Below are 230,686 nucleotides of genomic sequence, written 5' to 3' on the forward strand. Positions count from 1 at the left end.
AGAATGCAACAAGCTCTTCAGAAGTGAAGACTTTGCCTTCGCCTGAAAGATGGTATTTGCCATCTTCTTTGTTGTATAGCTCAGAAGAAGCAACATCCATTGCCAATTGAACTTGTTCACCTGGCTTGTAACCAGCTTTTTCAATCGCTTCAATGATTGTTTGAAGAGCTTCTTCGTTTGATGATAAGTTTGGAGCGAATCCACCTTCATCACCAACAGCTGTGTTATAGCCTTTTGATTTAAGAACTGCTTTAAGGTTGTGGAAAATTTCAGCACCGATTTGAACAGCGTGCTTGAAGTTATCTGCACCAACAGGCATGATCATAAATTCTTGGATATCTACGTTGTTATCAGCATGCTCTCCGCCATTGATGATGTTCATCATTGGTACAGGAAGAGTTTTTGCACTGAATCCACCAAGATATACGTATAATGGAACGCTTAACGCTGCTGCTGCTGCATGAGCGACAGCCATAGATACACCTAGAATTGCATTTGCACCTAATTTAGCTTTGTTTTTTGTGCCGTCTAGCTCAAGTAAAAGCTTATCAATTCCAAGTTGGTCTCTAGCATCTTCACCAATTAGCTCAGGAGCAATGATGTCATTTACGTTAGTAACAGCTGTAAGAACTCCTTTACCCATAAAACGGTCTCCGCCGTCACGTAGTTCTACTGCTTCGTATTCGCCTGTTGAAGCGCCACTTGGTACAAGAGCACGGCCTTCTTCTCCAGATTCAAGGTATACATTTACTTCTACTGTTGGATTACCACGTGAATCAAGAACTTCACGAGCATGAATATCAGTAATTATAGTCAAGCTAATCATCTCCCTTTTAATTGTTGTTTTTTTATTTTATTAAAGATTGTCCAGTCATTTCTTTTGGTTGCTTTTCATCAAGTAATTGAAGAAGTGTTGGGGCAAGGTCAGCTAATTTGCCGTCCTCACGTAGTGTTAATCCTTTTTCAGTTACAATAACCGGCACACGGTTTGTTGTGTGGGCAGTCATTGGATTCCCTTCAAGAGTGATAACTTCATCTGCATTCCCGTGATCAGCGGTAATGATGGCAGCTCCACCTTTTTCAAGAATGGCATCCACTACTCTTCCAAGACATTCATCAACAGCCTCAATGGCTTTAATTGTTGGCTCAAGCATTCCTGAATGTCCAACCATGTCAGGGTTAGCGAAATTCAAGATAATCGCATCATGCTTTTCTGCTTCAATCTCAGCAACTAATGCATCTGTTACTTCATACGCACTCATTTCTGGCTTCAAGTCATAGGTTGCTACTTTTGGTGAATCAATTAATATTCGTTCTTCACCAGGAAACTCTTGTTCACGTCCGCCACTAAAGAAAAACGTAACGTGAGGGTATTTTTCTGTTTCTGCGATTCGCAATTGACGAAGGTTTTGCTGCGAAAGAACTTCTCCGAGTGTGTTATCAAGATTTGTTGGTTTGAAGGCTACAAATCCGTCAATTGACTCACTGAACTTCGTTAGGCAGACAAAATGAAGATGCTTTGGAAATTTCTCTCCACGTTCAAATCCTCTAAAATCTTCGTTTGTAAATACTTGTGAAAGTTGAATCGCACGGTCAGGGCGGAAATTAAAGAAAATGACTGCATCGTCATCCTGAACAGTGGCCACAGGCTTACCTTCTTTGTCCGTCAACACAGAAGGAATCACAAATTCATCATGGATGTCGTTTTTGTAGTTATCTTCGATGACATCTAGAGCATTCTCATATGAAGGTCCATCACCATACACCATGGCGCGGTATGATTTCTCTAAACGATCCAAGCGCTTATCGCGGTCCATTGCATAATAACGACCGTGAAGCGTTGCAATTTCACCAATTCCGATTTCTTCAAGCTTTTTCTCCAGAGAACGAATATACGTTTCCGCGCTTGTTGGAGCAACATCACGTCCATCAAGGAAGCCATGAATGTAAACTTTTTTCACATTTTTACGCTTCGCAAGATCAAGCAATGCGAATAAATGCTCAATGTGACTGTGAATTCCTCCGTCTGATAATAAACCATATAAATGAAGAGCAGTTCCCTTTTCATTCGCATGATTTATCGCATCAAGGAAGGTTTGGTTTTCAAAAAACTCCCCTTCACGGATAGCAAGGTTAACTCGCGTTAAGCTTTGATACACGATTCGGCCGGCACCAATATTTAAATGACCAACCTCTGAGTTCCCCATTTGACCAAGCTGGTAATCCAACCGCTTCCCCATCTGCTTTCAGGGTTGCATGAGGGAATTCATTATGAAAACGGTCATAATTGGGTTTGTTCGACTGCTCTACCGCGTTGCCTTTGGTTTCGTCCCTTAAACCAAAGCCATCAAGGATAATTAGAGCAACGGGTTTCTTACTCATTTTACCGCCTCCAGAAGCTCAAGGAATGAAGCTGGCTCAAGACTTGCTCCTCCAACTAAAGCTCCATCTATATCAGTTTGTGCCATGTATTCAGCGATATTAGCTTGGTTTTACACTTCCACCGTATTGGATACGTACTGCATCAGATACTTCATGTGAAAACGCTTCTGCTACAACGGTACGGATATAGCCGCAGCCTTCGTTTGCATCTTCAGAAGATGAAGATTTACCTGTTCCAATTGCCCAAACTGGCTCATAAGCGATCACTGTCTTTTTAACTTGTTCATCAGTTAATCCAGCAAGACCTTTTGTAATCTGTTCTTGAAGAACGTCATTTGTACGGTTTGCTTCTTTTTCTTCTAACGTCTCACCGCAGCAAAGAATTGGAATAAGACCTTGTTCGTGAGCAGCATGTACCTTTTTGTTAATAAGGTCATCTGTTTCAGCAAACAATTCTCTGCGTTCAGAGTGACCAAGTACTACATATTCAACCTTTAGGTCAGCAAGTGCTGCCTGGGCTTGTTTCACCAGTAAAAGCTCCACTTGTTTCAAAATAAGCGTTTTGAGCTCCTACTTTTAAGTCTGTACCTGCTGTAGCTTCAACCAAACTTTGAAGGAAGATGGAAGGAGCACACACAACTGAATCAACGGACTCTGAGCTCGGTAGCTTCGTTTTAACTTCTTCAGCAAATGACTTTGCTTCTGAAAGTGTTTTGTTCATTTTCCAGTTACCTGCAATAATAGGTTTACGCATGGTTCATCACCTCTCGTAATTAATTACTCTTTATCTGAAAGGGCTACAACACCAGGAAGGTCTTTACCTTCCATAAACTCAAGTGATGCGCCACCACCAGTAGAGATATGACTCATTTTATCTGCTAATCCAAACATTTCGACCGCAGCAGCAGAATCTCCACCACCAATAACAGAGTAAGTCTCTGTGCTATTCGCGAGTGCTTCAGCTACAGCCTTTGTTCCACCTGCAAAGGTCTCAAGTTCAAATACACCCATAGGACCGTTCCAGATTACAAGTGCAGAATCTGCAACAACACTCTTGTATGTATCTTGTGTTTTTGGACCAATGTCTAACGCTTCCCAATCAGCCGGAATTTCACTTATTGGAACAATGTTCGTGTTTGCATCGTTAGAGAAGTCATCAGACACGATAACATCCTCTGGCATGTAAAAGTTCACACCGTTCTTTTTCGCTTTTTCCATAAAGCTTTTAGCAAGCTCAATCTTATCTTCTTCTAATAAAGACTTCCCTACTTCATGACCAAGCGCTTTTACAAATGTATAAGCTAAACCTCCGCCAATGATTAGGTTATCGACTTTATCTAATAGGTGATCAATAACACCGATTTTATCTTTTACTTTTGCCCCACCAATAATGGCTGTAAATGGACGTTTTGGTTCTGTTAATGCTTGTCCAAGCACATCAAGCTCTTTCTCCATTAAGAAACCAGCGGCAGAAGGAAGATGCTTTGCAATTCCTTCAGTTGAAGCGTGAGCACGGTGAGCTGCACCAAATGCATCATTTACATAAAAATCAGCTAGTGCCGCAAATTCTTTTGCAAGCTCAGCGTCATTTTTCTCTTCACCCGCATAAAAACGAACATTTTCAAGTAATAGGATGTCGCCATCTTTTAACTCACTTACAGCAGTCTCTGCTACTTCTCCTCTTGCTTCAGTGCTAGCCGCAACCGGTTGATCTAATAACTCAGATAGACGTACTGCAACTGGTTTAAGACGCAGTTCTTCAACAGCTTGGCCTTTTGGACGACCAAGATGACTAGCAAGGATTACTTTTGCACCTTGTTTGACTAAATGTTGGATGGTTGGAAGAGCTGCTTTAATACGAGTTTCATCCGTAATCACTCCGTCTTTCATCGGTACATTAAAGTCAACACGAACAAATACACGTTTTCCGGTTAATGTAACATCTTGAAGTGTTTGCTTATTCATAAACGAACCTCCTCCTACTTTTTATTTTGTGACAAGCGGAAAGAGGAGTCAGATTCAAGACCTTCCTCCTCTTAGTATCCGCTTGCTCCATTATAGCCCTTTGCTAGCGATGTATTCAACTAAGTCAACGACACGGTTTGAGAAGCCAGTTTCGTTATCATACCAAGAGATAACCTTAACCATGTTGCCTTCCATAACCATTGTAGAAAGAGCGTCGATTGTAGAAGAATGTGTGTTGCCATTGTAATCATGAGATACTAGTGGCTCTTCAGAGTATCCAAGAACACCTTTAAGTTTACCTTCAGATGCTTCTTTAAGAGCAGCATTTACTTCTTCAGCTGTTACATCTTTATCAAGTTCAACAACAAGGTCAACTAGTGACACGTTTGGAGTTGGAACACGCATAGCTGCACCATTTAATTTTCCTTTAAGTTCAGGAAGAACAAGTGCTACTGCTTTAGCAGCTCCAGTTGATGTTGGAATGATGTTCTCAGCAGCCGCACGAGCACGACGGTAGTCTTTGTGTGGAAGATCAAGAATTTGTTGATCATTTGTGTACGAGTGAACTGTGTTCATTAGTCCACGACGGATACCAAACTGATCATTTAATACTTTTGCAAATGGAGCCAAGCAGTTTGTTGTACAAGATGCGTTAGAGATAACGTCATGGCTTGCAGGATCATACTTGTCTTCGTTTACACCTACAACTACAGTGATATCTTCATCAGAAGCTGGTGCAGAGATGATAACTTTTTTAGCTCCTGCTTCAATGTGTTTCGCAGCATCTGCACGTTTAGTGAAGAAACCAGTTGATTCAATAACAACTTCTACTCCGTGCTTATCCCATCCGATTTCAGCAGGGTTACGCTCAGCAGAAACGTGAATCTCGTGACCATCTACAACTAGTGCATTTTCTCTTACTTCGATGCTTACATCAAGATTACCATGGACAGTGTCATACTTTAATAAATGCGCAAGCATGTTTGCATCCGTTAAGTCATTAATTGCTACTACCTCTACGTTAGGATTCTGAAGTGCCGTGCGGAATACGTTACGCCCAATACGTCCAAAACCATTAATACCAATTTTCGTTGCCATGTTAAAATTCCTCCTGACATAATTTGAAAAGCTTAATCTATCAAAAAGGGCAATACCCTTTTCTTCCTATTCATTGTGAAGCAATCTTCTTGCGGCCGCTTCGTCTGTAATTAGTACGTCACTAGGCCGATGTTTCATATAAGCCGCAATGGCATTTGCTTTAGAGGCACCACCAGCAACCGAAATCACATGTTTGCCAGAATCCAACTCATCAAGCTGCAGACCGATTGTTCGCTGCTTATGGATAATATCGCCTGCTTGATTAAAATAATAACCAAAGGCTTCTGCTACTGCGTGTTCCCGTTTTAACTTGTTCATAAACGGTTCTTCTGAGCTTCGTCTAGCGGCCATTCTTGTAGCATCACCAATTCCATGTAGCAAAATGCGGGATGTCTTAATTAAATCAAGAATTTCCCTCACGGAAGGTTCTAGCACTAACGACGAATACGCTTCCTCACTCAACTGATCTGGTACGTGCATCAGTCGATACTCAGCTCCGGCACGGTCAGCAAATTCAGCACTAATCGTATTGGCTTGATTTTCCACTCTCTCACCAAGTCCACCGCGAGCTGGAACAAAAATGGTCTGACTAACCTTTGGATCAGGTGTCATCATTTGTGCAACAGCAGCTAAAGTTGTACCACCCATTACCGCAACAACAGATTGCGGGATTATGATGGACTTAAGCTCCTTCACACAAGCCTGCCCCATTTCTTGCTTTACCCAGTCTTCCTCATCACTGTCTCCAGCAACAATAACCGCTTTGGTTACACCAAGCTTTTGTTCGAGCTCAGCTTCCATCGCACGTAAACCAAGAATGTCCTTCATCATCTCTTCAAGTTGATCAAGTACAGTTTCACCTTCCCTAGTTAAACTCATACCAGCTGTGGTAAATGCCACTAATCGCTGATCCTTAAGAAAAGTAACTTCGCCTCGAACAACTCGCTCTGAAAGCTGAAGGTTAACAGCTAAAGACCTTCGTCCAATTGGCTGTTTAAGGTAGACAAATTGTAGCATTCGATATCGCTTCTGCATGGTCTCTACTAACTCTGGTACTAACTGTTTTTGTACATTAACCAGTTTTCTCATCATGTAGCAGCACCTCTTTTCTACAGATAGGGACTATTAATGTCCCGCGATGACATTTTACGTCCCGAACAAACCAAACGTTTGCTACAGATCAATCATAACAATCGTTCACGTTTTTGACAAGTTATTTACTCGCATTTTTAAATTTAAATAAGTAATTATTTCTGCAGGCTTTTTATGACATGACTAATTTTATCATATGTAAGAATTCCTTCATCCGCTACTTTGTCTTCAACCAGAACAACTGGAATTCGAATCATATATTTTTCTAACAGTTCATCATCTTTATAGATATCAACTATTTTACAATCAAAAGAATATGTTTCTTTAAGTTGGTCAATAATTTGAAGTCCTTTTTCACATAATGAACAATTCTCTTTTGAATAAAACGTGATTAACATTCGGATTCCCCCTAGACAATACTTCATTTAGTATAGCAAAAGAACATTCGAATCATAAACCGGTTTAACTTCCTCCAGATTCGGAAATGATGAAAAGAGGGAATTGAGCTACTGATAGGGAATCTAATATATGCAGAGTGGTTTTATTTGACCTTCTCTGACCTAATAGGTATGATGTACATACAGCATTTGAACAGCTGATTTTAGCGTAAACGCAATTAACCACATTTTACAGGAGGAATGATCCATGAATCTCATCCCTACAGTTATTGAACAAACAAACCGCGGCGAGCGCGCGTATGATATCTACTCTCGTCTTCTGAAAGACCGTATCATTATGCTCGGAAGTGCCATTGATGACAACGTAGCAAATTCAATTGTTGCGCAATTGCTTTTCTTACAAGCAGACGATCCGGATAAGGATATCTCTTTATACATTAATAGCCCAGGTGGATCAATCACAGCTTGGAATGGCTATTTATGACACGATGCAGTTTATTAAACCTGATGTATCTACAATTTGCATCGGTATGGCTGCTTCAATGGGCTCATTCTTGCTATATGCTGGAGCCAAAGGAAAACGCCTTGCCCTACCGAACAGTGAAGTGATGATTCATCAGCCCTTAGGTGGAACTCAAGGTCAGGCTTCTGATATCGAAATTCACGCTCGTCGTATCATTGAAATGCGTGAGAAATTAAATGAAATCCTTTCTGAGCGTACTGGCCAACCGATTGATATTATTTCACGTGATACAGATCGTGATAATTTCATGACAGCTGAACGCGCAAAAGAATATGGTTTAATTGATGAAGTCATTTCATCACAAGCACAAAAGAAATAATGTTCATAAAAAAAGGCAGCCATAACGGCTGCTTTTTTTATGTATACCCACATTACGAAGGATTCTGAATGTAGTCTACTAACGTATCTAAGGCTTCTTGTTCGTCATGCCCATCTGTACTAATGACAATGGTTGCATTATGTCTGATTGCCAAACTCATAATCCCCATAATACTTTTAGCATTGGCTACCTTACCATCCTTCTCGATGTTAACAATCGATGAAAAACGATTTGCCTCTTGTACAAACATGGCTGCTGGTCTAGCTTGCAAACCACCTTTTATTGCAACCGTCACTTCTGACTTAATCATGCGTGATCCCCCCTTTATAAAATGTTATATATTATTAACTTTCAATCATTTCTCCAGAACGTATCTTCTCTGCAATTTCATCAATCTTTTTAAGCCTATGATTAATGCCTGACTTACTCACTTTTCCACCCTCAAGCATATCTCCTAATTCCTTCAAGGTGACATCTTGATGAATCAATCGCAAGGAGGCAATATCTCTTAATTTAGGAGGAAGCTTGTCAAGACCAATCGTCCGTTGAATCAAACGAATATTTTCTACTTGTCGTAGGGCAGCACCAACTGTTTTATTAAGGTTGGCGGTTTCACAGTTCACTAATCGATTAACCGAATTTCTCATGTCTTTTAAAATTCGTACATCTTCAAAATACAATAGTGCTTGATGCGCACCAATGATACTAAGAAATTCTGTAATCTTTTCACTTTCTTTAATATAAACAATAAAGCCTTTTTTACGCTCAAGCGGTTTGACACGAAGTCCATACTCGTTCATTAATTCACATAGAGACATATTGTGTTCTTCTGATGAAGAAAAAATCTCTAAATGATAGGAGGAGGTCTCTGGGTGATTGACAGAACCACCAACCATAAAAGCTCCGCGCATATAAGCTCGTCTACCTTGTTCCGAGTTAATTAGTTCTTTGGAAATCGTACGGATTAAAGTAAATCCATCTCCAATAATGCCTAGCTTCTCCATAAGAGGTTTTGCTCCTCTTGTGACCCTGACGAGATAGACGTTGTTTTTCTTTAATCTCATTTTTTTACGAACAAGCAGTTCAATAAATATGTCTGGGAACAATTGTTTTAACAAGGTATAAATACGCCTTGCAATTGCTGCATTTTCAGTCGTTATGTCCAAGCCTACTTGTTGACGTGCAAACGAAAGTGAGCCATTCATTCGAACTAGAGCAGCCAGCTCAGCTGATGCATATGGTTCAACAGGCTCAAGCTGAGTGAGTTCTTTTTTTACTTTGGCTGCAAAAGACATGTTGCCCCCCCCTTTCATTTGGATCTTTTTCTATGGTTGATGTGTATTAAGTGTTCCTGCACGTAGGATAGCTTCCGAAACCATCTTTGCATTGTGTCGTAATTGACTATCCTGTTCCACTACAAATTGATCTTCAATCACATTCACACCCAAATTTTGTAGTCGTTCATGATCTACTGTAACAGGGAATGCAATTTCGTTTTCGTATCGTGCTCTAACATTTTGCGAGATTACGGACCCATTTACCAAAATATCATCCACTAAATGAGGTCCACAATGTGAGATTAATCCTTCTAAATGATCAGCAGCACTATAACCGTCTGTTTCACCTAACTGAGTCATGGCATTACAGATATAGATCTTCCTTGCAGAAGAATTCCGTATTGCTTCAACAATACCTGGTACCAACAAATTCGGTAGAACACTTGTATATAAACTACCTGGACCTAAAACGATCCAATCCGCATCCTTGATGGCCTGCAAGCTTTCTGGAAGTGGTTCAATGATATCCGGCGTAAGATACACACGCTTTATTGGCTTTTGCACGGCCGGGATTTTAGACTCCCCAGTAATAATAGAGCCATCCTCCATCTCCGCGTGCAGCACAATGCTTTGATTAGCAGCGGGCAGTACCGTTCCACGAACATTTAATACTCGACTAACAGCAACTATTCCCTGATGAAAGTCTCCTGTAATAGAGGTCATACCTGCTAGGAGCAGATTCCCTAATGAATGACCGGACAAACCGCTGCCATTGGCAAAACGATGTTGAAAAAGTTCTTCAACTAAGGGTTCCACTTCGGCCAATGCCGTTAATACATTTCGGACATCGCCTGGCGGGGGAATATCAAGTTCCTTCCGCAAAATACCCGAACTACCGCCATCATCAGCAACCGTAACAATAGCTGTTATATTAACGGGATACGTTTTTAGACCACGCAATAAAACTGATAAGCCTGTGCCTCCACCTATAACGACAACATTCTTATTCACGGGTTAAGAACCTTCCTTTTGGCGATATCTCGATGTGTGGCATGAACTTCATAATCAGCTTTAAATTCTTTGGCAAAATACTCAACCAATGTCACCGACCGATGTTGTCCACCTGTACAGCCAATGCCAATCACAACCTGACTTTTACCTTCTCTTTTATACTGCGGAAGCATAAAGTTCAACAGATCGGTCAGCTTTTCAACAAATTGCTGGGTTTCCGACCATTTTAGCACGTAGGATGACACCTCTTCGTCTAAGCCTGTTTGTGGTCGCATATGCTCCACATAATGTGGGTTAGGTAAAAAACGAACATCAAATACTAAATCGGCATCAATTGGAATTCCGTATTTGAATCCAAATGATTGAAGCTGTACTGAAAAAGACTGACGTGCATCTGAGGAGAAGCGACGAATTAAACGTTCACGTAATTCGATTGGCTTTAATTCTGTTGTATCAATAATCAACTGAGCTCGACCTTTTAATTCTTCGAGCATTTCTCTTTCTAAACGAATCCCTTCAAGTGGTAATCCATTTTTGGCCAAAGGATGTGTTCGTCTAGATTCCTTGTAGCGTTGAACAAGCTTATTATCTTTAGATTCAAGGAAAAGGATTTGCACATTAGGTTTGGTATGGCCGTTACTAAGTTGATCAACTGCTTCAAAAAGATGATCGAAAAAACGTTGTCCCCGTAAATCCATGACCAACGCTACTTTATTCATCTTACCGCTAGCTCCTTCAATCAAATCAATAAATTTTGGAAGCAACGCAGGAGGCAGGTTATCTACACAAAAATAGCCTAAGTCTTCAAAACTTTGAACAGCAACCGTTTTACCTGCACCTGACATACCTGTAATAATAACAATTTCAATGGTTTGTTCGGACTCTCCCATAGATAACACCCTTTTCACATTCCTATTTATGATTTTGGAGCTTGAGACGGATCCAAGCGTGAGCGCAATAGTTTATAATCAGGCGTATAATAGAACGTACCATATTGAATACCTGTTCCATTTAACGCGTGACCGATAATCGATTGATCTCCTTCGGCCATTATAAGCGTAGCAACCTCTTTACAATCCCACCACTTGAGCTCACCTTCAGGAGATTGCGATAGTAACGAACCTGAATAGTCTACGGCTTTAAAAGTAAACAACATCCATTCAGACACCGTTTCCCCGTTTTCTTCTATAACAATGGTGTATACTCCGTTTAATTCGGGATGAATAACTGATAAACCTGTTTCTTCTCTAAATTCTCTAGTTGCAGATTCTTTTATTGATTCTCCTGATTCCATCTTGCCACCAGGAGCCACCCACCAACCCCGGCTCGGCTTTTGTAAAAGTAGGATCTGACCATCTTTTATAACTGCACAGTTTGTAACCCTTTGCAATTGAATCACCTCATTATCTATACATCATAAGTATACAATTATTTTATGACTGCTACAATTATTCGGATGCTCTTATAGACCTTTTGGCACAAAAAAAGGGCACGAGCTTTTCGGAGCTCGTGCTAAAGATATATAAAAAGGGGGTCAATTACTTAAACATAGTGTAACAGTTTTATATTTCATGATTGTTACAGAATGATTAAGAGCGAATTACGAAACCCTGTCCCAACAAGGGTTTCAGCTCTCTTCATTTTTGAACACTGCATAAAACATACCGTCTTTTTGACTACTTTTTATACAACAGTTTGGCAATTCGTCACGGTTTGACTTTTTCAGCAAGACTTTCGATATAGTGTTGCACATTTTGCGCTGCAACACTTCCATCTCCTGTTGCCGTAACAATTTGACGTAAAGATTTCTCACGAACATCTCCAACTGCAAAAATTCCTGGAATTTTTGTTTCCATCTCTTCATTTGTTACGATATATCCTTCTTCATTTAAGATACCCAAGTTTTTAACACTTTCGTTAAGTGGAAGAAGTCCGATATAAATAAAGACACCATCTGCTTTAAATTCAGATACTTCATCGGTTTTTGTGTTTTTAAGCTTCACACTTCCAACTTTTCCGCCGTCTTCTTGAATATCTGTTACAACATGATTCCAGATAAACTCAACTTTATCATTGTCAAACGCACGTTGCTGAAGAATCTTTTGCGCTCGTAGCTCATCACGTCTATGAATGACCGTTACTTTAGAAGCGAATCGAGTTAGGTACACAGCTTCTTCAACTGCTGAGTCTCCCCCACCAATCACAACTAGCTCACGGTTTTTAAAGAACGCTCCATCACAAACGGCACAATAGGAAACTCCACGTCCTCCAAGTTCCTTTTCACCAGGCACACCGATCTTCTTGTACTCAGCACCTGTTGTAACAATGACCGCTTTTGCACGATACTCTTTTGAACCGGCAATGACTCTTTTTGTGTCGCCTTCATCTATAATTTCTTTAATATCTCCATATGCATACTCAGCACCAAATTTTTTGGCATGATCAAACATCTTTGTCGAAAGATCTGGTCCTAAAATATGATCAAAACCAGGATAGTTTTCAACTTCTTCTGTATTAGCCATTTGACCACCTGGAACGCCACGCTCAAGCATTAATGTACTTAGCTGCGCGCGAGATGTGTATACAGCTGCTGTCATGCCAGCTGGACCTGCTCCGGCTATAATAACGTCATAAATGGTTTCTTCACTCATTTTCGTACCCTCCTAAACTACACTTTACATCTTATGTGCTTCTATCGTATCCAAACCAGGCAATCCTGTCTATTGATTTGCTCAGAACTCATTCTGGCCACAAACGATAGTTTACATCCTCTTGCTTAAGACTAGCAAAGCTTGCTAATCGTTGCTCACTTTTAGTATATCCTTTTTTCATTGCTTTTCTCCAAAGCACTTCTGCTCGCTCTGGTTTTCCTAATTTATATTGGGCAACTCCACGGCAATCATACAACTCTGGAAACATGTCGAACGTTAATGAATCAACCTCTGACAATCTCTTCTCCGTTTCCTGATATTCACCAAGTGCGCAGAGTACTCGCGCTAGTTTTAAGAAATGATCCGTGTCAATCGGATATACTTGACACAGTATTTTTGCATAACGATCAGCCCGGATGATATCACCAAGCTCTTGGTTAAAAATAGCCAAATTACACAAGGCAAACAGATTACCCTTATCTTCCGTCAGGACTTTTTCTGAGATGGTAAAAGCTTGATTCTTTTGACCAGAACGGAAATAGGCCTCTGCTAAATGATTATAGGCAGCCAAGCATGTTGGATGATCTTCAATCATTTCTTCTAAAACAGGAATAGCTTGCTGTGGCTTATTTTGCTTTAAAAAAGACCCCGCTGTTGTATGTCCTGAAATCAGATTTTCAAGCTCTTCTGATTCATCTTCCATAACCAGTTCTTCCTCTTTCAACATTTCAAGAAGGTCTTCTGCCCCTTCTAAACGATTATCCTCTGTTGTTAGTGTTAAGTACGCCTTTACTGACTGCTCAGCTAAAACAAACTGTCCGAGATAGGCATAATTGTTTGCCATAAAAAAATGGCACTCAGGATATTGGTCTTCTGTGTCATGTAATACATCACGCAGAATGTCATTTGAGCGCTCATATTCGTTTAACTCTGACAAAACTGCTGCCAGTTGAATCTGAAAGACTGGTTCTTTATCTGTAAGCTTCACCGCTCGTTCAAACAACGTAACAGCTCGCTTTAAGTTTTTCTTCTTATATGCATCAATGCCTCTATGAAAGAAATAATCCCCATTCTGTAGGAATGGGATAACATTGGAATGTTTTTTTCGATAAACCGATACATCCATATAGACTGCGTTCCCTCCAGATGTCTTCTTTATGCTTGTCCAGTATACATCATCTGTATAGAAAATGGGAGAGAAGCGGGTTGAATCATTGACAATATAGCGAAAAATGTACTATTGAAACAGCCTATTAGAAATTAGTTCGATTTTATCAGGTTTTTAGTTGTCAGGAGTTTCCATGTTTTAACTCCATTCAATTCGGAAATAGTATGCTCAGAGACGGTGCACCCTCTCAAGATTAAACATAACGCAAATAGATAAAGTATCCTTTCGTAATTGAGTGAGAAGCTTTATTTAGAAAGGAAGCGAGAATGTGAACCTGGCCATTCGTTTTATTATAGGCATCTATGCATTTCTCACCCTTTTGATAACAGGAAGTGTTTTGCTAGATGTAACGGCAATCTATGAACCTATCAACGAGTTGTTAGCTATACAGCAAACAAACGAAATTTACTGGATTATCATTGGTGTTCTTTCATTTGTAGCCGTAGTATCACTAATCCTCTTCCTTTCATCTTTTAAGAAAAGGGAGAGATCCCAAAGCAAATATCAATCTCCTACTGACATAGGTGTGATTGGCATTTCAAAGGATTCGATTGAATCAACTGTTTTAAGAATCATTAGAAGATTTGAAGGAATTCGCTCTGTAGATGTTGATTCAAGCATTTCTAAAAAAACTCAACAAGTAACTGTATCTGTTTGTTATTCTCCTTTTGGACCACATCCAGTTCAGGAGAATGCAAAAAAGCTTCAAGAAAGTGTCAAAATGGAGCTTGAGAAATGGTTAGAGATTCCTGTAAAAGAAGTAAAAGTACTTGTAAAAAATCAATCCAATCCAACAAAAAAGCGGGAACGCGTCATTTAAGGAGGAAGCGCCATGAATCAAGAAACGTTCATGCGCTATCGTGGGCGCATCCTAGGGCTACTGATTGCCATCGTTTTCAGTATTCTTTTTCTCACGATTGGCTTAGGGTATTCGTTAGCTGTAGGAATTTTTGTTCTACTAGGTTTTCTGATCGGTAAGTGGATCGACGGCGATTTAAATGTACATGCCTATATCGATGCATTATTTACAAAAAGAGATTGATTTAAAAAAAGGGAGATGTATCAAATGGAAAAGAACATACAATCAACTGAAAAGACAACAGCACAATTAGAAAAAGAACAGCATGATCAAACGAGTCAAAATGAAAATCGCGAAAGACTAACATATGATAATGAAGTAATCAAAAAGATTACGGCATTAGCAACAAACGAAGTGTCTGGCATTTTAGGTATGAGCGGAAGCCTCTTCCAAGGTGTGAGAGAAACATTCGGTGGCGACGAAAAAATCACAAAAGGTATTAGTGCTGATGTGGGAGAAAAGCAAGTTGCTATCGATATTGAAGTGTACGTAGAATATGGGAAAAACATCCCTAGCATTTATAAAGAAGTGAAAGAAAGCGTAAGTAAGAACATCCATAACATGACTGGACTAGAGCTTGTAGAATTCAACATGAATGTTGATGACGTCTACACTCGTGAGGAATTTGAAAGCAAACGAACGAACTCAAGCTCTCCAAATTCAGGTCGCGTTGAATAAGAGTTGAGCAGACTATTTACTAAATGGAAAAAGTCGAAATGGAGAGCTAGTATGCCATTTCGACTTTTTTACTTTCATAGTTTCGGTAAAAGAGATTATCCTCTTGTTTTCATACTTTCTTTTCTTCTTAACTCCCCATCACGCATTTCATACAGTATGTCACCAAATTGAGCTAACTCGGGGTCATGAGTCACAAGAACAACGGTCACTCCCTGTCGATGAATTTGCTTTATCGTTTCCATTATTTTATTACGATTTTCTAGATCTAAATTTCCTGTTGGTTCATCACATAAAAGCAGCTGCGGGTCATTCATCAACGCACGTGCAATCGCAACCCGTTGCTTTTCCCCTCCAGATAGTTGGGATGGCATATGATGTGACCTATGACTGAGTCCTACTGTTTCAAGAAGTTCTTTTGCTTTCCTCTCAATTGTTATTCTTGCTTGATAGGGCAGCAATGGAATCATGACATTTGTGAGCACATCAAACTGCTGAAACAGTTGGAAGTCTTGAAAGATGTAACCGAGATGGTTCCTGCGAAATTGGCGACGTTCTTCTTCTGAGGCAACCATCACATCTAATTGTCCTAATCTAGCATTTCCACTATCAGCTTTTTCAATAGCCGATAAGCACCGCATCAACGTCGTTTTTCCAGACCCGGATGGACCTGTAATCGTCAGCCAGCTCCCAGACTCGAGCACTAAATCAATGTCTCTTAATACACGAGTTGTTTCAATGCCTGATTGATAGGTTTTATTTAGATTATGAAGCTTGATACGCATGCTTGGTTCCCCCTTTTGTCGTAAGCCGATGTAATGTGTAGATCGTGAAACTTGCTGTTAACAGGATAAGAAGCAAAACAACTCCTAGTCCAGAGAGCATAGACACTGCGGTTATCTCAATTAAAAAAGTAGATGCGAGTAGACTGACAATCCATCCAGAGATCGTAGAAAAACTCGCCCACACCAACACCTCTTTGAGAAAATATGTTTTAATTGCCCGTTCTCCCCAACCTAGATAAAGAAACAATCGAATTTCTTGCTCTCGTTTTTTCCACAAACGAATAAGCGATTGATAGATGGTTAGTAAGCTTAACGCATACAATAAAATGATAATGAGAGTAAAAAGTCCTTCAATCTCTCCATGGATATACGTACCAAGTTTTGTTTGTGTCGTTCGCTCTATATTTTGCAGCAAGAAAAACGGGAGAAAACATGAAAGGATGGTTGTGAGAAAAAGTTGGATTCCTGATGCCAAGATACTAAAACGATAAAACCAGATATTTTGATTTGTGACCGTCTCTCCGCGTTTTTTCACTTGCACAGTCTTACGCTTTTGTAACCATTCAGCTACAAAAAATAAAAGCAGAATGATCAGACTAAATAGTATCGAAAATGAAAGCAGAAACCATTGCTCTCTAATAAACCCTAGTGAAATGAAACAGCCTAAAACAACCATCACCGGAGCACCAAGCATCCTCGCCCACTCTTTGTATCGTGTTTGTCGAATTTGTTTCTCAGACCAACCGAGTTTAGCCAGCAACTGCTCGTCTGCTTTTCGATCTGCAAGAAGATTAAAGAAGATAAAACTAACAAAGGTGAGAGCTACTAATGCATATAAAATGGTTAACGCGATTTGAAGTGCATTTATACTCGATCGTACTGTGTCTGCCGCTCCTAATGTGGTGAAGGATTGAATAACGTCACCAATGCCTTCAACTTGTACAGTTAATTCTTGCAACGAGGCACCTGCTACAATATCAACTGTAAATCCTGCCGCCTCCCACTCTGATGCTAAATCTCGGATAAGAGTAGCAGCATCGTCGTCGTAGCCTGTAATACCTGCCACTTTTACACGGATGGCATCAATTGGGGTTTCGCCTTTTAGTTTTTCAGCCCATTCCATTGATAACAAACCATGTGCGGGAGTGGTCACAAAGCTACCAGGGATCGCAGATGGATGTAGTTTTATTGATGGATCTGCAGCCAAGTGAGGTTGTGCTCGACCATAAATACCAAGTGGAGCAGACGCTAATGTATCGACATTTTCTTCGATTGAAAATGTACCGTTTTCATAGAATTCAAAGATATCTTCCTCGTTTAACGGCACGTTAAATTCATCGACCTCAAAAAATTCCTTTTCCGTCATTTGACGATATATTGGCGCTTGGTAATGCTTGTCCTCACTAATTTGTTCTACATAAAGAGTTGTATCGTCTATCATTTGATAAGAAATAGGCTCAAGTTGGTAGCCAATTCGTTGAGAAAAATAGTTTATAGTCCCTCCGAATTTATTATCTCCGATGCCTGAAAGCAGATTCATATCTTCATCAACAAAAAGCAGTACTTGATTAAACGGGGATTGTGTTTCTCGCGGGATGATCTCATATATCTCTTCCTGCTGATATCGTTGAGTAAAAATATATTCCTCTGTAATGGCCTGATAAAGTTCAGGATCTTTAAATTCTGTATATCCAGAAGACCCATCAATAAATTTACTTTTTATCTCCTGCCATTCTTCTGCACTGTAGTTATGTAATGGATCAATGGTTAACTTTATAGATACCGGGGGTGATGCCTCTGACAAACTCATGATAGGAAGAGAGAATTCTCCATCCTCATAAGAATCATAATCATAGACCTTGTCAGTAAGCGCTTTAAAATCAAACCCTACTAATTTTTCCTCTTCTGATGGATCGATTGCAACCACTTGGTGATAGGTATCTGGGAATTTAAATGACGCCATATCCCCGCCCATGAACGCATTCCAAACGTCAATTGTAGAAGCATATCTCGATATACTTACATCCGTTTCTTCGTGGAAAAAATCATAAACAAAAACGTCGTCATGATGTGTATACGTATGTACTCCATCAGTTGTTAAATACTGCACCGCATAATACATTGACGCTTCTTCATCTTTCTCCATGGTCCATGATCGTTCGCGAGATCTGAACAAACCTACCGCCGCCACAGGAGCGGCTATCTCCACCTGAGGATGTGCCTTCACTTCTTCCCATTGGCTCATCGAAATGCCGCCTGTTCCAACTCCAAGATAGTTTTCCTCGATGAGATTAAGCTCTTGTTCTAGCTGTGTTTGTGCCCCAGATGGCCGCAGTAAGATATCGTATGTACCTCTAGAAAAGTCAGTGATATCCTGTTTCACCTGTTTGTTTGCATCAACAAGTGCGGAGAAGCTGTATGAGAGCGTGCTTAGGATTAACGTTAAAACGATCATAATACCAATCACTGCTTTTTTGCTATAAAGATTAAATCCAACCAAAAATACATCCCCCTTATTTTAGAAAAATCAATATATTCTCTGTTACATAATTTAATATATATACCATTTTCTAAGACAAGTATATCGAATGGGAAAATCTATATAAAAAGTTAAGAAACTCATATAATATTCTTTAAATAAAAAAGACAGCCCCAACTGAGGCTGTCTCATTTCTTTGCGCTATTCATGTCTTGCTTTTAATATATCTGTAACTTCACTAAAGGAAACTTTCTGCTCCCGAAGTAACACAAACAGATGATACAAGAGATCGGCTGATTCGTTTGTTAGTTCCTCACGATCGCGATTTTTGGCTGCGATGATGACTTCTGACGCTTCCTCGCCAACTTTCTTCAGGATTTTATCTACACCTTTTTCAAAGAGATAGGTTGTGTAAGCTCCTTCTGGCATTTCGGCTTCACGTTCAGCAATAATTCGCTCTAGTTCAGTAAGGATGGCAACAGAGCTTGTTTCATCCGCTTCTACCTTTTGATCTAGTAGAGAGTCGGAGAAGCAGGTGTAGCTTCCTTTATGGCAAGCCGGTCCTTCTGGAACCACTAATACAAGTAAGGCGTCTTGATCACAGTCATAGCGAATATCTTGAATAGACTGCGTATTTCCTGTAGTTTCTCCTTTGTGCCATAGTTCTTGTCTTGAACGACTATAAAACCAGGTTTGTTTCGTTTCAATTGATTTTGTTAGAGATTCTTGGTTCATGTAGGCAAGAGTTAGGACTTCTTTGCTTGCTGCGTCCTGAACGATTGCTGGTACAAGGCCACGATCATCAAATTTCACGGATTCTAGATTCATCGAATAGACAGTCCTTCCCCTTTTAGATAACTCTTAACTTCAGCCACAGATGTTTCTTTATAATGGAAGATAGAGGCTGCAAGTGCGGCGTCCGCTCCAGCTTCGTTAAATGCTTCAAGAAAATGTTCTTGGTTTCCGGCACCACCAGAAGCGATAACAGGAACGGAAACAGCGTCTCCTACTTTTTTAAGGAGTGGTACATCAAAACCTGTTTTTGCGCCATCCTGATCCATACTCGTTAATAGGATTTCTCCTGCTCCTAGCGAGACGGCATGTTTTGCCCAATCCGCCACTTCCCATTCGGTTGCTTTTCTCCCACCATGTGTATAAACACGCCAAGAACCAAGCTCCTCATCGTATTTGGCATCAATGGCAACAACCATACATTGTGCGCCAAAGAAGTCTGCACCTTCCTTTATCAACTCTGGTCGAACCACCGCAGCTGTATTCAGCGATACTTTATCGGCTCCGGCACGCAGAACACGTTTCATGTCTTCAAGTGTACGTATGCCTCCACCAACAGTAAACGGAATCGCCAACTTGCCAGCTACTTCTTCAACCACTTCAATCATCGTCTCATGCCCTTCATGAGACGCAGAGATATCAAGAAACACGAGCTCGTCTGCCCCTTGTCCATCATAAAAAGCAGCTAGTTCAACGGGGTCTCCAGCATCACGCAACCCAACGAATTGAATGCCTTTGACAACACGCCCTTCTTTGACATCTAAACACGGAATGATACGTTTGGTTAGCATCAGCCTACCCCCTTCTCTGCAAGGCTTCTTTAAGAGTGAATTGATTGGTATAAAGGGCTTTACCTACAATCGCTCCAGCAATACCAGAGGATTGTTTAGCAGCTAACTCATCTAAATCATCAAGTGAACTAACTCCACCTGAGGCAATCACCTTGGCACCACTAGCTATGGCAAGTGCTTCAATCGCTTCTGTATTCGGTCCTGATAACATGCCGTCACGAGCAATGTCTGTAAAAATAAAGATCTCGGCTCCAAAACGAACCATTTCACGAGCGAGCTCCTCGGCTTTGACTTCAGACGTTTCAAGCCAGCCTTCTGTCGCAACATACCCGTTACGAGCATCAATACCAATCACAATTCGTGCCCCGCCATATGTAGCAAGCATTTCTTTTGCGAATGCTGGATTTTGAACAGCAACACTTCCAAGGATGACGCGGTCTACGCCATGATCAAGATAATAAGCCACATCTTCGGCTGAACGGATACCTCCACCAATTTGTACTTTGGCTTTTAACTCTTTGGCGACACGGATCACGTGTTCATGATTCACACGTTTTTTTGCTTTTGCACCATCTAAGTCAACCATATGAATCCATTCGGCACCTTCTTCGGCAAAGGTTTTTGCCATATCAAATGGAGAATCTCCATATACCGTCTCTTGATTGTAGTCACCTTGAAGAAGTCGAACACATTTGCCATCTCTCATATCAATAGCTGGATAAATAATTGATTCAGTCATGTAGTTTCACCCCTTTTTCAACCAATTGACCAAAGTTTGTAAGTAGATCCATGCCCACCACACTGCTTTTTTCCGGATGGAATTGTGTGCCTACTACAGATCCTCTGCCAACAATCGCGGGTACATCTTGGTGATAATCAGAAGTAGCTAATAAGATTTGCTTGTCCTCTGTTTGAACGACATAGGAATGCACAAAGTACACATAGCCTTGCTCAACATCGTTTAGGAGTGGGTGTTGTTGATGAAATTGAAGTTGGTTCCAGCCCATATGTGGAACTTTATACGAGCTTCCATCTTCCATTTGACCTTGGAATTTAACCACTTTACCTGGCAGCAGGCTGAGACCTTTTGTTTGGCGGTGCTCTTCGCTTTCTTCAAATAGGAGCTGCATCCCAAGACAAATACCCATAAGTGGTTTGCCGTCTGCTGCCCACTGGCGTAGAAACTCAGCTTTACCAGACTCATTCAAAATGTCCATTGCATCTGGAAACGCGCCAACTCCAGGAAGTAATAAACCATCTGTTGTTTTAAGCACGTCTAGATCATCTGAAATAACATAAGGCAAACCTATGCGCTCCATTGCTTTGCTAACACTGTGCAGATTACCCATGCCATAATCAACAATTCCGATCATCTACAACATTCCTTTCGATGAAGGTACTCCTTTTACACGCGGATCAATGAGTGTCGCTTCATCCAACGCTCGTGCCAACGCTTTGAAAACCGCTTCGATCATGTGGTGTGTGTTGTGTCCGTAATGCACAATCACATGAAGATTCATACGTGCTTCCAACGCAAACTTCCATAGAAATTCGTGGACAAGCTCTGTATCAAATGTACCTACCTTTTCAGACGGAAATTCGGCTCTAAACTCTAGATGTGGTCGGTTGCTTAGATCCACAACAACCTGAGCAAGGGTTTCATCCATTGGAATAAAGGAATTCCCGTATCGCTTGATTCCCTTTTTGGAACCTAGTGCGTCCTTCACTACCTGACCAAGGCAAATGCCGATATCTTCAGTGGTGTGGTGATCATCTACGTCTGTGTCTCCGTTTGCTTGCACAGATAAGTTAAACTGACCATGTTTAGCAAACAGATCAAGCATATGATTCATAAATGGTACACCCGTATCAAGTTCAGTCGTACCTTCTCCATCTATATCAAGCGACAACTTAATTTGCGTCTCACCAGTATTACGTTCAATTTCTGCATAGCGTTTTTCTTCACTCATCTGAATCATCTCCTAAACGTATCTCCACTGCACGGGCATGTGCTTCAAGTCCTTCTAGGCGAGCAAGCGTTGTGATCGCGTCGGCTTGAGCAACAAGCGCTTCTTTTGAATAAGACAAGACACTCGATTTTTTCACAAAATCATCCACACTTAGCGGACTTGAAAAGCGAGCAGTTCCTTCTGTTGGTAACACATGATTGGGTCCTGCAAAATAATCACCAACCGGTTCTGTTGTATAAGGTCCTAAGAAAATGGCTCCAGCATGACGAATTTTGCCTAGCTGTTCCAGCGGATTTTGAACAATGATCTCCAAATGCTCTGGTGCCAGTTGGTTCACTGTACGAATCGATTGTTCTAAACTTTCCGTAAGATAAATGACACCCTGATTTTCAATAGAAACGCGGGCAATCGCTTCTTTAGGCAAGGTTTGAAGCTGAACCTCCACTTGCTCCGACACTGCATCTGCAAGTTTTTCTGAATCAGTCACTAACACAGCTGTTGCTAACTCATCATGTTCAGCCTGAGATAATAGATCGGCCGCGACATGAGAAGGAATCGCTGTGTCATCAGCCAGCACCGTTATATCACTCGGTCCAACGATCATATCAATATCCACAACACCATACACAGCACGCTTAGCTAAGGCTACAAAAATGTTTCCAGGACCCGTAATTTTATCAACGGGTGCAATTGTTTCTGTACCATACGCTAATGCTGCTACTGCTTGAGCACCACCAATTTTATAGATCTCTTTGACACCAAGCTCATGTGCAGTCACAAGCACTCCTGCTGGTAGCTGACCGTTTTTCTGAGCTTGGTGAAACCATCGCAATCTCAGGTACACCTGCCACCTGCGCTGGGACAACGTTCATGATAATACTTGAGGGATAAGCCGCCTTGCCTCCTGGAACATAGACACCTACTCGATCGAGTGGCGTCACTTTTTGTCCCAAGCATCACGCCGTCTGGATTAGTTGTCATCCATGACTGGCTCACCTGTCTTTGGTGAAAATCACGAATACGATTGATCGCTTCTCGGATTGCAGCTAGTACATTTGGCTCTATGTGCTTATAGGCTTCATCTAATTCTGCCTGCTTAACCTTTAACTGAGATAGATCTGCTCCATCAAGCTCACGAGTTAAGCTAAATAATGCGTTGTCACCTTGCTCACGAACTTGTTTGATGATCCCCGCAACGATTTGCTGTTCTTTTTCTTTACCAGCTTCAACTGTTCGTTTGATGGTAAAGGCTTCATCCACTTTTACAATTCGCATGCTTAACCCTCCTCTACCACGTCAAACAATCGTTCAACCATCTTATCTATTCGTTCTGCTTTCATTCGATAGCTAACAGGATTCACAATAAAACGTGATGTAATTGGCTCTATTGTCTCAAGTTCAACGAGACCGTTTTCTTTTAAGGTTTGACCTGAGGAGACGATATCAACAATCCGATCAGCTAAACCAATTAGCGGAGCAAGCTCGATCGACCCATTTAATTTGATAATTTCAACCTGCTCCCCCTGCTTTTTAAAATAATGAGCAGCGAGATTCGGGTATTTAGATGCTACCTTAGGGTTAATGTCTTTTTTCTGATATCCAGGTAAACCTGCAACAGCCATATAACATTCACTAATTTTTAGATCTAATACTTCATACACATCTCGTTCTTCTTCAATCATGACATCCTTACCAGCGACACCAACATCGGCTACACCATGCTCAACATAGGTTGGTACATCCATTGGTTTTGCGAGAATAAACCTGAGCTCTTCCTCTGGCACCTCTATAATCAGTTTTCTCGAATCATCAAATTCATCAGGCAGGTTATATCCAACCCGTCGCAAAAGATTGACGGCTTCTTCAAAAATTCGCCCTTTTGGCATCGCAATCGTTAATTGATTACTCATCTGCCTGACCTCCTTGCTTTGACTTACCTATGACGTAAACAATCTCATCGTATTCTTCGCTCATTTGGTCCACGTTTGTGATACCTGCCAAATCTTGAAGGACGACAATTTCTCCCTCAGTTCTCAGATCGCGGGCCTTTTGAATCGCTTCAGCACGGCGCTCTCGACTGAAAATGACACATGAGCGCCTTTCATGCGGAGCTGATTGACCAATGGCTTCAGCTAAAAGATCCAGTCTAACGCCAAATCCAATGGCTTGAGCCGGACGGTTAAACTGTTGTAATAATTCATCATAACGTCCTCCACTTCCAAGCGGCACACCAAGCTCCTGGCTATATACTTCAAAAACGGTTCCAGTATAATAGCTCATGTGAAGCACTAAGTTGAGGTCGATGGTAATAAATGATGATAGCCCATAATCCTCTAACACAGCCCATAGCTCGCGCAGTTCTGTTAATGCTGCCTTGCCTTGAGCGGATTCAACCAGTTTTTCTGCATCATTAAATAAGTCACTGCCCCCACGAAGCTTAAGCAGACCTTCTAATCTTTTTTTATCAATAGAAGAGAGCTGCAGCCCTTTTACATGAGAACGAAATCCAACATAATTTTTTTCATATAAATAACGGCGAAGCACCTCTGCTCGCTCTTTATTTCCTACAATATCAATCAGCAAGGCATCCACAAAGCCTACATGACCAATCGCCAGTTTAAACTGTTCAAGTCCTGTTCGTTTTAGCGACTCAATCATAAGCGCAATGGTTTCTGCATCCGCACTGACCGTTCCATCTCCAATTAGCTCTGCTCCAACCTGTTCAAACTCTGCCGGACGCCCACCATCATGCTGCTGTGCCCTAAATAAATGAGAGTGGTAACCAAGTCGGATTGGATAAGCTTCATTTTTTAAACTAGAAGAAACAAGACGTGCGATTGGTGCCGTCATATCAGGACGAAGCACCAATGTGTAGCCTTGACTGTCCATTAGCTTAAACAGCTGCTGATCCAAAATGGCTGACGCGGCACCAATCGTATCGTAATATTCAACTGTTGGAGTCTCTACCATTTGGTAGCCCCATTGCTTCATCTCATCTGCCATTTCTGTTCTTAGACGCTTTTTTGTTTCATATAACTCTGGCAATGTATCTCTCATGCCAAGAGGTTTCTCAAACATGAATAGCTTTGACATTATTCTCTGCACCCCAATACACATATGGTCTCAAGTTACGCTCATTATATCATATCGTTTTGCTTTAGTTCGCTAAATCAATAGCGAGGTAAAGGATTCAATATTAGTTTACATGCCCCTTATAGAAGCGTCAACCATTTCTACCTATCATTTTTGTACGAAAAAAAAGAAGGAAAGCGAAGAGTGTTACTCAACGGATTCCTTCTTTCTGTACATATTGAATGGCGAACTCTGCAAGGATTGCCGCACCAATTGCTAAACAGTCTTCATTGATATCAAAATTCGGTGTGTGCAAATCCCGAACAAGCCCATCAGGCAAGGCACAGCCAAGGAAAAACATCGTTCCCGCTGCCTTTTTCGTCATATAAGCAAAGTCTTCTCCACCCATTCCAAATGGAGCGTGATTGATTTTCATCTCAGGATAAAGTGAGTGCACGGTTTGTATTAATCTCTTATTCATATCGGGATCATTATATAAGGCCGGTTCCCCGCGAATCACTCTGCATTCACCTTTTCCACCAAGTTGATCAGCTAGTGTAAAGGCGTCACGAACATGCTTGTGAAGTGTATCTCGCGTTTGTTCCTTATAAGCACGTATCGTTCCTTCGATTGTCACCTTATTGGGGATGATGTTGCTTGCATGTCCAGCTTCTATTTTTCCAACACTGATAACGGCTGGATCAAGCGCTGAAATACGGCGGTTGACGATGCCATACAAGGTGTCCAACACCTTACTCATCATCCAAATCGGGTCAGTTCCAAAATGGGGATAGGCCCCGTGACCACCTGTGCCTTCAATTGTTCCTTTAAAGACATCTACACTCGCCATACTTGGTCCATCATTCACTTGGATCTCACCAACTGGCAGCCATGGACACATATGTAGGGCAAGCACAGCATCGACATTTTCTAATACACCTTCTTCGATCATATACACAGCACCTGATCGCCCGGAATCATCAATTTCTTCTTCTGCCGGCTGAAACATAAACAGGATGGTTCCGCTCCACTCGCCTTTACGCAGCTCATCTGTGATTAAGTGAACCGCACCAAGCAAAATAGCCGTATGTGCATCATGTCCACATGCGTGCATCACTCCGGTGTTGCTGGAGGCATAAGCATGCTCGTTCTCTTCTTGAATGGGGAGAGCATCTATATCCGCACGTAATGCGATAGTAGGACCCTCTCCAGTAGAAAAGCGTCCCACCACACCATGACCTGCAACCTCTGTTTGCACCTCAATTCCAGGGATGTTATTTAAGATAGTGGCGACATACTCCCCTGTCTTTTTTTCTTGGAAACTTAGCTCAGGAAACTGATGAAACTGTCTACGCCACACGCTGATCGAATCGGCAATCGCTTCTGCGTGAGTAACCATTGAGTGCTTCTTCATTAAGCTTTTACAGGTGTTCCAACTGACTCAATGGCTTGTTTAAAATCAGCAAGGATATCCTCAGCATCTTCAATACCGCACGAAACTCGAATCAGCCCTTCTGGAATACCCATCGCAGCTCTCTCCTCAGGTGTACATTCCACATGACTTGTTGTTCTTGCTGGTCCAACCGTTGTTTCAACTGCACCAAGATTAGCCGCACGATTGGCAAATTCAAGCTTAGGTAATAGCTCACGCACCGTATCAACCCCTCCTTTTACAGAAAAGCTCAACATGCCGCCAAAACCTCTCATCTGTTCACGCGCAATCTCGTGGTTTGGATGAGTCGATAAACCTGGATAAAAGACAGATTCAACAAGATCGGATGTTTCAAGAAACTTTGCTAGTTTCATCGCATTTTCAGCCTGGCGTTTTACGCGAAGATCAAGTGTTTTCATTCCTCTCAGCAGGAGATAGGCAGCCCATGGGTCCATCGTTGCCCCATTAATTTCACGATAATGATAGATTGCCTCCACCAAGGACTCATCATTACCAACGACTACACCTCCAAGTGCATCAGCATGCCCACCGAGAAATTTAGTTGCACTATGAATCACAAGATCAGCACCTAGTTCAAGCGGATTTTGATTCACAGGAGTTGCAAATGTATTATCAACAACAACTAGTGCTCCGACCGCTTTTGCAGCTTGTGCCGTTCGTTTAATATCGGTGATTTTAACCGTTGGATTGGTTGGGGTTTCTAAATAAAGAAGCTTACAGCCTTTGGCAACTTCCTGCTCAATCTGAGCGTGATTTCCTGTTTCACAGAAAACAACCTCAATCTGAAGCTTGGGCAAAAATTCGGTGAACAGCTTATTTGTGCCACCATACGTGTCCTTAATCGTCACAACCTTATCTCCAGGAAATAAAAATGTATACAGTGTGTTACTAACCGCAGCCATGCCTGTAGAAAAACTTGTACCAGCTACTGCGTTCTCAAGCACCTTTACCTTATCCTCAAACGCCTGAACGGTAGGATTGGTATTTCGCCCATAGATATGACCCTTTTTCTTGCCAATCGCCACATCGTACCATTCATCCATATCATCATAACCAAACGCAACACTTGGGATGACCGGGACTTGCGTTGCTCCATGAACCAGATACTCTTTTTCTCCTCCCCATACTGCTTTTGTGCCGACTCTAGCTTGATCAAATTTACTCATATAATCTCTCCTCTCTATTAGTAAAGCTCTACATGTAAAGAAGGCCCGATAAGGAGCCTTCTTCGTTATTTCATTAGGATGCTGAGTGAATGTTTGGATGTTTTGTAAAAAGCTCTCGTGGAAAGTTGGCGAACGTTTCACACCCGGTTTTTGTGACACGAATCGATTCACTAAGCTCCACCCCAAAGCTGTCAAACCACATGCCAGGAATCACATGGAAGGTCATATTCTCTTGAATGATGGTTTTGTCTCCTTTTCGAAGGCTTGCCGTATGCTCGCCCCAATCAGGTGGGTAATTTAAGCCCATTGAATAACCAAGTCTTGATTCCTTTTCAAGGCCATGCTTAGCAATGCTCGCTCTCCAGACAGCTTCAACTTCTTCACACGTCACACCAGGTTTGACAAAATGTAGCGTCTCATTTAATCCCTCGATCACAATTTTGGAGAGATCCGCAATTTGTGCAGTTGGTTGCCCCACTACTAACGTTCTTGCTAACGGGCTATGATAACGTTTATAACAGCCCGCTATTTCCAAGATGACCGTTTCACCTTGTTTATACGTACCATCAGTCCACGTCAAATGCGGAGTTGCCGTTTTAATGCCTGAAGGCAACAGCGGAACAATGGTTGGATAGTCACCACCATACGCTTCTGTTCCTGAGATCTGAGCCTGATAGATGGTAGCCGCTACATCACATTCCCGAACTCCAGCCTGTACTGCATCAATCCCTGCTTGCATCGCGTGTTCAACAATAACCGCTGCCCTTCTCATATATTCAATTTCTTGATCGGATTTAATTAAGCGGACATAATTGACTAAATTTGTTGCATCCTTAAACTGCGCATGAGGCAAATGTAGTTTCAAGTGCTCAAAGCATGCGGCAGTGAAATAGTACTGATCCATTTCAACACCAATCACGCGATTCCCCTGACCAATCTCCGTTAAAATTTGTGCCGCAAAATCCATTGGATGTTTTGTCAAAGACTGAACATAATCATCAGGGTACGGAATGATATGATCATGGTGCAGCCATGCCGTTTGTTTTGCCCCATTTGCATCTTGAGAACGCCCAATCCAAAGTGGTTGGTCCTCATCAATAATCACCACAACCATTTGATGCACATAAAAGGACCAAGCCGTCATATCCAGTTAGATAATTCATATTAGCCGGATCACTCAAAAGAAGAACATCAATACCTGATGCCTCCATCCTTTGTTTTGTTTTCTTGATTCTCTCTTGGTATTCTTCCATTGTGAATGAAAGCATCATGATTCCTCCTTTTAATATCCCAAAGCTTTTGAAACGGGTTTTTATTTAATTGTTTGAATATTTAAAGTATATGCAATAGGACAGGCAATGTTCAATGAATAAAGTGTAAGAAAATATCAGCCCAATTGTAGTCAAAATAGCAACAGATTGAGTTTGTAACCGGATCCAGTCGACATTCTGGTGATTATTTGTAGATAATCTAACAACAAAAAAAGAAGTAGACATATATACCTGTCCACTTCAATCTAAACGTATTACCCTTTTTCTACTACCTGCAAATGCCATATCCGTATACTGAGCTCCAGTAAAAAGACATCATCCGGATTAGCCAATGACAACTGCGTTAATGATTCAATTTTTCGTAATCTATACAAGAGTGATTGTCGATGCAGATGGAGCACACGAGCGGTCTGACTCACTTTACTTTGATTTCGATGATACGTTGTAAAGGTGCCAATCAAATCCATATTTCGTTGCTGGTCATACTGGTAAAGCGGCTTGATGATATCCGTTACCACATCTCGCAACTCTGGATATTCTCCCATCGCTTGCAGTACTCGATCCACACGTGTATCGGAATAAAAAACGCGGCGTGAAATATCCTTTCTCCTTTTACCAATATGCAGAGCTTGATTTGCCTGCTCAAAACTTCGACTAAAAGAAAAGGTCGTTTCAGCACCATCACCAACTCCCCAAAACATGTCGACACTCGGCAAAAGAGTGATCAAACGTCGGTTCATTAAATCAAGAAAACTATGAACCGTTTCCCGTCCAGCCTCTTCGGTGATTTCTAAAAAAATGATGATCTGACTAGCTTGAAAGGTCGCCATTGCTTTACGTTTGATTGATTTTGCTACATGAAGAACTTCTTCCTCAATATAATGAGCCATACTCCGCATCCAATCATTTTGTGTAGCTGATGACTCCCCCGATTGAAACATCTGCTTCATATCATTTGGATAACCCACAATTGCAACATAAGGTAGCTCCAGATTGTAACCTAACGTTTGTGCTCGTGTTAGCATCTCTTCATTCGTATGAAAATGATCCTTTGCTAACTCCCAGACAAAGTGATCCTTTACTTTTGCCTCTGCTTCAAGCACCGCATTCTCTCGCAGGAACCAAAATGCAGAGGCCGTCACAACGTGCTCCAATATAATAAACACTGCTGCCGGAACCATAGACTGATCCTTAGCTAGAATACTATAAACATAGCCTTGAATATTGTTACTGGACTGTGCAATAGGAAGACGCAGAAACGAACCTGCCTCACACGTTCCCAACTCAACTTTTGTCAGTAGCGGATGATCTTGCTCTTCAAGTGGTCGAGCCAGTTGATTTGCTTGCTCTTTAAAAAGCGTTGACCATTTCTGCAACTCATTTGCATCTACTTCACTTGAACCTTTTAATCCACCATTTTTATCAGTTAAATAAACAGGAGCTCGAAGCTGTTTTGCTACATGCTCTGCAAGCTGAGAAAGTGTCGCCCCCTCAAGCACCATCGAAAGCAATTCCTGTTGTATACTTTGCAATTCATGAATATAACCCTGCTTTAAATCAGTAATTTTTTGAGTAATGGACTGAGTCACATCCGCAAAGCGAATTTCCCACGGTAGAAAAACGATTGGAAAATCGTGCTCCTCTGCCATATCCACACAACGATCACACAGCTCAACAATATATTTTCCGGTAGCTACCCCTAAACCAGAAGCCCCCGATTGAATAACATCTTGAACAAACTCATAAAAATCCTGAGGAGCCTGCGCATAGCCAATGCCCGTCGTCAGCACCATCTCATTCTTCCGCACAAAATTCTCAACGGGCGCTTCTGTAATCGACACCCACTCCACAACTCGTTCATCTAAACTAGACGATGCCGTTTGAACAACAGACGGTTCCATAATCTCAAGATCTACCACATCCCGCATGGTCAGCACCAATGTCCCCTCCCCCTAAAGCACAACTCTCTTACTCAGTAGTTCTTTATTAATAGACTAATACCCTTTTTTGCTGACGGATAGTCTTGAGTAAGTGGGTGGGAGAGTGGATGGGGGGAGGTGGACAGGGGGAGTTTTTGAGCGCCGGAGCTTGATTTTTGCGCGTTGGATTGGATTTTCGCGCATTTTTCGGATTTTCGCGCACCGACCTCCCTTTTCCGCGCACTTTCCAAGTTTTCGCACATTTTCAAGTTTTCCGCGCACTCGCTCTCCTTTCCCGCGCATTTTCAAGTTTTCCGCGCACTCGCTCTCCTTTCCCGCGCATTTTCAAGTTTTCCGCGCACCGACTTCGCTTTCCCGCGCACCCCACACTCCACCCCAAAACAAAAAAGCACAGCAGCTATCTGCTATGCTTCTTGTTCTGGTTCTGGCAACTGCTTGATCACCTGCATTGGGTTTCCACCTACAAAGGTATACGGTTCGACATCTCGATGAACTAAGGTGCACGCTGATACCACTGCTCCATTGCCAATGGTTACGCCTGGTAGGATGGTGGTATTAGCTCCAATCATCACTTCGTCACCGATGATTATGTCACCTAAACGATATTCTTTAATCAAATATTCGTGAGCTAATAATGTGGTGTTGTAGCCAATGACCGAGTTACGACCAATTGTGATTCTCTCTGGAAACATTATGTCCATCATAACCATTAAGGCAACGGCTGTTTCTTCGCCAACTTTCATTCCTAGCCCCCGGCGATAAAGCCAGTTTTTCACTTTTAGCCAAGGTGTATAGCGTGCCATTTGAATGACGATAAAATTCCGCATGACCTTCCAAAAAGGAACAGTTTTATAAATATGCCATAAGGAGTTGGCCGACGGAACCGGATAGCGTTCCGTATTCCGACTCACGACTGTGTCACTCCAACGATTTCAAGTAAATCATCCATCGTATTCAATACATAATCTGGGTTAAATGAACGCAGGTATTCTTCACCCTTAATGGCCCATCCAACAGCAGCCGTAGTAACACCTGCATTGTGCCCGGCTAAGATATCATGTGAGTTATCGCCGACCATAATGGCTTCTTCTGCTGTGGAACCTAAAGCGTCTAGCGCTTTTTGGATCGGTTCTGGATCGGGTTTTGCATTAGAGACATCATCTAAGCCAATCACAACGTCAAAAAATTGATCCAGTCCTTTGAGCTTCAAGCCCATTTGAGCCGTTTGATTTTTTTTCGTAGTCACAATCGCTAGCTTATAGCCTAACTCATGCAGCTTTTTAATTCCTTCATAGACTCCTGGGTAGTCTTCCACAAGCTCATCATGATGCTTGTGATTGTGCTCGCGGTACACTTCGATCATCTCTTCCCAACGCTCCGGATCAATGGAACGGAATGTATCTTGAAGTGTGGGACCTATAAAAGGCAAGATCATCTCACGCGTATACTCATTTGGACGAAATTGATCCAATGTATGAGTAAAAGAAGCGATAATGAGTTCATTTGTATTGATAAGTGTGCCATCTAAGTCAAATAGCAGAGTTGTTTTTGTCATCGAACCGTCCTCTCTACTTCTTTTTTTTCGTCGTTCCATCCTGATCAAGGTAGCCAGGAGGATTCACTTTTACACGTCGGTAAAGGATTAAGGCAATGGCTCCAGCTACTAAGATAGCGGAAAGTAATTGAGCCACTCTAAGTACATCTCCAATTAGCAGGTAATCTAGTCGTATACCTTCGATAAAGAATCGAGCAATGGAATACCAGATAACATAGCCAAGGAAAAGTTCACCTTCACGTAAATTGACACGACGTAACCATAATAAAAGGGCTACACCGATAAAACTTAAAATCGATTCGTATAAGAAAGTTGGATGATAATAGGTTCCATTAATGTACATCTGATCAATAATAAAGGTTGGCAGATGAAGTCCTTCAAGAAAACCTCTTGTCACTTCTCCTCCATAAACCTCTTGGTTCATAAAATTACCCAACGTCCGATTGCTTGCCCAAGTAAAATACTAGGCGCAGCCACATCAGCCAGCTTCCAGAATGAAATTCCTCGTTTACGAGCAAAAATGACTGCCGTAATAACCGATCCAATTAATGCGCCATGAATGGCGATGCCGCCTTCCCATATGTAAAACACTCGAATCGGATCATCAGCAAACTGATCCCATCTAAAAATAACATAGTAGATACGCGCGGAAATAATCGCAATAGGCAGAGCAAACAATAGAAGATCTGCAAAGATATCCTTTGGTAACCCTCTTTTTATACTTTCTCTTGAGGCTAGCAAATACCCTAACAACACACCTAAGCCAATAATGACCCCGTACCAATAAATAGTGAATGGTCCTATTTCAAAAAACACTCGATCTAATGCTTGTACATTTTCATTCATTTGAACACCTCATTTTTTTGACAACATTATCAGTTAATATTCGTCACGGTCGCCATCTTGAATAACTTCTGTTAGGCGTTCGGAAAACTCTTGTGCTGCATTAAAACCTAAACGCTTTAATCGGAAGTTCATTGCCGCAACTTCGATAATAACAGCTAGGTTTCGTCCTGGTCGAACAGGAACCGTTAATTTTGGTATCTCCGCATCAAAGATTTTAAGTGTTTCTTCATCTAAACCTAGGCGGTCATAAGCCTTACCTTGATCCCAGTTTTCTAAATTAATACACAAACTAATTCGTTTAAATGGTCGAACCGCCCCCGCACCAAAAAGCGTCATTACATTAATAATACCCAGTCCACGTATTTCAAGCAAATGACGGATTAGTTCAGGTGGATGTCCAACTAAGGTATCTTCATTTTGCTGCCTAATTTCAACTGAATCATCGGCAACTAAACGGTGGCCCCTTCTCACTAAATCAAGGGCTGTTTCACTTTTACCCACTCCACTACTACCGGTAATCAATACACCAATTCCATAAATATCAACAAGTACACCATGCATTGCTGTCAGCGGAGCAAGACGCCCTTCAAGGAAATTAGTTAATCGACTACTTAGTTGTGTCGTTGTATGTGTAGATCTTAATACTGGTACACCGATTTCTTCAGCTGCTTCCACCAACTCTTTAGGTGCTTCCAGTCCCCTAGATAAAATAACACCGGGTGTATCATATGTACATAATTTCAGCATTCTCTCTTTTTTCTCTTGGTCACTTAACTGTTTAAAAAAAGATAACTCCGTACGTCCAATTAATTGCAGTCTTCGAGCTGGGTAATACGTAAAAAAACAAGCCATTTCAATGCCTGGACGCGAGATATCACTTGTTGTGATCGGACGGTATATGCCTTCCTCACCGGCTACTAATTCAAATTGAAACTTCTCTAACAGATCATTCGCTGTTACTTTTGCCATTCTGTCCAACCCCTTCAGCAAGCTTCATTCATTTCACCATCTACTCACCCATTTTAGCACGTTTTAGGTCGAAACATTCAAGCTTCCTATTTTTTTAGTTTCAAAAGGAAAAGGATACATCATATAAGCTGATGTATCCTTTTATATAGCTCTTATGAGTTGGCTGATTTGATTGGGTTAATAAGCAATGTTTGAAAAATCGTTAAAATGATTGAAGCAAGCAATGCTAAGCCAAAACTACTGATTGTAAACGAATCACCCATAAACCATGATGCCAAATATAATGTGATACCGTTAATGACAAGTAGGAACAAACCTAACGTCAGAATAGTTGCTGGTAAGGTAAGAACAATCAAGATTGGTCGAATGGTCACATTTAATATCGCTAGTATAAAGCTAGCGATAAAAGCAGCACCATACCCAGAGATATTCACACCGTCAAACAAATACGCAATCAATAATAACACAAATGCATTTAAGACAAGACTTACAATAAATTTAATCATTCACTTACATCCTCTTCATTTGGCACGATGAGTGCCATCACAATATAAACAATCACAGCACCACCTGAGGTGAAAATAGCTGCCAAAGCCCAAATGATACGTAAAATAGAGACATCAAAGTTATACTGCTCAGCCAAACCTCCACAAACGCCAGCTACTTTCCGGTCATTCTGAGATCGATACAATTTTTTCATCTTGAGACCCTCTTTCTATCTAAAGCAATCCGCCAGTCCGTAAACTGGCAGATCTTTTTTACTTTCTTATACTAAATCTTTTGCCTTGATCGAGCCAGTATTAGAAACTGCACTTACTTTTACCCTTGGAGTGGAGCTAGAATTCCCAACAAAATGAAGCAATCGATTTGCAAAATCCTTTTTCTCCTCAAGCACTTCATAATCAGCCATGTCATTTGAGAAACTTCCAACATTTGTCTTGAACTTTCCTTCAAGACGAATGCTTGGAGCTACTTTCACATGAATCGTTCCAGTTGTTGTTTTTAATTCTGCAAAACCGGCTTCATCCAAAGAGTTTAGCTCATAGGTAAGGGTTCCGTTGATTGCTTCAATGTCAGCATCCTGCACTTTTCCGCTCACATAGACGGCACCATTTAACGTTTTTGCATCAACAAGATGAATGTTTGATTCCTTTAGATGAATGCTTCCATTCACCGTTTCAACATTCGCCTTCTTGGCTTGAACACCTTCAAATGATAATGCGCCATTTAATGTGTTCACTTCAAGTGTATCTACTTTAAGATCAGCTGCCGATATTTCACCGTTAAAGCTATACAGCTTCACGCGATCGTAATCTGCTTTAGGCACATAGATGGTTGTTTTAATCTTAAGTGACTTAATTTTTGAACGGAACTGTAATTTACTATCTTCAAAAGAGAATGCTGTTTCTTGAAGAAAAATACGTCTCGCCTCTTCAGAATCCTTCACACGATACACATGAGCCTGACACTCAACACGGATATCGGACTCTTCCCATGGAACCAATGTAATAGATCCATTTTCTAATGAAACGTCAATGACACTTGGCGTTTCATTTCGATGGTGAAACGTGTGATCGACTACAACGTGTGAACCAAAATTAAAATCGAAATCAGCGTCCTTGATTTTCTTAAAAGCAGTTTCAACAAAGTCCGTAAATTTAGTTGCATACGTCCCAGCATCTGATTTGGCTTTTTGATCTCTAGACTCGTTTCCTTTTTCCCAATTCACTTCAGTTGAGAGCTGTGTGGAACTTGATGTTGATTCATCCTTTTCAATAGCTTGAAGCAGCTTAATTCCCTCTTCAGCCGTCACTTTTCCATCTTCAATCATCTTTAGGATCATCTTTTTCTCTTCCATACTTTCACTCCTCAATGTACGTTTAGTAGTAACCTTATGATTCTTACTAGTTTATACGTGCAACTGGGTTTAATGTTTCAAGGAATTACGATTGTTGCTGTAATTCTTTTTGTTCAAGTCTCAAACGCATCCGTTCCTTATCTCTTTTTAGGATAGGAGCCAGATACTGTCCTGTATAGGATCCTTTTACCTTCGCTACTTCTTCCGGGGTGCCTTCTGCTACAATCTGACCACCTTTATCCCCACCTTCAGGACCAAGGTCGATAATATGATCCACTGTTTTGATCACATCTAGATTGTGTTCAATGACAAGCACCGAATCTCCATTTTCAACTAATCGTTGCAATACATGTAACAAGTGACCAATGTCTTCTGTATGAAGCCCTGTTGTTGGTTCATCCAGAATATAAAGGGTTCGACCGGTTGCTCGTTTATGAAGCTGAGACGCAAGCTTCACTCGTTGAGCCTCTCCACCTGAGATTGTTGTCGTTGGCTGACCTAAACGAATATAACCAAGCCCAACATCAACTAAAGTTTGAATTTTTCGTTTGATTTTAGGAATATTTGTGAAGAATTCAAGTCCCTCTTCCACAGTCATTTCCAACACATCAGAAATCGTTTTTCCTTTATACGTAATCTCTAACGTTTCACGATTATAACGCTTTCCATCACAAACTTCACACGGCACATAAACATCCGGGAGAAAATGCATCTCGATACGAATAATGCCATCTCCACGACAAGCTTCACAACGTCCACCTTTAACGTTAAAGCTAAAACGGCCTTTCTTGTAACCGCGAATTTTTGCTTCGTTTGTCATTGCAAACACATCACGGATATCATCAAAAACTCCAGTATACGTCGCCGGATTAGAGCGAGGTGTTCTTCCGATAGCCGATTGGTCAATATCAATGACCTTATCAATCTCATCAATACCTACAATCTCTTTATGCGCACCAGGCTTATCCTTAGCACGGTGAATTGAATGAGCGAGTGACTTATGAACAATCTCGTTCACTAGTGTACTTTTTCCCGATCCAGAAACACCTGTAACTGCCGTAAAAACGCCTAACGGAAAACTAACACTGACATTCTTCAAATTATTCTCTGTTGCCTTTTTCACTGTAAAAGATCGACCCGTTAACTCTCTTCGTTTCTCTGGAACAGGAATAAATTTCTCCCCTGACAGATACTTTCCTGTTAGTGAGTTTGTATCCTGCATAACTTCTTTTGGTGTTCCAACCGATGTAATTGTTCCACCGTGGACGCCAGCCCCTGGTCCCACATCAATAATATAATCTGCTGCAATCATTGTGTCTTCATCATGCTCCACAACAATTAATGTATTTCCTAGATCACGCATATGTTCAAGTGCTCGAATGAGACGGTCATTATCTCGTTGATGGAGTCCAATAGACGGTTCATCAAGAATATATAGCACACCCATTAATGAGGATCCAATTTGTGTAGCTAACCTAATTCGTTGGGCTTCACCACCTGAAAGAGTACCTGCCGCTCTTGAAAACGTTAGGTAATCTAATCCTACATTGATTAGAAACTCGGCACGGTCGTGAATTTCTTTTAAGATCGATGTTCCAATTGATCGTTCCTTAGAAGTCAGATCAAGATTCATGATATGATTCTGCGCGTCCTTTATGGACATAGACGTCACTTCACCAATGTGTTTTTCGTTTATTTTAACGGCCAGCGCTTCTTTTTTTAATCGATATCCTTTGCAGGTTGGGCAAGGTTTTTGGCGCATATAGCCTTCCATTTGTTCGCGAATATAATCCGAGCTTGTCTCATGATAACGGCGAGAGATATTTTTTAAAACACCTTCAAACTCAACAGTGCCCTCTCTTACACGACCAAATTCATTTTCATAATGGAAAAAGATCTTTTCTTTGCCGCTTCCTTTAAGAATCTTATCAAGCTGCGCATCTGGAAGTTTTTCCACAGGCGTGTCCATATCAATACTAAAATGCTCACACACAGCCTCAAGTAGCTGAGGATAGTATTGTGAACTAACAGGTTCCCATGGAGCAATTGCGTGTTCTCGTAAGGTTTTTGATTTATCTGGAATGACTAGATCTAAATCAACCTCAAGTTTGGTTCCTAAACCATCACAACCTCCACACGCACCATAAGGACTGTTAAATGAAAACAGACGTGGCTCTAACTCCGGAATAGAGAAGCCACAAATTGGGCAGGCATAATGCTGACTAAAGAGAATTTCATCTCCATCAATCACATCAACTAGCACTCGTCCATCTGCTAGCTGCAGGGCCGTTTCTAAGGAATCAGCCAGTCGACTATTAATTGCTTCCTTAATAACTACACGGTCAATAACAACTTCAATTGTGTGTTTTTTGTTCTTTTCAAGTTCAATCTCTTCCGCTACTTCATGCATCTCCCCATCAATTCTGGCACGCACATAGCCCTGTTTCTTCAGATCATCAAGAACTTTAACATGTGTCCCTTTTCTTCCTGAAACAAGCGGGGCTAGAATTTGCATCTTCGTCCGTTCAGGATATGCTAACAAACGATCCACCATTTCTTGAATCGTTTGTGAGGATATTTCAGTGCCGTGCTCCGGACAATATGGTCGTCCTATTCTTGCATAGAGTAAGCGTAGATAATCATAAATTTCTGTAACCGTACCAACCGTTGATCTTGGATTACGACTAGTCGTTTTCTGATCAATCGATATCGCTGGAGATAACCCATCAATGGAATCCACATCTGGTTTATCCATTTGACCTAAAAATTGACGAGCATATGCAGAAAGAGACTCGACATACCGTCTCTGTCCCTCTGCATAAATGGTATCAAAAGCCAGTGAAGACTTTCCCGATCCTGAAAGACCGGTCAATACAACAAGCTTATCTCGTGGAATAGTGACGTCAATATTTTGTAAGTTGTTAGAACGAGCTCCTTTTACAACAATGTTTTCCTGTGCCATGTGCTCACCCTTCCGCTTTCATTTGAATAACAATATCTCGTAGTTCTGCTGCGCGCTCAAAGTTCAGATCTTTGGCAGCTTGTTTCATCTCAGCTTCAAGACGTTCAGCATGGCTGCCTTATCTTTTTTACTGAGTTTAGCTTTTGGAGCAGCTGAGGCCGTATATTCTTCTTCCTCTTCAGCTGCATACGTAGCTTGGATAAGCTGAGGCACTTTCTTCTTGATGGTTTGTGGTGTAATACCATGCTCATCATTATAGGCCTTCTGAATGTTACGTCTACGAGTTGTTTCTTCAATCGCAACATTCATTGAATTAGTCATCTTGTCTGCATACATAATGACATGTCCATTTGCATTACGTGCTGCACGCCCCATTGTCTGGATCAGAGACCTTTCTGCTCGTAAAAAGCCTTCTTTGTCCGCATCTAAAATAGTAACTAGAGACACTTCAGGAATATCCAATCCTTCACGTAATAGGTTGATTCCCACTAAAACATCAAATGTACCTAAACGTAGTTGCCTTAAGATCTCTATCCGTTCAAGCGTTTTGATTTCTGAATGAAGATATCTTACTTTAATGCCTAGCTCTTTTAGATAGTCAGTTAAGTCCTCAGACATTTTTTTCGTTAAAGTTGTCACTAAAACGCGCTCATTACGAGCCGCACGATCGTGAATTTCTCCAACTAAATCATCAATTTGACCTTCAATTGGACGAATATCAATTGTTGGATCAAGCAGCCCCGTTGGACGAATGATTTGCTGAACCATTTCAGGCGTTTTTTCAGCTCATATGGACCAGGTGTTGCTGATACATAGACCACCTGATTAACTTTTTCTTCAAATTCTTCAAAGCGAAGAGGTCTGTTGTCTAGAGCAGAAGGCAATCTAAATCCGTGATTAACTAAAATTTCTTTTCTAGCTTTATCACCATTAAACATTCCGCGTACTTGAGGCAACGTCACATGCGACTCATCCATAATCAATAAATAATCATCAGGTAGGAAATCCATTAATGTATAGGGGACAGCTCCAGCTTCACGCAATGTTAAGTGGCGCGAATAGTTCTCAATTCCTGAACAGAAACCCATTTCCCCCATCATCTCAAGATCATAACGAGTTCGTTGCTCTAAACGCTGTGCTTCAAGCAATTTACCCTCCTCATGCATCTTCTCAAGCTGTACTTCCAATTCTGCTTCAATATTTTTCATCGCACGTTTTAATTTTTCTTCACGTGTCACAAAGTGAGAGGCTTGGAAAAATCGCCACATGTTTGCGTTCACCTCTTACCTCACCAGTTAGAGAATCCACCTCAGTGATCCGTTCAATCTCATCACCAAACAGTTCTACGCGAATACACTGTTCATCACGGGAAGCAGGGAAAATTTCCACTACATCTCCTCGTACTCGAAATGTTCCGCGAGTAAAATTAATATCATTACGATCATATTGAATATCTACCAGTTTTCGCAGGAGCTCATTGCGATCAAGCTCCATTCCAACTCGTAAAGATAGAACAAGATCCCGATACTCTGTTGGAGAACCTAAACCATATATACACGAAACACTCGCCACAATAATGACATCATTACGTTCAAATAACGAACTTGTTGCCGAGTGTCTTAATTTATCAATTTCATCATTAATACTGGCATCTTTCTCTATAAACGTATCAGAGCTCGGAACATATGCTTCCGGCTGATAATAATCGTAGTAACTAACAAAATATTCAACCGCATTATTCGGAAAATATTCCTTAAACTCACTATATAACTGTCCAGCGAGTGTTTTATTATGAGCCATAATTAATGTAGGTTTATTGACCTGCTTGATGACATTAGACATTGTAAACGTCTTACCTGTACCTGTTGCACCAAGTAGTGTTTGAAATTTTTCACCTTTATTTAGCTCTTCAACAATCTTGCGTATGGCCTCGGGCTGATCACCCTGAGGTTCATAATCAGAAACAAGTTCAAATTCTCTCTGCTCCACAAGTCAACCTCCTAATCGAACGTATGATCACATAAAATAAGTATATCATAATTATATAGAATAAACACAGAAAACACGAACGTTCGTACCCCATTATTGTAGCCAATGTTATCCACCCACATACACTTATTAATCCTCTATACCCATTTCAACGAATGATAAAAATGGGAAAACTTTTTACTGGACGAATTCTGATTAAAGAGCTATGATATGTGATATTAGAAATTCAAAAAAGAATATGGATCTTCGGGGCAGGTGTAATTCCTGACCGGCGGTAAAGTTTTTTTATGAAAACAAAGCCCGCGACTCCAAGCTGCTTGCAGTTTGGACTGATCTGGTGTAACTCCAGAGCCGACGGTTAAAGTCCGGATGGGAGAAGATATAAAGAGATAGTTTGCCTTTATTTAGGTGAATCTATTTTAAGGATGCATGTTTGTGTATGCTTTTTCTGACCTCAAATTCCGATTGTCGAGTACATCTATCGGGTTAATCAGAACAAGCGAACTCCATGTGTCTTTTTTATTTCTTACGAACGATGCCGTATTCAAACTAAAAGGGGTTTGAATAATGGAACAAACAGGTCTTAAATCAAAAAATACATTTTGGCTGATTGTAATAGGTGCAGCGTTTTGGGGTGTGAATCCTCTATTTCGTGTCATGTTACTCGATACGTTAACGTCCGCTCAAATTGTTTTCATTGAGCATGTACTCTTAGCGTTCATTACGATTCCTATACTATGGATAAATCGCCATGAACTAAAAGGCTTAAAAAAGAGTCATATTGGAGCCTTACTATTTATCTCGTGGGGTGGTTCCGCACTTGCCACATTACTTTTTACAGCTGGATTAACATATGGAAATATTAATGCCGTACTTTTACTTCAAAAAATGCAGCCACTATTTGCGATTATTTTAGCTCGCATTTTATTGAAAGAAATGTTCCCAAGACATTTTTCGATTCTTGTTGTTGTTGCATTAATTGGAACCTATTTCTTAACATTTGGTTTCTCTTTACCAATTGGACATCTTGATGAAGTCATTCAAATGGGAAGTATCCTCTCACTTGCCGCAGCTGCACTTTGGGGTGGATCAACAGTGATGGGTCGATTGCTATTAAAACAAATGAAATTTGAAACCGTCACTTCACTTCGGTTTGTATTAGCCATTCCATTTATCACACTCATTATGCTTGTTCAAAATGCAGCGTGGACACTGCCAAACGATTCAACGGCCATGACTTTAATTGGTGTGAACCTTTTATTATCAGCACTACTACCAGGATTATTCAGCATGCTTCTATATTACAAAGGCTTAACCAATACAAAAGCTTCAGTTGCAACACTTGCCGAATTAAGTTTTCCAATGACCGGTATGCTCGTTAACTGGCTTGTCTTTCAAGAAAGCGTGACAACTGCTCAATTTACAGGATTTGTTCTAATTTGGGTTGTGTTGTTTACCATTTCAAAGCAAAGAGAGATTATTGCACCCATTTCAAAGGAACAAGCTCCCATATTGTCTAAGACGTCTTAATGTAATGTTAAGAATTAGGATTTACTAAGAGGAATTTGTAAGGCAGCAAGATGAGGAAGGCGGCATCAAGAGGATTGCCTTCCTAGGCAAGAGGATCAAATACTTTGGCAAGTGACTCGGGCTCATAGCAAGAGAAACTAATACCTAAGTAAGTAAGGTCCTCTCATAGCAAGAACATCGCTCACTTTGGCAAGAACCTCACACTTATAACAAGAACTTCAGTCTTGATCCGAAGCTCATTCTTCTTGTAAATCTCCACTTTTTTTTGCTCCTCCAGCTTTCTTCTTGAATAAAACCCCAATGATTTAATCTGATATAAAAATGTTCATTTTTATTCCTTATTTCTTTAAAAGCAGTTCCGGGGGCTTGATACCCACATCAAAAAGACGAAAGGCCACTACTATCTAGTGTGTCTTTCGTCTTTTTTTGATCCTATGAAACTAGTCTTTATAATAGGTAATTGCCGCTTCTAGTGCTTTTCCTTTATGAATTGGGGCGCCGTGAAAAAGAAGAACGGCTTCAAGTGCACCGAGTACGGCTAAAATATTTTCTCTTCGGCAACTGTAACCCATTGTGCCAATTCGCCAGATCTTTCCGTGAAGTGGTCCAAATGAGCTTGCGATTTCAATACCAAATAGATCTAGGAGCATAGATCTTACAGCATCTGCATCTAGTCCATCTGGGACACGAATACACGTTACTGTTGGCAGCTTAACGGAAGCATCTCCAAATAGTTCTAAACCCATTGCTTCCAGTCCTAATATGAGTGCTTTTTCATGATATTGATGTCGACTAAATCGTTCTTCAAGTCCTTCAGCTAAAACGAGTCGTAATCCTTCTCGTAACGCATACAGCATGGAGGTAGCCTCTGTATGGTGATTCAATCGGCGAGGTCCCCAGTAATCCTGTAGCATGGAGAGATCAAAGTAGTTGCTGCGGATAAATTGGTCATTGGATTGCTTTAATTCTTCCTCTGTTGCAATTCCGCGCTCTACTCTTTTTCGTTCCGTAATTCGTTTTTCAATACGTTCGTTATAGGTTAGCGGCGCCATGCCTGAGGGTACTGATAGGCATTTTTGCGTGCCTGCGATTAATCCATCAATACACCATTCATCCACACGAACATCTACACCTCCAATAGAAGCGACGGCATCCACGATAAATAAGATGTCGTTCTCACGGCAAGCAAGCCCAACCTCTTTAAGTGGTTGCATACGTCCTGTTGAGGTTTCAGCATGAACAAGCGCAACGATATCCGGCTTCACTTGATCTATAGCTTCGATGATCTCTTTTGGGTCAAAAACCTTGCCCCATTCCTGTTCGATTACCTCTACAGTTGCTCCGTATCTTTCACAGATTTCAATAAGCAGATTACCAAAGCGGCCATACACTGGGACAAGTACAACATCTCCCGGTTTTATGACACTGCATAACATCGCTTCAATACCGGAACGTGAGGTTCCATCAACCGGAAATGCCCAGCGATTTTTAGTTTTAAATAAAGCACGTAACATTTCCATTACTTCATTCATGATTCCGGTAAAAGCGGGATCAAATTGACCGACAATTGGAGTGGACATCACTCGTAATACTCTTGGATCAACTTCCACTGGGCCAGGTGTTAAAATCGTTCGCATAGGTGTAGATAAATCTTGATAGGTCACTGCTTCTCCTCCTCACTCATAAGCTAGCGCATATAGTTGACTCTTTAAAAGCTCTACGCCTTTCTCTAATGCAGCTGTGTCCGTCCATTCTTCTGGAGAATGACTAATTCCATTTTTGCTTGGTACAAACAATAATGTTGTTGGACAGGTTGCACCAAAAACTTGTGCGTCATGTCCCGCTCCACTAACCATTTTTTCATAAGACAGACCAAGTGCTTCGGCTTGCTTATAGGCAATCTCCACATGCCTATCACTTAAATGTACTGGTTCAATTTTTAGCCAGCAATCTAGTTGCATCTCCATCTTTTTTTGTTTGGCTGTTTGCATAAATTGATCGACAATGTCTTCAAATTGATCCAAAAGTTCAGAATCAGCGTGACGAACATCTAAGCTACACTCGACCCCACCTGCAATAACGTTTGGCATATTTGGAGAGACAGAGAGTCGGCCAATTGTAGCAACTAGTGATGGATCTAGTTGTTCGGATTGATCCGTTATATAAGTGATAAACTCCGCTGCTAATCGTAATGCATCTTTTCTCATTGACATCGGGGTCGTTCCGGCATGATTACTTTCACCAGTGAACTGAACGGTGTAGCGTCGTTGTCCAACAATATCGCTAACAATGCCTACATCTTTTTGCTTCTTTTCTAAAAGAATACCTTGCTCAATATGAAGTTCAATAAAAGCGTCAATTGATTCCTTTACTTCAGCTTGAGGTATAGGCTCACCAAATCCTGCATCAACCATGGCTTGCTGAAGAGAAATACCATCAGAATCTACTAATTCACGAGCCTCTGCTAAAGTACTTTGTCCCGTTATCCATTTTGATCCCCAGAAGGTAAATGGAAAACGACTGCCTTCCTCTTCAGCCAATGAAACAACCTCAATCGTTTTTTTAGGTGGTCCATGCTGAACGTAGAGTTGATGCGCTGCAATTAGGCTAGCTAAGACTCCATACGCACCATCAAACTTCCCGCCATTTTGTACCGTATCTATATGTGATCCTGTCAGGATAATAGAACCTGGCTCGGCAGTTCCAGCATACCGTGCAAACAGATTTCCCACCTCGTCAAAGCGAACGGCAAAGCCATTTTGAATCATGACTTGTTGTAAGGATAATTGTGCTTGTTTCCAGGACTCTGAATACAGTAACCTTGTCACTCCACCATCTTCTGTTTTTCCATAATCAGCTAACCAATTAATCCATTCTCCAATTGATTGCTTATGATCTATTGAATGCTGTTGTGCGATCGTCATCTTCCTCCTTCGCCCCACTGTAATTCCTAGTTTATCTAGTTTTCACGTTAGATACATTGGTGAATCTACTAAATATAGTGTGTTTTTTTAGCTGTTTTAACTAAATATCTGTGTAAAAAAAGGACCTTCATTTGCTGATGAAAGGCCCATTTATGTTAATCGCTATTTTACTTTGAGAGAAATTTGGTTGTGAAAATATAATCCACATCAAAGTCCTCATCTAATAAGTCAATATCAAGTAGTTGATTCTTCAGCTCTTCCCACTTTTCTGCTGACATGTATCCTGTTCCATGTTCGGCAGCGTCAAAGCCGTACACATAATCATATTGAGTATCTGCCTCATAATTCAGTTCTTCAAGAGCGATGTTTGGATTTACATCTGTGATCTTTTCATTAATGGCTTCATAGTTCTCTTCATAAAGATCCAAGCCTTCAAGGTAGGTATCCACAAACCGTTGCACTAGCTCTTCATTCTCTTCAAGATAGTCCTTTGTTACAAAAAGCACGACATTATAAGGGTCATAGCCAGATTCAGAGACTAAAAGAGTATTTGTTTTGACCCCTTCACGTTCAAGAAAAAATGGTTCTGATGTTAAAAAGGCTTGAGTCACTGATTCTTTGTTTTCTATAAATGTGACGTTTTGACCGTTATACGCCAGTTCTTGTACATTAGATAAATTGTATTCGCTTTTTAAAAAATCCCAATATGTAATACCTGGTTGAACAAAAACCTCTCGTCCATTTAGATCCTCAAAATCTTGAATATCTACACCGTCATGAAACATAAACGCCTGCGGACTGCCTTGCATTGTTGCTGCAATAGCAACGAGATCGATTCCTTGATTCTTGGCTATAACAAGCTGATCGGCATGTGCCAGTCCAAACTCAGCGTCACCAGCCGCAACAATTTGGATAGGAGACACCTGCGGACCACCTGGCTCTACAGAGAGATCGATTTGATTCTCTTCAAAGAGGTCCTCTTCAAGTGAAGCATACACTCCCCCGTGCTGCGCCTTCGGAAACCAATTTAATACGAGCTTTAACTCATCAATCTCCCCGTCCCCACTGGAACTACAGCTTCTCCACAACCCGCCAAAAGCACTCCAAGCTGTCACAATAAGGCCTGCACTTATCCGTTTAGAATGTCTCATTAGTAGCAACCTCCATCTCTTATTTTTCTACCTTCATGGCTGATTCATGCCAGCTTCCAAGCATCCATCTTGCACACAAGCTCACCAACAGATAAAAGCTAATTCCAAGAACTGCGGCTGCAATTCCACAAGCAAATAAAAATGGCGTTTTCACCTGAATCGCAGCGACGGTTATCGCATAGCCTAAGCCGCCATTTCCTCCACCGATGCCAGCCACATACTCACCAACAATTGCACCAACGATCGATAACGTACAAGATACTTTTAAGCCGGCCATCATATAGGGCATAGCAGCCGGAATACGTAAGCGCAACATTCTTTGCCACCTTGACGCGCGATACAACGTAAACAGCTCATCCATTTGTTTATCAACCGATTGAAGTCCCATTAACGTATTAGAGACCACAGGGAAAAATCCGATTAAAAAGGAAATCACAACAATTGAATTAAAACCAGCTCCAAACCAAATGACAACAATCGGCGCAACCGCTACAACCGGAATACTTTGCAAAACAATGGCGTATGGATACAGACTGCGTTCAATAATCTTTGAGCTTGCCAATAAGACTGAAGAAGAGATTCCAATGATTGCACTAAGTAAAAAACCAATTAGTGATTCTAAAACCGTCACCTGGATTGCCGCTTGTAGAATCGACCAATCGCTAACTGCCGCCTGAAACACATCTGTTGGTTTTGGCAGGATAAAATGAGGAATAGAAGCCAAAATCGGAATCACCTGCCAGAGAGTCAAAAACAAGATAAAGGCGATGATCGGTCCCGCATAATAGTCCTTAAATGTGGTCCACCCACTTATAGACTTTGACTTTGTGCTTCTAACCGGGTTAACTGCTTCTACTTCTGTTAAAGGCATTAGCCAGTCTCCTTTCTGCTCGTATCCTGTTCTAACGTTAGTGAAGCTTGTTCAACATAACTGACAAATGCCGGATTGGTTCGAATCTCCTCATTCCGAGGATAAGGCAAATCAATGTCTATAACGGAGGAAAGTCTGCCTGGTCGTGATGACATCACTGCAATTTCGGAAGAAAGAAAAACAGCTTCATAGACATTGTGAGTGACAAACAATACCGTCATATGCTCCCGTTGCCAGATCTCCAGTAATTCTCGCTGCAGTGTCTGTCGTGTCAGTTCGTCAAGTGCGGCAAATGGTTCATCCATCAGCAAAAGTTTAGGCTTAGCTGCAAGGGCACGAGCAATTGATACACGCATCCGCATCCCACCAGAAAGCTGTCGCGGATAAGCCGTTAGATAATCCTTGAGTCCAACCATTTCGAGAACACGGATCGCTTCTTTTTTAATCTCTTTTTTGCTCCCTCCTCTAAGTTCAAGAGGCAGCATCACATTTTCTAGCACCCTTCGCCAAGGCAGTAGATTTGCTTCCTGAAAAACAAAACCGATATCGTTTGATGCTTTTAAAATCGCTTGAGGAGTCTGGCCAAACACCATAATGTCTCCCTCTGTTTGTTCAGCAAGACCCGCTGCCATTTTTAAAGCCGTTGACTTACCACAACCAGATGGTCCTAAAAAACTAACAAACTCGCCTTTTCCGACTGGCAACGTGAACTGCTCCAATGCCTTTGTACCAGTTTGATATATTTTGCCAACATTGCGAAAATAAATTGCGTGCTCCGAATCACTCATGCTGCCTCTCCTCCTTTTCTTGTGTAAGAATGTGCTGAATCGAACGAACAATTCCACCATAGCCTGTGCAACGACAAAGGTTGCCAGATAATGCTTCTTTTATTTGCTCCTCTGTTGGGCTTTGATGTGCAGTTAGCAGGGCATCAACCGCCATGACCATCCCAGGTGTACAGTATCCGCATTGAAAGCCACCATTTTCTAAAAAAGCTTGTTGAACAGGGTGGAGTTCGTCTTCTTTTGATAAATGTTCAATCGTTGTGATGGATGTTCCTTCTGCTTGGTAAGCCATAGTAAGGCAAGACGCCGCAAGTTTGCCATCGATTAATACCGTACATGCGCCGCATCTGCCAACCCCGCAGGATATTTTTGTTCCGGTTAGCCCACAATCCTCACGCAGAACCTCTACAAGTCGTTTTGCTTGTTGTAGCTTCTTTTGGATTGACTCGCCATTTACTTGAAAATGGATCGTTGATTCATTTATTTCAGTTACAGGATCTTGTTTATTTAGGTGTCTATTCAATTGCCACACCTCCCTTTTCCTCAAGCGCCTGCAAAATAAATTCTGGGGAGATCGGTAGTTGATTGACTCTGACTCCAATGGCATTAAAAACAGCGCTTGCTATCGCTGGTGCCACACCAACAGTTCCAATCTCACCGACACCTCTTGGGCCATATATATCTTTTTCTGGTAGATCTTCAATCGGAATCGTCTTCATCAAAAAAGGCATATCTGAGAGGCCAGGCATTAAATACGTATCAAAATTGGTCGTTAGATAGTGCCCGCCCTGCATAAGCGCCTCCTCCATAAGCGTATAGCCAACGGCCATAGCTCCACCGCCTTCAATCTGTCCGATATAGCCGTTTCGATTGACCACTGGACCGGCGGCAATGGCCTGATCTAGTTGAATTAGTTTCACTTTACCGGTTAATAAGTCGACCTCCACACCTGCTAACACCCCACTAAACGAGTACAAAAAATGACCAGAATCAATTGGATCTGGTGTCGTTGGAAAATCAAAACGTGTGTCTATCACAATGTCTTCATTTTGTAGTGTGGCAAGATCCTGATACGACATGACCGGTTGGTCGCCCTCTTTTTTTGTTGACCAAATGCCTGCTTTTCCAAGCCTTAATTCCGATTGAGGTATGCCTGTATGAGCTGCTGCCAACTCAATCAGCTTTTGTTTAAAAGGCTGCTTTAATTTTTGTATGGAGTGCCAAACCATACTTGTTCCTCTTGAAGCGGTTGTGGAGCCAGAAGAAGGCACCAGAGCTGTATCACCAATAACGATCGAAAGGTCTTGAAGGTCACACTCAAGTTCTTCTAATGCTAACGTTTCAATAACCGCTAAGATCCCTTGGCCAGCTTCTTCAAAGCCAAATGCGATTTCAATCTTTCCATTTGCTCTAAGCGAAAGCCTGCCACCAGTTGGATCAAGTCTTCCATAACCTAAACCTCCACCATGCATGGTGATCGCTGTGCCATAGCCTCTAACTGAATGATTTGAGGAGCCTGATGTCTGTGCTACATCCTGTTGATGCAACGTTGCGATTTTTTCTAACACAAGAGATGCGCCTTCTGTCTCAGCAATACGTTGACCTAGTGGACCAACATCATTTGCATTCCGAAGATTCATCCTTTTAAATTCTTCAGGATTCATTTGTAATTGCTCAGCTAAACGATCCATTTGACCCTCTAATGCAAAAGTGACCTGATTTCCGCCAAATCCTCGAAACTCACCTGCGACTCCATTATTCGTAAAAATAGAAAAGCCTTCTGTAAGAACAGCTGGAATGACATACGGACCAGTTGCATGTTCAACTGAAAAATCAAGCACGGCTGGCCCTAAGGTTGAATAGGCGCCTGTGTCTGCTTTAATTGTCGTTTGATGAGCTAAAAGACGACCCGTTTGATCGACACCTGTTTTCATCGTGATACTCATTGGGTGACGTTTAATACTGGTGCGAATCGATTCCTGTCTTGTTTGATGGATTTTAACTGGCCGTCCTGTTGCAAGTGCAAGCAACGCACCATAAGGTTGGATGTTTAACTCATCCTTCCCACCAAATGAGCCTCCCATTGGCGAAGAAACGATTCTAATATCTGATTCTGGCATATCGAGGATTCGTGCCAGCTGAAACTGATCCTTAAAGCCATGTTGAGTGCCAACGTAGACGGTTAATTGCCCACCTTCTTCTGGAACAATGACTCCACCTTCTGTCTCCATATAGCCATGTACTTGTCTTGGAAGCTCATACGTTTGCTCCACAATTACCGCACATTTAGCGAAAGCCTGCTCCGTGTCGCCTCTTTGGTGTCCAGCCTTATGCAGGATATTTCCATCTGGATGAAGCTTTGGATATGTCGGATCAAGAGCCTTTTCCATCGTATCGATGACAGGAAGCACCTCATACTCTACTTCAATCAATGTCAACGCATATGTCGCAATCTCAATTGAATCAGCAGCAACACAGGCGATGGCATCCCCTACATACCGAACTATGTCCTCACATAGTACTGGTTGATCAGGCATGATGATACCAAATCCATTAACACCAGGCACATCTTTATAGGTCAAAACGGCATGCACACCGGGAATTTGCTCGGCTTTTCCTGTTCGAATACGACGAATCTTAGCATGAGCATGGGGACTGCGAAGAATTTTTCCAAACAGCATATTAGGCAGTGTGAGATCAGTCAGATAAGTTAACCGACCAGTCACCTTTGCTTTTCCGTCTGGACGGATGCGATTTCGCGTATCTGTCTGTTTCATCATTGTGTTGTCACTCCCTTTCATTTACATTGCATCAAAGACATCAGATAAGCCTTGATGAAGGATGTTCGCTGCAACGGTTACGCGATAGGTTTCAGAAGTAAATTCATCACCTGCTAGCGATATTTCTTCTTTCAGCTGCTTTTTTAGCTGTGGTAGATGAATGGTTTTAAGAGTAGATCCAATTAAACGTTGCTCACAGCTCTCCAGTCGCTGAGGTGTATTTTCACCACCAGCAACAACTAATCGAGCTTGTTCACACTCATTTGCTTCATTCCAACTTAGGTAGAGGGCAATGGACACTGTGGAAGGAATAAACGCCTCTCTTCTACCAATCTTTTTAAATAACCACGCACTTCTTGATGTTTGATCCATAAAAGGCAGATGAATAGAAACAAGGATTGATGGAGATTTTTCAGTAAGATAGTCTTCTAATGATTGTGTTTTGTACCCTACATTCGAGAAGGTTTTCACCAAAGCTCGCTTGGCAAGAAGAACCATTAGCGTATCACCAATTCCATACGCTACATTTCCACCAATTGTTCCTTGATTACGAATAGCAGGAGCACCAATCGAAGAAATAGCTTCTAACAGAAACGGCGCTCTTTTTGTCAGCAGTGGGTGCCCCAAGCACTCACTAAGCGTCACGCCTGCACCTATGTTAAGCATTTCTCCCTCAACATCTTCACGAATGTTTTGCTGCTCTGAGATTTGCTGCAAACTAATGAGGTATGGAGCTAACACGCCTTGTTTTTCTCGCTTTACTTGTATCAGCGTTCCTCCAGCGACATATTCAGCGTCTGTGCCAAACCGTTCTTTATACTGCCAGGCTTCTTCAATCGTTTTCGGAAGCCAAACAGACACAGGCTTTGGCATCATCTGTTCCATTTAATCAACTCCTTTTTTCCACGATCGATTGTTGATATTCGTCTGGAGTGTCAATATCTTTTAACATGTAAGAGCTCAAGCATTCCTGAAAATAGCCATTTGTAAAGGGTGAATGTGCTTTTAATAAGGAACCTGCCCCTCGATCTCCTTGCAATCGTTTTAGAACGGGAAAGGTCTCTTTTGAGAAAAGTACGGGTGGTTGGGCAACCCCTTGAGTACGCGAAGCAACAAATTGTACGTTTTGTGCTTGGTTACATGTATGAATTAATTGATTGATTAGCTCCTTTTTTATATAAGGTTGATCTGCAAGCAAAATCACAACAGCATCTGCTTCACGTTTTTCCGCTTCTTCAAGTCCGCATTTGAGTGAGTAGGATTGACCACGAGAAGAGTCGTGGCAGACAACGGATGACCACTTTTTCTGCTTATCCGCCTGATGATCAGTAGTTGGTACCCATCTCAGATCCTTCTCCTTATTGGTGATGATCACAACATGGTCCAAATCTGATTGAAGTGCTTCGTTTAACACAGATCCAGCCATGCTTGATTGGCCAATGGGTAAAAGCAATTTGTTTTGCCCCATACGACTGCTTAATCCAAGCGGCAAGCATCACACCTACAATTTTCATACAACATGAACCTCTTGATTTTTTGTTACAGGGGACCGAAGCACTTGGATAAGCTTGGGCAACGATACTTACGGCAATTTCATCTACTCCTTGTGCTCGAATGGGCAAGCCTGCCGGCGATGTCAGATCAGCTGGCACCTCTTCTTCTCCCACTAGCCGAGCCGTTCGTCTGGTTGATCCAAGAACACCTAAATAACGTAGGTCGCGTCCCCTTAACAACTGCAGAAGTTGTTGATCATGAGTGAAGTGATGGGTCATGATCACAACAAAATCATTGGATTGAATGGAAAGGGAGTCAACGGCTTCATGCGGGAAACCGTGTATGAGTTGTGCTGCTTTTGGAAATCGAGCTACCGTGCAATGGTCGGAGCGCCAATCTGAAACATAGACCTCAAACCCAACACCTGCGGCCATTGAGACAAGTGGTATGGCATCAGTTCCTGCTCCAAAAACAATGAGTCTGGGTTTTGGTTTGAGTAGGTGCACATAGACAGCATCGTTTCGCCGCAAATAGTTCGTTCCGCTTTTTTGATCTTGGTCGGCAAATTTGGTTTTTATCTGTTCTAGCTCTCTTTTGCTGTAGGTAGTCCACGTTCCGAATGGCTCTCCTCTATCTGGAACAAATAGATACGTTGCTTGAGAGATTTGTTTTGCTAGTAAAACCGAGCGACCGCTTTTTAATAATTGACTTAGATGCTTTAAGTGTTCTAGATAGCGATCATTCAACTCCTCCATCAAGACATGAATCACACCGTTACATCCTGCACCTGCACCAAATGAAAGGTCATCCTCACCACTCATATCATAGGTAACCTTTTTGTTTGTCTCACCATTTTTCACACGTTCAATGAGATCTTGCTCTAAACAGCCTGCACTAAGTACTCCCATCTGTTCACCATCTTGTTGAATTAGCATACATGCGGATTCCTTTTTATAGGCTGATCCTTCTACTTGAACAATTGTGGCGAGTGTAGCCGGAAGCTTTATCTTATCTAAAGTCTCGAGTATCGCATACAAATCATCCATAACGCCCCCTCCATTTAAAAACTAGTTAACTCCCGCGATACACTTGGTACCCCCATGGTGAAACGAGTAGTGGGATATGGTAATGTTTTTGATTAGAAGATAAATAGACACGTGTCACAATACACTCTAAAAAATGCGGATCCTCTTTAATCAGTGCTTGTTCTCGAAAATAAGCTCCAATAAAATAATGAAACTCATATTCACCTTCTTGAAAATCTTGCGCGGAAACAAGTGGTTGATCCACACGTCCATCACTGTTTGTCACTCGGCTTGTCACCTGTCTTTTTTCTGTTTTCGATTCGAGAAAAAACACCTCAATCTCTACATGACCAGCTGGTTTTCCACTTGCCAAGTCTAATATATGAGTGGTCACATCCGGCATTTTACTGTGCACTCTCTGCCGCATGTTGCGCTTTTTCTTTGGCGGCATCCTCTCTTGTAACTGTAAATAGTTGAAAGCCATAAGGAGGTCTCGGTTCTGTGTAGACCTTTCCTTCTGAGTTCGGAATGTCATCTACAATCAGATCCCATGTGTGGTTCTGTGATTCAAAGCTGACATAAAGTAACTGAGGAAATATATTTAAAATGCTACAGCCAATGACATAAATGAGGTGCTGTATCGATTTTGTTTGCGTTTGGTCAAAAATAGAAGCGGCTAGATCACGAATTTGTTCAGCAGCTACATACTTAGCAGGTTGATCACCTAATGCCTCGTGATTATGCTCATAGGTCCAGTGGATATTCAAATAAATAAATAACGGACGATTTGAATCTTCAGGCAAGGTTGTATATTCATCACGAACAAAACCAGAAAACGAATTGCCTTGCACTTTAATAAGCTGTAAATCTTTTAAAGAGCTTTGTTGTTTTGTTATCTCGTATTCAGATGCTGTACGCTCGATTTGAATCGTTGCTTGTGATTGTTCATTGTTTGATTGTTTAAAGACTAGCTGACTTGGAGTTCGTTCCTCTGACATTGTACGATCCATCTGTTCAAAACTAAGTAAGTCTCCTTTTAACTCAACTGAGGAGATCTGATCGTATTTATCTAAAAACGCTCGAGCTGTGTAATCTAGAAATCCTTCCATTGTTGTTCCTTGAAATGTACCAAGGTGTCGTTGAATAAAATTTTTCATTGAATCTGTTGCTACAACTAAGCTATTATCCCCCTCAGAAAAAGACGGGCGAAATGCCTCTCCAGCAACAGTTACTTCTATATTTGCCGCAAACAAGATATTTTCTCGGCCTTTAAATGATGACTCTGGAATCACCTTAACTCCTGTAAGGGATGGGAGATAGGTTCGGTAGGCTAATACACTTCCTTTTCCATATGCGGGTGTAGCTTGATGATTTTTTGACATAAACAACATCCTTTCCGAATAATATAAATATTCCGCCTATAGTAGATTTTAAGAAACAGCTTATTAAGTTAATAAGCTGTCAACCACTTGCCTGTTTTTGATTGAATCGGTCCTACCTTACGAGAAAATACCTCAACACCTGCCGAATAGACAGATTCTATACTTGCTTGGAAACGTTCATTTGTATAAAGTGACAACGGGTGTTTTGCATACATATTATCGAGTGTTACTAGATGCTCATCTAGCGAGACAAAAACCAGATCGGCCTCTTTTCCTTCTTGAATGGATCCTTTGCGATTAGCAATACCAAATCTCTCTGCTGGATGTTTGGCCGTCCAATTCGCCACATGCTGAAAATCAATCTCTTCCTCTATCGCAAATTGAAGCGCACCAAGCAACGTTAATCCTCCACCATTGATCCCGCCCCATGCATCAAAAATGTTATAGGTAGAAGCATCCTTTAAGTCAGCCTCACAAGGTGAATGATCTGACGTTAAGAAATCAATTCTGTTTGCTTTCATCGCCTGACGCAGTTTTTGCTGATCCTCTTTTTGCCTTAAAGGAGGAGCGCATTTTCCTAGATTATTCTTTTGGGTTAGTACATCGTGAGAAAACAGCAGATAATGCGGACAGGTTTCTAGCGAAATATTCAAATCGCGTGCTCGCGCTTGTTCAATGACTGATACGGCCTCTACACTGCTAATGTGCACAAAATGTAAGGGACACCCCGTTATCGTTGCATATTGAATCGCTCGTTCAACAGCCTCAACCTCTGCCGCTATAGGGCGAGACTCCAAATAATCATCAAAAGTCAGTTGCTGCTTTCTTTTTTCTGTTCTGTTAAAAAGGTTGTCATTGGACCACTTTCCGCATGCAGAGCTAGCACCTTACCAAGCTCAGCAATGCGATCCATGCCTTCAATTAAATCTTTGTCACCAACTGACTCAAACTCCTTATTCCCAGTCGGAGAGAGAAATGCTTTAAAGCCTAAACAACCTGCCTTTGATAATGGGGCAAGGTCTTCAAGATTACCCGGAACAAGTCCACCCCACAAGCCAAAATCTACGATCGACTTTTCCTCACCTAATGTTGCCTTATCTAAAAGATCCTGCTTCGTAATTGTTGATGGTATACCATTTAACGGCATATCAACAAATGTCGTTGTGCCTCCAGCAGCAAGCATCTGAGATCCTGTCTCAAATCCTTCCCAATAGACACGTCCTGGTTCATTAAGATGAACATGCACATCAACTACTCCTGGAAAAACATATTGGCCATTTGCATCCTTTTCAGTTTTAGCGGATTGAGAGATGCTTTCTGAGATCTCCATAATCAAACCGTTTTGTATGCCAATATCAGCATCTTGAACGCCTTTTTCGGTTACAACTTTTCCATTTCGAATCACCAAATCGTACATCTAATTCCCCCTAAAACATCGGCAAATCATGAAATAAATCTATCGTAGCACCTATTGTAGAAAATCGTTTGTCCTTATGAGATTATCTAACATTCTATTTCTTTTTTATGATTTCTCGTGTTCTTCAATCAAGTCAAGTAGGCGTAATAAAGCAATTTGATCAACTTCTTTTAACGCCGTATGAAATTCAACATCCTTTGAATTATGAATCCGGTTGTTCATCTGTTCATAGATTTCATCCTTTTGTTTACCTTTAACTGCAATAATAAACGGAAATTTAAATCGGTCCATATACTGTTTGTTCAGTGTGGAAAATTGCTCATATTCTTCCGCCGTTAATTGCGTAAGACCCGCTTGACTCTGTTCTTGTTTAGACGAGTCAGTCATCTGGATCTTTTCACCAAGATTAGGGTGGGCACATAATAAATGTAGCTTATCCTGATCCGCTGCTTCCCCCACTGCTTCTCGCATAGTTAGATGAAGATCTGTCACAGATGAAAAAGGTCGATGGTTCTTTACTTGTTTCGCTACCCAAGATGAATGCTCATAAATGGCTCCTAACTGTTCGATAAAAACCTCGTCACTACATTGATTCACGTGAGTAAGAGTAAGTTTTGTCATTCATTTTACCGTACCTTTCCTTATTCGGTTTCTAACAGTCTACGAAATTCAGCGACATGTGTCATTGGTTATTATAACTAAAAGTTTTAAATATACAGTCATTTCTTCCAGTCAAGATCTCACTATGCTACGATGTATGTAATCATAAACTGAATACTGGAGGGGAAACATGAAGCTTCAAACACTGCTTACACGTGAGCCATTCACTGAGCTTTCCGTCCTCGTTGGAGAGTTTGGTTTAAACCACGATATCAACCATGTCACGATGATGGATGCTCCAGATATTCTGCCATACTTAAAATCAAATGATTTGTTAATAACAACCGGTTATCATCTAAAAGATCATCCTGCCAAGCTGATTGATCTCATTCAGGAAATGGCTAAATTAGATTGCGCTGCACTGTTCATTAAGACAAAACGTTTTTTGCATACCTTACCGGAAGCTGTTTTAGAGGTCGCAAATGAAATCAACTTTCCGATTATTGAGCTTCCAGAAGATTGGTCCCTTGGTGATACTGTCAATCAACTGCTCACCATCATTCTTGATAAACGCACAAGTGAGCTGCGCCATGCTATTGATACTCACCGTCAATTTACGTTACATATTATGAATGGCAAAGGGCTCGACACACTTTTAAGTCATCTAACCGATTTGATTCGACTTCCCGTTACATTGACTAATTCTTATTTGACTCCAATTGCAGGTAAGGTGGATTTACTTAAAGGCATGCCGTACTTAATGGAATTAGCACAGTATGGCTATCTTCTTCTACCTAAATCAACAGAAGTTTCTTTTTGTGACCTCCACACACAAATTGAGTACACGGTATTCCCTGTACACAAACACACCAATCAGCCTGATCTACTTTTTGTCAAAGGTGCCATTGGTGTATCTGACCATGTCATTCGTCTCACTACTGAACAAGCGGTTAACGTTCTCTCCTTTGAACGTTTAAGAGAAGAAGCGATCAAACAAACAACAAGAAGAATACGTAACGATTTTTTTGCTAACTTCTTGGACCAGACCTATTCAAGTCATGAAGAAATGACAAACAAAGCAAGCGAATTTGGCCTCCCTGTGCAACAAGAATACATTTGTGCGGTTGGAGAAATTGACCCATTAAATGAAATGTGGATGTATCAAAGTCACCACAAAGAATTAGATCAAGTCTATGACTTTCTGGAGAATGAACTTCAATCGTTGGCTGTACCCTGCTACTTATTTACTAAAGGCGATCAATTAATCCTCCTTCTTTCGGTGAATGATTTAATAGAAGATGTTCAAGAATTCTGCACATCATTTCTAGAACTATTGCAATTGCGATTGTCTCGTTTTTATGAGTTAACTCTTTCTTTTGGTGTGAGTCACGTCTGTACGTCCTTTTTTGCTGTACAACAAGGCTATCAAGAAGCGCAAAAAGCCATTCATCATACAAGTGGATGGAGACAGCCTTCTTCCATTCATTTTTTTCAAACAACCGATATCAGTGGTCTACTTCGCCTAATACCAGAAAAAGAGCTAACAGCCTATTACCACCAGACCGTTAAGCAGCTCAGGTTAGATCAATTAGATGAAGACAAAACCCTCTTACAAACACTGTTTATGTACATGGAATGCCAATGCCAGATATCCGAAACAGCCAAGCAACTATTTGTCCACCGCAACACCGTAGTCTACCGACTTGAGAAATGCGAGGAACTGTTACACACCACATTAAAAGACCCAGAATTCACCTTACAAATTCGAACAGCGATGAGAATTAAACAACTATTAGAAGCTTAAAATATGCATGACAAAAAGGAGCTGCCCTTGTGAGAGGGCAGCTCCTTTGAGTGGAGATTTATTATGGAAGCGCGGGAGATTCCTCTTGCCGCACACGAGATTCTTCTACACGCGCATAAACAATTTACTCCTCCACTCCACGTCCACGCTTTTTCATCTTCATCAATAACTCATAGACTACTGGAACAATTAACAAAGTTAATATGGTTGAACTTGTTAATCCTCCAATTACAGTCACACCTAATCCTTTTGAGATTAGCCCGCCGCCTTCAAAGCCAAAGGCTAGAGGCAGAAGTGCACCAATTGTTGCAATGGCTGTCATCAAGATTGGGCGTAAACGAGTAGATCCTGCTTCGAGTAATGCTTCTCTTGTAGACAAGCCTTCTTTTTCTTGATGAATCACTCGGTCAATCAATACGATGGCATTTGTGACTACAATCCCAATGAGCATTAATGCGCCAATCATTGAGGATACACTAATCGTTTCACCAGCAATCAATAGAGCAACTAGTGCCCCGATGATGGTAAATGGTAATGAGAATAGGATCGCAAATGGTGCTAATCCTCCTCCAAATGTCAACACAAGCACAAAGTAGACAATGGCAATCGCTGCGAGCATCGCAATGCCGAGCTGAGTAAAGGATTCTTCAATATCCGCTGATACTCCACCCATCGATACGTCTACACCAGTTGGTACATCCAATTTATCTAGTTCAGTTTGGACAGCAGAAGATACTGCGCCAACGTTGTCCGTTGTAATTTGTCCAGAGGCATCTGCGTAAATATCACCGTTACGTCTAGTGATTGTATCAGGAGTTGTGCCCTCTTCAACATTCACAACATCGCGAATTTCAATTTCTTCGCCTAACGCAGTAAGAATGGTTTTATCTAGAAGTTCGTCAATGGACGCATACGATTCTTCTTCTTTTTCAACAAAGACGTCAAGCTCTGTTCCGTCTTCATTTATGGTTGTCAGTACTTCACGCTGCCCTTGATTAGAGAGCGCCATACCAACCTGAGCTGCTGTTAAACCATTTTCACTAAGTTCTTCAGCATCTGCTACTAGGTTATATTCCTCGTATTGTTCAGATAGGCTAGTGTCAATATCTGAAAGGTCGTCTTGCTCAGCTAGAAGTTGTTCTACTTCTATCACAACTGGCTCAATCACTTCAAGTGAAGGACCACTTACTTGAACAGATAGTTCGCTCGACGCTCCAGACATTCCAGTGAAATCTTGGTTTGCCCACGTTCCTTTATCAGATAAGGCTGATAGCTTTTCAATGACCTCGTCTTTTTCTCCAAGCAAATCCTGCAAAATCATCGGCATATTCAATATAAAAAATCGAGGAATTTGATGGACCCATACTCATTGGGTTATCTCCACCAATGGATAACTGAATTAATTCAATTCCCTCTCGCTCTTCAAGTAGAGTTTCTGCTTCAGCGGCGACATCTTCTACTTCATCTAAAGTCTGCCCTGGCTCAGGATTATAGGTTACATACAATGCTTTTTCTTCATCTGCTGGAAGAAAACTTATACCTACAGATGGAACTAAAAACAGACTGCCTATTAATAAGGCAATAGCTACAAGTGACGTAATCCACTTGTGATCTAATGACCAATTTAAAATTCGTTTATAAGCATTTGACAATTTGCTTGGCTTTTCAGCGTGTGATTGATTCGACTTACTTAGGCCCTTTTTAAACATCGAATGAGCCATCATCGGTACAATGGTAATCGCAACTAACAGAGAAGCTAATAGTGCAAACACAACGGTAAGGGCAAACGGAAGAAAGAGCTCTCCTACCATGCCTTCAACTAAACCTAATGGTAAAAATACCGAGATCGTTACCACAGTTGAAGAAAGAATTGGCATGAACATTTCTTTTGTGGCATCCACGATCAATGCTCTTCCTTTAAGAGGTTCATCTGCCATACCCATTCGTCTAAATATGTTCTCGATGACAACAATGGAGTCATCAATCACTCGTCCGATTGCGACGGTCATTGCTCCTAACGTCATAACATTTAACGTGATATCCATTTGATTTAACAACAGAATCGCAATCAATAACGATAGTGGAATAGAAATAACTGAGATCAACGTTGTTTTAAAATTACGCAAGAACAACAGGATAATCGCCATGGCAAACAAAGCACCAAATAACGCTTTACTAATCATGGTTTCTACCGATTCTTTAATCGGCTCACCTAAATCGAGTGTTGAAACAATTTCTAGTCCTGAGTATTTTTCCTCAAGTTCTCCTACAGCCTCCATAGCTTGATCAACAACGTCCACAGTATTAGCATCTGCATTGCTGACAATTTGAAGGCCAATGGCATCTTTACCATTTGTTCTTGAGATAGACTGTGATTCGTTCACCACTTCAATATCTGCTATATCGCCAAGAGCTACGGTAGGAATTTCAATATCTGCCGGCATTTCGCCTGCGCCGGGAATTTGTTGCTCTAACTCGCCACCAGGTGGCATTTGCTCGTCCATGCCACCTGCACTAATTGGGATAGCGACAGCCTCTAAGTCCTCAATGGTTTTTACATTACCATCTATGACAACAGATTGTTCTTTGTCTCCAAATGTGTACAGGCCTAATGGAAATAATACGTCTGAACCTTGAATGATTTGAAGTACCGTTTCTTCATCTAGACCATTTTCTGCTAGCTCGTCTTCGTTAAATCGAAGTTGAACTTCTTTAACAGTCTGGCCACTTAAACTAACCGATGATACGCCCTCAAGACCTTCTAGTGTAGGAGCCACTTCATTTTCAACTAGATCTGTTAGCTCGGTTAAAGAATCTTCACCAGAAGCACTTAACGTTAATACTGGAAATGCGGATAGACTTAGACGAGAGATATTCGGATCTGTTACTCCATCAGGAAAAGCTTCTCCGTCTAATGCATCCTTTACTTCCGTTAATGCCTCATCCATATCCTTGCTAAATCGATATTCGATTTGAATAGAGGAGGCATTTTGAAATGAACTCGATGTTACATTTGAAACACCATTTAATCCTTCTACCTTTTGTTCAATCGGTTCCGTTACTTTATCTAATACTTCCTCCGGTGTAGCACCAGGATAGGTTGTTGAGATCGTAATAAGCGGTGTATTAATATTAGGTATAGTTTCCATTTTCATATTCAAGCCGGAATATAGACCAGCTACAACAATGATGATTGTCAGTAGCCACAAAGCAAACTTATTCTTTAATGAAAACTCAATTATCTTTTTCATTTCTTCCCCCTCAAATTCTTCAGTTCTTGACTTCATTTCATCATTACGTATATAATTTGACCAACCAGTCAATCTCACTTTATATTAATTGACCGGTCAGTCATAAGTCAAGAAAAAATGATAAAAGGAGTTGAACAAGATTGTCCGAGAAAAATCAGCTCATTATTGAAAGCGCAATTAAGCTATTTTCTATAAACAGTATTTCTTCTACGTCTATTCAAGACATTGCAAGTGAAAGCGGCATTTCAAAAGGCGCTTTTTATCTTCATTTTAAATCAAAAGATGCACTACTCATTGCTATTATTGACTATTATTCAGATATGATTACAAAAAGTATACAAAACAAAGCGTATGATACATTGCCTGCAAGGGAGCAATATATCCATAAGTTAACAGACCTATTTGAATGCATTCTCCAACACAAGGATTTTATTCTTGTTCAAATGAGAGAACCATCCATTCCTTTAACAGAAGAAATGAAGAGCAGTCTTAAAAGACTAAATTACAAATCGAATCAATTTCATCAATCGTATTTACAACAGCTATATGGTGATGAAGCCAAACCGTTTGTTTGGGATCTAACCTTTATGATTGATGGCTTGTTTCACTCATATTTGAAATTTTTAATTTACGCACCTGTGATAGACATCCGAGATCTTGTCCATTTTGTGATTAAACGCTTGGATTCACTTGTTGAGGGTTTAGATGCAGAACAAGCTTTATTATCAGATGAACTTATAAGTCCGTTTATGACAGAGTTCTATGAAGAAGAAACCTCAGAAACTGTACCCTTTGAGTTATCTGAGCTCAGATCTCTAATTTCTGAACTTGAAAATAAGGATGATTTACTAGTTTCCATTGACATATTAGAAGAAGAAACAAATCAACAGAACCCGCGCCTGCCTGTTATTCAAGGTATGCTACTAAACCTACATAGTGAATCCGTATTACGACAAGCTATTCAAAAACTTGTTACACACTATCATCTTAATGACTCACTGTTCAATGACTAATCGGTCAAATCGCGGTGAGTTTTTTCATATTCGTTTAAAAAATGTTTAAAGGCTTGTTCAGCCTCCTCCTGTGTAGGAATCGCTTGAAAAAGATCTTCTGCAGAATATGTTTCCCCACCTTTTATAATGAGTTTGATCTGCTGTGTTGCTTTAATATCGAGTAATGGATTTTCTGTCAGTATAATCATGTCTGCAACTGCCCCCTCTTTTATCACGCCAAGATCCTGTCGGTTGAGCGAAGCTGCGGCTCGATTGGTAGCTGCTCTGATGGCATCAAGTTCTGTAAAACCTGCTTCAACAAATAATTCTAGCTCTCGATGAAGTGCCATTCCTGGAAATGTCCAAATTCCTGCGGGAGTGTCTGTGCCTGCCACTACACGACCGCCCAAACTTGCATATATCCTACTAATCTCTTTTATAAGGGTTGTTTGCTTACCCGTTCGCAGTAAGGCCGCTTCATACTGAGAGACTCGTTGCCATTGTTGAATCAAAGCCTCGTTCTCAAACGTTTTCTGGATGATTGGATGATCAGGTGACCAGCCGTTCCCAAGCCGTTCTTGTTGATCATAGAGCGTAAGAGTTGGACAGAGAATGACATCATATTCGAGAAGAACCTCACATACTTCTCGAATTTTGCTACTGTTTGGCTCATACCAATCGACTTCGTTCCAACTGTTCTCATCCGAACGGATCTGCCAGCCTGGGTACATAGCTTGAATGATTCCAGAAGCATGCTCAAACCACTTTACCCCCATTTTCGCAGCATCTAAAGCATGTACCGTTGAGGAGTAGATTAAATCACAACTAACTTCTTTTCCATGAACAGCCGCTTCATTTACAACTGCCTTCATTATGTTTTTTCCAAGCCAGCCATATACCTTTATAAAATCAGCACCAAGCTCTCACCTGTCTTTCCACTTCTTTTTTTGCCGCTTCCACTGTTTCGATATTAATACTCCATGGACCTGTTTCTCCCCACAAGCCAGGAGGACCATCTATGATTCGATCTGCAGAGATCACTCTTGGAGTGGGGCTCGCTGGAGACGCCTTAATCATAGGGTCGAGCTCTGTGAGATTGCCGCCAGTATTACGTACAGTGGTGACCCCTGAGGCTGGAAATAGAGGCGCAAATGATTCTTTGATATGTACATGCATATCAATAAGTCCCGGAAGAATATATGTACCTTTGAGATCAAGTCTCTTAACATGAGAATCTGACTGGATACCTTCCGTATCATCTACCTTCACAATTCTATCTATCAATCCATCTTTTAAAAATATTGCTGCTGAATAAATCAAACCAGTTTCAACATCAATGATCTGAGCGTGATCTAAAATAAGCGCTTGATCCTTCATGTAACTCCCCCTTTTTCAATACTGTTACGTTTATTACGTTTAAATCATTCATTTTGTTTCAATAATAGGTATAATTTTCAAGCGCCACCGCTAACAGTTACCATACCAACAATATCCGCTTAAAAAACGTCACTTTTCCACTCTTCCAACCTAAAAAGACCCCTGAGAATAAAATCCTCATGGGTCTTTGTTCGTATCTCTTATGTGATTGAGTCAGATAGGGAAACATCTTTTTTTACTAGTAATACACCTAGCTTGGTGGTGTTCGCTATCGTATAGTGCACCTTGTTCAAAGCGAACTTCTTGATCATAATCAAGTACATCCAGCTTACAAAAAGCCGAATTTGATTGTAATGCTTCATAAAAACTTGTTTCATCCTGTACCTTCTGCCCATTCACTTTCACAATGGTTTCGCCAATTTTTATGTTCATTTTTTCTGCAAGACTACCAGGCAAAACGCCCAAAACGGTGCAACCATCTGCTCGTTCCGCAAAAAATCGCGTCGCTTTTTTATCACGATTATTCGCTTGAAGCCATAAAAACTCTCGACCTACAATCGCAAAACCAGCAACAACAAAAGCAAGCCAAGATACATATAAACTTCCGATAGATAACAGAAGTAATATCAACCCAAGATACATCACTTGTTTGCCTACTGGTTGAATTGAAGCTTTTGGAATAGTGGAAGCAACTTTTTGCTTAAAGCCTATTAGAAATGGAAGTAGCAATGGTTGCAGATCTAGTCCAGCAAATGGGATGACGGGCCAGAATTCAAACGTTGGAATGATGCCCTCAGGGATAAACAAAAGAATAGGGACAATCCATAATCGCTCTGAAAGATGATAGCCAATCCATTTTCCTCTTGAGGCTCGAACAAGTCTAGGAGATGTATACACCGAACCATTACGAAAAATAAGGACGGCTTCAGCCATTACGAGCAAACTCAATAATAATGCAAGAGTGGGTACAATTAGCTCTGTATTTATGACGCCAATATAATCTAATATAAACGGTTGGTCTTCTACTACTGGTAAAAATGCTAATGCAATAATGGTTAAACCTATAGCATATGAAGCTGTAAGCCACCTTAGCTGTAAGGTAAGGGCAAGTATGATTGTAATAGCCGTCATTATGATGATAACAGGCAAGCTAATCACCAGACCTACTAACACAAATACTAGGGACACACACAAACCGATTAGAATAGCTGGCCAAACAGGCACAAAAAAGTCGGCCATTCTACGATAGACTCTTGTATGAAAAAAAGATCGCTCATGACGAACACGTTTTGAAGCTGTTATGTAGATAGCAAGCAATCCAACATATAGAAGTGGATTGGCAAAAAAACTGCCAAGTGCAAGCATTATTGTTTGAAAAATCTCCATTGATGACCTCCCCGACTTCTATTCTACATTTCTTCTTATAAAAAGGCTGCCTCATTGTAGGCATGAATCTGCGCCCTTATGCAGGAGCATGCAGAAAACAAAACCTGCTTTCCAATGGGGACAGCCTTCCACTTTTATATCCGTTATTCATTCATTCGACAGATGTGTTGAAATTCCTGTTACTTACTTTGCTCGATCGCAAGTTCAATCGCTTTTTGTAGCTGCACATCATTATCAGAGTTACGGATTTCTTCAACGATACGTTCTTGAAGAGCCGTAGCTGTTTCTTGATCAATGTCTCCAGTTGCATCTAATCCTGCATCTTCTTGGAACGATTTAACTGCTTCGACCGTCTGTTGATCAAAGTAACCATCCTCTCGACCAGGATCATACTCTAAGCCTTTTAATATTAGCTGAGCATTTTTTACCTGTTCTCCAAGAGAATCAAATGTAATTGGATCATCTTCTACTGAAACGGCTGTGGAGAAGAAGTAGTCAGGCTGATTTTCTTCAACAGTTGGTGTGACACCTTCTTGGTTTATACTGTTACCATCTGGTGTTAACCATCTCATCATCGTAAGTTTCAGGTCACTTCCATCACCTAGGTCTACAGTCTGTTGTACGGTACCTTTACCAAACGTTGTATTACCAACAAGGTCATAACCACCTGACTCCTTAAGAGCAGCTGCAAGGATCTCAGACGCAGATGCACTGCGTTCATCAATCAGACCAATGATTGGATAGTCTTTGGCTTCTTTTAATTTTGAAGTATATCCACTACGGGTTCCTTCACGATCTTCCGTTTGTACAATAGCTTTTTCATCAGGGATTAACTCATCACCAATGTGTTCTACTGCATTTAAGTAGCCGCCAGGGTTCCCACGAACATCAATAATTAAGGCATCTATTCCATCTTGTTCAAGTTGATTTAATTGATCTTTAAAATTAATCGCTGTGTCTTCAGAGAACGATGTAATCTCTAGCATTCCAATCGTTTGACCATCTTGCTCAAATGTTTCGGTTCGAACGGTTTCAATTGGAATTGTGTCACGTTCAACTGGAACGTCTAATAACTCCGATGATCCATCACGTTCAATGGTCAGGCGTACGGTCGTCCCTTTTTCACCACGAATTTTAAGGACTGCTTCATTAACCGATAATCCTTCAATGTTTTCACCATCAATTTCAATGATTCGGTCATTCGCTTGTAATCCAGCTTGTTCAGCTTGGAGAATCACGGAACGGAGAAACGATGGTTACTTTACCATTAATCATACTAACTTCCGCACCAATTCCTTGAAATTCAGAACCTAGTGATTCAACAAATTCATTTGCTGTTTCCTGATCCATATAGTCAGAGAAAGGATCACCAAGCTCATTAATCATTCCAGAAATGGCACCTTCTATTAACTGTTGACGATCAACCTCTTCCACATATTGATCCTCAATTGTACTAAGTGCTTTCTCGAACTTTTTCATTAACTCATCGTCGCTTAGTTCAACTACTTCGCTCTCTTCGGCGCCATTGTCTCCCGCGTTTATTGGAGATGCGTTAGAAGCAAACTTCCCAGTCAGATAATAACTTCCCGCCCCTAGAATTGCAACAAGTACTACAACAATAAACAATCGTTTACTGTTCACCTTCACCACTCCCATATATTCAAACATCAACAAGCCTGCCATCATCATATGCATTGCCTGTACACATTATGTCGCTACTCGATTACTACCATTTTAGACAATCACTACTATGAAGTCAAAGCTGTTTTCAGAGCTTACACGTAATTTCATAATCGATCGTTAAACAGCGCATACCTAAAAAAAACAATTCGTGAACAGCCACTAAATTACCTGGCTCACCTGTAGCTTTCACGTGAAAATATTCTTCAATTGGTAGACGAAACGTCCATCTTTTTATCGTCAAATAAACCCCTTCATCACCTAACGAACCTGGCTCACGAAAACTTGTCAGAATTAATCCATTAGAAGAATCATGCTGCGGTCTTAGTATGCCTGTCATCACAGAAAAAGGCAATGGAAGAGCAATATCCATATACGCTTTTTGTTCTGTAAAATAATAGGCGTAAAAGGCAACAAAGATCTCTTTTTTTGTCACATGATCTTTTCTGATCCACGCTCGAACAGGATTTCGTCCATCAATCGACTCGTTTATCTGATAAATCACTGCATCCATCTTTTGCGATTCTGCTTTCTTTTTAGCAGCCTGTAAGTGAAGCTGACCAATTTTGCCCGTCAGCCAGTGATATATCGGAGACAGATAATAATAGATTCCGTGCCATTTTGTAACAGCAGCCATCTTGTAATGATTTGTCTTTTCATAAAAATCTCGAATATCTTTATTTACATGGCTCGGTTCGAAATCATTTCGACTAAAAACATCGAACTGATCGATTAATCCAAGTGCAGGCTTATTTTCATCTATTATCTTTGTTTGATCAAGAAAGGTTTGTCCTATTTTCCATTTGCCTCTTAAGTGACTAATCCTAAATTCCCCAAAATCAAATAATGGATCTGGCTTAATAAGCAGCCAACCAACTAAAACGAGAAAACTATAACCAAACGCCTGAGTATAGCCATGGAACAGAACCATATCCTGAATTGTGATAAAACTTCGATTAAATGATACACCCGAACTGTATAAAGCAGAAAGCATCATTGCAAACACAGATATTCCAGAAGCGACCCCTATACATACTTTCGCTAAAAGTTTGACGTTTGATTTGATCATTACTCGAATCGTTTCAACTGCTAGCCAACAAAGTGCAAGCACATAAACCGCAACAAATGCGATATCAAATAATCCGCCTACAGTTATTCCAATGCCTACTAACAATGGACCAATAATGACTAAACTACTCAGAACCCCATACCCGCGAATCGGTCGTTTTTCTGAATATGTATATCGCCCAAGTAGCCCAGTTACAGACGGTACAATTAAACTTGAGTAATGAAAATGAATAGCAGTTAGTAACACAATAACAGGCGAAAACGGAAGGCCATCTACCCCTGACCGACTCATAACTAACCAAATACCGCCAACAACCATATAGACATACGAAGCATCAATTGCATTCTCTTCCATTCTCCTAAAACCTCTAACAGAAGCTCGTGTAATACCAATACACGTTCGCAAGCATGTAAAAAGCAACCAGAGACAAGCAAGGAAACCTGAAAATAATCCAGGCTCAAATAATAAACTCCCTGCACCTGCTATAGAGAAGAAAGGCTGCATAACTAAAAACCAATCTCGTTCTTTTCTCTTTTGATAAGTCAAACTCAATATAAGTGGGAACAAAACTAAGATTGAGAATGCTAATAGTAATTGTATGGATCCTTCATAGCCAAACGCAAAAACTGACCAGGCTAATAAACCAATTAAAATTTGTTTAATGTACAAATTGAACGCTCCTAGATAAAGTTATTCTACTAGCAAAAAAACAAGCATAACCTACAATCCTATTGTATCATCCTTAAAAGGAGATCAGAAATTGTAGATAATGCTTGTAAATTTATATGTGTAAATTATCTAGATACATAGTTTAATGGATTAACTGAATTTGATTTAGAACCATTCCAAGCTTCCTTCGTGAACTTCAAAGTGTAAATGCGCTCCGAAAGACTGTCCAGTGTTCCCCATTAGTCCAATTTGTTGAGATTGAGACACTTTTTGTCCAGCACTTACATCGATACGCTCCATGTGACCATAAAGAGTTGTAACTGTACGACCATCAACAACATGAGTAATGATGACTGTATTCCCGTACCCATTCATCCATCCAGCTGATGATACAGTACCTTCTTTAGCTGCTACAATTGGAACATCACCTGTACGTCCGTTTTTACCAAAATCAATACCGTGGTGCATTTTACCCCAACGTTGACCATATGTAGACGTTACTGATCCAGTTGTAGGTCTAACAAAGCCACTTGTTGATTTTTGCTCAGCAGCCGGTTCACTGCTAGCTGTTTGGCTTTTCACTTGTGGAGAAGCCTCTGATCTAGATGACTCAGATGAAGAATTTGATGACGAGCTTGAACTTGAATTGCTAGAAGAGCTTGATGAAGAATTCGAACTCTGTTGAGCTGCTTCTTGATCAGCTGATTCTTGAGCTACTCTTGCTTTTTCAGCTTCTTCTTGTCGTTTCTTCTCTGCTTCTTCCTGACGCTTTTTCTCTTCAGCTAAACGCTTCTGTTCAGCTTCCCAATCAGCTAATTCTTTTTCAAAAGCAGCTTCTTGTTGAGCAAGGATCTCGTCTTCATTTTCAATTTCGCCAAGCTCTGCTTCAAGCTTATCCTCTTTTGATTGAAGATCTCCGCGTTTGCTATCTTTTTCAGAGCGTTGTCCCTCTAAATCTGCTTTTAGAATCTCTAAGTCTTCTAAATGTCCTTCTAGATTACTAAGCTCTTCTTCTACTTCTTGTTTAGCTGCTTCTAGATCTTCATGATCTTGAATATGAGCATCAAGAATAGATTTATCTTGATTAGCAATTGTACTCAGAGCGTTCACGCGGTCAAGCAAATCACCAAAATCTTTTGCTCCTAAAATAACTTCAAGGTAATTTACTTCGCCGCCTGATTGATACATGTTTTTCGCACGATCTTTTAATAATTCATCTCGTTCAGCAATACGTTCTTCAATTTCTTTAATCTCTTCTTTTAATTGTTCAATATGAGCCTCTACCTCTGCAATCTCAGCTTCTTTTTCAGAGATTTTTTCAGCCGTATCTGCTTCTTGTTTCTCAAGCTCACGAATTTCATTACTTAAAACTTCCATCTCTTGTTTTAAGTCAGCAACTTCAGCTTCTTTTTGTCTTGCTAGTTCTTGATTCTGTCCTCGTTCGCCTTGTACATCAGATATCTTATTTCTTAAATCTTCATTTGCTAAAGCAGTATTTGTTAACCCACCAAATCCAACTGATCCAAACGCAATTGCCGCGGCTAAAGTAATATATCCTACCTTCTTTTTCATTCAACCATTTCCTCCTTAAGTTCTCTGCATCATTTATATATTCGCTTTATACTTTTAGGAATTTACGTACTGACATCACACTACCCCAAGCCCCAATGAATAATCCAACTACTAGCAACAATAATGCAATTTGCAGCATATAAGGATAGACCGGAAGTAGAGCAAAGAAATTACCTTCTATTTGTGTTCCATAATTATCGTATACATAACCGTACCCATAAATAACAAGTAAGATTGGTAATAACGATCCGATTAGACCAAGCAGTAAACCTTCAACTAAAAATGGCCATCTAATAAAACCATTTGTCGCTCCTACAAGCTTCATGATTCGGATCTCTTTTCTTCTAGCAAGGATTGTTAGTTTAATCGTATTAGCGATTAGGAACATAGCCGTTAACATTAATGAAATAACTAATCCTAAGCCAATATAACGACCGACATCTGTGACCTGCAGCAGTCTCTCAACAAAATCCTGACCGTATACAACTCGTTCGACTTGGCTAAATTCCTCAATTTCACTCGCTAGTTGTTCAATTAGCTGAGGGCTAGTTGCTTCAACTACAAATACATCATTTAAGGGATTTTCCTCTCGAACCGACTCAAAAGCCTGTCCATTATCACCTAAACTATCAATGAGATTACTTAATCCATCATCTTTTCCTAAGAAGGTCACATCCTGTACTTCAGATAATCCTTCTATATTTGCTCGGAGTTCATCTTGCTGTTCTTGGTTTGCCGTTAGATCTATGTATGTTCGTATTTCAACATCATCTTCGACCTGTGTAGCCATATGATTCATATTAAGAATGAGTAGGATAAACATTCCTACCACTAGAAGCATGACAGCAACAGCACTAATAGATGCAAATGTCATCCAAGCCGTTACGTCCTAAGTTCTTCGTTCCTTCTTTTAAATGGCGGCCGACGGTTCTAAACTTCATAACCGTAGTTCCCCCTTAACTCATCACGTACAACTCGACCACTTTCGATTGCAATAACTCGACGCTTTAATGTGTTTACAATGCTTTTATTATGGGTAGCCATAATAATAGTGGTGCCACGATGACTGATATCATCTAAAATGTCCATAATGCCCCATGCCGTGTCAGGATCTAGATTCCCTGTAGGCTCGTCTGCTATCAAAACTTCTGGACGATTCACAATCGCTCTAGCAATCGCTACTCGCTGTTGTTCGCCACCAGAAAGTTCATCAGGCAAGAATTTTGCTTTACCTTTTAATTTTACAATATCAAGAACTTCCATAACTCTTCGCTTAATTGAAGCGCTAGGCTCTTCAATTACTTCAAGAGCAAAGGCAATATTCTCGTAAACTGTTAAAGTAGGTAATAGTTTAAAATCTTGAAAGATGACACCGATGCGTCTTCTAAGCTTCGGAACATGTCTCTCTTTTATTGTACCTAGCTTTGTCTTATCAATAATGACATCGCCCTTTGTTGCTTTCTCTTCTCGATATAACAAACGAATAAATGTTGATTTACCTGCTCCGCTTGGTCCCACTATATAGACGAATTCGCCTTTTTCTATTTTAAGAGTCATACCATTAATTGCTTTAACATTATTGGAATAGACCTTCCATACATCATTTAATTCAATCATAAGATTCTTCACTTCCTTGCAGTATTGCTAAAATATCTTGTAGAAAAAACACTAATCCTAAAAGCTCTTGTCGTATTGCTCATTTATTATAACATCCATCAAGGCTTTGTATTATTACAGTTTTATTTCAGTTTGTGACATGTTATTGTTGAAACACTCTAATTACAAGGACTAAAGTCCCTAAAATGAATGATAGCTGCTTTTCTCCTTCAATAGTCACAAGGTATTTTTTCCCATTATAAAAGGATGAAACAAAGTGACTCTCATACGTTATCGCCCGGTTATTGTTGATTTTTAAAGCCTTCTCCTAGTACTTCAGTTGCGTTAGAAACAATGACAAAAGCATTAGGATCTGCTAAGCGAACAACTTCCTTGAGTTTTGTAACCTCATTTTGGTTCACTACACACATTAACACAGGTCTTTCCTCATTTGTATATCCACCATATCCACTGAGTTTTGTAACACCCCGATCAATATCCCGAAGAATATGTTGCCTAACATTCTCCTCATCTTTAGAAATGATATAAGCAATTTTCGCATAACCAAAACCCATCTGAACTAAATCAATTGTTTTACCCGTTACAAATAATGAAATTAACGCATAAAGAGCTAATTCCAAACCAAACACAATGGCTGATGAAATGACAACAAGTCCATCAATTAAAGCAACTGAAAGACCAGATGTTAGACCCGTGTATTTCTGTAGAATTTGAGCAGCAAGGTCCGTCCCCCCCGTGCTAGCTCTTGCTCTGAATGCTAATCCAAGACCTGCACCAATACCAATTCCACCAAAAAGCGCCCCGAGTAAAGGGTCTGTAAATCCAACATCCCAATCACGGGTTAAGAAGACTACAAACGGAAGAAACAGGGTTCCAACCAGGGTTTTTGTTCCGTAAGATAAACCTCCTAATAATAATAGACCTGCAACAAAAAGCGGAATATTAAACGCCCATTGAATATAAGCAGGCTCAATGCCCGTCAGATTAAAAACAATCGTGCTAATTCCACTGACACCACCAGGAGCAATTTGATTAGGTAATAAAAATAAGTTAAATGCAATCGCAACGATAGCAGAGCCAGCTAAAATATATAGATAATCGGCAATTAGCCGACGAGCAGTTTTCATACAAGTGTTCTCCTTCTATTCAAGTTGATATGTAAGTAAAAGTCCGGATGTAGTATAGCACTGCCTCCCCCTATTGTAAATGAGCCTCAAGTGACGCGGTAGCAGAGTGACGTATATCTTTAGTTTGTGCAAAAACTTTTAAAAAAGAAGGTGGTATGAAATTTTGGAGGGCGAGAACATCGGGTTTTAGCAAGACGGATTGAGGAGTGGTATGAGGTGAGGGAGAAAGCAAGAAAGAAATAAATCTGTTCATTAAGAAGGAGCACGTTTTAAACAAGAGCCCAGTCTTCATAGCAAGACGGATTGGTTGTTAAGCAAGGAGCGTATGCAAGAAAGAGCCGCTTCCAAATAAGAAGAAGCACATGTTTAACAAGAACTCAGCCTCCATACCAAGAACCCGAGCTCCATAACAAGATCCCCGCTCTGTTACCACCATGAACGGAGCAGCAGCGAGAGGAAGATCATAAAAGCATGACCCCCTGCCTAACCAAGAAGGAGCACGATAATAGCAAGAGCATCTCATTTAAAACCAGACGGATTGGTTGTTAAGCAAGAGCTTAGTGGAGAAAGCAAGAAGGAATCGCGTTTAATCAAGATGGATTAGGTGCAAAGCAAGAACATCGTTCTGTTAGCAAGAAGGAACACAGGTCAAGCAAGAGGCAGGTAATGAAATCAAGAAAGAATCCCTTCCAATTAAGAAGGAGCACGTATTTACCAAGAACCTTGCCTCCATACCAAGAACCCTAACTCCGTGCCAAGAGCCCAAGCTCCATAACAAGATCCCCGCTCTGTTACCAAGATGAACGCATCCCATCAAGACTTCATCCCATACTCACTATTCTAATCCTAAAATCCAAAAAAGAACGATCCTAAATATAGGACCGTTCGCAGTTGTTATTCATCACAGTGCCAGAGAAGAACGTAGGTACGCGTCAATAAACGGGTCAAGATCGCCGTCCATTACGGAACCAGTGTTGCCAATCTCATGGTTTGTTCTGTGGTCTTTTACCATACTGTATGGATGGAAAACATAGGAGCGGATTTGGCTACCCCAACCTATGTCTTTTTGTTCGCCACGAATTTCTGCTAGTTCTTGCTGTTGCTCTTCAATCTTGAGCTGATATAGCTTGGCTTTCATCATCTTCATCGCTTGCTCACGGTTTTTGATCTGTGAGCGTTCGTTTTGGCACGTTACCACTGTATTTGTGGGAAGGTGTGTGATACGAACAGCTGAATCCGTTGTATTAATATGCTGACCACCAGCACCACTTGCCCGGTACGTATCAACTTTTAAGTCCTCTGTTAATATTTCTATCTCGACATTTTCATCTAACTCAGGCATCACTTCACATGATACAAAGGATGTATGTCTGCGACCAGATGAATCAAAAGGAGAGATACGAACAAGTCGATGCACGCCTTTCTCAGCCTTTAAATAGCCATACGCATTATGGCCTTTAATTAATAGCGTGACACTCTTTACACCTGCTTCATCACCAGGCAAGTAGTTCATTGTTTCTACTTTAAATCCTTTTTGGTCTGCCCATCTCGTATACATGCGCAGTAACATGGAAGCCCAGTCCTGTGATTCCGTACCACCTGCACCGGGATGCAACTCAAGAATTGCGTTATTCCGGTCGTATGGTTCACTTAAAAGAAGTTGAAGTTCAAACTGGTCAATTTCTTTTACAAGCTCACCAACACCTGTTGCGAGTTCCGCTTCAAGTTCTTTATCTGCTTCTTCTTTTACTAATTCATAGGAAACTTCTAGATCTTCGTATGTTGTTTCCATTGCAAGGAATGTATCTACATGTTCCTTAAGACCATTTGATTCATTAATAACAGATTGAGCGGAATCCTGATCGTTCCAGAATTCCGGGTCCGTCATTTTTTCCTCTAATTCAGCAATTCGCTCTTGCTTCTCGTCGAGGTCAAAGTGACCCCCTAAAATTAATAATCCGCTTCTGTATTGAAGCAAGCTCTTGCTTAATCTCTACCATATCCATAGCTTTGGACCCCCGCAATTACCGTACCTGAATCTTATTGATTTTGGCCGCAGCAATTTTTATATTTTTTTCCGCTCCCACAAATACACGGATCGTTTCTTCCGATGACCTCACCTTTTTGGATTGGACTTTTCTTTGGTTTTTTATCACCTTGATCGGCACTTTGTTGAACGGCTTTTCCTTCTGCCACTTTTTGACGTTCAAGGTTTTGTTGTACTTGAGCTTTCATGATATACATCGCTACTTCTTCTTCAATCGCTGCAATCATCGTTTCAAACATCTCAAAGCCTTCAAAACGATATTCTCTTAATGGATCATTTTGACCATACGCACGTAAATGGATACCTTGACGTAACTGATCCATCTGATCAATATGATTCATCCATTTCCGGTCAACGGTACGAAGTAGAATAACCTTTTCAAACTCACGCATATGCTCAGGTGTGAATTGTTCTTCCTTCGCTTTATATGCCTGCCATACCTCCGCTTGTACAATTTCAATGATTTCAGGTGTGTCCTTGCCTTTTAGCTCTTGTTCTGTTAATTCATCTTCAGAGAGAAGCTGCGTATTCATATACGTCACAATGGCAGACAGATCCCAGTCTTCTTGTACTTCAGCTTCTGGAGTATGAAGCGTGACAACTCTCTCAACAACTGAATGCATCATGTCTTCTACAATTTTGCTTAAGTTATCTGATTCAAGCAATTCAAGTCGTTGTTTATAAATGATCTCACGTTGTTCACGCATAACATCATCATATTGAAGAATTTGTTTACGGGCATCAAAGTTATTACCCTCAACACGTTTTTGAGCCGTTTCTACTGCCTTCGAGACGATTTTACTTTCAATCGGCTGATCTTCTTCCATGCCTAGTCTTTCCATCATCGACCTCATGTTATCAGAACCAAATCGACGCATCAGTTCATCTTCCATAGATAAGTAAAATTGAGAAGAACCTGCATCTCCCTGACGTCCTGCACGACCACGAAGCTGATTATCAATTCGTCTACTTTCATGTCTTTCTGTACCTAAAACATGAAGACCACCAAGTTCAATAACACCTTGACCTAGTTTGATATCCGTTCCACGTCCTGCCATATTAGTGGCAATGGTTACGGCACCTTTTTGACCGGCATTTTCAATGATCTCTGCTTCACTCTCATGGTTTTTTGCATTTAAAACATGATGTGCAATTCTACGTTGTTTCAAATATTTAGAAACAAGTTCTGATGTCTCTACGCTAACTGTACCTACTAAAACAGGTTGTCCGGTTTTGTGCAGTTCTTCAATCTTAACAACCGCTGCACGGAACTTAGCTTCCATCGTTTTATAGATTAAATCAGGTTTGTCATCTCTTGCAATCGGACGGTTTGTTGGAATAACCATAACATCCATTCCATAGATGTTACGGAACTCCTCTTCCTCTGTTTTTGCCGTACCTGTCATACCTGCTAACTTTTGATACATTCTGAAATAGTTTTGGAAAGTGATCGAAGCAAGTGTCATACTCTCCTTTTGGATTTGCATACCTTCCTTCGCTTCAATAGCTTGGTGTAGACCGTCACTATACCGGCGTCCTTTCATAAGACGTCCAGTAAATTGGTCAACGATTACAACCTCACCGTCTTCAATCACATAATCAGAGTCACGTTGCATAACAACATGAGCCTTAAGTGATTGATTCAAATGATGATTTAGTTGCACATGCTTTTGGTCATATAAATTCTCAATACGAAACGCACGCTCAGCCTTATTTACACCTTCTTCTGTTAACTGAACAGACTTTGCTTTTTCATCAAATGTATAGTCCGTCTCTGATTTTAACATACGAATAAAAGAATTAGCTTGTACATAAAGCTGCGTTGTTCTTTCGACAGAACCAGAAATGATAAGCGGAGTTCTTGCCTCATCCACTAGAATGGAATCGACCTCATCCACTAATGCAAAATAAAGTGGTCTTTGCACCATTTGCTCTTTAAAAAGAACCATATTATCACGTAAGTAGTCAAAGCCAAGCTCGTTGTTTGTACTATACGTAACATCTGCTGCATACGCTTCTTGTTTCTCTTCTTTAGAAAGACCAGTCTCATTTAATCCAACTTCAAGGCCTAAGAAAAGAAAAATTTGTCCATATTTCTCCATATCACGGCGAGCGAGATAGTTATTCACTGTGACAATGTGAACGCCTTTTCCAGCTAAGGCATTAAGGTATACAGCCATAGTTCCCACAAGTGTTTTACCTTCACCTGTTTTCATTTCTGAAATATTACCTTGATGAAGGGCAACCGCACCCTGTACTTGTACACGATAAGGAAACTCGTTAATAACTCGACCGGCCGCTTCACGGGAAACAGCAAAGGCTTCAACTAGAAGATCATCTGTTGTTTCACCATCTTCAATTCTTTTCTTAAATTCTACTGTCTTATTTTTCAACTCATCATCAGACAGTTTTTTTATGTCGTCTGCAAGAGCCTCTATTTTGTCAACAATACGCTCATTTTTTTTCAATTGCTTTTGACTCGGATCACCAATGACCTTTTTTAATAGACCTATCATGGAACTCGTCCTCTCTTCCTTTTGCCTTCTTAGAAATCCCAGGCAAAATCACACTACAGTTAAAGCTTATTTTATCAGTTTAAATGAAGGCTTACAAGATGAACAGGTTGTCTAACACGTAATATGACACCAAAAAAAGACACGAGTTACCTCGTGCCCTTCATTTTTAACATATATTTAAGCTTCAGGCTCAATTAATCCATACTTTCCATCTTTACGACGGTACACAACATTTGTGTCTCCACCTTCAGCATTAGAAAATACGAAGAAGTTGTGTCCTAGCATGTCCATCTGCAAAATAGCCTCTTCCGCATCCATTGGTTTTAGATTAAAACGTTTTGTGCGAACTACTTCAAGTTCATCTTCTAATTCTAATTCATCGCCAGCTTCCTCAAGAGGTTCTAGCTCATTTTTGAACATATATTTTAGACTGCCTTCTTGTCTAAATTTTCGGTTTACCTTTGTTTTATGTTTGCGAATTTGACGTTCTAGCTTTTCAATGACCTTATCAATTGCTGCATACATGTCAGAGTGACTTTCTTCCCCACGCAATAAGAGCTGCGGCATAGGAATGGTCACCTCTACACCTTGTTGACTGTTAATCACTGATAGCTTGACATTGACATCCGCAACCGGAGTTGTGTCAAAATAACGCTCAAGCTTGCCTACCTTTTTTTCTACGTAGTCGCGAAGAGCTTGGAGTTACTTCGATGTTCTCGCCACGAATATTATAATTCATTAAGAACGCCTCCTTTATATGTATACATTAACACATACCCTTAACAAAAGCTCACTTAAACATCATTTTCTCTTTAAAATAAAAAAACCTGCCCTAGGGCAGGTTTTTGATTATTTAGCAATGATTCATTTCCTAAACCCAGGAATGTGAATTAAAGCTTTTCGACGTTAGAAGCTTGAGGTCCACGAGCACCTTCAACGATTTCGAACTCAACTTCTTGACCTTCGTCAAGAGATTTGAATCCTTCTGCATTGATTGCTGAGAAGTGTACGAATACGTCATCCCCATCTTCGCGTTCGATGAAACCAAAACCTTTTTCTGCGTTAAACCATTTTACTTTTCCTTGCATGCTTCACATTCCCTTCGTAACTTAATTCATGTGGTCTTTCCACGCTTTTAATATATCAGTGCTGTATATCAATGTCAAACGCTAGAGTACGGGTAATACCGTCAAAGTTTGATGATTTCTGACGATTCATCTTCAATTTATTGATAACGCTTTCTTTTGTATCAAGGGTTTCACATGCTTTTTCATAATATTTGAGGTCCTAATGATCTTAGCAAATAATGTCGAAAAATTTTCAAAGTTTGTTAGATAATTAGATAATATGATTCAATATACCTGTTGGTTTATATTGGGTATGTTTGTTACCATATTACATGTTGCCGAAATGTTTCAATTACTGAGAACCAGGGTAATTGATTCATGGATAATCTAACCAGTTAAGCAAATTACAACATAGGGGTGTTATAACATGAAAAAAGTAAAATGGTTTGTGACAGGTTTGGCTTGTACAGTTGCACTCGTTGCATGCGGAAATGAAGACGCAACCACAGAAGATGTCTCTGATGATACATCTAATTCTAGTCAGGAAGAAGAGACTACAGAAGCTGATGAGCAAGGAGAAGACATAAACGAAGATGCCAGGGCTATTCTTGAACAGTCTATAGAAGCAATGGATGATGTGAAAAGCTTTAGTATGGACATGAGCATGGATCAAACGATTGAAGTGGCTGATGAGGAACCGATGGAAACAGCTACTAAATTAAAAATGGACGCGATCCAAGAACCACTTAAGTTTTATCAAGCTATTGAAAGCCCTGACCCAATAACAGGTGAAACCTATGAAATTGAACAATATTTTGCAGATGGCGATATCTACACATTTGATCCAATGGAAGATCAATGGATGAAAATGTCTGGTGAGCTAATGGGCTTAAATGATCTTGAAGATTTAGACATGTCTCCAGAAGATCAACTTGAAACATTAATTGGTTTTGCCGACGAAATTACTGTTGAAGATGAAGGAGATCGATACGCCTTAACCATTAACGGTTCTGGTGATGAATTGAAGGAAATTGCGCAAGAATTAGCTAGCGCCGAAGCAGATCCAACTATGCAGGCAGAGATGAATCAAATTTTTGAAGGCATGAATATCTCAAAACTGGATTATGTACTCTACATCAATAAGGATACGTACTTCCAGGAAGAAATGAGTATGAATCTAGATATGCAAATGGATGCAGATGGTGAAAGCTTCACCATTAGTCAATCTTCTCACGGAACATTTAGTCAGTTTAATGAAATTGATGAAATCACTATTCCAAGTGAGGCCATAGAAAATGCAGTTGAGATGACCGAAGAAGACTTTGGTGCCATTGAAGGTGAATTGGATACGGAAGATGACCAATAAATAACACAAAATGCGGAGAAATCACTTCCTTTGATTTCTCCGCATTTTTTTATGTTTAAACCCCTCTTTTATCAAAAAATGCCCCATCAGTCATGCCTTCAAATGGTTGTTCGTATTTTCGACCTGTTTCTTTTTTCAAATGAATCTGTTGGAGGTCTCGACGAATTTGATTTTGGAGCATTAGAATCTTCGCCTGGAAAGAAGTGTTTTGCTTCAATACCTCGTCTCTACGTTCATGTTCGGATGGCTTCACTATGTAGTCAGCTAGTTGATCAATCAACTTACCTCGTTCAATTAAGCCATCATCCAAGGTTCTGATAAAATCCATTCGTTCTTCATCACCAGGTGGCAGTCCAGATTCAACATGCTTTTGGAGCTCAGCAGTTTGATGTAATAGCTGAGTTAAGATAGACATTAAGCTTGTCCGCCAGATCCATGTCGTTTTTGCCTGTCAATTTGAATGACCTGTTTCCATGTATCCCGGAACTCTACAACTAGCCCCTGTGCGTCATGTAATGCCTGCTGATCATTTTTTATATTGGCGTCTATTAATCGAGAAAGGATAAACTCATACATTCTAAGCATGTCCTTACCAACCTCGTTCTCCGCCTTGAGTGTCACCATCAATTCTCGGATGATGTTTTGAGCTTTTGTTAAATAAACATTTCGTTTTTCTACATCCTGGTCTTTCATTGCTGCATCTGCTTGATGGATAAACTTTAAGCACCCGTTATAAAGCATAAGTGTTAGTTCACCTGGACTTGCTGTATTTAACGCATTTTGCTTATAGGCAGATTGCATATACGATACGGCCATTACTAATCATCCTTTCAGCTCTGTTTCTTTTTAGCCATTACCCATTAGCTGTGACATGAGCATATCACCTTGATTGTTTGCTCGTTGAACAGCCGCTTCCATGGCATTAAATTGTGCCCAATACCGTTTCTCTTTTTGTTCTAGTCTCATCTCAAATGTTTGGATCCGTTTTTCAATATCGTTTAATTCTCTACCAATTGTAAATTGATGACTTTGTGCATAACCTGCGCCACCAGCTCGTTTGGAAATAGAGTCAACCGTAGTTGAAATTGAGCTACGCAATCTTCTGGCTAAACCTTGTTCACCAGATGTTTCTCCATCTGCATTAAATAGATCAAAAACTCCATCTGGATCCTTCTCAATCGCTGCTCTTAGTTTATCTTCATTAATTTCTAGTTTCCCTCTAGACATATAATCACTTGATGTCGTAATGCCTATTGTTGCAAGTTGGGAGAATTCACTGTCTGTTCCTGTTGAAACAGATTGATACAATCCTTGTCTCAATTGATCAAAGCTACCTCTGAGTAATGGATCATTTCGAAGGTGCCCGGCTCTTGCTTTCTCATCCAAGCGCTCCGCTTCTTTCTCAGACAATCCATCTCGTTCTTCTTCTGTTAATGGTTCAAAATCACGATTCCGTGATTCAGTCAGCTTTCCATTTACATGATCAAGTAATTCATTATATTGTTTGACAAACTCTTTAATCGTATCGACAACAGAATCTACATCAGTTGATGCATTCAGAACAACCTCTTGATCAAAGGTATCTTTTAAAGTAACGGTCATTCCACTGATCGTAAAGGAATTTGTTCGACGCTCTGTCTCAAGTCCATTTACTGTGAAGGTAGCATTTGTTCCTGCTGTTTCTTCACCATCTAGACTAAACGTATTTGTCATCAAACCGCCGACAAATGACATTTCGGGTCCACCTTCATTATAAACCCCTGTGTCCTTGCGTGTTACGGAGATTCTACCACTATGGTCATCCCAGAACATATTCACTCCAGCATTCGAATCGTTAAAGCTTTTCATTACCGAATCAAGCGTCTGAGAATCCGTGAAAATAAATCGCCCTCTAACCGTTTCACCATTAGCATCTACCGTATCTACACCGGCCGTTGTGTAGTTCTGTTTATATTCAACTGTGAAGTTTTCTTTAGGTTCTTGTCCTTCAGAAAATATTAGTTGTCCAGTCGATTGATTAACTTCAGCTGTGTACTCTTCTCCACTCGCCCCAATGATTTTAACATCATGAACATTCTTAACTCCAATACTATACGACAGCTTTGATTTCGCACCCTCAGCAGGTGTGGTATACGTAAATGACTTCTCTGAATGATCAGCAGCATACGTAACATCAACAGTTGTTTTGCCTGTTGATGCTTTGGCAAAAGTCATCTTGCCTGTATCATCTATACGTACCTGTCCATCATTTAGTTCAGCATTCGCATCTGTTACAACATCCATCGTTTTTCCGTTCACTTTCACCACCACAGCATTTAAATCCGTGGGTGCAACTTTTAGTTCGGCTTCAGTAGTTCCAGAATCAAGAGAAATTCTCTCCGTTCTAATTCCACCTGACTCCCATTCAACACCTGTAGTAAAAGAATTATCCAAATCTTTTAACGTTGAAGTAGAGGATTTTGTACCTTCTCCAACCTTAATAATTGAAGAAGAACTTGAATTTGTCGCAGACGTTGCTAGCTTCGAAACTTTCGATAGCGTAAATGACGTATTCCCTATATTAGAACTAGCAGTAGCTGTAACTAGGCTAGAGTTAGAACTTTCTACTTTTCTTTTTTCATGACAGAACTTCTCATTAACGTATCAAAAATCGAGTCACTGAATGTACGGAGCTTTAAGTTGATCTCACGGTAATCTTCCATTTTCCATTCTAATTTGGACTGTGTTTTTACTATTTTATCAAGTGGCATACGTTCTGCTCTCATTAAGTCTTTTACAATCTGGTCGATGTCCATACCCGTGGCCATTCCACTTAGACGCATCATTTATACTTCACCTCGAATTTAATTAATCTCTATAGCTTATATCGGTTTCTATCTTATGATGATTTAGCCGGCCGCAAAAAAAGAGAGCAACGTTCAATTCGCTCTCATCACACTCTTTCATCTACAATTAATCCTGCGTTTTTCAACATTGAGGCTACCATATCCAAAAATTCTTCAGGTGGGATCTCTTTTACTACTTCTTTCGTCTGAAGGTCCACCACTTGCACATATATACGATCCAAATCCTTATGCATGTTAAATTTAATAGAGGTTGGTGTTGTACTAAGTAGATCATTCATACTCTCAATCTGGTTCTCTACATCATTTAGTGCCTTTTCTTGATTACCGAATGGCGGTTTTGGATCAAACTGTCCAACTGGCTTTTGTTGGTGATTAGCTTTGACTACCGCTTGAGCACGATTTACGTCAGGTATTGTTGGTGAAGTTGGTTGAATGTCCATAATATTCTCCTCGTCGTTTAAATTTGCAAATGTCTTGTTCTCATCTCATTGACTTTATCGGCAAAAGAAACAAAAAGGTGAAGAATCATGTATCTACTTATAGCTTAGGAAGTACTTCTTTTAATTGGTCAAATGAAAATTCATTTACTGCCTCTGCATTTTCTTGTTGTATTGTTATATAAATTTCTTTTCTATGAATATCAATATGACGTGGCGCTTGAATTCCAATTTTAATCTGATCGCCTTCTATAGCTAAAATTGAGATCTCAATATCTTCTCCAATTTGGATATGCTCATTTTTCTTACGTGTTAATACAAGCATCATTTAACCTCCTTCTGGTGCACTGGCTTAAAGATGGCATGTTTTGTATGGTAGATCGATTCATTCGTGAATACTTGCTTTCCAATTTTTGAATGAGTATTAACAATAACTGGCGCCTGTAAGTTTGCAGTTGTTTGTTCAAATGGATCTTGAACGGTCAACAGCACATATACAGCAACATCTTCTTCTTTCTGTATCTTTAATTGTTTAATCGTTGAATCAGAAAGCTCTAACTGGTAATCCGGAATATATTGAAATGGAGACACTGTAATAAAAGCTACTTCAGGTTTCTCTGTTGACTGTAAAACAAAAAACGGAGTTCCTTCATCAAAAGGTAACAGTACGTATTTTTTTTGATCCTCAAAAGCAGGAAGACCTGCTGGAATTATAATCTGTTCATTTTCATGAATCGAAATCTCACCAAAGTATTTAGAGTGAATGTTCATTTATCTCATCCTTTTTAGACATGTTTTCTCTTAAGTATAGGGAGTTCCGCACTGATGAATCAAGAAAAATCATTACTTTTTCTTTTTGAATTGTAAATAGAATTGAACCCGAAACAAAAAATGTATATTTTTTCGAAAAAGTTGAAGGGTTTTGGCGGCTTATGTAGAAACTATTACTATAGCCCTGCATAAATCGTAATTCCAAAGGAGTATACCTCGTGTCAAAATCCCCACTATCAAACCAAAAACTACATTGTACGTATTTAACCTGGCATACTCCAAGTTCAATCTATTCATATGAGGCAATGCCGATTTTGACTGGCGAAAGGTTAGAGCCCTCACTCGCAGACTACTATTATGAACACTCCCAATTATTGATTCAGTGTGAACAACAAGAAAACTCTCTGCAGGCTCTAGTTCATGTAAAAAAAGACTTTTATCATCGTCCACAATTTATTCATAGTCTGTCTAAAGCTTTTTCCTCATTAGACAGAGTCAACTCTCAACTCATAAATTTTTGTGGAATTATCATCTACGACCCAGTCCATTGCATAAACATTAAAACCTTTAATCAAGTTGCCAATACTAGTCAGATTTGCGAATTCAGTGTATACCCATTTTCCCTCTACAAATGCTAATAGCGAATCAACGCCACCTGATTCGACGTTATCTTTTGAGAGGGTGATAGGTAACGCTAGGTATCCTTATATGTTTGATAACTTACAGGTTGAAGCCGAAGCTGCTTACGAAGTTGCATCAAATTTTTATCTTTCCATCCTCTAGGGCCTGTAAGTTGCAGTAGTCGTCCGAATTTAATTTTTTTAATATTCTTCATACTCGGACATCGGTTTGAATAGAAGAAAAGCAGCCGTTCCCGCGGCTGCTTTTTCACATTCAAGAACTCGTCTCTACTGAGAAGGAGAGCGAGGGCTTTTGCATCGTATAAGTATTCACGTTCCATTTAGGTATACCAATTTTTACAGGGTGTGGTGTTGCATTAATCTCCATTTTGGCAGTTGGAGCCTGAATATCAAGTCTGCCTGGCTGCACTTGAATGCGCACTCGATCAATGGAATGTGGCATATACGCAATATTGCTCATTGCAGGCATCTGCTGACTCTTTTGCTGAGCCAGTTGAGCGACCGTCACTCCTCGCTCTATTTTTGCAAGTTGATTGCCTTCTTCTGCCTTTGAACCAGCATATTGTTGAACGGAAGCACGTCCCTTTGCCGCCCAATCTGCCGCTAGCTGTGTAACACTTTTTAAATTCGCCTCAGCAAATGCTTTTGATTGGTCGATATATAAGCTTGCTGCCTCTTGACTGATACTGAGATAATCTGAACCGCTTTTACGAATAGAGAGGTCCGCTGCACCTTGATCTATGTTCATTGGAGGGCGCACAGACTGCATACCGATCTTAGCATCTGTTGAATGAATGTGAACTTGACTTGTGATCATCGGACTAGCTTACCTTAAAAAATCCATAAGGGACGGCTGCATAATTCGGGCACCTGAAGCAAGCGCAACTCGATTAACATTTTCCGCCATAACCAAGTTCATGATAGTTTCTTCTATATCAACATCTTCATTATTCGTCATCATTTTTTTCAAATTAACGTCTTGATCTTCAAGTCTTGTGACCATCATGTCAATTCGATTTAGACGAACACCCACTTCAGAGCGCTCCGAGACAAACGTTGCGTGGTGATTATCAATGTCCGTAATATAACCAGAGAGGTCGCTACCTGTTGTGTTTGGATCCTTTAGTGCCGCTTCTAATCGAGTGATATCCCCAAAAAGAGAAGCAGAAAAGAGATCACTACCTTGAACATTAACAGGGATCTTAATGCCTTTGTTCACCTCTATTGTAACGTCCTGTGTATTCTGAGATACTGCACGATTTTCAATAGTTGCTACTTGACTCAGTTCTACGTTTGTTGAAATTCCTCCAGCTTCTGGACTGGTAAATGTAACTGTCGGTCCATCATCCTCTGTGGTACGAATCGTCAGTAGAACTCGATCCTCTTCGTCAATGTTCTCTCCAAATTGGCGCACATCCTGAAAGGTGAATTCACCATTTTCTCCCTCAAGATAGCGGAAATTCTGCCCATTATATACAATGGTGAAATCTTCGGGAGCCGCTCCTCTCTCTAGTGGACCAACCCCTGCCTCCATAATGGCATCCTTCATAATCGGTGCTTTATCTGTGTTTGCTCCGTTAAACAAATACCGATTATCTACCTTCGAATTGCCTAAGTCTTGCATATATTGTTTCAGTTGACCAATTTCCTTGGCTATATTTTCTCGTTGACCTTCATCATATGTATCATTTGATGCCTGCACAGCAAGTTCAGAGATACGTTTTAAGATCTGAGAACCCTGATCTAGTACACCCTCTGAATGGTCGAGCCAGTTCTGGGCTTCACTAATATTTCGTTTAAATTGACCTATTTCTGATGAAGCCTGACGATGTTGAAGACCTTTCATCGCAATAACCGGGTCCTGTGACACTCGCGTAATCCGTTTACCTGTTGTTAACTGGTCTTGCAGCTTGCCTAGTTGGTTATACCCTTGGTTAATATACCTCATCGTGTTAGCTGATAGCATTTGTTGAGTGACTCTCATTATTCAACCTCCTCTCTTATCGTCCTACTACACCCATACCATTAATGATTCGATCCAACATTTCATCTGCAACCGTAATACTTCTTGCTGCTGCGTTATAAGCATGCTGGTATTGAATCATCATTGTTAATTCCTCATCCATAGAGACGTTGCTGACTTCTTGGCGTCTGCTATCAATTGAGAATAAGAGTAAATCAGAATTTACATAGTTTTGTGCTGCTTGTTTCCCTTTGCTACCCATTTGACCAACAAAATCGCGATAAAAAGTTCCGATTTGTTTTGATTCCGTACCAAATGAAACTTTTACATCCCTTATCTCTGAGATTAATTGAGCATTTGTATGGTTTCCAGTTATCGCTTTTGGTGTTCCATCTTTAAAGTTGTTATCATTCGAAAGAAAAGCTTGGATGGCCGTATAATCAAGTGGACTCTGCTTAAGTAACTCCTGATACGCTGTTTTATCAACAAGCGAATCTAGATTTACCCCTAGTGAAGCAATGTTATCTGTGTTAGCCAAAATCTCTTCATTTACCGTAAGAGAAAAAGGAATTCCATCATCTGAGAAAGTAAAGAAATCTCCACCTAACTCCATTTGTCCACCTGCATTTGGTTCCTTATATCCAATGGAATGAACGGCATTTACTTCACGAGCAAAAGCCTGCGTCACATCTTTTAGTTGATTTAAAGCCCACACATAATCGCCTTCAATTGAATTTGGATCGGTGCTGTCCTCTAAATAACCAAATGCTTTTATTAATCCGGACCATTCCCCTTTAGCAAGATCACCTGCGTCAAGGGTTGTTGTTTCTGTGCCTTTTGTTACAGTCATACTCGAAACCTCTTCAAAATCGGAATCATTATAATTAATGGAGAAGGATGCTACGTTAGAAGGATCGTTGTACGTGACAAGTTCCGTTCTTGAACCGTCTGCTCCACGCATCGTGATAGTCGCAGCACCCTCTGCTACCTTGCTAGCTTGTCCACCACTTGGTGATCGAGTAACCGTTATATCAATTAAATTTGATAGCTGATCTATTAAAGCATCCTGTCTATCATATAAATCATTAGGTACATATCCATGAGGTTCAACACCACGTATTTGCACATTTATTTCATTAATCGAGTCCAAAAGAGAATTAATTTCTCTTTGTGTAGCATCTATCTCTTCTTTAATTTGTCCTCTTGTTTCAACTAAATCCCGTGCCACACTATTAAAGCTTTCAGCAATGGTGTTTGCTTCTTCTTTTAAGACGCTTTTGCTTTCTTTTCCAGATGCAAGATCACTCCATGCATTCCAGAACTGATTCAATTGTTTTGAGATATTACTTGATTGTGCTTCAGATTCAGGCGTTTTAAAGGATTCGTTAAAAATATCCTCCATACGTTCAAAGCTTTTATAAGAAGCATGCCAAAAACCTGAATCGGCTGCTCTGCTACGAAATTGTACGTCCAAAAACTGATCTCGTATACGTTGAATTGAACCACCCTCAACACCAGTTCCAATTTGACCAGGGATGGATGGTTGGTTCATTCCAGCAGTTGGAAAGGCAGTGGTCGGGTTTAGGTTCACCCTTTGTCGTGAGTAACCTTGTGTATTTGCGTTGGCTATATTATGGCTTGTTGTTTGTAAGCCATAACGCTGAGCATTAATTCCACGTCTGGCCGTTTCTAATCCAAAAAAAGTTGATGACATGCGTGCCTCCTTATTTCTCTAAGCTTTTGAATCAAATAATGATCGTCCGATTCCTTTATCTGAACCTTGATGATCTGCTGTATATTGAAAATCTTCAGCTGACGGCGCCAATAAATCGAGTGAAACATGAACATACTGAAGCGCATCCTGAATGAGTAGTTGATTTTGATCATTTTTAGCTTTTACCTGAAAGACTAATTCAGTTAACTCATTATATACATCGGTTAAAAGCGATTTTTCTTCACCATTAATTTGGTCAAGCACCATAGAGAAGGTATGCTGATCAGTTGGTAGATCCTTTGAATCAAGCAGGTCGGTTACCGCTTTCATACGAATTGATTCCGTCACCTGCATTCGATGAACAAGCTTTGTTTCATTCCGAACAAGCGCTTCAAGTTCTATTGTGTTTTGTTTAATCAAACATTCTTTTTTCTGGTCAGCTAACTGGTTTAACTGTTCATGTAAGTCAACCAGTTCAGTCATAGTAGTTACGAGATGTTGTGTAGACATCATAATCCTCTCCTACTGTTTCCAATAATCATAGAATCTCTCTGCTGTTTTTTTAGCATTCACTTGATATTCACCAGACTCTATTTGTTTCTTAAGTTCTTCTACTCTCGCCGCTCTTTTTGCATCTTCTTGTTTGCTTAATTGCAAATCAAGGGCTTCAGATGATATTTCGATCTTATCTTTTTTTTCTTTAGAAGTCATAAGCTCCTCTTGAGACGACGGTTTTGTTCGTGGTGATGACGCCGACTGGATCGTTGAGTATGGATTAATTTTCATTTAATTTCCCTCTCTTTCCTTATTCGATCAAAGAAACTGATTTAATCGGCTCTGCGTTGCTTGTTTATCGGTTACTTCTTTATCTTGTGGCTGTTTCCCTTTTAGAGAATCCAACTCTTCCTCTAATTCACGTTTACAAGTAGAACAGATTCGGTTCATCTGTATCATTTTTCCACAGGACTCGCATGGATACCCCAGGTTTGGAAAGGATGTTACTATGAGTCGTCCTTCACGAATAAATTGACGAACCCGGCGCTCCTCTACTTCTGTATGTTCACATACATCCAGTAAGGTAGCCATTCTATTTTTCTTTTGCCTCATGTATAATGAAACCTTTTTATAGTCTTCTTCCTGCTTGCGATAACAGGAGGTACATAAAGGACGAAGAGTCTGAACAAACAAAGACCCGCATTCCGAACAGTTCGCTAACTCACCCATGAATACCTCTCCCTTACTTACATCTTACCTGGCTACGGTCAAAGATGCGACCGTTTGTGCACCTGCTTTTTTTAATGTTTTAGCGGCTTGTCGCACGGTTGTGCCTGTAGTATAAATATCGTCTATTAACACTACTTTATTTAATAGGTCTTTTTCAGCGATTTCTTCTACATAAAAAGGACTATCTTGAACAAGCAAGATCCGATCGTTTCTTGATTTTTTGCTTTGTTTTTCTCGATCAATTCTACCTAATGTCATGGTGTTACACCTCCAACTTTCTATCAACAATTCGACTTGATTAAATTCACGTTCTTCTAAACTTCTTTCACTTAAAGGTATTGCTGCTACAGTATATTCTTGATAATGTCGTTGGTATTGTTTATAGAGGATTGAAGAAAAATATCGTGCAGCTACAGCATCGCCATTAAACTTAAATTGGGCAAACCACTCCTTCAAAAACTCGTTATAAAAAAGCAAGGAGTAGTTTCTCTCAAGTAGATCTTTTGTCTCAACCCTTTTGTCCCATCTAATACAATCAAAGCATAGACTATCCTTTTGTAGTCGTTTGCTTAGTTTGTCTAACGAGCGTGAGCAGGAAAGACACCTCGGACCATTAATACATTCTATTTTCTCCTCGCACTTATAACAGAGGTAGCTTGGTTGTTTATTCATCAGAATGTGAGACCAGCTCGGCCGTTCATAAAAAGAATCCAAACACTTTAAACAGCGTGTCATGCTTGCACCTCTTCCTCATTCATTTTCCTAATGTGATTGATTGCAGCTTGCATAGCTAAGGTCTTACCATAATGAAAAAACACAGCATCTCCTGTTGGTGCCAAATGATCTCTGCCTACTCTTCCGGAAATTTGCACAAGTGCTGATTCCGTAAACAAATCTGCTTCTGCACCGAGTACCGCAATATCCACTCGTGGAATCGTAATACCTCTCTCTAATATGGTCGTTGTGATAAGCAGCGGCAATCTAGCCGCTCTAAACGATTCAATATGCGTATGTCGATCTTCTGATGCTGAATGAACCGCCGCATGACGAATCTGGTGTGTCGTTAATACAGCTGATACTTGATCAAGAACATAGATGGAAGGTACAAAGAGCAATGCTGGTGTTCTTTGATTAACATGTTCAATAATCCATTGCATCACGACTTTTGGTACCCTCTCTTTTTGTAGCGCTTTTTTCCAGTTTCCACACCAAACCATTCGTGGAACAGGAAGGTCATACCCATGATAACGCCTTGGAATACGCACAACTCTAAGGTTCGCCTCATTTCTTAATTCCTTTGAAGGCGTGGCGCTAAGATAAACCTCACAAGCATCCGTTTTCTTAGCTTGCAACACACCATACTTTAAACTTGGATCAAATGTATACGGAAAGGCGTCGACTTCATCCACAATCACAACATCAAAAGCTTGATAAAATCGCATCACTTGGTGAGTGGTGGCCAAAATGAGGGGAGCAGACGTATCTTCTTTTGTATGTCCGCCGTACAACGCAGCCTGTTTGACTTCAGGAAAGGCTTTTTTAAACCGGGGAGCTAGCTCTTTGACTACATCTGTTCTAGGTGTGGCTAGAAGTACTCTCTTTCCTGCTAATAAGGCGGCCTCAATACCATGAAAAAGTACTTCTGTTTTTCCAGCTCCACATACTGCCCAGACTAAAATCGAAGAATTCTCTTGAATAGCTTTTATCACTTGATTAGAGGCATTACTTTGCCCTGTTGAGAGTGTACCTGTCCATTGAAGGGGTTTAGAAGGAATGACGTACGTTGGAGTTGGAGCTTTCCATGTATAGAGACGTGTCGTGGAGGAGATTTTACCAAGTGCTAAGCAGTGACGGCAATAGTAGATGTGTTCTTGTTTAAGAGGTGAGTTGAATCGGCCAAATAATGAGGGGTCTTTGTTGCCACAGCGTTTGCACATATGATGAGGAGAACTTGTGAGACCTTGAGTGTGTTGAATGTATCCGGCAAGTTCATGTTCTTCGAGGATACTTTGAGGAAAGGGGATTTCTTTTTGTGTGAGCCTACGGCCGGCTAAAAACCGGCGTAGAGGCTCCCATGGTACGTTTACTAGTTTATGATCAGGCAAAGACTTCACACTCCTAAATACATGGTTACTGCAGCAGATCCCAATGCTACCTTCTCCTAGATGTGTACCGATTACTGGCCCAAAGAAACTGATAGAGATCGGGATATCTGTGTGTATCCCTTTAAGCATTGATACTATTTCCTGTGCTTTTTCTATACGGTTTGCATGAATAACGGTTATTTCTGTTACTTTGCGAGAGTCTGCATCCTCTTTTAACAGATCAAAGATTCGAGAGAGTGCTTTTTTCTCTGTACGTACTTTTTCATAAGGGACAATTTCTCCTTCAACAAATTGAAGGATCGGCTTGATTTTTAACATATTGCCTACGATTCGCTGTGCACCACTTAATCGTCCACCACGGTGCAAATGATTCAGATCATCCACCATAAAATACGCCATCACACGTTGTTTAAGATCTTGTAAATGCTTGATAATCTCTGCTGCTGTTTGTCCGTCTCTTGCTAGCCGCGCTGCCTCTAAGACAAAATAAGATTGAGGCGCACAGCTTATTTCGGTATCAAACCCTAAAATCTCGACACCTTCCACCATATCATCAGCACTAAGAGCTGTTTGGTACGTTCCACTTATTTTAGATGATAAGTGAATCGAAATAATTTCTTCATATCCGTCCTTCGCCAATGATTCAAATAACTGGACAAAGTTCCCGATTGCCGGCTGTGAAGTAGTTGGTAACACTTCATTTGCTGCCATCTCTTGATAAAATTGCTCCGTGCCTAAATCAACTAGCTCTTGATAGGCTTCGTTCCCTATTACTACATTTAGGGGAATGATATGAATATCTTGTTCCTTAGCGGTTTCATCCGATATGTATGCGGTACTGTCTGTAACAATCGCTGTTTTTTTCATAAGGTTCCTCACTTTTAATGTAACTTTGCTGCCATCTCTTGATAAAATTGCTCCGTGCCTAAATCTACTAACTCTTGATAGGCTTCGTTCCCTATTACTACATTTAGGGGAATGATATGAATATCTTGTTCCTTAGCCGTTTCATCCGATATGTATGCGGTACTGTCTGTAACAATCGCTGTTTTTTTCATAAGGTTCCTCACTTTTAATGTAACAATGTTAATCTCTTCCTAATGTACCGTGATTTTAGAATAGATTCAAGACAATCAATAATAAAAAGAGAGAATCCATTTAAATAAATGAATTCTCTCTCAATCATTACCTAACAACCACATAACCTTTTTTAATGGCTTCGACTACTGCTTGCGTCCGGTCGTTTACGTTCATTTTTTGTAAGATGTTACTTACATGGTTTTTAACGGTCTTTTCACTTATATATAATGTTTCGCCAATTGCTCGGTTACTTTGGCCATCCGTCATTAATTGTAAGACTTCACATTCACGACGAGTAAGGATGTGCAAAGGCTTTCGGTATTCTACTTCTCTAAAACCAATCGATTCCTCATGCTCCTCATCTTCTTTTGCAAGTCGACGATATTCTTTAATAAGATTATGCGTAACCTTTGGATGGATGTACGCACCACCAGAAGCGACAACCTTCACAGCTTCAATAAGTGCTTCGGCATCCATTTCTTTTAATAGATAGCCTGAAGCTCCCGTTTTTAAGACGTGAGTCACATAGGTCTCGTCATCATGAATTGAGAGTATGAGAACTTTAACATGAGGAAATGCTTTAACTAGATCTCTTGTTGCCTCTACGCCATTCAGCTTAGGCATATTAATATCCATTAGAATAACATCAGGACTATGTTGTCTCACAAGTGAAACCGCATCGGCTCCATCTTCTCCATCCGCTACCACTTCAAAGTTATTTTCTAAAGCAAGAATTCGTTTAACACCTTCTCTAAAAAGTTGGTGGTCATCAATGATGACTATACGTATGTTCTTTTGTTCTGTTTCATTCAATGGTATCACCTCTCTGAAAACCAGTAATAGTAGTTGTTTTAAATAGCATGCACTTTTGTGTATATTCTTGTTGGTGTGTTAGTTAATTGGAATATGAATAAAAACAGTCGTACCAACCTTTAACTTCGAATGGATTTTCAACTCACCTTTTAACATATTCACTCGTTCTTTCATTCCTAGTAAACCAAATGATCCTTCCACTTGTTGGGAAGTATCAAAACCTTTGCCATCATCTCTAATAATCATTATAACCATTGATGGTTTGATTTCAATTTTCACTTGTATTTCTTTCGGTTCAGCATGCTTAGATGCATTCTGAACCGCTTCTTGAACGAGGCGGAACATTGCAACTTCAAATTGTTGGGATAATCGATGTTCTCGTCCAAAATGGCGAAAGATAACAGGAATGTTATGACGTTCTTCAAATGTAGTTAAGTACTTTGATAACGTTGGTACAAGGCCTAAATCATCCAATGCCATTGGGCGAAGATCATAAATGATTCTTCTGACCTCAGCAAGTGATGCTTTCACCATTTTTCTTAAATCCCTAATTTCAACAAGCGCAGCATCCATACCATCCTCCAAGAAAACTCGTTCAACAAGCTCAGAACGGAGAAGGACATTTGCCATTGTTTGTGCCTGGTCCATCATGAATTTCCCTAGAGAGTCTTCTTCGCTCTTCTTCTTGCGCCTCGATAATCTGTAAGCCAAATGCCTGTTTTTCTCTGGCATCCTTAAGAGCTTCGCCTACTTGTTTCAAATCACTCGTTAAGAAATTGTACACAACCGTCATTTGAACAGCCAGTTGCTCGGCATGTTCAATGGTTTCATTCAAATTAATTAATCTTCTTTCAATATCATCTCTTCTCTCTCTTAATTGCATTTCCTCTTGTTGCAGAACAGCTAATTGAACTTGATATTCATTTGCCTGCTCATATACTGCTCTAACTTCTTCACTACTATATCGGTTAAAAGCGCGACTAACTTCAGCTAATCGATTCCTGGCAAATTTAGAGTGCATCTCTGTTTTATCATGCTTCTCAATAATGTCAGCTACTTTAATCCGAACATCCTTTAACTGACTTTGGAGTGTTTCATATTCCTGTCTGGATGTTTCTCCAATATCAAATATTTTTTCCCGGCTTGTCCCAACCGAGTCCAAAGTATGAGTAATAATGTCATCTAACATATTTTTGTTTGCAATCAGTAGTCTCACTCACCTTTAACGCTTTAAAGGAAAATCTAGGACCTATTACCCTCCCACTTTCCTTGCGCCCTTCTACTTTATTGGCTATCCTAATCATACAACACTAAAGTAACTAGTCGTTTTATTAATTTTTCCCAAAAATCGATTATATTAGTCTTTATCTAGTCGTTTTAACAGTGTTATCGTAACAGACCATTATTACATAGGGATTTCGCCTATTTGTAAAACTATGAAAAAAAGAGGAGAAGTTATATGCAACCTAGCCATTTAACGATAAATGATAACGGGACACATGAAATAATCATTCAAAAGTCTCGTTTTATTTCACACTTCAAGCACACAACAACAGAAGTAGAAGCACAGACCTTTATCTCAGAGATAAAAAAACAGTTTGCTAGTGCCAATCATAATTGCTCAGCCTATGTCATTGGGGAGAATAATGATCTGCAAAAGGCAAATGATGATGGCGAACCATCTGGTACTGCAGGTGTTCCAATGCTAGAAGTCTTAAAGAAAAGAAACGTACGAAATACGACTGTTGTTGTCACTCGTTTTTTTGGCGGAATCAAGCTTGGCGCCGGTGGACTTATTCGTGCATATAGTCGATCTGTAAGTGATGGGATGAATGCTGTAGGTCTTATTCAGCGACTACTCGTTAATGAAATTTCCATTACATTTGAGTATGGCTGGTTAGGAAAAATGGAGAACGAACTCAGACAATCCCCTTATCCAATTAAATCATTTGATTATGCTGAAGCAGTGCAAGTTGTCCTATACATCCAGCCTAAGGACTTACAAACGTTTAAAGAATGGATAACTGATTTAACCAGTGCACAGGTAGTTATAAAAGAAGGCTCTAAGACCTATCTTGACCTAGACTTCCCAACAACCTCTATTTAAGTTGAGTAATCATAATCCGGACTGCCTTTTCCATTTCTTCATATGAAAGGCTTGGATTTTTAGAGTGAAGACTCATCTCATGAGAGAATGGTATATGAACAAAACCTGCCGGGATATCTAACTCCCTCTGTTTAAGGGAATGGAGCATGCTATACATCACTTTATTGCATAGATATGTTCCAAGCTGTATTTGAAATACTTGCAGGAATATTCTGCTCGTGTAATGTTTCTACAAAGCTTTGGATAGGAAGAGTAGAGAAATAACAAGCCGGTCCATTCTCTAAAATAGACTCATCTTGAAGCTTCACCCCTTTATTATCAGCAGCTCCCCCTTGAATATTAATGGCAATCCGTTCCGGTGTAATATTAGACCTACCTGCAGCAAGCCCTAACATAATTACTGCGTCAGGATTTACTTCTTTCTCCGCTTCCATAAGTACAACTGTTGATTCGTCAAATGCCACAGGAAGAACTTTTCCAATAACTGTGAACTCACCAATTGTTTCTCCATTTAATTGCTTCACTATTTTTTCTGTAGGATTTGATGCATGATCTAAAAAAGGTTCAAATCCTGTAAGTAGTAGAGTTTTCATCATTAAATCGTACCTTTCTGACAATTTGTATGTTTATGTAATAATATGAGTATGCTTTATTCTACGATTGTTTTTATAGAAAAAGCAAGAACGTTTTAGTTTGCTCCACACAAACTAAAACCGCGGAAGGATAAGCTTCTCGCGGTTTTAGTACATTCTATGATTTACTATCAAATGCATCACGTAATCCGTCTCCAATAAAGTTAATGGCTAGTACCACTAATAGTATGCTTAAACCAGGTGGAAGCCATGTTTCAGGGTTGTTACGTAACACTCGGATACTTTGAGCTTCTGATAACATATTTCCCCAAGTAGGCGTAGGCTGAGGAATCCCTGCCCCAATAAAACTCAACCCTGATTCAATAATAATCATAATGGCCATCATAATCGTTGCATTAACAATGATTGGACCCACTGCATTGGGAATAAAATGTTTACGAATAATACGGAAATCAGAACAGCCAATGCTTCTTGCACTCATTATAAAATCTTTCTCTCTAATAGAAAGGAACGTACCTCGTAATACCCTCGCAATATTTGGCCAGTTTGTTAATGCCATAACGAGAATAAAGATCGTAATATTCATTCGTTCAAGAATGGACACAACTGTTAAGACCATTAAAAGAAACGGGAAGATTAGAATTAAATCTGTTAATCTCATAATTAATCCGTCTACCCATTTGCCATAATAACCAGCAATTGCTCCAAGAGTTCCTCCAACGATAACGGTTGAAAGCATTGAGAAAAAACCAATCATTAATGAAATACGTGCACCATAAACAAGTCTTGAAAAATTATCACGTCCTGAACCATCTGTTCCAAGAATATGCTCTGCACTTGATCGTTGCTCAATATTTAATAAATCCGCCCGGGTTGGATCATGAGTAGCAATCACATCAGCAAAAATAGCTACGATCACCATTAAGATCATGATGATAACTCCAACAATGGCAAGCTTATTTTTGAAAAAGCGTCGAACAGCTAATTGCAATGGACTAAGGCTTTTTTCTTCGTCAGGCACTTTATTACCGACAATGACGTCCGGTTGTCTGGAAAGCTCAGGCTCCATGATTATTCACCTCAATCATAACGAATTCGTGGATCAGCCACTGCATACAAGATGTCAGCAAGCAGATTTCCTAAAAGAGTAGTCATGGCAAGAATTAAGTTGATTCCCATAATAACCGGATAATCACGGTTGGATATTGAACCAACAAATAATGTACCTAACCCTGGATAATTAAAGACGGTTTCTACTAATACTGCACCACTTAATAGTGTGCCAAACTCTAATCCTAGTAATGTAATAATTGGGATTAGGGCGTTTCGTAGCGTATGCTTATACAATACCGATCGGTTGCCTAAACCTTTTGCTCTTGCCGTTCGAATAAAATCACTTCCACGCAGCTCAAGCATTTCAGTCCGCATGTAACGCATATAAATCGCTGTACTCGCAAGCCCCAATGTAAAGCCTGGTAGAATCATATGTTTTAACTTGCTTCCAATATAATCTAAACCAGTTAAATTTGGTGCAGATATTGAGCCCTGTGAAGGTAACCATCCTAAGCCAAATGAAAAAATATAGATTCCAAGCAAGGCTGCAAAAAAATTGGGGATAGCCAGTCCAATAAATGCAAACGTTGTAGCAGAATAATCCGCAATTGAATATGGTTTTCTACTTGAATAAATTCCTATAGGGATTGAAATAACTAACGTGATAATTAAAGAGAATATAGATAAATTTAATGTATTTTCAAGCCGACCTCCAATTAAATCAGAGACAGATCGTCCTGTATGATGCATGGACATGCCAAGATCACCTGTTACCGCTCGTTTTGCCCAATTATAATATTGAATATGTATAGGATCATTCAAACCAAGTGCTTCTCGGCGTTCCTCAAGAACCTCTCTTGGAATATTCGGATCTAAATTTTCTCCACTTAATGCATCACCTGGCGCTAAGTACGCCATGAAAAATACAACGATACTTGCCAAAATTACCATTGGAATAAACTGAAGTAATCTACGGATGATATACTTTGTCACTTTGTTCACCTCTCTTATAATGAGAAGACGTATGGTCTAAAGCCATACGTCCTCCTGTACTGGTGTACTACTCAGTCCACTGCCATAAGTGAGTGTCATTTTTAAACGTAAACGGTTTAATAGTTACACCTGTCAGTTTACTATTCCAAGCATGAATTTCATTTTCTGAGTAAACCGGAAGTACTGGAAGCTCATCAACAAAATTCTGTGCCCATTCAACATATTTCTCTTGGCGGTACTCTTGTTCAAATGCGAATTCTGGATTCACTGCATCATCTAATAATTGATCAGAAGCTTCATTTACCCATCTTGGGTAGTTGTACGGAGCAGTTGATTTGTATAGTGATGATGGATCTGGGTCACCAGAATCTAATGACCAACCAGCCAAATACAAGTCCACATCTGTGTTGTTTTTCTCTACCAATTCAAAATGAGCTGGCGCTTCACGAGGAGTTTTAAGTTCTACTTTCAGACCAACTGCCTCTAGATCTTGTTGAATAATTGGTGCCATTTTTTCACGTGTTTCATTTCCTACAGGGTAATCAAGATTTAGTACAAGCTCGTTACCATCTGGATCTTCACGGAAGCCGTCATCATTAGCATCAACGTAACCTGCTGCTTCTAGAACTTCTTCTGCTTTTTCTGGACTATATTCATACCCTTCAATTACATCAGGATTGTACGCCCATGAAGCTTCAGGGAATGGAGCGTCAAGAACGATTCCTCGACCACCAAGTAAACCATTTCCTGCTTCAGGATCTCCAACAATACCTGAACGGTTAAAGGCATAAGCAATTGCTTGTCTTAATTCTTTATTATCAAGCTTTTCATTTACTTCCCATGTGCTTGGATCACTTAGTGATTCATCTGGTCCGTGATGAAGCTTGAAGCCCATGTATTGATAGCCAAGTTGAGGCTGCTCAAACAATTCAATACCTTCTAATTCATCAATCGTTGCAGCGTCTTGTGGTGCAACGTCACGAGGGATATAGTCAAGCTCTCCGTTTTCAAGCATACCAGCTGCTACAGATTGCCCAACAATCTTCCATGTGATTGTGTCAAGATGGGGAGCTCCTCCATAATAGTCTTCATTAGCTTCAAGAATGTATTGCTCACCTTCCATGTATTCTTTTAATTTAAATGCACCCGTACCAATAACTGATCCTGCATCACGAGATTCAGCTACTTCTGGGATTTCAGCAACTGGAATATCAGCAAATACATGTTCAGGAATGATCGCTAGCGCTGTATCCGATAGAGCTTTAACACTTGCTTCTTTGAACTTAAAGGTAACCGTGTAATCATCTACCTTTTCAATTCCTTCAAACTCATCTGAATCACCGGAGCTGTACTCCTCGTAACCAACTAAACTATTAACATAATCAACACGAACACCACCAGCTGTAACATAATCAGGGTCAGCAAGGCTTGTAAATGTAAAGACAACATCATCAGCTGTAAAGTCTTCGCCATCATGCCATTTAACATCTTGACGAAGCTTGTACGTTAGTTCAGTATTGTCATCATTAAAATCCCAATCTTCAGCTAATTGGGGGATAAAAGTGAATTCCTCATCTTGGCTAACTAAACCTTCATGTGTAATATCTAGAATGTGTGCATCGTATAGGGCTGTATAAAAAATAGGATTAAATAAGTTCTCTGGAGGAGAGAACATCGCAAGGTTTACGTTGCCACCTTCTACTGGACCACCGCTTGGTTCTTCAGTATCTCCACCGTCTGACGTTCCGCCACCTGAATCAGAAGGACTATCTACCGTATCGCCAGAGCAAGCTCCTAGCACCAGTCCTAATGAAAGTGCACCACTTAATAAATACCAATGTTTGTTTTTCATCAAATCCCCCTCACATCTTTTTCATTATTTTTTTAACACATGTTGCGTCTTTAAGATCGGTCCCCCTACCTCACCTCCTTAAAGCAGGACCATTTCACTCAGCTTTTGCCGCTGCAGCTTCTGTTGTATACAAATGACACGCTGTCATTTGCCCTTCCCCTTGTTGCGTTAAAATTGGCCGTTCAACCTTACAACGATCATGTACATGTGGACATCTTGTGTGAAACGCACATCCTTTAGGTGGATTAGCCGGACTTGGCAGTTCTCCTGTGAGGGCTACTTTTTCACGTTTAATCGTTACATCTGTTGATGGCACTGCTGAAATTAATGCTTGTGTATATGGATGCAGTGGCTTCTTGTACAAAATGTCTTTATCCGCAATCTCAACAATTCTTCCAAGGTACATTACTGCCACTCGATCGCTAATGTGTTTTACAACACTTAAATCATGTGCGATAAACATATACGTTAGATCAAATTCCTTTTGAAGATCCTGCATCAAGTTGAGTACTTGTGATTGAACAGAAACATCAAGTGCGGAGACTGGTTCATCCCCTATAATAAATTCAGGGTTTGTACTAAGAGCTCTCGCTATGCCGATACGCTGTCGTTGTCCTCCTGAAAATTCATGAGGGTATTTAGAATACGCTTCTCGTGGCAACCCTACTTTCTCTAACAGTTCGAATGCCTTTTCTTTTCGTCCTTCTTTACTTGAAATGGTTTTATGTACAAGCAAAGGCTCCTCTAACAATTCTCCAATACTCATTCGTGGGTTTAGTGATGCATAAGGATCTTGGAACACCATTTGCATATCTCTTCGCAATTTACGAACTTCGGAGTTTTTAATCTTGGCAAAATTCTGTTCATTAAAAATAATTTCACCTTCTGTTGCATCGATAAGCTTTAATACCATTCTGCCTAAAGTCGATTTTCCTGAGCCGGATTCACCCACTATACCAAGCGTTTCACCCTTATATATGGTAAAACTAACATCATCAACCGCTTTTACATCTCCTACTTTTCGCTGTAAGACACCCTTATTTATTGGGAAATATTTTTTAAGACCTTTCACTTCCACCAATGGAACTTTTTTATCTGTCATACACTCACCGCCTCTTCCTTATACAACACACATCGAACAGCTCGAGTGTCATCTACTTGAAGAAGATTAGGCATCTCAGCTGTGCATTCATCTGTCGCATGTGGGCATCGAGGTGCAAATCGACATCCTACTGGAAAACGGTGTGCAGCAGGTACAACTCCCGGGATCGCATCCAAACGTTCTTTTTGTTCATCATCAATCTTCGGCATGCTATTAAGTAGACCTACTGTATACGGATGTTTTGGATTTGTGAACAGTTCGTACGCAGTAGCCTGTTCAACAACTTGGCCTGCATACATGACCAATACCCGATCAGCCATCTCAGCCACAACTCCTAGATCATGTGTAATTAGAAGAATAGAAGATTGAAACTCTTTTTTGACTTTAAGCATTAAGTCAAGAATTTGCTGTTGAATTGTCACGTCTAAAGCTGTTGTTGGCTCATCTGCGATTAGAAGCTTTGGATTACAGGCCATTGCAATGGCAATCATAACCCGTTGTCTCATCCCACCAGACAACTGATGTGGAAACTCCTTGACCATTTCTTCAGCACGACCAAAACCAACTAATTTTAATAATCGAACCGTTTCGTTTTTCGCTTCTTTTTTTGAAATTTTTTTATGTTTAATTAAGGTCTCAGCTATTTGATTTCCAATTGTAAATACCGGGTTTAAAGAAGTCATGGGTTCTTGAAAGATCATCGACATCTCATTGCCTCTTATTTGATCTAGCTTTTTATCAGAGAGTCCAATTAACTCCTTACCACTAAGTTTAACGGAGCCTTGAATGTTAGCCGGTGGTGAGAATAGCAACCCCATAATTGAAAGGGACGTTACACTTTTTCCACTTCCCGACTCTCCTACTACTGCAAGAGTCTCTCCTTTATTCACTTGAAAACTTACATCATCAACAGCCTTAACCGTTCTAGTTTTGTTAACTTCAAAGTAGGTCTTTAAATGACTGACCTCAAGAAGTGGCTCTGACATTCTGTCCCCTCCTCACATATATTCATTCATTTGTAATATATGAAAACGAATCCTTATACTGTTTTAATTCAATACTTAAATCTGAGGTTATAATTCCATCGATAGATGCTAGTTGTTTATTAACAAACGTAATAAGATCATTTTTATTCTTAAAATAGGCTTGAACAATTAAATCATACTGACCTGAAAACGCAGCTACAAATCTGACTTCTGATAACTGACTTAATACATCAGCAACCTGATCTTGACATCCAAGCTGTGTCTGAATCCAGATAATGACTTGAACCTCCAGTCCTAGACTGGCAGGGTCCATATGTATAATAAATTGAAAATACTTATTTTTCAGCATTTTTTTAACCCTTGTTCTTACAGTTCCTTCACTAATTTGCAAATTGGATGCAATTTTAGTAAAGGCTGATTTACCATCCATTTGCAAGTGCATTAATATCGCTCGATCAAGCGCATCAATTTTATCCATATAACCTCCTACCAGTTAAATTCTTTAACTATTTAACATATTCTTGAATAGTTTTCTAAATTATAATAGATTCTCACACAGTACGCAATATTCTTTTTATTTAAATAGTGATTTTATAGTAAATTTTCTGACAAAGATTGTCGAATAGTTATAATTCGTATCAAAATCGCGATAGAATACGATTTTGTGACGTTTTTTAGTTAGGAATACGAATCTTTATAAGGGTCAGTTAATCAAAAAATATGAGAAGTTTTACTGAAATATCAAAAAAGAGCCTGGAAAATATCCAGACTCTTTCGATTAGGTTACATTAGTTAGCTGTTTCAGGGCTATCTGCTGTAACAGCAAGTTCATTTAGATAAACTTCAGTACCAGATGCTCTGAATGGAGCAAAGTTTACAACACGGTTGTTAACTGCTGTTAACTCAGAACGATAAAGTGTAGGGAATGCCTGGAATTTGCTCTACCATATATTCCTGCCACTCTTTATAGATTTCTTGTCTTTTTGTTACATCAAGAGCTTCCGTAGAAACACCTTGTGCTAGTAACTCATCGTTTTTGTCATCAGTCCAACGAGTATAGTTGTAAGCAGCACTACTTCCCCATAGACCAGTTGGGTCAACATCAGAACCTACACCCCAAGCTCCTTGATATACATCAATGGCTTGATCAGCAGCTTCTAAACGATCATAAAAAGTATTGAATTCTTGTAGACGACCATCTAGTAATTCAACGTTAATTCCTACAGCTTTCCAAGCTTGAATGTAGTAGTTAGCGATTGGTTCAGCAGTATCTCCACCACTCATAGAAGCAAAGTTTAGCGTTAATTCATCACCATTTGGATCTTCACGCATACCATCATCATTGACATCTACATAACCAGCATCATCAAGGATTTTATTAGCCATATCCTGGTCATAAGAGTATCCTTCAATTGTTTCATCATGATAATCAGGATGTGAAGGTGGAATTAGGGTCGTACCTGCCCATCTTAAACCATCATAAAACTGGTTAGCTACAGTTGCATTGTCTACTGCATACGCCATTGCTTTACGGAGGTTAATATCAGAAATCTGTTTGTCTTCATCAAATACGTTTTTATTATCTTCCCATGTTCCCATTTGGAAACCAATGTATGTGTATGCTAAATCAGTAATACCTAAAAATTCTACATTAGTTAGAGTTTCATAATTATCTTTATATTGATCAGTTGGATATACCGCGATATCTACGTCGCCATTTTCTAGTGATTGAGTGATTGTCTGAGGATTTACTATAGACAATACTACTTCATCTAAGTTTGGCTCTCCACGCCAGTAGTCTTCATTTTTCTTATAAACAACAGCTTCTCCTGGAGTGATTGAATCCACTTTAAATGCACCAAATCCAATTGGATTTTGACGTACTTCTGGAGAAGATTCCATATCTGCTACAGGAATGTCTTCAAAGATGTGTTTAGGCATTGGATATGCCCAAATTCCACTAGCAAGTAGGGAAGGATTTGCTTCAGTAAACGTAATTTCTAACGTTTTATCATCAATGATATTTAATCCAGAAATATCTTCTGCATCACCAGCACGGAATTCATTAAATCCTTGTACATTCGATGCTTCTGTGAAACGAGTAGCAGGATAGTCTTCATCTCCTAGTACTTCAAATGCAAAAACCCAGTCTTCAGCTGTAACAGGCTCACCATCGTGCCAGTTTACATTGTCACCTATTGTGAATGTGAAGACATCACCATCGTCATTTATTTCAAATGTCGCTGCACCATCTTGCGTGTAGGTAAAGTTCTCATCAACAGCTAACAAGCTCTCATCAAACCACTGAAGTACCTGAGCATCAAACGTACCTTGGTAGAAGTTGTAGTTTAACGTTCCTTCAAATGGGCTGTCATTAACTAATGCTACGTTAATAGACCCACCATCTAGAATATCATCTCCATTTTCACCTTTGACAACTTCAAAATCATCAATAGAGAACATTGGCTCCTCTTCTTCAGAACCTCCGTCAGCCGTTCCTCCTCCATTTTCAGAAGAACCTCCATCTGAATCTGAACCACCACTGCACGCAGCAAGTGCTAAGACTAACGCTGTTGTTGAAGCAAGTAAAACCGTCTTTTTCTTCGTACGATCAAACTTTTTCATATTATGACTCCTCCTTTTTAACCTCTTCTTTGTTTTGCGTCAGTCGCCCGCTTCAGCGCTTGTCCGACATTATTTATACACAGCATCAAAATAAAGATTAGTAATGATGCAGGTAACCAGATCCATGGTCTTAGCTCTAAAACTTGAGGGTTTCGTGCATACCCAACTAATGTCCCCAAGCTTGGGGTTGATTCAGGAAAACCAAATCCCAAGAAAGATAAACTAGCTTCAATTCCTATATTTGCCGCAAGATTTAAAGTCATCGTAACGATAATGAGCGACATAATATTGGGAAGCAAATGCCCAAATAAAATTTTAAAATGAGACGAACCTAATGTTCTTGCCGCATGGACATATTCCAGTGACGCTTCCTGCATAACTTTCGCCCGTATAATTCTCGCAATTCCCATCCATAAAAAGATAGCCATAATTAATGAAAATGTAGGAACGTTATATTTTGGAACCATTGTTACAAACACTATAATTAACATGATAGTAGGCAAAGATTGGAAAAAGTCTAAAATTCTCATTAAAGTATTATCTACTAAATTTCCAAAATATCCCGCTAACAATCCTACTAAAATTCCAGTGACTCCACTTATAAGAGTTACTAAAATTCCAACCGATAATGAATTACGAGTACCGATTATAAGTTGCCCAAAAATATCTCTACCACCATAATCAGTGCCTAACCAAAACTGCGCTGATGGTGGTTCATACATTGCAAATAAGTCAACTGTAACAATTTGATCTTTATCAAGAAATAAGGATACACCATATACAGCAAGTGCTATTAAAGCCACAAGTAAAAATGAGAAAAACGCTATTTTATCGCGGAGAATTTCCCGCCATATTATACGGATACCAGAAGGGGTTTTTTCTTCCGTTTCCGTTGCAACACTTTTAGCCAAAACGATTCACCCCTGCTCAAAATTATTTAATTCTAATTCTTGGATCGACAATACTCATTATAATATCCGATATTAATCCACCTATGATAAAGGCAAATCCAAATAATAGAACAATAGCCGTTACCACACTAAAATCCCTTGTATTAATCGACTGAACAAATAGCTGTCCCATTCCCGGATACGTAAATATTGATTCAACAAAAATCGATCCAGATATCAGCAAGGTAATTTCGTAGCCAAAAAGCGCTGCAATTGGCATTAATGAGTTTCTAAAAATATGGTTATTGTATAATCTTTTCTCTGAGACCCCTTTAGATCTAGCTAACCTGACAAAATCCTTTTGTTTTGTATCAATAATCTCACTACGCAGGTATTGCACCGTTCCGGTAATCCCAATCAAAGCAATTGAGAATGATGGTAAAATTAAATGATAGATTTTACTAACAAAATAATCCCATGTTCCTGGTACTAAACCAGGGGCAACACTCCCACCAGTTGGGAACCATCTAAGCATGAATCCAAATACTAACAACATGATTAAAGCAAAGATAAATAGCGGCGTTGCAAAACCAATATACGTATAGCCTGTAATTAGACGATCACGTAACGTATCATGATATTTCCCACTCCAAATGCCTAAAGGAATACCCATTAGATAGATTAAGATTGTCGAGAATAAAGATAACCAAATGGTATTCCAAATTCTAGACTGGATTAGATCTGTAACTGGTACTTTTTGTCTAAAAGAAGTACCCAAATCACCTTGTAGGGCACTTAAGATCCAATCCTTATATTGGATATACCATGGATTATCAATTCCTAATCTTTCCCTTAAAGCCTGTATAGCCTCTGCAGAAAGATCTGGATCCCCTATTAATCCTGTTAATGCATCTCCTGGCATCGCCTTAGCCATTAAAAACACTAGTATGGATAAGAGAAACAGCTGTGGGATCGCAATAAACAAACGTCTGATAATAAATTTCCACATATTAATTTACCTTTACAGGCAATGCAGCTAGATGTGTATCAGAGATGCGCTGCAAATCAAAAACCTGTCCTTCTTCATCAAAATAATCATTAAAGGAATTAGCATATTGTTCTGAGACTTCTTTACGAAATGCGTCTCGTTCGTCTCGATTATCAGGATCAATATCCGGAATAGCAGATAGTAACCTTTTAGTATAGATGTGCTGAGGGTTATTAAAAATATCATCACTTGTTCCCTCTTCGACAAATCTACCTTTGTACATAATCCCGATTCGATCACAAATATGGCGAATGATTCCTAAATCATGACTAATAAATAAATACGTTAAGTTTAATTCTTGTTGAATTTCCTGTAGAAAATTCAATACTTGAGCCTGAACCGAAACATCTAGTGCAGAAACTGGTTCATCAGCAATAATTAGTTTAGGCTTTAGTGCAATCGCACGAGCAATACCAATTCGTTGCCTTTGCCCACCGGAAAATTCATGAGGGTACTTATAGATACTCTCTGGATTTAATCCTACTTTTTCTAATAGCTCTTTAACTGCTTGTTTCTCTTCAACCCTAGATAGGTTTTCGAAATTACGAAGAGGTTCGGCAATAATATCTATTACTCTCTTTTTTGGATTTAACGAAGAGTATGGATCCTGAAAGATCATTTGAATATCTTTACGAAAATCAAATCCACCTTTTAGCCCTTTGGTAATGTCTTTACCATCAAAGAAAACTTGTCCATCTGTAATTTGATTTAATCCTATAACAGCACGACCTGATGTTGTTTTCCCTGAACCGGACTCTCCTACCAAACCATAGGTCTGACCAGGTTCCAAGTCAAAGGAAACTCCATTTACCGCTTTTACATGTCCTACTGTACGATTTAATATCCCTGCTTTAATAGGGAAATGCACATTAAGATCTTTAACTTCCAGTAACGCCATTGCCAACTGCCTCCTCAACCTTATCAGGGAATTCAAAATGCTTATAACAAGAACATCTTACAAAGTGCCCTGGCGAGATTTCATGTAATTCAGGATGCTCATCATGAGCAGATTCAGAAACCCACGGAATCCTTGGAGCAAATCGGCAACCTGTTCGTGGAAGCTTTTGCAAAGAAGGAACCATTCCTTGAATAACATGTAGTTTGGTTTTAGCTTCGTGACCATGGGGTACTGAGTTTAATAAAGAGCGTGTGTATGGATGCTTAGCGTTTTTAAACAATTCCCTAACTGGAGCAATTTCAACAATTTGCCCTGCATACATAACTGCAACACGGTCAGCCATTTCAGCAACCACTCCAAGATCATGAGTGATTAAAATGACGCCGCTATTTGTTTCATTTTTCAATTTTTTTATTAATGAAAGAATTTGCGCTTGAATGGTCACATCCAATGCTGTTGTTGGTTCATCTGCAATTAAAAATTCAGGATCACACGCAATAGCAATCGCAATAACAATACGCTGTCTCATTCCACCTGATAGTTCATGAGGAAACTGATCATACACGTATTCCGGACGCGGTATACCTACTTGGTTAATTAAATCAAGAACTTTTGCTTTTCTTTCTTTTTTCCCAAGTTTGGTATGCAAATAAAGCATCTCGCTAATTTGCTCACCAACTACCTTTAATGGATTCAGTGCAGTCAAAGGATCCTGAAAGATCATCCCGATTTCTTCACCGCGTAACTTGTTCATTTGCTTTTCTGAAAGGGCGGCGATGTTTTCACCCTTATAATTAATTTCACCATCTATTTTAGAATTCAATTTGTCATGAAGTCCCATAATTGAAAACGCAAGTGCACTTTTGCCTGAACCGGATTCCCCAACAATTCCTAAGATTTCGTTCTTATTTACACTTAGTGACACATCATCCACAGCCGCATAGTATTGATCATTAATTCGGAAAGAGGTTGATAGATTTTTAATGTTTAATAACCCTTTATCCAAGTAATCCACCCCGATATTCATAAATGTGATTATTTTCAAACAATTTAGTCTGTATTAAGCCATATAAGAGAATGTATCTTTATATTTCTTCAGTTCAATGCTGACATCTGCTGAAACGATACCATCTAATTTAGCTAATTCCTTGTTCACAAAGTGAACAAGATCTTCATTGCTTTTAAAATACGCTTGTAAAATTAAATCATGTCTTCCTGAAAAAGCAGCAACAAATCGAACCTCAGGATATTGATTAAGATGTCTGGCTACAGCCTCTTGCTGACCAAGCTTTGTTGTAATTCCAATAATAGCTTGTACTTGTAAACCAATCGCATCAGGTTCTATATGAATAATGAATTCAAAAACCCCATCTTGAAGCATTCGACTAATTCTCGTTCGTATAGTCCCTTCACTGACCTCAATATGCTTTGCAATCTCTGTATACGGTTTTTTTTCCGTTTTCTTGTAGTAATTTTAGGATGGCAAAGTCCACGTCATCCAATTTCGCCATAAGACCACTCACTTTGCACTGATAAATTTAGTATTAAAGAGTAGAAAAAACTACGTTTAATAGATTTATACGAGATTTTTTTGCAAATTTCGTAATTTGAATATTTTTATTATAAAAGACTCACACAAGGAATGCAATATTCAATCTTTTTAAAATAGTATTTTTTATTGATAGATAATCTGACTAGCTAGAGCGAAATTCGAAAAATCGTAATGTTTTCAGGCATTTTTCATGAAAAATTTCGAATCTATGTAATTTAAAGAAGATATACTACGAATTCTTATTAATGAACAAACACCCAACAAAACCTTAAATTATACCAAGATAACAATGGAGCTTCAAAAAGAAGTTCTGCTGCTTTTTTTGTCGAATATCAATCTACTAATATTCACTTTTAGACGAGTTTCTTCATTATAATGTATCCGTATAATTCTTCCGTTTTAAAATGTCTTACTAAACATAAACTCACGTTACATTAGTTTGTGATTCACGCACATTTTCTTGATTTTTTTCTATCTCCATACTAGACCAAATAAATTTATAGGTATATTATACCGGTTACAATGAATCAATTAGCGGTTTTTATCGAATTTCGCCGTCAAAACTCTTAACTTTTTACCCATTTACACCGATAATGTTCTTAGGAGTCTAGTTATTTAGTTTCCTAAAATTATAATAAATATGAAGAGGTGAGTATCATTAACATTCGTCATGTTGTCGCAGGCACTTCACCCGTTGTCTTAGCTTTCTTGATGTCATCAGTACCTTTTCAATCTGCCTTAGCTAATTCAAACTATAAGGTCACTCAATACGACCTTGATTTTAATAATGTTGTCGAGAAACAAGTGAAGGCAAACGCCCAAACAGATAAGAGTTATGATGTCTATATTCATGCAGACGGAGTAAATCTTGATGCTGGAGGTAAAACTGGAACATCTAAGGGAGCTTGGAATGTACGTGGTGGTGCTGGATCACAATCTTGGAAAGTTGGCCAAACGTCAAACGGTCAAAAGCTGACGATTCTGGGAAGCAAAAAAGCTAATGATGGTTCTACATGGTACCAAATTAGATATGATCGCACATGGAAAAATGCAAGCCCTGAAGATGTTGCTCATTATCTAAATCCGAATAATGTTCAACCTGGAACAAGCAATTTTTATCAATTTTTAAATTTAGGTGAGACAGCAAACCTTAGTGCACAGTCTATTAATAATCAACTTCTTAATGGAAAAGGATCATTATCTGGACAAGGACAAGCCTTTATCAATGCGGCTAAATCAAATGGTGTAAACGAAATTTATTTAGTCTCTCATGCTTTGCTCGAAACCGGAAATGGCTCTTCACCATTAGCTAGAGGAATCAATTATAATGGAAAAACGGTTTATAATATGTACGGAATTGGCGCGTATGATGGAAATGCCGAGCAAGCAGGTGCCGCTTACGCATATAGTCAAGGTTGGTTCACAAAGGAAGCCGCTATTGTCGGTGGAGCAAAGTTTGTTGGAAACAACTACATAGCAAAAGGTCAGAACACGCTTTATAAAATGCGTTGGAATCCTGATGCTCCTGCTACCCATCAGTACGCGACAGACATCGGCTGGGCAGAGAAGCAAACATCTCGAATGGCTAGCATGTACAATTTGGTTGAAGACTACACTCTTCATTACGATATTCCTCAATACAAAAATCAACCAGGAACAACACCTGACTTTTCAAAAATTGATGATAATCAAAAGAAAGACGGGACTCCTGGAACAACAACAGCCAACTTAAATGTACGTTCTGAGCCTAGCACTAGTGGTAACCGTCTGACTCTACTTCCGTCCGGCACAAAACTAACCATTATTAGTAAAAAAGAAGGTTGGTATCAAATCCATGCAAATGGAGTAGACGGCTGGGTATCTGCTGAGTTTGTAAAAGTTAATGCTAGCACACCTACTGAAAACAACAATACAGACAAAGAGCAAGTTAAAGATGATAGCAATTACGATGTTATTGGTACTGGTACAACAACAGCTCGCCTAAATCTGCGTTCTTCTAATAAGATCGAGGCTAACAACATCGTGACTACACTAAACAACAATCAAAACGTCGACATCCTTGAGAAAAGCGGCACTTGGTTAAAGGTGAATGCTGCTGGCAAAATCGGTTGGGTTTCCGCTCAGTATGTGAAAACCGCTTCATCTACTACTAAGCCATCTGAACCAAAAGAAGACACAAAGGCTGAAGACAAGGTCATCTCTACCGGTACCACTACGGCTCGTCTAAATCTGCGTTCTTCTAACAAGATCGAAGCAAATAATATCGTGACTACATTAAACAATAATCAAAAAGTCGACATCCTTGAGAAAAGTGGCAGTTGGTTAAAAGTTAAAGCCTCTGGCAAAACTGGTTGGGTTTCCGCTCAGTATGTGAAAACTGCCTCATCTACTGCTAAGCCATCTGAACCAAAAGAAGAAGCAAAGGCAGAAGACAAGGTCATCTCTACCGGTACCACTACGGCTCGTCTAAATCTGCGTTCTTCTAGCAAGATCGAAGCAAATAATATCGTGACTACATTAAACAATAATCAAAAAGTCGACATCCTTGAGAAAAGTGGTAACTGGTTAAAAGTTAAGGCTGCCGGCAAAACGGGTTGGGTTTCGGCTCAATATGTGAAAACCGGTTCTACTACAAAAGCACCTACACCATCCGTTGAAAAAGCAACTGATACAGGCACAACAACGGCTCGTTTGAACATGCGTTCTTCAGCTAAAGTTGCAAGCAACAACTTAATTACTACCCTCAACAACAACCAAAAAGTTGAGATCATTGAGAAAAGTGGCAGTTGGTTAAAGGTTAAGGCCTCTGGCAAAACTGGTTGGGTTTCGGCTCAGTATGTGAATGCAGGTTCTACTACAAAAGCACCAACTCAATCTGTAGATAAATCAACTGGCACCGGCACAACAACGGCTCGTTTGAACATGCGTTCTTCAGCTAAAGTTGCAAGCAACAACCTAATCACTACGCTCAATAACAACCAAAAAGTTGAGATCATTGAGAAGAGTGGCAGCTGGTTAAAAGTTAAAGCCTCTGGCAAAACTGGTTGGGTTTCGGCTCAATATGTGAATACAAGCTCTACACCAACAGCATCTGCACCTAAACAAGAAGCAAAAAAAGAAGTGAAAACAGCAAGTACTGGAACAACTACTGCTCGTTTGAACCTTCGCTCGTCTGCAAAGGTCGAAAACAACAACTTAATCACAACTCTTAATAACAATCAAAAAGTTGAGATTGTCGAGAAAAACGGTAACTGGTTAAAGGTTAAAGCCTCCGGTAAAACTGGTTGGGTTTCGGCTCAGTATGTGAATACAGGTTCTACACCAACAGCATCGGCACCTAAACAGGAAGCAAAAAAAGAAGTGAAAACAGCAAGCACTGGAACAACTACTGCTCGTTTGAACCTTCGCTCGTCTGCAAAAGTAGCAGCAGATAATTTTATTGTCACACTAGCTCAGAACGCCAAAGTAGAAATCCTCGACAAACAAGGTAACTGGTATCAAGTGAAATCCGGTGGCAAAACCGGCTTGGGTCTCAACAGAATTTATAAAAGCTAGCTGATCAGACAAAAAGAAAGACGGAGTGGCCATCATGCCACCCCGTCTTTTTTGACTCGAATTCAAGTACTCTTAACGCGTTTAAAAATAAGTAGTACAATAGCAATGACAAGTAAAGGAACTGCGATAAACGTACCAAATAAAAAGATTGTATTCAAAGGCATTTCGTTTTGACTCCCCTCTTGATTGAATAGTTCCTTCAACAACAAGAATAGATCTAAGAGGCGAATGATTGATAATTAAATATAGAATATCATGAGAACGCCTTAATTCAATAAGATTGCAAATATATATTTATCGACTACATTTAATATGTTTTGAAACATAAAAATCACCCCTCACATTATATTGTAAGGAGCGACGCCGGAGCGATAGATATGATATTAATCCGCACTATTTGCTGGCCCATCTCATTCATATTTCTTCACCAACTGCATCTTCTCCAATGCCTTTAACAAAGGTTTTCTCTTTTGACCAATCAAACCAATACCTTCAGCAAAGACAAAGATTCCAAACAAGATTACAACTAACAACACAAGCGATACCCAGTTGGCTGTTTGAGAAAAAAGAACAGCCACTGCACCAAACAATAAAGAGATTCCGTAGATAATTAAAACAGTTTTTCGGTGACCATACCCCATCGCTAATAGACAATGATGCAAATGCCCTTTATCGGGAGTACCTATGCTTTGTTGATTTAATGTACGTCTAATCACCGCAAAAGTCGTATCAATAAATGGAACAGCTAATATAAGTAAAGGCACAATTAAGCTAAACATCGTTACACTTTTAAATAAACCCATCATTGATATAATCGCCATTGCATAACCGAGAAACATCGACCCTGTATCGCCCATAAAAATCTTTCCTGGATAAAAATTATAAAGCAAAAATCCAGTCGTACTACCTAACAACGACAGCGATAACACAATCACACTTGCATAGGCTATAGGATGCCCAATCGCCATGATAAGCATTGTTAACACAGCAATTGTTGTAACACCTGCTGCCAGTCCGTCTAATCCGTCAATTAAGTTCACCGAATTAATAACAGCTAGAATCCAAATAACCGTTACTAAAAAGCTAAGATAACCAAACTCCCAATTCCCGATAAAAGGAATTTGAATAAATTCAATTCGAAGTCCTGATGAGGCTGCACAAACCGCCGCGATTGTTTGTCCAATTAGTTTTGTTTTGGCTCCGAGTGCAAAGCGATCATCCACTAACCCTACTATCGCAAGGACCAACGCCCCACCGATTAAAAAGATCATATCATCTCGTGTTTCCCCTAGCTGTGGCCACAAAACAGCTACTCCTGCAGCTACTCCAAGCATCATCGCAATCCCACCAATACGTGGCATGTTTCCTTTATGTACTTTGCGTTGATCTGGCTTATCAACAAATCCCCATTTTCTCGCTAATACAATGACAACAGGAACCGTTGCAATTGTAACAAAAAATGCTGCTATTAAACCTAGTAAATACATCTGCATCCTGATTCACCTCAGCCCTATTTTCTTGCATTAAAATGCGTTTCTTTGCTGCTACTCTACCCAAACAATAGCAAAGCAAATGGCCACTGTGCGCAGATTTACAAACGTTTAACAAAGGGTTTAGAATAGCGATTATTTTGTTCACAATTTCTTAAAACCGTGCCATGCATAACTGGCAAATACATAACACGCCTTCCATAAGGGAAGGTTTTCATTGTCTCTATAAATGCTCCAGTTTCTTTTTGCTGCATGTAGCTTGTTACTTGATATGGAAGTAGACACTTTCCTGTAACAGGCAAGCTCTTCGTTTAGTCCATACGCTTGATAACCACGTTTTAATATGGTTAACCATAAGACAAAATCCTGTCTCGTTCTTATTGTTGGCATTTGCACTTTTCCTAACACGTCAATATTTAACATGACGGTCAAACAGCCAATGATTGTATTTTTTAATAAGCTGTTATACGTTACAACCTCAGGTGCATGAACAACCTTATCGCGCTTCTCGCCATTCTCTCTTATGATTCTGTAGCTCGTGAAACTGAAAACATATTGATTAGCTTCCATAAAGTGCACCTGTAACTCAAGTTTTTCTGGCATCCACAAATCGTCGCTATCTAAAAAAGCTACATATTTCCCGTTTGCCCGGTTAATGCCTTCATTCCGTGCCCCTGCTGCTCCTTGGTTTGTTTTTAATTGAATGATGGATATTCTCGAATCTTTTTTCGCAAAACTCTCAGCAATCTCCATACTTCGATCGGTTGATCCATCATCAACTAAGAATAGCTCCCAATGAGCATACGTTTGTTTCTGAATAGATTGAATGGTTTCTCCTAAAAACTTTTCCGAATTGTATACAGGTGTTATGACAGAAACTAAAGGTTCAGTCATCCTCTCACTCCCTTTTTCTCTACTTGTTCTAGAAGCCAATAATCTGCAGGCTTATGATAGGTGAAGGTTACATGTTCATGCTGCTCGGAGCTCCAATCAATCGAAATCTCGCCCTCCAGATGCTCATCTACCACAACCGGCTGCCCACTGATGTCAACTGAGATAAGTGCATCTATTTCTGGAACATCCTCACCCTTCACCCAGCTAATAGCTTGTTCTAATAAGCGTTGACCAATATAAGGAACTAGTTCTTTCTCTACACGTTCTTCGGGCAAGTTTGCTGCTCGCAATTGTTCTGTCTTAAATGCTGCGGCGGCATGATTGAGTCGAATGGCTATTAATCCTTCTTCATCAATCGTTACAGTTTGTGGCTCGTTTGACTCTGGTTGTTCAGTTTCTTGGTCTAAAAAGAAAAAACCACTGAGAAATAGAAGAGCGAGTAAGGACCAAAACAGCTGATACCATCTTTTCATGATTGTTGTTCTCTCCTTTATCCATCAAAAAAGGGGATAGATGACACGCAAATTCATGCGTGTCATCTATCCCCTCACTCACTAGCGATAAAAAGAGTAGGTCTCCCCCAAGCCCTTCTTAATATCGATTCGTGGTGTCCAAGCCCATTTGAGCTAATGCCTTATGATTTGTTAAGTAACTATGTTTAATATCTCCCTTACGTTCATCTTTTATTTGTTTTTCAAGTTCAAATCCAGCAACTTCTTCCATAAGTTGAATAGTCTCTAGTAAGGAAGTGGCTTTGCCTGTACTAATATTAAAGACATCATTAAATGATTCATCACTAGCTAAAAGGTTAGCTGCTGTAATATCGGCTACATGAACAAAATCTCGTGTCTGTTCACCATCACCAAAGATCGTGAATGAATCCTTTTTTAGTGCACTATTCATTAAGACACAAATCACTCCACCTTCACCTTTTGGATCCTGGTATTGCCCATATACGTTTGCATAACGGAAAATGGTATATCTGATCCCATATAAGTTTGCATAGGTTCGAATGTATTCTTCTGGATTGTATTTAGAGATACCATACATAGATAATGGTCGAATGGGATGTAACTCATCCACTCCAAGATATTCTGGCGTACCGTATATAGCGGCCGATGATGGATATATCAAACGGCAACCTGGCACTGCTCGACAAGCCTCTAACACATTTATTGTGCCTAATATGTTGATGGATGCGTCTTTAATCGGATCTTTAATTGCTGACTGCACATCAATTTGAGCAGCATGATGATTAATTAGATCTGGTTTTTCTTTTTTTACGATCTCTATGAATGCCACGTCTCGAATATCCACACCGTATACAATGCAATCACTTAACCATTCAAATTCTGTATGAGCGGCTTTGATATCAACAACAACCACTTCATCCCCTCGATTGAGGTAGGCTTCAACTAAGTTTCTGCCGATGAAGCCTGCTCCCCCTGTAAGAAGTACCTTCATAACTCTCTCCTTCTATCTCTATTTTTATTCGGCCTACGGAATCATAATAAAATCCATGGCTTTTCATAAGCTGTGGTTCAAACAAATTCCTACCGTCAATGACAATCGGTGATGCTAGTTGGTTTTTTAACTCTTGTAAGTTTAGTTCTTTAAATTCGTTCCAGTCCGTCAAGATTATGACTGCATCTGCATCACGTGTGGCTTCCTGCCAACTTGAGGCAAATGTAATATGAGGCAAATAGCTAATTGCCGCCTGCATGGCAATTGGATCATACGCCCTAACGTCAGCTCCAAGACTAGTCAGCATCGGAATAATATCTCTTGCCGGTGCTGCACGCATATCATCGGTATTCGGCTTAAAAGCAAGTCCAAGCACAGCTATTCGTTTGCCTCGTAAGCCTTCGAGTCCAAAGGCTTGTTTTGCCTTCATGACGAGACGTTTTCGTTGTTCAAAATTAACCTTTTCTACTTCTGGTACAATTTTTAATGCATAACCTGCACTCTGTCCCATCTGAATAAATGCCTGTGTGTCCTTTGGAAAGCAAGAGCCACCGTACCCAATACCGGCTCCAAGAAATGCTGAGCCAATTCGAGGGTCAAGCCCCATTACTTCAGCAACCTTTGTGACATCGGCATCTAGCTGCTCACAGACATTAGCCACTTCATTAATAAAACTGATTTTTGTTGCTAGAAAAGCATTGGCCGCGTATTTGCTCATTTCTGCAGTAGCTAAATCGGTGATAACCAAACGTGTATCAAACGGTTGGTGTAGCTCTATTAATAATTCTTTTGCTTTTTCCGACTCCACTCCAAGAACGGCACGCTCCATATGCATCGTATCATAAATCGCTGATCCCTCACGTAAAAACTCTGGATTTGATGCAACATCAAATGCCATTTTACCACATTGTTCCTGAATCCAACTCTTTATTTTTTGTCCGGTCCCAACTGGTACGGTGCTTTTTGTGACAACAAGCTTATATGATGTTAAGTGATGCCCTATTTCTCTAGCCACTGATTCGATAAAAGACAAATTAGCTGAACCATCCGATTCGGCTGGCGTACCAACTGCAATGATAACTATGTCCGCTTTTTCCATCGCTCCCTCAAGGTTGGTTGTAAAGCGGAGTCGCTCGTTGTTTTGATTTCGGACAAGCAATTCCTCTATGCCTGGTTCATAAATAGGTGAACGACCAGCTATAAGTTGCGCAATTTTTTTATCATCTTGATCTACACATGTGACGTTGTGACCAACCTCGCTAAAGCATACGCCTGATACAAGTCCTACATATCCAGTCCCTACAATACAGATGTTCATTATTTACCTCCAACCTTTCTTGGCTCCAGAGATTCATGTTCTATACCTTTTCTATTTGCTTGTAGGCTACGTTTTCCTAGTTCGGCGCATAACACCGTAATCATCACAATGACCCAAAACCGCGGTGAGACAAAATCAGAGCGGTAGAGCGAGGTTATGCCCAGGTGGAACCACAAAATCACAGCGTACTGATAATAGGTATCTTCATTTCGTCTTTTATATAAATGAATAAAAAATAAAATAAAAGCAATAAGAAAAGCTCCACCACCAATTAATCCATGTTCAAATAATAAGTCTACAAACACATTATTGGATGTAGCACTTAATTTAGAACCATACGCAAGGAATTTTGTTTGTGCCAAGAAGTCATAGCTGCCTGGACCAAATCCAAAAAGTGTATTTATCCATGAGTAATCAAACAACCAAATAAACGGATACACTAACATATATAAGCGACTATGATTGGTTACATCAAATAAGACATCAAACCTACCAATAATCGGCATAAAGAGCTCATGTACAAGGCTCCACTTCCACCAGATGACCAATCCAATTGGGATAAGCGACACCAATATGGGTTTGATTAACTTTTTCAAATTGATTGTTTTTGACGTAATGATAAGCCATAACGCAAACAATCCAACAAGCAAAACATTCGCATAACCACTGATTGAAAAAGAAAAAAATAAAACAAAGAGGACAGGCAGCATCCATTGCCAGAGATACGAACGCTTATTTTTATACAACATTAAGCCAATAATAAGTCCATCGATCAAAAATGGAACAAGGAAGCTTGGCTCCTCGGTTAGTGAGGTTAATCTAAAATTAATGAGTACCTCTGACTGAACACTATGTACAGCAGATCTCGTATGAAGGTCTGGCATCGGATAACCAATTGATAAGTGCAAAAACTGCCAGACACCAAACAAAACCAAGACGCCAATACCACCCAAATACGCTTTGCCTACATAATTCAACTCAGTGTTGGTCAATCGTTTTAGTAATAAAATAAAGAACGTCATGATGCTAATATAAATGACTCCATTTAACACTCTACGAGGCAAGGAGTTTTGATAATAATTCACGTATTCGGAAGACAGTATATAAGTCAAATTAAATGTTGCCGCCACTATGGCCAAACTAGCTGGAATAAACAAGGCAATAATTGTCCAGTAATACGGTGATTTTAACGACTTCACAAGCTGCGACGTTTTCTCTGATTCAATGAACCAAACAAAAAATAGCAAGCAGAGAACAGCAAAGCTTGTTATAACCGACGTAGCAACGGGAAAAGCTTTTTGATACTGACTCACAACTGCAAAAGGTGCCAAAAACGCTAGCAACACCAAAGCCAAAGCCATTAACTTAGGTTGATAAGGTTGTATGGTTTTTTTTAATAGTGTAATCATAGTCTGGGTTCCTTGTCTTTTAGGCTGGTTTCATCATAGCACGCATCAATTACCACTTTTGTTAAGTAGCTGTAAAGATTAAATAAAGTTATTTTGAGACAGATCATAAATTTGTGCGATCTTTAAAACCATTAGTTGAATAACTATCTATAGCTTTGCCGAAACAAAAGGATTTAACCACCTCACAGTCTGACATTTACCTTCTTTACAAAAGAAATGTGATGAGCTTGCAAGGACACTAAAAGTCGCTATACTTAAATTCGAACCTACACGAAGGAGGCTGTTCAATTGAAAAAATTGTTGATACTCGCTCTACTCTCATCATTCCTATTACTCACCGCATGCGGTCAGCAGCCATTAACCATACGTAGTACACTGGAAGGCGATCAGTATGTGAGAAACAATATAGAATCGTTTACAGGAGAAACCTTTGATCAACTTATATCAACTGAGCACCCCGTAGATGATTCGGATATCGAAAAACTAAAGGACATCATAAGTAAGAATGAGCAAACACGATATACTCGTTACGACGATGAGTTATATCGATACAATTCAACAGGCGAGCTGCTTTATTACACCAAATGGAACGAAGAGGACGGGGAATATAAATTAGCCGCTCTTGAGTTTCCAGAATAGAAGATGTGAAAAAAGGTACCAAAGCTCATGAAGATGAGCTTCAGTACCTTTTTTTGTGGGATGAGGGCGAGTGATCGGTTACAACCTTGGGCAGTTTTGCTTTTCTCATGAGCGGTTCTTACCATGTTATGAGCGCTTCTCCACCTCTCATGAGCGCTTCTCCACCTTTCATGAGCGCTTCTCCACCTTTCATGAGCGCTTCTCCACCTTTCATGAGCGCTTCTCTACCTTTCATGAGCGCTTCTCTACCTTTTCACTCCCCTCTCACCAAACGTTAATGCCACAGCCTTCGCATACGTCTGAACTGGACGTTTCAGATGACGAACCTTCTTTGCAAATAATACGGTTAATAAGATGATGTCCAGTGGTTTTCGGTACAAAGCAGCAAACAGCGCACCTTTGCTTACCATCGTTCGTTCATCGAGTCGTGATGCTTGTGTGGGCTTTAAATGGTATACGATAACCTCAGGTATATAACTAATGATGTAACCTGCTCTCTGTAGGGCAAATAGAAAGATATTCTCCTCTCCGCTTGGGTGTTTAGCACCAAGGCCAAAATTTTCATTAAAACGCAAGTACTCACGATCAACCGTCTGCACATCCACAAATATTTCTATAGAGGACTTCCGGAACAAATCTCTTGTACGCACGTTCTCCGCTTTTTCAACTGGATAGTTTTTGTAAGATTGTTTTGTTGTTGGATCATATATTTGATAACAAACTACTTGAGCTTTACTCTGGGCAAAAAAATTCTCAACCTTTTCAACAGCATCATTCGGGTACCAGCAATCATCATCTGAGAACGTTACATATTGCCCACTTATCACTTTAATACCTTCATTTCGAGCATAAGAAAGACCTCGTTTGCTTAACTGTACTTGCTTATAAGCAAAAGCCCTTTCACAAAGCAAACCTGCTACTACTTCATGCTTGTCTTGTGAGACAACGATGACTTCAAACTTAGTACTAGTTTGATTCTCAAGGCTTTCAAATAATCGGCTGAGCTCCTGCTCTCTTGTACCTAATGTTGGAATGATGATGCTTAACATAGGATCTCCTCCAAATAATTAAAATAATTGTTCATAGGCTTTTACACAGTTATCAATCGAGAAAGTAGAGGCTCTCTTTTTTAATAATTCTTCTGGCTGTGGATGATCTAACGCTTGCACAATCGCATCTGCCATCTCTTCCGCCGCTCCTACTCGGACAAGATTTCCGAGTCTGCCATGCTCGAGTATTTCTGCTTGGTCCACTTGGACAATCCGTAGCGACCACGGTTGTTCCCATGGCAAATGCCTCGATCAACACATTACCAAACCCCTCCCATGCTGAGGAAAGCACAAATAAATCAGCTTTTTTCATGTAAGGGTATGGATTATTTTGAAAGCCAACAAAGTCGACAACCTCTGTTAGGTTTAGCTCAGCTGTGAGTTCCATCAGGGTGTCTTTTTCAGGTCCATCACCAACGATCATTAACCTTGTATTAGCTCTCACATCATTTACCTGCTTAAATGCATGAAGTAATGTCTTATAATCCTTTTGCACATGCAAACGTCCAACTGTCACAATCACTTCCTGCTTTTGTTCAAACCAAGGATGGTCCACTCCATCCTCTCCGCTTTCCAATAGCTCAGCGGTCACAATCGGATTATAAATCACATGAATTCTTTTATCCGATACACCAGACACCTGATGGATGTCATCTGCTACTCCCTTAGACACACAAACGATGTCATCGGCAAATCGATACATCATGGAAATCCCACGCTTAATCTTGTTAAATTGCGGCAACCTGCGCGCTTGCTCTGTGATATTGACATGGCTGCTCACAATGATTTTTGTTCGCACACGTGTAAGCTTTTTTGCAAGAAGAACGATCAGGTTAATGTAATCCTTAGCTGATATCAGGACATCTGGCTTATGTGTAGAAAGATACTGGCGAATACCTAGTAAGCTTGCCCGTAAATTTGGTTTGTTTAGATCAACCACCGCGACACCTTCTGGAATATCATGTACGTATTCACCCTTCATTTGCACAACAACCAACTCAACTTGATATCCCTTTTCAAGCAGTCCTTTCATTAGATGCAGAGTCAGTCGCTCCACTCCCCCACCTTCGAGAGAATACAAGATAAAGGCAATCTTTTTCATTTAATGTTCCTCTCCTTCCCGAGATCGCAGCCGACTCCTAATGAGGTTTCGAACACCTAGTGCATCCACAAACCAAATCAGTGTCACATAGATCACCAGTCCAACCACAACCTGAACGAGTAACCAGCCTAACCCCACTTCTGCTCGCATAAACCAAAGCACCAAACCCATCACAATCGAAGCACATAAAATCTTAATAAAATCTTTACCTGGAAACGGAAAGTCTCGGATGCGAATGTTCATAAAAAACAAACTCAATAAAATAGCAGCCGCATAAGCAGCCACAGTTGCTGCGGCTGCCCCCCGTAAGCCAAAGTCAGGAATCAACAGGATCGTTAAGATGACATTTAACAAGGCGGCTAGGAAAACTGGTAGAACCTGCACAGACGTTCGTTTATGTAAATGAAAGATGATATCAACCGCATATAATTTTATTCCTTTTAAGAAAGCCCCCACCGCAATTAAGGGCATAATGAGCAGCGCCTGCTCTCTAAAACCTTCACCTAGCATCAATCCCACCACATTTGGTGTCAGTATAATTAAACCAATCATTGCAGGCAACGCGATCAACAACAGTAGTCCAGTATTCTCCTTTACTTGCTTTAAAGCCTCAGCCTCACCCTTTTGCTCCATCGTTCGAACTGCAATCGGAAAGGCTGCCAGGTTAATGACAAGCATTAACGTAAAAATCGTCTGTTCAGTCAAATCATAAGTTGCCGAATAGGTTCCATTTGCACCAACACCAATCATCGCACTAATAATAAACCGGTCCGAATTATGAATCACTACACCAAGCAAAAGGGTTAATGCAAGCGGTACTCCATATCCAGGCAAAACCTTTCACAATCTCTGCATCAAACGTTTTTAGACGTATTGCTCCTCCCCACTTTTTGACTGTTGGCCACGCTAACGTCACAACAAATGCTAGAACTAGCCCCCAGAGCAAACCAAGCTCCTCAAAACCAGCTAAGATCAGCACAACGCCAAATGCTAACGCTAAAACCGAACGCAAAAACGATAGGTATCCATACAGCTTTGGATTAAACTCCGAACGAATCACATTTAAGTTCATTTGATACCATGACTGACACCACGACAAGATGAGTGCCAACAACACATGAACCCAACCCAAGCCATCAATGAAAAAGTAAAGCGGAAGCCCTGCTATCGCACTAACTCCAACCAATGCCAAAAAACATAATTTTACCGTATCAAAAAATGGCCTCTCTCCTTGATACATTGGATAATACCGAAGCAAACTCACCTTCAACCACTCAAACACAATCGCATTAATCATCGCCGCAATTGCAAACACCAACGCATAACGGCCATATTCAACCTCCGTCAATAGTCGTGTATACACAGCAATCGCTGCAAAACCAACCAAAGCAGGAATTCCATGTGATAGTAAATAAGCAAATGCATGTCTAGCCAGCAACAGACTTCCTCCTCCAACAACAACCTTATACACCCAGTATGGTCACAAACTGATTGTAGCAGAATCGGATCACGAAAAAAAAGCGCCTCCCGATCAGGGAACCGCTTTGCCTTTACAGTATTTACGTAGGGTTTACAAACTTTATGCGGGCTTAAACTAACCATAAATCAGGTATATATCCATTTTTTAATCTATTGTATTCACCCTAATTCTTTAAGCATATTCATCCACTTTTGATAAACCACTTCGTTTGAATATTTATCTATCATCTTCAATCTACCGAATTTACCCATATTTGAGGCGACTTCTTTTTTATCCAATAGATATAAAATTTTATCGGCCATTATTTTTTCATCATCAAGCTCCACTATAAAACCAGTTTCATTGTGATCTATAATATCAGTTGCACCATAATTAAAATCATAAGAAACCACAGGAGTTTCATTCTCTAATGATTCAACAGCTGCCAAAGGAAGACCCTCATAATTAGATGTCAAAAGACTTAAAACGGATGATTTAATTTCTTCTTTAATATCTCTTGAGTACCCTTTTAAGAAAACATTATTACCCAATTTATATTCATCAATTTTATTTTGTAATTTTTTCTCCTCCTTTCCTTTTCCAAAAATATTTAATATAGCATCAGGTCTTTTTTCAACTACTAGACGAAACATAGCAATAGCTCTCTGAATATTTTTCTGAGGTTCTAACCTAGTAACCATTATTATATTATTATCTCTTTTTTCTCTTTGTTCGTGTTTAGAAATGGTTATCGCATTAGGAATAACATATATATTATTATGTTTTCCATACTGCTCTTGTATGTCTTTTTTTTGTTTTTCTGTAAGCACAATCAGTGCATCTAACTTATCTATTCTCTTAAACACATAATCGTATTTATTCTTCACTTTGCTTCCTGTAGTAAATGGAGATTCAAAATGATTATTATGGACAAAGTAAGCTCTCTTTGCGTGTTTCTTATCAATTCCCATTATTTTCGGTCCACTTCCTTGGCCATTAGAAATAAAGAGTGGTTTTTTATTCTGATGTTTAAACCTGATAGCTATTTCATTGAGCCAAAATTTATCATGTGCTTTATTCCCACTAAATTTTTTTACTTCAGTACTATCAATGTCAAACAAAAAAACTTGACCAGGTTCACCTATTTCATTGTAATATCTTGTAAGGAAACAAAAACCATTATCCGAAAAATATGACTCCCTTGCAATGTTTTTCGTAATCTCACTATAATAGATTTTTCTTGAAACGCTTTGTCTCTCATTAAATTCCACACGCTTTACTAGATCAAAGACTTTATTGTAGTATTCAAGGGCAACAAGTTCATTTTTCTGATAGAAATGTGACTTAATTAAAGAACCTTCTTCAAAGTAACTAAGAATAGTTTCATTTTCTTTCTCTTCTTTAAAAAAACTCTTTCCTTTAATTTCTATTTCGTTTTTATAAATACTTTTGTCAATCTCACCCGAATTATTATTTTTCTGCGAATAATACTCATATTTATTTAGATGATGTACATTTTCATAAACTCGATTCATTGACTTCAAGTCGTCAAAGATACTTTTATACTTTGGTTGGTAATCAAAGGTTGTTATGGAAACATTGTAATTAGCATCTGTAAACATTTTTGATTGATTCAACGTTGCTACAGTAACCCCAGATTCAGGGGATATCCCATACGTCACTAAAAAAACTTTATTCTCAAACATGATTCTGCCTCCATATTAATATATTTAAAAGCCAAAAAACGGTGAGAAATTGCATTGCTCACCGTCATTAATTACACAGTTTTGTTTATAACTAATTATTATTTCAAAATGTCCTCAAGCTGAAGATATTCCTTCATTTTTTTGATAAGCTCTGGCTTTAACTCATCACGTTGCATCGCAAATTCTAACGTAGTCATAACAAAACCTAACTTCTCACCAACATCATATCGCTTGCCTTCAAAATCATAAGCAAATACCGGTTGCTTTTCATTTAAACGCTGAATCGCATCCGTTAACTGAATCTCTCCACCTGCACCAGTTTCCTGGTTTTCAAGGTATGTAAAGATTTCTGGAGTTAGTAGATAACGTCCAAGAATAGCAAGGTTAGATGTTGCCGTACCAAGCTTGGGCTTCTCAACAAATTGATTTACCTTATATAAACGACCATCTTGACTAATAGGATCAATAATACCATAACGATCGGTTACACTTTCATCAACCTGCTGCACACCAATAATGGAAGAACCCGTTTCATTATACTGCTCAATTAATTGCTGTAGGCAAGGCTTTTCGTTTTGTACAATATCATCACCTAATAAAACAGCAAACGGTTCATCTCCAATAAACTTACGCGCACACCAAACCGCATGACCAAGTCCTTTTGCTTCTTTTTGACGAATGTAATGAATATCCACTTTTGATGCTTCTTGTACTTTTTCAAGAAGCTCAAACTTTTCCTTCTCAATTAAGTTCTGTTCTAACTCAAATGCATGATCAAAATGATCCTCAATCGCACGCTTACCTTTACCCGTAACGATGATGATATCCTCGATGCCTGACTTAACTGCTTCTTCAACAATATATTGAATTGTCGGCTTATCTACAATCGGGAGCATTTCCTTTGGCATTGCTTTTGTAGCCGGCAGGAATCGTGTTCCGAGTCCAGCAGCTTGGAATAATGGCTTTTCTTACTTTTTTCATGAGGAATCTCCTTTTTAATCACTATTAATAATAACTCTCTCACTGATTCTTTTAGATGCTTGTCCATCATCAAGATCACAATAAAGATTATGAAATTTCTCTAGTCGGTCTTTGTATTGTATATTTACCTGATCTATATTTTTTAAAACATTAATTAGTTCATCATTATTCATTATCAGAGGACCTGGACCATCTTCTTTTAAATCAATATAGAACCCCCTCAACGTATCCCGATATTTCTCTAAGTCGTAGGTAAAAAATAATATTGGGCGTTTAAGATTCGCATAATCAAAGAAGACAGATGAATAATCTGTTATTAATATATCAGATAGCAAATATAATTCAGAAATATCATCATATTTAGACCCGTTATAAACAAAATCACTAACATTTTCTAAATCCAAGTGATCTGCAATAAAATAATGAGTTCTAATAATAAAAAAGTACTCTTTTCCTAACTCCTCTCGCAATCTTTCCAAGTCTAAAGTTAATTTAAATTTGTACTGCCCAGGCTTATAATACTCATCATCTCTCCATGTAGGTGCATAGAGTACAATTTTTTTATCGATAGGTAAACCAAGTTTTTGTTTGAGCTCTAAACTAATTTCATCTTTATTAGAACTATAAAGCAAATCGTTCCTAGGATATCCATATTCTAATATTTCATTGTCATACAAAAAAGCTCTTTTAAAAACTTCAGTTGAAAATTTGTTAGCAGAGACTAGGTAATCCCAAGAACGCGATTGCTCATAGAAATCGAGCTTATAATTAGGGTTAGCCGAGTGAATATCATCCATGTCAAAAACTAACTTTTTTAATGGAGTACCGTGCCAAGTTTCCAAGAAAATTTGCTCTTGACGTTTAACATACCATAACGGTTGACGCATGTTATTTACAAGAAATTTAGATCTCGCCATAAAATAAAGGTGTTTAAAACTAAATCTCTTTACCTTAACCGCTTTGAAAGGAATATTTTTCTCATTCTCATTAAATACCCAAATATGTTTATATGCGTCTGGATATTCTTTACTTAAATATTCATATATATATTTGGGACTATCTGAATAGTTCTTACCTAAGAAGCTTTCATATAGTATCCAATTTGGTTTTACTGATAACTTTTTTGATAAGAAAGATAAATACAGTATGCGCTTCGACGTTTTTGGCTTTTTTATCATTTTTTTGATTTTTTTAGCGGTAGAACGGATTCTTGCTATTTTTTGTGCTTTATAAAAATTCTTATCAACTAAATTTTTAATCTCAAAGTTATGAATTTTTCTATTGAAATAAAATAATTCCAATTTCATTACCAGGAATGCTTTTGACCATTCTTCTAAAAGTATGATTCGGTTATCATCAAGTTCTCCGTCATATAATGAGTTGAAAAATCTATGATGATAAGAATATAACAATCTTTTACGAAGCATTGCGCTTATTTGTGACTCTGAATCCAGTTCTTTCATAGCTAAGCTGAATGATCTTGGGTACAATAATGCTCTATTTGATCTTTGAGACAGTGATGGAAATTGAACAGCATCATTTCTTCTTAGTTTCAAATATTGAGCATCTTTATCAAATACAATGTTTGTTGATTTCTCATATGCTGGCATAGTGAAAGTAATATCAGACAAATCTGATAAACTCTCATTAAAAGTAATACGATTATCTAGAATGAAATTCATATCATATAATATATTTAAGCAAGAAGCTCTCATTTTCTTCCTAGTTACAGATTTAGCTTTAATATTTCTAGATTCGACTAATCTATCCATCATAACGCCATAGGAGGTTGAAAATGAAGGCTTTACATTAACCTTCTTTAGTGATCCTAAAACAAAATCCGCAGAAGAATGCTTCATAGTCTCGACTAAACAATAAAGTGTGTGTTCATGAATGTAGTCATCTATATCCATGAAATAAAGATAATCACCCTCTGAATTCATAATTCCTTTATTTCGAGCAATTGCTACATTAGATATTGATTTGTCAATTATTATTTTCAAATCGAATTTCTTTTTAATTTCATGTAGTAAAACATCTATTTCTGATTCGATTTCATTCAGTACTATTATCCATTCAAAATCTGAATAAATTTGCCTTTCAAGCAAATTAGCACATGCCTCTATATATTTTTTATCTTTATTATATAGCGGGGTAATTATACTTACTTTTTTCACTATTTATGACACTCTCCTAACACATCAAGTTTAATGGAAGAACACTATACAAAAGAAATAGAGGCTTACGTTGAACGCAGGCCTCATTATCGGAAGTTATTGATGCAATAGTTCATCCTTGATTTTAGAGGTTGATATTCCATCAGTTCTTGGAAGGTAAACAACTTCACAATAATCATTTAAAAAGTCAAATTTCCCTTCCCAATCATCTCCCATAACAAATATATCTATATCGTACTTTTTAACATCTTCTACTTTTTGATCCCATGTTTTCTCAGGGATCACTTCATCCACGTAACGAATAGCCTCAAGAATCATCTTTCTATTTTCAAAGCTATGATATGCTTTTTTATCTTTAATTGCATTAAACTCATCAGTAGATATAGCGACAATCACGTAATCACCTAAGTCTTTTGCACGTTTTAGTAAGTTTATATGACCCCAATGTAATAAATCAAATGTGCCATACGTTAATACCTTTTTCAAGGCTCTCCCTCCATATCTGTAGGTAGTTAATAATAATGTCTAAAAAATATTGTTATCACTTTGTAAACACTTTAACAGTATAACACAAGCTTCTAAATAGAATCATGGCATTTTCTAGATAAAGTGCGAAAGATTCTATTACATCACATGATCAAATAATTCTCATGTAAAAGTCCTAACGGTTACGAAAGCTCTTAAGAATACTTTCAGTATTAAAACGCCAAGAAAACCTAATATATAATAAGTAATGACTTGCACTCCCATCAAATATTCAAGACAAACTGACAAAAGAAGTATAAGAAAAAAACCAGGTAATCCCAAAATAAAACAAGCAAATTCAAATAAAATCGATTTATTTCGTATTTGCTGTACTGGATCTTTTTGCTCAATTGTTGCAGTATGAGTCAAATCGAACGATAAAGGAAGAAGGAGAGACATAATAATACAAGTAATAACAATATACAATAAAATCATTGAGAGCATAGAGATCTCTAACATTCCTGTCATAACAAGATATGCAAGTGGAAACGAGAGGAACACGGGTAATGTCGCTGCTCTAATCAGCATGTCTATAAAAAATCCAAGCTTGGATTTTTTTTTGTCATTCTCGCTAGTTCACCATCTACACAATCAAACAAATAGCCTAAATTATAAGCTACAAAGGCTAAAATAAAACTTGTTGGTGTGGCCATAACCATAAACAAACCTGATAACAAAACAAACAAAACACTTAACCAACTGACCGCGTTTGGTGTGAGCCTCATTTTTTCAAATAATATCGTTATATAAATTGACATTCGTCTGAGTACATACCAAGACCACAAATCTTCTTTTGCACTATACGGTTGGACCTGACGTCTTAGTTCTATAATGCGCTCTGAATCAAAAAAAAATGTAGACAATTTCTCGGAAGACAAAGTGACAGCTCCTTCTTTTTAACACCACTTATTTAAGTGCAAATATCTCTTCTACCGTTTTTGCGGCTGAACGGCCATCATCAAGGTAACAAAAACGTTCTAAAAAGCCTTTATAGAACTGGTCATTTTTATTATCCAGACCTTCAATCTTTTTAATTTCTTCAACAATTTGATTCGTATTCATCACTAATGGTCCAGGCGCTTCCTTCTCTAAATCAAAATAGAATCCGCGAATTTTACCTCTGTATAATTCAATGTCATATGTGAAGAAAAAAATGGGTCTTTTTAAAATGGCATAATCAAAGAATACAGATGAATAATCAGTGATTAAGATATCGGACATCAAGTATAGATCGGTAATATCGATACCTTTTGAGTAATCAAATACAAAGTCTTGATATTGATCGATCTCAAACATCTCTGATACAAAAGAATGCATTCTTAATATGACAATATAATCGTGACCGATCTCTTTTTTTAATAGATCTAAATCAAGCTGCAGCTTAAACTTATACTTGCCTGGTTCATAGTACTCGTGATCTCTCCATGTTGGTGCGTATAAGATTACTTTTTTCCCTTCAGGTAAACCATGTTTTTGCTTAAGTGTAATAATGTCAGCTTTATTATTACGGTTCATTAAATCATCATTACGAGGATAACCCTGCTCAATTATTTTCCCTTTAAAATCAAATGCCCGTTTGAAAATCTCAGTTGAATAGCGATTAGGTGAAAGGAGATAGTCCCAATTTCTCGCTTCTTTTTGAAAGCCCTCGATATAACTTTCACGATTAGTACCTGGCATATGCACTTCTTCCATATCTGCAACAAGTCTCTTTAAAGGGGTTCCGTGCCAGGTCTGAATGTACACATTATGTTTTGGTTTTGGAACCCAAGATGGCATTCGGCTATTGGTTACCCAATATTTTGCACGGGCCATTTTAATAAACCATTTTAATGACAGTCTTTTTACATATGGAATACCAGCTTCATCAAATAAATGTTTACTTTGTTTATTTACACTCCAAATCAGCTCATAACCCGACTCATGCTCTTGCATATATTCATACATGGCTTTTGGATTACAGCTGTACTGCTTGCCCGAAAAACTTTCAAACATCACAAGCTTCTTTTGAATAGGAAGCAACGAAGCAGTGGCAAACAAGCATCTTGATATTTGCCTAGCTAGCGGAAGTTGTTTTAATCGTTTTATAGTAGATTTCATTCAATTCTCCTTATTCCATCCTCTTCAAAAGAAACCTCCGTCACATATTGTGAGTCAGAGGTTTTTAATTTATCAAAAGTCTTCTTGTTTTTTTGCAAAGATACCCACTTTTTTTGTCTTCTTCACTTCACCTTCAGATTTGGCCTTATTAATAACAACCAATATTGTTCTGAGAAGAATAATAAAATCCAACCACAGCGAGTAATTACGGATATAATGTAGATCAAACTTAAGTTTCTTATCCACATTTGTTGTGTATTTTCCCATCACTTGTGCATAACCAGTAATTCCTGGCTTAACAGTATTTCGGTAGTTAAACCATTTGTTATCCTTCTGAAATTGATCCGCAAAGAAATTTCTTTCAGGACGTGGTCCAACTAATGACATATCACCTATTAGCACGTTAATCAGCTTGGGGCAGCTCATCGATGCGTGTCTTACGCATAAAACGACCGATCTTTGTAATACGATCATCACCAGATTGAGCCAAGGTTGGTCCTGTTTTCTCTTCGGCATTTTCAACCATTGAACGGAATTTCAATATCTGAAATTGTTTATGATCCTTGCCTATACGATCCTGTTTGAAGAAAATTGAGCCTCCGTCTTCTAGTTTAATAACTAATGCAGCAATTAAACAGACTGGCAAGGTTGGTACTAAAATCGCCAGTGAAAAGACAATATCTGTGATGCGTTTTAATGCTAACTGAGCAACAGGCAATGTAAATGGTTTAACCTGCATAACCATTGTATCATCAAGTGTTGTAACGGACGTGTTCATTACTAATAACTCATTAACAGTTGGAACGACATAGACTAACTTATTGTTTTTCATCGCATGGAAAATGATTCGGTTCTTTTTATCTTCTTCAAGTGAAGAACTTAAGAAGACAAAATCATAGTTTAAGAGCTGTGATTTAAGCTGCTGTACACTCGATTTTTTATCGTAGTACTTCGCATTCCCGTTGTTAGAAAGGAATTGCGAGAGATTGTCTTCCATCTCATTAAATTCAGACTCCGCTCCAATGAACATTAGCTTACCTTTTCGGGAAAGTTGATTATATTTTGTATAGAGTACTTTCCAAGTAAGAAGCATCACAAACGCAAAAACATGAGCAAGAATGATAACAGAACGTGGTAAGGCAAATTCTCTAAATAAAAATGAAGCGGTCATTGTTAAGAGCATGATAAATGTTAATGAAACCGCAAGCTTTCGAACAATATCCCATACATCATACTGAATGAGTCGATCCACTTCATAGATACATATAAACACTACACTAATTAATAAAATCCACGGAATAACCGACATAAACGCTTCGATATTTCGAGGAGCAATCCGTTCGTATCGTGCTGTAAAAGCAAGTACGTACGCCATTATAATAATAAAGAGGTCTATAACAATGATAAATCCTCTGGCAAATTTATTGGGAAAAATATTTAGCATACAAATAACCCCTAGATTCATAGTCTAAAGGTTATTTTAACACACTCTTTACGGAAAACCTCTTCTTTTTTACAATTTCCTTTAAATCTTCACAGTTGTATACATCTACAATAAGGTGCGTTAGTTCGATTCATACAGGTCGATCATTTCATGAATGTCACCCTCTGCTTCGACCTTACCTCGATTTAAGACAATCGCTCGATCACAAAGTTTTTTTAATGGTCCCATACTATGAGAAACAATCACAATTGTTTTACCTGCTTCTTTCATCTCAAGCATTTTTTTATTACACTTTTTTTTGAAATCTCGATCTCCAACCGCTAATACTTCATCAATTAAGACAATGTCCGTCTCAATGTGAACAGCAATAGAGAATCCAAGTCGTGCTTTCATTCCAGATGAATAAAATTTAACAGGTGTATGAATAAATTCATCAAGCTCTGCAAACTCAACAATGACTGGTAGTAACTCTTCAATCTGTCGCTTTTTCAATCCGTAGATCGCACAGTTTAGACGAATATTCTCCATACCTGATAAGTCTCCACTTAAACCGGCACTTAACTCAATTAAAGGCATCAACGTGCCATTAAGCTTAATCTGCCCGCTATCAGGAACAATAACACCAGAGATTACTTTAAATAAAGTACTCTTACCTGCACCATTTTTCCCAATAATCGCGTAGCCTTCACCTTTTTTTACGGTGAACGATACGTCCTCCAGTGCTTGAAATTTGTCGATGGTCTTTTCATGCTTAAATAAAGAGATTAATTGACCTTTAATTGTCTTTTCCGTTGGCTTTCGAAACGCTTTTTTTATATGATTCACTTCAATGGCATTACTCATCTTACATCACTTCCCCGATCTTACGACTCATGACCTTGAAGAATTTCCAACCTCCAAAAAAGATAACCAATGAGAAAGTGATCGTATAGGCAATCATCCCCCAAGTTGGTGTCAATTCGCCACCATGAAAGATCCATCTGTAGATTGTTAATATTGTTACCATCGGATTTAACTGAAACAAAATAAAATATCCACCAAGCTGTTCCTTTACTTGAAGTAATGGATACATAACAGCCGACAAATACATCCAGCCACGCATGAGAAGTCCAACAATAAATTCAACATCTCTAAAATAGACATTTACACAAGAAAAAACAAATACAATGCCGAGTAGCAACACTGTCTGCAGAAGAATGACAAATGGTAGAACAGCTAGTCCAACTAATGGTATGGAACCATTAATGTACAACGAATAGGCTGCCACGAGTATAAGTGATATTAACAAATTGACCAGGCTTGATGCCGTTACTGTAATAGGAAACAATTCTCTAGGAAAATAGATTTTTTTAATCAAGGATCCATTTGACGTTAAGCTTTTTGTTCCTCTTGAAACAGAGTGTTGCGTATACATAAATGGAATTAAGCCCGATACAAGGAACAAGGTATAATTTTCAATCGATACACGCGCAATCACCATAAAAACTAACGTAAAAATCAACATCAAACCCAATGGCTCTAGTAACGTCCAAAAATAACCAAAAAACGTATTTCGATAACGAACGCGTAGTTCTTTATGAACAAGAAAATACAGCAGTTCTTTATACTTCAGAATCTCTTTCATTTCATCTCAACCTTACCGATTTGGACTTAACACTTTCAACGTTATATCATTATTTAATCGGTTTGTCACTTCTCAGTGATTTTCGTTTCTTCTTAAAAAACCAGTACTCTTTTTTGAAAAAAGCCTTAAAACAACCTAAGCCACGGAAAAAATGAAGACAGAAAAAAGTCCAAATGGTAGGTAGGAAATAGCGAAGTCCAGATTGTTTGATGATACCACGACTTGCCCAGCTTGGCTGCAGCAAGATAAAGCAACCCGACACCACCTAGCACCCAACGCATAGGCGCAAAGAAAACAGCAAGCAAGAGCACCGCTAATCCAATTAGAAAAGCAAACAAAGGAGCTTTATGTCTGATCCGTAAACTACCTGGAACAGATTGATCAGCAATCATCGTCCACGTTCCATCACCTAATGACTTTTGAATCAAGCCCTTTAATGTTAGCCGAACATAATACGTTGATTGAATCGATGTAGACATAAAAAAGCGCATTCCCTGATCCTTCATTCGCTTATGAAACTCAATATCCTCATTTCGCTTTAGGTCCTCATTAAAATACCCAACCTTTTCAAAGACCTCTCGCTTATACGCACCATATGGAACGGTATCAACAAATCCTTCCCATACCCCTTTAATAGTTCGAAATTTGGAATTTCCTACACCAAATGAATGCGAATAGACATATTGATTAATTGTTCCTTGGAAACCTGTTCCTTCAGAATTAATAATTCCACCAACACACTCAACACCTGGTTGCTTCTCTATTAGCTTAAGGTAATTCTCTAAAAAGTCCTCTGGAATTAGAGTATGCCCATCAATCCGAAGAATATAATCACCCCTGGCTGCTTGAATGCCAAGATTCCAAGCCAGGGGAAGGGTTTGTTTTGGGTTTGAGATAAGTTTAATGAGATTTGGATTAATATCTTTAAATGATTGTACCTTATCTACAGTTTTATCAGTTGACATTCCATCTATAATAATTATTTCATAATCTTGTTCATTAACTGTCTGCTCATGTAACTTTAAAATCAGTTCACTTATAAAGCGTTCTTCGTTTTTTGTGACAATCAAAACAGTAATTTTCACTGGTTCATTAACATTTCCCATCGGTATACATCTCCATGTATCGCACTTAATATCGTTTAATTAATCATTGTTTCTAGTAAAGCTCATTTGGTCACCTTCAGAATTCACAAGTACATCATAGCCATTTATGAGATATAGACCACCACTATTCACTAAATTAGTAGAGTCTATCGTTTCATCAACAACAATAGCAACTGCAATGTTTTTTTCATCAAACTTTATAGTAAAGCTCTCATGAGGAAAATTCATATAAGTAAATCCATAATTATCAGTCATCTCGTTTTCATCAGCACCATTTAAGACAGTTTTAGCGCTATCTTTAGTTTCTCCGAGCTGAGCAAGAAAATACTGATAAGAAGTACCGAATCTTTCCGGTAGTATCTTCACAATGTCATCCATGGATATTGTAGAATTTGAAATTTGATCTTCCGATAAAATTAAAGCATCCCTATCTATATACTTTTCTGAGTTATTGTTCTCAACTAGATAAGCATTAGATTCTGCATTTCTCCTATAATTGTTACTTTAGAAGCAAATGGTAAGACTGTATCCTCTATATTTAAATGTGCATCTTGATATAAAGCTGCTTCTTCAACAGAAATATACCCTTCCTTATCTTCATTAAAAAGGGATTCCTGTTCAATCTCCTCTTGCTCAACCAAATCTGCATTATCTTCTTCATTTCCCTCTGAAACACTAGTCCCTATAGTCGGAGAAACTAAGAATATCCCACTAATAATAAAAGCTAAAACAAATATTGATAGCTGTAATGGAAATGCTAAATTTAATTGTTTTTTGCTTTTAACTCGAACTTTCTTTTTTTTCTGAGTATATCTAGAAGGCAAAATATCCGGGTCATATGGTTTCTCTTCTGGCTCTATAACTTTTTTTTCCTGATGGTTAGGGGCCACGATCGTTGAGCGCTTGTCTTTTAACTCTTCCTTATGAGCTTGTTTAGCTTCATTTGAAAGTTTGTTAAACCAATTTATATACTCTTCGTAATTTTCGAGGACCGTTTTCGTTTCACCAAATTCTTTTAGCTCTCCATTATGAAGCCAGAGAACGCGATCAGAAATACTTTTTATTTGTCCAATTGAATGGCTAATAAAGATAATCGTTTTACCTTGTGATTTAAATTCATTGATTTTATCTAAACATTTTTGGTAAAAAGTTTTGTCTCCAACTGATAAGGCTTCATCTACAATTAAAAGATCTGGATTGGTATGCACTGATATCGCGAAACCAAGCCTAGACTTCATACCCGATGAATATTTTTTAACTGGCTGATTCATGAAATCTCCAATATCAGCAAAGTCTTCGATAGAAGGAGTTAGTTGATCTACTTCATTTCTTGAGAATCCATGCATGAGTAACTTAAGTTCAATATTGTCATAGCCACTTAAATTATTGTTAAGTCCTACATTTATTGCAATCAATGAAGGCTCTCCATTAATATCGATTTGCCCCTCTGTTGGTGGGATCACATGTGAAAGAATATTAGAAATTGTCGATTTACCAGATCCGTTGATTCCTACAACACCAACGGTTTCACCATCTTTAATCTCTAATGAAATATCTCGAAGTGCATAGAAGTTTCTCTGCTTTTCCTTCTTCATTGACTTTGGTGTCAAAATATCAAGTAGTTTCTCTGTATTCGTTCGATATAAGGTATATTGCTTACTCACACCTGTTAATTTAACCTTGTGCTGCACGTTAAAGCCTCCACTCATAAATAATCAACAAAGCTATCTTTGAATTTGTAATGAATGTATGAGCCTATAAATGCAAGAACAAGAATGCCTGTCCAGAAGTAGCTCATATATGCTAGATTTTCAAAAAACCAAGCTCTGCCTAAAAGCGTGTCACGAAATCCTTCAAATAGATAATAGAATGGATTTAATTGTAAAAATGAAATCATCCAATCAGGCATTGTATATGGTACCCAAACGATTGGTGACAAGAAGAACATCATTCGCATACCTGCTTGTAATAATTGATAATAATCGCGAATGATAGTAGCAATTGTTGAACTAAAAAGTGTAAACACATATAAAAATGTGAATAAACTTATTAAGTAGTACGGAAGCTGCAGTATATAGATTCCAGGGTTAATTCGATTAATTAATAAAATTATTGCAAGTATGCCCAACATTAATACAAAACTCATGGCATTGCCTACAATGACAATCGAAGGCAGTACACTAATAGGGAACTTCATTTTAGAGACCATTCGAATTTTTTGATGAACACTATTAGAACCTTGGAGGATCGTTGGACTAATAAAAAACCAAGGGATAAGACCGATTACTAGCCATACAAAAAAAGGCGTTTCACCAACATCTGCTCCGCCTCTTATTCCTAGACCAAAAATCGCCCAAAATACTAAGACCTGCATCAAAGGATTAAAGATTTGCCATAGCATCCCCAAATAGTGCAGCTGATACTTGCTACGTTGTTCATAACCTGCAAGTCTAAAAATGAGATGTTTGTTTTTATACTGTTCTTTTATGATACTAAATATATTTCTCATACCAAAATACCCTTCTTACTTTCTATTTGTCTACTTAAAATAAGACACCTTTTACTCAATCCATATTAGCAGAACAATCTTTTATACAGAATACATATATACCTAATAATAAATTAAAGTTCTCGCAATTACGACCTAAATTTTCAACCTTCGCTTTTCTGCCTTATTATGTCCATAAATTTTAATTTTCCATCAAAAATTTACACATAATTAATACACATAGCTAAAAGAGGTAAAGAAAATTTACCCCTTTCATTTATATATTTCATTGAACGTCTTCTTTTATTAGTTCATTTACAAATCTTTCACTCGAATTTCCATCTAAATCATCGAAAAAGTATTGGACAAATGGCTCGATACGTTCTGATTCAAATTCATTATTAGTAATACTATTAACTATGTCATCAGTAGACTTAGCTAAAACACCAGGAATAAAAGATTGATAGTCAAAGTAAAAATCCCGTTTTTGGATGTATTCTTCAACATCATATGAGAAGAATATCATTGGCTTTCTTAACAATGCGTATTCAAAGCATACTGAAGAGTAGTCTGTGATAAGGATATCTGTTATAAACAACAAATCATTCACTTCTCTATACTCTGAAAAATCATAAAAGAAATCTACATAATGATAAGGAATAGTAATTTTATTTTTTATGAATGGATGCACTTTAAAGATAAATACATATTCATCTTTTAATTCATTATATAACTTATCCAAATTTAATACATCATATGGGTAATGAGCAGAACTTTGTCCATTTCCTCGGAATGTTGGTGCAAACAAGATAACTTTTTTATTTTTCAAAAATGGATACTGATTATAAAGTTCTTCTCTTTTATTTTCTTTATATTTTTCATCAAAGAAGATATCAGTTCTTGGAACACCAATTGGAGCTACAGCAGCTTCATCTATACCGAACCCTTCAGCATAATGACGTACAATGTTCTTTGAACTAACAACTGCTTTTGTATAATTTCTGTGATTTAATGATTTAATTGATGGTCCGCCTGGTCTACCTACTCGGCTGTATCCAAATGTTTTAAATGCTCCTACTGCATGCCATACCTGTATCAAATCTGCTTCTTCACGTATTTTTAATGGATAAATTATAGGATAAAAATCATCTAAAATTATTTTTTTAGAAGTTGCAAACCAATATGCTAGTTGAATTGTCTCTTTTAATGTTTTCTTTTCTGTGATAGCAGATTTCAACATAAACTTGTAGTCATAATTCAATCCTTGCTTAAGCATATTTTCATAAACAAAGCCAAAGTTCCCATCCATCTCAATTCTACTATCTGACGCAAATGTTATTCTATCTTGCTTAATTGGTAGGAGGTTGAATAATTTATATAATGATTTGAAAATAAAACTGTTTCTTTCTTTTGCTTTCTTCGTTTCTTTTTTTGATGATGGATCTAGGTCATTAGGATTTAAATCTTTTAGTTTAGTCGCTTCAAGCTTGGAGAGTTTTTAATTTTATATTTTGGGTAACCATTAAATTATATTGAAGGTGTCTTTTTGCAGTATAGTATTCCAATTTTGTTGAATGGAAATTATTTTTCAGAAATCGATTAATATTTCCAAGCGGCACCTCTCGTTCTATTACCCCTAATGAAGTATTTAAGAGAGTAAGTTTTATAAACATGTTGTATGAACCATTAGGAAGAGGAGCTCCCCCTTTTGTAACAGACGAAAAGTTAATTTCACCTTCAAAGCCTGCCCACTTATATTTTTCTTCTTCAAAATTATCTAGGTCATGTAATGGAAATTCAAAACGTTCTTTTTCATCATCATTGTTCCTTAAAACAATCGCTTTATAAATATGGTCATCTTTTTCGAGAGGAATTCCAGAAAAATATGCATAACCATTAATTTTCATTAATCCGCCATTCCAAGATAAGTGAGTTACTTTGCGATTAATTTCATACAAATTGGCATCAGTGATTCCATCTATTGGCAGTTGTTCATCTTCTATTACTTCATGTGTTTGTTTCGTTCCCATTCTTTCCACTCCAGTGCCTACTTTTACTTATTACTAATTATCTTTTAATAAAATATCAACAAAACGTTTACTTGATTTACCATCTTTTTGATCATAAAATAAGTCAACAAATTTATTGACTTTTTCTTGATTGAAATCTTTTTGGTGTATTGAAGAAATTAATTCATTTGTTGTTTTTACTATTGGACCAGGAATAAAATCTTTATATGAAAAATAAAAATCACGATTTCTAGTATATTCATCTACATCGAAGGCAAAAAACACCATCGGTTTATTTAACAGTGCATATTCAAAGCACACTGAAGAATAATCAGTAATAAGCACATCTGAGATTAATAACAAATCATTTATTTCACGATATGCAGAGAAATCATAGTAAAAATCTTTATATTCTTGAGGCAATTTAAACTGCTCTTTTACAAAAGGATGTAATTTTAATATAAAAATATATTCCTCATTTAAATCTTCATATATGGATTTGAAATCGATTTGATCAAAGGGGAAATAAGCCGTTGTTTTCCCTTTTCCTCGAAAAGTAGGCGCAAACATTATTACTTTTTTACCTTTTGTAAAGGGATACGTTTTATAAAGTTCCTCTTTTTTACTTTTTTTATAGGAATCGTCAAAGAACACATCCGTTCTAGGTACACCTATAGATTTCACTTTCTGCTCTTCAATTCCAAACCCTTCAGCATAATATGAGATTACACTATTAGAACTAACTATAGCCTTAGTATAATTTCTATGTGTTCTTGAATTGGAAGATGGAGCCCCTGGCAAACCTGCTCTACTATGACCGAATCGTTTAAACGCACCAACAGCATGCCATACTTGGATAAGCTCTGCTTCTTTCCTAATTTTCAAAGGGTAAACATAAGCGTAATAGTCATCTACAATTATTTTTTTTGAAGTAGCTAATAAATACGCAAGTTTAACGTAAGTCAATGGATTTTTACGTACATTCTCTTTCAACATAAACTTACAATCAATATTCAGTTTCTGTCTTTTTATTTCCTCAAATATGAATAAGAAATTACCTGATAAATCACTTCGACTATCAGAAGCAAAAAGTATTTGATTTTTTTTTATGGGGATAAGGCAAAATGATAGGTACAATGATACAAAAATAAACTTAAAAAGACTTCGAGCTATTTTGAAATGAAACTTTTTAATTTTTTCATCTCCATTCAATTGAAACCACTTTCTTTTCCGGTTCCCAAATTCTGCATTTAGATTTTCCATTCCAAGACCGTCTTCCCCCATGCGGAGACTTGATCTTCTTCAAAAGCATGGCGTATATCATCAATATTATTTATCGTGACTACCTTTGTAACTAAATGATTTAGATAGCTAATTACTTCTTTATTTTGTTCTAGAAAGTCAACTGTATCAACAAAATCATTTCTACCACTTCTGCTACTTCCAAATAAAGTAATGCCCTTTTCCAATACCATTCTAGTGTTTATTTCAACAGGGTCTTCACTTACACCTAAAAGAGAGATAGAGCCTTGTGGTTTTATACAGTCTATAATTTGTTCAATTGCCATCTCACTACCAAGTCCACCCACACATTCAAATGCATGATCAATCTCTACATCAGATGGTATGTTATTTATCAAATATGATTTATCAATAAATGTAAAATATTCTATTTTACGTTTGGTTTTCCCAAACAAAACAACTTCAGATTCGGGATATTTATTTTTAAGCAATATCGATGTAATATAACCAAGGTTCCCATCCCCCCAAACTCCAATAGTCTGTTTACGATCATGAGATTTAAAATTAAAACGCGTAATCCCATGCATTGCTACACTTACTAGTTCTAAAAATGCGGCTGTATGAATATCTAGTTCTTTGAATAGTGGAACTAAACGATCATGTCGCATAAATACATAATCTTGCATAAATCCATCATATCCACTTGAACGAAAACGGGAAGATCTCAAGTAATTTTCATCCATGTGATCATCTTGTTCAATTGGCAAATTCGGAATCATTACAACTGGCTGACCGACTTCAAATTCCTCTTTAGGATCGTACACTACTTCTCCAACGCCCTCGTGTATGAGTGACATTGGTAATTTTTTTTCGAGTACTGAGGCATCTCTCTTACCTTGATAATACCTTTGATCCGCATTACAAACAGATAAAAATTTTGGTCGGATAATTACTTTATCTGAATTAATTGTCCTTGGTTTATAAGTGACTTCAAATTGACCAGGATAAACTAGACGATAGACTTGGTTTATCATACAGTGGCCACCTCTTCAGGATCCCTTTCAGCATAAGTCGAGTCCTTAATTATCGCTTCAGCCACTTTTAAATCATACGGTGTTGTTATTTTTATATTATAAACTTCGCCTTTAACTAATTTAACAGTATGACCTCTAAGTAAACATATTTTGGCAGCATCAGAAAGAATATCTCTTTCTTCTTCGTTAAGACTCTCATAAGCATTTTTCAAAGTTTTAATATTAAAACTTTGGGGGGTTTGACCTTGATACATTTTTTCTCGAATTGGTATATCAGTAATGGTTTCATTATTTTTTGATTCTACAATAGTATCAATTGCCTCAATCACCGTATCACAAGCACCAAATTCTAGTGCAGCATTAATGTTATCTTCGATAATTCGATGTGTTAGAAATGGTCGAACCGAGTCGTGTGTAACAATAATATCTTCATCTGTTGAGCCGAAAGTATTTTCTATATATGCAATACCAGACATTATTGTTTCATTACGAGTGTTTCCGCCTTTTACAAGTTTAATTTTATCCATTCCGCCAATATATTTCTTTATAATATCTCCTGTATAATTCAACCATTTCTCAGGTACTAAAATTAAAATTGCATCTAACTTTTGATTTAACAAGAATTTTTCAATTGTATGAATTAATATAGGCGTGTCGTCTAATGTAAGAAATTGTTTAGGGAGATGTGTATTACCCATTCTACTACCATTGCCACCAGCTAAAATCATTCCATAAATCATTATAAGCCTCCTTAATAAATGCATTCCGATATTTTATATAATTAACATTAACTTTACAATAGTAACATAGACATAACATTCCACTCAAATCCCATTTTTTGCATGAAATCATATTAAAGATAAGCCTAGCTCTATTTTTTAGAGTTCTTGTTTTATCCTTTACTTATATAAATAAAGGATAAAACAGGTTAAAGTTTACTGGTAAAATACTTACGAAAACCTCTAATAAAGATATTTGCAAACAAATAAATTTATTAGAGGTAATAGTAGCATTGTATGGGTTCTTATCTATAAAAGTTAAACCGCAACTATTGTTTTTGATTTTAATGCGTAACGTTTCCATATTACAAATAGATACTATTGTGAATTGTTCTCAATTTTTATACTTAGATTACCGTGGTCCTTTGTAAAATACGGAACTGCCAAGAAGTTAGAATTTATGGTTTTAGTTGACATAATAATATTTTCAGCCTTGTTATAGCCAAGTCTTTTCTCAAATGCAACGTTACGATCTTCTGATAAAATTGAAATATCTAATATGCATTGTTTTTTAATATTAAAATGATCTATTTTTAAATGAGCCTCAATATAATAATTGTCGTTACTAATTTTTATTACTTTTAATGGGAATTCAATGAAGTTTTTCGTTTCTCGATCATATAATTTCCCGATAATATTAGGACTTAATACTTCACTGTCCTTCACATTCAAAAAATAAACATTCCCTTCAAAACTTAAGTTAGAGCGTTCTAAAGTAACACTGGATAAATATAAATCCATATTTTCAACATTTATCTTCATTGCCTTTTGAGACTTGATAGTTTCAAACATTTCCTTCCAATTATCTGCGAATTTTTTTTCACTAAAATGGTGAGATGATTCAATAGCATTTTTCGAGAATTGATTTAATCGATCTTTAGTACTTAATAGCTCAATTATGCGGTCTGACATTTCTTTAATATTATCACCCTCTATCAAATATCCATTGTAACCGGATCTAATCATATCAGAAGGACCATATTTAATATCCATTGAGATTACAGGGGTACCATTTGAAAGACTCTCTAATACACTCATTGCAAAACCTTCATACTTACTTGTAATTAAAGAAATTGAAGAATTCTCTAGTGTTTGTTTCGGATTTTCAGTATAAGGTTTAAGAAACACGTTTCTAGTTAAACCTAACTCCCGAATCAATTTTTCGAGATTTTCTTTTTCTTCTCCAAATCCATAGATTGAAAGACTTGCATCCGGCAAAGCAGATACAACCTCTTCAAACGCTTTTATTGCGATATCTAGTCTTTTTTCTTTATGATATCTAGATAATATTGTTACATTATGGTCCATAGGTATCACTGGTTTGTCTAAAATGTGTTCACTATAATGAGGTATTACAAAATAATTTTCTCGAGAACCATATCGAGACTTTATATCATCCCTTTGCAAATTTGTCAGAAATACGATAGCATCAACTTCATTTAATCTTGATAATACAGCCCTATTTCCTAAGCGTATTGTAGACATAAAATGATAAGGTTCTCTTAGATGTGTACTGTGTGTCATATATATTTTATAAATAAAAGGGCTATTAAATGATAATGTCATATCATCAGTCCCTCTAGCTTCACCTATTAAAAATGTTGATTTTTCACCAACCAGCTTTTCTAAAAAAAAGTGTTGAAAATCAATAGTATTCCTAAATTCAATAGATTTATTGTTTACGTAATCGAAAAGCATTATCCTTATAATTTTTGAAGTTTCATTACTGGGGTTATATTCATGCCATTTTGAAAGATAGCAAATTCCTTCTTCAGTAAGAAATAGTTCCTGAACTAATTTATTATAAACCGAATCAAAAATTAGTATTTTTGTAAGAATTGATTCAGAGTTATAAATCTTCCTTTTTATTCTTGACCGTCTTTCATCAAAGTAGTCTTCTAGTATGGTAGAACCATTTATGTTTTTTCTTCGATACATTTTGTATAGCCCGTTAAGATAAAAGCGACTTATTGTTGAACTTTCTTTTACCTCTTGTAAAAACTGATACTCCGTACTTGGTGAATAACCAACAGAGTCTATATCCACTTTTGAATTAACAAGTGAACTCGAACAACGTTCCTTAAAGAACTCATTGATATTTGTCACAGTTGTATTATTATCTATGTATTTTCTTTGATACAAACTTCTAATGATTTGAGGATATTCCGGATCGAAATTAAAAGTGGCTATTTGAGTTTTTACACCAAATTGTTTTGAAAATACTTTACACCTATTTAACATAGCCTTCGTTAGGCCTCCAAAATTATAGGCAATTTCAGATGTAGTAATTAAAATTTTCTCATTCATAGACTAAGCTCCTAATTATAATAGTATTTCAAGTATAATATATAAAAAAAAACGATTCAACTTTACATATCAGGTCTCCGTTATTACTAATATTGAAATATAAACCAGATCCTGTTAGTTATATTCAATTATCAATGTTTTTTTCGACAAAAATACTTGTCCACATGACAACATCCGACTGCGACGGCTTTTTACGACATTTATGCACAACCTGTGGGTAATATCTATATATTGTTTTTTTAGTGTTTATCATATACTATATGTGGTATAGTTCATTAAATAAGATTGAAAACAAGGAACGTGATATGACATGCAAATCATATACGATTCAAAAACAGGCAACGTCAAACGGTTTGCAGCCAAGCTACCTTTTGAAGACAAGCAGCCTCTACATCAAGATACACACATAGATGAGCCCTTTATCCTCATTACCTACACAACCGGCTTCGGTAATGTTCCACCCAGCACTGAGGAATTTCTTGAGAAAAACGCCGACTATATAGTCGGTGTTGCGGCAAGTGGTAATCGTATTTGGGGGGCAAACTTTGCAAAAAGCGCAGATACCATATCTGCACGCTACAACATTCCTGTGTTCAGGAAATTCGAGTTAAGCGGCACGTCCTCGGCGTAGAAACATTTACACAGGAGGTCAACAATGCTACTACAAAAACAAAACAGCATTCCACGATGGGTTGAATTAAACAATCAGATTATGATTCGTAAAGAAGGTCAATTCCAATTTGATAAAGATTTAGAGGCCGTACATAGTTATTTTGTTGATTACATCAACCAAAATACGGTCTTCTTTCATGATCTTGAAGAAAAGATCAAATATCTAGTAGAAAATGATTATTATGAAGAGCACATTATTGATATGTACACGATGGAAGATATTAAAGAAGTCTACCAATTGGCTTATGAGAAAAAATTCCGCTTTCCTTCATTTATGAGTGCATTTAAGTTCTATAACGACTATGCGCTTAAAACGAATGACAAAAAGAAGATTCTTGAACGCTATGAGGATCGCATTTCGATCGTTGCGTTATTTTTTGCAAAAGGTGACACAGCGAAGGCAAAACAATATGTTGAAACAATGATTAATCAAGAGTATCAACCAAGTACGCCTTCTTTCTTAAATGCTGGTCGTAAGCGTCGTGGGGAGCTTGTTAGTTGTTTCCTTCTTGAAGTAAATGATTCACTAAATGATATCTCAAAAGCGATTGATATTTCTATGCAGCTATCAAAGCTTGGTGGCGGAGTATCTCTTAATCTTTCGAAGCTTCGTGCAAAGGGTGAAGCGATCAAAGATGTTGAGAATGCGACTAAAGGTGTTGTAGGTGTAATGAAGCTTCTTGATAATGCCTTCCGTTATGCGGATCAAATGGGGCAGCGTCAAGGTTCAGGAGCAGCGTATCTTAACGTTTTCCATAGTGACATTAACGATTTCCTTGATACTCGTAAAATCTCAGCGGATGAGGATGTACGTGTTAAGACGTTATCAATCGGTGTTGTGATTCCAGATAAATTTGTAGAACTTGCACGTGAGGATAAGGATGGCTATGTCTTCTACCCACACACTGTTTACAAAGAGTACGGAGTTCATATGGATGAAATGGATATGGACGAGATGTATGAACAACTTGTTAATAATCCTAACGTTCGTAAGGATAAGATGAATCCTCGTCGTCTGTTGCAGAAGCTAGCAATCTTGCGTTCTGAATCGGGTTATCCATACATCATGTTTGCAGACAATGTAAACAAAGCACATGCTAACAATCATATTAGTAAAGTGAAATTCTCTAATCTTTGCTCTGAAGTGCTTCAAGCGTCTCAAGTATCTTCTTATGGAGATTACAATGAAGAAGATGACATCGGTCTTGATATTTCTTGTAACCTTGGCTCAATTAATATCATGAACGTAATGAAGAACAGGTCTCTTGAACAAACTGTTGCGATTGCAACAGATTCGTTAACGCATGTATCAGAGACAACAAACATCCCTAATGCACCAGCTGTGCTTCGAGCGAATAATGCTATGCGTTCGATTGGTCTTGGCGCGATGAACCTTCACGGATACCTGGCTCAGAATCAGATTGCGTATGAAAGCGAAGAAGCACGTGACTTTGCAAATACCTTTTTCATGATGATGAACTTCTATTCGATAAAACGTTCAAATGAAATTGCCGAAAGAACAGGACAAACCTATTACGAGTTTGAAGGATCGACTTATGCAGATGGAAGCTATTTCACAAAATACGTAACAAAAGACTATTCTCCTAAGTTTGAGAATATCGCGGCACTCTTTGAGGGCATGAATGTTCCAACAAAAGAGGACTGGGCAGAGCTTGCTGAGAACGTTAAAAAGCATGGCCTATATCACAGCTATCGCCTATGTATTGCACCAACAGGTTCTATCTCGTATGTTCAATCTAGTACTGCTTCTGTTATGCCGATTATGGAGCGTATGGAAGAACGAACTTACGGAAACAGTAAAACCTACTATCCAATGCCAGGACTTGCTCCGACAAACTGGTTCTTCTATAAAGAAGCGTATGACATGGATATGTTTAAAGTAGTAGACATGATCTCAACCATTCAAGAGCACGTGGATCAAGGAATTAGCTTCACGTTATTCTTGAAGGACACGATGACTACACGTGATTTGAACCGCATTGACTTATATGCACATCACAAAGGTATCAAAACGATCTACTATGCACGAACTAAAGATACTGGACAAGAAGGATGCCTTTCTTGTGTCGTTTAAATAAATGAAAACTTCCATCAGAGAGTTGCAGAGCATCTCTCTGATGGCCCTTTAATAGGGGGATAAAAGGAGATACAAATCATGAACAGAGTATTTGACGCAGCAAACTGGTCAAAACATGAGGATGACTTTACCCAAATGTTTTATAGCCAGAATGTGAAGCAATTCTGGCTACCAGAAGAAGTAGCCTTAAACGGGGACCTTCTAACGTGGAAGTACCTTGATGATGCGGAAAAAGACGCATATATGAAGGTGCTGGCAGGATTAACATTACTAGATACAGAGCAAGGGAACACAGGTATGCCAATCATTGCTGATCATGTTGAAGGGCATCAACGTAAAGCAGTACTTAACTTCATGGCGATGATGGAGAATGCTGTTCACGCCAAGTCATACAGTAATATTTTTATGACTCTAGCTACAACCGAAAAAATTAATGAAGCCTTTGATTGGGTAACAGAAAATCGTTTCCTACAAAAGAAAGCTCAAATGATTGTTGGCTTGTACGAGGATATTAAAGAAGGAGACGACATTTCTCTATTTAAAGGAATGGTTGCTTCCGTTTACCTTGAGAGCTTCCTTTTCTACAGTGGCTTCTACTATCCACTTTATTTCTATGGTCAAGGAAAGTTGATGCAAAGCGGCGAAATTATTAACCTTATCCTACGTGATGAAGCGATCCACGGTGTATACATAGGTTTACTTGCTCAAGAAATCTACAATAAACAAACACCAGAAGTACAGCTTGAGTTACAAGCCTTTTCACTAGATCTGCTGAAGAAACTATATGAGAATGAGCTTGCCTACACAGAGGATGTCTATGATCAGGTTGGCTTATCCTATGACGTGAAGAAGTTTATTCGCTACAATGCCAACAAAGCGTTAATGAACCTAGGCTTTGACGCCTACTTTGAAGAAGAAGAAATTAATCCAATCATCTTAAATGGACTTGATACCAAAACAAAGTCTCATGATTTCTTCTCCATGAAAGGTAATGGCTATAAGAAAGCAACAGTAGAACCTGTACGAGATGACGACTTTATTTTTGAAACGCAAGAGTAGGCCTCGGCCTCTCCTGCGTTTTACCTTTGTTACAGATAGAAAGGACGTTGACTAATGGGAAAAATGGACGAACAAATTTTAGTTGCCCCACGGGAAGCTGTATTTCAATCAGAAACCCTCACTTTTCAAGGCTTAACAGGGGAACAAAAACAAACAGATTCAATCATGAAGCACATTAAAGAAACGTATAAAGAAATGCGCCGTGGTGATGCCGAAGAGGATCCGAGCTTCAAGCAGCCCATTCCATACGTAGTCATTAGACGGGGCTCTGAGGTTTTTGCTTACGAACGTTTAGCTGGTGGTGGCGAATCCCGTTTACATAATAAGCTTTCACTAGGCTTTGGCGGGCACATGAACCATATCGAAGCTGGTAGTTTTGATGACGTATTACGAATTAATACAGATCGTGAGTTAAATGAAGAATTACATTTGGCAGAAAGCGACAAAGTATCGATTCAGACAATCGGTTTAATAAATGACGACGAATCAGAAGTTGGACGAGTTCACATCGGCATCCTCTCCGTCTTAGATGTCGTTAAGCATGCGAACGTAGAAGTAAAAGAAACAGAGCAAATTCCTGGCTATTGGATGAGTCTAGAGCAATTAAAAGAGAAAGATAACTATGATCGTATGGAGACGTGGTCTCAATATGTCGTGGATTTATTAAAGGCATAAGGAATACGGAGTTAGCAAGAAACATTTAATCGTTAATAACAGCAGGAGCAGGTGCTTCGGCCATTCCAAGAGGAATGTGCAGCTAGCAAGAAAGAACGGAAATTGATCAAGAACGATTTGATCGTTAATAAGATCCCAAGTCAGTCAGCAAGAGATTGGCTTGTTTAAATAAGAAGAATGATGAGTTGAGCAAGAAGTACTGCCTGATATCAAGAAGGTTGTTGAGTGGAGCAAGATCACGAACCTGTTACCAACAAACTTATTCGAGATGGAGAAGTGGTCTCTCAATATGTTGTGGATTCATTAAATATCTACTAAAAAGATCAGTTCCCTCAATACCAAGGAACTGATCTTTTTATTTTTTATTGAGTGAGGTTACTTTTTAGGCGCTCGATATCCTGCATTTTCTGCTTCAGTTTCAGAACAGAAGTATTGAGCTACATTCTTTGTTCTCTCATAATAAGTGCTTCCGGGAACGTGGTAAATACCATTTTCGCTCCCTTTTATATCACAGCTGGCTTGTTCTTCCGTATCGCTTTGGCTTGTTTGGTCTGACTTAGTAGTCTGCTGAGCAGTTGCAGTTGCCTCTTCAAGCTCCGTTTCTTTCGTTTGAATCTCTTCTTTTAAATCTTCTTTATCACTCTCAAGTGAGGAGATTTGTTCTGATAACTCTTTCTTCTCCTCGTTTAAACTCTCATTCACATTTTTCAGTTCATCATTGTTTTTTGTAAGGACATCAATTTCTTCTTCGTTTTTAGCAACTTTGTCTTCTAGTTCCTCAATGGATTCTTGACTTATTAACTCTTCTTCAAGTTCAGTTATCTTGTTTTCTGCTTCAAGCAATTCTGATTTCAGTTGATCATTTTCTTCCTGTAAATCTGATACCTGTTTCTCCTGCTCCTGCGTTAAGGACTGTAATTCATCTAAACTCGGTCCTGCTGACACATTTGAAGCATCACCACATCCACTTAAAATTAACAGCAAACTAAACATAGCAACAATTATGTATTTCGAAATCAATTTTGGTTTAGTTGTGTTCATTTTTGTACTTCCCTCTCCTCTTATGTAAACTACAAATAAATACGAATCTATCATAATATTCGATTTATATAATTGCTACAGTTTCGACAAAAGCAGTCATTGCTCGCTATATTTACCAAGAAGAATGACACTTTGAGCAAGATGACTTAGACTGTCACCAAGAAGATTGACTAGTTTAGCAAGAATAACAGGAATATACCAAGTAGAATATCGGGTGGAGCAAGATCAGATGACTCTTACCAAGATGAATATCGGGTTAAATAAGAACCACTCCCTCTTACCAAGACGGATAACTGATTAAGTAAGAACCACTGCACCTCTCCAAGACGCATAACAAGTTAAGCAAGAAATACTGCCTCTCTCCAAGACGGATAACTGATTAAGCAAGAGCCACTCCCTCTCTCCAAGAGGAAGCTCAACCCTCTCCCTCAGCAGCAGCAAAAAAACAAGCGAAACGGCCATTCGAATTGACCGTTTCGCTTGTTTTAAATTTTAGTGAAGCGAGAACTCGTAAAGGATTCTAGATTTCTAATTCTCTGCTAATCGCTCTATTACTGCAGCCAACAATTCAGCTCTTTCTACTAGTGTATCAATCTCCAAATACTCGCCCTCATTATGTTGGTTACCGCCTTTTGGTCCTAGTCCATCAACAGTGGCGATCCCCATCGCCGAAGTGAAAGAAGCATCGGAGCCTCCACCCGTCGAGATATCGGTAATCGGTAGTCCAATCTCTTCTCCTACCGACTTAATCGTATCAAGCAGTTCAATTGTTTGGCTATTTTTCTCCATTGGGGGTCTTGTGATGCCACCTTTAAGAATAATAGATGTGCCCTCTACATCTGGAGTTGCACAGATTTCTTTTATTTTTTCAGCTAGTGGATCTGCTTGGTCCATTTTTGAGATTCGGATATCTACCTCAGCTTTGGCCGTTGGGGCAACTGTATTCACCGAGGAACCTCCACTAATCAAACCAACATTGACACTAATTCCATTTTCATGATCCGAGAGTGCATGAAGCTTAATGGTTTTATGTGAAAGCTCTTCAATCGCGCTACGACCTTTTTCAGGTTCAATGCCGGAATGTGCCGCTTGTCCTTTTACTTCTATCGAATATAGCCCTCCTCCTCTTCGTGAGGAGACCAGAGAACCGTCTACTCTTGCTTGGTTCCATAACAAGGGCGTGTTTCATTCCTTGTGCTTGTTCTTCTATAATGACTCTCCCTACTGGAGCACCAATCTCTTCGTCACTTGTGAAAAGTAGTTTAATTGACTTAAGAGCTTCACTATTTTCTTCTAGAAGAGCTTTAACTGCGTACAATGTTGTTACATGGCTTCCCTTCATATCTACAACACCAGGACCATAAGCGATTTCATCTTTTATTGAAAAAGGTCTCTTGGCTACCGTCCCTTCAGGAAATACGGTATCCATATGTAGAACAAGCAAAATGGATGGATCTACGGCATCTTTGTGCGTAACAATTAGCTGATTCCCGTATTCTTCTACCTCTCTCACTTCCGCATGCAAACCAAGATGTTCAAATTCAGTTTTCAAAATTTGCACGACTTCGTCTACACCTTTTTTGTTGTAAGAGCCACTATCTACATTTACAAGCTCTTTAAGCAATTTAAGCATCGAATCTTGCTGTTCCTCCAAATAAGCTTTCATCTAAAACACTCCAATCCTGTCTCTCTTATTATTCTACCACTAAAAAAAAGCTGTCACAAAAAGCGAGTACCATCCTTAGATGCTCACTGCTTTTGTGACAGCTTTCTTTTGTCTTATAAAAAACTCAACGTAATCTTAACCCAACCGATAATTGCTAACCATAGAGGCATACTTAGTAACGTTCCCCAGAGAACTCCTTCAAATAAGTTTCCTTCGTGCTCCATTATGCTCTCCCCCTTTTATAAGGAGTTTAGACAATTATATGCTGTCCTATTCATAAAGTATTCGCTTTCATTTGGTAGATTCCTTTATTTTTTATTTGGTTCTATTGGTTTATACAATTTTTCCGGGCGCCCCACCACTCCATAGGATACATCACTTATTGCATCGCCTCTATCAACTAAAGCTGCCAAATACCTTCTAGCTGTTGAGCGACTGACTCCAAGAGCTTCTACTATCAACTCTGTAGTGGCTTCCCCTTGATCTTGTATAAACTCTAGTATTTTCTGATACGTAATTTGATCTATTCCTTTTGCGTAAGGGATTGATTCAGGTTCTGCATGAGGTACTACGTTAAAAAGTTGATCAATAGAGTCTTGATCGAGTTTTTTCTGTTCGTTTGACCATGTAGTAACATTCAACCTGAATTGTTGATAGCGAGTCAGCATGTCCTTAAAGCGCTGAAAGATTAATGGTTTTGTCAGATAGTCAAATACACCATATCTTAGTGAATCGATAATCATATTTGCATCCTTTTCGGCACTAATCATAATCACATCTATCTGTGGATACTCAGTCTTTAATTGCGGCAGAAACTCTATCCCATTCATATCCGGTAGATAAATATCTAATATGACAAGCTGTGGCTCAAGCACTTCTAGCAATGTATCTGTTTCATGCTTTGAAGAAGCAATACCTACCACTCTAAATCCATCTACCTTCTCAACAAAGCGTTTATTAATCTCAGCAACTTTTAGATCATCTTCAATAATTAAGACATCAATGATTTGGTTTTGCTCCATTGAATTAAACTCCTTTTTAACCATTCTATTGTTCAATTGGGATTATCACCTCTATTGTCGTAACGGCCTCCGTGTTCGACCGATGATGTAGAGTTCCCTCTAACCCGTCAACCATCTCTTGAACAATACGCATCCCGTATCCATGATTCTTTTGTGTTTTTGTCGAATAGCCAGTCTCTAATAATGAATCAATGGAAAGTGCGCCTAAGCCTACTCCCCAATCCTGAACCATCATACTTAATGATTTGTCAGTGTACGTAAAAGAAATGGCGATTTTTTTTTGTTGTGCTCCTGGTTTAAGTACAGCATCCATTGCATTGTCTAACAGATTTCCCACAATGGTTAACACCGGCCGTTTTTGCTTATTATCAAGTGCAATTGGCTGTTCAGAAAGCAGGATATCACAGTCAATTCCTTTTTCCTCTGCTTGGTGCTGCTTGCCTATTAACAATGCGTGTAGCCAGCTATCTACTTGTTTATCAGTAAATGTGCTTGTTTTCTTAAACTGCGCCTGTGATTCCTCATCAATATAATCAATGGCTTCTTGATATGATTCAAGCTGCAGTAGTCCAGACAACACATATAGTTTATTGGAAAATTCATGTGTTTGCGCTCGTAATGCGTCTGCATAATCTTGCGTTTGACTAAGGCGTTCTGTTAACTCTATAAAATCAGATGTGTCTCTAAGGCTAAAAACAGTGCCCATCCACTCCTTTCCTTTATTCCAGATCGGCACTTTTTGAACAACAATTCCTTTGGTCATTGAAATGGCTTCTTGATTTTTGTTTGTTCCGTCACTTTGTAACGATAACTCCGTAAGCACTGGTGAGTGGTCCATATCCGACATTGATGTACCTGTATAATCATTCTCAGGATCTAGATTTAATAGTTTCTTCGCTCGAGTGTTCATTAACGTAATCTCACCAATTTGGTTAAACGCTACTAACCCTTCTCCAACCGATTCAACAATGGCTTGTTTCTCCTGATAAAGTCGTCCAATCTCATTTGGCTCCATACCTAATGTTGCACGCTTTAGACTTCTTGTAATAAATACTGTACCTAAAAGACCCAAAATTAACGTTCCAAGTCCAATGAAGAGAACAATTCTTTCATATACTAGCGCAGTAGACTCAATTCCTTCTGCTAAAAAACCAACTGAGACAAAACCAATCACATTACCTTCAGACATAATTGGCGCTTTTCCTCTTACTGAAAGCCCTAAAGAGCCTTCCGCTTTTGAAATAATTGAGCGTCCTTCAAGTAAAACTGGATCGTTGTCACCCCCAACAGAAGGGAGACCAATTCTTGATTGTTTAGGGTGGTAATAACGAATTCCTTCATGGTTAGCAATTGTGATAAATTCAGCTTCACTCACTTCAAACGCAGCTTTTGCCGTTTGGTTCATCGCGGCAGCCGGATCATTTGATTGAAAGGCATCAATAATGGTTTGATTCAGCGCAAGTGTTTCCGCTACATCAAGAGCTCGTTGCCCAATTTCCTGTTCTAATGCATCCTCAATGACTTTCTGAAAAGAAATGCCTAAAATGCTGATAATAGATAAAATCAATACAATAATCAACAGCATTAATTTATATTGAAATTTCATTGGTTACACTCCCACAACTTTGACCAACCAATTCTACTAGCAATTGTTTGTTACGGCTATTATAGCATTGACATCCTACCACACCGAAACCAACGCAACTGAAACGTAAAAAGCTCAAAAAAAGGAGAGCACCCAGTTAAGGGGCCCTCCTCCTTCTGAACCTTTCTGACCTTTATGCAGTCAGACCGCGCGTGCGCAGGTGGTTCATTTTGTTGCGAGAATCCGCAACTACGTTAAGCCTTGTACAATCAACTTTCACTGAACCACCTCCTTTCGATTGAGTTTATTATACTAGCTGCATGTCCATTTTGTAAAGACTTATTTTTCGGAATATTTAAGTTAATAAAGACAAATTAAAAAAAATGGTTTAGATTTATCGGAACACGGGAAGTATTGATAATAAGATCAACAAGTGAGAATTAGTCTCCTTAAGATCAAGACAAAATAAAAAAGACAAGGTATGTCCCTGTCTTTGTAACGTATGAATTTAACGTACTAAATGTTAACGAATGCGTTTAACGAATCATTTACCTGTACCCCTATAATATGAAACTATCGGGGCGAAGTCAACCATTTATTCGTGAAGTTCTATCATTTTCTGACAGAAACAGATTCTACAAAGGGCGTAACCGTGTTACGGCCTTTTTCTGTTAATGCTAGGCTAGGCTTGACTTCCCCTGTACTCAGATCCTTATTAATGGTCCCAATTAACTTCCTAACCTTTAATAAATCAATTAGTTCACTAGCGGAATTTGCCGGAATTGAGAACTTAAGAGAATATTGGTTTCTAAGCCATGGTGCACCGAGGTACAAATCACTATCTCCGTACTTCTTCTCCCATTCATCAATAAATTGCAAGGACTGCTCCACATAAGCATCTAACTCATATTCTTGCTCTTCTAATTTAAGAAAGTTCCCTAAATCTTCACTATGGTGCGAGTAATTTGTAATATCTGTATGTTTAGGTGCTGCCTCTGATAAATAAAATAAGTGTACTTGTTTCCCTTTATACATAAGACGACTCATAATCGGAACCATATCACTATCAGCGGTCACAAACACATAACACGATATACTTTCATCCTTAAATGTACTTTCAATTGCATCAATACATAATTCGATATCTGATGAATTCTTTCTAGAATCTCCATCCTTATCGTTTGAATACACATGTTTAATTTGAATACGTTGTTTTTGCAAGTCCGTTAGACTCGAACGAATGCGTTGAAAATCTGCGTATGCTCGAAATGTACGAACACGGTCCTGTCCATATCGCTCCCATAAGCATTGAAACAGGTTTTTGCTTTTTTCTTCATGATTAGGGTTATGATTATATCGGTTCATTAACGTCCAGTATACATTATCATAATCTACAAAAATCGCTACATTATCATCTGGTAAGTTTGCATCATAATTAGAATGGAGCAAGGCATCTAGCTTCTTTATAAATTGGTCATTTATTTGGTCTTTCATTTCCATGGGTGTTGCTCCCTTCTGGCTCTTATACAAATTTTTGATTTCTTCATCTTATTTTCATCATAATTTATTCCCTACATCTGTATAATTGTGTATGCTTAAAAAGCACTTATACATAAGAAAGGGGAATGATTTTATGTCTACTTCTCGAATATTTAAATGGATAACGGGTGGTGGTGAAGCGATATTAGCTATTCCAGTTTTAGGAGGAGCAATTGTCATGTCCACCTATTGGACTATCCTTTTAGTGATGCTAGGCTTACACATCACTACTTTAATTCTATCCAATAAAGATCGTGGTGATACGCACGCTAGTATTTTAGGGATTGTCACGTCATGTGTTGCTTGGATCCCATTTGTTGGTTTTGTTATGCATCTGATCACGGCGATTCTTCTTTTAGTGAATGCCGGAAAACGAGATCCTGCAAGCGCAACTGAAATGAACGGTCCGCTATAAGAAAAATGAAGGAACCCTTTTTGTAGATAGGGTTCTTTTCACTTTATCCATGAACCCCTCTATCTTCATTAAGTTGAGAGATTTTATCCATTTCATCAGACGTTAATTCAAAATCAAAAATGTCTGCGTTCGATTCAATACGCTCTTCTTTACTAGACTTCGGAATTGGAATGATTCCACGTTGAACATTCCAACGAAGAATGATTTGAGCGGTGTCTTTGTTGTATTGTTCGGCTAATTCTTTAAGCAATGGGTGATCCGTTAATCTGCCACGCATCAGAGGTGACCATGACTCTAAAACGATTTGATGTGTTTGACAATAGTTTTGAAGTTTTTCTTGAGAAAGAATGGGTGCAGCTCAACTTGGTTTAAGACTGGTTTGATCGTAGCGGTTTTCATTAGCCGTTCAAGATCATCTTCAGAAAAATTACTTACACCTATAGACTTAATCTTACCTTCTTGCACTAATTCTTCAAGGGCACGCCAACTTCCTGCATTGTCCTCTTCTGAACCAGGCCAATGAATTAGAACTAATTCAATTGATTCTAATCCTAGTTTTGCATAACTTGCGAGAACAGCCTGTCTTGTTTTTTCATAACCAAGCTCTGTTTTCCAAACTTTTGTTGTTACATAGATCTCATCCTCCGGTATTCCTTGAACAATCGCTTCACGAATAGCCTCTCCAACCGCCTGCTCATTCTCATACATAGCTGCCGTATCAATTAAACGATAGCCATAGCGAAGTGCTTTATGTACAGATAAGGATGCTTCCTCATCAGTCATTTTGTAAACGCCAAGTCCAAAGACCGGAATATGATGACCATCTGATAAAGGAATCGTTGTTTGCAAAGATGTCATTGGAACACCACCTCAATCAAAATTATTTTTGTCGTTTGTGCTTCCTATCCTCTACATACCCGTTTACTGAAAACATTAACTTAAATACTACTAATTCAATAAAGAAAAGATAATCCCTGCACAAAAAAGAAGACGTAAGCACAATTACTTAACGTCTTCATTCTTGATTTTATTTATCCTGTCCAACCGTTACTTGAGCATAAGTTAAGAAAATAATTCCTACTCCCATATAAATAATAAACAGTGGGATAAAGAACCTAACCCATTTACTCCAACTCACTCCGGCAACAACTAACGCAGCCATAAAATATCCTGAGGTCGGAAATAAGATATGGGCAAAACCATCTCCAAATTGAAAGGCTAAAATAGCTGTTTGCCTAGTCACTCCAACAATATCTGATAGTGGTGCCATAATCGGCATAGTCACAAGTGCCTGACCACTGCCTGATGGAATAAAAAAGTTAATCACCAATTGAACAACCATCATTCCAATTGCACTTAATGTACTAGGTAGCTGACCTACCACTGATCCTAACCCAAAAACAATCGAGTCCATAATTTGACCATCTTCAAGAACAATCGCAACCGATCTAGCAATCCCTATGATTATGGCTCCCATTAATACTTCTCTAAACCCTTCTGTAAATGCTTCACATATCTTTGTGATCGACAATCCTGCAATAAGTCCAACAATGACACCCATAAAGATAAACAATCCTGACATCTCAAGCATAAACCAACCAAGATTCGTCACACCATAAACCACTAAGCCAAAAAAGAAAGGCAGCGTTACTATCGCAATGAGTTGTCTTTTATTCATTCGCTTGGCCGGTTGACTAAGAGCATCCTTAAACGTATGACGCTTGTCTTCATCTTCATGATACGTAAAGCTAGATTCCGGATTACTTTTCACCTTGCGTGCATAACGCATAACATATAAGCTTCCTATAATTACAATCACTATGAGAACGAGCACTCTAAGTCCAAACCCAGAATACGTTTCTAAACCGGATATCTGCTGAGAAATACCAACTGTTCCAGGATTCATGACACCTGCAGTAAAACCTAACGCCGTTGAAATTAACGCTATAGCTGTAGCTGTCATTGAATCGTATCCTAACGAAACACAGAGAGGAATCAAAACCGGTATGTAGACAAGGGCCAATTCAGGCGTTCCAATCGTTGTTGCAACCGTCGCAAACACCGTAATAAGAACAGGAATAATAAGAATACTCTGTTTTTTGAACTTGCGAGCTAATCGATCAACACCTATCTCAATAATATCTGTTCGACGAAGCACCATAAACATGCCACCAATGATAAAGGTAAAAAAGATAATTTCACTGGCATCTTGCATGCCACGTGGTATAGCTAACATAAAATCCATTAATGAAAGCGGAGACGATTCAATCTCAGTAAAGGAGTCAGGGTTGATAGACTCTCTACCGTTTGGTCCATCAACGCGCTCGAATGTACAGCTGGAACGATATACGTCAAAATGGCGGACACACCACTTATAATAAAAAGCAGCACATAGATATGTGGCATGCTCCACCCATTTTTCTTTTTAGTCGTTGTTGTTGAAACCTTTTGTGGCTCCATCCTCACACCCCTTTACGCATAATAGTGTTCATTTTAGCGCAGGTCATTTGAACAAGCATTGTGTAGTTTCAACAAAGGACAAGTCATGTTTTAGCGAATTTGTTACATCTGTTCATGCACACTTTATCTGGTGCATGCTTATTTAATCAGAAGTAGGTCAGATTTTATAACAAGAAAAAAGAATAGGGCAAGAATCGGAGTGGAGTCCGGTTCTTGTCCTAGGTTTAGATGATTGTTATTCCGGTTGTGATACTTCATAAAGAGAGTAGAATCGGCTCTTAGTAGAGGAGCCTGGCTCTTGCTAAGGATGTTTGGCTCTTGTTAAAGAGGTCTGGCTCTTGCTAAAGAGGCCTGGCTCTTGCTAAAGTTACCAGTCTTCTTTGTGAAAAGGACTTAGTTCTTGCTAACAAGCCCAACTTCTTAATGAAGATTACAAAGCTCTTGCTATCGGACTATGTGGCTTGCTGAAAACCGGTTCGGTCTTGAGAATATGGAGATTCCTCTTGCTAACGCACTTTCCGTCTTGATTCACCAAGCCATTTCTCTTGCTAATGGGGCTCCCTCTTGCTCTTAATCCATCACTAACGGCACAACTTTACCCGCATTCACATCAATTAAGCCATGATCTGTTATTTTCAAAGCTGGACTAACAGGAAGTGAAAGTGTGCTCATCGACATAATTGGATTATAGTGCTTGTATCCGAGTTCACGCATTGCTCGGCATAACTCTTCCACACGTTTCGCCAATTTTTCAAGTGGTTCTTCTGTTAAGATGCCTCCGACTGGAAGTGGTACTTTTGCTTGAATCTTGCCTTCCCAGACGACACAGATCCCACCTTGCATGGAAATCACTTCATTTGCAGCCATTTTCATATCTTCGGTGTTCTCGCCAACAAGAAGTAAATTGTGATTATCATGGGAATACGTTGTCGCAACGGCACCGTGTTTTATGATATCGCCTGTAATTAGGCCGTGTGCTCGTGAACCACCTTTTCCATAACGTTCGAAAGTGGCAATTAATAAATGCTCGGTTTCTTGCCATTTCAGAAGTCCGTCATGCACATCAACATTTTCGTGTACTTCAGCTGTAAATGTCGAGCCATCCTGGACTTTCATGACTCTTGTAGGATAGGTGCCATTCTCTTTGTCCACATGTACTTGAAAGTCTTTGTCAGTGAGTGGAGCTAATTTCACACTTTCATAAAAGGCTTCTGGAAATTGTCTGCTGACATCATCAGAATTCTGTTCACTGTTCACTAACTCACCTGTTTTATAAACCGCGGTTAGTTCAAACTGTTCCAAATTAGAAAGCAAACAAAAATCCGCTATTTTACCTGGTGCAATCACACCTCTGTCATGCATTCGCATTCTTTTTGCTGGTGTAAATGTACTCGCATAGATCACATCTTCAGGCGCCATTCCCATTTGCATCGCTTTTTTGACGATTTGGTTTAGGTGCCCTCGCTCTGCTAAGGAGTCGGCCATGACATCATCAGTGATAAAGCAAAAATGTTCACTTACATCCTGCTCACTTAAATACTCGATCACTTCAGGTGTCATTGATTTTTCTTGTATCTCAATGAACATTCCCGCTTCGATTCGAGCTTTTAATCCTTCAATGGTTTGATGAGTATGATCGGAATCAACGCCAGCATAAATCATCTGGTGCAAATCAGTATCAAGTAATTTAGGGACATGACCTTCAATAATCGTCTCTGGATAGTTGGCTCGCATATGCTGAAGCAACCGCTTTGTTTTATTATCGCCTTCAGAGATAACATCGACGTAATTCATAATCTCACCTAAACAGATGATCTTTTCTGTTTGCATTAAGTGATCAATATCCTCTATTTCAATTGCTCCACCCGTTGTCTCCATTGATGTTGCTGGTACAGAGCTCGGAATCGAATAAAACATATCCACTTCACATTGCTCACTCGCCCGAATCATTTCCGTTACTCCGTCAACACCAAAGACATTCGCCATTTCATGAGGCTCTGGAACAATTGTCGTCACACCATTTTGAATTAGCGCTTTTGAAAAAGTTGCTGGTGTCACCATAGTGCTCTCAATATGGAGATGGATATCAATTAAACCAGGAACCATAAACTGCCCGTTACCATCCACATGATGAGTCGCTTGAAAATAGCTTGTCTGCTTGTTGCCAATATAGAAAAATCGACCGTCTTTAATCGCTACATTTGCTAGCTTAAAGACTTTTTCATAACTATTAAATACCTTTACATGTTCGATCAGTGTGTCAATCTGCATAACGATGGGTCCCTCCAGTATTAATCAACAAGTACAAGCTTTTCTTTTGGAAATTGAATGGTAACCTGTTCGCCTGATGCGAAGGCATACTCAGAATCTTGGTTAATCGTAAAGTCACCAAGCACAGTGTTCACGACATATTGATGGCTCCGTCCAAGGAATGTGCTCACTGAAATTTGCCCGTTCACCTGATTCGGCCCAAGTAACTCGCCTTTATGCGGGAGTATGGTTAAGTAGTCAGGACGAATTGCACCAATCATACTTGTTGGACTTGCAGCTTGCTTTGCCTCTGCCACATGAAACTCTAAACCTTGTGCCTTCATGACAAATCCACCCTCAGCTTCTTGTTTGTCAGTGAATGAAATAAAATTCTTAAAGCCAATAAAATCAGCAATAAATTTTGTTTTAGGATAAGAGTAAATCTCAGAAGGCTGATCCAATTGCTCAATGACACCTTTGTTCATGATCGCAACCTGATCAGAAATCGAGAAACATTCTTCTTGGTCATGAGAAACATAAACAGTTGTAATCCCTAATTCTTGTTGAATACGGCGAATTTCTACGCGCATGCTTTCACGTAGATTAGCATCCAGATTACTTAACGGCTCATCGAACAGTAAAAGGTCTGGTTTAATAACAAGCGCTCTAGCAATCGCCACACGTTGTTTTTGTCCACCAGATAGTTCCTGTGGAAAACGTTGCTCATAGCCTGACAAGTTCACAATCTCAAGCATTTCCTGGACAAGCTTTTTTGTCTCAGCCGTAGTTTTTTTACGTAGTCTCAAACCAAAAGCGACATTATCATAAACAGACATGTGCGGAAATAATGCATAGTTTTGAAAAACAAATCCGAAGTTTCGTTTACTCACAGGTACTCGCGTGTAATCTTTATCCTTAAAGGTAAAACGTCCTTCTTTCGCTTCAAGAAAACCTGCAATTAATCGTAAAGTCGTTGTTTTTCCACAACCACTAGGTCCTAGTAATGAAACGAGCTTGCCTTTTTCTATATCAAGGTGGAAATCCTTCAGAATATCCTGCTTCTGATAGGCCACTGAAATGTTATCTAAAGTAAGTAATGCCATTGTGTTTTGCCTCCATTATCGTTTAGTGAAATATGCAATTCCCATTAAGCGTTCAATTAAGAACATCAGACCAGCTGTTAGAATCATTAATAATACTGAAACTGCCGCAATGGTTGGATCAAAGTAGTTCTCAACATAGGTCAGCATCTGAATTGGCAATGTACTGAAACCAGGTCCGGTCATAAATACAGAGATATCTACATTGTTAAAAGATTCAAGGAACGCAATTAGAACAGCTGCAATAATACCTGAACGAATATTCGGTAGTACTATTTTAAAGAATGTTTCTACATGACCTGCTCCTAAACTTAATGCTGCCTCTTCAATCGAAAAGTCAAAGTTAGAAAGACTCGAGGATATCACCCGAATGATAAATGGCAGCATGATAATGGTATGTCCAATAAACAAACCAGCATAAACAGGGATTCCGTACTCGACGATAATATAACGCAAAAACGTAAAACCAAGCACAATTCCGGGTATTAATACCGGTGAGATAAAGACAGCATTTAATAGCTGCTTTCCTTTAAAATCGTAACGACTTAATGCATATGCTGCTGGGATACCAATCAACAAAGCCATAAGGTTCCCTGCAAGTGAAACTAATATAGAAATTTTAAAGGTTTCTAAAAACATCGATACCTTAAAGATATTTTCATACCAATTCAAGGAAAAGCCTTCTGGCGGAAACTTCAGCACACTACCAGGTTCAAAGGAAGTGATTGAGATTATGACCAGTGGTCCGATCAAGAAGACAAAAACCAAAAATGTAACAAGGGATAAGACCCAGTTCTTTTTCATCGCTCACTACCCCCTTGGATTTAATTTCAGTGCGACTTTGTTAATCACCATAATAAATAGTACGGTAACAGCGATCATAATGACGCTGACAATAGATGCTACATGCCAGTCATTTAATGTCACGGCATTTTGATATAAGAATGTTGAAATCACTCGTTGATTGCCTCCAAGTAGTGCTGGAGTTGTATAAGCTGTAAAACTTCCAACAAAGACAAGTGTGCAACCAATCATTAAACCAGGTACACATAATGGCAGCAGGATCTTCCGGAAGATTGTAACTTTCGGAGCTCCTAAGCTCTCAGCAGCCTCAAGCAGATTACGGTCCACATTTTCAAGAACCCCTACTAACGTGACAATCATTAATGGAAGGAACAAATGAATAAGCCCAATATTAACTGCAAGTGGTGTGTACATGATTTCTAGTGGTTCTGATCGCAATCCTACGCCCATTAGGAATTGATTTAACAAACCGTTTCGTCCAAGGATAATCATCCAAGCTAAATGAACGAACAACGGGACTAACTAGCAGCGGGAATACCGCAAGCAAAAGCATAATTGCCTTTGTTCTTGCCCGTAGACCTGAGATAAAATAAGCTGCTGGAAACCCTAAGATAATACAGAATAACGTTGTTAAAAGACTGACGCGAATGGTTGTAAACAAGATTTCCATAAAATAATCATTTTTAAAAAAGTCTAGATACCCCTGGAAAGAAAAGCTGCCTGCATCAGAAAATGTCCAAGCAAATGTTAAGGCCAAAGGTATGATCATAAACAAGGTTAAAAACAACACACCCGGTAATAAAAGAATGTAGATATACTTTTTCTTCACAAAGATCCCTCCTGCGGTACGCTGATTGTGTGGACAAAAAGATTAAGAAACGCATCAGCATCCACTTTAAGACTTACATGGACATTCGGCTGTTGGTCGAGTCTACCTTGGAAATCACACACTGTTTGACCGTCACATAAACGACTTGATGTCTCGATATCTACAAAAAGCTGTTGAGTTGTTACAAGAGCTGGTTGAATAGCTACTGCTACAGCAAGTGGATCATGCATCGCACATGCTTTTACACCATTTCGTTCAATATAACGCGCCATATAATCTGACGTGCTCTGACGAATATATTCACCGTACTTTGTATTATCAAGCTGTTGCAGATGTGCTTCTGTAAGTAGTGCTTTTCTCGTTACGTCTAATCCGACCTGTGTGAGCTTTTTAAATCCAGCTTCTAACACAATTCTCGCAGCCTCTGGATCGACGTACATGTTATACTCCGCAACAGGAGTTACATTACCAATATCATCTACAACTCCACCCATAAAAATGACTTCATCAAGATACGTTGGTAATTCAGGACACTTTTGCAAGGCTTCTGCTAGGTTGGTTAACGGTCCGGTCATAATGAAGGTCAATGGTTGTGTTGATTTTTTTGCAAGCTCAATCATATAATCTGCAGCATAGTCGTTTTCAGGTTTCTTAGTTGGAGTAAACTCGGCAAGAGCGCCACCAATCCCGTCTGCACCATGAATCCGGTGTTCAAAATATGAGGTTCTTACGAGAGGTTGATTGGCACCAGGTACAACAGGAATATGCGATGCACCGGTCATTTCAACAATCTTGCATGTGTTTAATGTTGCTGTTTCTAGAGATACGTTTCCATTAACTGTCGTAATTGCAGCAACATCCACATCATCCGAGTGGATTGCTAGCAGAATGCCCAGTGCATCATCCACACCCGTATCTACATCGATTAGTACCTTCCGACTCATTGCATTCACTCCTAGACAAAATATAGGCGCCCGAATTGACATATCCGGCGCCTATATACCATTTTTAATTACTTAGCGATTTCTTGATTCCAACGCTCAATCCATTTAGCTGAACTTTCATTCACATACGCCATATCTAATTGATTTAATCCTTCAACAACATCTTGACCATACGTGATACCTTCTGCTTCTTCATCCGTTAGCTCAACCGTTGTATTAACAGGAGAGTCAATTTTCGCTTTTGCCGTTGTTTCTTGAATATCATGACTTAATTGAAAGTTAATAAACTCTTCAGCAAGTTCTTTGTTTTTGCTACCTTCAACAATATTAACGGTATTCATAACTGCATATCCGCCCTCTTCTGGAGCCACAAATTCAGCAGAAGGGATTGCTTCTTTGAGATCATTAAAATACATTTCCATAAATGGTCCACCCACAATTTCACCTTGAGCAAACATGTTAACAAAATCAGAGGTTTTGTCGTATTCCTTTACAATGTTAGGAGTGAGCTCTTGCATTTTGGCAAAAGCAGCATCTTCATTAAAAGAATCCTCACCTGCAACTTTGGATGCTGCATCTAAAAACATCGGTCCCGTAGTAGAAGTAATACCAGGAATCGTTAAATTGTTAGCAAGATTCTCATCCCAAAGATCAGCCCACGATGTAATGTCTCCATCTACTTCATCAGCATTATAAGCAATTCCAAATTGACCAATCGTATAAGCTGGACCATACTCTTCCCCTAGTGGAGCTTGAGCAACTTCATAAATCTCTTCTATATTAGGGATGTTGCTACGATCAATCTCTGCAAATAGTCCGTCATTAATTGCTTGTTGCGCATAATAATCAGATAAGTAGACAACATCTACATCAGCTGTACCTTGACGAATTTTATTTAGTCGTTCCGCATTGTTTCCTACATCTAATACAATCTCTACGTTGTGCTCTTCCTCAAATGGAGCATAAACCTCTTCTCTAAAGAAATCCTCTGAGAATCCCCATGTAGAAATCACTAATTTTGTAGGCGAGCCGTTAGAACCTTGTGATTCATCCGATCCTCCACATGCAGTAAGTGCAATTGCTGACAATGCCACAAGAGTTGATGTTCCAAGAATTTTTTTCATTTGATACCCTCCAAATTTTGTTGTGATAACTATAGGGTCCCCAAGCATTCGCTAAAAGTTCCCATAAAAAAAGAAAAAGACACTCTCGCAGAATAATTGTGCATTCTACAAGAGTCCCTTTTCCTTGTATACAAAGAATTGGTTACGCCTGTTTATACTTATTGCGGTTCCTTCTTCAGATAGATCCGAACAAAGAATCCTTATTTTAAAATGATGTTCGTAAATGCCCACTGTGTTCTCGCATCAAAATCACGAAGAACCACATCAATCGAAAGTTCTGTTTGTTCCTGCAGCTTCTGAAGCAACTTCTTCTTATATAGAAGAGATAACTGAAAATCAACTTCTTGTTTTAAGCTAGGTACTTCCCCTTCAAGTGCGGTAGAGCGAGGCGAGCGACGATGCTTCGCTTGAAATGTAATAATTTCATTTTCAACTGTCACTTTCAGTAGAGTTGTGCCAACCCCAAACATTTCCTTTGATACCTCATTATAAAGATGAGCCAGAAGTTTCTTTGTTTCATTAGAATGTAATGTCACACCATCACCTATTATGAAGATAATGAAAATCACTTGCAGGTTCATTATACATAAGATTCTAACGTTCGGCAACACAATGTTCGGATTTATTCAATAAACTTAATACCACATCGTCTATATGAGAGATTTTTTCACCAAAAGACGGAAATTGATATATTTATTCACCTTTATGTATCTCCATACTGCTAAGGTAAGAAAACTGTACATAATGACAACTTTTTCAGTCATAATGACAATAATACTTTACATTATGAACAGGATCACTTACACTGAGATTATCTTAAAGAGAAAGGAACAATAACATGCTACGAAATCGAGTGCGTGAGTTACGCGCAAGGGATCATCTCACACAAGCCGATCTAGCAAACAAAATAGGAGCAACCCGCCAAACCGTCGGAATGATTGAAAAGGCTGATTATGCTCCATCAGTTGCCCTTGCGCTAAAGATCTCTTCAGTTTTTAACGTTGCCTTAGAGGAAGTATTTTGGCTTGAAAGCGAGGATGAGGCAAAATGATCGAAAAAATTGTACGTTCTCCGTTCATGCAGATTGTTTGTGTGTGGATTTTATTTATATGGTTCTACGTGCTAGCAAAACCAATACCAGTCGAAGTTCCTTTTGTTATTTTTATGCTTGTGTTCTTTTTATTACTCACAGCACTTATTATGATTCATAATCAGCGTCATCCTAAACGAAAAATTCGACTCTTCACATTTACACCTTATGAACTACAAGAAGACGACGAAGGACAACAATGGGTGACCAACCGTGCTTCTAGAAAAGTTTATATTATGTATTGGGCTGGAATTCCTATATCAGCTGGAACCATGATTTCGTTCCCGTATTTCCCTGAAGTACCACTAGGCTTGTTACTAATCTTAGCTACAATTCAATACTCCATTATGTGGATTGAAACAAAACGTTATCTAAACTAAATGAATATAGGAGGCACTTATTTATGGGTTATTTAATAGCATATATCTTAGTATTCTTATTTGCCGCCACACCATTTTTTGAAGGAGTAGCCATTATTCCCATTGGAACTGTAGCTGGATTGAATCCCTTTGTTGCAGCTCTAATTGCACTTATTGGGAACATTTTAACCGTTCTACTCGTCATCGTATTTGTTGAACAAATTAAAGCATGGATGGAAAGAAGACGAATTAAAAAAGGAAAACCGGAAAAAACCAAAAAAAACGAACGTGCTCAACGTGTCTTCACAAAATATGGACTTCCAGGACTTTGTTTAATCGGACCAACATTCGGAAGTCATCTCACCGCTTTAGTTGGAATGTCGCTAAGTGGGAGTAAATCAAGAACAGCTATCTGGATGAGTATTTCTCTAACAGTTTGGTGTCTAGCTATGGCACTTGTCTCATTTTATGGACTCGGACATTTAATAGAGGATAACGAGACTTCTAGGATGTTAAGAGATTTTATCGAAAGCTATAACTAAAGAATAAAGACGAGATGGACATGAGGCCCCTCTCGTTTTTATTCGTTCCATAAGATCGAATGAGGAAAAATTCCTTCCCTATTGCTAAAGAGGAGTTTATCTGGCTGAAAGAGCGCGGAGCTTGGCGACACGAGTTGGTTCTTGGTAACGGATTGGCGATCTGGATTAGGAGGTGATGAGGCTTGGTGTCGGGAGTTCATTCTTGCTCCATCCTTGATCCGCCTTGGTTTTGCTCCTTTCTTCTTGCTCCATCCTTGATCCGCCTTGGTTTTGCTCCTTTCTTCTTGCTCCATCCTTGATCCCTCTTGGTTTTGCTCCTTCCTTCTTGCTCCATCCCTAATCCCTCTTGGTTTCGCTGCTCCTTTCTTTCTAAAAACATCCTAGCTCTTGCTAACCTCCTTGCTCTCCCCACAAAAAAAAGGCGGACACCAGTATCTCTGATATCCACCACTCTCCTATTAAAATAAGCCCATATATCTTTTTTTCTTTACTCGGACTGGAGGTTCGGCGTAGATGTTATAGTCTTTAATTAACCTGTCCGCATTTTGTTCAAAGTACACAGCACTTGATCCGTCGCCATGCCTATGCAGAGTGTCAAATGCTTTTGTAAAATCACTACTGCGTGATTTCGAGTTAAGTGCTGATGACATGATGAAATGGACTAGACGATTTTCAATTAGTTGTTCTGAAAATTTACGTGTATATCCACTGACTCTACCCGTAAAGCTTGAGGCATTTAATTGAGCAAGCGCTCCGCCTTTGATTAGCTTGTACAATAATTCTGGTTGCTCAATAATTTCCTTATGACGTTCTGGATGAGCCAAAATTGGTCTGGCACCCGCAAGTTGCAGGTTATACAAGATATCCGAAGCCCGAGGATGTAGAGTTTCGCCACCTAAAACGACTAACATATATTGAGAATTATTTAATGTTAAAATCTCGCCATCATTATAGGCACGAGGAAGATCATCATCGAGATGAATACTTTGTCCAGGAACAACTTGGATGGCGAGATTATGTTCTCTTGCCGTCACATTGAGTTCATTTACTCGGTCTACTATTTCAGTTGGTAAAACACTATCCTTATTTAATCTAAATTCTGGAGCTGCAATAAGAGTTTTGACTCCACTTTCTTCTGATTTTTGCAATAATTTCAACACTTCAGTTCTACTTGGAGATTGTTCATTAAAATCCGGTAAGATATTCACTAAATAATCAATCATAAATGAATACAAGCCTCCTTATTAACTTGTTTTATAGATAGGATGAGCTACCGATTAAAATCTATGTATCTTATATTATAACGAACACTCCGTTCTTCATCAAGAACATAAAGACAAACCCTCCTAAATACCTAGTAATATTCTCTCTTCAGTTTGTTAATGGCACAAAAAAAGTCTTAGAAAGAGGATACTCTTCCTAAGACTTGTTCATTATTTTGTTAGAGCCTGTACGACATCATCTATTTTCATCTGATCAGCAATTGGTCCACTACTGATCCAATGTTTTGGATTAACCGAATAAACTTGATCTTTTTGTACTGCAGGCAAGTCCTTCCATAAGGAGGATTGCTCTACTTCTCCAAAGCTCTCTTGGTCTCGAGATACATCCTCGGACGACCACCAGCACTCCCTGAAGCAACAAAGATAAAATCAGATGAAAGTTCGGGAAGAATCTCCTGAGATACCTCCGCCACCTGTCTCACTTTATCAGTTTGTTCTTGTAATTCAAGAACTATAGGAGCTGGATTTAATTGAAGGTCGTTATACAACATGCCAGCGTAACCCGCATACGTCTGTCCATTCTGTTCAAAGCCGGGAAAGTTTATACGTAAATCACGTGCAGTTGTACGTAAAAATATTACCTCTTTGTCTGTTCCTACAGCTTCTTCAATTTCACTTCGCGCTTCTTCAAGCTGATTATCTACTTCCTCAATGACGGTCATTGCCTTTTCCTCATACCCTAGCTCTGAGCCCATCTGAATGATTGAATCACGCCACTTCTCACGATCATATAAAATGGTTGGAGCTATTTTTGTTAATTCTTTATACGTATTTTCGTCTGTAACATCGGATGTTACTATTAAGTCTGGATTACTTTCAAGAATCGCTTCATAATCGAGCTGTTCTCCCCAAACAGATATTGGTGTATCTCCTAATTGGTCCTCTAGATAATAATCGGATCCAATTGCTGTTGCTAAAACAAGTGGTACCTCAAGGGAGACAAGCATGTCTTCCAAGTTAATAGAAGCAATCCGAGAGACATCTTCTGGAATAACGGTTTCACCATAAGCGTGAGTATTAACTACTTGCTCTTCAACTTCACCTGGTGACTTTTCACTTTCCTCTGTCTCACCTAGATCATTACAAGCACTTAATACAGTCATTATGAGAATAATTGAAAGCCAACCCCATTTATTTAATTGTTTCACTTTAACCCCTCCACGTAAATGATAGAAATTCTCATTTGTTAGTGTATCTGTTTTTTTCTATTAAAAACATGGATTATTGTGCGCTATCAGATGCCAACATATTACGTACAGAGGGTTTCAACAGCTAGATCTACTACCTGCTCATGAGCGTATGGTGAATAATCTAACCAAGGCATTTCTTTAAGCATTTGTACATTTCCCATTTGGACCGCTCGTAACTTCTTCCACTCAGTACTCTGATTAACCGACTGCCAAGTCAGTTGAGAGCTAACATCTTGATCAATGATAAGAAGAATATGATCACCCAAAAACTCACTCAGCTCATGTGTATGGATTACCTTATATAAATCAATATCCTCATAGTTATAAGCAGAGGTTAATCCTAGATCCTCGTAAAGTACAGCTCCTACATTTCTTTTTCCATAAACAACCAAATGACCACACATTACATGTAATAAGGATATACTTTTGCTACCCAACTTTTCTCTTAACTTTAGACGTGTCTTAGATACCTTATCTTGATATCGTTTTAACCAGGCAACAGCCTCTCGTTTTTTACCCGATATCTCGGCTACCTCTTGTAAGTGCTCACGCCATGTTAATTCAAGCCAAGGCAAAATCAAGGTAGGTGCTATTTTTTTAATTTCTACTTTTACTTGGTTTGGAAATATGTCTGGACACAATATCAAACCAGGCTCTGCTGCTCTAAGATGAGTAAGATTCTCCAAGCCAAAGATTTGTTGACATCCGTTTAGAGCGTTTTAGATGAACAGGTATTTGCAGAATCTCTTGTTTGAGATGAAAATCTCTTGTTGAATCAACTGTTGCAACTTGTGGGATCACTCCAAGAGAAAGTAGATGTCCAGTGAACGGAAGTGCAAGAGCAGCCATTGTACTTCTTTTTTCTACTCGATATTGTTTTGGAGAAAGCTTCACACTCTGTTTGAATTTCCGACTAAAATAAAACTCATCTGCATACCCAGCCCCTTCAGCAATAATTTGTATAGCAGCTGATGAGAATAGCAGCTGTTTTTTTGCAGAAGCCATTCGTACGTTTGTTACATATTCATTTGGACTCGCACCAGTGTATTCTTTAAATACTTTAGAAAAATACCAGATACTCAATCCAGCAACCCTTGCCATCTCATCACGTGATATCGGCCGATGATATTCACGATGTATAAATGCAGTAACCCGTTCTAGGTTTGACTTGTTATAATCCTCTATCATATTCATTTCCCTCTCAATTGATAACTTTTATCAACTGTAACATACATCGCTTATATTTTTGTTATACATGATTATTAAATATGGTAAAATTATCATAAAAACAAAAGGGGTCATTTTATGAAGAAAGTTAATTTCACTGCTCGTCTCGTTTTTTGGACGGGTATTACTTGTTTGGTATTAGGACTAATTGTTGCCATTATCTCTGCTTCTATAATTTCTTCATATGGAGAGTTAATGTACTCCATCCCTTCTGGCTTCCTGCAATTTTTAGCTACTGCTTCTCCATTTGCGCTCGTAGGTATTATTCTACTTGGGCTTAGTGAGATGATTGAGCAACAGTCGTTAACCAATCAATTATTAGCCAAAAATTCTGGTGTTGATGTTAAGGCTTATCATACGGAGTTATACAATACCCATTTAACAGAAAAACAGACGCTTAAAGAGCAATATGCGCATGTAGCAACGTCTGAACCAAAAGCGCCAACTCTTAATTATGAGGTGATCAAAAAACGTTTTGATGAAGTGAATTGGTATATAAAAGACACAGATGTTAACTGGGTTTGTCATATTGTTGGGCAATCAGACGAGCGAGTCCATACGATTACAGCGAGTCCATGGCACTATTATTTTGTCGCCGAAACGTCAGGGAATAAGTATCTAATTAAAATCGATCGCGACCTAACAAATACAGCTAAAATCCTCAATTGGCACGACCACTCGAATATGCTTGAATGGTGGCATACCTACAAAACCAAAAACTAATCATTAGTACGCAAAAAAAATCAGTGAGAACTTATCCTCACTGATTTTTTCTATAATTGTGTAGCTTGTTCAGAAAGTGACTCTTCTTCGTTCTCTTTGGCTTTTACTGGCTGATCACGGAAATCTTCTCCTGGTTTAGAACGTTTCATAAAGAAGGAGAGCACAAGTGCAATCAATGCTACAAATACAGTAAGAAGGAATGCATCATTAATCCCTTCAACCGTTGCTTGATTAACTAGATCCTGCCCTGCAAGACCTGATCCTGCAAGCTCCTCAACATGAGTGGTTGTTCTTGTTGACATGATTGTAACAAGAAGAGCAGACCCAATCGCACCTGATACTTGTTGAAGTGTATTATTCATCGCCGTTCCATGTGGATTATAACGAGCTGGAAGCTGATTTAATCCGTTGGTCATAACAGGCATCATCACCATTGACATACCAAACATTCTTGCTGTGTAAAGGAGCATGAGTGTCGTATATGTTGTTTCCATTGTTAATCTGCTAAACATAAACGACGTTAAAATGGTGATTGATAATCCTGTAATAGCTAGTAATCTTGCCCCGTATTTATCAAAAAGCTTACCTGTGATAGGTGACATGATTCCCATTAATAAGGCACCAGGAAGCATTAGCAAACCTGAATCTAGTGGGGAAATCCCTCTAATTGTTTGGACATACATTGGAAGAAGTAGCATTGCACCAAACATCGCCATCATTAATGTAACAGAAATCATTGATGATAAAGCAAACATTGGATATCGATAAATTCGGAACTCAAGCATAGGTACCTCTAGTTTTAATTGACGAAGGATAAAGACAACTAACGCAATCCCACCGGCAATTAATGTAAGATAAACCTCTGGTGTGCCCCAAGCCTTTGTCTCCCGCTGAACCAAAACCATATAACAATCCACCAAATCCAATACTCGATAGGATTACAGACAATCCATCCAGTTTAATCGCAATTGGCTCTTTTTTATCATGTAACAAAAAGACGGCTGTCAGCAGAATAACAACTGCAACAGGAAGTGTGACATAAAATAGCATTTTCCATGAATAGTGCTCAATTAAAAAACCAGATAGTGTTGGACCTATGGCCGGTGCAAAGATCATAACAAGACCAAAAACACCCATCGCAGCCCCTCGTTTTTCAATTGGAAAACCAGTTAATAACACATTCATTAATAATGGCATCATGATGGCTGAACCTGATGCTTGAATGACACGTGCAGATAATAGAACCGGAAAGTTCCAAGAAACAACGGCTAATATCGTCCCAAGTGTAAACAAGCTAATTGCTGTTAAAAATAGACTTCTAACAGTGAATTTCTGAATAAGGAATGCCGTAACCGGTATTAATACCCCATTCACCAGCATATAGCCAGTTGCTAACCATTGAACGGTTGAAGCTGAAATTTCAAAATCTCTCATAATAGATGGTAACGCCACATTAAGTAGTGTTTCATTTAATATCGAGATAAATGCCCCCGCAAGCAAAATTGCAATAATGCCGTAGGGAGGTCGTTTTGTTTCTTCTATTGATGTTGAATTTGACATTTATACCCCTCCATAACAACTGTTCATTTTTTTATACCAGTGTTATACTGAACTTATATTACTCCTGTCATTTCTAAATTGCAACAAGAGAATCTTGCTTTTTTCATGAAAAACTGTGAAACTTTTTAAGGTAGGAAAAGATTATGGAGAGGTGTCAAATGAACAATCGCAGACAGGACGTTATTGAAAGCGCTCATCAAGTTTTCGCAGAGAAAGGGTACCGAGCAGCTTCCATTCAAAACATTCTCGATCGTAGCTCAATATCTAAAGGGACTTTATATAAATACTTTTCATCTAAAAGCGATATCATTTTAGCCGTCTTTAAATGGCTAGCACATAAGATTGAACAAGCTAGAGATGAGCTCATACTTTATCGCGACCCTAAGGACCTTGATACGCTTAAGGAACAGATCAGTATCCAGATAGAACTGCTAGAAACCTACAAAATGTTTTCATTATTCCAGGAGGTTTTTGTCTCAGATGACATTGAGCTTAAACAGTATATTAAACAGCACCAAGCTATACGAATTAAAATGGATACACAGACGATTAACTGATATTTTTGATGAGGAAGCAGCTCCATATTTATTAGACTGCGCAGTCATGATGACCGGTATTCTTCATATGCATTTTAGATATCATTCTGCCACCACACCTAAAACACAAAGAACAAGCAAGGATGTTGTGCATTACTGTATTAATCGGCTAGTGGAATTAGTTCATCAGGTCACAAAGAATAAGGAACAGCTGTTAGATCCACAGCTTCTTGATCAATGGGCTCCAGATCAAATGAAGGAAGAGGATCTTCGTATTGAGACACTCGAGCAATCTTTGTTTAATTTAAAGCAGCTGATATTTAAGCACTCAAGTGAAGACGAACAAAAAAAGCACAAGGAACGGCTGGATTTTCTCAATGAAGAGCTTGTCCAACAAACCGAACCTCGTACTTTTTTAATTGATAGCATAATAGGGTCTCTTACGATTGATGCTAAACCAGAGTGGCAAAAGCAGCTTAGTGAATTTAAAGCAAGCGTTTTAATTTTTCTAAAAGACTCAGATTAAATTCTACAAATCCCAGAAGGTATCAAAGTCCACCTTATAATCCATATCTTGAAGCGTAATGATAATACGTCTTGCGCTTCTCACACTCGGCTCTCTGTCTTCCTTGCAGAGTCTGCGTACGGTTTCACGACTAACTCCACACATATTGGCCATTCGTTGCTGCGTAATCTCATGCTGAGACAAAAATTGTGCAAAAGGAGTCTCAGGTTCTGTTATCTGATACATCAATGCACCTCCGAGTTTTTTCTGTCAATGAATCTTTATGCATTTATTATAACTTGCTTTAAAGCGTAGTTGTCGGGTGAATTGCCTCTTTATAGTTGGGAAAAACGCGATTACATTTTAAAAGAAATGATGTGTTTTTCTTCCTAATTGCATAGAAAAAAAGAGAACGAAGACATCCTTGTCCCGTTCCCTTTATACTAGTTTAACCGTTTTTGAGGATTGGGATAATAAGCTAAAACTTCCTCACTTCAGTTAATGTCGGCATTCCTGTTTGAGCTCCAAATTTAGTCACAGACAATCCTGCAGCATCATTTGCAAACTCAATTGCTTCTGCTAACTCTATTCCACTAGCAAGACAATAGGAAAGAGCTCCGTTAAATGTATCTCCTGCTCCTGTCGTATCAATGACCTCGACATCCCTACCTTGAACAAATCCAGTCACAATATCCCCTTTTTGTTTAAAGCGAACTCCTTCACTTCCTAATGTCACAACAACAGCATCTACCTTCTCTTTTAGTAGGTCCTCGATACCCAACTCCACATTAGACTGTTCTGTCATATGTGCTAGCTCCGTTTCGTTTGGTGTGATGTAATGAACCGCTTGGAGTAATGATTCATTGAGACGCTCAGCCGGTGCTGGCGCAGGATTTAGAATAACCTTTACTGCAGATTCAGCAGCGATCTGGGCTGCATGTTCAACAATCTCCAGTGGAATTTCAAGTTGGAGCACCACGATATCTGCAGATTGAATGATGTCCTTTGCTGCATCAATATGCTCTTTTGTTAAGGCAAAGTTCGCTCCAGGAACAATGATAATTTGATTATCCTCTTCTGAAACCGTGATTTGTGCCATACCCGTTGTTTGTCCTTGAAGTATTTGAACAAATGATGTATCAATTTGTTCATCCTGTAGGTGCTTGAGCAATGCTTGACCTGAATGGTCATCTCCTACAGCACCAATCATACTTACCTCGGCGCCAAGTCTGGCAGCTGCTACTGCTTGATTAGCTCCTTTTCCACCTGGAAGTTGATCAAAGCTCTCACCTGAGATGGTTTCACCTTTTTGGGGAAATCGGCTTGATCTCGTGACCATATCCATATTAATACTTCCTATGACAACTACTTTTGGTTTATTTGTTAACATGTATCAGTCACCCGCTTTTTCTGTTCGTTTCCTCTAGTTAGACCCATAAAGAATATCATATTCTGTAGGTTCTGCCTAATTGGGTGTTGGTTTCATCGTCCTGTCACATAGAGTCCGTTAATACCTGCTCATTATCTGCTAAAATAGGTTGGATGTACTTTTTATGAGGTGGCGTATGAAACGAAAAATAGCTGTTCTTGTTTTATTTCTTATATTTGGAGTATTGGTCTATTTGAATCGATTTGATTTAGTCGATTGGATTCGCGATTATGGGCAACGCTCGGTTATTCTAACCACTATTGCCGCGACGTTATTTGCCTTATTTCCTGTTATTCCGTATCCGATTATTGGCGCATTACTCGGAGTGATGTACGGGCCGGCACTTGGGAGCCTTGTCACTTGGATTGGTTCATCCATTGCGTCCATTATTATGTTTATCGCCATTCGTTTTGGCTTTCAGGATTGGGGACGGAAGGTAATTACTCGTTATCAATCATTAGACAAAATTACAGCGTTATTCGAACGAAATGCATTTATGACGATTTTTATCAGTCGTATGGTACCTGTGATTCCTTCAATTGTTGCAAATTCTTATTTTGCTTTAAGCCGAGTATCATTAGGCGTCTATTCCATCGCATCAACAATCGGAAAAATTCCTTCAATGATTCTGTTCGCAACAGTAGGTAGCACGCTACTAAACAACCCAGGCGACCTTTTATTTGTGGGGTTATACTATGTTGGATTTTTACTGGTTGTTTACAGTTGCTATCGAATGTGGACAAGAAGGGGAAGATGATCGGCTATCGTTAACCGCTTCTAGATAAGCAGAGAAATTAGCGTGGTTGATTTAGGCACATCCTTAGACATGTCAGCAGTCATCAGATTCTGATTACACTGTTTGAATGAAGCTCTATCAGAGCGGACGGGATGGGGCCGACTCCGAGGGGATGTACGGGCAGGCTTGAAATACACTGGCATAGCCAGTTTAGTTCAAGGCCCGCCCCCGGAAAGCGTGCCCCATCCCGGGAGCGGATGTATAAGGACCCACACTTTGCTAAAGGCCCGTACTGCTATAAGTAGCAGTACGGGCCTTATTTTCCTATAGGAAGAGGGAGCTACTAATGGGTTTCGAGATACTCCCTCTCTCATTACTCTTGATCTAATTTCAAAAGCGTCCTGTAGAGAATGGTGGTTGAAATCTTCACATCTTCTGGTGTGGTCCATTCTTTTGGATTGTGGCTGATTCCATTTTGAGAACGTGCGAATATCATACCCATTGGCCACTTGCCTGTGAATTGCATACCGTCATGTCCCGCTCCGCTTGGTAACGTTACTGGTCCGATTCCCTCTTCTTCTAAACTAGCTTCGATCGCTTGCTGAATCGTTTCAGAGCAAGGAGCTTGGAGAAATCCTCTGCATCTCCTCAATCTCTAGTTCAAGTTGACGCTCACTCGCAATATGTTCAGCGACCTGTCGAATATCTGCTTCCGCTTGATCTCGAACGGATTCTTGCACATGTCTGAGATCGATGGTCCATTCACTATATCCAGGGATCACATTTGTGCCACCCGGCTTAGCTAAAATTTGCCCAACTGTTGCAACTAACTCTGGATATTTGTTTGCAATGCGTTCAATTTCTGCAATGATCAGACTCGCACCGACTAGCGTGTCACGCCGTTGATTCATCGGAGTAGCACCTGCATGACCAGCCTCACCTGTTAGTTTCATACGTAACCAGGCATGGACCAGCAATCCCGCTAACAATGCCTGCTGCTATATTAGCTGACTCAAGGATTTTTCCTTGTTCAATGTGTAGCTCTAGGTAGGCTTTTATATTTTCAAGCTTTGCCTCCCCAAAAGCATTTGGATCATAACCTTGCTGCTTCATTGCTTCATAAATACTGACACCATCTGCATCCGTCTTTTGTAATTGTTCTGCTGTTAAAATACCCGCAACAGCTCTGCTTCCAATCATACCAAGACCAAACCGCGATCCTTCTTCATCTTTAAAAGCCATCACTTTGACTGTATGCGTTAGCTCTTTGCCTTGTTCCTGCAGGCTTTCTAATACCTCGATTCCTGCAAGAACACCTAATGGCCCGTCAAAATTCCCTCCATTTGGTACACTATCAACGTGTGAGCCAATTAATAATGTATCCTCTTTGGTTCCTTTTTTAATGCCATACAGATTTCCTACTGAATCATAGCCGGTTGTCAGACCAGCTTCTTCCATATACGTTCTCACCTGCTCATTCGCAGCCGCTTCAAGATCAGTGTAGGAGTATCTTGTGACTCCACCGTCATCCGTTTTTCCTATTTCGGATAGTTCCTTAAGTCTAATCCAGATTCGTTCCCCATTAATCATTTGATTTTCCCTTCTTTCCTTTTAACGTAAATTGAAAGTGGCATACGCCTTCTTTTATTACATATTGATCATGCTCTACTTCGATGTCTGGATTAAATCCTTTTGCTACTGCTGGGTCAATCATCTCACAGTACAGAATTCCGTATTCACCCATTTCATCATCTACCCATTGCTGACCAAACGGACATTTAGTAAATGTTTGGTCAATATTACCTTCCGTGAACACATTTTCAAATTCAAACAGATCACTTCTGCCCATATCATAATTTGGAAGATATTGTTCCAGGTCATTCGCATAGCCCATATGTTTAGCGCGTTTCGCTATTCCCTGTCCTCTCACTTCACCGAATGTTCGGACACCTTCACGAACAGCATGCTTGCCAGCTTCTCCATAATGATCAACAATCTCTTTGGTGACGTGAGCAAACAATTGGGCCATCCATGGATAAATGGACTGCTGATCTAGTTCCAAACCTTTTGTTGCTACGGTGTGATTAGGAAGATACGATGCAAGACAATGAATTTCTCCTTCAAACGTTGCTTGATCAGAGATGAGCTTGGCACGTGCCAAGCCAAACGCTTCTATTCCATTTCTTATAAAACTTTTGGCCCCTTCCCCAAATTCTTTTGTAATTGCCGACTCCAAATGTGTGATAAGCTTTGCCGTGATCGAATACATTGAGAGTGTAGGCAACGGTTGTCGATTTGTTGACATATGCATTCTACCTCCTCATCAAATATGAACTTTTTCTATCTACCCAGTGTATCATGGGACTCAAATAAACATAAAAAAAACCGTCTTAGCATTCAGACGGTTCATTCATTGTTTGGACATGTTTCCTCATCACGTAAATGTCCAGAGCGATTTACTTTTGTATCCAGATACGCTTTATTAAATTCAGAGACATCGCCCCATAAAGGAGTTCTCCCTAATACCGGCAATCCCGCGTTTCTAAGTGCTTCCAACTTCTTTGGATTATTTGTGATTAAGGTCACTGGTTTTGATCGTAATGTTTTGAGTACTTTAATGACATCATCATAATTTCTTGAATCATCAACAAATCCAAGAGCCTGATTCGCTTCTACCGTGTCGTATCCATTTTCCTGAAGGATATAGGCCATTGCTTTACTAAACAAACCAATTCCTCTTCCTTCGTGGTTTGCTAAATAAAATAGGGCCCCCGTCCCGTGTTCAGCAATCATCTTCATCGATTGTTTTAATTGAAACCCACAATCGCATCTTTTACTTCCAAATATATCTCCAGTATGACAGATCGAATGCATTCGAATAATTGCATCCTCATCAAAAGAAAAATCGCCATACGTTAGAACACTCGATTGTTGGAATTCAGCTAAGTTTTCGGAGGATAATTTCTCGAGCATGCGATCAAAATCCTCTGTGACCTCTTGGCAATGTAACCAGCAATACCATTGAAACGTAACGGTTTCACCATATAAGTTAACAGGCAATTGAATGGGTCCAACTAGATAAATCGCCCCTTCATCTAAAGGGATCATTTGAATTTTTTCTTCTATACGTGAAAGACCTTTAACATCTATTTTCATTTCAGTCATGGTAGATACCCCTTTGTTATTATCATGTCTCATTATACTTTTTTTATAAACGGTACTGTTATCATATGCCCTGATCATCAGATTAGATAGTAGCCACTTTGATGTACCTTAGTATAAAAAAAGATACTAAATCAAAAAAGAACCCCATTTCCTTATGGGGCATTTCGATTTATCGGTTTTTTTAACCCTAGATGCTCTCTTAGATTAGAACCTGAGTAATCCGTTCGAACAAGTCCTCTCTCCTGCAGAATAGGCACAACTTTTCCAACAAAATCTTCAAGTCCACTTGGTAGCAAAGGAATCTGTAGCATAAATCCATCTGCTGCCTCTTCTGTGATCCATCGCTCCATGGCATCGGCTACTTGTTCTGCGGTGCCAACAAATTCATCCTTTCGTGCCGAATTCGTTAGCCTGCCATATAATTCACCTACAGTAAGTTGTTCTGTTTCAATTATTTTTTTCATTTCATCAAATTGACTTTGGATGCCGTTGACTTCTGGAAAGACAACTTCACTTGCTGGAGTATCATTGGAATACGGTGAAAAATCAACATTACCCATATAACCAGACAAAAAGCGCAAACCAACATCAACTGGTACAAGATCTTGTAACTCCTGATGCTTCTTAATGGCCTCTTCTTCCGTATCTCCGATGATAGGAGCAATCGCATGCAAAATGAGAAGATCCTCTTGCTGTCTTCCAAATTCATTTAGCCTGTCCTTTAACTCGCGATAAAAAGCTTTTGCACCTTCAATATTGTCTTTATGGGCAAATACAACTTCTGCCGTTCTTGCCGCAAGTTGCTGACCGTCAACGGAAGATCCTGCCTGAATAATAACTGGTTGTCCTTGGTCTGAGCGGGCAATATTAAGCGGCCCCTTCACTTGGAAAAAGTCGCCTTTATAATGAAGTTCATGAACCTTCTCTTTGTCATAGAAGCTGCCTGTCTCTTTATTATAGGAAAAAGCATCGTCTTCCCAAGAATCCCAAAGCCCTTGCACAACGTCTATAAACTCCTCAGCGCGATGATATCGCTCACGATGAGTGTAGTGGTCATGCCTGCTAAAATTTTGACCCGTTTCACCCGTTGCATCACCAGTCGTCACCATATTCCATCCTACTCTTCCCTTTGAAAGCATATCAACTGATGCAACTTGGCGTGCTAAATTATATGGTTCGTTGTAGGAAGTGGAAGCTGTAGCACCTAAACCTATATGTGTTGTAGCAGTCGCCATTGCTGTGATCAGGATGAGTGGATCAAACCGGTTTAGAATATTTGGATGGGAATCGTGATTAATTGCTAAGCTATCCGCAATAAAGGCTATATCAAATCGCCCTTTTTCTGCAAGCTGTGCTAAGTGTTGATAATAGGAAACGTCAATGCTTGAACTTGGCTGAGCTGTTGGGTGACGCCAAGAGGCAACATGCATACCTGTACCAATTAAGTACGCAGCCAGTTTCATTTGCTTTTTCTCGCCCATCTTAATAGGTCTCCTTATACGTACTCAGCTCTTCAAGCGTAATAAATGTAGGGAGATAGTTGCCATCATACGTCTCTTCAATAAAGTTTGCCGTCTCATCACTTTGATAGATATCAATAATCGTTTGAAAAGCTGGCTGATCCTTGTTCTCCTCAAGTGTTGCAATGATATTGATATAGGGCTTCGCTGTCGCGTCTTCATGAATCACCGCATCATCAAGCATTAAATTAGCTTGAAGAGCCACACCATTATTAATAATTGCCGCATCTAAGTCTTCCATCACACGTGGCGCACTTGCTCCATCAACAGGCACAAATTCAAGATTTTTAGGATTTTCCTTTACCTTGTCCGCGCCCCCATTTCCATCAAAATCATCAACCAATTTAATGAGTCCTTCAGATTGTAACAATGCCAAAGCTCTTCCCCAATTGGAACTGTCGTTTGGAAGTGCCACTGTTGATCCATCAGCAAGTTCACTTATTTCTGTTATCGTGTCGGAATACATCCCAAGTGGTGCAATAATGGTGGTAGCAATAGGCACAATATTTGTTTCATTTGCTTCATTAAAAAGATCTAGATACGCAATGTGTTGAAACGCATTGATATCAATATCCCCTTCAACTAGAATTTGATTGGGGTCCACCGTCGCATCAAGCTCTACTAGCTCCAGATCAACCCCTTCTTCTTCTGCCTTTTCTTGAATATAGGTCCACGTTTTTTCCTCAGAATTCCGAATCCCTACTTTTACCGTTTCATCATTCTGACCAGAAGACACAGAGCAGCCTCCAAGAAAAATACCAAAAGCTATACCTACAACGACTAGCCTTTTCATGTCCAACCCCCACTTTAAAATACTGGCACCACTGCACCATCATATTCATTCTCTATATACGTTCTCACTTTATCCGATTGAAGAGCCTCTGCTAACTTCTGAATCGCTTCAGTGTCTGCTTTTTCAGGAGTTGATACCAATATATTGACGTATGGTGATTCACTTCCCTCAATGATTAAAGCATCCTCTAACGGATCAAGATCAATCTCTAAAGCATAATTTGTATTAATGGCCACCAGATCAAGATCATCCAAAGCACGAGGCAATAAAGGCCCGTCTAACGTCTTAAATTCTAAATCCAATTCATTTTCAACTATATCTGCAACGGTAAAATCACTTGTCTTTTCCATTGTATCTAATTGGATAATGTCATTTGCCTCAAGCAATTGTAGTGCCCGCGACAGATTAACAGGATCATTTGGAATCGCCACCTCCGTTCCCTGCGCTACTTCATCGATAGAGTTATACGTTTTTGAATAAAAACCAAATGGCTCAATATGAATACCAGCTACTTCTACTAGATCAAGACCAATATCTTCGTTCACTTGATTTAAATACGGAGTATGTTGAAAGAAGTTTGCATCGTATTCTCCATCCGCTGTTTGTCTGTTTGTCTGTACACCGTCTGTACTCAAGTCAACTTCGAGTTCGATGCCTTCAGCTTCCAAGTCCTCGGCAATAAGTTCAAGTAGCTCACCATGTGGAGTCGAGGCAGCCGAGATACGTAACACTTCTATCTCCTCATCACCCGAAGCACCTGATTCACTACCACAAGCTGTTAAACCCAATAAACCAATAAGAGTTATTGCTTTAGCGTACGTTTTCATCTAATCCCCCTCACTTTTTACACAATGCTCTCTGTTTGGAAAAACGATAATTGTCGTAGCTGTTGAAACGTATGAAGCTTCTCATCCACATTCGTTAGTGGAACATGAACAATGAGTTCATCTACATCTAATCCTTCAGTAAGCTCTTCTAACTTATTTTTGACGGTATCAATTGAACCCGTTATGACCCCTGATTCTTTTTTATCTATCCAATAGCTAATACCTGTTGATTCGCCAAAAGCAGCAGCACGTTCATAGGAATTGACATTAAGTGTACGACCATCTTCAACATGCACTTTGAAGCTGTATGGATATTTATTAAGCGCCTTCGCTTCTTCATCTGTGTCGGCTACAATAATACCTACCGCAAGTAGGAATTGAGGCTGTGAATGGTCTCTAGCTTGAAACGTTTCTTGATAAACTGAAGCAGCAGCACGTAGTTCTTCAATCGTAGAATTAATAAAACTAGCAAACACATAGGAAACACCATGAGATGCGGCTAGTTCTGCACTCTTTGAACTTCCCCCAATAAATAAACATCGGCCGGCTTCTTTGGAATGGGCCATGCCACTAACTCACGCTCCTTCTCTCCATCATTTAAAAACCCGAGTAACTCTCCAAACTTTTCATTAAATGCCTCACTATCAGAACCAGTGCCTTGAAGAGCTGTTGTTGAAATGTTTGTTCCACCAGGAGCTTTTCCAATACCAAGATCCACCCTATCCGGTTCAAGTGAAGCGAGCACATTAAAAACCTCAGCTACCTTAAAAGCAGGATAATGCTGAAGCATCACTCCACCAGAACCAACACGAATACGCTTTGTTTTTGCAAGAATATAAGGAATTAATGCCTCAGGAGCAGAACCAGCTAATTCAGCAAAATTATGATGCTCAGATACCCAAAAGCGACTAAAACCTAACTCATCTGCAAACTGCGCCAGCTTCACCGTTTTTTTCAAGGCCTCCACAGCCGTTTCCTCTTCTGCAATAGGACTTTGATCTAATATACTTATTCGCATCATCTATTCCTTCTTTCTATAGTATTAAATACTTATAAACTTAATCGGAATTAATATTCCACTAAATATAGCACTGAGCTCACAGATAATCAATTGCGTTTTTGATAGGATTTATCTATCAATTGAATAAATTTCAAATGAAAAAACCGCTGATTGAGTTTGAACAGCGGGATCGTTGTTATGGCTAGTGGATTGATGTTCTGGTTGGTGGGGGGGAAGTTGTTCTGGCTAATGTGTCGTTTTTCTTGGTTACAGGTTCTTGCTCTTGTTGGTGCAGGGGTTGGTCTTAGTAACTGCTCCTTGCTCTTGTTGCTGCGGGGATTCGTCTTGGTTACTGCTTCTTGCTCTTGATAATGCGGAGGTTCGTCTTGGTTTCAGTTTCTTGCTCTTGATTATGCTCCAATTCATCTTGGTTACTGCTCCTTGCTCTTGATTATGCTCCAATTCTTCTTGGTTACTGCTCCTTGCTCTTGATGCTGCGTCGATTCTTCTTGGTAACTGATCCTTGCTCTTGATTATGCTCCAATTCGTCTTGGTTACTGCTCCTTGCTCTTGTTGCTGCGGAGGTTCTTCTTGGTAACTGATCCTTGCTCTTGATGATGCTCCAATTCGTCTTGGTTACTGCTCCTTGCTCTTGTTGCTGCGGGGATTCGTCTTGGTTACTGCTCCTTGCTCTTGATGCTGCGTCGATTCGTCTTGGTTACTGCTCCTTGCTCTTGATTATGCTCCAACTCGTCTTGGTTACTGCTCCTTGCTCTTGATGCTGCGTCGATTCGTCTTGGTTACTGCTCCTTGCTCTTGATGATGCTCCAATTCGTCTTGGTTACTGCTCCTTGCTCTTGATGATGCTCCAATTCGTCTTGGTTACTGCTCCTTGCTCTTGATGATGCTTCGATTCGTCTTAGTAACTACTCCTTGCTCTTGATGGTGCTTGGTTTCGGCTTGATAACACCTCCTCCCTCTTGCTAAACCTCCATCCATCTCTGCCCTTCCTAAGAAGAACATTATGAGAAAGACCGTTCCAATTTAGTCAAATTAATAAGATCCTTAATTGCTGCACTTGCCGCGCCTGTTGGACTTGATGCTCCTCCTGAAACAAATAATTCTCCCATTTCCTCGGTCGAAAATAGAATTCCTTTGTTTGTGCCATGAACGTGTGATAATGGATGCTCATTTGATAAAAACTCAGTCTTTACTGAGAGCGTGACTATTTGATCCTGACATGTAGCCCTTGCCACTAATCTTACTTTACTACCTTTTTCTTTGGCATGAAGAATATCTGCTTTTGTAAGATTTGTGATTCCAATAACTGACGCATCGTTATACGAACGATTTGCTTTAAATATGCTATTGGCTAGTATGACTAGTTTGTTTGCTGTATCGATTCCTTCCACATCAAGCGATGGATCGGTTTCTGCAATGCCTTTTTCTTGTGCTCGTTGGAGAGATTCTGAAAAATCCCGACCAGTATCCATCATCTCTGAGAGTATGTAGTTGCTTGTTCCGTTTAAGACTGCCAAAAATTCCGTGATTGTTGTACCTGCTAAACAATACTCTGCCACATCTAAGGTCGGCAAAGCCGCCGCAACTGCTCCACTATATTTAATGACACGCTGATGAGATTGAGCCAATTCCATTAATTCTAAAAAATGATGAACAAGCGCCCCTTTGGAAATAGCAACAATATCTAGTCCATCTGTTATTGCCTGCTTCATATAGCTATACCCCGGCTCCCCATGTGCTTGATGAGTCGGAGCAGCTTCCACCAATACATCTCCACGAAATGTATAATCCGTTTGTAATGTTATTTCTGCCCTTTTCGCATAAGCGTTGATCCCCGCTGATCCAGGTTCACTCTCTAGTAACTGCTGCAGATTTAGACCACTTTGATCTTCCAAGAGACCATGTCTGCCAATGATCCCTACCACTCGAATGTTCATTTGATAATCATCCTGCTTGTTTGCTAGTAGCTTAATGATCGAACGACTGACTGAACCAAATCCACTTATATAAATCTTCATATTTTCCTCCAGTAAGAATTTTCTCTCCACACAGATGTCTATTCCGATTAAACTAGATGAATAAAGGTAAAAGTAGAGTTAGACATTTTACTTGTGATTTTTTGCATCATCATAGATGATAGAAACTAACAGAGTTCACTATTTAAAAGGAGTACTACACTATGACCACAACGGTTCCTTCAAATTCACTTAAAATACTTCTAAGAGCATCAAAAGAAACCATTCCAAAAGCAAGGCAGCATCTTAAAGATTGGAAACAAGTTAGTCAACAAATTCCAGATAAAGAGATCCGTGAACAAGCATCCTGGACCATTAGTGATAAGACCTTTCACTGCGAAGGTGGCAGTATCCTCGGACTTTTAGCTGGTGACAATCAAGATGCATATATCAAATTCATGGTCGCTTATCAAAGCATCTGTGACTATTTAGATACCCTCTGCGACAAAAATGATGCGCATAATCAGGAGGACTTCCGCTCTATCCATCATGCATTATTAGACAGTCTCAGTCCAGGGGAGCCATTCTATGACTACTATCAACACCGCCAACCATTTGATGATGGTGGATATTTAAAACAGCTAGTCACAACTTGTAGAGAAACCATCGAGACTTTCCCAGGGTTTGCAAACATGCAAGAGGATATGAAAGAGGTATCTCAGTTTTATATTGACTTCCAAGTATATAAACACGTTGAAAAAAGCCTAAGAGAGCCACTTCTTATGCATTTTTATGAAACGAACAAACACCTCGCTCCAGACATGCGTTGGTATGAGTTCGCCTGTGGAACAGCTTCAACACTCGGTTTGTATTGCCTCGCAGCATATGCAGCTAATAGCATCAAGACAAAATCAGAGTCTAAACAAATCAAAGAAGCCTACTTCCCTTGGTTACAAGGACTGCATATCATGCTGGATTATTTTATTGACCAAGAAGAAGACCGTGCCGAAGATGAGATGAACTTTACAAGCTATTACGAAAATAGAGATGACCTCATTAACCGAGTCAATATCCTGGATCAAGAAGCAACAACCAAGTTAAAAACGTTACCAGATGCATCCTTCCACCTTTTGATCAAACGAGGACTTTACGCCATTTACCTTGCCGACTCAAAAGTCAAAGCACACCCGCAAATGCAAAAAGATGCAAAATCGTTACTCAAACTTGGCGGAATGCCCGCTAAATTTTTCTATTATAATCGATGGATGTTTAAACGGAAGACGTAAAAAAGAAGAAAGAGCAAACTCAGGTGGTTTGCTCTTTTTGAGTTCACTAAAAAAAGGTATCTTAAATCGGATCTACTTCTATTCAAAAATTAAAAGCCCACCCAATATAGGCCGGCTCATATATTTAATTATCCTCTGGTCCTTCATACGCATAACGACCACGATATGGTTTTGTAATATATTCATTCTCTTCTACAATTTTATTTAACATCACGTAAAGAGAACTTTCGTTATAAACAATATTATTTCGTTCAAGCTCTGCTCCAATCTCTTTTGCATTTAAAGAAAGAGTAGAGTTTTTAAGGGTTTTTACAATAAATGGTTCAATAATGTCACGCTTTGCTCGGACTGGTCTTTGCTGTTCTTTGGGCGACACGTCTTGTTTAATCTCTGAATAGGAAGATGAATCTGCAGTACCATCACGCAAATCTAACTCTCTTAACCTCGAATAAATGACGTTAAACTCCTCGGCACTTGCTTTTCGTTCTTCATAAATTTGTTCCATACGTTGTTTGAGTGCATCTCTTTCTGTGTACACGATTAGTTTTTTCTCCCCTCGCTATTCTACTATTTATATTCTACCTATAAAAGGTGCCAGACGTAAATATAAAAATTCTGAATAGCAAATAGAAAATTCATCCAAATTACATTTTTCAGTAACTTATATCTATATTTCTCCCTAAATGTGGATGCCCAGCAGTTTGATTTGCTGAATCTAATAGCTTTACCACTGCCTCACCCTGTACCTCCGCTGTTTCCTTAGCCTGCTTCATTACAGACAAGGAGACCTGTTGTCCTGTATTCACCTGACTCATTGCCATAGAAAGAAGAGCAATATCCATTTTCACACCTCGTTTTCAACATTTAGAGTTAACTAGTTTCTTTCATTTCCATTTCTTTTAAATATTCAACAACAAGACTTGTTCCTTTTTTTGATACAACCCAATCAACTGGCAAACCAGGGATATATAAATAAGTATCATTCAGAATCTGATCCATTGATTCTATTCCCAGTAAGTGAACTGAACCTTCTACCGTTTGCAAAACCTTACGCACAGCAACTAAAACCGCATTCGCTTCTATTAATAATAGAGCTCTCTCCTCCTCATTTGTAAGCCGACTGTCTCTAACCATCGATCGCAATCGCTCTATACTTATACAAAGATTTGATAGATACTCATGATATTCCCTAACTACTTCAATTATAAATGCACCTGGATCCACATACGCTTGATCACTTCTCGAATAACGTCTCATCAAACTTGCAAATGTCTTGAGAAAATGAGTATGACCCTTAACCTCGGCTAATGCTTTTGTAATGGAGGAAGCAAACGATAGAGCATCTTCTTTCGTAACCACGCTAATTCCCCCTTCTTGATGACGTAAAATACAAAAAAAAGACCTCTATCAAATTAAAGAGGTCTCTATACAAGGACATAAACTAGTCCGGGATCTAAAAGAACAAGAAATAAGCAATCTCATCTCTTTTATTATCGTCAAACTAGCAATAGATATGAAGGAATGAATTAAATTGGTTATTCGGGGTTTAAATATAACAATATTTCATTCATAAATAGATAAGATAGACAATTCAAAAAGACGGAAAGAACTTTAATAATGTCCTTCCCGCCTAAAGTATTAAATTATATATTAAAACTATTGTACATAAACTTTTCTTTCATACTTTTATAATCTTTCGTCACCTTTATCTAAAGGCTTATAACTAATTTCATCAGCGTAAGCATTTGTTCCAATCGTAGTTAAACTTAAGATTAAAATTACAGCTACTAATAGTTTTTTCATATCAAATCATTCCTTTTCTCTGAAATTATTAGGTTATTTATATTTTGAGACGCTAACCTTAAATACAATAAAGAATTTTTATAATCATCATTTTTTTCGTAATAATGAGATATTTCTTCCAAAATTTCCTTGTATTCGAAATGCATTTCTTCTTCTTTCAATTGAGTAAGACCTTGTTCTACTAAATCCTGATTGTTATCCTGGTACAATCCTCTGGTTATAAGGCATCTAGACATATATTCATGTAAGTCTAAGTTTATTGCTTCTTCTTCTGCTTGGTCGAGCATCTTTCTACCTTCTTCTAGATCACCTAATCTGTACAAGACATTTGCTAGATTAAATTTGTTTTTGGTCTCAGTCACAGTATTTTTTTGACTATCTTGTGATAAGGAATTTTCAAAATAGGTTTTTGCCTCAACTAGTTTGTTTTGGCGCACTCGATTAAGTCCAACACCTCTAAGCGTAATAGCATACGTTACAGGAAAAGATTCACCCTGTTTAAGTACCTCCTGAAACAATACTTCAGCTTTATCATATTGATTTAGTTCAGTAGCTATATAGGCCAATGTTAGCTTACAATTTAAAATCCTTTCAAGATACATAGAATCTGTCTCAAAAATTTCAATTGCTCTAGCAATATAATTAAGAGCATACTCGTAGTGATCAAACCTATAGTGGCAAAAACCTATTTTTTGAAGGAAATCTCCTTTTTCAAAAGGACTAGATACATGATCCAATAACTTTTCTGCTATTTTATAAGCTCTTAGTGCTGATCTATACCGCTCTTGATAAAATTCATACTGTCCTGTTAGAAAATAATAGAGAAACTTTAATCGTCCATCAGTAGCTTCAGCTTCTTCTTTCAACTGCTCAATGACTTCAGGTGACTTCTTCATTTGAATTTGATCAATTAATAGTCTATGTCTAAAATTAATTAAATTATAATGTGAATTCAATTTTTCATCTTGCTGTATTTTTAATAATAGGGAATCGACTGATTTCTTTGATTCCTCAGCTTGCTCTAAATCATAAGCTATAATGCAACTATACCATTCGACTAACTTCGCTCCTACCACTTCTGGAGGAATTAATGTTTGCATTTCATCACCATCCTTCTTTCATCAATGCAATTATATTCATTTCCCATCTACATTAATAGACTTTTCAGTCGTTTCCCAATTCTCAAAAAGGAAATTTTTGTGATATGAGCATCTAATTTGTTATTCGTAATTTTAGGCTATTTGCTCAACTTCTCTACAGCCAAAGTTACTTCGCTTAATTCTCGGCAATTCGTATCAATACCAGGGTGTACTTGAGATTGACCCATTAAAATAGTTCGCATTCCTAAATGTTTGGCAGGTACGATATCCTTAGTGAGGTCGTCTCCGACAAAAATCGACTGCTCCGGAGTACTCTGTAATTTTCCCAACATATCATAAAATATTGCTACATCAGGCTTTTTAATACCTAATTCTCCTGAGGTTACAATAACATCTATGTAGTCAGAGATCCCCAATGCTTGTATTTTGTTTCGTTGATAGAAATCACGTCCGTTTGTGATAATGCCGATTTTGTATGGCTTTTGCTTGAGTGATTGCAGCATGTCTTTTAATCCAGGAAAACCGATGCTTGATGCTGGGAAGTGTAGATTCAGGTCGTGAAGCATTTTGGGAATCATGGAGTTATCTATGGAAAATGTGTTAGTGAGTTCCTTATACACATTGACTTTAGGCATCACAATCTAGTGTAAACGGACAAATTCCTTAATAAATGTGCCTTTGTTCGTTGCGTACTTCTGCAGTGAAAATAGCTTATATTGACGTTTAGCAAATTTGATTAAGGTTTGATGCTTGTCGAGTAGTGTTTGATCAAGATCAAACAAAACCGTGTTCCGCAAATTCGCCACCCTCCTTCAGTAATATAAAATGAGACTCACGCTGGATTTCGGTTCTCGGGCTTTGAGAAGGAGTTCGTTTCTTGGTAAATGGATGCTTGCTCTTGGTGTTAGAGCTCTCTTCTTGATTAATGGAAACTTGGTCTTGGTGTCCGTGCTCTCTTCGTGGTGAACAGACGCTTGGTCTTGGTGTCCGTGCTCTCTTCTTGATTAATGCCTGCTTCGTCTTGGAAAAGCTACAATCCCTCTTGCCAACGCGCCTCTGCTCTTGGTCAGTCCTCCTACGGTCTTGCTCCCGCGCTAATTGCTCTTGCCAAAATCTGCAATGGTCTTGGTAAAAGCGCCAGCACCTTTAAATCCCACCAATAAATCAAATTGGTCAATAAAAATGTCCATTTTTATTCCTTATTGAAAGTAAGTACTCTCTTCTTGGTAAAATCGAGTTTGGTCTTGAAGTAGGAGGGCTGTTCTTGATAGGAGGGGAATTGGTCTTGGTTTTAGAGCTCTCTTCTTGGAAAAGCTACAATCCTTCTTGCCGACGCGCCTCTGCTCTTAGTCAGTTCTCCCATGGTCTTGCTCCCGCACCAAATGCTCTTATCAAATGCACCATCGATCTTGGTAAGAGCGCCTGCACCTTTGAATTCTCCCACGCAAGGTGTTTGATCAAGGTATTTCGCATATTTCCAGCCTCCCTCGATAATATAAAACGAGACCCGCAACGGATCTCGTTTTATATTAGTTTTCTGTTTCGATGTCGAAGCTTGTTCCATCGGTTCGAATGGTGATTGTGCCATCGTCAATGGTGCCATAGACCTCAGCACCAGCTGCTTCTACTCGAGAGAGCGCATCGACTCCTGGGTGACCGTAGCTGTTATTTTCACCTGCAGAATAAATGGCAACTTCAGGTTGTACTTCTTCTAGAAAAAAGTCATGACTTGATGTGCTAGAGCCATGATGCCCCATATGATAGATGTCTGCTTGCAACGGGAGTCCGGTATCAACGATTCTCTGCTCGGATGGTCTTTCTGCATCTCCTGTAAACAAGAAGCTTGTGTCCCCATAATGCATGATAAAACTAATCGAATCGTTATTTAGATTTCCTGTTAGCTCCTCTCCAGGATTAACAATGTCAAACTGAAGCGAGCCTACCGTATAAGTATCTCCTGCCATGGGCTCAACGACGTCGGCATCTGATGCTAATAATGCGTCTACTAAACGTTCAAATACTTGGGAGGTTGTTTCGTTTCCATCAATCCACACTTCATCAGGTTGATATTGTTCAATGATTCCATCTCCATTACCTATATGATCGGCGTGAGGATGTGTAAAGATCAACAGGTCAAGCGTATCGACACCCAGCTCATCTAGGTGATCAAAAATTACGTCACGATCATGCCTGCCAGTGTCGATTAGGACTGTAGCGTCGCTTGTTTGAACAAGTGTACTATCCCCTTGTCCAACATCAAGATATGACACTACTGCTTCACCTTCAACTTGAGCTTGCGCACCCTTCGCCTCACTGTTTAACAGACTATCAAATTCACTACATCCTGACATAAGTAAACAAACAAATAGCAAAGGAATATATACCCAGTTGATTTTCTTCATGTTGTGAGTCCCTCCTAAAGTTGTATGTGTTAAGCATATCAGATCATCGTTTGCATAGACGGTTTAACTGAGATTTAAGTTGTTTCCCAATGTGACGTTCAAAGCTAAACAAAAGTCTTGCCTTTTATTTAGTATAGGGGGTAAACTACTTGCATAGACATTAGTTTAGGGGGTCGACTAGTTTTGAATAAGAAACAGCTGTCGGAGGCAATAACATTATTCTGCGACATCATCTTATATGGTCAACAAACGTTTTTTAAAGAAATGACTTCAGAAAAGCTGAAGGTACTATCGTTTGAACAAGTTGATTTACTTAACCTTTTAGCTTCACAGGGGCCGCTCAATTCAACGCAAATTGCTTCTTTCCAAGGATTGCACAAGAGTGCGATCTCTTCTCGACTGAAAAAGTTAGAAGAAACTGGATTAATTCAGTTTCGTAAATCTGATGAGGATCACCGAATCAAATTTGCCGAATTAACAAGTGATGGCCACCAAGAAGTTGAAAAGTGTCAAGAGTTGATGCTGGAATACTTCGGAAATCTGTTTAGTGATTTTAAAGAAGTAGATTTAACGTATTTTATTGGGATGTTAGGTCTAGTGAAGGATCGTTTACTTACTCAAACCCCATTACAAAAAGATCAAAGTGAGGATAACAAATGAAAACCATCTTACGTTTTAAATGGGGCGTTGCCTCAGCATTAGTTTTATTAGCAGCTTTATTATTTTTAACCGCACCACCACTAAGTGATTTAGTTGAAGAGAAAGGCTCCGTTCAATTAGCCGATACATTTAGCTCCAGTCAAGCTGCTGCTATTCTTGACGCAGCCGGTGAAAATGAACAAACCATAAGTGTTGTTGTGGAGTTTGACGATTCGTTAAACGGAAATGAGGATGCGGTCCAATCGTTAATTGATGAAATTGAGTCGCGTTCGTACGATGCTGATATTGACGTATTATCCCTGTTTGAATCCGATGAAATTCGGGATCAGGTTGTCTCAGAGGATGAAAGTGTTGCATTAATTCCGATCACGGTTGATGGTACAGATGATGATGTCATTGCTATCGGTGATGACTTAAAAGATTTAACTATCGACAACGGAAGTGTCTATGTAACGGGTGAAGCGCTACTTAATCATGATGTAGATGTGACTTCTCAAGAAGGATTAGCTAAAACAGAGATTATCACGGTTATTTTAATTTTTGTTTTATTACTTGTTGTCTTTAGAGCAGTTGTTACACCATTGGTGCCTTTACTATCTGTTGGGATCACCTATCTTATCAGTCAATCAGTAGTGGCCTTTTTAGCTGATTGGTTTGATTTTCCGATCTCGAATTATACGCAAATCTTTTTAGTGGCCGTGTTATTTGGAATTGGAACGGACTATTGTATCCTGCTCCTTAGTCGTTATAAAGAAGAACTAGCAGCTTGGACACGATACCCAGACAGCAATTCTGAACACGTATCGCACTGCTGGAAAAACACTTTTCTTTAGTGGTTTAGCTGTATTCATTGGCTTTGCTGCGATTGGTTTTGCGGACTTTAAAATCTATCAATCTGCTGTTGGTGTAGCCGTTGGGATTGCGGTTCTTTTACTTGTTTTATATACATTTGTTCCATTTTTGATGGCTGTCATGAAGCAGAAACTTTTCTGGCCATCTAAAAAAGTTGGTTCTCATGCTGATAATAAGCTATGGGGATTCCTTGGAAAACTATCTATTTTTAGACCCGTTGTTTCTTTAATCGTTGTAGCGATTATTACGGTTCCTTTTCTAGTAATCTATAATAATGACATCTCATTTAATAATGTGGATGAAATTAGTGCAGATGCTGATTCTGTTCAAGGACTACGTGTCATTGAAACTGGCTTCGGAATCGGAAATGCACTGCCGGTTCAAGTGGTTATAGATAGTGATGAGGAGATTGTAACTCCAGAAATTCTTGCCAACATCGAAGCTTTGTCTCGATATATTGCTTGGATGGATGAGGTAGATAAGGTCATTGGAATTACTCGTCCTGCTGGCGAAGAACTCGATGACCTTTATATTGATAATCAATTAGCACAACTAGGTGAGGGCTTAGATGAGGCTGTGGATGGAACTACTGAGCTTGAAGAAGGATTAACTCAGATTTCCGATCAATTACGCCAAATTAGTGGTCAGGTCTCAGGTAGTGCCTCTACTGAGTCTACAGGTTCACTCGGGGAAGCCGCTGATGGGATTGATCAGATCAACGAACAATTAGGTGGCGTTTCGCAACAACTGCAACAAACGCAAGATGTTCAGACCGCTGCCCAGCAGTTGGCAGGCATACAGCAAGGACTTTCTCAAATTAGTGCTGGACTGTCTGAGGGTGCTACCGAACTTGAAGGCGCAAGCGCCCAGGTTGGAGAGCTCTCTAGTGGCTTAGGTCAGCTTGCTGATGGCGTAGATGAAATAACGGAAGGAATAACGGAGCTTAGAGAAGGTCTTACAGAATCAGCTGATTTCGCTAATAAAGTAGCTGCCGCTGACTATGTTCGAGGAACTGGTGTCTATATTCCGGATGATCTTTTAGAGAACGATGATTTTCAAGAAGTGATCGACATGTACACGTTCGCAGGTGGTCAGGGACTGTCGCTTGACGTCAACTTAAAAGCAGATCCTTATTCCATAGAGGGAATTGATGCAACTCGAGAAATTAAAACAGCTGTGACACAGTTTGTACAGGGCACACCACTTCAAGACATGAGTATTGAATTTGCCGGTGTCTCTAGTTTAAATAGTGACTTAGAAGAAGTATCATCTGCTGATTTCACCAGAACCGTCATGATTATCATGGTTGGACTATTTATTACGTTGATGATTCTGCTTCGCTCTTGGACACAGCCAATTGTCATCATTGCCGGTCTCTTGCTTTCCTACTATACGTCATTAGGAATTGCAGAATTAGTCTTTGTTCATATTATGGGTTATTCCGGACTTAGTTGGGCTGTACCATTCTTTGGTTTTGTTATGTTAATCGCCCTTGGTGTCGATTATTCAATTTTCTTATTTGATCGTTATCAGGAAGAGAAAAAATTAGGCGTACGAGAAGGCTTAATGAAATCAATGGTTAAAATGGGATCTGTCATTATTACAGCTGCCATTATCCTCTCTGGAACATTTGGTGCGATGATGCCTTCTGGCGTTTTATCGCTTATGCAGATTGGAACAGTTGTGGTGAGTGGCCTCATGCTATTTGGTCTTGTCATTCTTCCATTGTTTATCCCTGCTGTCATTAGTTTGGGAGAGTCAAAGGATCAAACAAAAGAATAACGCAAAAAAACCAGTGGGCAATATAAGCTCACTGGTTTTTTTATTGTTACATCATTGTTTCGCCGAAAAATACAGCGATTAGAATAATGAGTATAAAATAGCCAGCAAAAAATAAAATCATAAGACTTTGTAACACGATACTAATAATAGCTAAAACTTTTGTAACTCCTTTAATACGAGCATAACCAGGATGGTCAACATCCTTAATCCACTTTAACGCAATAATAGATAAAATAAATCCAACAATGGCAATCGGCATCGTTCCAATGACTATAATTAGAGCGCCTAACACAGTTGTACTTTGTTGCTGCTCTGTTAAAGGAGAACCCTCCTCGTACTCTACGTCTTTGCTATCCGATTCAATTTCGTCATATTGAGACATGTCAACAATCTTCCTTTACATCTAATTTTGTGTCTGCAGATAAAAATAGGCAACAACTACAATAGCTGCGATAATCGCCAAAATGACTAATGTGCAGCCACAGCCCATGCCTCCGCCTCTTCGATGGTGGCGATCATACGGGTCATTCCTGTATCCACCATATCCTCTATTTCCTCCAAAAAAACCGCCTCCCGAGTTTTTACTGCCTCCGGTGGTTATTCGTTTTGATCCTCTTGATGAAGGACGACTCGAAGATGGACGCCTATTTGATGATCCCCTGCTTGACGACCCTCTGCTTGACGATCCCCTGCTCGAAGAACCTCTACTTGATGAACTTCTACTTGATGAGCCTCTTCCTGATGACCTTCTCGACATTGTATTCACCTCAACTTATAATTTTTCACATTTTCCTCACTTTTGTTTTATAGACTATTTTTTACTAATCAAAACCTCTTTTACATACTTTTTAAAAGATATTTCTACTTTTTTCCTGCTGTTGTCTTACTTTATGTACGAATTTTGTCTTCTTTTGGTTTCATATAACTTCATCTCTATTCATATAGACCATTTATATACATATCGGTAATGGTGTTAATGACAACATCTAGATCGTCTTTTTCTTTCGAGCAAACAAACTCCCACATAAACATTTCATTCGTATAAAACCATGACTTCGCAGCGTAGTGTGGATTGATGTCTTTTGCTACTAAGCCTTGAGTTTGAGCGTAAGTAATGTCATTAGTGATCCCTTCAATAAAACGTAAGCGAATACTGGTCCACTGGTCCTCCACTGCATTGGAATATCCGATTGCCTCTTTTATAACCTGCATAAGTGATTTGTAGCTTATCGCAAGGCTAAGAAATTCCTTTGTTTGATACACGATTAACTCCTTTGCTTCTTCCTTAGTTGAAGGTTCAAACGATAACTCAGAAACCTGATAAAAAAAGTTCATCATTGTTTGCATCAATTCAATTAATAGTTCATCTTTATTTTTAAAATAGACATACGCCGTTCCATACCCAGTCTCTGCTTTTTTGATTATCTGAGCAATGGTTGTTTTTTGAAAGCCTTGTTCTAAAAAAATGGCTTCTCCTGCTTTTACTAATCTCTCTCTTGTTTCGATCGCTTTTTGTTTCCTTGATGAAGCCATAGTATCTTCCTCCAATTTTCGATGACACGATGTCATTGACACTAGATCAGTTCGGTGATAACTTTAGCATTATCATTCAGAAAATTCAATTAGAGGAGAATGTTATGTGTCTACCATCACCGATTTTTCAAAAGAATACGCTCGGAAGCTCGATCAAAAGGATACCTTAGGCTCATTCCGTTCTGAATTCTATCTTCAAGATACAATCTATCTAGATGGAAATTCATTAGGATTGTTATCAAAACGAGCTGAATCCACTCTCCTTAAAACAGTAGAAGCTTGGAAAACACTTGGCATTGATGGGTGGACCAATGGTGAGCATCCTTGGTTCTACATGTCTGAAAATCTAGGACATCAGCTTGCCCCTTTGATTGGAGCAGATCCCGATGAAGTGGTTGTAACAGGTTCTACCACAACAAACTTACACCAAGCTTATTTCATCTTTTTATAAACCAACTGCCAAGCGTTACAAAATTGTAGCGGATGACGTAACGTTTCCTTCTGACATCTATGCCCTGCAAAGCCAAGTCAAATTAAAAGGGTATCAACCAGAAGACGCGCTGATAAAAGTTAAAAACACAGAAGGACGTTTACTTGAGGAGGATATTATCGCTGCTATGCAGGAGGATGTTGCGATTGTTGTTCTTTCAAGTGTGCTTTACCGAACAGGTCAACTTCTTAATATAGAGAAATTAACAGCTGAGGCACATAAACGAGGCATATTAATTGGATTTGATCTCTGTCATTCAGCTTGGCTCTGTAGAGCATACTTTGTCAGACTCAGATGTAGACTTTGCCTTTTGGTGTACGTATAAACATTTAAATGGTGGTCCAGGTGCAGTTGGGGCAATCTATGTAAATAAGCGTCACTTTGGCACTGAACCCGGTCTTGCTGGTTGGTTCAGCTCTAAAAAAGAAACTCAATTTGATATGTCCCATACATTAACAGCTGATGACCATGCAGGAGCTTTTGAAATTGGTACTCCTCATATCTTAAGCATGGCTCCATTAATTGGGTCGCTTGAATTATTTCATGAAGCGGGGATCAAAAGGGTTCGTGAAAAATCATTAGCATTGACTTCTTATCTAATGGCACTACTAGAGCATGAGCTTCCAGATGAGGGATTTGTGATCCGTAATCCTCGAGTAGACGAGGAACGTGGCGGTCATATTTTATTAAAACACCCTGATGCAGCACGTATTTGCAAGGCCTTAAAAGCAAACAAGGTCATTCCAGACTTTCGAGCGCCAAGCTATATTAGGCTAGGACCAGTGGCGCTATATAACTCGTTTGAAGACATTTGGAATACCGTGCAGATCCTTAAGACAATTATGCTTGAGAAGCAGTTTAAACAATTCGCAAATACACGTGATGTCATTGCATAGGAGGACAACTAATGAGTTGGATCGATATATCACAACCACTTAATCATCAAATTGCAGGTTGGCCAGGAGATACACGCTTTGCATATAAAGTAGAGTACAGCAAAAAGGATACCGGCTCCGTTAACATTGGTAAGATCACAATGAGCCTTCATACAGGAACCCACATCGACGCTCCCTATCACTTTGATGAGTCTGGAGCTCGTGTCGATGAACTTGACGTTAACCTCTATATCGGTCCATGCCAAGTCATTGATGTTTCAGAGTTCCAAGAGATTACAGCAGACCTTTTATCACATTTCACAATAAACAAATCAAGTCGCTTACTGCTTAAAACAGCATTACCAAATGACCCAACTATTTTTCCAGACGTATTCCCTTTATTGACGATTAAAGCGATCGATTATTTGAAGGATCAAGGTATCAAGCTTCTAGGAGTTGATACACCTTCAGTTGACTTACCAGATAGTAAACAGCTTCCCATCCATCATCACCTCCACCAATCCGGCATTCACATTTTAGAAAATGTCATGCTTGATCATGTGGAACCAGGAGATTATGAACTAAGCGCGTTGCCATTAGCTATATCGGATGCAGATGGTAGTCCTGTCAGGGCTGTTATTCGTCCACTAAAAGGAGACTCACTATGACTGGTACAACTGAAAATGAGAAACAGATTGAAGTCGATTTCAAAGATAAAATGACCTACGGTGAATACCTAAGTCTGGACCGCATCTTAAGCAGTCAAAACAGACTCTCTGACCATCATGATGAGATGCTTTTTATTGTGATTCACCAAGTGAGTGAGCTGTGGATGAAGCTTACTTTACATGAATTACATGCAGCAATTGAAGCAATAAAAGCAAATGAAATGGATGTCAGCTTTAAAAAACTAGCACGCGTTTCACAAATTCAGGTTCAAATTATTCAAGCGTGGGACGTATTATCTACACTCACTCCAAGTGAATATTCAGAGTTCAGAGACAGCCTCGGCTCAGCATCTGGTTTCCAGTCCTATCAGTATCGAATGATTGAGTTCGCCCTTGGCTATAAGACCCCACATGTATTAAAAATCTATGAAAAAGATCCTGCTCTTTTAGCAAAGCTTGAGGAAGCGTATCAGACTACTAGTCTGTATGATACCGCTATTAGCCAACTGCACAAGGCCGGATTCAACATATCTGATGAGATTCTAAATCGGGATCAAACCAAACCATACGTTGCGGATCAAACAGTGCTCGAAGCCTGGAAAGTCGTCTACCGCGACACCGAAACCTACTGGGAGCTCTATCAACTCGCAGAAAAATTAGTCGACATTGAAGACCGATTACAGCAATGGCGCTTTCGCCACATGAAAACGGTTGAACGAATTATCGGTTTTAAAATGGGAACTGGCGGCTCATCCGGAGTGAACTACTTAAAAAAAGTGCTAGATCAAACATTCTTTCCTGAGCTTTGGCAATTGCGTACTGAGCTTTAGTAGGTGGTGAGTGGAGCTTGGAGGGGTGGACCAAGACGAAAGGTGCTTGGACAAAGAGCATTTGGTGCGGGATCAAGCGGGGTTGATTAGGTACCAAGAGCGGTGCGCTGATATCAAGAAGGATTAGCTCCTTGCCAAGATGGTGCTCGCCTTTATCAAGATGCAGGCTCCCTCTCCAAGTCCTTTCCCGCTTTTACCAAGATCCCCTCCTCTTCTCCAAGATCGATTCCACTCTCACCAAGATCCCCGCCTCTTCTCCAAGATCGATTCCACTCTTACCAAGATCCGGGCTCACTCTCCAAGACCAATTCCACTCTTACCAAGATCCCCGCCTCTTCTCCAAGACCTTTCCCGCTCTTACCAAGATCCGACCTCCTTCTCCAAGATCGATTCCGCTCTTACCAAGATCCCCGCTTCTTCTCCAAGACCAATTCCACTCTTACCAAGATCCCCGCCTCTTCTCCAAGATCGATTCTGCTCTTACCAAGATCCCCTCCTCTTCTCCAAGATCGATTCCACTCTCACCAAGATCCCCGCCTCTTCTCCAAGATCGATTCCACTCTTACCAAGATCCGGGCTCACTCTCCAAGACCAATTCCACTCTTACCAAGATCCCCGCCTCTTCTCCAAGACCTTTCCCGCTCTTACCAAGATCCGACCTCCTTCTCCAAGATCGATTCCGCTCTTACCAAGATCCCCGCTTCTTCTCCAAGACCAATTCCACTCTTACCAAGACCTGTGCTCCTTCTCCAAGACCAATTCCACTCTTACCAAGACCTGTGCTTCTTCTCCAAAACCGATTCCGCTCTTACCAAGACCTGTGCTCCTTCTCCAAGACCAATTCCACTCTTACCAAGACCTGTGCTCCTTCTCCAAGACCTTTCCCACTCCTACCAAGCACAGAACTCCATTACCAAGACGCTGCTGTCCCCGCCTCAGCTTCACATCTACGTCAATCAAAAAAAAGCCCGCATCAGCGGACTTTTTTGGTTGAGTTTCTTTCAATGAGTTTTGGTGTATAGATAATTGGTTCGATTGGTACGGTTTGTGGTGCTCGTTGGTTTTCGATTAAACGTATGATCATTTCTGCTGCTTGTTCACCCATTTTTTGTTTTGGGTGTTCAATTGATGTTAGTTTTACTTCTGTTGCAGTTGCGAGATAGGAATCGTCAAACCCGACGATTGAGATATCGTCTGGGACTTTCATTCCGTATGTGCGCAAGACGTCTAGTAAACTAACCACAAGTTGATCGTTGTACGCAACAATTGCGGTTGGATTACGGTTTGGGTCTTGGATGATGCGTTCTAGTTCTTCTTTTGGTTTGCTTTGCTTTTCCTCGGAATCATAGTCAATGATATTTTCAGGTGAGATCGGGAGTTGGTGCGCACGGTGAGCTTTGATATAGCCTTTTTTGCGCTTGGCTCCTTGTCTGTCATCTGTTTTGAAAAAGCCTATGATGTCTGTGTGTCCTTGTTTAATCAGGTGCTCCGTTTGAAGATATCCACCTTTTTCATCGTCAATAATTAGGCATAGTGGGTCTAACTCGTCATAAAATGCATTGATCATGACATAAGGTATGTTGGCGCGTTCAAGACTGAAATAGTAATTGATATTCGGATTTGAACGTGCACTTTTTGTTGGTTCAATAATCGCTGCATCTACGCCCAAAGACAAGATGCTTTCAAGTACTTTTTTTTCTGTTTCCACATTGTTATTCGTGCTGTACAAGCTTACTTGGTATCCTTTTTCAGCAAGGAACGGTTCAGCACCACGAATAATGAGTGGGAAGATATAGTCAGAAATATAAGTTGTTATGATGGCAATATTCTTTCGACTAATTGCAGTAGTCTTATCAAACGAACGATCGGCGCAATAGGTACCAGATCCTTGAGAGCGATAAAGCCAGCCGTCTTTTACTAAATCGCCAATCGCAATTCGTACGGTATGGCGACTGACTCCAAATTCCTTCATAAACATGCTCTCAGAGCCAATTTTTTTGTGAGGAATGTAGGTTCCGTCTAAAATACGTGACTTTACCACTTCAATAATCTTGCTATATTTTGTCTGCATATGGTTGACCTCAATTCTCTAGACACTTATACGAATAGGCTACCATACTTTAGTGCATGTAACAATTTAGCTTAGCGACCTAGTTTATAAGCAAGGTCATTCCATCTAAGTTCATTCTCAATTCCTTGAATGGTCGTTTGATCGTTTATGAGCACAGCTTCTATACCAACAAGCTTTGCCCAATCCAGCATTTGTTCAGGTGTAATTTTGTAAGAAAGAACCGTATGATGAGCTCCACCCGCATGAATCCATGCTTCTGATGATGTTTCGAGAGATGGCTTCGGCTTCCAGAGAACCTTTGCAACGGGTAAAAGCGGAGTGTCGTGCTCTGCCTTTACGGTTGTAACTTCATTCATAACCAAACGGAAGCGATCTCCTAAATGGATGATGGATGCGACCATTGCGTCTCCTTCAATGCTGTTAAATACCATTCTCGTTGGATCTGATTTTCCACCAATTGATAGTGGATGAACTTCAATTTTCGGTTTCCCACTAGCAATCGTTGGGCACACCTCAAGCATATGCGAACCTAATATTAATTCATTTCCTTTTTCAAAGTGGTACGTATAATCCTCCATAAAGGAAGTTTGTTCTCCATTAGCCATTACTTTCATCAAACGTAATAAGGCTGCTGTTTTCCAATCACCTTCTCCACCAAAGCCATAGCCTTGCTGCATTAAGCGTTGTACTGCTAGACCAGGGAGCTGATCTAATCCATGTAATATATCAAAGTTTGTTGTAAATGCTCCAAAGTTCCCTTCATCAAGGAATCGTTTTAATCCTAGTTCGATGCGCGCTTGCTCTAAGATAGAATGTTTGCTTGCATTGGGATCGATATCGTACTGCTGCTCGTACTCTTCAAATAATTGTCGTACCTCTTGTTCAGTGACCGATTGAACAACTTCTACCAGATCACCAATACCATAACCTTGAGTAGACCAAGCCAAATTTGATCTGCGCCTCAACCTTATCCCCCTCAGTTACAGCCACCTCGTTCATATTGTCGCCAAAACGAGCGATGCGAATCGATTGGCCTTGAATAGCCGCAGCTGTTGTTTTCATCCACGTTCCGATTCTCTCTTGAACGTGAGCATCTGCCCAATAACCCGCGACTACTTTTCGAGGAATTTTCATTCTTGAACCAATAAAGCCAAACTCACGATCCCCGTGTGCTGATTGATTTAAGTTCATAAAATCCATATCAATGGAGTCCCATGGTATCTCACGGTTAAATTGAGTATGCAAATGCAATAGTGGTTTTGTTAATAGACTTAATCCGCCTATCCACATTTTTGCTGGGGAGAACGTGTGCATCCACGTAATGAGGCCGGCACATTGTTCATCTGCATTCGCATCTGCACAAAGTCTTGTAATTCCGTCTGGTGTTGTTGCGACTTCTTTTAATTGAATAGAATACGAGATTGATTCACTTTCATTTAATGCGTTTACGATTTGGCGAGAATGGTCTTGGACCTGACGAATCGCCTCTTCTCCGTATAACGGCTGTCCACCTGTTACAAACCAATACTCCAATGTCTTTTGTTGTTTCATTTAAATCCCTCCAGGTTAGTTTAATTGTGATGTTGTTTTTCTTGATTTTAAAGATCGCAGTCGTTTCATGACATCATTTTCACCACGTCCAAAATAATCATGGAGTGTGGAATATTCGCGGTATAGCTCTTGATAAATCGCTACATTCTCAGGAATTGGTTTAAACGTTTCATCTCGCACTCGACTCATCGATGTTGCAGCATCTGTGATCGAATCATACCCTCCATAAGATGCTCCTGCCGCAACAGCCGCAAACATAGCCGCACCTAATGCCGGAGTTTGTGAGGCTGCACTTACCTTTATTTCTAGATTGCATACATCCGCATAGATTTGCATCAGAAGTTTATTTTTTTGAGGAAGCCCACCGCATGCATAGACCTCTTCAATGTGAATACCGTGATCATTAAAGGCATCGATAATTTTTTTGGTTCCAAAAGCTGTTGCTTCTAACAAAGCACGATACATTTCCTCTGGTTTTGAGTGTAAGGTCAGACCAAGGATCACTCCACTTAAGTCCGTATCAACCAAAACAGAGCGGTTGCCATTCCACCAATCTAATGCAAGTAAGCCAGTTTGCGCTGGTTGATAGGCTGATGCTTTTTCTTCAAGTAACTGATGGATATCTACTCCTGCTTCTTGAGCCTGCTTTTCAACTTCTCCAGACACAGCCTGTTTGACAAACCAAGCAAAAATATCACCTACAGCAGACTGACCTGCCTCATACCCAAAGTAGCCAGGTATAATACCGTCTTCAACTACACCACACATTCCTTCGACCTCGGTCTCATGCTCACCAAGCACAACGTGACAGATTGAGGTGCCCATCGCCATCACCAATTTACCAGGGGTCACAACTCCTACTCCTGGTGCTGCAGCGTGTGCATCAACATTCCCCACAGCAACCGCGGTTCCAGGGACCAATCCCATCTGCTCTGCCATCTCTTCAGTTAAACTGCCAGCACGCGTTCCAAGTGGCACAATCTCACCGCGCAGTTTAGTCGAAGTGAGCTTCTCAAGCCTTGGATCGAGCGATTTGAAAAACGCCTCACTTGGATACCCGTCCTGCTTGTGCCAGATTGATTTGTAGCCCGCTGTGCAACTATTGCGGACAATGGTTCCTGTCATTTGGGCAATGACCCAGTCGGTTGCCTCAAGAAACAAATCAGCCTTTTCATACATAGCGGGATCTTCATTTAAAATCTGCAAGATCTTTGCGATCATCCATTCTGATGAAATCTTTCCACCGTACCTCTTAAGGAATGCTTCCCCTCGTTCTTCCGCAATTCGGTTAATCTCATTTGCCTCATCTTGGGCTGCATGGTGTTTCCATAGCTTTAACCAGCTATGCGGGCGATCTTTCAGCTCATCTTTTAAGCAAAGTGGTGTGCCTAACTCATCAACAGGTAGCATCGTACATGCTGTAAAATCAATGCCTATTCCGATCACATCTTCTGCTTTTACACCAAGCTTGCTTTAAAACAGCTTGGAACAGACGTTGTTAAAACTTCTACATAGTCACTTGGATGCTGAAGTGCCCATTCAGGCTCCAGTTGTTCATCTAGATGCGGTAGCTTTTGATCAATCACTCCATGTCGATACGGAGTTACATGCTCACTTATCTCTGCGCCATCACTAACCCTTACTAACACAGCTCGTCCGGACTCCGTTCCAAAATCCAAGCCAATCGTATATGTGCTCATCATTGTCCTCCTTTATTTTTGTTGTCCATAATATGCGTCTTTTCCGTGCTTACGAAGAAAGTGTTTATCTAATAGCTCTTGCTGCATCACCCCAACTTGCGGATTAATTGCCACTGTATTCGTTGCCATTTTTGCCGTTTCTTCTAGCACAACCGCATTGTGCAAAGCTTCCGTCGCATCTTTTCCCCATGCAAATGGTGCATGGGCATATACTAGGACTCCAGGCACGAAGTCATATCGATTCTCTTCAAACGTTTCAACAATGACATGACCTGTCTCTGCTTCATACGCTCCCTTAATTTCATTCTCAGTCATAGGACGTGTACAAGGAATCTCTCCGTAAAAATAATCGGCATGAGTGGTTCCGAGTGCAGGTATACCTCTTCCTGCTTGGGCCCAGCTTGTTGCATAAGGCGAATGCGTATGCACAATGCCACCAATCTCAGGAAAAGCTCGATAAAGCACAACATGTGTAGGTGTATCTGATGACGGATTCAACTTTCCCTCCACCACATTTCCTGATAAATCCACCACAACTAAGTCCTCTTTTTTTAAAACGTCATACTCAATTCCACTTGGTTTGATTACGACCAAACCACTTTCCCGATCAATGCCACTAACGTTTCCCCAAGTGAATGTCACCATCCCGTGTTTTGGTAGCGCCAGATTTGCTTCAAGTACTTGCTGCTTTAATTCCTCAAGCATATTTGTTCCTCCTTCGATTTCTTATACGTACAAGTAAGGTCAATAAGAAGCGACTACGATCGCTTCTTATTCATAATGTCAAACGCAACGGCTGCTAGCAGCACCAACCCTTTAATTGCTTGCTGCCAGTCAATACCTAAACCAAGAATCGACATCCCATTGTTCATCACACCCATTACGAGTCCACCAATCACTGCCCCAATAATGGAACCTACCCCACCATATGCTGAAGCTCCTCCAATAAAACTTGCAGCAATTGCATCAAGCTCAAAGAGATTACCAGCACGAGGAGTGGCTGCATTTAATCGCGCGGCAAAAATGAGACCAGATAAGGCGGCTAAAACACCCATATTGACAAACACCATAAAGGTTACTCGTTTGGTTTTGATACCAGATAAGGCGGCTGCTTTTTCATTACCACCTACTGCATAGATATGCCGTCCGATAACTGTCTTTTTCATCACAAAAGAGTAGAAGGCAATTAAGACAATTAATAAAATGAGGATATTAGGAATGCCTCGGTAATCAGCTAAAATATAGGCGAAGACACCAATTACAGCTACCATTCCCGCAACCTTTAAAAAGAATAAGGTTCTAGGAAGAGGATCAAAGCCATTTTTAATTTGTTTTCGTCTTGCACGTATCTCTATAAAAACAAGACTGACGATTAGCACAATCCCTATGACTAGAGATAACCAATGAATACCACTACCATTAAACACGTCTGGTAAAAATCCAGCACTCAATTGTTGAAAGGCTGGCGGAAACGGTGCAATCGATTGTCCTTGAAGCATAATGAGCGTAATGCCTCGGAAAATCAGCATGCCCGCAAGTGTCACAATAAAAGCGGGAATCTTCACATACGCAACCCAAAAGCCTTGCCATGCTCCAACAATAGCCCCCATTAACAAACAGAGAAGAACCGTGAAAAAAGGATCCATATTCATTTGAATCATAAGAATTGCTGACAGTGCGCCAATAAAAGCAGCAATTGAGCCAACCGATAAATCGATATGCCCAGTAATAATTACAAGCACCATCCCAATTGCCAGAATGAGAATATAACTATTCTGTAAAATAAGGTTTGTGATATTAAGAGGCTGTAGCAACACACCGTTTGTTAAAACTTGAAACAATAGCATAATGAGTAATAAAGCAAAGGTCATACTATACTGCCTTATATTATTTTGAATGATTGTAAGAAATGTCTTCATAAGCCACCTCCTTGGTCATCAACCTCATTAAATCTTCTTGGTTCAACGATTCACCATAAACTTCTCCAGTGATCCGACCTTTGTTCATCGCGTACACACGGCTACACATGCCGATTAACTCAGGCAGCTCAGAAGAAATCATGATAATGCCTTTGCCTTTTTCAACTAACTCTTGGATGATCGTGTATATTTCGTATTTGGCTCCTACATCAATTCCTCTTGTTGGTTCATCAAGGATTAAGACATCTGGATTAGAGAAAATCCACTTACTCAGAACCACTTTCTGTTGATTGCCACCACTTAGATTGCCTGTCTCCTGCTGAATGGTTGGTGTCTTAATTCTCATTTTTTTTCGGAAATCTTCTGCTACCTTTACTTCCTCTATTTCATGTATGACCTTTCTTCTGGATAGTTTATTTAGACTGGCTAGGGAGATGTTTTCTTTGACATCGTTCATTAAAATTAATCCATATGATTTACGATCCTCTGTTGCATAAGCCAATCCTGATTTAATCGCGTCACTAACGGATGAGAACGATGTTTCGTTTCCATTTAACACTAGGCTTCCGCTAATTTTCGAACCATACGCGCCACCAAACATGCTCATCGCAAGCTCGGTTCGTCCTGCCCCCATTAGTCCCGCTATACCAATAATTTCACCTTTTTTTACATGAAACGATGCGTCAAAAATGATCTGTCGGTCGCGTTGAATCGGGTGATATACGTTCCAATTTTTAACCTCAAGGATGGTTTCACCAGGCTTTTTCTCGTAATCTGGAAAACGATTTGAAAGACTCCTACCAACCATCCCTCTAATAATCCGATCTTCCGTTACCTCTTCTATCTTCACATCTAATGTTTTAATGGTCTGTCCATCACGGATGATCGTTACTTTATCTGCTATTTGTTTAATCTCATTAAGCTTGTGAGAAATGATAATTGACGTAATGCCTTCCTGTTTTAGCTCTAAAAGCAGATTTAACAGGTTTTGACTATCCGTTTCATTTAAGGAGGCTGTCGGCTCATCAAGAATAAGCAGTTTCACATTTTTTGCAAGAGCTTTTGCAATCTCAACCAGCTGTTGCTTACCTACCCCAATGTGTTTGATTTTTGATTGAACAGGTTCTGATAAATTTACTCGTTTAAGGAGATTTTCCGCTAATTTTGTTGTCTCATCCCAGTCCACCATACCAAAGCGACCGCGTTCATGACCGAGAAATATATTTTCTGAGATCGTTAATTCAGGAATCAAAGCAAGCTCTTGATGGATAATCGCAATGCCTTTTTCCTCACTCTGCCGCACATCTTTAAACATGCAGAGCTCCTGTTGAAAATGGATCTCTCCCTCATAACTTCCATACTCATATACGCCACTTAACACCTTCATTAACGTTGATTTACCGGCACCATTTTCACCACAAAGTGCATGAATTTCACCCTGTTGAACTTGTAAATTGACGTTATCAAGAGCCTTAACACCTGGAAATTGCTTCGTAATACTTTTCATATCTAGAAGAATGTTTGCCATAGCCTTTCTCTCCCTTTTAAAAGCACGGTCCATTTATAAAAGTCAAAATGGACCGCTCTACGAGTAGATGCTAGTTAAGCTGGTCTTCTGTATAATACTCACTATCAATAAGCATTTCTTCATAGTTATCAACATCAACAACAACAGGTTTCTCTAAAAAGGACGGAACCACTTTTACATTGTTATCGTATGTCTTGGTATCATTTACTTCTGGCTCCTCATCATTAAGAACAGATTCAGTCATTTCAACAGCCTTTTCAGCAAGGACTCTAGTATCCTTAAAAACAGTCATCGCTTGCTCTCCAAGCGATAATCGCATTAACAGATGGAATATCCGCATCTTGCCCAGTGATAATTGGCATATCATCGGCTGTATAGCCAACACTTTTTAGTGAAGCAAGCACACCAATACTCAGCAGGTCAGCAGGTGCTAATACTGCATCTAACTCTTCGCCCCCACCATAATTTGAGCTTAATAGATTATCCATCCGACTCTGTGCCGTTGCTCCATCCCAACGAAGAATCGAAATTTGATTAAAGTCCGTCTGCCCACTACCCACAACAAGCTTGCCTTCATCTAAATAAGGCTGAAGCACGGACATCGCACCATTAAAAAAGAAATGAGCATTGTTATCATCAGGCGAGCCAACAAATAGCTCAATATTAAATGGACCTGCTTCATTTTCCAAATCAAGCTCATCAATAATGTACTGCCCCTGCAAAACTCCAACCTCAAAATTATCAAAAGTCGCGTAATAATCAACATGCTCAGAATTCATAATTAGACGATCATATGATATGACCGGAATATCTTCAGCATTTGCACTTTCCAAAACACTCGTTAGAGCCTCACCATCAACCGCTGCAATAACAAGAGCATCTACACCTAACGTAATCATATTTTCAATTTGTGAGACCTGGTTCTCTACGACATCCTCCGCATATTGAAGCTCCGTTTTATAGCCCAAATCTTCAAAATAAGCAACCATATTATCCCCATCAGCAATCCAGCGCTCCGATGATTGAGTCGGCATCGAAATTCCAACCGTTAACTGCTCCCCATCATCACCACCCGAACTCCCCTCAGAACAAGCAACTAACATCAAACCACTAACCAAAGCTACGCCTACCAATCTCAGACTCTTCATAAAACTCATCCCCCTTAAATGGTTGCTCGTACATATGATAGCGCTATCATATGTACGAACATATTTGTCTCCATTTCTTGAATGAATCGATTCATCTTCAAACTAGTACGTACAACTAATATAAATCGAGCCAACAAAAAATACAATATACAAACCTAACTTTTTTTCGACAAAGCTCTTTGCGAACAAGCCCAATCAACAGAGTTTATGATTGGGAATTAGCGAATATGCCGGTTGGGGAGAGCAATTTTTGGTGGGGGTGAGGGATGGGACTGGCTAATTGGTTAAAAGCTCTAGTTTGTAGGAATGTGCTCAATTTGAAGGTCCATTGCTCCAATTTAATATTCCATTGCTCCAATCAGTGGGCCATCGCTCCAGTTTAGTAGTCCATTGCTCCAATCATGGGGCCATCGCTCCAGTTTAGTAGTCCATTGCTCCAATCATGGGGCCATCGCTCCAGTTTAGTAGTCCATTGCTCCAATCATGGGGCCATCGCTCCAGTTTAGTAGTCCATTGCTCCAATCATGGGGCCATCGCTCCAGTTTAGTAGTCCATTGCTCCAATCATGGGGCCATCGCTCCAGTTTAGTAGTCCATTGCTCCAATCATGGGGCCATCGCTCCAGTTTAGTAGTCCATTGCTCCAATCATGGGGCCATCGCTCCACTTTAGCCTTCTATCGTTTCATTCATCACTCCATCGTTTCACTTTGGCCTTCTATCGTTTCATTCATCACTCCATCGTTTCACTTTGGCCTTCTATCGTTTCATTCATCACTCCATCGTTTCACTTTGGCCTTCCATCGTTTCACTATTCACTCCACAGCCTACCATGGAGCTCTTTTTTTTTGCACCATCCACCCCTCTCAAAAAAACAACCTCGCAAAAGAGGTTGTCACAGATTTAGTGTGTTATTTGTGCTTTGTTTTCGTTTATCTTTTATTTCACTTCTAAGCGTGAAGATTACGCAGGCAATTCCAGCTAGGATAAAGAGTGCTGAGATTGGATTTGTAAAGAAATCAGTCGGGTTACCTGTTGTCATTAGAGCTCTACGCAGGTAGGTTTCAAGTAAAGGTCCAAGGATAAACCCTAGAATCATTGGGGCAATAGGAAATCCATTACGTACTAAAAAGAAACCAATGACACCAAACAGTACCATCACCCAGATATCAAAAATTGAGCTATTTGTTGTATACGCTCCGACAATGGTTAGCACAAAAATGACTGGAAATAGATATTGTTTAGGTACTGTTAACACTCGTGTAAATAATCTCATTCCAAAAAATTGAAAAAAAACAACAAAGATCATAGCTACAAAAAAGGCGATAAATACTACGTTTACAATATGAGGGTTACTAGTAAAAAATAACGGCCCTGGTTGAAGACCATGTACCATAAACCCACCTAATAGAATGGCTGTAACCGTATCACCTGGTATACCTAGAGAAAGCATAGGAATCAGCGAGCCACCGACACTTGCTGAGTTTGCTGATTCAGAAGCATAGATCCCCTCTGGTGCTCCTTTTCCAAAACGTTCTGATGTTTTGGAAGCTTGCTTCGCTTGTGCGTATGCAACGAGATTTGAGGTTCCACTACCCAAACCTGGCAAAATTCCAAAGGCAATTCCTATTATTGATGAGCGGACTAGATTCCATCCGTTTTTGACGATCTCTACGAGAGAGATGGCAAAACCTTTGGCCTTAAAATCAATGTCCTGGCTTTTTGAATCACCTAGAATCTCAATTAAAATTTGAGAGATTGCAAACAATCCCATTATTAGTGGTAATAGTTCAATTCCACCTTTTAGCTCAAGAATACCTAATGTATAGCGCTGCAAACCATCTATCGGTGCAAATCCTACTATTCCAGCAGCTAGACCAAGAAAGCCAGCTGTTATACCTTTTAGCATACTTCCCTTTGCAAGTACTGCAACCAGGGATAAAGCGAAGAATATTAGTGCAAAAAACTCAAATGGCCCCATCTGTACGGCAAACCGAGAGATAACTGGTGAAATAGTAACAAGTGCAACAAAGCTTAAGGCGCCACCAATTAGTGATGCGATGACACCAATTCCGAGTGCCCGAAGAGGTTCACCGTTTTTAGACATGGGGTATGCGTCAAAGGTTGTCGCAATGGAAGACGGGGTACCGGGAATACCCAGAAGTGTAGATGCGACCAATCCGCCAGAGACACCACCCAAATGTAAGCAAATTAAAAAGGCGATTCCGGGTACTGGATCCAACCCAAATGTAAACGGAACAAACAAAGCCATCCCCATTGTTGCCGTTAATCCAGGTACTGTTCCAAATATCAGTCCAATCAGCACACCTAGTGCCATAAGAAGGATGACAAAAGGAGTTAATGCCTCAGATAAACTTTGAATTAAAACATCCATCTTGCTCCTCCTTTATAGAAACCCTGCTGGTAAGATTACATCGAGCAGTTGTGAAAATACAATGTATATGATAACGGTTACAACAATTCCATTAAGTAAACTTTTCCAGATCACTGATTTATTTTTATTTTCAGTTAAATGCCAAGTTAAAAAGCTAAGGAATACAAACGTACTAATGATATATCCAATTATGTTAAACAGTAATGCATACACAAGTAGTGCAACAAAACTCACAACCATACGTTTACTATTTTTGTTTAATGTGAAAGTGACTTTTTTTGCTCCCTCGCTTTTCAAAAAAATTAACCCCACTCCACAGAATATTAATGCTACAGATACAATCCTCGGTAACAATGTGGGACCAGGATCGTCAGCAAGCATCATAAAAGACATGGTTAATGTATTCAAAAACATCAGCAAGCCGAGAATTGCAATGACCATTCCCATTACTCGTTCTTGTGTTACATTCATTCATATCACGCCTTATCATTGGATATCTGAAAATAACTCATCTGCAATTCGCTGAGCCTTTTTCATTTCTTCTTGAGAAAAAATCGTTGTTTCTTCAGAGTTCATTAACGTGTGCTGCTGAAATGTTTTCTCTAATTCTTCATTATAAGCCTCATCTTCTGCAAGCTTTTCAGTGGCTTCATTCCATTTTTCAACAATCTCTTCTGGCATATCTCCAGGTCCATAAAGCGTGTGGACGACAGGAAATTGCACATCGTAGCCTTGTTCGACCGTTGTTTCAAGTTCTGGCGCAAGCTCATCTCGTTCGTCTGCTAATACACCAATTGCCTTAAAGTCCCCTGACTCAACGTAGTTTAGAACATTTCCAACGCCTGTAACAGCTAGATCAATTTGACCACCTAACAGTCCTGTCATTCGATCGGACTCACTTCCGACATCAAGGATTTTAATCTCAGTACCTGATTCAATGCCTAGTAGTTCACCCATAAAGTGAGTGGTCCCTCCAATTTGTGAACCATAAGTGACTTCATTTGGGTTATCCTCGGCAAATGCAACTAAATCACCAAGTGTATCAAAAGGTGAATTGGCACTTACGACAAATACTTGGTTAACAGAAGAGTATGTGCCAATTGCCGTTAGCTCATCTGTACTATGTTCAAGCTGACGTACAGCATGCGCTGTATGAAGGGCTTGATGATGAAAAAGTAGTTTGTAGCCATCTTTATCTGATGCGCGAACATTTTCAAATGCTAATGCACCGCCAGCGGTTGCTTGATTGACAATCACAATATTAGCTTCGAGGTATTTAGGTAGGTGTTTAGCCATAACTCGAGCCGCCGTATCTGTCTGACCACCAGGACTTGCTGGCACATAGATCTCAATTGTTTTATTTGGATAGGCCGCAATATCGGATTCTGATGCCTGTTTTCCTTCTGAAGTGGAACAGGCAGCAAGAATAAGCACTCCCATTCCGACTGCTGCCATTTTCCCTTGCTTACGCATGAGCTTCCCTCCCTATCCTCTCGTTTGGGACGTGCGATCCTGAAGCTGATGTACGGAAACATCTCCCCAGCTTAGATCAGGTACGCGGTACTTCTCAATTTTATTCCAGTCGAGGTCCACACCTATGCCTGCAATATTACGATCAGGTAATCTGAGGTAACCGTTTTCATATTTGATTTTTTGAGTCACGATGTCGTCGATATATAGCTCCGGACCAGTTGGGTCAGATGTGTAATTTAAGTGTGGTAATGCGCTTCCAAAATGAGCCATAGCCGATGTTCCAATCGAGAGCTCCTGTGTTGTACCAATTAGCACACTTTTTCCAGCTACCTCTGCGGCATAAGCAGCTTTACGTGCAGCTGTCAGTCCGCCAATAAAAACAGGGGCAATGTTAAAAATGTCGACAGAGTCTTTTTTAATCATTTCATACTGCTGTCTTGGACTCCACACATGCTCACTCACCGGGAATTCACACTGTAAGCGGAAGTGATTTAATCCTTCAAAGTCATTCCAAAATGCTGGACTTTCAACAAGCTCAAAATGATATTTAGATAATCGTTTTGTTGCTCTTAATGCATCCTTCCAATCTAGCAAATGACTAAAATCTAAAGATTTAATCGTAACTTTGCCGCCAAATTCAGAGTACACACGATCTAAAAATGCTTCATCTGCATCAACGTTTTTCCCAACATATAGACGGAACGTATCAAAACCTTGTTCTAGTCTGCCTCGAACAATTTCAATATTCTCATCAACTTCATCTAAAAAGCGATGACGGAAGATTGGATAACACACTTTAAATTTTTCTCGTTGACGTCCACCTAACAGATCAGACATTGAGACACCTAGGAATTTTGAGCACACATCATAAAGGGCAGTATCAACACCATTTCGAATAAAACTACCTTTTTCATAATAGTAAAGAGCTTGTGGGAAATTCAGGTCTAGCTCTCTATTTATATCAGCCGTATCAAATGGATTTTTTCCGATTAAAATCGAATCGAGAGTAGCTTCAAGATCTTTCATATCTACCGAGTAGCGTGGGAGGTGAGAGAAATCGGACATTTCTCCGATTCCCACAGCTCCTTCATCTGTCTCAAGTTGCACAATCACATGTTTATTTACAAACCCTGTATGGCGTGGTACTCCAACTGCTGTTAACTTTACTTTTGAAATTTTCATCTCTTTTCCCCCTTGTCATTATCCTTTTATAAAGACTGTTTTTACTTCGGTAAAGAATTCAATGGCAGCTGTTCCCTGCTCACGTGAGTGGGAGCTTGATTGTTTCATTCCACCAAATGGTGCTTGTAGTTCAACTCCAGCACTTTCAGCATTTACTCGAACTAGACCTGCATCAACGTCTTCTATAAACGTCATCATTCGTGCAATGTTCGTCGTAAAAATAGATGCGCTTAATCCAAACTTTGTATCATTTGCAACATCAATTGCTTCCTCTAATCCATTTACTTTAATTAGTGCCAAGACTGGCCCAAAAATTTCTTCCTGTGCTATGCTCATTTTTGTATCTACTTCATCAAAAATGGCAGGCTCAACATAATAACCGTCGGCGAGTCCATTTTCTTCTAATCGCTTTCCACCAAAAATGAGTTTTGCGCCTTCTTCTTTCCCTTTTTCAATATAAGAGAGTACTGTATCAAGCTGGCTTGCGCTTACACTTGGTCCCATCCAAGCTACCTGAATCAAGGCCGTTTCCTACCTTAATTTCGCTAACTTTTGAAACTAATTTTTCTTTAAATGTTTCGTAGATTGCTTGGTCTACAATCACTCGACTAGTGGCTGTACATTTCTGTCCAGTCGATTTTAATCCACCACTAATTGTCGCTTCAACGGCCAGATCCAAGTCAGCATCATCAGCTACAATCACTGGGTTCTTTCCGCCCATCTCTAGCTGATATTTTCCTCCTCTAGCCAGAACAGATTGCCCAACTTTTTGACCAACTCCATCTGAACCAGTGAATGTTATCCCATCAACAAGCTTATGATCCGCAAGTCCTTGACCAATTACAGAACCTGAACCGGTTATGTAATTCACAACTCCCTTTGGAAAACCAGCTTCAGCAAAACACTCCATTACCTTTGCAGCGGTTATTGATGCTTCTGATGCTGGTTTAAGCACAACGGCATTCCCATAAATAAGGGCAGGTGCTACCTTCCAAATCGGAATCGCCACTGGAAAATTCCAAGGTGTAATCACACCAACCACACCAAGAGGTTTTCTTGTAGTGAACATAAAGGCATCTGCATCAGTTGAAGGAATCACATCTCCTGTTTTTCTCAAGCCCTCTCCTGCATAATAACGAAGAATGGCAACTCCTCTAGCTGTTTCGCCTTTTGCTTCTGGCAGTGTTTTTCCCATTTCTTTTGTCATCGTTTCAGCTACTTCATCGGTCCGTGATTCTAAAATATCGGCTGCCTTATATAAATAGGCTCCACGGGCAGCACCCGTTAGTTTTCTCCACTGCTTCTGTGCAGCTGCTGCAGCTTCAATCGCTGTATTTAAATCTTTTTCTGTTGATTTCTGAAAAAGGCCAACAACTTCTTTTGCTTTAGCTGGATTAATGCTCTCTCCAACCTCTCCTGTGGAACCCTCTACCCATGCACCATTAATGTAATTATTGTATTTGATTGCTTCTGCCATGATGTACACCATCCTTTATGAATTTTGCGTTGTTTTTAATCCCCATGTTTCAAGTAATGCTTCAACTTCTGCGTGATCGGCTTCATTTAAAGCAGCTACCGGCTCACGTGTTTTTCCAGCTGTTAGACCAACAGCCTCCATCGCTTCCTTAATAACAACGACATTATTTCCGTTATTGTATTTGGCTCTTAAATCTTCAAATGGTAAGACGTATTCCCAGACATCCCACGTTTGTTTGGTATTGTTTGTTCTAAGTGCCTCAAGTAATTCAAACGACTTACTAGGCAGGATGTTCACTAAACCAGAGGTAAATCCTACTGCACCTGCGTTCCAGTAATACGGTGCCCACTTTTCAGCGGTGCCACAAATCCACGCGATATTGTGTGAGCTTGGCACTTCTCGAACCAATTTTGTAAAACGAGGTAGGTCGTTAATCGCATATTTGACACCTACCAGTCTTTCAAGTGGAGCCAATTCCTTCAGAACATCATCTGAAATATGTGGATCTTTAAAATAAACAAGGGTTGGCAAATCAACTTGTTCAATAATCGAACGGAAATAATTCGTTGCTCCTTCTGAAGTAATGTAAGGATGCACTGGCATATGAATCATAATAGCGTCTGCCCCTGCTTCTTTTGCATAGTTTCCAAGCTCAACTGCTGTCGGTACGGCATAGCCAACACCTGCAACAACAAGCGCCCTACCATTGACGTATTCTACAACTCTACGAATCTCTTCTTTTGCTTCATCAATTGATAGAGCATAGAACTCACTCGTATTCCCACATGGAACCACCACTTTTAGTTCATGTTCGATTAAATACTCAATGTTTTCTTTCACTCCATCCCAGTTCACACTTAAATCATCATGAAATGCTGTAATAGGGATAGCTGAAATCGTTTCTAGTTTCTTAGCAAAAAGTTGGTAATCCATAGCTGCCTCCTTATGTTTTGTATGCGTTATCATTTTATTTAATAGAGTATTACCTCTATTATTCATTCTGATTAGAGAGTATAAATTCTGTTGTACGTAAGATATGCTGTTTCATTAATTGCTCAGCCAAATCGCCATCTCGTTGTTTTATTGCTTGAAAAATAGCTGAGTGCTCTGCATAACCCTCTATGATTTCTTTGTTATATGAAAGAGCTCTTTTTCGAAATGCTTGGTCAAATGCTTTTACATTATCTAGCATGTTTTTAATCATTGCATTTGCTGCAAAATGAACAATCATCTCGTGAAAAGCAGTATTTTGCTGTAACAAAGCTTCAGCATCATGTTCTTCCTTTAACTGAGCCATTTTTGTTACTTGTTTTTCTAAAAGGTCTAGGTCTGACTCTGACATCTTCATTGCAGCCAATCGACAGCAAAGTCCTTCAATGGAAGCTCTGAGTAACAGTATTTCCTCAATCGATGTATTGGCATATTCGGATACGTATGTCCCTTTGCGTGGCACCGTTTTAACAAAGCCCTCATTTCCAAGAATACGGAATGCTTCTTTTATTGGAGTTGTACTAATGCCCATTAGTTGTGAGAGTTCTCGTTCCTTTAGATGATCACCAGGTAGAAAATAGCCACTAACGATGGCCTCTTTAATTTTCTCAACTGCGATCTCCCGCAAAGACTTAACACTTTCAACTCCAGAACTGAAAAAATCCTGTGCGAACGTCTGCTTTTTCATGATGAATCCTCCATTTGATATCTGATATATCAAATACTATAGTTGAAGTCTATACCTGTCAACCTCATCATACAGCCGCTTTTTAGAGACTGAGCCTCCTCCCAAAACCAACTAATATATCTGATATATCAGATATTATATTTATCTTAATAGTCAACACTAGGCTGTGTCAATACATAAACGAAAAAGATTATGCGCTTACATGTTGATTGCTTTTCCTTTATAGTGAAGAAAGAGAGTAGTTCGGGAGTGAGCTTATGATTTTTTTATTAATTTTTACAGGGTTTATTTGTGTTGTTGGTTTAGTTGTTACCATTATTTATATCAATACAACGGATCAAAACTATAGTAGCGAAAAAAGCTTTCGCAATCTTTCTTGGACCTACCTATTGCTCATTCCAATTGCCATATTTATTGTGATTGGATTAGCATATTTGATGTAAGTGTAAAAAAGCCGAACCATTAGGAATGATTCCTCTTGGTTCGGCTTTTTTTATAGCTTTTATTTATTTTGATATAGCTTAATGATTTTCTCCATGTGCCCAATCATTTTGTTTTGGGCTTCAGTCATTACTGAGCTTAGATGTGCGTTTGGGTTCTCTTCTAGTGCTTCGGCTATGGTTGTTACTGCTGTAAGTGAAATTTCTGTGTTTACATTAATCTTTCGAATTCCATAATCGATCGCTTTTAACACTTGATCCTCTGGTGTTCCTGAACCACCATGTAGCACGAGTGGTATTTGAATTTTTTCTGCTATTTCTTTTAATAAGTCAAACTGTAGCTTTGGTTCCCCTTTATACATCCCGTGTACCGTTCCAATAGATGCAGCAAGGAAATCAACACCTGTTTCAGTGACAAACTGTGCTGCTTCTGTAGGATCCGTTAAACGCCCGTCTCCCTCTTCTTCATCAGAAAAATCTCCTTTTTCCATTGAACCGATTTCAGCCTCAACGTGCACACCTTTTGCATGAGCCAGTTCAACTACTTCTTTTGTCAGTCTAATGTTCTCTTCTAATGAATGAGGAGAACCGTCAAACATAACAGATGAGAATCCAGCTTGAATGGCTCGCTTAATTGTATCTATTTCATAGCTATGATCTAAATGAAGTGCAACCGGAACAGTTGCTAACTCAGCAAATTTGATCGCAAATGCCGCAAACGCTTCCAAATTCATGTAATCTTTATATCGTTCTCCGTAAGCGATTAATACCCCTTGGTTTGCTTTTTCAGCTGCCTGAATAGCTGCTTGAACCGTTTCTGCGTTATAACAATTAAAAGCCGCGATAGCAGCGTTATCTTGTTCAGCCTGTGTTAAAAGCTCTTTAGTTGAGACAAACATAATACCCCTCCGTTAATGTAGTTTTATTACAATAATCACTATGATAACGCTATTTTCGACAATATTCAACCTTATTTATGTAGTAAAACTAATAAAAACTCTTGTGTAAGCGGTTATCATGTAGTAATATTACTACGAACATGGAGGTGATTCATCGTTGTCCAGTTTTCAACAACGTGTAGAACAAAAAAAGAATCCATTACCGCATCTGAGCGGAAGATTATTAATCAGTTAAATCAACATGATAAACCATTCTTACTTTCAATGAATGAATTATCACTATTAAGTCAAGTGAGTGAGCCAAGTGTCGTTCGATTATATCGCAAGCTTGGTTACGCTAGTTATCAAGAATTAAAGGTCGCACTTGCTCAAGAGCTCGCAGAATCAAGATCAGCTGTGTCAGAAACTCATGATATCCAGGTTGGTGATCAGGCAGATGTTGTATTCGAAAAAATTTCAGATCAGATTAGTTCTGCGTTAGCCATGACCAAAGATACTTTAAATGTAACGACTATAGAACAGGCAGTATTCGCCCTTCAGCAGGCCAAACGTCTTTACTTTTTTGGCCAAGGACTCTCAGGAACAATTGCTGAGGATGGAGCGCATAAATTTATGCGGTTAGGTGAAACAACTCTGTCGGTTAAAGATCCACATTATCAAGCTATTTATGCAAGCCATATGAACGATCAAGACGTTGTTATTGCAATCTCGCACTCCGGTGAAACCGTTGACATTATTGATGTGATTGAAATCGCTAAGAGTAATGGTGCTCAAGTCATTGTAATTACGTCTAATCGAAATACAACACTTGCAAGTATGGCAACGTATCTTCTATTAACACAAGCATCAGAAACAAACAAGCGTTCCGATGCAATGGTTTCAAGGATTGTTCAGCTTGCTTTAATTGATACGATGTATACAAGGATGGTTGCTTTAGGTGGCGACAGATTAACAAGTAGAGTCAATCAATCAAGACTCGCTGTTACACGTATGAAGAAATAATCTTGCACTTAAAAAGAAAGTACAGTAGAGGTGAACCATTTTGCTAACAGGAACAGGGTTAATCATTGGTTTTATAGCCGCTTTAGTTGTGTTATTTGTCTTAATTATTAAATTGAAATGGGACGCTTTTATCTCACTCTTAGTGGTTGCAATTGGCATTGGCCTTATGTCTAACATTAGTGTACGAGACCTTCCCGGAGTTATTGCAGATGGGTTTGGAGGCACTTTGGCGGGTGTCGGGATATTAATTGGACTTGGAATCATATTTGGTCAATTTCTTGCTGCATCAGGTGCAATTGAAAAAATTGCATCATCTATGATAAACGCATTTGGTGTTAAACGCTCACCAATCGCACTTTCTGCTACGGCAACAACTGTAGCTATTCCCGTATTTTTTGATGCTGCTTTTATCATTTTAAATAAACTGGTTCAAAGCCTATCAATAAAAACAAAAATATCATTGGCCACGTTTGTTGCGATTCTAGCCATTGGTTTAATTGTATCGCACAGCTTGATCATTCCAACTCCTGGTCCACTTATTGTTGCAGATCAAACTAATTCTGATATAGGCATATTTTTTATCTATGGATTATTAGTAGCCATTCCCGCAACTTTAGTAGGTGGAGTTTTATATGGACGTTTTATAGGAAAGCGCATACCTACAGGTAATCGATTAGATGATGTAACAGAAAATTTGGAACTAGTAGACACTCATTCGAGTCAAAAAAACATACCAACTTGGTTAGCATTCGCTATGCTTGCTCTACCAATAGTACTAATACTTTCAAATACCGTTATGAATTTAGTATTTGTAAATAATCCCGAACACATTATCCCTACTTTTTTCGCCTTAATTGGGGACAAAAATGCCGCTCTATTAATTAGTGTAATAGTAGCAATGTTTGCATTAAAGCCATATTTAATTGAAGATACAAATTCCGTTATGAACCAGGCTTTTAATTCATCAGGTATGGTTCTCCTCATTACAGGTGCAGGTGGCGCATTTGGGAAAGTGGTTCAAGAAACCGGCATTGGTGATTTGCTCATTAATATGATGCAAGGAGTGAACATGCCAGTTCTTTTACTTGCCTTCTTATTTGCTCAGCTTCTTCGCGCAGCGTTAGGAAGTGCAACTGTGGCCCTCATTACAACATCAACGATTTTAGGTCCAATGGCAGCAGAGCTAGGTGCATCTCCAGTCTTATTAGGACTTGCTATTTGCGCAGGTGGAATTGGATTATCTCTACCTAACGATTCAGGCTTCTGGGTAGTAAGTAAATTTGGAAGACTAACCATGATGGAAACGTTACGTGTATGGAGCTTAGGTGGATTAATCGCTGGTATTACGGCACTTGGGTTTATTTACTTCCTAACATTGTTCCAAAACGTTTTACCAGGATTGTAGAACACTAAAGAGAGAAAATATATTCACAAAAAAGGATGGAGATTTAAATGAATAAACGAGTTGGATTTATCGGACTAGGAATTATGGGAACACCTATGGCAAGAAACTTAATACAAAAAGGTTTTACTGTCACAGTTTTTGATCTAAATACAGCAACAGTTGAGCAATTAGCATCTGAGGGAGCCACTCCTGCCACTTCAGGAAAAGAAGTAGCCCAGCAAAGTGACTACATCATTACCATGCTTCCTAAAGGAGAGCATGTTCGCATGGCTGTTTTTGGTGAAAACGGAGTAATGGAAGGTGCTTCTAAAGGGTTAGTCATTGTCGATATGAGTTCAGTATCCCCTGTTGATTCAAAAGAAATGGCGATACTAGCCGAAACAAAAGGCGTACATTTCCTTGATGCACCAGTAAGTGGAGGCGAGCCAAAAGCAATTGACGGTACACTTGCCATTATGGTCGGAGGACCAGAAGCACAGTTTGAAGAAGTGAAACCTGTTCTTGCTGCGATGGGTACTGATATTGTGCTTGTTGGTGATAGTGGTTGTGGTACAACTGCAAAGCTTGCCAACCAAATCATTGTGAACCTAAATATTGCAGCTGTTTCTGAAGCTCTAACTCTAGCTTCAAAGGCTGGTATTGATATCGATAAAATGTACCAAGCGATTCGTGGAGGTCTAGCTGGAAGTACAGTTATGGATGCTAAGATCCCAATGATTCTTGATCGTAACTTTAAAGCAGGTGGACGAGTTGATATTAACCTTAAAGACCTGACAAATGTAATGAACACGGCACACGAGCTTTCTGTGCCACTCCCTTTATCTAGCCAGTTGCTTGAGATTTTCCATTCATTAAAAGCAGATGGAAAGGAAGCATTAGATCACGCAAGCATCGTGCAGCATTACGAGAAAATGGCTAATGTAACCGTTGAAAGAAAGGAGCAAAACTAATGAAGACCGAAAAAACCTCAGAGCTACTAGCCCGCATCCCTTCTATTAATAGAGAGGCTGTTCAATCAAAGCTAAAAGACGAGTTATCAAGCTCTGCCTATAAAATTGTGGTACTGGATGATGATCCAACAGGAATTCAAACCGTTCATGGTGTTTCTGTTTATACGGATTGGTCAAAAAATTCGATCCAAGCAGGCTTTCGTGAACAAAACCGTATCTTCTTTTTACTAACCAATTCACGTGGATTCACAACAGCAGAAACCATTAAGGCCCATACTGAAATTGCAGAACGTGTTCAAACGATCTCAGATCAAGAAGGTGTACCTTACGTGCTTATTAGCCGAGGAGATTCTACCCTACGTGGACACTATCCTTTAGAGACTGTTACGTTAAAAAATACAATCGAGGCTGCTTCTTCTGCAACATTTGATGGAGAAGTAATCATGCCATTTTTTAAAGAAGGTGGCCGTCTAACGATTGATAATGTTCATTATGTACAGTACGGAGAGGACCTTGTGCCTGCTGGCGAAACGGAATTCGCTAAAGACCGCACGTTTGGATTCAAAGCTTCGCACCTGGGTGAATGGGTAGAAGAAAAAACCAAAGGCGAGTTTAAAAAGGAAGACTGCATTTACATCACTCTTGAAACGCTAAGAGCCGCTGATGTTGAAACGATTAAGAATCAACTGATGTCTGCTACAGAATTTCAAAAGATCATTGTGAATGCTGTTGACTACGTCGATGCCGAAGTCTTTGTTACAGCTTTTCTACAAGCAATAAAAGAAGGCAAACATTTTCTCTGCCGCAGTGCCTCTGCATTAACAAAAGTTATAGGAGGCGTATCAGACAAAGCCTTATTAAAACGTGAGGAACTGATTACCGAAGACACGGGACATGGTGGATTAATCGTTGTTGGTTCGCACGTTCAAAAAACAACAGAACAGTTAAATGCCTTAATCGAAAGTAATCTAGTAGAAGCTATTGAATTTGATGTACACCTTGTATTAGATGAGGAGAAATTCGCTCACGAAATTGAACGAGTTCGCACAACTATCGAAGAACTCATTACCTCTGGAAAATCCGTTGTTTACTACACAAGACGCGAGAGATTAGACCTTGGCGAAAACCGCCAAGAAGAAGAATTAATGTTATCTGTTAAAATTTCCGATGCTGTCACAAGCATAGTTAGTGACTTAACTGTTCGTCCTAACTACATCATTGCAAAAGGCGGCATTACCTCCAGCAGTGTTGGTACTACTGGACTTTCAGTGAAACGCGCAGATGTAGCCGGTCAAATCAAACCTGGAATCCCTGTCTGGAAAACCGGAGCCGAAAGCAAGTTCCCTGGCTGTGCCTACATCGTCTTCCCTGGTAACGTCGGACAAGCAGAAACATTAAAAGAAGCCGTTGAAGTATTAGAAGGTAAATAAGTTGAATCGGAAAGAGGCTGGGACATAACTAGTCTCAGATACAAAAAAAGATCTCCATCACCATTTTCTTGGTGAAGGAGATCTTTTTTGATACTCGATTCTTAAAATCTCTTGAAAACCTAACGGCTCTAGCGGTGAACTTCCTTATGTTCACCGCCATGAACGCGAATCCTAATTCATTTTTCACTTTCTCTTTACTTCGTACAGAGACTCGAGTGAAACGCAAATTAGCCTTCAGAAATCCGAAGACTGGTTCCACATCGATTTTGCGTTTGCCATAGATTTCACCTGTTTCTTTTTCGGCAAGCAGCTGTCTCGTATAGGCTTTTTGTTCTTCCCAACGTTCGTTGTAATAGATCCTTCTCTGATTTCCTTCTTTTGCTTTTGTACATTGAGCTCGGAAGGGACAAGACGAACAATCCTCACATTCATACACACGGTACTTTCGCATAAAACCCGCTTTATCACGCTTTTCGGAATGATAGTGAAAAGCTAGTTTCCGATTATTTGGACAAGTGAACGCATCCTCTTCGGCATCATATGGCCAGTTAGACATTTGGAAGGGGTCTTGTTTATAGTTCTTTTTCTTCTCTTTTCGGTATTGATTATACGTGATCAAAGGAATACGTTTCCGATGGCTGACGACATCGTCGTAATTTTGCTCACTGCCATACCCGGCATCTCCGACAATATATTTGGGTAACGCAAAGAAATCCTGTTCGATCTTATCTAAAAAAGGAATAAAGGTTCGCGTATCTGTAGGATTTGGGAACACATCATAAGCCAAGGCATACTGACCTTCGGTCGCCAACTGCACATTGTACCCAGGTTTAAGCTGTCCATTTTTCATATAATCGTCTTTCATGCGCATAAATGTGGCATCGGGATCTGTCTTCGAATAGCTGTTACGATCTCCGAAGATTTCCATATCCCTCTTATATTTTTGGTTGCGTGTAATGAAGTCGTTATACTGCTTACGGTACTGTTTCGGTGCTTTACGTGCTGAGCGTAGCTGCTTTCGTTCGGCCACATCTTCACTTGCCTCAATACGGCGATCGTATCCCTGCACGGTGTCGTCAAGTTTCTCTGCTACCTGTGTTAACTCCTCGTCCGTGAGGGCTTCTGGGTTTTCTCTTTCAATGGCAGGGATAATCTCCTGTTCGACAAGTTCTTCGTACATCCGATTCGACTTTTCCATCAACTGAGCACTATATTTTTCTGTAGACTTCCGCCACACGAAGGTAAACTTATTGGCATTCGCTTCGATTTTAGTCCCATCAATAAAGATCGCTTCTTCTTCGATGACCTTTTCCTGGACCAACTGACAGCGGAATTGGACAAAACACTGGCGCAAAAGGTCTTGAACATCGGGGTTCACTCGGAAGCGATTGATGGTGCGATAGCTAGGTTGATACTCTTGGGCTAACCACATCATACGAATACTGTCTTGAAGAAGGGCTGCAATCTTACGACCTGAAAAGACCGATTGAGTGTAGGCGCACAAAATAATTTTCATCATCATACGAGGATGATAAGCAGGATGTCCCGTTTTCCGGAGGAAAGCGTCGAAGGCTTCGTCTGGGATACTTTCAACTAGAGTGTTCACGGTGAAAGCAATATCATTTTTCGGTAATTTTCTTTCTAAATCAAGCGGTAAAATGACATCATGCATGGTATACTGTTTAAACATAAGGATCCCCCTTTGGGTTTTGTGTGGTAACTTAATTCTATCAGAGGGGTCCTTATTTTGCTTCTAAAAACCAATGATTTATCTATAAAAAGTAGACAGGCATCTTCGGAAAATCCGAAGATGCCTGTCTATTTCATTTAGTCACTTTACTGGGTTTTGTCCAGCCTCTTTTTATGGAATTATTGCTCAGTCTGGCTTCTCCGCTTCAGTTCTACTTTAATCCTCCAGTCTTAGTCCCATCGCTCCAATTCCAACTTCTATCGCTCCAGTCTGTGCTCCATTGCTCCAGTTTCCACTTCTATCGCTCCAATCTGTGCTCCATCGCTCCAATTTCCACTTCTATCGCTCCAGCCTTGGCTACATCGCTCCAGTTTCCACTTCTATCGCTCCAGCCTTGGCTCCATCGCTCCAATTTCCACTTCTATTGCTCCAGCCTTGGCTCCATCGCTCCAATTCCAACTTCTATCGCTCCAATCTGTGCTCCATCGCTCCATCCTTGGCCCCATCGCTCCAATTCCAACTTCCATCGCTCCAGCCTTGGCCCCATCGCTCCAATTACCACCTTCCATCCTGCCCTAAACCACAAAAAAACCACCGTTTCACTTAAAAACGGTGGTTTCATCTTATAGATTTCGTTCTTCATTTAAATACATCATTAATTTCTCTGCCCAGATCTGATAGCCTAGGTCATTTGGGTGTAGACCGTCATCTAGGGTTTGCTCCAGACTTAGTCCCTGTGCGTCGAATTCTTCAAGCATAGCTGAGTAGATATCGACATAGTTCCAAGCCTTGGCTGTGGATATAATCTTCCGTACTTTCAAGGTATTCTTGATAATTTAAGCCAATATCATTAAAATCCGTATCCAGTTTAATGGTGGTTGGATTCGGTGAGGTAAGTAGAATCTTACTTGTTGGCAGGGCATTCCGCACGAGCTCTACTGCCGTTGTAATGGATGTGTTTGTATCTTGTAAAGGTTCATTTTTACGGTGACTATTTAAGATAGAGCTTTCCATAATAATAAAATCTGGTTTCTCTTTTATTAATTGTTCAAAGCTACCGTTATCTAATAAGTTCTGTATCGTCGCTCCATTTACACCATAGTTCAACACTCGACTCGTTACTAAATCCTCATCAGAATTTCGAATCGCTCCAAGCATCAAACTCGGCCAATTTTTTGCTTCCGAGCTTGCCCCTTTTCCGTTTGTCACGCTGCTACCAATTACGGCAATTCGCACTTCATCATGAGTCAGTGCCCAATAATGTAAATAATCAACGTAGCTAACTTCCCCATTTTCAGGGTTTAAACGATCAATCTTTGCAGCCAATTCTTCATCATCTGCTGCTACAGCTTCTGTTTTTTGAGATTCTATATTTTGTAGAACATTAAGTAGTAAAAGTGACATGCCAATAATCGCAAGCAAGGTAATTCCAAGTCGTTTCAATCTTTCGCCTCCCACATATTTTCACACAATCATACCACATTTATCCCATTTTGTTTAGGAGGTAACGAATAAATTCGTGTCAGTTTTCGTACCACTTTTTAACGAAACGTTTGTTTAAATAATGAAAAAAGACACCAAAGGCGCCTCTTATTATCTACCTTCTTCTAAATACCTCTTTCCTATTACATAATCCTCTTCTATCTGCTCTCTTGGCACCATGCTTCCACCTGTTACCCAAGCGATATGTGTGGCGTTTGAGTTTTGCGCAAAACCTAATTGACTTACAACTGCCAACCCCGCAGCGGCAGATGGTTCTACATACATGTTTTCAGAGTCCATTAAAAGCGCCTGAAGTTTATATAGTTCTTGATCGTCAACGGTTATGATACCTGAGAGGAGTGGCTCCATTACTTTACCAACAAATCCAGAGGCACGACCAACAGCTAATCCATCTGCAATCGTTTTGTTATCTATACCAAAATCCTGTACAGATACACGGTCATGCTCCCCTGTCATCATCCCTAATAACATACAAGGTGAGTGTGTTGGTTCTACAAAAAAGCAATGTACGTGTTCACCAAATACTAGCTTTAATCCAAAAGCAACTCCACCCGGTCCACCGCCAACACCACATGGTAAATACACAGATAAAGGATGATCCGCATTGACTTGAATGCTCTGATCCTGCAACTGCTTTTTTAAGCGAAAAGCAGCGGTTGCATAACCTAAGAACAAGGTTGTTGAATTCTCATCATCAACAAAATGAGTGGTTGAATCTACATCTGCCTGCTTTCTTCCTTCTTCTACAGCTTTACTATAATCGGATTGATATTCAATTACTTGAACACCTCTGCTTCTAAGCAGGTCTTTTTTCCATCGTTTAGCATCAGCTGACATATGTACGGTTACTTGAAAACCAAGACTCGCGCCCATCACACCGATACTCAAGCCAAGATTTCCCGTTGAACCAACGGCTATTTTATAGGAAGAAAAAAACTCGCGAAATTTACGCTCAGTGAGTATCGAATAATCGTCTTCATATCGAAGGAACCCCTTCTCGACCGCTAAATCCTCGGCATGTTTTAGTACCTCATAAATACCTCCACGCGCCTTAATCGATCCGGAGATAGGAAGTTCATTATCACATTTTACCCATAGATCACCTGACAGTGATTTTGTATGATGTTTTTCCAACTTGTCTTGTAAACTTCTTATTCTTTTTATTGGAGATTCAATAATCCCCTTAGTGGCTTCGGTTTCAGGAAACACCTTAG

Annotated in this window: 206 protein-coding genes, 23 pseudogenes and 1 riboswitch (2 of these 230 cut by a window edge); of the genes and pseudogenes, 35 read left to right on the forward strand and 194 right to left on the reverse strand. The window is 39.4% G+C overall.

Going from position 1 to position 230,686, the window contains the following annotated elements; genetic code table 11:
* The 7 genes and pseudogenes from eno to NDM98_RS09080 all read right to left on the reverse strand — a co-directional run.
* On the reverse strand, window positions 1-817 hold the 5' portion of the coding sequence (eno, locus tag NDM98_RS09050; RefSeq protein WP_251606574.1) for a phosphopyruvate hydratase. Its footprint begins 473 nt before the window's first position; 817 of the gene's 1,290 nt are visible here — the first part of the coding sequence; it begins with the start codon at window positions 815-817; its stop codon lies off the left edge, out of view.
* Between the two features lie 31 nt (window positions 818-848).
* Window positions 849-2,382, reverse strand: a pseudogene (gene gpmI, locus NDM98_RS09055) (2,3-bisphosphoglycerate-independent phosphoglycerate mutase).
* Window positions 2,379-3,136, reverse strand: a pseudogene (gene tpiA / locus NDM98_RS09060) (triose-phosphate isomerase). Before tpiA ends, gpmI begins: the two co-directional pseudogenes overlap by 4 nt.
* Before the next feature lie 23 nt (window positions 3,137-3,159).
* Window positions 3,160-4,347, reverse strand: a complete 1,188-nt coding sequence (locus NDM98_RS09065) for a phosphoglycerate kinase (protein WP_251606577.1) — start codon at window positions 4,345-4,347, stop codon at window positions 3,160-3,162.
* A 90-nt stretch (window positions 4,348-4,437) separates the two neighbouring features.
* Window positions 4,438-5,445 (reverse strand): type I glyceraldehyde-3-phosphate dehydrogenase, encoded by a 1,008-nt coding sequence (gene gap, locus NDM98_RS09070; RefSeq protein WP_251606580.1) that lies wholly within the window; start codon window positions 5,443-5,445, stop codon window positions 4,438-4,440.
* A gap of 66 nt (window positions 5,446-5,511) precedes the next feature.
* Window positions 5,512-6,534, reverse strand: a complete 1,023-nt coding sequence (locus tag NDM98_RS09075; RefSeq protein ID WP_251609044.1) for a sugar-binding transcriptional regulator — start codon at window positions 6,532-6,534, stop codon at window positions 5,512-5,514.
* Between the two features lie 158 nt (window positions 6,535-6,692).
* Window positions 6,693-6,935: a glutaredoxin family protein gene (locus NDM98_RS09080; protein ID WP_251606583.1), complete on the reverse strand. Its 243-nt coding sequence runs from the start codon at window positions 6,933-6,935 to the stop codon at window positions 6,693-6,695.
* A 247-nt stretch (window positions 6,936-7,182) separates the two neighbouring features.
* Here NDM98_RS09080 and clpP point away from each other — a divergent pair.
* Window positions 7,183-7,777 (forward strand): annotated as a pseudogene (clpP, locus tag NDM98_RS09085) (ATP-dependent Clp endopeptidase proteolytic subunit ClpP).
* Window positions 7,778-7,829: 52 nt separating this feature from the next.
* On the opposite strand, the gene NDM98_RS09090 reads toward clpP, so the two are convergent.
* The 7 genes from NDM98_RS09090 to NDM98_RS09120 form a co-directional block, all read right to left on the reverse strand.
* Window positions 7,830-8,087 carry an HPr family phosphocarrier protein gene (locus tag NDM98_RS09090; RefSeq protein WP_251606586.1) on the reverse strand — a complete coding sequence of 86 codons (258 nt, stop codon included), beginning with the start codon at window positions 8,085-8,087 and terminating at the stop codon, window positions 7,830-7,832.
* Between the two features lie 34 nt (window positions 8,088-8,121).
* Entirely contained in the window at window positions 8,122-9,072 is a 951-nt protein-coding gene (whiA, locus tag NDM98_RS09095) for a DNA-binding protein WhiA (protein WP_251606588.1), read from the reverse strand.
* A gap of 30 nt (window positions 9,073-9,102) precedes the next feature.
* Complete coding sequence (gene mgfK, locus NDM98_RS09100; RefSeq protein ID WP_251606590.1) at window positions 9,103-10,065, reverse strand: gluconeogenesis morphogenetic factor MgfK; 963 nt, start codon at window positions 10,063-10,065, stop codon at window positions 9,103-9,105.
* A complete protein-coding gene (rapZ, locus tag NDM98_RS09105) occupies window positions 10,062-10,955 on the reverse strand; it encodes an RNase adapter RapZ (protein WP_251606592.1) in 894 nt (297 codons plus the stop codon). The genes mgfK and rapZ overlap by 4 nt, the downstream gene beginning before the upstream one ends.
* 26 nt (window positions 10,956-10,981) lie before the next feature.
* A complete protein-coding gene (locus NDM98_RS09110; protein WP_251606594.1) occupies window positions 10,982-11,455 on the reverse strand; it encodes an 8-oxo-dGTP diphosphatase in 474 nt (157 codons plus the stop codon).
* Between the two features lie 316 nt (window positions 11,456-11,771).
* On the reverse strand, window positions 11,772-12,716 hold the full coding sequence (gene trxB / locus NDM98_RS09115; protein WP_251606596.1) for a thioredoxin-disulfide reductase: 945 nt from the start codon (window positions 12,714-12,716) through the stop codon (window positions 11,772-11,774).
* An 88-nt stretch (window positions 12,717-12,804) separates the two neighbouring features.
* A complete protein-coding gene (locus NDM98_RS09120) occupies window positions 12,805-13,842 on the reverse strand; it encodes a tetratricopeptide repeat protein (protein ID WP_251606599.1) in 1,038 nt (345 codons plus the stop codon).
* A gap of 310 nt (window positions 13,843-14,152) precedes the next feature.
* Here NDM98_RS09120 and amaP point away from each other — a divergent pair, with 310 nt between their 5' ends.
* From amaP to NDM98_RS09135, 3 genes are read left to right on the forward strand one after another with little or no spacing between them, the layout of a single operon-like run.
* Entirely contained in the window at window positions 14,153-14,704 is a 552-nt protein-coding gene (gene amaP, locus NDM98_RS09125; protein ID WP_251606602.1) for an alkaline shock response membrane anchor protein AmaP, read from the forward strand.
* Between the two features lie 12 nt (window positions 14,705-14,716).
* The gene (locus NDM98_RS09130; RefSeq protein WP_251606605.1) at window positions 14,717-14,926 is read left to right on the forward strand and encodes a DUF2273 domain-containing protein; all 210 of its coding nucleotides are present in this window, start codon (window positions 14,717-14,719) and stop codon (window positions 14,924-14,926) included.
* A gap of 24 nt (window positions 14,927-14,950) precedes the next feature.
* Window positions 14,951-15,421 (forward strand): Asp23/Gls24 family envelope stress response protein, encoded by a 471-nt coding sequence (locus NDM98_RS09135; RefSeq protein ID WP_251606608.1) that lies wholly within the window; start codon window positions 14,951-14,953, stop codon window positions 15,419-15,421.
* Window positions 15,422-15,516: 95 nt separating this feature from the next.
* Here NDM98_RS09135 and NDM98_RS09140 read toward each other — a convergent pair whose 3' ends face one another.
* The 23 genes and pseudogenes from NDM98_RS09140 to uvrB all read right to left on the reverse strand — a co-directional run bounded on the left by NDM98_RS09140 (window position 15,517) and on the right by uvrB (window position 41,316).
* A complete protein-coding gene (locus NDM98_RS09140; RefSeq protein WP_251606611.1) occupies window positions 15,517-16,203 on the reverse strand; it encodes an ABC transporter ATP-binding protein in 687 nt (228 codons plus the stop codon).
* Window positions 16,184-18,703, reverse strand: coding sequence for an ABC transporter permease family protein (locus NDM98_RS09145; RefSeq protein ID WP_251606613.1), 2,520 nt, complete (start codon window positions 18,701-18,703; stop codon window positions 16,184-16,186). Before NDM98_RS09145 ends, NDM98_RS09140 begins: the two co-directional genes overlap by 20 nt.
* Window positions 18,704-18,883: 180 nt before the next feature.
* The gene (gene hisIE / locus NDM98_RS09150; RefSeq protein ID WP_251606616.1) at window positions 18,884-19,510 is read right to left on the reverse strand and encodes a bifunctional phosphoribosyl-AMP cyclohydrolase/phosphoribosyl-ATP diphosphatase HisIE; all 627 of its coding nucleotides are present in this window, start codon (window positions 19,508-19,510) and stop codon (window positions 18,884-18,886) included.
* On the reverse strand, window positions 19,507-20,265 hold the full coding sequence (hisF, locus tag NDM98_RS09155; protein WP_251606618.1) for an imidazole glycerol phosphate synthase subunit HisF: 759 nt from the start codon (window positions 20,263-20,265) through the stop codon (window positions 19,507-19,509). Before hisF ends, hisIE begins: the two co-directional genes overlap by 4 nt.
* A 4-nt stretch (window positions 20,266-20,269) precedes the next feature.
* Entirely contained in the window at window positions 20,270-21,004 is a 735-nt protein-coding gene (gene hisA, locus NDM98_RS09160; protein ID WP_251606620.1) for a 1-(5-phosphoribosyl)-5-[(5-phosphoribosylamino)methylideneamino]imidazole-4-carboxamide isomerase, read from the reverse strand.
* Window positions 20,997-21,638: an imidazole glycerol phosphate synthase subunit HisH gene (gene hisH / locus NDM98_RS09165; RefSeq protein WP_251606622.1), complete on the reverse strand. Its 642-nt coding sequence runs from the start codon at window positions 21,636-21,638 to the stop codon at window positions 20,997-20,999. The genes hisA and hisH overlap by 8 nt, the downstream gene beginning before the upstream one ends.
* Window positions 21,639-22,235 (reverse strand): imidazoleglycerol-phosphate dehydratase HisB, encoded by a 597-nt coding sequence (gene hisB, locus NDM98_RS09170; protein ID WP_251606624.1) that lies wholly within the window; start codon window positions 22,233-22,235, stop codon window positions 21,639-21,641. It lies immediately after the preceding gene.
* Window positions 22,228-23,510, reverse strand: a pseudogene (gene hisD / locus NDM98_RS09175) (histidinol dehydrogenase). Before hisD ends, hisB begins: the two are co-directional and overlap by 8 nt.
* A gap of 2 nt (window positions 23,511-23,512) precedes the next feature.
* Window positions 23,513-24,145 carry an ATP phosphoribosyltransferase gene (hisG, locus tag NDM98_RS09180; protein WP_251606625.1) on the reverse strand — a complete coding sequence of 211 codons (633 nt, stop codon included), beginning with the start codon at window positions 24,143-24,145 and terminating at the stop codon, window positions 23,513-23,515.
* The gene (locus NDM98_RS09185; RefSeq protein ID WP_251606626.1) at window positions 24,138-25,328 is read right to left on the reverse strand and encodes an ATP phosphoribosyltransferase regulatory subunit; all 1,191 of its coding nucleotides are present in this window, start codon (window positions 25,326-25,328) and stop codon (window positions 24,138-24,140) included. The genes hisG and NDM98_RS09185 overlap by 8 nt, the downstream gene beginning before the upstream one ends.
* Before the next feature lie 190 nt (window positions 25,329-25,518).
* The gene (locus NDM98_RS09190; protein WP_251606627.1) at window positions 25,519-26,706 is read right to left on the reverse strand and encodes a M20 metallopeptidase family protein; all 1,188 of its coding nucleotides are present in this window, start codon (window positions 26,704-26,706) and stop codon (window positions 25,519-25,521) included.
* 14 nt (window positions 26,707-26,720) lie between these two features.
* On the reverse strand, window positions 26,721-27,926 hold the full coding sequence (locus NDM98_RS09195; RefSeq protein WP_251606629.1) for a cystathionine gamma-synthase family protein: 1,206 nt from the start codon (window positions 27,924-27,926) through the stop codon (window positions 26,721-26,723).
* Window positions 27,927-27,999: 73 nt separating this feature from the next.
* Window positions 28,000-29,194, reverse strand: a pseudogene (locus NDM98_RS09200) (M24 family metallopeptidase).
* Window positions 29,195-29,451: 257 nt separating this feature from the next.
* Window positions 29,452-31,125, reverse strand: a complete 1,674-nt coding sequence (locus tag NDM98_RS09205; protein WP_251609046.1) for a PucR family transcriptional regulator — start codon at window positions 31,123-31,125, stop codon at window positions 29,452-29,454.
* A 416-nt stretch (window positions 31,126-31,541) separates the two neighbouring features.
* Window positions 31,542-32,048, reverse strand: coding sequence for an acyltransferase (locus tag NDM98_RS09210; protein WP_251606631.1), 507 nt, complete (start codon window positions 32,046-32,048; stop codon window positions 31,542-31,544).
* Window positions 32,045-32,692 (reverse strand): pyrophosphatase PpaX, encoded by a 648-nt coding sequence (gene ppaX / locus NDM98_RS09215; RefSeq protein ID WP_251606634.1) that lies wholly within the window; start codon window positions 32,690-32,692, stop codon window positions 32,045-32,047. The genes NDM98_RS09210 and ppaX overlap by 4 nt, the downstream gene beginning before the upstream one ends.
* Before the next feature lie 13 nt (window positions 32,693-32,705).
* Window positions 32,706-33,538, reverse strand: a pseudogene (gene lgt / locus NDM98_RS09220) (prolipoprotein diacylglyceryl transferase).
* Window positions 33,539-33,571: 33 nt separating this feature from the next.
* Window positions 33,572-34,507: an HPr(Ser) kinase/phosphatase gene (gene hprK, locus NDM98_RS09225; protein ID WP_251606637.1), complete on the reverse strand. Its 936-nt coding sequence runs from the start codon at window positions 34,505-34,507 to the stop codon at window positions 33,572-33,574.
* A 152-nt stretch (window positions 34,508-34,659) separates the two neighbouring features.
* A complete protein-coding gene (locus tag NDM98_RS09230) occupies window positions 34,660-35,013 on the reverse strand; it encodes a phage holin family protein (protein WP_251606640.1) in 354 nt (117 codons plus the stop codon).
* Window positions 35,010-35,207, reverse strand: coding sequence for a PspC domain-containing protein (locus tag NDM98_RS09235; protein WP_251606643.1), 198 nt, complete (start codon window positions 35,205-35,207; stop codon window positions 35,010-35,012). Before NDM98_RS09235 ends, NDM98_RS09230 begins: the two co-directional genes overlap by 4 nt.
* Window positions 35,208-35,273: 66 nt before the next feature.
* Window positions 35,274-36,365 carry a DUF4097 family beta strand repeat-containing protein gene (locus tag NDM98_RS09240; RefSeq protein ID WP_251606646.1) on the reverse strand — a complete coding sequence of 364 codons (1,092 nt, stop codon included), beginning with the start codon at window positions 36,363-36,365 and terminating at the stop codon, window positions 35,274-35,276.
* Between the two features lie 85 nt (window positions 36,366-36,450).
* Complete coding sequence (gene uvrA / locus NDM98_RS09245) at window positions 36,451-39,327, reverse strand: excinuclease ABC subunit UvrA (RefSeq protein ID WP_251606649.1); 2,877 nt, start codon at window positions 39,325-39,327, stop codon at window positions 36,451-36,453.
* 4 nt (window positions 39,328-39,331) lie between these two features.
* Window positions 39,332-41,316: pseudogene (uvrB, locus tag NDM98_RS09250) on the reverse strand (excinuclease ABC subunit UvrB).
* A 238-nt stretch (window positions 41,317-41,554) separates the two neighbouring features.
* A riboswitch (FMN riboswitch) is annotated at window positions 41,555-41,701 on the forward strand.
* A gap of 182 nt (window positions 41,702-41,883) precedes the next feature.
* Here uvrB and NDM98_RS09255 point away from each other — a divergent pair.
* Window positions 41,884-42,846: a DMT family transporter gene (locus tag NDM98_RS09255; protein WP_251606652.1), complete on the forward strand. Its 963-nt coding sequence runs from the start codon at window positions 41,884-41,886 to the stop codon at window positions 42,844-42,846.
* Between the two features lie 440 nt (window positions 42,847-43,286).
* Here NDM98_RS09255 and NDM98_RS09260 read toward each other — a convergent pair whose 3' ends face one another.
* The 14 genes and pseudogenes from NDM98_RS09260 to uraD form a co-directional block, all read right to left on the reverse strand.
* The gene (locus NDM98_RS09260; protein WP_308807698.1) at window positions 43,287-44,510 is read right to left on the reverse strand and encodes a (S)-ureidoglycine--glyoxylate transaminase; all 1,224 of its coding nucleotides are present in this window, start codon (window positions 44,508-44,510) and stop codon (window positions 43,287-43,289) included.
* A 12-nt stretch (window positions 44,511-44,522) separates the two neighbouring features.
* Complete coding sequence (locus NDM98_RS09265) at window positions 44,523-45,770, reverse strand: M20 family metallo-hydrolase (protein WP_251606655.1); 1,248 nt, start codon at window positions 45,768-45,770, stop codon at window positions 44,523-44,525.
* 167 nt (window positions 45,771-45,937) lie between these two features.
* Window positions 45,938-46,921 (reverse strand): ABC transporter substrate-binding protein, encoded by a 984-nt coding sequence (locus NDM98_RS09270; RefSeq protein ID WP_251606658.1) that lies wholly within the window; start codon window positions 46,919-46,921, stop codon window positions 45,938-45,940.
* 19 nt (window positions 46,922-46,940) lie between these two features.
* Entirely contained in the window at window positions 46,941-47,792 is an 852-nt protein-coding gene (locus NDM98_RS09275; RefSeq protein ID WP_251606661.1) for an ABC transporter permease, read from the reverse strand.
* Window positions 47,792-48,580, reverse strand: coding sequence for an ABC transporter ATP-binding protein (locus NDM98_RS09280; protein ID WP_251606664.1), 789 nt, complete (start codon window positions 48,578-48,580; stop codon window positions 47,792-47,794). The genes NDM98_RS09275 and NDM98_RS09280 overlap by 1 nt, the downstream gene beginning before the upstream one ends.
* Window positions 48,573-49,100 (reverse strand): (2Fe-2S)-binding protein, encoded by a 528-nt coding sequence (locus NDM98_RS09285; RefSeq protein ID WP_285803903.1) that lies wholly within the window; start codon window positions 49,098-49,100, stop codon window positions 48,573-48,575. The genes NDM98_RS09280 and NDM98_RS09285 overlap by 8 nt, the downstream gene beginning before the upstream one ends.
* Window positions 49,093-51,354 (reverse strand): xanthine dehydrogenase subunit D, encoded by a 2,262-nt coding sequence (gene pucD / locus NDM98_RS09290; protein ID WP_251609054.1) that lies wholly within the window; start codon window positions 51,352-51,354, stop codon window positions 49,093-49,095. The genes NDM98_RS09285 and pucD overlap by 8 nt, the downstream gene beginning before the upstream one ends.
* Before the next feature lie 24 nt (window positions 51,355-51,378).
* The gene (locus tag NDM98_RS09295; RefSeq protein ID WP_251606667.1) at window positions 51,379-52,242 is read right to left on the reverse strand and encodes an FAD binding domain-containing protein; all 864 of its coding nucleotides are present in this window, start codon (window positions 52,240-52,242) and stop codon (window positions 51,379-51,381) included.
* A gap of 4 nt (window positions 52,243-52,246) precedes the next feature.
* Window positions 52,247-52,783, reverse strand: coding sequence for an NTP transferase domain-containing protein (locus NDM98_RS09300; RefSeq protein ID WP_251606670.1), 537 nt, complete (start codon window positions 52,781-52,783; stop codon window positions 52,247-52,249).
* Window positions 52,716-53,897 (reverse strand): XdhC family protein, encoded by a 1,182-nt coding sequence (locus NDM98_RS09305; RefSeq protein ID WP_251606673.1) that lies wholly within the window; start codon window positions 53,895-53,897, stop codon window positions 52,716-52,718. The genes NDM98_RS09300 and NDM98_RS09305 overlap by 68 nt, the downstream gene beginning before the upstream one ends.
* A gap of 25 nt (window positions 53,898-53,922) precedes the next feature.
* A complete protein-coding gene (uraH, locus tag NDM98_RS09310) occupies window positions 53,923-54,291 on the reverse strand; it encodes a hydroxyisourate hydrolase (RefSeq protein ID WP_251606677.1) in 369 nt (122 codons plus the stop codon).
* Window positions 54,281-55,258 carry a factor-independent urate hydroxylase gene (gene pucL / locus NDM98_RS09315; RefSeq protein WP_251606680.1) on the reverse strand — a complete coding sequence of 326 codons (978 nt, stop codon included), beginning with the start codon at window positions 55,256-55,258 and terminating at the stop codon, window positions 54,281-54,283. The genes uraH and pucL overlap by 11 nt, the downstream gene beginning before the upstream one ends.
* Window positions 55,259-55,326: 68 nt before the next feature.
* Window positions 55,327-56,675: pseudogene (gene allB / locus NDM98_RS24620) on the reverse strand (allantoinase AllB).
* 105 nt (window positions 56,676-56,780) lie between these two features.
* On the reverse strand, window positions 56,781-57,296 hold the full coding sequence (gene uraD / locus NDM98_RS09330) for a 2-oxo-4-hydroxy-4-carboxy-5-ureidoimidazoline decarboxylase (protein ID WP_251606688.1): 516 nt from the start codon (window positions 57,294-57,296) through the stop codon (window positions 56,781-56,783).
* Between the two features lie 169 nt (window positions 57,297-57,465).
* Here uraD and NDM98_RS09335 point away from each other — a divergent pair, with 169 nt between their 5' ends.
* Window positions 57,466-59,079: a PucR family transcriptional regulator gene (locus NDM98_RS09335; protein ID WP_251606691.1), complete on the forward strand. Its 1,614-nt coding sequence runs from the start codon at window positions 57,466-57,468 to the stop codon at window positions 59,077-59,079.
* A 124-nt stretch (window positions 59,080-59,203) separates the two neighbouring features.
* Here NDM98_RS09335 and NDM98_RS09340 read toward each other — a convergent pair.
* Window positions 59,204-62,330, reverse strand: a pseudogene (locus NDM98_RS09340) (efflux RND transporter permease subunit).
* Between the two features lie 140 nt (window positions 62,331-62,470).
* On the opposite strand from NDM98_RS09340, the gene NDM98_RS09345 reads away from it, so the two are divergent.
* On the forward strand, window positions 62,471-63,343 hold the full coding sequence (locus NDM98_RS09345; RefSeq protein ID WP_251606694.1) for a TetR/AcrR family transcriptional regulator: 873 nt from the start codon (window positions 62,471-62,473) through the stop codon (window positions 63,341-63,343).
* On the opposite strand, the gene NDM98_RS09350 is transcribed toward NDM98_RS09345, so the two are convergent.
* The 14 genes and pseudogenes from NDM98_RS09350 to cspD all read right to left on the reverse strand — a co-directional run bounded on the left by NDM98_RS09350 (window position 63,340) and on the right by cspD (window position 79,470).
* Window positions 63,340-64,194, reverse strand: a complete 855-nt coding sequence (locus tag NDM98_RS09350) for an amidohydrolase family protein (protein ID WP_251606697.1) — start codon at window positions 64,192-64,194, stop codon at window positions 63,340-63,342. The two genes, NDM98_RS09345 and NDM98_RS09350, sit on opposite strands and share 4 nt — an antisense overlap.
* Window positions 64,195-64,231: 37 nt before the next feature.
* The gene (locus NDM98_RS09355; RefSeq protein ID WP_251606701.1) at window positions 64,232-64,699 is read right to left on the reverse strand and encodes an amidohydrolase family protein; all 468 of its coding nucleotides are present in this window, start codon (window positions 64,697-64,699) and stop codon (window positions 64,232-64,234) included.
* A gap of 213 nt (window positions 64,700-64,912) precedes the next feature.
* Complete coding sequence (locus NDM98_RS09360) at window positions 64,913-66,085, reverse strand: PDZ domain-containing protein (protein ID WP_251606703.1); 1,173 nt, start codon at window positions 66,083-66,085, stop codon at window positions 64,913-64,915.
* A 179-nt stretch (window positions 66,086-66,264) separates the two neighbouring features.
* On the reverse strand, window positions 66,265-67,323 hold the full coding sequence (locus NDM98_RS24445; protein ID WP_308807700.1) for a S41 family peptidase: 1,059 nt from the start codon (window positions 67,321-67,323) through the stop codon (window positions 66,265-66,267).
* Window positions 67,307-67,780, reverse strand: a complete 474-nt coding sequence (locus tag NDM98_RS23980) for a S41 family peptidase (protein ID WP_307728758.1) — start codon at window positions 67,778-67,780, stop codon at window positions 67,307-67,309. Before NDM98_RS23980 ends, NDM98_RS24445 begins: the two co-directional genes overlap by 17 nt.
* A gap of 73 nt (window positions 67,781-67,853) precedes the next feature.
* Window positions 67,854-69,503, reverse strand: a complete 1,650-nt coding sequence (locus NDM98_RS09370) for a YndJ family protein (RefSeq protein ID WP_251606707.1) — start codon at window positions 69,501-69,503, stop codon at window positions 67,854-67,856.
* A gap of 165 nt (window positions 69,504-69,668) precedes the next feature.
* The gene (locus tag NDM98_RS09375) at window positions 69,669-71,075 is read right to left on the reverse strand and encodes a murein hydrolase activator EnvC family protein (RefSeq protein WP_251606710.1); all 1,407 of its coding nucleotides are present in this window, start codon (window positions 71,073-71,075) and stop codon (window positions 69,669-69,671) included.
* Window positions 71,076-71,121: 46 nt separating this feature from the next.
* Window positions 71,122-71,949 carry a permease-like cell division protein FtsX gene (gene ftsX / locus NDM98_RS09380; protein WP_307728759.1) on the reverse strand — a complete coding sequence of 276 codons (828 nt, stop codon included), beginning with the start codon at window positions 71,947-71,949 and terminating at the stop codon, window positions 71,122-71,124.
* 56 nt (window positions 71,950-72,005) lie between these two features.
* Window positions 72,006-72,692: a cell division ATP-binding protein FtsE gene (ftsE, locus tag NDM98_RS09385; RefSeq protein WP_251606713.1), complete on the reverse strand. Its 687-nt coding sequence runs from the start codon at window positions 72,690-72,692 to the stop codon at window positions 72,006-72,008.
* A gap of 281 nt (window positions 72,693-72,973) precedes the next feature.
* Window positions 72,974-73,819, reverse strand: coding sequence for a YitT family protein (locus NDM98_RS09390; RefSeq protein WP_251606716.1), 846 nt, complete (start codon window positions 73,817-73,819; stop codon window positions 72,974-72,976).
* A gap of 901 nt (window positions 73,820-74,720) precedes the next feature.
* Window positions 74,721-75,825 (reverse strand): peptide chain release factor 2 gene (gene prfB / locus NDM98_RS09395; protein WP_251606719.1). Its coding sequence is split into 2 segments (ribosomal slippage): window positions 74,721-75,752 and window positions 75,754-75,825, totalling 1,104 coding nucleotides; the frame shifts between segments, so codons are not numbered across the junction.
* Window positions 75,826-75,859: 34 nt separating this feature from the next.
* On the reverse strand, window positions 75,860-78,382 hold the full coding sequence (gene secA / locus NDM98_RS09400) for a preprotein translocase subunit SecA (protein ID WP_251606725.1): 2,523 nt from the start codon (window positions 78,380-78,382) through the stop codon (window positions 75,860-75,862).
* Window positions 78,383-78,559: 177 nt separating this feature from the next.
* A pseudogene (gene hpf, locus NDM98_RS09405) lies at window positions 78,560-79,121 on the reverse strand (ribosome hibernation-promoting factor, HPF/YfiA family).
* 151 nt (window positions 79,122-79,272) lie between these two features.
* On the reverse strand, window positions 79,273-79,470 hold the full coding sequence (gene cspD, locus NDM98_RS09410) for a cold shock domain-containing protein (protein ID WP_203088215.1): 198 nt from the start codon (window positions 79,468-79,470) through the stop codon (window positions 79,273-79,275).
* Window positions 79,471-79,876: 406 nt separating this feature from the next.
* Here cspD and NDM98_RS09415 point away from each other — a divergent pair, with 406 nt between their 5' ends.
* On the forward strand, window positions 79,877-80,815 hold the full coding sequence (locus NDM98_RS09415) for a DUF6612 family protein (protein WP_251606728.1): 939 nt from the start codon (window positions 79,877-79,879) through the stop codon (window positions 80,813-80,815).
* Window positions 80,816-80,870: 55 nt separating this feature from the next.
* Here the strand turns inward: NDM98_RS09415 and NDM98_RS09420 are convergent, their stop codons facing one another.
* From NDM98_RS09420 to fliD, 3 genes are read right to left on the reverse strand one after another with little or no spacing between them, the layout of a single operon-like run.
* Window positions 80,871-81,230 (reverse strand): hypothetical protein, encoded by a 360-nt coding sequence (locus tag NDM98_RS09420; RefSeq protein ID WP_251606731.1) that lies wholly within the window; start codon window positions 81,228-81,230, stop codon window positions 80,871-80,873.
* Window positions 81,230-81,631, reverse strand: coding sequence for a flagellar export chaperone FliS (gene fliS, locus NDM98_RS09425; RefSeq protein WP_251606734.1), 402 nt, complete (start codon window positions 81,629-81,631; stop codon window positions 81,230-81,232). Before fliS ends, NDM98_RS09420 begins: the two co-directional genes overlap by 1 nt.
* A gap of 30 nt (window positions 81,632-81,661) precedes the next feature.
* On the reverse strand, window positions 81,662-83,113 hold the full coding sequence (fliD, locus tag NDM98_RS23985; protein ID WP_251606736.1) for a flagellar filament capping protein FliD: 1,452 nt from the start codon (window positions 83,111-83,113) through the stop codon (window positions 81,662-81,664).
* A gap of 25 nt (window positions 83,114-83,138) precedes the next feature.
* On the opposite strand from fliD, the gene NDM98_RS09435 reads away from it, so the two are divergent.
* Window positions 83,139-83,438 (forward strand): hypothetical protein, encoded by a 300-nt coding sequence (locus NDM98_RS09435; protein WP_251606739.1) that lies wholly within the window; start codon window positions 83,139-83,141, stop codon window positions 83,436-83,438.
* Here the strand turns inward: NDM98_RS09435 and NDM98_RS09440 are convergent.
* The 15 genes and pseudogenes from NDM98_RS09440 to NDM98_RS09515 form a co-directional block, all read right to left on the reverse strand.
* The gene (locus tag NDM98_RS09440) at window positions 83,419-83,640 is read right to left on the reverse strand and encodes a flagellar cap protein FliD N-terminal domain-containing protein (protein ID WP_251606742.1); all 222 of its coding nucleotides are present in this window, start codon (window positions 83,638-83,640) and stop codon (window positions 83,419-83,421) included. The two genes, NDM98_RS09435 and NDM98_RS09440, sit on opposite strands and share 20 nt — an antisense overlap.
* A gap of 107 nt (window positions 83,641-83,747) precedes the next feature.
* Window positions 83,748-84,101, reverse strand: coding sequence for a flagellar protein FlaG (locus NDM98_RS09445; protein WP_251606745.1), 354 nt, complete (start codon window positions 84,099-84,101; stop codon window positions 83,748-83,750).
* 97 nt (window positions 84,102-84,198) lie between these two features.
* Entirely contained in the window at window positions 84,199-84,423 is a 225-nt protein-coding gene (gene csrA / locus NDM98_RS09450) for a carbon storage regulator CsrA (RefSeq protein WP_251609056.1), read from the reverse strand.
* Window positions 84,423-84,869 carry a flagellar assembly protein FliW gene (gene fliW, locus NDM98_RS09455; RefSeq protein ID WP_251606748.1) on the reverse strand — a complete coding sequence of 149 codons (447 nt, stop codon included), beginning with the start codon at window positions 84,867-84,869 and terminating at the stop codon, window positions 84,423-84,425. Before fliW ends, csrA begins: the two co-directional genes overlap by 1 nt.
* 894 nt (window positions 84,870-85,763) lie before the next feature.
* Window positions 85,764-86,327 (reverse strand): DUF6470 family protein, encoded by a 564-nt coding sequence (locus tag NDM98_RS09460; protein ID WP_251606751.1) that lies wholly within the window; start codon window positions 86,325-86,327, stop codon window positions 85,764-85,766.
* A 9-nt stretch (window positions 86,328-86,336) separates the two neighbouring features.
* Window positions 86,337-87,494, reverse strand: coding sequence for a flagellar hook-associated protein FlgL (flgL, locus tag NDM98_RS09465; RefSeq protein ID WP_251606754.1), 1,158 nt, complete (start codon window positions 87,492-87,494; stop codon window positions 86,337-86,339).
* A gap of 16 nt (window positions 87,495-87,510) precedes the next feature.
* Window positions 87,511-89,187: a flagellar hook-associated protein FlgK gene (gene flgK / locus NDM98_RS09470; RefSeq protein ID WP_251606757.1), complete on the reverse strand. Its 1,677-nt coding sequence runs from the start codon at window positions 89,185-89,187 to the stop codon at window positions 87,511-87,513.
* 18 nt (window positions 89,188-89,205) lie between these two features.
* On the reverse strand, window positions 89,206-89,700 hold the full coding sequence (locus NDM98_RS09475; protein WP_251606760.1) for a flagellar protein FlgN: 495 nt from the start codon (window positions 89,698-89,700) through the stop codon (window positions 89,206-89,208).
* Window positions 89,701-89,709: 9 nt separating this feature from the next.
* A complete protein-coding gene (flgM, locus tag NDM98_RS09480; RefSeq protein ID WP_251606764.1) occupies window positions 89,710-89,973 on the reverse strand; it encodes a flagellar biosynthesis anti-sigma factor FlgM in 264 nt (87 codons plus the stop codon).
* Window positions 89,974-90,000: 27 nt separating this feature from the next.
* Window positions 90,001-90,411, reverse strand: a complete 411-nt coding sequence (locus NDM98_RS09485) for a TIGR03826 family flagellar region protein (protein WP_251606768.1) — start codon at window positions 90,409-90,411, stop codon at window positions 90,001-90,003.
* 24 nt (window positions 90,412-90,435) lie between these two features.
* Window positions 90,436-90,867 (reverse strand): ComF family protein, encoded by a 432-nt coding sequence (locus NDM98_RS09490; RefSeq protein ID WP_251606776.1) that lies wholly within the window; start codon window positions 90,865-90,867, stop codon window positions 90,436-90,438.
* Between the two features lie 275 nt (window positions 90,868-91,142).
* Window positions 91,143-93,383, reverse strand: a complete 2,241-nt coding sequence (gene fakB, locus NDM98_RS23990) for a fatty acid kinase binding subunit FakB (protein ID WP_307728763.1) — start codon at window positions 93,381-93,383, stop codon at window positions 91,143-91,145.
* A 14-nt stretch (window positions 93,384-93,397) separates the two neighbouring features.
* A complete protein-coding gene (locus NDM98_RS09505) occupies window positions 93,398-93,574 on the reverse strand; it encodes a DegV family protein (RefSeq protein ID WP_251606783.1) in 177 nt (58 codons plus the stop codon).
* 127 nt (window positions 93,575-93,701) lie between these two features.
* The gene (locus NDM98_RS09510; RefSeq protein WP_251606786.1) at window positions 93,702-94,409 is read right to left on the reverse strand and encodes a response regulator transcription factor; all 708 of its coding nucleotides are present in this window, start codon (window positions 94,407-94,409) and stop codon (window positions 93,702-93,704) included.
* Between the two features lie 78 nt (window positions 94,410-94,487).
* Window positions 94,488-95,598 (reverse strand): annotated as a pseudogene (locus tag NDM98_RS09515) (sensor histidine kinase).
* Between the two features lie 270 nt (window positions 95,599-95,868).
* Between NDM98_RS09515 and NDM98_RS09520 the strand changes: the two are divergent.
* Window positions 95,869-96,516, forward strand: coding sequence for a YigZ family protein (locus NDM98_RS09520; protein WP_251606789.1), 648 nt, complete (start codon window positions 95,869-95,871; stop codon window positions 96,514-96,516).
* On the opposite strand, the gene NDM98_RS24625 is transcribed toward NDM98_RS09520, so the two are convergent.
* The 14 genes and pseudogenes from NDM98_RS24625 to NDM98_RS09585 form a co-directional block, all read right to left on the reverse strand.
* Window positions 96,509-96,673: a pyroglutamyl-peptidase I family protein gene (locus tag NDM98_RS24625; protein WP_373370368.1), complete on the reverse strand. Its 165-nt coding sequence runs from the start codon at window positions 96,671-96,673 to the stop codon at window positions 96,509-96,511. The two genes, NDM98_RS09520 and NDM98_RS24625, sit on opposite strands and share 8 nt — an antisense overlap.
* 4 nt (window positions 96,674-96,677) lie before the next feature.
* Complete coding sequence (locus NDM98_RS09525; RefSeq protein WP_373370369.1) at window positions 96,678-97,112, reverse strand: pyroglutamyl-peptidase I family protein; 435 nt, start codon at window positions 97,110-97,112, stop codon at window positions 96,678-96,680.
* A 154-nt stretch (window positions 97,113-97,266) separates the two neighbouring features.
* The gene (opp4C, locus tag NDM98_RS09530) at window positions 97,267-98,178 is read right to left on the reverse strand and encodes an oligopeptide ABC transporter permease (protein ID WP_251606792.1); all 912 of its coding nucleotides are present in this window, start codon (window positions 98,176-98,178) and stop codon (window positions 97,267-97,269) included.
* Between the two features lie 11 nt (window positions 98,179-98,189).
* Window positions 98,190-99,155 (reverse strand): ABC transporter permease, encoded by a 966-nt coding sequence (locus tag NDM98_RS09535; protein ID WP_251606795.1) that lies wholly within the window; start codon window positions 99,153-99,155, stop codon window positions 98,190-98,192.
* A gap of 67 nt (window positions 99,156-99,222) precedes the next feature.
* Window positions 99,223-101,007 (reverse strand): peptide-binding protein, encoded by a 1,785-nt coding sequence (locus NDM98_RS09540; RefSeq protein ID WP_251606798.1) that lies wholly within the window; start codon window positions 101,005-101,007, stop codon window positions 99,223-99,225.
* Window positions 101,008-101,101: 94 nt separating this feature from the next.
* The gene (locus NDM98_RS09545; protein WP_251606801.1) at window positions 101,102-102,109 is read right to left on the reverse strand and encodes an ABC transporter ATP-binding protein; all 1,008 of its coding nucleotides are present in this window, start codon (window positions 102,107-102,109) and stop codon (window positions 101,102-101,104) included.
* A complete protein-coding gene (locus tag NDM98_RS09550; RefSeq protein WP_251606804.1) occupies window positions 102,106-103,095 on the reverse strand; it encodes an ABC transporter ATP-binding protein in 990 nt (329 codons plus the stop codon). Before NDM98_RS09550 ends, NDM98_RS09545 begins: the two co-directional genes overlap by 4 nt.
* Window positions 103,096-103,117: 22 nt before the next feature.
* Window positions 103,118-103,573: an Lrp/AsnC family transcriptional regulator gene (locus tag NDM98_RS09555; RefSeq protein ID WP_251606807.1), complete on the reverse strand. Its 456-nt coding sequence runs from the start codon at window positions 103,571-103,573 to the stop codon at window positions 103,118-103,120.
* A gap of 425 nt (window positions 103,574-103,998) precedes the next feature.
* Window positions 103,999-105,720: an oligopeptide ABC transporter substrate-binding protein gene (locus tag NDM98_RS09560; protein WP_307728764.1), complete on the reverse strand. Its 1,722-nt coding sequence runs from the start codon at window positions 105,718-105,720 to the stop codon at window positions 103,999-104,001.
* 17 nt (window positions 105,721-105,737) lie between these two features.
* Window positions 105,738-106,631 (reverse strand): ABC transporter permease, encoded by an 894-nt coding sequence (locus tag NDM98_RS09565; protein ID WP_251606810.1) that lies wholly within the window; start codon window positions 106,629-106,631, stop codon window positions 105,738-105,740.
* A gap of 22 nt (window positions 106,632-106,653) precedes the next feature.
* Window positions 106,654-107,619, reverse strand: coding sequence for an oligopeptide ABC transporter permease (opp4B, locus tag NDM98_RS09570; RefSeq protein WP_251606813.1), 966 nt, complete (start codon window positions 107,617-107,619; stop codon window positions 106,654-106,656).
* 1 nt (window position 107,620) lies between these two features.
* Window positions 107,621-108,556, reverse strand: a complete 936-nt coding sequence (locus tag NDM98_RS09575; RefSeq protein ID WP_251606816.1) for an ABC transporter ATP-binding protein — start codon at window positions 108,554-108,556, stop codon at window positions 107,621-107,623.
* Window positions 108,537-109,562: an ABC transporter ATP-binding protein gene (locus NDM98_RS09580; protein WP_285803904.1), complete on the reverse strand. Its 1,026-nt coding sequence runs from the start codon at window positions 109,560-109,562 to the stop codon at window positions 108,537-108,539. The genes NDM98_RS09575 and NDM98_RS09580 overlap by 20 nt, the downstream gene beginning before the upstream one ends.
* Before the next feature lie 54 nt (window positions 109,563-109,616).
* Window positions 109,617-110,067 (reverse strand): annotated as a pseudogene (locus NDM98_RS09585) (Lrp/AsnC family transcriptional regulator).
* 689 nt (window positions 110,068-110,756) lie between these two features.
* Here NDM98_RS09585 and NDM98_RS09590 point away from each other — a divergent pair.
* A complete protein-coding gene (locus NDM98_RS09590) occupies window positions 110,757-113,663 on the forward strand; it encodes an SH3 domain-containing protein (RefSeq protein WP_251606818.1) in 2,907 nt (968 codons plus the stop codon).
* Between the two features lie 410 nt (window positions 113,664-114,073).
* Here the strand turns inward: NDM98_RS09590 and NDM98_RS09595 are convergent, their stop codons facing one another.
* The 6 genes from NDM98_RS09595 to NDM98_RS09620 all read right to left on the reverse strand — a co-directional run bounded on the left by NDM98_RS09595 (window position 114,074) and on the right by NDM98_RS09620 (window position 120,238).
* Complete coding sequence (locus tag NDM98_RS09595; RefSeq protein WP_251606820.1) at window positions 114,074-115,156, reverse strand: glycosyltransferase family 4 protein; 1,083 nt, start codon at window positions 115,154-115,156, stop codon at window positions 114,074-114,076.
* A 141-nt stretch (window positions 115,157-115,297) separates the two neighbouring features.
* Window positions 115,298-116,047, reverse strand: a complete 750-nt coding sequence (locus NDM98_RS09600; RefSeq protein ID WP_251606823.1) for a glycosyltransferase family 2 protein — start codon at window positions 116,045-116,047, stop codon at window positions 115,298-115,300.
* A complete protein-coding gene (locus NDM98_RS09605) occupies window positions 116,044-116,520 on the reverse strand; it encodes a hypothetical protein (protein ID WP_251606824.1) in 477 nt (158 codons plus the stop codon). Before NDM98_RS09605 ends, NDM98_RS09600 begins: the two co-directional genes overlap by 4 nt.
* A gap of 118 nt (window positions 116,521-116,638) precedes the next feature.
* Window positions 116,639-117,511, reverse strand: coding sequence for an NAD-dependent epimerase/dehydratase family protein (locus NDM98_RS09610; protein WP_251606826.1), 873 nt, complete (start codon window positions 117,509-117,511; stop codon window positions 116,639-116,641).
* The gene (locus tag NDM98_RS09615; protein ID WP_251606828.1) at window positions 117,459-118,829 is read right to left on the reverse strand and encodes a UDP-glucose dehydrogenase family protein; all 1,371 of its coding nucleotides are present in this window, start codon (window positions 118,827-118,829) and stop codon (window positions 117,459-117,461) included. The genes NDM98_RS09610 and NDM98_RS09615 overlap by 53 nt, the downstream gene beginning before the upstream one ends.
* Entirely contained in the window at window positions 118,829-120,238 is a 1,410-nt protein-coding gene (locus tag NDM98_RS09620; RefSeq protein ID WP_251606830.1) for an O-antigen ligase family protein, read from the reverse strand. Before NDM98_RS09620 ends, NDM98_RS09615 begins: the two co-directional genes overlap by 1 nt.
* A gap of 288 nt (window positions 120,239-120,526) precedes the next feature.
* Here NDM98_RS09620 and NDM98_RS09625 point away from each other — a divergent pair, with 288 nt between their 5' ends.
* Window positions 120,527-120,877, forward strand: coding sequence for a hypothetical protein (locus tag NDM98_RS09625; protein WP_251606832.1), 351 nt, complete (start codon window positions 120,527-120,529; stop codon window positions 120,875-120,877).
* Window positions 120,878-121,122: 245 nt separating this feature from the next.
* On the opposite strand, the gene NDM98_RS09630 is transcribed toward NDM98_RS09625, so the two are convergent.
* The 25 genes and pseudogenes from NDM98_RS09630 to NDM98_RS09750 all read right to left on the reverse strand — a co-directional run bounded on the left by NDM98_RS09630 (window position 121,123) and on the right by NDM98_RS09750 (window position 146,009).
* Window positions 121,123-121,926, reverse strand: a complete 804-nt coding sequence (locus tag NDM98_RS09630; protein WP_251606834.1) for a glycosyltransferase family 2 protein — start codon at window positions 121,924-121,926, stop codon at window positions 121,123-121,125.
* A 52-nt stretch (window positions 121,927-121,978) separates the two neighbouring features.
* Window positions 121,979-123,028 carry a glycosyltransferase gene (locus NDM98_RS09635; RefSeq protein WP_251606836.1) on the reverse strand — a complete coding sequence of 350 codons (1,050 nt, stop codon included), beginning with the start codon at window positions 123,026-123,028 and terminating at the stop codon, window positions 121,979-121,981.
* Entirely contained in the window at window positions 123,029-123,862 is an 834-nt protein-coding gene (locus NDM98_RS09640) for a lipopolysaccharide biosynthesis protein (protein WP_251606839.1), read from the reverse strand.
* The gene (locus NDM98_RS09645; protein ID WP_251606842.1) at window positions 123,804-124,466 is read right to left on the reverse strand and encodes a lipopolysaccharide biosynthesis protein; all 663 of its coding nucleotides are present in this window, start codon (window positions 124,464-124,466) and stop codon (window positions 123,804-123,806) included. Before NDM98_RS09645 ends, NDM98_RS09640 begins: the two co-directional genes overlap by 59 nt.
* Window positions 124,467-124,666: 200 nt before the next feature.
* A complete protein-coding gene (locus NDM98_RS09650; protein WP_251606844.1) occupies window positions 124,667-126,193 on the reverse strand; it encodes a glycosyltransferase in 1,527 nt (508 codons plus the stop codon).
* A 98-nt stretch (window positions 126,194-126,291) separates the two neighbouring features.
* Window positions 126,292-127,174: pseudogene (galU, locus tag NDM98_RS09655) on the reverse strand (UTP--glucose-1-phosphate uridylyltransferase GalU).
* 14 nt (window positions 127,175-127,188) lie between these two features.
* Window positions 127,189-129,351 carry a CDP-glycerol glycerophosphotransferase family protein gene (locus NDM98_RS23455; RefSeq protein WP_251606846.1) on the reverse strand — a complete coding sequence of 721 codons (2,163 nt, stop codon included), beginning with the start codon at window positions 129,349-129,351 and terminating at the stop codon, window positions 127,189-127,191.
* Between the two features lie 96 nt (window positions 129,352-129,447).
* Window positions 129,448-129,837, reverse strand: a complete 390-nt coding sequence (gene tagD / locus NDM98_RS09665; RefSeq protein WP_251606848.1) for a glycerol-3-phosphate cytidylyltransferase — start codon at window positions 129,835-129,837, stop codon at window positions 129,448-129,450.
* Between the two features lie 162 nt (window positions 129,838-129,999).
* Window positions 130,000-130,404, reverse strand: a complete 405-nt coding sequence (locus NDM98_RS09670; protein WP_251606850.1) for a hypothetical protein — start codon at window positions 130,402-130,404, stop codon at window positions 130,000-130,002.
* 2 nt (window positions 130,405-130,406) lie between these two features.
* Window positions 130,407-130,754: a CDP-alcohol phosphatidyltransferase family protein gene (locus NDM98_RS09675; protein ID WP_251606852.1), complete on the reverse strand. Its 348-nt coding sequence runs from the start codon at window positions 130,752-130,754 to the stop codon at window positions 130,407-130,409.
* A 28-nt stretch (window positions 130,755-130,782) separates the two neighbouring features.
* Window positions 130,783-131,976: a CDP-glycerol glycerophosphotransferase family protein gene (locus NDM98_RS09680; protein WP_251606857.1), complete on the reverse strand. Its 1,194-nt coding sequence runs from the start codon at window positions 131,974-131,976 to the stop codon at window positions 130,783-130,785.
* A 72-nt stretch (window positions 131,977-132,048) separates the two neighbouring features.
* The gene (locus tag NDM98_RS09685; protein ID WP_251606858.1) at window positions 132,049-132,363 is read right to left on the reverse strand and encodes a sugar transferase; all 315 of its coding nucleotides are present in this window, start codon (window positions 132,361-132,363) and stop codon (window positions 132,049-132,051) included.
* Window positions 132,364-132,379: 16 nt separating this feature from the next.
* On the reverse strand, window positions 132,380-133,420 hold the full coding sequence (locus NDM98_RS09690; protein WP_251606860.1) for a sugar transferase: 1,041 nt from the start codon (window positions 133,418-133,420) through the stop codon (window positions 132,380-132,382).
* 120 nt (window positions 133,421-133,540) lie between these two features.
* A complete protein-coding gene (locus NDM98_RS09695) occupies window positions 133,541-134,263 on the reverse strand; it encodes an ABC transporter ATP-binding protein (protein ID WP_251606863.1) in 723 nt (240 codons plus the stop codon).
* Window position 134,264: 1 nt separating this feature from the next.
* Entirely contained in the window at window positions 134,265-135,044 is a 780-nt protein-coding gene (locus tag NDM98_RS09700; protein ID WP_251606864.1) for an ABC transporter permease, read from the reverse strand.
* A gap of 125 nt (window positions 135,045-135,169) precedes the next feature.
* Complete coding sequence (locus NDM98_RS09705) at window positions 135,170-136,150, reverse strand: glycosyltransferase family 2 protein (protein WP_251606866.1); 981 nt, start codon at window positions 136,148-136,150, stop codon at window positions 135,170-135,172.
* A 39-nt stretch (window positions 136,151-136,189) separates the two neighbouring features.
* Window positions 136,190-136,516 (reverse strand): hypothetical protein, encoded by a 327-nt coding sequence (locus NDM98_RS09710; protein WP_251606868.1) that lies wholly within the window; start codon window positions 136,514-136,516, stop codon window positions 136,190-136,192.
* 95 nt (window positions 136,517-136,611) lie between these two features.
* The gene (gene tagH / locus NDM98_RS09715) at window positions 136,612-137,841 is read right to left on the reverse strand and encodes a teichoic acids export ABC transporter ATP-binding subunit TagH (RefSeq protein WP_251606871.1); all 1,230 of its coding nucleotides are present in this window, start codon (window positions 137,839-137,841) and stop codon (window positions 136,612-136,614) included.
* A gap of 14 nt (window positions 137,842-137,855) precedes the next feature.
* On the reverse strand, window positions 137,856-138,659 hold the full coding sequence (locus NDM98_RS09720) for an ABC transporter permease (protein WP_251606874.1): 804 nt from the start codon (window positions 138,657-138,659) through the stop codon (window positions 137,856-137,858).
* Between the two features lie 265 nt (window positions 138,660-138,924).
* Entirely contained in the window at window positions 138,925-140,031 is a 1,107-nt protein-coding gene (locus NDM98_RS09725; RefSeq protein ID WP_251609062.1) for a CDP-glycerol glycerophosphotransferase family protein, read from the reverse strand.
* Between the two features lie 88 nt (window positions 140,032-140,119).
* Window positions 140,120-140,668: a hypothetical protein gene (locus NDM98_RS09730; RefSeq protein WP_251606876.1), complete on the reverse strand. Its 549-nt coding sequence runs from the start codon at window positions 140,666-140,668 to the stop codon at window positions 140,120-140,122.
* A gap of 33 nt (window positions 140,669-140,701) precedes the next feature.
* The gene (locus tag NDM98_RS09735) at window positions 140,702-141,931 is read right to left on the reverse strand and encodes a CDP-glycerol glycerophosphotransferase family protein (protein ID WP_251606878.1); all 1,230 of its coding nucleotides are present in this window, start codon (window positions 141,929-141,931) and stop codon (window positions 140,702-140,704) included.
* Window positions 141,898-142,923 (reverse strand): ribitol-5-phosphate dehydrogenase, encoded by a 1,026-nt coding sequence (locus NDM98_RS09740; protein ID WP_251606885.1) that lies wholly within the window; start codon window positions 142,921-142,923, stop codon window positions 141,898-141,900. The genes NDM98_RS09735 and NDM98_RS09740 overlap by 34 nt, the downstream gene beginning before the upstream one ends.
* On the reverse strand, window positions 142,920-143,663 hold the full coding sequence (locus tag NDM98_RS09745) for an IspD/TarI family cytidylyltransferase (protein ID WP_251606886.1): 744 nt from the start codon (window positions 143,661-143,663) through the stop codon (window positions 142,920-142,922). Before NDM98_RS09745 ends, NDM98_RS09740 begins: the two co-directional genes overlap by 4 nt.
* Window positions 143,664-144,020: 357 nt before the next feature.
* Entirely contained in the window at window positions 144,021-146,009 is a 1,989-nt protein-coding gene (locus NDM98_RS09750) for a glycosyltransferase (RefSeq protein ID WP_251606887.1), read from the reverse strand.
* A 310-nt stretch (window positions 146,010-146,319) separates the two neighbouring features.
* On the opposite strand from NDM98_RS09750, the pseudogene nrdI reads away from it, so the two are divergent.
* The 4 genes and pseudogenes from nrdI (at window position 146,320) to NDM98_RS09770 (ending at window position 150,513) form a co-directional block, all read left to right on the forward strand.
* Window positions 146,320-146,705, forward strand: a pseudogene (gene nrdI / locus NDM98_RS09755) (class Ib ribonucleoside-diphosphate reductase assembly flavoprotein NrdI).
* Window positions 146,665-148,776 carry a class 1b ribonucleoside-diphosphate reductase subunit alpha gene (gene nrdE / locus NDM98_RS09760; RefSeq protein ID WP_251606888.1) on the forward strand — a complete coding sequence of 704 codons (2,112 nt, stop codon included), beginning with the start codon at window positions 146,665-146,667 and terminating at the stop codon, window positions 148,774-148,776. The pseudogene nrdI and the gene nrdE overlap by 41 nt, the downstream one beginning before the upstream one ends.
* 81 nt (window positions 148,777-148,857) lie before the next feature.
* Window positions 148,858-149,838 carry a class 1b ribonucleoside-diphosphate reductase subunit beta gene (gene nrdF, locus NDM98_RS09765; RefSeq protein ID WP_251606890.1) on the forward strand — a complete coding sequence of 327 codons (981 nt, stop codon included), beginning with the start codon at window positions 148,858-148,860 and terminating at the stop codon, window positions 149,836-149,838.
* Window positions 149,839-149,892: 54 nt separating this feature from the next.
* Entirely contained in the window at window positions 149,893-150,513 is a 621-nt protein-coding gene (locus NDM98_RS09770) for a hypothetical protein (protein WP_251606892.1), read from the forward strand.
* 375 nt (window positions 150,514-150,888) lie between these two features.
* On the opposite strand, the gene NDM98_RS09775 is transcribed toward NDM98_RS09770, so the two are convergent.
* The 6 genes from NDM98_RS09775 to NDM98_RS09795 all read right to left on the reverse strand — a co-directional run bounded on the left by NDM98_RS09775 (window position 150,889) and on the right by NDM98_RS09795 (window position 157,327).
* The gene (locus NDM98_RS09775; protein WP_251606894.1) at window positions 150,889-151,554 is read right to left on the reverse strand and encodes a sunset domain-containing protein; all 666 of its coding nucleotides are present in this window, start codon (window positions 151,552-151,554) and stop codon (window positions 150,889-150,891) included.
* A gap of 528 nt (window positions 151,555-152,082) precedes the next feature.
* Window positions 152,083-152,730, reverse strand: coding sequence for a M20/M25/M40 family metallo-hydrolase (locus tag NDM98_RS23995; RefSeq protein WP_307728765.1), 648 nt, complete (start codon window positions 152,728-152,730; stop codon window positions 152,083-152,085).
* Window positions 152,624-153,220, reverse strand: coding sequence for a M20/M25/M40 family metallo-hydrolase (locus NDM98_RS24000; RefSeq protein WP_307728766.1), 597 nt, complete (start codon window positions 153,218-153,220; stop codon window positions 152,624-152,626). The genes NDM98_RS23995 and NDM98_RS24000 overlap by 107 nt, the downstream gene beginning before the upstream one ends.
* Window positions 153,221-153,528: 308 nt before the next feature.
* On the reverse strand, window positions 153,529-154,242 hold the full coding sequence (locus tag NDM98_RS09785; protein ID WP_251606896.1) for a response regulator: 714 nt from the start codon (window positions 154,240-154,242) through the stop codon (window positions 153,529-153,531).
* 25 nt (window positions 154,243-154,267) lie between these two features.
* The gene (locus tag NDM98_RS09790; protein ID WP_251606899.1) at window positions 154,268-155,848 is read right to left on the reverse strand and encodes an ATP-binding protein; all 1,581 of its coding nucleotides are present in this window, start codon (window positions 155,846-155,848) and stop codon (window positions 154,268-154,270) included.
* Window positions 155,849-156,439: 591 nt separating this feature from the next.
* Entirely contained in the window at window positions 156,440-157,327 is an 888-nt protein-coding gene (locus NDM98_RS09795; RefSeq protein ID WP_251606902.1) for an NYN domain-containing protein, read from the reverse strand.
* 133 nt (window positions 157,328-157,460) lie between these two features.
* Between NDM98_RS09795 and NDM98_RS09800 the strand changes: the two genes are divergently transcribed.
* Window positions 157,461-157,781 carry a hypothetical protein gene (locus tag NDM98_RS09800; RefSeq protein ID WP_251606905.1) on the forward strand — a complete coding sequence of 107 codons (321 nt, stop codon included), beginning with the start codon at window positions 157,461-157,463 and terminating at the stop codon, window positions 157,779-157,781.
* 43 nt (window positions 157,782-157,824) lie between these two features.
* Here NDM98_RS09800 and NDM98_RS09805 read toward each other — a convergent pair.
* From NDM98_RS09805 to NDM98_RS09845, 9 genes and pseudogenes are all read right to left on the reverse strand, one after another.
* Window positions 157,825-158,639, reverse strand: a pseudogene (locus tag NDM98_RS09805) (aldo/keto reductase).
* Window positions 158,640-158,808: 169 nt separating this feature from the next.
* Entirely contained in the window at window positions 158,809-160,194 is a 1,386-nt protein-coding gene (locus tag NDM98_RS09810) for a YfcC family protein (RefSeq protein ID WP_251606908.1), read from the reverse strand.
* 617 nt (window positions 160,195-160,811) lie between these two features.
* Window positions 160,812-162,512, reverse strand: coding sequence for an adenine deaminase C-terminal domain-containing protein (locus tag NDM98_RS09815; RefSeq protein WP_251606911.1), 1,701 nt, complete (start codon window positions 162,510-162,512; stop codon window positions 160,812-160,814).
* Window positions 162,513-162,532: 20 nt separating this feature from the next.
* Window positions 162,533-163,594: an ABC transporter ATP-binding protein gene (locus tag NDM98_RS09820; RefSeq protein ID WP_251606913.1), complete on the reverse strand. Its 1,062-nt coding sequence runs from the start codon at window positions 163,592-163,594 to the stop codon at window positions 162,533-162,535.
* Between the two features lie 15 nt (window positions 163,595-163,609).
* A complete protein-coding gene (locus NDM98_RS09825; protein WP_251606915.1) occupies window positions 163,610-164,395 on the reverse strand; it encodes an ABC transporter permease in 786 nt (261 codons plus the stop codon).
* Window positions 164,396-164,401: 6 nt separating this feature from the next.
* Window positions 164,402-165,224: pseudogene (locus NDM98_RS09830) on the reverse strand (ABC transporter permease).
* Window positions 165,221-166,168: a nucleoside hydrolase gene (locus NDM98_RS09835; protein WP_251606917.1), complete on the reverse strand. Its 948-nt coding sequence runs from the start codon at window positions 166,166-166,168 to the stop codon at window positions 165,221-165,223. Before NDM98_RS09835 ends, NDM98_RS09830 begins: the two are co-directional and overlap by 4 nt.
* A gap of 68 nt (window positions 166,169-166,236) precedes the next feature.
* Entirely contained in the window at window positions 166,237-167,292 is a 1,056-nt protein-coding gene (locus NDM98_RS09840) for an ABC transporter substrate-binding protein (RefSeq protein ID WP_251606919.1), read from the reverse strand.
* Between the two features lie 200 nt (window positions 167,293-167,492).
* Window positions 167,493-167,873: a DUF2294 domain-containing protein gene (locus tag NDM98_RS09845; protein ID WP_251606921.1), complete on the reverse strand. Its 381-nt coding sequence runs from the start codon at window positions 167,871-167,873 to the stop codon at window positions 167,493-167,495.
* Window positions 167,874-168,130: 257 nt separating this feature from the next.
* Here NDM98_RS09845 and NDM98_RS09850 point away from each other — a divergent pair, with 257 nt between their 5' ends.
* Genes NDM98_RS09850 through NDM98_RS09860 form a run of 3 tightly spaced genes read left to right on the forward strand, consistent with a single transcriptional unit; the run spans window position 168,131 to window position 169,283 of the window.
* Window positions 168,131-168,343 (forward strand): helix-turn-helix transcriptional regulator, encoded by a 213-nt coding sequence (locus NDM98_RS09850; protein ID WP_251606923.1) that lies wholly within the window; start codon window positions 168,131-168,133, stop codon window positions 168,341-168,343.
* A complete protein-coding gene (locus NDM98_RS09855; RefSeq protein ID WP_251606926.1) occupies window positions 168,340-168,762 on the forward strand; it encodes a hypothetical protein in 423 nt (140 codons plus the stop codon). Before NDM98_RS09850 ends, NDM98_RS09855 begins: the two co-directional genes overlap by 4 nt.
* Before the next feature lie 23 nt (window positions 168,763-168,785).
* Window positions 168,786-169,283, forward strand: a complete 498-nt coding sequence (locus NDM98_RS09860) for a small multi-drug export protein (RefSeq protein WP_251606928.1) — start codon at window positions 168,786-168,788, stop codon at window positions 169,281-169,283.
* Window positions 169,284-169,321: 38 nt separating this feature from the next.
* Here NDM98_RS09860 and NDM98_RS09865 read toward each other — a convergent pair whose 3' ends face one another.
* From NDM98_RS09865 to NDM98_RS09885, 5 genes are all read right to left on the reverse strand, one after another.
* The gene (locus tag NDM98_RS09865; protein ID WP_251606930.1) at window positions 169,322-169,576 is read right to left on the reverse strand and encodes a hypothetical protein; all 255 of its coding nucleotides are present in this window, start codon (window positions 169,574-169,576) and stop codon (window positions 169,322-169,324) included.
* 165 nt (window positions 169,577-169,741) lie between these two features.
* Entirely contained in the window at window positions 169,742-170,506 is a 765-nt protein-coding gene (locus tag NDM98_RS09870) for a tyrosine-protein phosphatase (RefSeq protein ID WP_251606932.1), read from the reverse strand.
* 350 nt (window positions 170,507-170,856) lie between these two features.
* A complete protein-coding gene (locus tag NDM98_RS09875) occupies window positions 170,857-171,714 on the reverse strand; it encodes an ABC transporter substrate-binding protein (protein WP_251606934.1) in 858 nt (285 codons plus the stop codon).
* Window positions 171,715-171,815: 101 nt separating this feature from the next.
* On the reverse strand, window positions 171,816-172,403 hold the full coding sequence (locus NDM98_RS09880) for an ABC transporter substrate-binding protein (protein ID WP_251606936.1): 588 nt from the start codon (window positions 172,401-172,403) through the stop codon (window positions 171,816-171,818).
* A gap of 16 nt (window positions 172,404-172,419) precedes the next feature.
* A complete protein-coding gene (locus NDM98_RS09885; protein WP_251606937.1) occupies window positions 172,420-172,944 on the reverse strand; it encodes a helix-turn-helix transcriptional regulator in 525 nt (174 codons plus the stop codon).
* Between the two features lie 117 nt (window positions 172,945-173,061).
* On the opposite strand from NDM98_RS09885, the gene NDM98_RS09890 reads away from it, so the two are divergent.
* Window positions 173,062-173,706 (forward strand): hypothetical protein, encoded by a 645-nt coding sequence (locus NDM98_RS09890; protein ID WP_251606939.1) that lies wholly within the window; start codon window positions 173,062-173,064, stop codon window positions 173,704-173,706.
* A 50-nt stretch (window positions 173,707-173,756) separates the two neighbouring features.
* Here the strand turns inward: NDM98_RS09890 and NDM98_RS09895 are convergent.
* Window positions 173,757-175,266, reverse strand: a pseudogene (locus NDM98_RS09895) (MDR family MFS transporter).
* Window positions 175,267-175,424: 158 nt separating this feature from the next.
* Here NDM98_RS09895 and NDM98_RS09900 point away from each other — a divergent pair.
* Entirely contained in the window at window positions 175,425-175,823 is a 399-nt protein-coding gene (locus NDM98_RS09900) for a TetR/AcrR family transcriptional regulator (RefSeq protein ID WP_251606940.1), read from the forward strand.
* Complete coding sequence (locus NDM98_RS09905; RefSeq protein WP_251606941.1) at window positions 175,747-176,328, forward strand: hypothetical protein; 582 nt, start codon at window positions 175,747-175,749, stop codon at window positions 176,326-176,328. Before NDM98_RS09900 ends, NDM98_RS09905 begins: the two co-directional genes overlap by 77 nt.
* Before the next feature lie 3 nt (window positions 176,329-176,331).
* On the opposite strand, the gene NDM98_RS09910 is transcribed toward NDM98_RS09905, so the two are convergent.
* Both NDM98_RS09910 and rbsK read right to left on the reverse strand, forming a co-directional pair.
* The gene (locus NDM98_RS09910) at window positions 176,332-176,553 is read right to left on the reverse strand and encodes a helix-turn-helix transcriptional regulator (protein WP_251606943.1); all 222 of its coding nucleotides are present in this window, start codon (window positions 176,551-176,553) and stop codon (window positions 176,332-176,334) included.
* 232 nt (window positions 176,554-176,785) lie between these two features.
* Window positions 176,786-177,697 carry a ribokinase gene (rbsK, locus tag NDM98_RS09915; protein WP_251606945.1) on the reverse strand — a complete coding sequence of 304 codons (912 nt, stop codon included), beginning with the start codon at window positions 177,695-177,697 and terminating at the stop codon, window positions 176,786-176,788.
* A gap of 175 nt (window positions 177,698-177,872) precedes the next feature.
* Here rbsK and NDM98_RS09920 point away from each other — a divergent pair, with 175 nt between their 5' ends.
* A complete protein-coding gene (locus tag NDM98_RS09920) occupies window positions 177,873-178,493 on the forward strand; it encodes a TVP38/TMEM64 family protein (protein WP_251606948.1) in 621 nt (206 codons plus the stop codon).
* A 352-nt stretch (window positions 178,494-178,845) separates the two neighbouring features.
* On the opposite strand, the gene NDM98_RS24005 is transcribed toward NDM98_RS09920, so the two are convergent.
* The 11 genes from NDM98_RS24005 to NDM98_RS09965 all read right to left on the reverse strand — a co-directional run bounded on the left by NDM98_RS24005 (window position 178,846) and on the right by NDM98_RS09965 (window position 187,816).
* Window positions 178,846-179,124, reverse strand: coding sequence for a M20/M25/M40 family metallo-hydrolase (locus tag NDM98_RS24005; protein ID WP_307728770.1), 279 nt, complete (start codon window positions 179,122-179,124; stop codon window positions 178,846-178,848).
* Window positions 179,084-179,383 (reverse strand): peptidase dimerization domain-containing protein, encoded by a 300-nt coding sequence (locus tag NDM98_RS24010; RefSeq protein ID WP_307728771.1) that lies wholly within the window; start codon window positions 179,381-179,383, stop codon window positions 179,084-179,086. The genes NDM98_RS24005 and NDM98_RS24010 overlap by 41 nt, the downstream gene beginning before the upstream one ends.
* 25 nt (window positions 179,384-179,408) lie before the next feature.
* Entirely contained in the window at window positions 179,409-180,062 is a 654-nt protein-coding gene (locus tag NDM98_RS24015) for a hydantoinase/carbamoylase family amidase (RefSeq protein ID WP_307728772.1), read from the reverse strand.
* Window positions 180,055-180,777, reverse strand: coding sequence for an L-2-amino-thiazoline-4-carboxylic acid hydrolase (locus tag NDM98_RS09930; protein ID WP_251606951.1), 723 nt, complete (start codon window positions 180,775-180,777; stop codon window positions 180,055-180,057). Before NDM98_RS09930 ends, NDM98_RS24015 begins: the two co-directional genes overlap by 8 nt.
* Before the next feature lie 101 nt (window positions 180,778-180,878).
* Window positions 180,879-181,637: a GTP cyclohydrolase II gene (locus NDM98_RS09935; RefSeq protein ID WP_251606954.1), complete on the reverse strand. Its 759-nt coding sequence runs from the start codon at window positions 181,635-181,637 to the stop codon at window positions 180,879-180,881.
* Window positions 181,638-181,789: 152 nt separating this feature from the next.
* Window positions 181,790-183,118 (reverse strand): LLM class flavin-dependent oxidoreductase, encoded by a 1,329-nt coding sequence (locus tag NDM98_RS09940; RefSeq protein WP_251606957.1) that lies wholly within the window; start codon window positions 183,116-183,118, stop codon window positions 181,790-181,792.
* 1 nt (window position 183,119) lies between these two features.
* The gene (locus NDM98_RS09945; protein WP_251606960.1) at window positions 183,120-183,950 is read right to left on the reverse strand and encodes a MetQ/NlpA family ABC transporter substrate-binding protein; all 831 of its coding nucleotides are present in this window, start codon (window positions 183,948-183,950) and stop codon (window positions 183,120-183,122) included.
* Between the two features lie 14 nt (window positions 183,951-183,964).
* Window positions 183,965-184,777 (reverse strand): MetQ/NlpA family ABC transporter substrate-binding protein, encoded by an 813-nt coding sequence (locus tag NDM98_RS09950; RefSeq protein ID WP_251606963.1) that lies wholly within the window; start codon window positions 184,775-184,777, stop codon window positions 183,965-183,967.
* A 17-nt stretch (window positions 184,778-184,794) separates the two neighbouring features.
* Window positions 184,795-185,343, reverse strand: coding sequence for an LLM class oxidoreductase (locus NDM98_RS09955; RefSeq protein ID WP_251606966.1), 549 nt, complete (start codon window positions 185,341-185,343; stop codon window positions 184,795-184,797).
* Complete coding sequence (locus tag NDM98_RS09960) at window positions 185,277-185,798, reverse strand: MsnO8 family LLM class oxidoreductase (RefSeq protein WP_251606969.1); 522 nt, start codon at window positions 185,796-185,798, stop codon at window positions 185,277-185,279. Before NDM98_RS09960 ends, NDM98_RS09955 begins: the two co-directional genes overlap by 67 nt.
* Before the next feature lie 1,001 nt (window positions 185,799-186,799).
* Window positions 186,800-187,816 carry a homoserine dehydrogenase gene (locus tag NDM98_RS09965; RefSeq protein ID WP_251606972.1) on the reverse strand — a complete coding sequence of 339 codons (1,017 nt, stop codon included), beginning with the start codon at window positions 187,814-187,816 and terminating at the stop codon, window positions 186,800-186,802.
* 161 nt (window positions 187,817-187,977) lie between these two features.
* On the opposite strand from NDM98_RS09965, the gene NDM98_RS09970 reads away from it, so the two are divergent.
* Complete coding sequence (locus NDM98_RS09970; protein WP_251606975.1) at window positions 187,978-189,039, forward strand: tetraprenyl-beta-curcumene synthase family protein; 1,062 nt, start codon at window positions 187,978-187,980, stop codon at window positions 189,037-189,039.
* 124 nt (window positions 189,040-189,163) lie between these two features.
* Here the strand turns inward: NDM98_RS09970 and NDM98_RS09975 are convergent, their stop codons facing one another.
* From NDM98_RS09975 to NDM98_RS10005, 8 genes are all read right to left on the reverse strand, one after another.
* Entirely contained in the window at window positions 189,164-189,577 is a 414-nt protein-coding gene (locus NDM98_RS09975) for a Rok-like winged helix domain-containing protein (protein ID WP_251606978.1), read from the reverse strand.
* A gap of 115 nt (window positions 189,578-189,692) precedes the next feature.
* On the reverse strand, window positions 189,693-189,881 hold the full coding sequence (locus NDM98_RS09980; RefSeq protein WP_251606980.1) for a YjfB family protein: 189 nt from the start codon (window positions 189,879-189,881) through the stop codon (window positions 189,693-189,695).
* A 28-nt stretch (window positions 189,882-189,909) separates the two neighbouring features.
* Window positions 189,910-190,398 (reverse strand): hypothetical protein, encoded by a 489-nt coding sequence (locus NDM98_RS09985; protein WP_251606982.1) that lies wholly within the window; start codon window positions 190,396-190,398, stop codon window positions 189,910-189,912.
* A 440-nt stretch (window positions 190,399-190,838) separates the two neighbouring features.
* Window positions 190,839-191,942 (reverse strand): response regulator aspartate phosphatase, encoded by a 1,104-nt coding sequence (locus NDM98_RS09990; RefSeq protein WP_251606984.1) that lies wholly within the window; start codon window positions 191,940-191,942, stop codon window positions 190,839-190,841.
* 137 nt (window positions 191,943-192,079) lie between these two features.
* Window positions 192,080-192,577, reverse strand: coding sequence for an HAD family hydrolase (locus NDM98_RS09995; RefSeq protein ID WP_285803906.1), 498 nt, complete (start codon window positions 192,575-192,577; stop codon window positions 192,080-192,082).
* Window positions 192,578-192,583: 6 nt separating this feature from the next.
* Window positions 192,584-192,739: a hypothetical protein gene (locus NDM98_RS10000; RefSeq protein WP_251606988.1), complete on the reverse strand. Its 156-nt coding sequence runs from the start codon at window positions 192,737-192,739 to the stop codon at window positions 192,584-192,586.
* A 553-nt stretch (window positions 192,740-193,292) separates the two neighbouring features.
* Window positions 193,293-193,415, reverse strand: a complete 123-nt coding sequence (locus tag NDM98_RS23465) for a hypothetical protein (RefSeq protein ID WP_285803907.1) — start codon at window positions 193,413-193,415, stop codon at window positions 193,293-193,295.
* Between the two features lie 56 nt (window positions 193,416-193,471).
* Entirely contained in the window at window positions 193,472-194,344 is an 873-nt protein-coding gene (locus NDM98_RS10005) for a ComEC/Rec2 family competence protein (protein WP_251606989.1), read from the reverse strand.
* Between the two features lie 183 nt (window positions 194,345-194,527).
* Here NDM98_RS10005 and NDM98_RS10010 point away from each other — a divergent pair, with 183 nt between their 5' ends.
* From NDM98_RS10010 to NDM98_RS10015, 3 genes are read left to right on the forward strand one after another with little or no spacing between them, the layout of a single operon-like run.
* Window positions 194,528-195,004, forward strand: coding sequence for a MarR family transcriptional regulator (locus NDM98_RS10010; protein ID WP_251606991.1), 477 nt, complete (start codon window positions 194,528-194,530; stop codon window positions 195,002-195,004).
* Window positions 195,001-195,837, forward strand: coding sequence for an MMPL family transporter (locus NDM98_RS24020; protein ID WP_307728778.1), 837 nt, complete (start codon window positions 195,001-195,003; stop codon window positions 195,835-195,837). Before NDM98_RS10010 ends, NDM98_RS24020 begins: the two co-directional genes overlap by 4 nt.
* Window positions 195,797-197,638 carry an MMPL family transporter gene (locus NDM98_RS10015; protein WP_307728837.1) on the forward strand — a complete coding sequence of 614 codons (1,842 nt, stop codon included), beginning with the start codon at window positions 195,797-195,799 and terminating at the stop codon, window positions 197,636-197,638. Before NDM98_RS24020 ends, NDM98_RS10015 begins: the two co-directional genes overlap by 41 nt.
* 46 nt (window positions 197,639-197,684) lie before the next feature.
* On the opposite strand, the gene NDM98_RS10020 is transcribed toward NDM98_RS10015, so the two are convergent.
* From NDM98_RS10020 to NDM98_RS10030, 3 genes are all read right to left on the reverse strand, one after another.
* On the reverse strand, window positions 197,685-198,020 hold the full coding sequence (locus tag NDM98_RS10020; protein ID WP_251606993.1) for a hypothetical protein: 336 nt from the start codon (window positions 198,018-198,020) through the stop codon (window positions 197,685-197,687).
* Between the two features lie 21 nt (window positions 198,021-198,041).
* The gene (locus tag NDM98_RS10025; RefSeq protein WP_251606995.1) at window positions 198,042-198,395 is read right to left on the reverse strand and encodes a hypothetical protein; all 354 of its coding nucleotides are present in this window, start codon (window positions 198,393-198,395) and stop codon (window positions 198,042-198,044) included.
* 176 nt (window positions 198,396-198,571) lie between these two features.
* Window positions 198,572-199,171, reverse strand: a complete 600-nt coding sequence (locus NDM98_RS10030) for a TetR/AcrR family transcriptional regulator (RefSeq protein ID WP_251606998.1) — start codon at window positions 199,169-199,171, stop codon at window positions 198,572-198,574.
* 106 nt (window positions 199,172-199,277) lie between these two features.
* Here NDM98_RS10030 and kynU point away from each other — a divergent pair.
* From kynU to kynA, 3 genes and pseudogenes are all read left to right on the forward strand, one after another.
* Window positions 199,278-200,557: pseudogene (gene kynU, locus NDM98_RS10035) on the forward strand (kynureninase).
* Window positions 200,558-200,568: 11 nt separating this feature from the next.
* Window positions 200,569-201,204, forward strand: a complete 636-nt coding sequence (gene kynB, locus NDM98_RS10040; RefSeq protein ID WP_251607001.1) for an arylformamidase — start codon at window positions 200,569-200,571, stop codon at window positions 201,202-201,204.
* The gene (gene kynA, locus NDM98_RS10045) at window positions 201,201-202,034 is read left to right on the forward strand and encodes a tryptophan 2,3-dioxygenase (RefSeq protein WP_251607004.1); all 834 of its coding nucleotides are present in this window, start codon (window positions 201,201-201,203) and stop codon (window positions 202,032-202,034) included. The genes kynB and kynA overlap by 4 nt, the downstream gene beginning before the upstream one ends.
* 973 nt (window positions 202,035-203,007) lie before the next feature.
* On the opposite strand, the gene NDM98_RS10050 is transcribed toward kynA, so the two are convergent.
* The 15 genes and pseudogenes from NDM98_RS10050 to NDM98_RS10120 all read right to left on the reverse strand — a co-directional run bounded on the left by NDM98_RS10050 (window position 203,008) and on the right by NDM98_RS10120 (window position 221,492).
* Entirely contained in the window at window positions 203,008-204,105 is a 1,098-nt protein-coding gene (locus NDM98_RS10050; protein WP_251607006.1) for a GntR family transcriptional regulator, read from the reverse strand.
* A 71-nt stretch (window positions 204,106-204,176) separates the two neighbouring features.
* Window positions 204,177-205,656: pseudogene (gene araA / locus NDM98_RS10055) on the reverse strand (L-arabinose isomerase).
* Between the two features lie 15 nt (window positions 205,657-205,671).
* Window positions 205,672-207,359: pseudogene (locus NDM98_RS10060) on the reverse strand (ribulokinase).
* A 9-nt stretch (window positions 207,360-207,368) separates the two neighbouring features.
* The gene (araD, locus tag NDM98_RS10065; protein WP_251607008.1) at window positions 207,369-208,061 is read right to left on the reverse strand and encodes an L-ribulose-5-phosphate 4-epimerase; all 693 of its coding nucleotides are present in this window, start codon (window positions 208,059-208,061) and stop codon (window positions 207,369-207,371) included.
* Between the two features lie 53 nt (window positions 208,062-208,114).
* Window positions 208,115-209,275 (reverse strand): multiple monosaccharide ABC transporter permease, encoded by a 1,161-nt coding sequence (gene mmsB / locus NDM98_RS10070; protein ID WP_251607010.1) that lies wholly within the window; start codon window positions 209,273-209,275, stop codon window positions 208,115-208,117.
* Window positions 209,244-210,803 (reverse strand): multiple monosaccharide ABC transporter ATP-binding protein, encoded by a 1,560-nt coding sequence (mmsA, locus tag NDM98_RS10075; protein WP_251607012.1) that lies wholly within the window; start codon window positions 210,801-210,803, stop codon window positions 209,244-209,246. Before mmsA ends, mmsB begins: the two co-directional genes overlap by 32 nt.
* A 70-nt stretch (window positions 210,804-210,873) precedes the next feature.
* Window positions 210,874-211,951, reverse strand: a pseudogene (gene chvE, locus NDM98_RS10080) (multiple monosaccharide ABC transporter substrate-binding protein).
* A gap of 892 nt (window positions 211,952-212,843) precedes the next feature.
* Window positions 212,844-214,343, reverse strand: coding sequence for a tripartite tricarboxylate transporter permease (locus tag NDM98_RS10085; RefSeq protein ID WP_251607013.1), 1,500 nt, complete (start codon window positions 214,341-214,343; stop codon window positions 212,844-212,846).
* A gap of 12 nt (window positions 214,344-214,355) precedes the next feature.
* Window positions 214,356-214,814 (reverse strand): tripartite tricarboxylate transporter TctB family protein, encoded by a 459-nt coding sequence (locus tag NDM98_RS10090; protein WP_251607015.1) that lies wholly within the window; start codon window positions 214,812-214,814, stop codon window positions 214,356-214,358.
* Between the two features lie 15 nt (window positions 214,815-214,829).
* The gene (locus tag NDM98_RS10095) at window positions 214,830-215,816 is read right to left on the reverse strand and encodes a tripartite tricarboxylate transporter substrate binding protein (RefSeq protein ID WP_251607017.1); all 987 of its coding nucleotides are present in this window, start codon (window positions 215,814-215,816) and stop codon (window positions 214,830-214,832) included.
* 12 nt (window positions 215,817-215,828) lie between these two features.
* A complete protein-coding gene (locus NDM98_RS10100) occupies window positions 215,829-216,998 on the reverse strand; it encodes a mandelate racemase/muconate lactonizing enzyme family protein (RefSeq protein ID WP_251607020.1) in 1,170 nt (389 codons plus the stop codon).
* 18 nt (window positions 216,999-217,016) lie between these two features.
* A pseudogene (gene gucD / locus NDM98_RS10105) lies at window positions 217,017-218,487 on the reverse strand (alpha-ketoglutaric semialdehyde dehydrogenase GucD).
* Between the two features lie 3 nt (window positions 218,488-218,490).
* Window positions 218,491-219,408: a dihydrodipicolinate synthase family protein gene (locus NDM98_RS10110; RefSeq protein WP_251607022.1), complete on the reverse strand. Its 918-nt coding sequence runs from the start codon at window positions 219,406-219,408 to the stop codon at window positions 218,491-218,493.
* A gap of 58 nt (window positions 219,409-219,466) precedes the next feature.
* Window positions 219,467-220,153 carry a GntR family transcriptional regulator gene (locus NDM98_RS10115; protein WP_251607024.1) on the reverse strand — a complete coding sequence of 229 codons (687 nt, stop codon included), beginning with the start codon at window positions 220,151-220,153 and terminating at the stop codon, window positions 219,467-219,469.
* A 502-nt stretch (window positions 220,154-220,655) separates the two neighbouring features.
* A complete protein-coding gene (locus tag NDM98_RS10120) occupies window positions 220,656-221,492 on the reverse strand; it encodes a class II fructose-bisphosphate aldolase (protein ID WP_251607027.1) in 837 nt (278 codons plus the stop codon).
* A gap of 153 nt (window positions 221,493-221,645) precedes the next feature.
* Between NDM98_RS10120 and NDM98_RS24450 the strand changes: the two genes are divergently transcribed.
* The 4 genes from NDM98_RS24450 to NDM98_RS10140 are packed head-to-tail and all read left to right on the forward strand — an operon-like array spanning window position 221,646 to window position 226,279.
* On the forward strand, window positions 221,646-222,494 hold the full coding sequence (locus NDM98_RS24450; RefSeq protein ID WP_308807738.1) for a MurR/RpiR family transcriptional regulator: 849 nt from the start codon (window positions 221,646-221,648) through the stop codon (window positions 222,492-222,494).
* A gap of 40 nt (window positions 222,495-222,534) precedes the next feature.
* Entirely contained in the window at window positions 222,535-223,899 is a 1,365-nt protein-coding gene (locus NDM98_RS10130) for a GntP family permease (RefSeq protein WP_251607029.1), read from the forward strand.
* 47 nt (window positions 223,900-223,946) lie between these two features.
* Window positions 223,947-224,849 carry a 2-hydroxy-3-oxopropionate reductase gene (gene garR / locus NDM98_RS10135; RefSeq protein WP_251607031.1) on the forward strand — a complete coding sequence of 301 codons (903 nt, stop codon included), beginning with the start codon at window positions 223,947-223,949 and terminating at the stop codon, window positions 224,847-224,849.
* A complete protein-coding gene (locus NDM98_RS10140) occupies window positions 224,849-226,279 on the forward strand; it encodes a four-carbon acid sugar kinase family protein (RefSeq protein ID WP_251607033.1) in 1,431 nt (476 codons plus the stop codon). Before garR ends, NDM98_RS10140 begins: the two co-directional genes overlap by 1 nt.
* Before the next feature lie 34 nt (window positions 226,280-226,313).
* On the opposite strand, the gene NDM98_RS10145 is transcribed toward NDM98_RS10140, so the two are convergent.
* The 5 genes and pseudogenes from NDM98_RS10145 to dsdA form a co-directional block, all read right to left on the reverse strand.
* Entirely contained in the window at window positions 226,314-227,969 is a 1,656-nt protein-coding gene (locus NDM98_RS10145) for an IS1182 family transposase (protein ID WP_251607035.1), read from the reverse strand.
* Window positions 227,970-228,349: 380 nt separating this feature from the next.
* Window positions 228,350-228,538: a hypothetical protein gene (locus NDM98_RS10150; protein WP_251607037.1), complete on the reverse strand. Its 189-nt coding sequence runs from the start codon at window positions 228,536-228,538 to the stop codon at window positions 228,350-228,352.
* A 54-nt stretch (window positions 228,539-228,592) separates the two neighbouring features.
* A complete protein-coding gene (locus tag NDM98_RS23475; protein WP_285803908.1) occupies window positions 228,593-228,727 on the reverse strand; it encodes a hypothetical protein in 135 nt (44 codons plus the stop codon).
* Window positions 228,720-229,412, reverse strand: coding sequence for an SGNH/GDSL hydrolase family protein (locus NDM98_RS10155; protein WP_251607039.1), 693 nt, complete (start codon window positions 229,410-229,412; stop codon window positions 228,720-228,722). Before NDM98_RS10155 ends, NDM98_RS23475 begins: the two co-directional genes overlap by 8 nt.
* 150 nt (window positions 229,413-229,562) lie before the next feature.
* Window positions 229,563-230,686: pseudogene (gene dsdA / locus NDM98_RS10160) on the reverse strand (D-serine ammonia-lyase) (it continues 192 nt past the right edge of the window).

Origin of the sequence: Alkalicoccobacillus plakortidis (assembly GCF_023703085.1) — a bacterium.
GTDB lineage: Bacteria > Bacillota > Bacilli > Bacillales > Bacillaceae_D > Alkalicoccobacillus > Alkalicoccobacillus plakortidis.

Coding starts and splice junctions, on each gene's coding strand:
- NDM98_RS09065 (WP_251606577.1), bottom strand. CDS start 4,347: ATGAATAAGCAAACACTTCAAGATGTTACATTAACCGGAAAACGTGTA.
- gap (WP_251606580.1), bottom strand. CDS start 5,445: ATGGCAACGAAAATTGGTATTAATGGTTTTGGACGTATTGGGCGTAAC.
- NDM98_RS09075 (WP_251609044.1), bottom strand. CDS start 6,534: ATGAGAAAACTGGTTAATGTACAAAAACAGTTAGTACCAGAGTTAGTA.
- NDM98_RS09080 (WP_251606583.1), bottom strand. CDS start 6,935: ATGTTAATCACGTTTTATTCAAAAGAGAATTGTTCATTATGTGAAAAA.
- NDM98_RS09090 (WP_251606586.1), bottom strand. CDS start 8,087: ATGATTAAGTCAGAAGTGACGGTTGCAATAAAAGGTGGTTTGCAAGCT.
- whiA (WP_251606588.1), bottom strand. CDS start 9,072: ATGTCTTTTGCAGCCAAAGTAAAAAAAGAACTCACTCAGCTTGAGCCT.
- rapZ (WP_251606592.1), bottom strand. CDS start 10,955: ATGGGAGAGTCCGAACAAACCATTGAAATTGTTATTATTACAGGTATG.
- trxB (WP_251606596.1), bottom strand. CDS start 12,716: ATGAGTGAAGAAACCATTTATGACGTTATTATAGCCGGAGCAGGTCCA.
- NDM98_RS09120 (WP_251606599.1), bottom strand. CDS start 13,842: ATGGATGTATCGGTTTATCGAAAAAAACATTCCAATGTTATCCCATTC.
- NDM98_RS09130 (WP_251606605.1), top strand. CDS start 14,717: ATGAATCAAGAAACGTTCATGCGCTATCGTGGGCGCATCCTAGGGCTA.
- NDM98_RS09135 (WP_251606608.1), top strand. CDS start 14,951: ATGGAAAAGAACATACAATCAACTGAAAAGACAACAGCACAATTAGAA.
- NDM98_RS09140 (WP_251606611.1), bottom strand. CDS start 16,203: ATGCGTATCAAGCTTCATAATCTAAATAAAACCTATCAATCAGGCATT.
- hisIE (WP_251606616.1), bottom strand. CDS start 19,510: ATGAATCTAGAATCCGTGAAATTTGATGATCGTGGCCTTGTACCAGCA.
- hisF (WP_251606618.1), bottom strand. CDS start 20,265: ATGCTAACCAAACGTATCATTCCGTGTTTAGATGTCAAAGAAGGGCGT.
- hisA (WP_251606620.1), bottom strand. CDS start 21,004: ATGACTGAATCAATTATTTATCCAGCTATTGATATGAGAGATGGCAAA.
- hisH (WP_251606622.1), bottom strand. CDS start 21,638: ATGATCGGAATTGTTGATTATGGCATGGGTAATCTGCACAGTGTTAGC.
- hisB (WP_251606624.1), bottom strand. CDS start 22,235: ATGAGTGAAGAAAAACGCTATGCAGAAATTGAACGTAATACTGGTGAG.
- hisG (WP_251606625.1), bottom strand. CDS start 24,145: ATGAGTAATCAATTAACGATTGCGATGCCAAAAGGGCGAATTTTTGAA.
- NDM98_RS09185 (WP_251606626.1), bottom strand. CDS start 25,328: ATGTCAAAGCTATTCATGTTTGAGAAACCTCTTGGCATGAGAGATACA.
- NDM98_RS09190 (WP_251606627.1), bottom strand. CDS start 26,706: ATGGTTACTCACGCAGAAGCGATTGCCGATTCGATCAGCGTGTGGCGT.
- NDM98_RS09195 (WP_251606629.1), bottom strand. CDS start 27,926: ATGAGTAAATTTGATCAAGCTAGAGTCGGCACAAAAGCAGTATGGGGA.
- NDM98_RS09205 (WP_251609046.1), bottom strand. CDS start 31,125: ATGCGGGATGTGGTAGATCTTGAGATTATGGAACCGTCTGTTGTTCAA.
- ppaX (WP_251606634.1), bottom strand. CDS start 32,692: ATGACAAAAACAACTCTGCTATTTGACTTAGATGGCACACTTATCAAT.
- hprK (WP_251606637.1), bottom strand. CDS start 34,507: ATGGCAAAAGTAACAGCGAATGATCTGTTAGAGAAGTTTCAATTTGAA.
- NDM98_RS09230 (WP_251606640.1), bottom strand. CDS start 35,013: ATGATTAAATTTATTGTAAGTCTTGTCTTAAATGCATTTGTGTTATTA.
- NDM98_RS09235 (WP_251606643.1), bottom strand. CDS start 35,207: ATGAAAAAATTGTATCGATCTCAGAATGACCGGAAAGTAGCTGGCGTT.
- NDM98_RS09240 (WP_251606646.1), bottom strand. CDS start 36,365: ATGGAAGAGAAAAAGATGATCCTAAAGATGATTGAAGATGGAAAAGTG.
- uvrA (WP_251606649.1), bottom strand. CDS start 39,327: ATGGCACAGGAAAACATTGTTGTAAAAGGAGCTCGTTCTAACAACTTA.
- NDM98_RS09255 (WP_251606652.1), top strand. CDS start 41,884: ATGGAACAAACAGGTCTTAAATCAAAAAATACATTTTGGCTGATTGTA.
- NDM98_RS09265 (WP_251606655.1), bottom strand. CDS start 45,770: ATGACGATCGCACAACAGCATTCAATAGATCATAAGCAATCAATTGGA.
- NDM98_RS09270 (WP_251606658.1), bottom strand. CDS start 46,921: ATGAGACATTCTAAACGGATAAGTGCAGGCCTTATTGTGACAGCTTGG.
- NDM98_RS09275 (WP_251606661.1), bottom strand. CDS start 47,792: ATGCCTTTAACAGAAGTAGAAGCAGTTAACCCGGTTAGAAGCACAAAG.
- NDM98_RS09280 (WP_251606664.1), bottom strand. CDS start 48,580: ATGAGTGATTCGGAGCACGCAATTTATTTTCGCAATGTTGGCAAAATA.
- pucD (WP_251609054.1), bottom strand. CDS start 51,354: ATGAAACAGACAGATACGCGAAATCGCATCCGTCCAGACGGAAAAGCA.
- NDM98_RS09295 (WP_251606667.1), bottom strand. CDS start 52,242: ATGGAACAGATGATGCCAAAGCCTGTGTCTGTTTGGCTTCCGAAAACG.
- NDM98_RS09300 (WP_251606670.1), bottom strand. CDS start 52,783: ATGGCTGGATCTGTGTTAAACGAAGCACTTCAATCAGATTTGGACCAT.
- NDM98_RS09305 (WP_251606673.1), bottom strand. CDS start 53,897: ATGGATGATTTGTATGCGATACTCGAGACTTTAGATAAGATAAAGCTT.
- pucL (WP_251606680.1), bottom strand. CDS start 55,258: ATGTCAAAAAATCATCAAGCTACACCCGCATATGGAAAAGGAAGTGTA.
- uraD (WP_251606688.1), bottom strand. CDS start 57,296: ATGACAAAACTTACTCTTACTCACGTGAATCAATGTAGTGACGAGGTT.
- NDM98_RS09335 (WP_251606691.1), top strand. CDS start 57,466: ATGAAGCTTCAAACACTGCTTACACGTGAGCCATTCACTGAGCTTTCC.
- NDM98_RS09350 (WP_251606697.1), bottom strand. CDS start 64,194: ATGAAGGCAGTTGTAAATGAAGCGGCTGTTCATGGAAAAGAAGTTAGT.
- NDM98_RS09355 (WP_251606701.1), bottom strand. CDS start 64,699: ATGAAGGATCAAGCGCTTATTTTAGATCACGCTCAGATCATTGATGTT.
- NDM98_RS09360 (WP_251606703.1), bottom strand. CDS start 66,085: ATGGAGATTTTTCAAACAATAATGCTTGCACTTGGCAGTTTTTTTGCC.
- NDM98_RS23980 (WP_307728758.1), bottom strand. CDS start 67,780: ATGCATATGATGATGGCAGGCTTGTTGATGTTTGAATATATGGGAGTG.
- NDM98_RS09375 (WP_251606710.1), bottom strand. CDS start 71,075: ATGAAAAAGAAGGTAGGATATATTACTTTAGCCGCGGCAATTGCGTTT.
- ftsX (WP_307728759.1), bottom strand. CDS start 71,949: ATGACATTTGCATCTATTAGTGCTGTTGCTGTCATGCTTCTAGTGGTA.
- ftsE (WP_251606713.1), bottom strand. CDS start 72,692: ATGATTGAATTAAATGATGTATGGAAGGTCTATTCCAATAATGTTAAA.
- NDM98_RS09390 (WP_251606716.1), bottom strand. CDS start 73,819: ATGAAAACTGCTCGTCGGCTAATTGCCGATTATCTATATATTTTAGCT.
- secA (WP_251606725.1), bottom strand. CDS start 78,382: ATGATAGGTCTATTAAAAAAGGTCATTGGTGATCCGAGTCAAAAGCAA.
- cspD (WP_203088215.1), bottom strand. CDS start 79,470: ATGCAAGGAAAAGTAAAATGGTTTAACGCAGAAAAAGGTTTTGGTTTC.
- NDM98_RS09415 (WP_251606728.1), top strand. CDS start 79,877: ATGAAAAAAGTAAAATGGTTTGTGACAGGTTTGGCTTGTACAGTTGCA.
- NDM98_RS09420 (WP_251606731.1), bottom strand. CDS start 81,230: ATGTCTATCTTAACTCAGCTATTACATCAAACTGCTGAGCTCCAAAAG.
- fliS (WP_251606734.1), bottom strand. CDS start 81,631: ATGGCCGTATCGTATATGCAATCTGCCTATAAGCAAAATGCGTTAAAT.
- NDM98_RS09440 (WP_251606742.1), bottom strand. CDS start 83,640: ATGATGCGTCTAAGTGGAATGGCCACGGGTATGGACATCGACCAGATT.
- NDM98_RS09445 (WP_251606745.1), bottom strand. CDS start 84,101: ATGGACATTCAACCAACTTCACCAACAATACCTGACGTAAATCGTGCT.
- csrA (WP_251609056.1), bottom strand. CDS start 84,423: ATGCTTGTATTAACACGTAAGAAAAATGAGCATATCCAAATTGGAGAA.
- fliW (WP_251606748.1), bottom strand. CDS start 84,869: ATGAACATTCACTCTAAATACTTTGGTGAGATTTCGATTCATGAAAAT.
- NDM98_RS09460 (WP_251606751.1), bottom strand. CDS start 86,327: ATGATCACAAGTCAAGTTCACATTCATTCAACAGATGCTAAGATCGGT.
- flgL (WP_251606754.1), bottom strand. CDS start 87,494: ATGAGAGTCACTCAACAAATGCTATCAGCTAACACGATGAGGTATATT.
- flgK (WP_251606757.1), bottom strand. CDS start 89,187: ATGTCATCAACTTTTTTTGGATTAGAAACGGCCAGACGTGGAATTAAT.
- NDM98_RS09475 (WP_251606760.1), bottom strand. CDS start 89,700: ATGATGTCTACACAACATCTCGTAACTACTATGACTGAACTGGTTGAC.
- flgM (WP_251606764.1), bottom strand. CDS start 89,973: ATGAAAATTAATCCATACTCAACGATCCAGTCGGCGTCATCACCACGA.
- NDM98_RS09485 (WP_251606768.1), bottom strand. CDS start 90,411: ATGGGTGAGTTAGCGAACTGTTCGGAATGCGGGTCTTTGTTTGTTCAG.
- fakB (WP_307728763.1), bottom strand. CDS start 93,383: ATGAAAAAAACAGCGATTGTTACAGACAGTACCGCATACATATCGGAT.
- NDM98_RS09505 (WP_251606783.1), bottom strand. CDS start 93,574: ATGAAAAAAACAGCGATTGTTACAGACAGTACCGCATACATATCGGAT.
- NDM98_RS09520 (WP_251606789.1), top strand. CDS start 95,869: ATGCAACCTAGCCATTTAACGATAAATGATAACGGGACACATGAAATA.
- NDM98_RS24625 (WP_373370368.1), bottom strand. CDS start 96,673: ATGTATAGCATGCTCCATTCCCTTAAACAGAGGGAGTTAGATATCCCG.
- NDM98_RS09525 (WP_373370369.1), bottom strand. CDS start 97,112: ATGATGAAAACTCTACTACTTACAGGATTTGAACCTTTTTTAGATCAT.
- opp4C (WP_251606792.1), bottom strand. CDS start 98,178: ATGGAGCCTGAGCTTTCCAGACAACCGGACGTCATTGTCGGTAATAAA.
- NDM98_RS09540 (WP_251606798.1), bottom strand. CDS start 101,007: ATGAAAAACAAACATTGGTATTTATTAAGTGGTGCACTTTCATTAGGA.
- NDM98_RS09545 (WP_251606801.1), bottom strand. CDS start 102,109: ATGACAGATAAAAAAGTTCCATTGGTGGAAGTGAAAGGTCTTAAAAAA.
- NDM98_RS09550 (WP_251606804.1), bottom strand. CDS start 103,095: ATGTCAGAGCCACTTCTTGAGGTCAGTCATTTAAAGACCTACTTTGAA.
- NDM98_RS09555 (WP_251606807.1), bottom strand. CDS start 103,573: ATGGATAAAATTGATGCGCTTGATCGAGCGATATTAATGCACTTGCAA.
- NDM98_RS09560 (WP_307728764.1), bottom strand. CDS start 105,720: ATGAAAAAGTTTGATCGTACGAAGAAAAAGACGGTTTTACTTGCTTCA.
- opp4B (WP_251606813.1), bottom strand. CDS start 107,619: ATGTGGAAATTTATTATCAGACGTTTGTTTATTGCGATCCCACAGCTG.
- NDM98_RS09575 (WP_251606816.1), bottom strand. CDS start 108,556: ATGGCGTTACTGGAAGTTAAAGATCTTAATGTGCATTTCCCTATTAAA.
- NDM98_RS09595 (WP_251606820.1), bottom strand. CDS start 115,156: ATGCAGATGTATTTACTAGGTTTAATAGCAGCATTTTTTGTTACAATT.
- NDM98_RS09600 (WP_251606823.1), bottom strand. CDS start 116,047: ATGACTGAACCTTTAGTTTCTGTCATAACACCTGTATACAATTCGGAA.
- NDM98_RS09605 (WP_251606824.1), bottom strand. CDS start 116,520: ATGAAAAGATGGTATCAGCTGTTTTGGTCCTTACTCGCTCTTCTATTT.
- NDM98_RS09610 (WP_251606826.1), bottom strand. CDS start 117,511: ATGAAGGTACTTCTTACAGGGGGAGCAGGCTTCATCGGCAGAAACTTA.
- NDM98_RS09615 (WP_251606828.1), bottom strand. CDS start 118,829: ATGAACATCTGTATTGTAGGGACTGGATATGTAGGACTTGTATCAGGC.
- NDM98_RS09620 (WP_251606830.1), bottom strand. CDS start 120,238: ATGATTACACTATTAAAAAAAACCATACAACCTTATCAACCTAAGTTA.
- NDM98_RS09630 (WP_251606834.1), bottom strand. CDS start 121,926: ATGTTAAGCATCATCATTCCAACATTAGGTACAAGAGAGCAGGAGCTC.
- NDM98_RS09635 (WP_251606836.1), bottom strand. CDS start 123,028: ATGAAAAAGATTGCCTTTATCTTGTATTCTCTCGAAGGTGGGGGAGTG.
- NDM98_RS09650 (WP_251606844.1), bottom strand. CDS start 126,193: ATGTTTGAGAATAAAGTTTTTTTAGTGACGTATGGGATATCCCCTGAA.
- NDM98_RS09670 (WP_251606850.1), bottom strand. CDS start 130,404: ATGCTGATTAGAGCAGCGACATTACCCGTGTTCCTCTCGTTTCCACTT.
- NDM98_RS09680 (WP_251606857.1), bottom strand. CDS start 131,976: ATGAAATCTACTATAAAACGATTAAAACAACTTCCGCTAGCTAGGCAA.
- NDM98_RS09685 (WP_251606858.1), bottom strand. CDS start 132,363: ATGTCATTAGTTGGACCACGTCCTGAAAGAAATTTCTTTGCGGATCAA.
- NDM98_RS09690 (WP_251606860.1), bottom strand. CDS start 133,420: ATGCTAAATATTTTTCCCAATAAATTTGCCAGAGGATTTATCATTGTT.
- NDM98_RS09695 (WP_251606863.1), bottom strand. CDS start 134,263: ATGAGTAATGCCATTGAAGTGAATCATATAAAAAAAGCGTTTCGAAAG.
- NDM98_RS09700 (WP_251606864.1), bottom strand. CDS start 135,044: ATGAAAGAGATTCTGAAGTATAAAGAACTGCTGTATTTTCTTGTTCAT.
- NDM98_RS09705 (WP_251606866.1), bottom strand. CDS start 136,150: ATGGGAAATGTTAATGAACCAGTGAAAATTACTGTTTTGATTGTCACA.
- NDM98_RS09720 (WP_251606874.1), bottom strand. CDS start 138,659: ATGAGAAATATATTTAGTATCATAAAAGAACAGTATAAAAACAAACAT.
- NDM98_RS09730 (WP_251606876.1), bottom strand. CDS start 140,668: ATGGGAACGAAACAAACACATGAAGTAATAGAAGATGAACAACTGCCA.
- NDM98_RS09735 (WP_251606878.1), bottom strand. CDS start 141,931: ATGGGGGAAGACGGTCTTGGAATGGAAAATCTAAATGCAGAATTTGGG.
- NDM98_RS09740 (WP_251606885.1), bottom strand. CDS start 142,923: ATGATAAACCAAGTCTATCGTCTAGTTTATCCTGGTCAATTTGAAGTC.
- NDM98_RS09745 (WP_251606886.1), bottom strand. CDS start 143,663: ATGATTTATGGAATGATTTTAGCTGGTGGCAATGGTAGTAGAATGGGT.
- NDM98_RS09750 (WP_251606887.1), bottom strand. CDS start 146,009: ATGAATGAGAAAATTTTAATTACTACATCTGAAATTGCCTATAATTTT.
- nrdE (WP_251606888.1), top strand. CDS start 146,665: ATGCTACTACAAAAACAAAACAGCATTCCACGATGGGTTGAATTAAAC.
- nrdF (WP_251606890.1), top strand. CDS start 148,858: ATGAACAGAGTATTTGACGCAGCAAACTGGTCAAAACATGAGGATGAC.
- NDM98_RS09770 (WP_251606892.1), top strand. CDS start 149,893: ATGGGAAAAATGGACGAACAAATTTTAGTTGCCCCACGGGAAGCTGTA.
- NDM98_RS09775 (WP_251606894.1), bottom strand. CDS start 151,554: ATGAACACAACTAAACCAAAATTGATTTCGAAATACATAATTGTTGCT.
- NDM98_RS24000 (WP_307728766.1), bottom strand. CDS start 153,220: ATGAAAGCTTATTTGGAGGAACAGCAAGATTCGATGCTTAAATTGCTT.
- NDM98_RS09785 (WP_251606896.1), bottom strand. CDS start 154,242: ATGGAGCAAAACCAAATCATTGATGTCTTAATTATTGAAGATGATCTA.
- NDM98_RS09790 (WP_251606899.1), bottom strand. CDS start 155,848: ATGAAATTTCAATATAAATTAATGCTGTTGATTATTGTATTGATTTTA.
- NDM98_RS09795 (WP_251606902.1), bottom strand. CDS start 157,327: ATGGAAATGAAAGACCAAATAAATGACCAATTTATAAAGAAGCTAGAT.
- NDM98_RS09800 (WP_251606905.1), top strand. CDS start 157,461: ATGTCTACTTCTCGAATATTTAAATGGATAACGGGTGGTGGTGAAGCG.
- NDM98_RS09815 (WP_251606911.1), bottom strand. CDS start 162,512: ATGCAGATTGACACACTGATCGAACATGTAAAGGTATTTAATAGTTAT.
- NDM98_RS09820 (WP_251606913.1), bottom strand. CDS start 163,594: ATGGCATTACTTACTTTAGATAACATTTCAGTGGCCTATCAGAAGCAG.
- NDM98_RS09825 (WP_251606915.1), bottom strand. CDS start 164,395: ATGAAAAAGAACTGGGTCTTATCCCTTGTTACATTTTTGGTTTTTGTC.
- NDM98_RS09835 (WP_251606917.1), bottom strand. CDS start 166,168: ATGAGTCGGAAGGTACTAATCGATGTAGATACGGGTGTGGATGATGCA.
- NDM98_RS09840 (WP_251606919.1), bottom strand. CDS start 167,292: ATGAAAAAAATTCTTGGAACATCAACTCTTGTGGCATTGTCAGCAATT.
- NDM98_RS09845 (WP_251606921.1), bottom strand. CDS start 167,873: ATGAACCTGCAAGTGATTTTCATTATCTTCATAATAGGTGATGGTGTG.
- NDM98_RS09850 (WP_251606923.1), top strand. CDS start 168,131: ATGCTACGAAATCGAGTGCGTGAGTTACGCGCAAGGGATCATCTCACA.
- NDM98_RS09855 (WP_251606926.1), top strand. CDS start 168,340: ATGATCGAAAAAATTGTACGTTCTCCGTTCATGCAGATTGTTTGTGTG.
- NDM98_RS09860 (WP_251606928.1), top strand. CDS start 168,786: ATGGGTTATTTAATAGCATATATCTTAGTATTCTTATTTGCCGCCACA.
- NDM98_RS09865 (WP_251606930.1), bottom strand. CDS start 169,576: ATGGAGCAAGAAGAAAGGAGCAAAACCAAGGCGGATCAAGGATGGAGC.
- NDM98_RS09870 (WP_251606932.1), bottom strand. CDS start 170,506: ATGATTGATTATTTAGTGAATATCTTACCGGATTTTAATGAACAATCT.
- NDM98_RS09885 (WP_251606937.1), bottom strand. CDS start 172,944: ATGATAGAGGATTATAACAAGTCAAACCTAGAACGGGTTACTGCATTT.
- NDM98_RS09890 (WP_251606939.1), top strand. CDS start 173,062: ATGAAGAAAGTTAATTTCACTGCTCGTCTCGTTTTTTGGACGGGTATT.
- NDM98_RS09900 (WP_251606940.1), top strand. CDS start 175,425: ATGAACAATCGCAGACAGGACGTTATTGAAAGCGCTCATCAAGTTTTC.
- NDM98_RS09905 (WP_251606941.1), top strand. CDS start 175,747: ATGACATTGAGCTTAAACAGTATATTAAACAGCACCAAGCTATACGAA.
- NDM98_RS09910 (WP_251606943.1), bottom strand. CDS start 176,553: ATGTATCAGATAACAGAACCTGAGACTCCTTTTGCACAATTTTTGTCT.
- rbsK (WP_251606945.1), bottom strand. CDS start 177,697: ATGTTAACAAATAAACCAAAAGTAGTTGTCATAGGAAGTATTAATATG.
- NDM98_RS09920 (WP_251606948.1), top strand. CDS start 177,873: ATGAAACGAAAAATAGCTGTTCTTGTTTTATTTCTTATATTTGGAGTA.
- NDM98_RS24010 (WP_307728771.1), bottom strand. CDS start 179,383: ATGAATCAACGGCGTGACACGCTAGTCGGTGCGAGTCTGATCATTGCA.
- NDM98_RS24015 (WP_307728772.1), bottom strand. CDS start 180,062: ATGATTAATGGGGAACGAATCTGGATTAGACTTAAGGAACTATCCGAA.
- NDM98_RS09930 (WP_251606951.1), bottom strand. CDS start 180,777: ATGTCAACAAATCGACAACCGTTGCCTACACTCTCAATGTATTCGATC.
- NDM98_RS09935 (WP_251606954.1), bottom strand. CDS start 181,637: ATGACTGAAATGAAAATAGATGTTAAAGGTCTTTCACGTATAGAAGAA.
- NDM98_RS09940 (WP_251606957.1), bottom strand. CDS start 183,118: ATGGGCGAGAAAAAGCAAATGAAACTGGCTGCGTACTTAATTGGTACA.
- NDM98_RS09945 (WP_251606960.1), bottom strand. CDS start 183,950: ATGAAAAGGCTAGTCGTTGTAGGTATAGCTTTTGGTATTTTTCTTGGA.
- NDM98_RS09950 (WP_251606963.1), bottom strand. CDS start 184,777: ATGAAAACGTACGCTAAAGCAATAACTCTTATTGGTTTATTGGGTTTA.
- NDM98_RS09955 (WP_251606966.1), bottom strand. CDS start 185,343: ATGGCCCATTCCAAAGAAGCCGGCCGATGTTTATTTATTGGGGGAAGT.
- NDM98_RS09960 (WP_251606969.1), bottom strand. CDS start 185,798: ATGATGCGAATAAGTATATTAGATCAAAGTCCTATTGCAGAAGAGGAA.
- NDM98_RS09965 (WP_251606972.1), bottom strand. CDS start 187,816: ATGAAGATTTATATAAGTGGATTTGGTTCAGTCAGTCGTTCGATCATT.
- NDM98_RS09970 (WP_251606975.1), top strand. CDS start 187,978: ATGACCACAACGGTTCCTTCAAATTCACTTAAAATACTTCTAAGAGCA.
- NDM98_RS09980 (WP_251606980.1), bottom strand. CDS start 189,881: ATGGATATTGCTCTTCTTTCTATGGCAATGAGTCAGGTGAATACAGGA.
- NDM98_RS09990 (WP_251606984.1), bottom strand. CDS start 191,942: ATGCAAACATTAATTCCTCCAGAAGTGGTAGGAGCGAAGTTAGTCGAA.
- NDM98_RS09995 (WP_285803906.1), bottom strand. CDS start 192,577: ATGCCTAAAGTCAATGTGTATAAGGAACTCACTAACACATTTTCCATA.
- NDM98_RS23465 (WP_285803907.1), bottom strand. CDS start 193,415: ATGCGAAATACCTTGATCAAACACCTTGCGTGGGAGAATTCAAAGGTG.
- NDM98_RS10005 (WP_251606989.1), bottom strand. CDS start 194,344: ATGAAGAAAATCAACTGGGTATATATTCCTTTGCTATTTGTTTGTTTA.
- NDM98_RS24020 (WP_307728778.1), top strand. CDS start 195,001: ATGAAAACCATCTTACGTTTTAAATGGGGCGTTGCCTCAGCATTAGTT.
- NDM98_RS10020 (WP_251606993.1), bottom strand. CDS start 198,020: ATGTCTCAATATGACGAAATTGAATCGGATAGCAAAGACGTAGAGTAC.
- NDM98_RS10025 (WP_251606995.1), bottom strand. CDS start 198,395: ATGTCGAGAAGGTCATCAGGAAGAGGCTCATCAAGTAGAAGTTCATCA.
- NDM98_RS10030 (WP_251606998.1), bottom strand. CDS start 199,171: ATGGCTTCATCAAGGAAACAAAAAGCGATCGAAACAAGAGAGAGATTA.
- kynB (WP_251607001.1), top strand. CDS start 200,569: ATGAGTTGGATCGATATATCACAACCACTTAATCATCAAATTGCAGGT.
- kynA (WP_251607004.1), top strand. CDS start 201,201: ATGACTGGTACAACTGAAAATGAGAAACAGATTGAAGTCGATTTCAAA.
- NDM98_RS10050 (WP_251607006.1), bottom strand. CDS start 204,105: ATGCAGACAAAATATAGCAAGATTATTGAAGTGGTAAAGTCACGTATT.
- araD (WP_251607008.1), bottom strand. CDS start 208,061: ATGCTTGAGGAATTAAAGCAGCAAGTACTTGAAGCAAATCTGGCGCTA.
- mmsB (WP_251607010.1), bottom strand. CDS start 209,275: ATGAAGACATTTCTTACAATCATTCAAAATAATATAAGGCAGTATAGT.
- mmsA (WP_251607012.1), bottom strand. CDS start 210,803: ATGGCAAACATTCTTCTAGATATGAAAAGTATTACGAAGCAATTTCCA.
- NDM98_RS10085 (WP_251607013.1), bottom strand. CDS start 214,343: ATGGATGTTTTAATTCAAAGTTTATCTGAGGCATTAACTCCTTTTGTC.
- NDM98_RS10090 (WP_251607015.1), bottom strand. CDS start 214,814: ATGAATGTAACACAAGAACGAGTAATGGGAATGGTCATTGCAATTCTC.
- NDM98_RS10095 (WP_251607017.1), bottom strand. CDS start 215,816: ATGCGTAAGCAAGGGAAAATGGCAGCAGTCGGAATGGGAGTGCTTATT.
- NDM98_RS10100 (WP_251607020.1), bottom strand. CDS start 216,998: ATGAAAATTTCAAAAGTAAAGTTAACAGCAGTTGGAGTACCACGCCAT.
- NDM98_RS10110 (WP_251607022.1), bottom strand. CDS start 219,408: ATGGATTACCAACTTTTTGCTAAGAAACTAGAAACGATTTCAGCTATC.
- NDM98_RS10115 (WP_251607024.1), bottom strand. CDS start 220,153: ATGAAAAAGCAGACGTTCGCACAGGATTTTTTCAGTTCTGGAGTTGAA.
- NDM98_RS10120 (WP_251607027.1), bottom strand. CDS start 221,492: ATGTTTGTCTCAACTAAAGAGCTTTTAACACAGGCTGAACAAGATAAC.
- garR (WP_251607031.1), top strand. CDS start 223,947: ATGAATAAACGAGTTGGATTTATCGGACTAGGAATTATGGGAACACCT.
- NDM98_RS10140 (WP_251607033.1), top strand. CDS start 224,849: ATGAAGACCGAAAAAACCTCAGAGCTACTAGCCCGCATCCCTTCTATT.
- NDM98_RS10145 (WP_251607035.1), bottom strand. CDS start 227,969: ATGTTTAAACAGTATACCATGCATGATGTCATTTTACCGCTTGATTTA.
- NDM98_RS10150 (WP_251607037.1), bottom strand. CDS start 228,538: ATGGAAGGTGGTAATTGGAGCGATGGGGCCAAGGCTGGAGCGATGGAA.
- NDM98_RS23475 (WP_285803908.1), bottom strand. CDS start 228,727: ATGCTTGAAGAATTCGACGCACAGGGACTAAGTCTGGAGCAAACCCTA.